Origin of the sequence: Rhodococcus sp. W8901 (genome assembly GCF_013348805.1) — a bacterium.
Lineage (GTDB): Bacteria > Actinomycetota > Actinomycetes > Mycobacteriales > Mycobacteriaceae > Prescottella.
In genome coordinates, this window is record NZ_CP054690.1 from 5315587 (window position 1) to 5542836 (window position 227250).

223 protein-coding genes, 1 tRNA gene and 8 pseudogenes are annotated in these 227250 nt (G+C 68.1%); 112 read left to right on the top strand and 120 right to left on the bottom strand.

Going from position 1 to position 227250, the window contains the following annotated elements; genetic code table 11:
• Window positions 1-145: 145 nt before the first annotated feature.
• The 4 genes from HUN07_RS27325 to HUN07_RS24720 form a co-directional block, all read right to left on the bottom strand.
• Window positions 146-277: a hypothetical protein gene (locus HUN07_RS27325; RefSeq protein WP_302675466.1), complete on the bottom strand. Its 132-nt coding sequence runs from the start codon at window positions 275-277 to the stop codon at window positions 146-148.
• An 84-nt stretch (window positions 278-361) separates the two neighbouring features.
• On the bottom strand, window positions 362-1972 hold the full coding sequence (locus HUN07_RS24710; RefSeq protein WP_441346835.1) for an alpha/beta hydrolase: 1611 nt from the start codon (window positions 1970-1972) through the stop codon (window positions 362-364).
• A 220-nt stretch (window positions 1973-2192) separates the two neighbouring features.
• Window positions 2193-2408, bottom strand: coding sequence for a VWA domain-containing protein (locus tag HUN07_RS27200; RefSeq protein WP_254623052.1), 216 nt, complete (start codon window positions 2406-2408; stop codon window positions 2193-2195).
• A gap of 380 nt (window positions 2409-2788) precedes the next feature.
• Window positions 2789-3148 (bottom strand): YybH family protein, encoded by a 360-nt coding sequence (locus HUN07_RS24720; RefSeq protein WP_174913701.1) that lies wholly within the window; start codon window positions 3146-3148, stop codon window positions 2789-2791.
• Between the two features lie 233 nt (window positions 3149-3381).
• On the opposite strand from HUN07_RS24720, the gene HUN07_RS24725 reads away from it, so the two are divergent.
• Window positions 3382-3648, top strand: a complete 267-nt coding sequence (locus tag HUN07_RS24725) for a hypothetical protein (protein ID WP_174913704.1) — start codon at window positions 3382-3384, stop codon at window positions 3646-3648.
• 65 nt (window positions 3649-3713) lie between these two features.
• Here HUN07_RS24725 and HUN07_RS24730 read toward each other — a convergent pair whose 3' ends face one another.
• The 3 genes from HUN07_RS24730 to HUN07_RS24740 all read right to left on the bottom strand — a co-directional run bounded on the left by HUN07_RS24730 (window position 3714) and on the right by HUN07_RS24740 (window position 6046).
• Entirely contained in the window at window positions 3714-4934 is a 1221-nt protein-coding gene (locus HUN07_RS24730) for an IS30 family transposase (protein WP_174914500.1), read from the bottom strand.
• 393 nt (window positions 4935-5327) lie between these two features.
• Window positions 5328-5675, bottom strand: a complete 348-nt coding sequence (locus HUN07_RS24735; RefSeq protein WP_174913706.1) for a hypothetical protein — start codon at window positions 5673-5675, stop codon at window positions 5328-5330.
• 2 nt (window positions 5676-5677) lie between these two features.
• Window positions 5678-6046 carry a hypothetical protein gene (locus HUN07_RS24740; protein WP_174913709.1) on the bottom strand — a complete coding sequence of 123 codons (369 nt, stop codon included), beginning with the start codon at window positions 6044-6046 and terminating at the stop codon, window positions 5678-5680.
• A 271-nt stretch (window positions 6047-6317) separates the two neighbouring features.
• Here HUN07_RS24740 and HUN07_RS24745 point away from each other — a divergent pair, with 271 nt between their 5' ends.
• The 4 genes from HUN07_RS24745 (at window position 6318) to HUN07_RS24760 (ending at window position 8647) form a co-directional block, all read left to right on the top strand.
• A complete protein-coding gene (locus tag HUN07_RS24745) occupies window positions 6318-6863 on the top strand; it encodes a hypothetical protein (protein WP_174913710.1) in 546 nt (181 codons plus the stop codon).
• A gap of 129 nt (window positions 6864-6992) precedes the next feature.
• Entirely contained in the window at window positions 6993-7136 is a 144-nt protein-coding gene (locus HUN07_RS24750) for a hypothetical protein (RefSeq protein WP_174913712.1), read from the top strand.
• 40 nt (window positions 7137-7176) lie between these two features.
• On the top strand, window positions 7177-7662 hold the full coding sequence (locus tag HUN07_RS24755; protein WP_174913714.1) for a GDSL-type esterase/lipase family protein: 486 nt from the start codon (window positions 7177-7179) through the stop codon (window positions 7660-7662).
• 67 nt (window positions 7663-7729) lie between these two features.
• Complete coding sequence (locus HUN07_RS24760) at window positions 7730-8647, top strand: AurF N-oxygenase family protein (RefSeq protein ID WP_174913717.1); 918 nt, start codon at window positions 7730-7732, stop codon at window positions 8645-8647.
• 76 nt (window positions 8648-8723) lie between these two features.
• Here the strand turns inward: HUN07_RS24760 and HUN07_RS27205 are convergent, their stop codons facing one another.
• From HUN07_RS27205 to HUN07_RS24770, 3 genes and pseudogenes are all read right to left on the bottom strand, one after another.
• Window positions 8724-8900 (bottom strand): hypothetical protein, encoded by a 177-nt coding sequence (locus tag HUN07_RS27205; protein ID WP_254622670.1) that lies wholly within the window; start codon window positions 8898-8900, stop codon window positions 8724-8726.
• A gap of 71 nt (window positions 8901-8971) precedes the next feature.
• Window positions 8972-9697: pseudogene (locus HUN07_RS24765) on the bottom strand (NAD(P)-dependent oxidoreductase); the annotation flags it as partial.
• A gap of 1 nt (window position 9698) precedes the next feature.
• Window positions 9699-10460, bottom strand: a complete 762-nt coding sequence (locus HUN07_RS24770) for an SDR family NAD(P)-dependent oxidoreductase (RefSeq protein WP_114722146.1) — start codon at window positions 10458-10460, stop codon at window positions 9699-9701.
• Window positions 10461-10656: 196 nt separating this feature from the next.
• Here HUN07_RS24770 and HUN07_RS24775 point away from each other — a divergent pair, with 196 nt between their 5' ends.
• Window positions 10657-11436, top strand: coding sequence for an SDR family oxidoreductase (locus tag HUN07_RS24775; RefSeq protein WP_174913719.1), 780 nt, complete (start codon window positions 10657-10659; stop codon window positions 11434-11436).
• Between the two features lie 133 nt (window positions 11437-11569).
• Here the strand turns inward: HUN07_RS24775 and HUN07_RS24780 are convergent, their stop codons facing one another.
• From HUN07_RS24780 to HUN07_RS24815, 8 genes are all read right to left on the bottom strand, one after another.
• Window positions 11570-12385, bottom strand: a complete 816-nt coding sequence (locus HUN07_RS24780) for a MaoC/PaaZ C-terminal domain-containing protein (protein ID WP_174913722.1) — start codon at window positions 12383-12385, stop codon at window positions 11570-11572.
• A gap of 25 nt (window positions 12386-12410) precedes the next feature.
• Entirely contained in the window at window positions 12411-13589 is a 1179-nt protein-coding gene (locus HUN07_RS24785; protein ID WP_174913725.1) for a lipid-transfer protein, read from the bottom strand.
• Window positions 13589-14038, bottom strand: coding sequence for a MaoC family dehydratase (locus HUN07_RS24790; protein ID WP_114722150.1), 450 nt, complete (start codon window positions 14036-14038; stop codon window positions 13589-13591). The genes HUN07_RS24785 and HUN07_RS24790 overlap by 1 nt, the downstream gene beginning before the upstream one ends.
• Window positions 14035-15147 carry an acyl-CoA dehydrogenase family protein gene (locus HUN07_RS24795; RefSeq protein ID WP_174913728.1) on the bottom strand — a complete coding sequence of 371 codons (1113 nt, stop codon included), beginning with the start codon at window positions 15145-15147 and terminating at the stop codon, window positions 14035-14037. Before HUN07_RS24795 ends, HUN07_RS24790 begins: the two co-directional genes overlap by 4 nt.
• Window positions 15147-16139, bottom strand: coding sequence for a bifunctional MaoC family dehydratase N-terminal/OB-fold nucleic acid binding domain-containing protein (locus tag HUN07_RS24800; protein ID WP_174913730.1), 993 nt, complete (start codon window positions 16137-16139; stop codon window positions 15147-15149). The genes HUN07_RS24795 and HUN07_RS24800 overlap by 1 nt, the downstream gene beginning before the upstream one ends.
• Window positions 16136-17302 (bottom strand): acyl-CoA dehydrogenase family protein, encoded by a 1167-nt coding sequence (locus tag HUN07_RS24805; RefSeq protein ID WP_114722153.1) that lies wholly within the window; start codon window positions 17300-17302, stop codon window positions 16136-16138. The genes HUN07_RS24800 and HUN07_RS24805 overlap by 4 nt, the downstream gene beginning before the upstream one ends.
• Window positions 17303-17481: 179 nt before the next feature.
• A complete protein-coding gene (locus tag HUN07_RS24810) occupies window positions 17482-18327 on the bottom strand; it encodes an SDR family NAD(P)-dependent oxidoreductase (RefSeq protein ID WP_174913733.1) in 846 nt (281 codons plus the stop codon).
• 1 nt (window position 18328) lies between these two features.
• Window positions 18329-19969 (bottom strand): AMP-binding protein, encoded by a 1641-nt coding sequence (locus HUN07_RS24815; RefSeq protein WP_254623053.1) that lies wholly within the window; start codon window positions 19967-19969, stop codon window positions 18329-18331.
• Window positions 19970-20315: 346 nt separating this feature from the next.
• Here HUN07_RS24815 and HUN07_RS24820 point away from each other — a divergent pair, with 346 nt between their 5' ends.
• Genes HUN07_RS24820 through HUN07_RS24840 form a run of 5 tightly spaced genes read left to right on the top strand, consistent with a single transcriptional unit; the run spans window position 20316 to window position 24323 of the window.
• On the top strand, window positions 20316-21983 hold the full coding sequence (locus HUN07_RS24820) for a class I adenylate-forming enzyme family protein (RefSeq protein WP_174913739.1): 1668 nt from the start codon (window positions 20316-20318) through the stop codon (window positions 21981-21983).
• Window positions 21980-22462 carry a nuclear transport factor 2 family protein gene (locus HUN07_RS24825; RefSeq protein WP_174913742.1) on the top strand — a complete coding sequence of 161 codons (483 nt, stop codon included), beginning with the start codon at window positions 21980-21982 and terminating at the stop codon, window positions 22460-22462. The genes HUN07_RS24820 and HUN07_RS24825 overlap by 4 nt, the downstream gene beginning before the upstream one ends.
• Before the next feature lie 39 nt (window positions 22463-22501).
• A complete protein-coding gene (locus HUN07_RS24830) occupies window positions 22502-22843 on the top strand; it encodes an EthD domain-containing protein (RefSeq protein ID WP_174913745.1) in 342 nt (113 codons plus the stop codon).
• Window positions 22844-22887: 44 nt separating this feature from the next.
• Complete coding sequence (locus HUN07_RS24835) at window positions 22888-23808, top strand: TIGR03619 family F420-dependent LLM class oxidoreductase (RefSeq protein WP_174913748.1); 921 nt, start codon at window positions 22888-22890, stop codon at window positions 23806-23808.
• Entirely contained in the window at window positions 23805-24323 is a 519-nt protein-coding gene (locus tag HUN07_RS24840) for a nuclear transport factor 2 family protein (RefSeq protein ID WP_302675467.1), read from the top strand. Before HUN07_RS24835 ends, HUN07_RS24840 begins: the two co-directional genes overlap by 4 nt.
• Before the next feature lie 16 nt (window positions 24324-24339).
• Here the strand turns inward: HUN07_RS24840 and hutC are convergent, their stop codons facing one another.
• On the bottom strand, window positions 24340-25095 hold the full coding sequence (hutC, locus tag HUN07_RS24845; protein ID WP_174915002.1) for a histidine utilization repressor: 756 nt from the start codon (window positions 25093-25095) through the stop codon (window positions 24340-24342).
• Between the two features lie 72 nt (window positions 25096-25167).
• Window positions 25168-28572: an NAD-glutamate dehydrogenase domain-containing protein gene (locus tag HUN07_RS24850; RefSeq protein WP_174913750.1), complete on the bottom strand. Its 3405-nt coding sequence runs from the start codon at window positions 28570-28572 to the stop codon at window positions 25168-25170.
• 250 nt (window positions 28573-28822) lie between these two features.
• On the opposite strand from HUN07_RS24850, the pseudogene HUN07_RS24855 reads away from it, so the two are divergent.
• Window positions 28823-29089, top strand: a pseudogene (locus HUN07_RS24855) (urocanate hydratase); the annotation flags it as partial.
• 364 nt (window positions 29090-29453) lie between these two features.
• Window positions 29454-30629 (top strand): 4-hydroxyphenylpyruvate dioxygenase, encoded by a 1176-nt coding sequence (hppD, locus tag HUN07_RS24860; RefSeq protein ID WP_174913753.1) that lies wholly within the window; start codon window positions 29454-29456, stop codon window positions 30627-30629.
• A 24-nt stretch (window positions 30630-30653) separates the two neighbouring features.
• Here hppD and HUN07_RS24865 read toward each other — a convergent pair whose 3' ends face one another.
• Window positions 30654-31466 (bottom strand): mycofactocin-coupled SDR family oxidoreductase, encoded by an 813-nt coding sequence (locus HUN07_RS24865; RefSeq protein WP_174913756.1) that lies wholly within the window; start codon window positions 31464-31466, stop codon window positions 30654-30656.
• A 154-nt stretch (window positions 31467-31620) separates the two neighbouring features.
• On the opposite strand from HUN07_RS24865, the gene HUN07_RS24870 reads away from it, so the two are divergent.
• A tRNA-Met gene (locus HUN07_RS24870) sits at window positions 31621-31694 on the top strand.
• A gap of 127 nt (window positions 31695-31821) precedes the next feature.
• Here the strand turns inward: HUN07_RS24870 and HUN07_RS24875 are convergent.
• Entirely contained in the window at window positions 31822-32103 is a 282-nt protein-coding gene (locus HUN07_RS24875; RefSeq protein WP_114723887.1) for a type II toxin-antitoxin system RelE family toxin, read from the bottom strand.
• Window positions 32100-32390 (bottom strand): type II toxin-antitoxin system Phd/YefM family antitoxin, encoded by a 291-nt coding sequence (locus HUN07_RS24880; RefSeq protein WP_114723888.1) that lies wholly within the window; start codon window positions 32388-32390, stop codon window positions 32100-32102. The genes HUN07_RS24875 and HUN07_RS24880 overlap by 4 nt, the downstream gene beginning before the upstream one ends.
• 267 nt (window positions 32391-32657) lie before the next feature.
• Between HUN07_RS24880 and HUN07_RS24885 the strand changes: the two genes are divergently transcribed.
• From HUN07_RS24885 to HUN07_RS24895, 3 genes are all read left to right on the top strand, one after another.
• The gene (locus HUN07_RS24885) at window positions 32658-33131 is read left to right on the top strand and encodes a DUF309 domain-containing protein (protein ID WP_174913759.1); all 474 of its coding nucleotides are present in this window, start codon (window positions 32658-32660) and stop codon (window positions 33129-33131) included.
• A 17-nt stretch (window positions 33132-33148) separates the two neighbouring features.
• Window positions 33149-33793 (top strand): LON peptidase substrate-binding domain-containing protein, encoded by a 645-nt coding sequence (locus tag HUN07_RS24890; RefSeq protein WP_114723890.1) that lies wholly within the window; start codon window positions 33149-33151, stop codon window positions 33791-33793.
• A gap of 64 nt (window positions 33794-33857) precedes the next feature.
• Window positions 33858-34304 (top strand): SRPBCC family protein, encoded by a 447-nt coding sequence (locus tag HUN07_RS24895; protein ID WP_114723891.1) that lies wholly within the window; start codon window positions 33858-33860, stop codon window positions 34302-34304.
• Between the two features lies 1 nt (window position 34305).
• Here HUN07_RS24895 and HUN07_RS24900 read toward each other — a convergent pair whose 3' ends face one another.
• Both HUN07_RS24900 and HUN07_RS24905 read right to left on the bottom strand, forming a co-directional pair.
• Entirely contained in the window at window positions 34306-35280 is a 975-nt protein-coding gene (locus HUN07_RS24900) for an alpha/beta hydrolase fold domain-containing protein (protein ID WP_114723892.1), read from the bottom strand.
• A gap of 90 nt (window positions 35281-35370) precedes the next feature.
• Window positions 35371-36516, bottom strand: a complete 1146-nt coding sequence (locus HUN07_RS24905; RefSeq protein WP_114723893.1) for an alkaline phosphatase family protein — start codon at window positions 36514-36516, stop codon at window positions 35371-35373.
• Window positions 36517-36673: 157 nt separating this feature from the next.
• On the opposite strand from HUN07_RS24905, the gene HUN07_RS24910 reads away from it, so the two are divergent.
• From HUN07_RS24910 to HUN07_RS24935, 6 genes are all read left to right on the top strand, one after another.
• The gene (locus tag HUN07_RS24910) at window positions 36674-37681 is read left to right on the top strand and encodes an NAD(P)H-dependent glycerol-3-phosphate dehydrogenase (RefSeq protein WP_114723894.1); all 1008 of its coding nucleotides are present in this window, start codon (window positions 36674-36676) and stop codon (window positions 37679-37681) included.
• A gap of 102 nt (window positions 37682-37783) precedes the next feature.
• Entirely contained in the window at window positions 37784-39271 is a 1488-nt protein-coding gene (locus HUN07_RS24915; RefSeq protein ID WP_114723895.1) for a flavin-containing monooxygenase, read from the top strand.
• Between the two features lie 203 nt (window positions 39272-39474).
• The gene (locus tag HUN07_RS24920; protein WP_174913762.1) at window positions 39475-40236 is read left to right on the top strand and encodes an alpha/beta hydrolase; all 762 of its coding nucleotides are present in this window, start codon (window positions 39475-39477) and stop codon (window positions 40234-40236) included.
• A gap of 139 nt (window positions 40237-40375) precedes the next feature.
• Window positions 40376-41629, top strand: coding sequence for a zinc metallochaperone AztD (aztD, locus tag HUN07_RS24925; RefSeq protein WP_174913765.1), 1254 nt, complete (start codon window positions 40376-40378; stop codon window positions 41627-41629).
• 174 nt (window positions 41630-41803) lie between these two features.
• Window positions 41804-42283, top strand: coding sequence for a 2-isopropylmalate synthase (locus HUN07_RS24930; protein ID WP_174913767.1), 480 nt, complete (start codon window positions 41804-41806; stop codon window positions 42281-42283).
• 81 nt (window positions 42284-42364) lie between these two features.
• Window positions 42365-42982 carry a lipocalin family protein gene (locus HUN07_RS24935; protein ID WP_114723899.1) on the top strand — a complete coding sequence of 206 codons (618 nt, stop codon included), beginning with the start codon at window positions 42365-42367 and terminating at the stop codon, window positions 42980-42982.
• 3 nt (window positions 42983-42985) lie between these two features.
• Here HUN07_RS24935 and HUN07_RS24940 read toward each other — a convergent pair whose 3' ends face one another.
• Genes HUN07_RS24940 through HUN07_RS24950 form a run of 3 tightly spaced genes read right to left on the bottom strand, consistent with a single transcriptional unit; the run spans window position 42986 to window position 45610 of the window.
• Complete coding sequence (locus HUN07_RS24940) at window positions 42986-43468, bottom strand: MarR family winged helix-turn-helix transcriptional regulator (protein ID WP_174913770.1); 483 nt, start codon at window positions 43466-43468, stop codon at window positions 42986-42988.
• Window positions 43465-44076, bottom strand: a complete 612-nt coding sequence (locus HUN07_RS24945) for a DJ-1/PfpI family protein (RefSeq protein WP_174913773.1) — start codon at window positions 44074-44076, stop codon at window positions 43465-43467. The genes HUN07_RS24940 and HUN07_RS24945 overlap by 4 nt, the downstream gene beginning before the upstream one ends.
• A gap of 52 nt (window positions 44077-44128) precedes the next feature.
• Window positions 44129-45610, bottom strand: a complete 1482-nt coding sequence (locus HUN07_RS24950; protein ID WP_174913776.1) for an SDR family oxidoreductase — start codon at window positions 45608-45610, stop codon at window positions 44129-44131.
• Window positions 45611-45634: 24 nt separating this feature from the next.
• Between HUN07_RS24950 and HUN07_RS24955 the strand changes: the two genes are divergently transcribed.
• Window positions 45635-46297, top strand: a complete 663-nt coding sequence (locus HUN07_RS24955; protein ID WP_174913779.1) for an alpha/beta hydrolase family protein — start codon at window positions 45635-45637, stop codon at window positions 46295-46297.
• 57 nt (window positions 46298-46354) lie between these two features.
• Here HUN07_RS24955 and HUN07_RS24960 read toward each other — a convergent pair whose 3' ends face one another.
• Window positions 46355-47188, bottom strand: coding sequence for a mycofactocin-coupled SDR family oxidoreductase (locus HUN07_RS24960; protein ID WP_174913782.1), 834 nt, complete (start codon window positions 47186-47188; stop codon window positions 46355-46357).
• Between the two features lie 184 nt (window positions 47189-47372).
• Between HUN07_RS24960 and HUN07_RS24965 the strand changes: the two genes are divergently transcribed.
• Window positions 47373-48551, top strand: coding sequence for a baeRF11 domain-containing protein (locus HUN07_RS24965; protein WP_114723905.1), 1179 nt, complete (start codon window positions 47373-47375; stop codon window positions 48549-48551).
• A 374-nt stretch (window positions 48552-48925) separates the two neighbouring features.
• Here the strand turns inward: HUN07_RS24965 and HUN07_RS24970 are convergent, their stop codons facing one another.
• Entirely contained in the window at window positions 48926-49672 is a 747-nt protein-coding gene (locus HUN07_RS24970) for a Clp protease N-terminal domain-containing protein (RefSeq protein WP_174913785.1), read from the bottom strand.
• Window positions 49673-49795: 123 nt separating this feature from the next.
• Here HUN07_RS24970 and HUN07_RS24975 point away from each other — a divergent pair, with 123 nt between their 5' ends.
• Window positions 49796-50671: an LLM class flavin-dependent oxidoreductase gene (locus HUN07_RS24975; protein WP_174913788.1), complete on the top strand. Its 876-nt coding sequence runs from the start codon at window positions 49796-49798 to the stop codon at window positions 50669-50671.
• A gap of 8 nt (window positions 50672-50679) precedes the next feature.
• Here HUN07_RS24975 and HUN07_RS24980 read toward each other — a convergent pair whose 3' ends face one another.
• From HUN07_RS24980 to HUN07_RS25005, 6 genes are all read right to left on the bottom strand, one after another.
• Complete coding sequence (locus HUN07_RS24980; protein ID WP_174913790.1) at window positions 50680-51666, bottom strand: glycine betaine ABC transporter substrate-binding protein; 987 nt, start codon at window positions 51664-51666, stop codon at window positions 50680-50682.
• A 1-nt stretch (window position 51667) separates the two neighbouring features.
• The gene (locus HUN07_RS24985; protein WP_114723909.1) at window positions 51668-52426 is read right to left on the bottom strand and encodes an ABC transporter permease; all 759 of its coding nucleotides are present in this window, start codon (window positions 52424-52426) and stop codon (window positions 51668-51670) included.
• Entirely contained in the window at window positions 52423-53640 is a 1218-nt protein-coding gene (locus tag HUN07_RS24990; protein ID WP_174913793.1) for an ATP-binding cassette domain-containing protein, read from the bottom strand. Before HUN07_RS24990 ends, HUN07_RS24985 begins: the two co-directional genes overlap by 4 nt.
• Window positions 53633-54289, bottom strand: coding sequence for an ABC transporter permease (locus HUN07_RS24995; protein WP_114723965.1), 657 nt, complete (start codon window positions 54287-54289; stop codon window positions 53633-53635). Before HUN07_RS24995 ends, HUN07_RS24990 begins: the two co-directional genes overlap by 8 nt.
• A gap of 145 nt (window positions 54290-54434) precedes the next feature.
• On the bottom strand, window positions 54435-54839 hold the full coding sequence (locus tag HUN07_RS25000; protein WP_174913795.1) for an RNHCP domain-containing protein: 405 nt from the start codon (window positions 54837-54839) through the stop codon (window positions 54435-54437).
• A 17-nt stretch (window positions 54840-54856) separates the two neighbouring features.
• On the bottom strand, window positions 54857-55207 hold the full coding sequence (locus HUN07_RS25005) for an RNHCP domain-containing protein (protein WP_114723912.1): 351 nt from the start codon (window positions 55205-55207) through the stop codon (window positions 54857-54859).
• A gap of 227 nt (window positions 55208-55434) precedes the next feature.
• Between HUN07_RS25005 and HUN07_RS25010 the strand changes: the two genes are divergently transcribed.
• Together HUN07_RS25010 and HUN07_RS25015 are read left to right on the top strand one after the other, a co-directional pair.
• On the top strand, window positions 55435-55881 hold the full coding sequence (locus tag HUN07_RS25010) for a hypothetical protein (protein WP_174913798.1): 447 nt from the start codon (window positions 55435-55437) through the stop codon (window positions 55879-55881).
• Between the two features lie 35 nt (window positions 55882-55916).
• The gene (locus HUN07_RS25015) at window positions 55917-56153 is read left to right on the top strand and encodes a lipopolysaccharide assembly protein LapA domain-containing protein (RefSeq protein WP_114723913.1); all 237 of its coding nucleotides are present in this window, start codon (window positions 55917-55919) and stop codon (window positions 56151-56153) included.
• A 45-nt stretch (window positions 56154-56198) separates the two neighbouring features.
• On the opposite strand, the gene HUN07_RS25020 is transcribed toward HUN07_RS25015, so the two are convergent.
• Entirely contained in the window at window positions 56199-57020 is an 822-nt protein-coding gene (locus HUN07_RS25020; RefSeq protein WP_174913801.1) for a DUF4261 domain-containing protein, read from the bottom strand.
• 102 nt (window positions 57021-57122) lie between these two features.
• Window positions 57123-57716, bottom strand: coding sequence for a TetR/AcrR family transcriptional regulator (locus HUN07_RS25025; RefSeq protein ID WP_254622673.1), 594 nt, complete (start codon window positions 57714-57716; stop codon window positions 57123-57125).
• 98 nt (window positions 57717-57814) lie between these two features.
• On the opposite strand from HUN07_RS25025, the gene HUN07_RS25030 reads away from it, so the two are divergent.
• From HUN07_RS25030 to HUN07_RS25050, 5 genes are all read left to right on the top strand, one after another.
• A complete protein-coding gene (locus HUN07_RS25030) occupies window positions 57815-58633 on the top strand; it encodes an enoyl-CoA hydratase/isomerase family protein (RefSeq protein ID WP_114723915.1) in 819 nt (272 codons plus the stop codon).
• Complete coding sequence (locus HUN07_RS25035) at window positions 58630-59400, top strand: SDR family NAD(P)-dependent oxidoreductase (RefSeq protein ID WP_174913804.1); 771 nt, start codon at window positions 58630-58632, stop codon at window positions 59398-59400. The genes HUN07_RS25030 and HUN07_RS25035 overlap by 4 nt, the downstream gene beginning before the upstream one ends.
• Before the next feature lie 114 nt (window positions 59401-59514).
• The gene (locus tag HUN07_RS25040; RefSeq protein ID WP_174913807.1) at window positions 59515-60303 is read left to right on the top strand and encodes an SDR family NAD(P)-dependent oxidoreductase; all 789 of its coding nucleotides are present in this window, start codon (window positions 59515-59517) and stop codon (window positions 60301-60303) included.
• A 46-nt stretch (window positions 60304-60349) separates the two neighbouring features.
• Window positions 60350-61651 carry an MFS transporter gene (locus HUN07_RS25045; RefSeq protein ID WP_441346788.1) on the top strand — a complete coding sequence of 434 codons (1302 nt, stop codon included), beginning with the start codon at window positions 60350-60352 and terminating at the stop codon, window positions 61649-61651.
• A gap of 86 nt (window positions 61652-61737) precedes the next feature.
• The gene (locus HUN07_RS25050; RefSeq protein WP_174913813.1) at window positions 61738-62373 is read left to right on the top strand and encodes a maleylpyruvate isomerase family mycothiol-dependent enzyme; all 636 of its coding nucleotides are present in this window, start codon (window positions 61738-61740) and stop codon (window positions 62371-62373) included.
• Window positions 62374-62423: 50 nt separating this feature from the next.
• Here the strand turns inward: HUN07_RS25050 and HUN07_RS25055 are convergent, their stop codons facing one another.
• Together HUN07_RS25055 and HUN07_RS25060 are read right to left on the bottom strand one after the other, a co-directional pair.
• Window positions 62424-63353, bottom strand: a complete 930-nt coding sequence (locus tag HUN07_RS25055; protein WP_114723919.1) for an NADP-dependent oxidoreductase — start codon at window positions 63351-63353, stop codon at window positions 62424-62426.
• A 73-nt stretch (window positions 63354-63426) separates the two neighbouring features.
• Entirely contained in the window at window positions 63427-64578 is a 1152-nt protein-coding gene (locus tag HUN07_RS25060; RefSeq protein WP_174913816.1) for a Rieske 2Fe-2S domain-containing protein, read from the bottom strand.
• Window positions 64579-64841: 263 nt separating this feature from the next.
• Here HUN07_RS25060 and HUN07_RS25065 point away from each other — a divergent pair, with 263 nt between their 5' ends.
• Window positions 64842-65696 carry an alpha/beta hydrolase gene (locus tag HUN07_RS25065; protein ID WP_174913819.1) on the top strand — a complete coding sequence of 285 codons (855 nt, stop codon included), beginning with the start codon at window positions 64842-64844 and terminating at the stop codon, window positions 65694-65696.
• Between the two features lie 20 nt (window positions 65697-65716).
• On the opposite strand, the gene HUN07_RS25070 is transcribed toward HUN07_RS25065, so the two are convergent.
• The 10 genes from HUN07_RS25070 to HUN07_RS25115 all read right to left on the bottom strand — a co-directional run bounded on the left by HUN07_RS25070 (window position 65717) and on the right by HUN07_RS25115 (window position 75959).
• On the bottom strand, window positions 65717-66043 hold the full coding sequence (locus HUN07_RS25070) for a putative quinol monooxygenase (protein ID WP_174913822.1): 327 nt from the start codon (window positions 66041-66043) through the stop codon (window positions 65717-65719).
• 17 nt (window positions 66044-66060) lie between these two features.
• The gene (gene groL / locus HUN07_RS25075) at window positions 66061-67710 is read right to left on the bottom strand and encodes a chaperonin GroEL (RefSeq protein ID WP_174913825.1); all 1650 of its coding nucleotides are present in this window, start codon (window positions 67708-67710) and stop codon (window positions 66061-66063) included.
• A gap of 63 nt (window positions 67711-67773) precedes the next feature.
• Window positions 67774-68799: an NAD(P)-dependent alcohol dehydrogenase gene (locus HUN07_RS25080; RefSeq protein ID WP_174913828.1), complete on the bottom strand. Its 1026-nt coding sequence runs from the start codon at window positions 68797-68799 to the stop codon at window positions 67774-67776.
• Window positions 68796-69542 (bottom strand): iron-sulfur cluster assembly protein, encoded by a 747-nt coding sequence (locus tag HUN07_RS25085; RefSeq protein ID WP_174913831.1) that lies wholly within the window; start codon window positions 69540-69542, stop codon window positions 68796-68798. The genes HUN07_RS25080 and HUN07_RS25085 overlap by 4 nt, the downstream gene beginning before the upstream one ends.
• A complete protein-coding gene (locus HUN07_RS25090; RefSeq protein WP_174913834.1) occupies window positions 69539-70585 on the bottom strand; it encodes an amidohydrolase family protein in 1047 nt (348 codons plus the stop codon). The genes HUN07_RS25085 and HUN07_RS25090 overlap by 4 nt, the downstream gene beginning before the upstream one ends.
• 40 nt (window positions 70586-70625) lie before the next feature.
• The gene (locus HUN07_RS25095) at window positions 70626-71672 is read right to left on the bottom strand and encodes a zinc-binding dehydrogenase (RefSeq protein WP_174913837.1); all 1047 of its coding nucleotides are present in this window, start codon (window positions 71670-71672) and stop codon (window positions 70626-70628) included.
• 37 nt (window positions 71673-71709) lie between these two features.
• Complete coding sequence (mimD, locus tag HUN07_RS25100) at window positions 71710-72054, bottom strand: propane 2-monooxygenase effector subunit MimD (RefSeq protein WP_174913840.1); 345 nt, start codon at window positions 72052-72054, stop codon at window positions 71710-71712.
• Complete coding sequence (locus tag HUN07_RS25105) at window positions 72051-73157, bottom strand: aromatic/alkene monooxygenase hydroxylase subunit beta (RefSeq protein ID WP_174913843.1); 1107 nt, start codon at window positions 73155-73157, stop codon at window positions 72051-72053. The genes mimD and HUN07_RS25105 overlap by 4 nt, the downstream gene beginning before the upstream one ends.
• Window positions 73158-73209: 52 nt before the next feature.
• Entirely contained in the window at window positions 73210-74247 is a 1038-nt protein-coding gene (locus HUN07_RS25110) for a 2Fe-2S iron-sulfur cluster-binding protein (RefSeq protein WP_174913846.1), read from the bottom strand.
• 80 nt (window positions 74248-74327) lie between these two features.
• The gene (locus HUN07_RS25115) at window positions 74328-75959 is read right to left on the bottom strand and encodes a methane monooxygenase (protein WP_174913849.1); all 1632 of its coding nucleotides are present in this window, start codon (window positions 75957-75959) and stop codon (window positions 74328-74330) included.
• Window positions 75960-76276: 317 nt separating this feature from the next.
• On the opposite strand from HUN07_RS25115, the gene HUN07_RS25120 reads away from it, so the two are divergent.
• Window positions 76277-77935 (top strand): sigma-54-dependent Fis family transcriptional regulator, encoded by a 1659-nt coding sequence (locus HUN07_RS25120; RefSeq protein WP_174913852.1) that lies wholly within the window; start codon window positions 76277-76279, stop codon window positions 77933-77935.
• Between the two features lie 249 nt (window positions 77936-78184).
• The gene (locus HUN07_RS25125; RefSeq protein WP_174913855.1) at window positions 78185-78787 is read left to right on the top strand and encodes a hypothetical protein; all 603 of its coding nucleotides are present in this window, start codon (window positions 78185-78187) and stop codon (window positions 78785-78787) included.
• Window positions 78788-78812: 25 nt separating this feature from the next.
• Here HUN07_RS25125 and HUN07_RS25130 read toward each other — a convergent pair whose 3' ends face one another.
• Window positions 78813-79142 carry a winged helix-turn-helix transcriptional regulator gene (locus tag HUN07_RS25130; RefSeq protein WP_174913858.1) on the bottom strand — a complete coding sequence of 110 codons (330 nt, stop codon included), beginning with the start codon at window positions 79140-79142 and terminating at the stop codon, window positions 78813-78815.
• Window positions 79143-79219: 77 nt separating this feature from the next.
• On the opposite strand from HUN07_RS25130, the gene HUN07_RS25135 reads away from it, so the two are divergent.
• Window positions 79220-79843, top strand: coding sequence for a malonic semialdehyde reductase (locus tag HUN07_RS25135; protein ID WP_174913861.1), 624 nt, complete (start codon window positions 79220-79222; stop codon window positions 79841-79843).
• Between the two features lie 7 nt (window positions 79844-79850).
• Here the strand turns inward: HUN07_RS25135 and HUN07_RS25140 are convergent, their stop codons facing one another.
• Window positions 79851-80738, bottom strand: a complete 888-nt coding sequence (locus HUN07_RS25140) for a D-alanyl-D-alanine carboxypeptidase family protein (RefSeq protein ID WP_114723970.1) — start codon at window positions 80736-80738, stop codon at window positions 79851-79853.
• A 111-nt stretch (window positions 80739-80849) separates the two neighbouring features.
• Between HUN07_RS25140 and HUN07_RS25145 the strand changes: the two genes are divergently transcribed.
• Together HUN07_RS25145 and HUN07_RS25150 are read left to right on the top strand one after the other, a co-directional pair.
• Complete coding sequence (locus HUN07_RS25145) at window positions 80850-81536, top strand: response regulator transcription factor (RefSeq protein ID WP_174913864.1); 687 nt, start codon at window positions 80850-80852, stop codon at window positions 81534-81536.
• Window positions 81533-82951 carry a sensor histidine kinase gene (locus tag HUN07_RS25150; RefSeq protein WP_174913867.1) on the top strand — a complete coding sequence of 473 codons (1419 nt, stop codon included), beginning with the start codon at window positions 81533-81535 and terminating at the stop codon, window positions 82949-82951. The genes HUN07_RS25145 and HUN07_RS25150 overlap by 4 nt, the downstream gene beginning before the upstream one ends.
• 212 nt (window positions 82952-83163) lie before the next feature.
• Here HUN07_RS25150 and HUN07_RS25155 read toward each other — a convergent pair whose 3' ends face one another.
• Window positions 83164-84180: a DUF2889 domain-containing protein gene (locus HUN07_RS25155; RefSeq protein ID WP_174913870.1), complete on the bottom strand. Its 1017-nt coding sequence runs from the start codon at window positions 84178-84180 to the stop codon at window positions 83164-83166.
• Between the two features lie 285 nt (window positions 84181-84465).
• Here HUN07_RS25155 and HUN07_RS25160 point away from each other — a divergent pair, with 285 nt between their 5' ends.
• The 3 genes from HUN07_RS25160 (at window position 84466) to HUN07_RS25170 (ending at window position 89753) form a co-directional block, all read left to right on the top strand.
• Entirely contained in the window at window positions 84466-86976 is a 2511-nt protein-coding gene (locus HUN07_RS25160) for a helix-turn-helix transcriptional regulator (RefSeq protein WP_254622674.1), read from the top strand.
• Window positions 86977-87000: 24 nt separating this feature from the next.
• On the top strand, window positions 87001-88068 hold the full coding sequence (locus tag HUN07_RS25165) for an SMI1/KNR4 family protein (protein WP_174913876.1): 1068 nt from the start codon (window positions 87001-87003) through the stop codon (window positions 88066-88068).
• A gap of 62 nt (window positions 88069-88130) precedes the next feature.
• Window positions 88131-89753: an MFS transporter gene (locus HUN07_RS25170; RefSeq protein WP_174913879.1), complete on the top strand. Its 1623-nt coding sequence runs from the start codon at window positions 88131-88133 to the stop codon at window positions 89751-89753.
• Between the two features lie 42 nt (window positions 89754-89795).
• Here HUN07_RS25170 and HUN07_RS25175 read toward each other — a convergent pair whose 3' ends face one another.
• The 3 genes from HUN07_RS25175 to HUN07_RS25185 all read right to left on the bottom strand — a co-directional run bounded on the left by HUN07_RS25175 (window position 89796) and on the right by HUN07_RS25185 (window position 92583).
• On the bottom strand, window positions 89796-91337 hold the full coding sequence (locus tag HUN07_RS25175; protein ID WP_174915004.1) for an acetyl-CoA hydrolase/transferase family protein: 1542 nt from the start codon (window positions 91335-91337) through the stop codon (window positions 89796-89798).
• Window positions 91338-91511: 174 nt separating this feature from the next.
• Window positions 91512-91838: a branched-chain amino acid transporter permease gene (locus HUN07_RS25180; RefSeq protein ID WP_114723930.1), complete on the bottom strand. Its 327-nt coding sequence runs from the start codon at window positions 91836-91838 to the stop codon at window positions 91512-91514.
• Complete coding sequence (locus tag HUN07_RS25185; RefSeq protein WP_254622675.1) at window positions 91831-92583, bottom strand: AzlC family ABC transporter permease; 753 nt, start codon at window positions 92581-92583, stop codon at window positions 91831-91833. Before HUN07_RS25185 ends, HUN07_RS25180 begins: the two co-directional genes overlap by 8 nt.
• Window positions 92584-92662: 79 nt before the next feature.
• On the opposite strand from HUN07_RS25185, the gene HUN07_RS25190 reads away from it, so the two are divergent.
• The 4 genes from HUN07_RS25190 (at window position 92663) to HUN07_RS25205 (ending at window position 100085) form a co-directional block, all read left to right on the top strand.
• Complete coding sequence (locus HUN07_RS25190) at window positions 92663-93097, top strand: Lrp/AsnC family transcriptional regulator (protein WP_114723932.1); 435 nt, start codon at window positions 92663-92665, stop codon at window positions 93095-93097.
• A gap of 166 nt (window positions 93098-93263) precedes the next feature.
• On the top strand, window positions 93264-96032 hold the full coding sequence (locus HUN07_RS25195) for a LuxR family transcriptional regulator (protein WP_174913885.1): 2769 nt from the start codon (window positions 93264-93266) through the stop codon (window positions 96030-96032).
• Between the two features lie 268 nt (window positions 96033-96300).
• Window positions 96301-98907, top strand: a complete 2607-nt coding sequence (locus HUN07_RS25200; RefSeq protein ID WP_174913888.1) for a helix-turn-helix transcriptional regulator — start codon at window positions 96301-96303, stop codon at window positions 98905-98907.
• Window positions 98908-99329: 422 nt separating this feature from the next.
• Complete coding sequence (locus tag HUN07_RS25205; RefSeq protein WP_174913891.1) at window positions 99330-100085, top strand: M23 family metallopeptidase; 756 nt, start codon at window positions 99330-99332, stop codon at window positions 100083-100085.
• A gap of 95 nt (window positions 100086-100180) precedes the next feature.
• Here HUN07_RS25205 and HUN07_RS25210 read toward each other — a convergent pair whose 3' ends face one another.
• From HUN07_RS25210 to HUN07_RS25220, 3 genes are all read right to left on the bottom strand, one after another.
• Window positions 100181-101713: an acyl-CoA synthetase gene (locus tag HUN07_RS25210; RefSeq protein ID WP_174913894.1), complete on the bottom strand. Its 1533-nt coding sequence runs from the start codon at window positions 101711-101713 to the stop codon at window positions 100181-100183.
• A 91-nt stretch (window positions 101714-101804) separates the two neighbouring features.
• Window positions 101805-102176, bottom strand: coding sequence for a limonene-1,2-epoxide hydrolase family protein (locus HUN07_RS25215; protein WP_174913896.1), 372 nt, complete (start codon window positions 102174-102176; stop codon window positions 101805-101807).
• Complete coding sequence (locus HUN07_RS25220) at window positions 102173-102595, bottom strand: hypothetical protein (protein ID WP_254622676.1); 423 nt, start codon at window positions 102593-102595, stop codon at window positions 102173-102175. The genes HUN07_RS25215 and HUN07_RS25220 overlap by 4 nt, the downstream gene beginning before the upstream one ends.
• Window positions 102596-102672: 77 nt before the next feature.
• On the opposite strand from HUN07_RS25220, the gene HUN07_RS25225 reads away from it, so the two are divergent.
• The gene (locus HUN07_RS25225; RefSeq protein ID WP_174913899.1) at window positions 102673-102819 is read left to right on the top strand and encodes a hypothetical protein; all 147 of its coding nucleotides are present in this window, start codon (window positions 102673-102675) and stop codon (window positions 102817-102819) included.
• A gap of 13 nt (window positions 102820-102832) precedes the next feature.
• Here the strand turns inward: HUN07_RS25225 and HUN07_RS25230 are convergent, their stop codons facing one another.
• The gene (locus tag HUN07_RS25230; protein ID WP_174913902.1) at window positions 102833-103426 is read right to left on the bottom strand and encodes a TetR/AcrR family transcriptional regulator; all 594 of its coding nucleotides are present in this window, start codon (window positions 103424-103426) and stop codon (window positions 102833-102835) included.
• Between the two features lie 211 nt (window positions 103427-103637).
• Between HUN07_RS25230 and HUN07_RS25235 the strand changes: the two genes are divergently transcribed.
• The 9 genes from HUN07_RS25235 to HUN07_RS25275 all read left to right on the top strand — a co-directional run bounded on the left by HUN07_RS25235 (window position 103638) and on the right by HUN07_RS25275 (window position 111869).
• Window positions 103638-104825, top strand: coding sequence for a phosphotransferase family protein (locus HUN07_RS25235; protein ID WP_174913905.1), 1188 nt, complete (start codon window positions 103638-103640; stop codon window positions 104823-104825).
• Window positions 104825-105985, top strand: a complete 1161-nt coding sequence (locus HUN07_RS25240) for a hypothetical protein (RefSeq protein ID WP_174913908.1) — start codon at window positions 104825-104827, stop codon at window positions 105983-105985. The genes HUN07_RS25235 and HUN07_RS25240 overlap by 1 nt, the downstream gene beginning before the upstream one ends.
• A 27-nt stretch (window positions 105986-106012) precedes the next feature.
• A complete protein-coding gene (locus HUN07_RS25245) occupies window positions 106013-106966 on the top strand; it encodes a tyrosine-protein phosphatase (RefSeq protein ID WP_174913911.1) in 954 nt (317 codons plus the stop codon).
• A 102-nt stretch (window positions 106967-107068) separates the two neighbouring features.
• Window positions 107069-107710 (top strand): TetR/AcrR family transcriptional regulator, encoded by a 642-nt coding sequence (locus tag HUN07_RS25250; protein ID WP_254622677.1) that lies wholly within the window; start codon window positions 107069-107071, stop codon window positions 107708-107710.
• Window positions 107707-108930 carry a DUF418 domain-containing protein gene (locus HUN07_RS25255; protein WP_174913914.1) on the top strand — a complete coding sequence of 408 codons (1224 nt, stop codon included), beginning with the start codon at window positions 107707-107709 and terminating at the stop codon, window positions 108928-108930. Before HUN07_RS25250 ends, HUN07_RS25255 begins: the two co-directional genes overlap by 4 nt.
• A gap of 70 nt (window positions 108931-109000) precedes the next feature.
• Window positions 109001-109408: a VOC family protein gene (locus HUN07_RS25260; protein ID WP_174913917.1), complete on the top strand. Its 408-nt coding sequence runs from the start codon at window positions 109001-109003 to the stop codon at window positions 109406-109408.
• A gap of 94 nt (window positions 109409-109502) precedes the next feature.
• Window positions 109503-110234 (top strand): polyprenol monophosphomannose synthase, encoded by a 732-nt coding sequence (locus HUN07_RS25265; RefSeq protein WP_114723944.1) that lies wholly within the window; start codon window positions 109503-109505, stop codon window positions 110232-110234.
• Between the two features lie 44 nt (window positions 110235-110278).
• Window positions 110279-111484 carry an enhanced intracellular survival protein Eis gene (locus HUN07_RS25270; protein ID WP_174913919.1) on the top strand — a complete coding sequence of 402 codons (1206 nt, stop codon included), beginning with the start codon at window positions 110279-110281 and terminating at the stop codon, window positions 111482-111484.
• A gap of 148 nt (window positions 111485-111632) precedes the next feature.
• Window positions 111633-111869: a hypothetical protein gene (locus tag HUN07_RS25275; protein ID WP_174913922.1), complete on the top strand. Its 237-nt coding sequence runs from the start codon at window positions 111633-111635 to the stop codon at window positions 111867-111869.
• A 210-nt stretch (window positions 111870-112079) separates the two neighbouring features.
• Here the strand turns inward: HUN07_RS25275 and HUN07_RS25280 are convergent, their stop codons facing one another.
• The 3 genes from HUN07_RS25280 to HUN07_RS25290 all read right to left on the bottom strand — a co-directional run bounded on the left by HUN07_RS25280 (window position 112080) and on the right by HUN07_RS25290 (window position 114633).
• Window positions 112080-113588 (bottom strand): solute symporter family protein, encoded by a 1509-nt coding sequence (locus HUN07_RS25280; protein WP_114723946.1) that lies wholly within the window; start codon window positions 113586-113588, stop codon window positions 112080-112082.
• 2 nt (window positions 113589-113590) lie between these two features.
• Window positions 113591-113932 carry a DUF485 domain-containing protein gene (locus tag HUN07_RS25285; RefSeq protein ID WP_114723947.1) on the bottom strand — a complete coding sequence of 114 codons (342 nt, stop codon included), beginning with the start codon at window positions 113930-113932 and terminating at the stop codon, window positions 113591-113593.
• A 134-nt stretch (window positions 113933-114066) separates the two neighbouring features.
• Window positions 114067-114633, bottom strand: coding sequence for a MarR family winged helix-turn-helix transcriptional regulator (locus tag HUN07_RS25290; protein WP_114723948.1), 567 nt, complete (start codon window positions 114631-114633; stop codon window positions 114067-114069).
• Window positions 114634-114759: 126 nt separating this feature from the next.
• Between HUN07_RS25290 and HUN07_RS25295 the strand changes: the two genes are divergently transcribed.
• Window positions 114760-115722 carry an MBL fold metallo-hydrolase gene (locus HUN07_RS25295; protein ID WP_114723949.1) on the top strand — a complete coding sequence of 321 codons (963 nt, stop codon included), beginning with the start codon at window positions 114760-114762 and terminating at the stop codon, window positions 115720-115722.
• A 32-nt stretch (window positions 115723-115754) separates the two neighbouring features.
• Window positions 115755-117386, top strand: a complete 1632-nt coding sequence (locus HUN07_RS25300) for an FAD-dependent monooxygenase (RefSeq protein ID WP_174913925.1) — start codon at window positions 115755-115757, stop codon at window positions 117384-117386.
• Window position 117387: 1 nt separating this feature from the next.
• On the opposite strand, the gene HUN07_RS25305 is transcribed toward HUN07_RS25300, so the two are convergent.
• Window positions 117388-118245: a LysR family transcriptional regulator gene (locus tag HUN07_RS25305; RefSeq protein WP_174913928.1), complete on the bottom strand. Its 858-nt coding sequence runs from the start codon at window positions 118243-118245 to the stop codon at window positions 117388-117390.
• Between the two features lie 64 nt (window positions 118246-118309).
• On the opposite strand from HUN07_RS25305, the gene HUN07_RS25310 reads away from it, so the two are divergent.
• Window positions 118310-119467: a YbfB/YjiJ family MFS transporter gene (locus tag HUN07_RS25310; protein ID WP_368077026.1), complete on the top strand. Its 1158-nt coding sequence runs from the start codon at window positions 118310-118312 to the stop codon at window positions 119465-119467.
• Here HUN07_RS25310 and HUN07_RS25315 read toward each other — a convergent pair.
• Window positions 119438-120028 carry a TetR/AcrR family transcriptional regulator gene (locus HUN07_RS25315; protein WP_114723952.1) on the bottom strand — a complete coding sequence of 197 codons (591 nt, stop codon included), beginning with the start codon at window positions 120026-120028 and terminating at the stop codon, window positions 119438-119440. The genes HUN07_RS25310 and HUN07_RS25315 overlap by 30 nt on opposite strands.
• A gap of 63 nt (window positions 120029-120091) precedes the next feature.
• Here HUN07_RS25315 and HUN07_RS25320 point away from each other — a divergent pair, with 63 nt between their 5' ends.
• Complete coding sequence (locus HUN07_RS25320; protein ID WP_174913931.1) at window positions 120092-120691, top strand: TIGR00730 family Rossman fold protein; 600 nt, start codon at window positions 120092-120094, stop codon at window positions 120689-120691.
• Window positions 120688-121134: a nucleotide triphosphate diphosphatase NUDT15 gene (locus HUN07_RS25325; protein WP_174913934.1), complete on the top strand. Its 447-nt coding sequence runs from the start codon at window positions 120688-120690 to the stop codon at window positions 121132-121134. Before HUN07_RS25320 ends, HUN07_RS25325 begins: the two co-directional genes overlap by 4 nt.
• Here the strand turns inward: HUN07_RS25325 and HUN07_RS25330 are convergent.
• Together HUN07_RS25330 and HUN07_RS25335 are read right to left on the bottom strand one after the other, a co-directional pair.
• A complete protein-coding gene (locus HUN07_RS25330) occupies window positions 121121-122743 on the bottom strand; it encodes a long-chain fatty acid--CoA ligase (RefSeq protein ID WP_114723955.1) in 1623 nt (540 codons plus the stop codon). The two genes, HUN07_RS25325 and HUN07_RS25330, sit on opposite strands and share 14 nt — an antisense overlap.
• 139 nt (window positions 122744-122882) lie before the next feature.
• Complete coding sequence (locus HUN07_RS25335; protein WP_174913936.1) at window positions 122883-124070, bottom strand: amidohydrolase family protein; 1188 nt, start codon at window positions 124068-124070, stop codon at window positions 122883-122885.
• 45 nt (window positions 124071-124115) lie between these two features.
• On the opposite strand from HUN07_RS25335, the gene HUN07_RS25340 reads away from it, so the two are divergent.
• The 3 genes from HUN07_RS25340 to HUN07_RS25350 are packed head-to-tail and all read left to right on the top strand — an operon-like array spanning window position 124116 to window position 126907.
• Window positions 124116-125489 carry a glutamine synthetase family protein gene (locus HUN07_RS25340; protein WP_174913939.1) on the top strand — a complete coding sequence of 458 codons (1374 nt, stop codon included), beginning with the start codon at window positions 124116-124118 and terminating at the stop codon, window positions 125487-125489.
• Between the two features lie 60 nt (window positions 125490-125549).
• Window positions 125550-126359 carry a MerR family transcriptional regulator gene (locus HUN07_RS25345; protein WP_174913942.1) on the top strand — a complete coding sequence of 270 codons (810 nt, stop codon included), beginning with the start codon at window positions 125550-125552 and terminating at the stop codon, window positions 126357-126359.
• The gene (locus HUN07_RS25350; protein ID WP_254622678.1) at window positions 126356-126907 is read left to right on the top strand and encodes a hypothetical protein; all 552 of its coding nucleotides are present in this window, start codon (window positions 126356-126358) and stop codon (window positions 126905-126907) included. Before HUN07_RS25345 ends, HUN07_RS25350 begins: the two co-directional genes overlap by 4 nt.
• 26 nt (window positions 126908-126933) lie before the next feature.
• On the opposite strand, the gene HUN07_RS25355 is transcribed toward HUN07_RS25350, so the two are convergent.
• The 3 genes from HUN07_RS25355 to HUN07_RS25365 all read right to left on the bottom strand — a co-directional run bounded on the left by HUN07_RS25355 (window position 126934) and on the right by HUN07_RS25365 (window position 128984).
• Complete coding sequence (locus HUN07_RS25355; protein ID WP_174913945.1) at window positions 126934-127653, bottom strand: DUF3592 domain-containing protein; 720 nt, start codon at window positions 127651-127653, stop codon at window positions 126934-126936.
• A gap of 73 nt (window positions 127654-127726) precedes the next feature.
• Entirely contained in the window at window positions 127727-128323 is a 597-nt protein-coding gene (locus tag HUN07_RS25360) for a CHAP domain-containing protein (protein ID WP_174913948.1), read from the bottom strand.
• Between the two features lie 55 nt (window positions 128324-128378).
• Window positions 128379-128984, bottom strand: a complete 606-nt coding sequence (locus HUN07_RS25365) for an AMIN-like domain-containing (lipo)protein (protein WP_174913951.1) — start codon at window positions 128982-128984, stop codon at window positions 128379-128381.
• A 110-nt stretch (window positions 128985-129094) separates the two neighbouring features.
• Between HUN07_RS25365 and HUN07_RS25370 the strand changes: the two genes are divergently transcribed.
• Both HUN07_RS25370 and HUN07_RS25375 read left to right on the top strand, forming a co-directional pair.
• Complete coding sequence (locus tag HUN07_RS25370) at window positions 129095-129715, top strand: class I SAM-dependent methyltransferase (RefSeq protein ID WP_174913953.1); 621 nt, start codon at window positions 129095-129097, stop codon at window positions 129713-129715.
• Window positions 129716-129775: 60 nt separating this feature from the next.
• Window positions 129776-131122 (top strand): annotated as a pseudogene (locus HUN07_RS25375) (DUF222 domain-containing protein).
• A gap of 64 nt (window positions 131123-131186) precedes the next feature.
• Here the strand turns inward: HUN07_RS25375 and HUN07_RS25380 are convergent.
• The 4 genes from HUN07_RS25380 to HUN07_RS25395 form a co-directional block, all read right to left on the bottom strand.
• Entirely contained in the window at window positions 131187-132902 is a 1716-nt protein-coding gene (locus HUN07_RS25380; protein WP_254622679.1) for an alkaline phosphatase D family protein, read from the bottom strand.
• Window positions 132903-132991: 89 nt separating this feature from the next.
• Window positions 132992-133753, bottom strand: coding sequence for an ABC transporter permease (locus HUN07_RS25385; RefSeq protein WP_174913955.1), 762 nt, complete (start codon window positions 133751-133753; stop codon window positions 132992-132994).
• Between the two features lie 70 nt (window positions 133754-133823).
• Window positions 133824-134285 (bottom strand): hypothetical protein, encoded by a 462-nt coding sequence (locus HUN07_RS25390; RefSeq protein WP_174913957.1) that lies wholly within the window; start codon window positions 134283-134285, stop codon window positions 133824-133826.
• A 54-nt stretch (window positions 134286-134339) separates the two neighbouring features.
• Complete coding sequence (locus HUN07_RS25395; protein ID WP_174913959.1) at window positions 134340-134762, bottom strand: VOC family protein; 423 nt, start codon at window positions 134760-134762, stop codon at window positions 134340-134342.
• 148 nt (window positions 134763-134910) lie between these two features.
• On the opposite strand from HUN07_RS25395, the pseudogene HUN07_RS27670 reads away from it, so the two are divergent.
• The 4 genes and pseudogenes from HUN07_RS27670 to HUN07_RS25410 all read left to right on the top strand — a co-directional run.
• Window positions 134911-135411, top strand: a pseudogene (locus HUN07_RS27670) (helix-turn-helix transcriptional regulator); the annotation flags it as partial.
• A 212-nt stretch (window positions 135412-135623) separates the two neighbouring features.
• Window positions 135624-135827: a hypothetical protein gene (locus tag HUN07_RS27675; RefSeq protein ID WP_441346789.1), complete on the top strand. Its 204-nt coding sequence runs from the start codon at window positions 135624-135626 to the stop codon at window positions 135825-135827.
• 143 nt (window positions 135828-135970) lie between these two features.
• The gene (locus HUN07_RS25405) at window positions 135971-136393 is read left to right on the top strand and encodes a hypothetical protein (protein WP_174915012.1); all 423 of its coding nucleotides are present in this window, start codon (window positions 135971-135973) and stop codon (window positions 136391-136393) included.
• A 98-nt stretch (window positions 136394-136491) separates the two neighbouring features.
• Window positions 136492-136899 carry a DNA-binding protein gene (locus HUN07_RS25410; protein WP_174913961.1) on the top strand — a complete coding sequence of 136 codons (408 nt, stop codon included), beginning with the start codon at window positions 136492-136494 and terminating at the stop codon, window positions 136897-136899.
• A gap of 706 nt (window positions 136900-137605) precedes the next feature.
• Here the strand turns inward: HUN07_RS25410 and HUN07_RS25415 are convergent.
• The 6 genes and pseudogenes from HUN07_RS25415 to pepN all read right to left on the bottom strand — a co-directional run bounded on the left by HUN07_RS25415 (window position 137606) and on the right by pepN (window position 145411).
• Window positions 137606-139369: an FAD-dependent oxidoreductase gene (locus tag HUN07_RS25415; RefSeq protein WP_174913963.1), complete on the bottom strand. Its 1764-nt coding sequence runs from the start codon at window positions 139367-139369 to the stop codon at window positions 137606-137608.
• A 38-nt stretch (window positions 139370-139407) separates the two neighbouring features.
• Window positions 139408-140244 (bottom strand): dioxygenase family protein, encoded by an 837-nt coding sequence (locus HUN07_RS27680; protein WP_302675495.1) that lies wholly within the window; start codon window positions 140242-140244, stop codon window positions 139408-139410.
• Window positions 140245-140283: 39 nt separating this feature from the next.
• Window positions 140284-141336 (bottom strand): annotated as a pseudogene (locus HUN07_RS27685) (maleylacetate reductase); the annotation flags it as partial.
• Window positions 141337-141479: 143 nt separating this feature from the next.
• Window positions 141480-142361 (bottom strand): AraC family transcriptional regulator, encoded by an 882-nt coding sequence (locus HUN07_RS25425; protein WP_114724532.1) that lies wholly within the window; start codon window positions 142359-142361, stop codon window positions 141480-141482.
• Window positions 142362-142440: 79 nt separating this feature from the next.
• Complete coding sequence (locus HUN07_RS25430; protein ID WP_174913967.1) at window positions 142441-142602, bottom strand: hypothetical protein; 162 nt, start codon at window positions 142600-142602, stop codon at window positions 142441-142443.
• Window positions 142603-142915: 313 nt separating this feature from the next.
• Entirely contained in the window at window positions 142916-145411 is a 2496-nt protein-coding gene (gene pepN / locus HUN07_RS25435) for an aminopeptidase N (RefSeq protein ID WP_174913969.1), read from the bottom strand.
• A gap of 70 nt (window positions 145412-145481) precedes the next feature.
• Here pepN and HUN07_RS25440 point away from each other — a divergent pair, with 70 nt between their 5' ends.
• The 3 genes from HUN07_RS25440 to mihF all read left to right on the top strand — a co-directional run bounded on the left by HUN07_RS25440 (window position 145482) and on the right by mihF (window position 147220).
• Complete coding sequence (locus tag HUN07_RS25440; RefSeq protein WP_174913971.1) at window positions 145482-145922, top strand: SRPBCC family protein; 441 nt, start codon at window positions 145482-145484, stop codon at window positions 145920-145922.
• Between the two features lie 98 nt (window positions 145923-146020).
• Window positions 146021-146800 carry an enoyl-CoA hydratase gene (locus HUN07_RS25445; protein ID WP_174913973.1) on the top strand — a complete coding sequence of 260 codons (780 nt, stop codon included), beginning with the start codon at window positions 146021-146023 and terminating at the stop codon, window positions 146798-146800.
• 108 nt (window positions 146801-146908) lie between these two features.
• Window positions 146909-147220: an integration host factor, actinobacterial type gene (mihF, locus tag HUN07_RS25450; protein ID WP_114724527.1), complete on the top strand. Its 312-nt coding sequence runs from the start codon at window positions 146909-146911 to the stop codon at window positions 147218-147220.
• A gap of 226 nt (window positions 147221-147446) precedes the next feature.
• Here mihF and HUN07_RS25455 read toward each other — a convergent pair whose 3' ends face one another.
• Complete coding sequence (locus tag HUN07_RS25455) at window positions 147447-147794, bottom strand: UBP-type zinc finger domain-containing protein (RefSeq protein WP_114724544.1); 348 nt, start codon at window positions 147792-147794, stop codon at window positions 147447-147449.
• A gap of 173 nt (window positions 147795-147967) precedes the next feature.
• On the opposite strand from HUN07_RS25455, the gene HUN07_RS25460 reads away from it, so the two are divergent.
• Window positions 147968-149512, top strand: coding sequence for a flavin-containing monooxygenase (locus HUN07_RS25460; protein WP_174913975.1), 1545 nt, complete (start codon window positions 147968-147970; stop codon window positions 149510-149512).
• Window positions 149513-149521: 9 nt separating this feature from the next.
• Here the strand turns inward: HUN07_RS25460 and HUN07_RS25465 are convergent, their stop codons facing one another.
• Window positions 149522-150220: a TIGR00266 family protein gene (locus tag HUN07_RS25465; RefSeq protein WP_114724525.1), complete on the bottom strand. Its 699-nt coding sequence runs from the start codon at window positions 150218-150220 to the stop codon at window positions 149522-149524.
• A 148-nt stretch (window positions 150221-150368) separates the two neighbouring features.
• On the opposite strand from HUN07_RS25465, the gene HUN07_RS25470 reads away from it, so the two are divergent.
• From HUN07_RS25470 to HUN07_RS25510, 9 genes are all read left to right on the top strand, one after another.
• Entirely contained in the window at window positions 150369-152720 is a 2352-nt protein-coding gene (locus HUN07_RS25470; protein ID WP_174913977.1) for a heavy metal translocating P-type ATPase, read from the top strand.
• Window positions 152721-153397: 677 nt separating this feature from the next.
• Window positions 153398-154222 (top strand): SDR family NAD(P)-dependent oxidoreductase, encoded by an 825-nt coding sequence (locus HUN07_RS25475; protein ID WP_174913979.1) that lies wholly within the window; start codon window positions 153398-153400, stop codon window positions 154220-154222.
• Window positions 154219-155256 (top strand): GAF domain-containing protein, encoded by a 1038-nt coding sequence (locus tag HUN07_RS25480; protein WP_174913981.1) that lies wholly within the window; start codon window positions 154219-154221, stop codon window positions 155254-155256. Before HUN07_RS25475 ends, HUN07_RS25480 begins: the two co-directional genes overlap by 4 nt.
• 95 nt (window positions 155257-155351) lie before the next feature.
• Window positions 155352-156812, top strand: a complete 1461-nt coding sequence (locus tag HUN07_RS25485) for an aldehyde dehydrogenase family protein (protein WP_174913983.1) — start codon at window positions 155352-155354, stop codon at window positions 156810-156812.
• 25 nt (window positions 156813-156837) lie between these two features.
• The gene (locus HUN07_RS25490; protein ID WP_174913985.1) at window positions 156838-157947 is read left to right on the top strand and encodes an NAD(P)-dependent alcohol dehydrogenase; all 1110 of its coding nucleotides are present in this window, start codon (window positions 156838-156840) and stop codon (window positions 157945-157947) included.
• A gap of 102 nt (window positions 157948-158049) precedes the next feature.
• Window positions 158050-158706, top strand: coding sequence for a SanA/YdcF family protein (locus HUN07_RS25495; protein ID WP_174913987.1), 657 nt, complete (start codon window positions 158050-158052; stop codon window positions 158704-158706).
• 96 nt (window positions 158707-158802) lie between these two features.
• Entirely contained in the window at window positions 158803-159996 is a 1194-nt protein-coding gene (trpB, locus tag HUN07_RS25500) for a tryptophan synthase subunit beta (RefSeq protein ID WP_217487161.1), read from the top strand.
• A complete protein-coding gene (gene trpA / locus HUN07_RS25505; protein WP_217487162.1) occupies window positions 159983-160762 on the top strand; it encodes a tryptophan synthase subunit alpha in 780 nt (259 codons plus the stop codon). The genes trpB and trpA overlap by 14 nt, the downstream gene beginning before the upstream one ends.
• Window positions 160759-161526 (top strand): GntR family transcriptional regulator, encoded by a 768-nt coding sequence (locus HUN07_RS25510; protein WP_174913991.1) that lies wholly within the window; start codon window positions 160759-160761, stop codon window positions 161524-161526. The genes trpA and HUN07_RS25510 overlap by 4 nt, the downstream gene beginning before the upstream one ends.
• Window positions 161527-161543: 17 nt before the next feature.
• Here the strand turns inward: HUN07_RS25510 and HUN07_RS25515 are convergent, their stop codons facing one another.
• Window positions 161544-163232, bottom strand: a complete 1689-nt coding sequence (locus tag HUN07_RS25515) for a cutinase family protein (protein WP_174913993.1) — start codon at window positions 163230-163232, stop codon at window positions 161544-161546.
• A gap of 234 nt (window positions 163233-163466) precedes the next feature.
• On the opposite strand from HUN07_RS25515, the gene HUN07_RS25520 reads away from it, so the two are divergent.
• Complete coding sequence (locus HUN07_RS25520; protein WP_174913995.1) at window positions 163467-164768, top strand: glycosyltransferase 87 family protein; 1302 nt, start codon at window positions 163467-163469, stop codon at window positions 164766-164768.
• A 15-nt stretch (window positions 164769-164783) separates the two neighbouring features.
• Here HUN07_RS25520 and HUN07_RS25525 read toward each other — a convergent pair whose 3' ends face one another.
• The 5 genes from HUN07_RS25525 to HUN07_RS25545 all read right to left on the bottom strand — a co-directional run bounded on the left by HUN07_RS25525 (window position 164784) and on the right by HUN07_RS25545 (window position 168336).
• Window positions 164784-165284, bottom strand: coding sequence for a hypothetical protein (locus tag HUN07_RS25525; RefSeq protein WP_174913997.1), 501 nt, complete (start codon window positions 165282-165284; stop codon window positions 164784-164786).
• Between the two features lie 80 nt (window positions 165285-165364).
• Complete coding sequence (locus HUN07_RS25530; RefSeq protein WP_174915015.1) at window positions 165365-166666, bottom strand: RNA polymerase sigma factor; 1302 nt, start codon at window positions 166664-166666, stop codon at window positions 165365-165367.
• A gap of 4 nt (window positions 166667-166670) precedes the next feature.
• Window positions 166671-167093, bottom strand: a complete 423-nt coding sequence (locus tag HUN07_RS25535) for a YciI family protein (protein WP_114724515.1) — start codon at window positions 167091-167093, stop codon at window positions 166671-166673.
• A 124-nt stretch (window positions 167094-167217) separates the two neighbouring features.
• The gene (locus HUN07_RS25540; protein ID WP_174913999.1) at window positions 167218-167643 is read right to left on the bottom strand and encodes a hypothetical protein; all 426 of its coding nucleotides are present in this window, start codon (window positions 167641-167643) and stop codon (window positions 167218-167220) included.
• Between the two features lie 57 nt (window positions 167644-167700).
• A complete protein-coding gene (locus tag HUN07_RS25545; protein ID WP_174915017.1) occupies window positions 167701-168336 on the bottom strand; it encodes a formylglycine-generating enzyme family protein in 636 nt (211 codons plus the stop codon).
• Window positions 168337-168834: 498 nt separating this feature from the next.
• Between HUN07_RS25545 and HUN07_RS25550 the strand changes: the two genes are divergently transcribed.
• The gene (locus tag HUN07_RS25550; RefSeq protein WP_174914001.1) at window positions 168835-170466 is read left to right on the top strand and encodes an ABC-F family ATP-binding cassette domain-containing protein; all 1632 of its coding nucleotides are present in this window, start codon (window positions 168835-168837) and stop codon (window positions 170464-170466) included.
• A 49-nt stretch (window positions 170467-170515) separates the two neighbouring features.
• Here HUN07_RS25550 and HUN07_RS25555 read toward each other — a convergent pair whose 3' ends face one another.
• The 6 genes from HUN07_RS25555 to HUN07_RS25580 all read right to left on the bottom strand — a co-directional run bounded on the left by HUN07_RS25555 (window position 170516) and on the right by HUN07_RS25580 (window position 175507).
• Window positions 170516-170878, bottom strand: a complete 363-nt coding sequence (locus tag HUN07_RS25555) for a hypothetical protein (protein ID WP_174914003.1) — start codon at window positions 170876-170878, stop codon at window positions 170516-170518.
• A 79-nt stretch (window positions 170879-170957) separates the two neighbouring features.
• Complete coding sequence (locus HUN07_RS25560) at window positions 170958-171494, bottom strand: hypothetical protein (RefSeq protein WP_174914005.1); 537 nt, start codon at window positions 171492-171494, stop codon at window positions 170958-170960.
• Between the two features lie 64 nt (window positions 171495-171558).
• Entirely contained in the window at window positions 171559-173949 is a 2391-nt protein-coding gene (locus HUN07_RS25565) for an ATP-binding cassette domain-containing protein (protein WP_174914007.1), read from the bottom strand.
• A 64-nt stretch (window positions 173950-174013) separates the two neighbouring features.
• Entirely contained in the window at window positions 174014-174643 is a 630-nt protein-coding gene (locus HUN07_RS25570) for a glyoxalase (RefSeq protein WP_114724372.1), read from the bottom strand.
• Between the two features lies 1 nt (window position 174644).
• Window positions 174645-175055 carry a VOC family protein gene (locus tag HUN07_RS25575; RefSeq protein WP_217487163.1) on the bottom strand — a complete coding sequence of 137 codons (411 nt, stop codon included), beginning with the start codon at window positions 175053-175055 and terminating at the stop codon, window positions 174645-174647.
• A 5-nt stretch (window positions 175056-175060) separates the two neighbouring features.
• Window positions 175061-175507: a helix-turn-helix transcriptional regulator gene (locus HUN07_RS25580; protein ID WP_114724374.1), complete on the bottom strand. Its 447-nt coding sequence runs from the start codon at window positions 175505-175507 to the stop codon at window positions 175061-175063.
• Window positions 175508-175655: 148 nt separating this feature from the next.
• On the opposite strand from HUN07_RS25580, the gene HUN07_RS25585 reads away from it, so the two are divergent.
• Window positions 175656-176228, top strand: coding sequence for a carboxymuconolactone decarboxylase family protein (locus tag HUN07_RS25585; protein ID WP_174914011.1), 573 nt, complete (start codon window positions 175656-175658; stop codon window positions 176226-176228).
• Window positions 176225-177088, top strand: a complete 864-nt coding sequence (locus tag HUN07_RS25590) for an RNA polymerase sigma-70 factor (protein WP_174914013.1) — start codon at window positions 176225-176227, stop codon at window positions 177086-177088. The genes HUN07_RS25585 and HUN07_RS25590 overlap by 4 nt, the downstream gene beginning before the upstream one ends.
• Here the strand turns inward: HUN07_RS25590 and HUN07_RS25595 are convergent, their stop codons facing one another.
• The 3 genes and pseudogenes from HUN07_RS25595 to HUN07_RS25605 all read right to left on the bottom strand — a co-directional run bounded on the left by HUN07_RS25595 (window position 177089) and on the right by HUN07_RS25605 (window position 180732).
• The gene (locus tag HUN07_RS25595) at window positions 177089-178051 is read right to left on the bottom strand and encodes a DUF389 domain-containing protein (protein WP_174915019.1); all 963 of its coding nucleotides are present in this window, start codon (window positions 178049-178051) and stop codon (window positions 177089-177091) included. It lies immediately after the preceding gene.
• Between the two features lie 85 nt (window positions 178052-178136).
• Window positions 178137-180027, bottom strand: a pseudogene (locus HUN07_RS25600) (alkyl/aryl-sulfatase).
• 240 nt (window positions 180028-180267) lie between these two features.
• Window positions 180268-180732: a carboxymuconolactone decarboxylase family protein gene (locus HUN07_RS25605; protein WP_174914015.1), complete on the bottom strand. Its 465-nt coding sequence runs from the start codon at window positions 180730-180732 to the stop codon at window positions 180268-180270.
• Window positions 180733-180778: 46 nt separating this feature from the next.
• Here HUN07_RS25605 and pdxR point away from each other — a divergent pair, with 46 nt between their 5' ends.
• Window positions 180779-182197 carry a MocR-like pyridoxine biosynthesis transcription factor PdxR gene (gene pdxR / locus HUN07_RS25610; protein ID WP_174914017.1) on the top strand — a complete coding sequence of 473 codons (1419 nt, stop codon included), beginning with the start codon at window positions 180779-180781 and terminating at the stop codon, window positions 182195-182197.
• Window positions 182198-182277: 80 nt separating this feature from the next.
• Here pdxR and HUN07_RS25615 read toward each other — a convergent pair whose 3' ends face one another.
• Window positions 182278-182982, bottom strand: a complete 705-nt coding sequence (locus tag HUN07_RS25615) for a hypothetical protein (protein WP_174914019.1) — start codon at window positions 182980-182982, stop codon at window positions 182278-182280.
• 121 nt (window positions 182983-183103) lie between these two features.
• Here HUN07_RS25615 and HUN07_RS25620 point away from each other — a divergent pair, with 121 nt between their 5' ends.
• Window positions 183104-183628, top strand: a complete 525-nt coding sequence (locus HUN07_RS25620) for a cytochrome C5 (protein WP_174914020.1) — start codon at window positions 183104-183106, stop codon at window positions 183626-183628.
• Between the two features lie 48 nt (window positions 183629-183676).
• The gene (locus tag HUN07_RS25625; protein WP_174914022.1) at window positions 183677-184810 is read left to right on the top strand and encodes an IS701 family transposase; all 1134 of its coding nucleotides are present in this window, start codon (window positions 183677-183679) and stop codon (window positions 184808-184810) included.
• 209 nt (window positions 184811-185019) lie between these two features.
• On the opposite strand, the gene HUN07_RS25630 is transcribed toward HUN07_RS25625, so the two are convergent.
• From HUN07_RS25630 to HUN07_RS25640, 3 genes are all read right to left on the bottom strand, one after another.
• Entirely contained in the window at window positions 185020-185397 is a 378-nt protein-coding gene (locus HUN07_RS25630; RefSeq protein WP_174914024.1) for a hypothetical protein, read from the bottom strand.
• A gap of 42 nt (window positions 185398-185439) precedes the next feature.
• On the bottom strand, window positions 185440-185679 hold the full coding sequence (locus HUN07_RS25635; protein ID WP_174914026.1) for a hypothetical protein: 240 nt from the start codon (window positions 185677-185679) through the stop codon (window positions 185440-185442).
• Between the two features lie 95 nt (window positions 185680-185774).
• Complete coding sequence (locus tag HUN07_RS25640) at window positions 185775-186716, bottom strand: LysR family transcriptional regulator (protein WP_174914028.1); 942 nt, start codon at window positions 186714-186716, stop codon at window positions 185775-185777.
• Window positions 186717-186840: 124 nt separating this feature from the next.
• Between HUN07_RS25640 and HUN07_RS25645 the strand changes: the two genes are divergently transcribed.
• Window positions 186841-188100 (top strand): MFS transporter, encoded by a 1260-nt coding sequence (locus HUN07_RS25645; protein WP_114724381.1) that lies wholly within the window; start codon window positions 186841-186843, stop codon window positions 188098-188100.
• A gap of 1 nt (window position 188101) precedes the next feature.
• Here HUN07_RS25645 and HUN07_RS25650 read toward each other — a convergent pair whose 3' ends face one another.
• Window positions 188102-188581 carry a hypothetical protein gene (locus HUN07_RS25650; RefSeq protein ID WP_174914029.1) on the bottom strand — a complete coding sequence of 160 codons (480 nt, stop codon included), beginning with the start codon at window positions 188579-188581 and terminating at the stop codon, window positions 188102-188104.
• A 222-nt stretch (window positions 188582-188803) separates the two neighbouring features.
• Between HUN07_RS25650 and HUN07_RS25655 the strand changes: the two genes are divergently transcribed.
• Both HUN07_RS25655 and HUN07_RS25660 read left to right on the top strand, forming a co-directional pair.
• Entirely contained in the window at window positions 188804-190462 is a 1659-nt protein-coding gene (locus HUN07_RS25655) for an FAD-dependent oxidoreductase (protein ID WP_174914031.1), read from the top strand.
• Window positions 190459-191898, top strand: a complete 1440-nt coding sequence (locus tag HUN07_RS25660) for an ATP-binding protein (protein ID WP_174914033.1) — start codon at window positions 190459-190461, stop codon at window positions 191896-191898. Before HUN07_RS25655 ends, HUN07_RS25660 begins: the two co-directional genes overlap by 4 nt.
• Before the next feature lie 41 nt (window positions 191899-191939).
• Here HUN07_RS25660 and HUN07_RS25665 read toward each other — a convergent pair whose 3' ends face one another.
• On the bottom strand, window positions 191940-192269 hold the full coding sequence (locus tag HUN07_RS25665) for a UBP-type zinc finger domain-containing protein (RefSeq protein WP_174914035.1): 330 nt from the start codon (window positions 192267-192269) through the stop codon (window positions 191940-191942).
• Window positions 192270-192328: 59 nt separating this feature from the next.
• On the opposite strand from HUN07_RS25665, the gene HUN07_RS25670 reads away from it, so the two are divergent.
• A complete protein-coding gene (locus HUN07_RS25670; protein ID WP_174914037.1) occupies window positions 192329-193927 on the top strand; it encodes a Na+/H+ antiporter in 1599 nt (532 codons plus the stop codon).
• 19 nt (window positions 193928-193946) lie between these two features.
• Here HUN07_RS25670 and HUN07_RS25675 read toward each other — a convergent pair whose 3' ends face one another.
• Entirely contained in the window at window positions 193947-194894 is a 948-nt protein-coding gene (locus tag HUN07_RS25675; RefSeq protein ID WP_174914038.1) for a winged helix-turn-helix transcriptional regulator, read from the bottom strand.
• A gap of 404 nt (window positions 194895-195298) precedes the next feature.
• On the opposite strand from HUN07_RS25675, the gene HUN07_RS25680 reads away from it, so the two are divergent.
• The gene (locus HUN07_RS25680) at window positions 195299-196537 is read left to right on the top strand and encodes an acetyl-CoA acetyltransferase (RefSeq protein ID WP_174914040.1); all 1239 of its coding nucleotides are present in this window, start codon (window positions 195299-195301) and stop codon (window positions 196535-196537) included.
• 139 nt (window positions 196538-196676) lie between these two features.
• On the opposite strand, the gene HUN07_RS25685 is transcribed toward HUN07_RS25680, so the two are convergent.
• The 7 genes from HUN07_RS25685 to HUN07_RS25715 all read right to left on the bottom strand — a co-directional run bounded on the left by HUN07_RS25685 (window position 196677) and on the right by HUN07_RS25715 (window position 205698).
• Window positions 196677-198158, bottom strand: coding sequence for a carotenoid oxygenase family protein (locus tag HUN07_RS25685; protein WP_174914042.1), 1482 nt, complete (start codon window positions 198156-198158; stop codon window positions 196677-196679).
• 2 nt (window positions 198159-198160) lie between these two features.
• Window positions 198161-198688 carry a PaaI family thioesterase gene (locus HUN07_RS25690; protein ID WP_254622682.1) on the bottom strand — a complete coding sequence of 176 codons (528 nt, stop codon included), beginning with the start codon at window positions 198686-198688 and terminating at the stop codon, window positions 198161-198163.
• A 2-nt stretch (window positions 198689-198690) separates the two neighbouring features.
• Window positions 198691-200430 (bottom strand): class I adenylate-forming enzyme family protein, encoded by a 1740-nt coding sequence (locus tag HUN07_RS25695; protein WP_174914044.1) that lies wholly within the window; start codon window positions 200428-200430, stop codon window positions 198691-198693.
• 35 nt (window positions 200431-200465) lie between these two features.
• Complete coding sequence (locus HUN07_RS25700) at window positions 200466-201662, bottom strand: thiolase family protein (protein WP_174914046.1); 1197 nt, start codon at window positions 201660-201662, stop codon at window positions 200466-200468.
• Window positions 201663-201664: 2 nt separating this feature from the next.
• Window positions 201665-203326, bottom strand: coding sequence for an aldehyde dehydrogenase family protein (locus tag HUN07_RS25705; protein ID WP_174914048.1), 1662 nt, complete (start codon window positions 203324-203326; stop codon window positions 201665-201667).
• Between the two features lie 183 nt (window positions 203327-203509).
• On the bottom strand, window positions 203510-204451 hold the full coding sequence (locus tag HUN07_RS25710; RefSeq protein ID WP_114724415.1) for a winged helix-turn-helix transcriptional regulator: 942 nt from the start codon (window positions 204449-204451) through the stop codon (window positions 203510-203512).
• 53 nt (window positions 204452-204504) lie between these two features.
• Complete coding sequence (locus HUN07_RS25715) at window positions 204505-205698, bottom strand: thiolase family protein (RefSeq protein ID WP_114724416.1); 1194 nt, start codon at window positions 205696-205698, stop codon at window positions 204505-204507.
• A gap of 92 nt (window positions 205699-205790) precedes the next feature.
• Here HUN07_RS25715 and HUN07_RS25720 point away from each other — a divergent pair, with 92 nt between their 5' ends.
• From HUN07_RS25720 to HUN07_RS25730, 3 genes are all read left to right on the top strand, one after another.
• The gene (locus HUN07_RS25720) at window positions 205791-207353 is read left to right on the top strand and encodes a class I adenylate-forming enzyme family protein (RefSeq protein WP_174914050.1); all 1563 of its coding nucleotides are present in this window, start codon (window positions 205791-205793) and stop codon (window positions 207351-207353) included.
• Between the two features lie 43 nt (window positions 207354-207396).
• Complete coding sequence (locus HUN07_RS25725) at window positions 207397-208362, top strand: NAD(P)H-dependent flavin oxidoreductase (protein WP_174914052.1); 966 nt, start codon at window positions 207397-207399, stop codon at window positions 208360-208362.
• A gap of 216 nt (window positions 208363-208578) precedes the next feature.
• Window positions 208579-208830 carry a hypothetical protein gene (locus tag HUN07_RS25730; RefSeq protein WP_114724392.1) on the top strand — a complete coding sequence of 84 codons (252 nt, stop codon included), beginning with the start codon at window positions 208579-208581 and terminating at the stop codon, window positions 208828-208830.
• A 131-nt stretch (window positions 208831-208961) separates the two neighbouring features.
• Here the strand turns inward: HUN07_RS25730 and HUN07_RS25735 are convergent, their stop codons facing one another.
• A complete protein-coding gene (locus HUN07_RS25735) occupies window positions 208962-209465 on the bottom strand; it encodes a DUF2004 domain-containing protein (protein WP_174914054.1) in 504 nt (167 codons plus the stop codon).
• A 118-nt stretch (window positions 209466-209583) separates the two neighbouring features.
• On the opposite strand from HUN07_RS25735, the gene HUN07_RS25740 reads away from it, so the two are divergent.
• The 6 genes from HUN07_RS25740 to HUN07_RS25765 are packed head-to-tail and all read left to right on the top strand — an operon-like array spanning window position 209584 to window position 214778.
• Window positions 209584-210042, top strand: a complete 459-nt coding sequence (locus tag HUN07_RS25740; protein WP_174914056.1) for a TetR-like C-terminal domain-containing protein — start codon at window positions 209584-209586, stop codon at window positions 210040-210042.
• A complete protein-coding gene (locus HUN07_RS25745; RefSeq protein ID WP_174914058.1) occupies window positions 210029-211087 on the top strand; it encodes an ankyrin repeat domain-containing protein in 1059 nt (352 codons plus the stop codon). Before HUN07_RS25740 ends, HUN07_RS25745 begins: the two co-directional genes overlap by 14 nt.
• On the top strand, window positions 211077-211646 hold the full coding sequence (locus tag HUN07_RS25750; RefSeq protein WP_174914059.1) for a DUF4274 domain-containing protein: 570 nt from the start codon (window positions 211077-211079) through the stop codon (window positions 211644-211646). Before HUN07_RS25745 ends, HUN07_RS25750 begins: the two co-directional genes overlap by 11 nt.
• A 14-nt stretch (window positions 211647-211660) precedes the next feature.
• The gene (locus HUN07_RS25755) at window positions 211661-212671 is read left to right on the top strand and encodes a hypothetical protein (RefSeq protein ID WP_174914061.1); all 1011 of its coding nucleotides are present in this window, start codon (window positions 211661-211663) and stop codon (window positions 212669-212671) included.
• Window positions 212672-212716: 45 nt separating this feature from the next.
• Window positions 212717-213913, top strand: a complete 1197-nt coding sequence (locus HUN07_RS25760) for a hypothetical protein (protein ID WP_174914063.1) — start codon at window positions 212717-212719, stop codon at window positions 213911-213913.
• Entirely contained in the window at window positions 213906-214778 is an 873-nt protein-coding gene (locus HUN07_RS25765; protein ID WP_174914065.1) for a hypothetical protein, read from the top strand. Before HUN07_RS25760 ends, HUN07_RS25765 begins: the two co-directional genes overlap by 8 nt.
• Window positions 214779-214824: 46 nt before the next feature.
• Here the strand turns inward: HUN07_RS25765 and HUN07_RS25770 are convergent, their stop codons facing one another.
• From HUN07_RS25770 to HUN07_RS25785, 4 genes are all read right to left on the bottom strand, one after another.
• Window positions 214825-215928 carry an alpha/beta hydrolase gene (locus HUN07_RS25770; protein ID WP_114724400.1) on the bottom strand — a complete coding sequence of 368 codons (1104 nt, stop codon included), beginning with the start codon at window positions 215926-215928 and terminating at the stop codon, window positions 214825-214827.
• Between the two features lie 544 nt (window positions 215929-216472).
• Window positions 216473-216961 (bottom strand): hypothetical protein, encoded by a 489-nt coding sequence (locus HUN07_RS25775; protein WP_174914067.1) that lies wholly within the window; start codon window positions 216959-216961, stop codon window positions 216473-216475.
• 64 nt (window positions 216962-217025) lie between these two features.
• Window positions 217026-217526 (bottom strand): hypothetical protein, encoded by a 501-nt coding sequence (locus HUN07_RS25780; protein ID WP_174914069.1) that lies wholly within the window; start codon window positions 217524-217526, stop codon window positions 217026-217028.
• Window positions 217527-217595: 69 nt separating this feature from the next.
• Window positions 217596-217946: a hypothetical protein gene (locus HUN07_RS25785; RefSeq protein WP_174914071.1), complete on the bottom strand. Its 351-nt coding sequence runs from the start codon at window positions 217944-217946 to the stop codon at window positions 217596-217598.
• A gap of 116 nt (window positions 217947-218062) precedes the next feature.
• Here HUN07_RS25785 and HUN07_RS25790 point away from each other — a divergent pair.
• Window positions 218063-218536 (top strand): annotated as a pseudogene (locus HUN07_RS25790) (transposase); the annotation flags it as partial.
• A 249-nt stretch (window positions 218537-218785) separates the two neighbouring features.
• Complete coding sequence (locus HUN07_RS25795) at window positions 218786-218998, top strand: copper chaperone (RefSeq protein ID WP_114724405.1); 213 nt, start codon at window positions 218786-218788, stop codon at window positions 218996-218998.
• Window positions 218999-219057: 59 nt separating this feature from the next.
• Here HUN07_RS25795 and HUN07_RS25800 read toward each other — a convergent pair whose 3' ends face one another.
• A complete protein-coding gene (locus HUN07_RS25800; protein ID WP_174914075.1) occupies window positions 219058-219537 on the bottom strand; it encodes a hypothetical protein in 480 nt (159 codons plus the stop codon).
• A 263-nt stretch (window positions 219538-219800) separates the two neighbouring features.
• On the opposite strand from HUN07_RS25800, the gene HUN07_RS25805 reads away from it, so the two are divergent.
• The 3 genes from HUN07_RS25805 (at window position 219801) to HUN07_RS25815 (ending at window position 222437) form a co-directional block, all read left to right on the top strand.
• Window positions 219801-220595, top strand: a complete 795-nt coding sequence (locus HUN07_RS25805) for a polymer-forming cytoskeletal protein (protein WP_174914077.1) — start codon at window positions 219801-219803, stop codon at window positions 220593-220595.
• A gap of 88 nt (window positions 220596-220683) precedes the next feature.
• Entirely contained in the window at window positions 220684-221544 is an 861-nt protein-coding gene (locus tag HUN07_RS25810) for a DUF1707 SHOCT-like domain-containing protein (protein ID WP_174914079.1), read from the top strand.
• A 2-nt stretch (window positions 221545-221546) separates the two neighbouring features.
• Entirely contained in the window at window positions 221547-222437 is an 891-nt protein-coding gene (locus HUN07_RS25815) for a DUF1707 SHOCT-like domain-containing protein (RefSeq protein WP_174914081.1), read from the top strand.
• A gap of 715 nt (window positions 222438-223152) precedes the next feature.
• Here the strand turns inward: HUN07_RS25815 and HUN07_RS25820 are convergent.
• On the bottom strand, window positions 223153-223833 hold the full coding sequence (locus HUN07_RS25820) for an SMI1/KNR4 family protein (RefSeq protein WP_174914083.1): 681 nt from the start codon (window positions 223831-223833) through the stop codon (window positions 223153-223155).
• A gap of 268 nt (window positions 223834-224101) precedes the next feature.
• Here HUN07_RS25820 and HUN07_RS27330 point away from each other — a divergent pair, with 268 nt between their 5' ends.
• Both HUN07_RS27330 and HUN07_RS25825 read left to right on the top strand, forming a co-directional pair.
• Window positions 224102-224236 carry a hypothetical protein gene (locus HUN07_RS27330; RefSeq protein WP_258557743.1) on the top strand — a complete coding sequence of 45 codons (135 nt, stop codon included), beginning with the start codon at window positions 224102-224104 and terminating at the stop codon, window positions 224234-224236.
• A gap of 27 nt (window positions 224237-224263) precedes the next feature.
• Window positions 224264-224412: pseudogene (locus tag HUN07_RS25825) on the top strand (zinc finger domain-containing protein); the annotation flags it as partial.
• A gap of 229 nt (window positions 224413-224641) precedes the next feature.
• Here the strand turns inward: HUN07_RS25825 and HUN07_RS25830 are convergent.
• Window positions 224642-225151, bottom strand: coding sequence for a hypothetical protein (locus tag HUN07_RS25830; RefSeq protein ID WP_174914085.1), 510 nt, complete (start codon window positions 225149-225151; stop codon window positions 224642-224644).
• Window positions 225152-225783: 632 nt separating this feature from the next.
• Window positions 225784-225927 carry a hypothetical protein gene (locus HUN07_RS25835; RefSeq protein WP_174914087.1) on the bottom strand — a complete coding sequence of 48 codons (144 nt, stop codon included), beginning with the start codon at window positions 225925-225927 and terminating at the stop codon, window positions 225784-225786.
• A gap of 847 nt (window positions 225928-226774) precedes the next feature.
• Between HUN07_RS25835 and HUN07_RS25840 the strand changes: the two genes are divergently transcribed.
• Window positions 226775-227194, top strand: a complete 420-nt coding sequence (locus HUN07_RS25840; protein WP_174915023.1) for a hypothetical protein — start codon at window positions 226775-226777, stop codon at window positions 227192-227194.
• The last annotated feature ends 56 nt before the right edge of the window (window positions 227195-227250 follow it).

The window sequence follows — 227250 nt, forward strand, 5'->3', positions numbered from 1 at the left end:
TCGTAGCCGCCAGAAGCCGACAGACCGGGCAGCTGTGGTGTCCCGAGGCCACGGTCGGCTGCCGCCGCTGACGAGCCGACGCTGCGCTGAAATGGTCAGCACAAGAGCCACTTTCCTGGATTCGTGTGCCGCCGCGATTACACCCTCAGCGATCGTCCGAGGAACCGGCTCCCGCGGACTGCACGTCATCCTGGGCTAAGTGCTCCAACATCTCTCGTAGCCGAACGACGAGCGCGATCAGGAAGCCGGCAAGCTCATCCCCTGCCAGATCGGCCACCTGCTCGACCTTGCAAGCGCTTCGAGCCTGCGGTCGACATCGCCTGCCACGCAGAAGAACCGGCTGTCGACCGGCGCACACGCGCTACAGCGGCGCGGTTATCGGCGCCTCCGGGACGCGCGTGACGGTGGTGGCCCCGGTCAGCAGGTAGTCCGTGATCGCTGTGTCGACCGTGGTGTTGCCGCCTTGGATGGCGGCGCCGTGGTCCCCGCCTTCCACGGTGACCAGGTGCGCGTTCATGTCGCGGGCATGTCGGACACCCCCGTCGTAGGGCGTCTGCGGGTCCCGCAATCCCTGCAGCACGAGGGGCGCCGTGGCCAAACCGTGGTTGCCGATCTCCGGTAGCGCGGTCACCGGCGGCGCCCCTGCGCACCCCGGACCTGCGCTGTAGCCGTAGCCGATGGCGTCGAACAGGTCGCCCGTGACGAACGTCGAGAAGAGCCAGCCCGGGAGCCGCTCTGGCCGCGGCGCGACCGCGTTCTCGTTGCAAAGCACGATCGCCTGCATCATCTGGGCCTGGACAATCGAGTTGAGTTGGTCCTCGGTGACGTCGCTGGGCACACCCTCGGGAAGTGCCCCGAGGCCGTCCCGGATGACGCGGGCGACCATCGGCCAGCTGTTCCGAGCGGGAAGCACTTGGCGTGTGAGGGCATAGATACTCGACGCGGACTGAGCGTGAGCGGGATCGGCGAGACGACGCAAGAACGCCTCGAACTGGACCCGGGCGGGCCCGGTGAGGTCGACACCGGCCCGGTACGCATCGGCGACATTCTCCAGGCCGGGTGGGACGTCGCCGATCTGCGCCGGTGGGGGCGCGAGGGTGGGGTTGCCCCCCGCTTCTCCGACGATACGGTCGGACCAGCGCTGGTACACCTGCAGCGGAGTGCCGCCGAGGCCGTAGATCGCGTCGTTCGCCGCGATCCAGTCCATGAGGTCATAGAAGCGCGCCTTGTAGCCGTCGTTCTGGTGCCACAGGACGTCGTTCCACAGCCACTCGCGATCGACCGCCGAGTCGAGCACCATCCGTCCCGTGTGCCGCGGGAACAGTGTCGCGTACGTCGAGGCGAGGATCGTGCCGTACGAAAGGCCGTAGACGTCGATCACGTCGACACCGAGCGCGATCCGCACCTGTTCCCAGTCTCGGGCGGTGTTCTCCGTCGTGATGTGCGCGGTGGCGCCGGGTGCCGCACCGTCGCACGCCAGCCGCGCTGCCCCGCCCGCGAAGCCGACGTTCATTGCGGCCAAAAGCTCCGGGGTGACGGCACATTCGACCGCCCCAGCATGCGCGAGACCCCGGGGCTGCACACCGATGAAGTCCCACTGCCGGCGGATCTGCTCGGGAAGCGCCTGCGCGAACATGCCGTTGGACGCGATCGCGTCGCCGCCGGGCCCGCCGGGGTTGGTGAACAGCACGCCCCGGCGCGCGGCCGGATCCTCGGCGCCGTGACGGGTGACGAGGACGTCGATCGATCCGGCACCGGGATTCGCATAGTCACGCGGCACCGTGACGGTGCCGCACTGGTCGGTGTCCGGATCGAGCGCGTACTCGGCGGGGCACGGGCCCCAGGCCAGCTCCCCGCCCGCTGGGTCGGCGGCAGCCGACGGTACGGCGACGGAAGCGAATCCGACCGTCAACCCGACCGCGACGGCACCGAGGCGAGCCTTCCGGCCGGTGCGGGACTGCGACTTCCGAATACTGTTCCCCGAGTTCAGCACATCCACGACAGTAGTGCGCGCGAGGACTTTCCGCCGAATCGGAGCTGCCCGCTCCGGTCTACCTGCGGTGCGAACGCATCACGAGCCAGCCGCCGATACCGCACAGAGCGACCACTGCTGCGGCGACTGCGATCGTGACGCCCGTGGTCGAACTCGTTCCAAAGTCGGTCCGTCCGCTGTGTCGGTGTAGGTGCCCCAGTCACCTGGGCCATGCACGTGAGCTGGGCGCGGCCGCGCTGTCGACCGCGAAACCGATCGCGTGCATCACCGAATCGACGCCCTGGGTCTTCAATTCCCTGGCAACTTCACAGGGATCGGGTGGCGAACAGTTGTACTCGCCATCGGAGACCAGCACGATCGAGCGCGGTCCCGAGCTCGGCATGGCTGCGGCAGCTTCTCGCAGCGCGTTGCCCATCGGCGTCCAGCCGCTCTCTTTGACGCCGTCGACCGCACTGCCGAGTGCGTCCCTGTCGAGAGTATCTACCTTGTGCAGCACCTGGATGTCGCGGCAGCCCGCAGCCTTTTCGGCCTCGTCACTGCCTGTGCCGGTGCCCCACGACGGCCGCTCCTCCGTCGCCCGCCCGTCCAGCCACGAGAAATCCCACCCAGACACCGACACCACCTCGCGGCCACCAGATCCTGGACCCCAGGCCCCCATGCCGATCACCCATTGCAGAACGACGCGGACCGAGCAAACGAAGTTGATGACCGCCTCGATCAGAAGGAGAGGGGATCGAGCGTCGCCGGGCAGGTCCTGGGTCGTCAGTCTCGCAGACCGTAGGCGTTTGTCCGTCGTTACCCGAGGACTTGGGGCTGGTCGATCACCCACAACCAGCTGCCATCCGGCTGCTGGCGAGCTACTTCGACGGTGGCACCACCGTCAGCGAGGTGCACCGATGTCATCGCCAGATCACCGACTCGGAGAGCGGGCCGTGTCTCGCCCGGGGCAAACACCGGGGCGCCCGCGACAAGCTGCTCATAGGCAGCCCGGATCTCGGAAGATCCGGTCGCGACCCGACCATCCGGCAAGGAAAGCACCGCGTCAGGCTCGTACAGTGCGACCAACCCATCCACGTCGCCGGCATTCAGTCGCTCCACAATCAGCCGGTTCAGATCCTCAGGCTCCGCGGCCCGTGTTGTCGTTGTTCCGCTCATAACGTGCAAGCTCCTTGTCAGATTGATCCACTGATGTCGCAAGACGTCTCGTGATTGTGGCAGCCCGGTACGACACAGAAGCACTCACGGTGTTCACGCCAGCGAGGTGATTCGGTCGGTGGTGGACCTGACGTTTCGACTAAGGCTTCGTCGCACAACCTAGCCGCTGACGGGCCGCTTCGTTCACCCGCGCACGTTTGAGTGGCACACTCGGATCAGAGGGGAGGTCGGTCATGCAGCAGAAGCGCAATACCCGGTCTGGGGAGACGTCCGCCAACAAGCCGTACAGGTTCAAATATAAGGACATCACCGCAGCGGCCGGCGCAGGTGCCGCGCTGCTGGGAGGCGACTCACCTGAGCTGGCCGTCGGGAAGGGTGTCGCTGCCCGAGGGTTCGCCGGGGCGACTCAGGCCAGCTACCACGACCAGCTGCGTTGGCGCGCCAAGGTCGCCAACACACACGGGTTCTGGCGGAAGCTAAAGGTCATCGTCATCGGATAGCCCGCTCAGACGACGAAAGGCCCGCCCTGGGCGGTTTCAAGGGGTCGTCGCAACACTGCCTGGTTTTAGGCGGTAAGTAGATCACGCAGACGCTCGGCTGGGGTATCCCAGTCGAGCGTTTTGCGTGGACGGCCGTTGAGTTCCTGGGCGACGTGTTCGAGGTCCTCGGGTCCGAACACGCTCAGGTCGGTGCCCTTGGGGAAGTACTGCCGCAGCAGTCCGTTGGTGTTCTCGTTGGTGCCGCGCTGCCAGGGACTGGCGGGGTCGCAGAAGTAGACCGCCATGTCGGTGGCCATCGAGAACTGTTTGTGGCGGGCCATCTCGCTGCCCTGATCCCAGGTGAGCGATCCCCGCAGGTGTGCCGGCAGGGTCGAGATCGTCGCGACCAGCCCGTCCCTGACGGTTTCGGCGTCATGGCGGCCGGGAAGGTGCACCAGCATGGTGTAGCGGGTGGAGCGTTCGACGAGCGTGGCGATCGCGGACTTGTTGCCTTCACCCATGATCAGGTCGCCCTCCCAGTGGCCCGGCACGGCACGATCGTCGGCCTCGGCGGGCCGGTCACTGATCATGATCATCGGGTCGACGAACCGGTGGGTGCGCCGATCCGGGGCGCGGCGCGGTATCCGCCTCGCTCGCCCAGACCGAAGCGTCTGCTGCACTTCACGTTTGAGGCCGCCACGGGCCTGGAAATACAGTGCCTGGTAGATCGTTTCGTGGCTCACTCGCATGCTCTCGTCGTCCGGAAAGTCCTTCACCAGGCGGTGCGAGATCTGTTCGGGAGACAACCGCTGCGACAGCCCGTCGGTCACCGCCTCACGCAACACCTGGCTGGTGACCAGTTTGGACTGTTTCGGCCGGGCACGAGCGGCCGCCGCGGCCCGGTCGGCCTGATAGGGCAGATACGTTCCCGCGATACTGCGGGCGCGGACCTCCCGCGAGACCGTCGAAACGTCCTTGCCGATCCCGGCCGCGATCGCCCGCAACGACCGACCGGTCAACAACCCGTCCGCGATCGCCAACCTGTCCGGCAAGGACAGATACCGGCCGCTGATCGTGGCGGGGCCGGCCCCGCGAGGCGTGGTCACAGGCACCGAGTATCGGGCACCACGGCCGTAGTCCACGACCGTCCCGTCGCGGTGGATACGTTTGTTGCCGACCTTGCGGGTGCCGTCACGCCAGTCCCGTCCGGTGCGTTCGTGGACCCCGACCTCCCGGGCGGCACGCCTGACCGACCAACCCGACCCGACGAGTTCGAGGAACCGGCGTCTGGCCTCCGCCTTGCCCACCGGCGCCTTCGCCTCGTCGGCCAGGCCTTCGGCCACCAGGATCCGCCGGGCGACCGAATGCGACACCCCGCACGACTTCGCCGCCTGGTTGATCGACCCGGTCACGGTGAACACCGCCGCGACCTGCCGCCGATCGACCGCACGGCGGGGGCCACGCGACCGACCTGCGGGGCGTCCGGTCGCCCGCAGAATCGAGTAACACCGTTGCCGCGCAATCCCCAACGCCGCCGCGGCATCCTTCACCGACACACCGGAATCAACCAAACCCACCAACCGATCACCGAACCGAGCACAGTCCTCCGAAAACGACACGGTCGCCGCAACCCCTCACATCGAGAGTGTTGCGACGACCGCGTGAACCCAAGCCTGTCGGGGCGGGCCTTCCCATTTCGGTCACTCGTAGTGGTAGAACGCCACGCGCTCGGGATGGTGCAGCGGCCCGAAGATCTGCACGGCGGCACCGCCGTTCCCGCGTGTGGCAGCCAGGTCGATGGACCGCTGGACTGCGTCGCCCGTGCGGAGCTCGGGTCCAAACGTGCTCGTCAGATGCGGGTACAACGGATTCAGCAGCGGACCCGCAATGCGGACCTGCGAGAGCGTCACGGCCTCACCGTGATTGACGTGGATCTCAGTGCCGCCCGCGATCGACTGCACCGTGAACGCCGATGCCGTGCCGGCGCCGAGAGCCAAAGTGGCACACGCGCCCGCCGCCGCGGCCGCGATCTTCACTGCTGCCTTCATGGTCACCACTGCTGGATGACGTCGAAGCGGCTACCCCAGATGGCGGGATCGTTCACGCTGAACTGCATGTAGCCGCCGCGAGCGACGGTCTCGTCGATCACCTGCTGGATCGTCGCGTCCACCCACGTCGGGTGCGTGTCGTAGATCGAGCCGTCGCCGAGGTAGAAGCCGAGCCAATCCCGCGGCACCACGGCGTCCATCGCGTTGCCCGCGCCTAGATCCCGCAGAACACGAGTCTCGCTGTGGTCGAACGAGATTCCCTGGTACCCCTCCCCTGAGTAGAGATGAGCTGCCGATGCCGTGCCGGCGCCGAGTGCCAAAGTGGCGCACGCGCCCGCCGCCGCGGCCGCGACCTTCGCTGCTGTCTTCATGGTCCCCACCTGGGAATCCTCCCTATCCCCGCCGCCGCGAATCGACGGCGATGCCTCGACATCAGCACGCCGCCGAAACGAAAAGCAATCTGACAAGCCGGTTTGTGAGTGATGCCACGAAAATGGGGGAATCGACCGAGCCGATCATGTCGAACGGCTCAGGCCGCGGACCGGTTGCAGGCGGCCCTGCGCCTTCGGGCGACCGCCTCCCCCGCGTTCTCGGCAATCACCCTGCGTCACAGTGGAAGCTGCCGGTGAGTATGGTCCGCGCATGGGGAAATCACCGAAACGCGTGCGCCCATCATCGTGTGCGCTCGTCGGATCCGGTGTGGCGTTCGTACTCGCCACGAGCTGGCTGCTACTCACAGCACCCGGCCAGCTGCCATCGCACTTCGAGGGATCCGGAGAGATCACCGAATGGATGAGCCTCGGCCAGTACGTCACCATCACCTGCGCCTTCGCCCTCGGCACAGCACTGATCTGTGGTGGCGCTCGGTGGTACATCCCCAAGATCCCCGACCGCGCCTTCAATGTGGCCGGACCGCACTCGAACTACTGGACACGGCCCGAGAACAGGAACGAGTTCAACACCAAGTTCATCGCTGACCTCGAGTGGATCGGCGTCCTTGTCACCCTCATCATCGTCGGGGTCACATGCCTATCAGGCATCACCGCCGCCGGAGTACACGTCCCGTTCTGGATCAGGCCGACCGTGACCGTGCTCCCGATACTGACGCTGCTCGGATACGCCGGATACATCGCCTACTCACGTCGATACAGCACACCACCGCCGACACCCCGCCACCCAAGACCATGACCGACCCGCCGACCGCCCCGTGCGGGTCCGGACTCCACCAGGCCATGTCATCAGCGCACGGAGTGACAGCGGACCTTCGCTCGCCTGGCGCTTGATACGGCGACGGTCGGGAGTGGACGAGGGCGACGCATGCGGCAACCGACCTGGCGGGGAATGACTTTCACGGAGATCATCCGAACCTGGATCCGCTATCAGCGAGCGCGCCTCGCCTGGAGCATCCCCATCCTCACGTTCGTGGCCGTCATGGTCTATATCAACCTGCCCATCAACTAGACACACCGCGCGCCCGGAAACGCCGTGTCTACAGCTAGGGATGATGGAGCGCCTGACCACACCGGTGGACACCTCGATCGACGCTCCGGCCGCGGTATTTCTGCCCGTCGGGACGAACGATATCGGTATGGGCAGGTCCCCCGACCGGGTCGCTGCCGATATGCGGCGGCTGGTCGGCGCGGTGCGCGACCGCGCACCCGAAGTGCCCTTGTTCGTGCAGACCGTGGTGCCCCGGCAACGCCGGTACGCCGGGCGGATCCGCGAACTCAATGGCACGTACCGGGACATCGCCGAACAGTCCGATGCCGTCTACATCGACCTGTGGCCCGCGCTCGCCGATGAGAACGGCGGCCTGCGAGCCGACTTCACCCGTGATCGCCTCCATCTGGGCGGCGCTGGCTACGCCGCATGGGTCGAGGTGCTCCGGTCGTACACCCATTCGCTGCCCGCTCTAGCAGGCAAAACTCGACGCGGCCGCCGAGTGACCGTTGCCATTGTGACAATGCCCATTGTATGGTTCAGCTAACAGTAACCAGCAGTCACACACAGATGGCTTGCCGCGACTGCGGCCGTGACACGAACGAGGGGTAGTCATGACCACTGCGACTCCGTCGACTCGCACAGCTCCGTCGGTATCCGACCGTGAGGAGACCGCACGTCGGCTGCTCGCGTCGTCGGCACGCAAGTCCTACGACCCGATGGTCGAGGTCGACTGGGACGCCCCGGTCCCCACCGACAAGTTCGGCCTCACCCCCGAGTGGAGCACGCTCTACGGCACCGCACTGTGGGACGAGGTGAGCGACGAGCAGAAGATCGAGCTCACCAAGCACGAGGCGGCGAGCGTGTCGAGCGTCGGCCTGTGGTTCGAGATCCTGCTCATGCAGATGCTGCTGCGCGACGTCTACGGCCGCGACAAGCATTCGCGCCACGTGCAGTTCGCGCTCACCGAGGTGGCCGACGAATGCCGCCATTCGGTGATGTTCGCCCGCGCCGGCGAGCGCCTCGGGATGCCCGACTACGGCCCGATCCCGTTCATCCACAAGGCAGGTCGCCTGTGGGGCGGCTTCTTCCGCGGCGCCAACGCATACGCCAGCGTGATGGCGGCCGAGGAGATCCTCGACATGATGCAGCGTGACTTCATGAAGGACGAACGCGTCCAGCCGGTCACCCGCACCGTCAGCAAGATCCACGTACTCGAGGAGGCGCGGCACATCCGGTTCGCCCGCGAGGAGGTCGGACGCCGACTGCAGGGCGCGAGCCGCGCCCGGTTGGCCGTCGAACGCGTCAACACCGCCGCGGTCGTCTACTTCGTCATGAAGAGCATGATTCATCCCGACGTCTACGCGAACGCCGGTCTCGACAAGGAGCGCGCACTCGAGGCGGCCCGCACCAACACCCACCACCACGACATGATCCGCACGTCGGGCTCCAAGCTGATGAGCTTCCTCGACAGCGTCGGCCTCGTCGGCGGCCCGTCGAAGTTGCTCTACAAGAAGGTCCACCTGCTCTGACGGCGGGTCGGAACGATCCATGCCCCGGTCGCCGAGAGACCTGCGACCGGCGCGTGTCGCTGCCTCGACCCTAGAGTCACCGAAGCGTCCAGAGCGGCGCCTCGCCGCGGCACACCCGCGCCACGTTCTGCGCCACCATCTCGAACATCCGGGCGCGAGCGGTGGAACTGCCGCCGGCGATGTGCGGGCTGAGCAGGACGCCGTCGAGTTCGCGCAGCGGACTGTCGGGCTCGAGCGGTTCGTGCGCGAACACGTCCAGTGCCGCTCCCGCCACTGCGCGCCCGATCGGATGGCGTCGGCGAGCGCGATCTCGTCCACCACCGGTCCGCGGGAAACGTTGACCACCAACGCTTCCGGCGGCAGCAGCGCCAGTTCCCGGTCGGAGATCAGTCCGCGGGTCTGCGGGGTGAGTGGGACCGCCACCACCAGCACGTCCGACTCCGCGAGCAGGTCACCCAGCGACCGGTAGGGCAGCGCGGACCCCGGATCCGGCCGTCGCGAGTGATACGCGACATCGCACCCGAACGCCTGGAACAGGGCGGCGCAGCGACGGTTGATGTCGCCGAATCCGACGAGGCCCACCCGACGTTCGCCGAGATCGCGGCAGTCGCGCTGCAGGATCGACGCCTGCGGCCAACGGCCGGAACGCATCTCGGCATCCGCCCAGCCGAGGGACCGGCACAGGTTCGCGGTGGCGGCCACCGCCCACTCGGCGACCGAGGCCGCGTTACCGCCGGGCGTGTTCGCCACCGGGACACCGGTTTCCGCCCACGCGTCGAGGTCGATGTAGGCGATGCCGACGCCGGGCTGCTGGATCAGCTCGAGGTGTCGACCCACCGCGGCCTCGGCGGCGCCGAGCGGCAGGCGTCCGCTCCAGTCCGCGACCACGACGTCGACCCCGGGCAGCAGCGCCCGCACCTCCTCGGAGGTGCGGGCACCCGGGCGCACGATCGCGACGGCGGCACCGGCGGCCGCGCGGATCGCCTTCTCGATGCCCGGATCCTCCGTGAGGATCAGGACCCGGTCTGCCGCCGTGCGCGTCGTCACCATGTCAGCCCCAGCGAGACTGCCCGCCGTCGAGCGGAATGGTTGCGCCGGTGAGGTAGCCGGCGTCGTCGCCGACGAGGAACACCACGGCGCGGCCGATGTCGCTCTCGGCGTCACCGATGCGACGCAGCGGGATACCGGCCTTGAACGCCTCCGCCTCCTCGGGGAACCGCTCGATCCAGCCCTCGAGCGCGGGCGACATCGCGTGCGGCGCGATGGAGTTGACGCGGATGCCGTCGATGCCCCACTCGCAGGCCGCGGCGCGGGTCAGCGAGCGCATACCTTCCTTGATCGAACCGTAGGCGCCGTAGTTGCTCGCGTCCCAGCGCACGGCCGCCGACGTGACGAGGTTGACGATCGATCCGCCGCCACGCTCCTTCATCGACGGGTAGCACGCGCGCATCAGGCGCAGCGTCGCGAGCGGTCCGGTCGCGAACGACCGCTCGAAGTCCTCGTCCTTGACCGACAGCAGCGGCCCGGGGCCGCAGTCGTTGGCGTTGTTGACGAGGATGTCGACACCGCCGAAGAACCCGACGGTCCGCTCGACAGCGGCCTCGATGTCGGCCGCGTCGCTCACGTCGCACCGGACAGGTAACGCCTTGCCGCCGTAGGCCTCGATCTGCTCGACCGTCGTGACCAGCTTGGACTCGGTGCGCCCCGCGACCGCGATCGACACACCCTCCTTCGCCAGCGCGTGCGCGATGCCCTGGCCGATGCCCTGCCCGGCGCCCGTGATGAGTGCGACCTTGCCGTCAAGCTTGCCCATGTGTACCTGCTCTCGGTATGTCGTGAGAAACGCGGAGACCTGGTGCTACAACCCTCCAGTCGGATATTCTTAACCAAGCATTTGCTTGTCCGCAGCGTTTTCGCGAAATTCGCGACGAAAGATTCTGAGCCCCACGGATCCTCGTGGGGACGGGCACTCCGCTACAACCGCTGCGCCACACAGAAAGGCAGTTCGCGTGAACTACCCCAACCCTGTCGACTTCACCGGCCGGTCCGTGGTCGTCACCGGAGGAACCAAGGGCATCGGCTTCGCCATCGCCGAACACTTCCTGCGGGCCGGCGCCGACGTGCTGGTGTGTGCCCGCAACGAGCCGGAGAACCTGCCCTCGGTCGACGGCCGCACCGCAGCCTTCCGCGCCGTCGACGTCCGCGACCCCGCCGACGCCACGGCCCTGATCCAGGATGCGGTCGATCGCTTCGGGCGCCTCGACGTGCTGGTCAACAACGCCGGCGGCTCGCCTGACGCCGATGCCGCCACGGTGTCGCCGCGTTTCGTGGAGAAGATCGTCGCACTGAATCTGCTGGCGCCGTACTACATGGCGCAGGCCGCGAATCTCGTCATGCGCGAGCAGGAGACGGGCGGCGCGATCGTGAACATCGGCAGCGTCTCCGCACATCAGCCGCAGCCCGGCACCGCGGCGTACACCGCGGCGAAGGCCGGCCTGCTGGCACTCACGAAGGCCCTGGCTCTCGAGTGGGCACCCAAGGTGCGCGTCAACCACATCACCACCGGGCTGATCCGCACCGAGGCCGCGGCATCGGTGTACGGCGAGGACGGCGGCGCCGCCGTCACCCGCACGCTGCCGATCGAGCGCATGGCGGTGCCGTCGGACATCGCGAAGGCCTGCCTGTTCCTGGGCAGCGACCTGTCGACGTACGTCAACGGCGCCGACCTGGCCGTGCACGGTGGCGGCGAGTACCCGGCCCGCTACATGGCCACACACCCCGAGATCTGACGCATCGCGAGTCGGCGGAAATGAAAACAGCTGCGGGAGCACGATTTCGTCGAGTGCTCCCGCAGCTGAAGTCGTGGCCGAATGTCACATGCGTTCAATTCGACTGAACGTATGTGACATTCGGTCAGGGCGACTAGGCCTGGAACACCGCGTAGCCGCCGGAGATCGCAGCCTTGCCCTCGCGGACGAGCTCGAACGACAGACCCGACGCGTCGCCCCATGCCTGCAGATCCGCGGTGTCGCCGGGGAACATCGGCGCGGCGAAGCGGCCCTGCAGCTCGGTCAGGTCGGCCGGGTGCACCCCGAGCTCCTTCGCGAGCGGCAGCGTCGACGCGGCGAGCGTGCACAGTCCGTGCATGATCGGGCGCGGCTGTCCGATGCCGGCGGCGGCCGCCGGATCGATGTGGATGTGGTGGCGGTCGCCGGTGAGGCGGTACAGCGCGGCCACGTTGAACGCGGTCTCGAGCTGGGCCGTCACGTTGGCGTCACCCTCCGGCGCCGGCGGCTTGGACGGGCCACGCTCGCCACCGAATCCGCCTGCGCCCGGGGCGAACAGGGACCAGGTCGCCACGAAGTACTCGCACTCGACCTTGACCTCGAACACCGCCGCGGCGCCCTTGTCCCAGACCTCGCCGACACTGGCCTTCAGCGTGACCTCACCGCTGCGGGGCAGCGGTGCGAGCACCTTCAGCTCCTGCGAGCCGTGCAGCGCGGTCTTCATGTCGAAGGCGCCGCGCTGGCCCAGCTCGTCGGGGGCCCACTGGGCCAGGGTCAACGCGAACGTCGGCAGCACCCGCAGCCGGTCCTCCATCACGAGGTCCAGATCGGTGGCCTTCGCACCCACGGCGAGCGCGTACAGGATCGCGTCGCGCTCGTCGTAGCTCACCGTGCGGGTGCCGAGGTCGACCCCACGCCACGCGCCGGCCGGCTTCTGCTCCACTGCCGTCATTCTTCGGTCCTTCCAGGTAATTCGGTCAGGCGACGCCGAGAATCAGGCCGGACGTGGGAACCGCGGTTCCCGCCGTGACGAGCATGTTCTCGACGTTCTCGGGCTGGTTGGTGGACGTGCCCCGCAGCACCCGGACCGCCTCGGCGATGCCGTTGACGCCGTGCAGGTACGCCTCACCGACCTGGCCGCCGTGCGTGTTGCTCGGCAGCCGTCCACCGATCTCCAGATTGCCCTCGCGGATGAAGTCCTTGGCCTCGCCGGGACGGCAGAAACCGAGTTCCTCGAGCTGCGGGAGCACCAGAGGGGTGAAGTGGTCGTAGAGGATCGCCGCATCGATGTCGTCCGGCGTCAGACCGGCCTGCGCGTACAGCTGGCGGCCGACCAGACCCATCTCCGGGATGCCGGTGATGTCGGGACGGTAGTAGCTCGCCATCATGTGCTGGTCCTTGCCCGAACCCTGCGCGGCACCCTTGATGATCGCGGGCTTGTTGCGCAGGTCCTTGGCGCGCTCGGCCGAGACGATGACGAGGGCCTGACCGCCGTCGGTCTCCTGGCAGCAGTCGAGCAGGTGCAGCGGTTCGGCGATCCACCGGGAGTTCTGGTGGTCCTCGAGCGTGATGGGCTTGCCGTAGAACCACGCCTTCGGGTTGTTCGCAGCATGCTTGCGCGCCACGACAGCAACCCGACCGAAATCCTCACTCGTGGCACCGTACTGGTACATGTACCGGCGAGCGAACATCGCGACCCACTGGGCGGGAGTCGACAGTCCCTGCGGGGTCAGCCATGCGTACGCTGCGCGGTCGGCGGTGCTGTCCATCGGGCGGTCGTGCTGACCCGCGCCGAAGCGCATTCCGGAGCGTTCGTTGAACGCACGGTAGACCACCACGACGTCGGCGATGCCGGTGGCGACGGCCATCGCCGCCTGCTGCACCGACGCGCACGCCGCGCCGCCGCCGTAACCGATCCGGGAGAAGAACTTGAGCTCCCCGAGCCCGCAGTTGCGGGCCACGAGGATCTCGCCGTTGGTCTCCATCGTGAAGGTGGTCAGACCGTCGACCTCGGACGGGTCGATACCGGCGTCCGCGAGCGCGGCCGTGACGGCCTCGCACGCGAGCTGCAGCTCGGAGCGGCCGGACTTCTTGGAGAACTCGGTGGCGCCGATACCGACGATCGCGGCGGCACCCGAGAGCGGGCTGACGGCCATCAGGCGTCCTTTCCTTCGCTGGCAGCGGGGTACGCGACCGTGACGGTGCCGGCGAGGTGGTTGCCGAGGCTGTTCGCGCCCTGCACCTTCACCTCGACGAGGCCGTTCTCCTTCGAGACGACCTCACCGGTCATGGTCATGGTGTCGCCCGGGTAGTTCGGGGCGCCCAGACGGATCTTCACCCGGCGCACCGTCGCGAACGGCCCTGCCCAGTCGGTGACGAACCGCCCCGCCAGCCCGTTGCTGGTGAGGATGTTCATGAACACGTCCTTGGAGCCGCGCTCGCGCGCCAGCTCGGGATCGTGATGCACGTCCTGGAAGTCGCGCGTCGCGATCGCGGTGGACACGATGAGCGTGCGGGTCAACGGGATCGCCAGCTCGGGCAGCACCTCGCCGACCGCGATGTCGTCGTAGCTGCGCCCGGTCAGCGCGGGCACGGTGGTGGTCATGCGACCACCTCGACACCGGCGGCGAGCTGCTCGCCGAGACGGGCGAGGTCGGACGCCGAGCCACCGAGGGTGGCGCCGATCTGCTTGCCCCACAGCAGGTGTCGGTGCACCGGGTAGTCGGTGTCGACACCCATGCCGCCGTGGACGTGCGTGGTGCGGTGCACCACGCGCTGGCCGCCGTCGGTGGCCCACCACTTCGCGACGAGCACCGACGTGCCGGGTTCCTGGTCCTCGGCGAGCAGCCACGCGGCCTGCCACAGCGTCACGCGCATCGCTTCGAGGTCGATGTAGCAATCGGCCAGCTGGTGGTTGACGGCCTGGAACGTCGCGAGCGGACGCCCGAACTGCATGCGGCCGTTGAGGTACGTGACGGCCTGCTGCACGGCACCGGAGCCGACGCCGAGCTGGATCGCGGCGAGAGCGAGCTCGACGCGGTCGAGCAGCCACTGGGCGGTGTTGCCGTCTGCGGGGCCGAGCAGCTCCGCGGGAGCCGACTCGAGCGTGACGTTGCCGCAGATCTCCCAGTTGGTGGAGTGCGTCTGCTCCACCGTGACACCGTCGGCCGCCAGGTCGACGACGAACAGCGCCGCACCGGACGGCGTGGTGGCCGAGACGATCGCGCGGTCCGCGACGTGCGTGATCGGGACGACGGCCTTGGCGCCGGTCAGCGTCCACTGGCCGCCGGCCTCGGTGGCCGTGGTCTGCGGGTCGCCCGCGACGTACGGGCCGAACTCCTCGAGACCGATCGTCAGGAAGCTCGTGCCCTCGGCGACACCGGGAACCAGCGCGGTGCGCTGGGCGTCGGAGCCGAACTCGGCGACCGCGAGGGCCGCGAGGGCCGACTGCCAGATCGGCACGGGCGCAACGTGGCGGCCCTGCTGCTCGAGCAGCACGTACAGCTCGGACAGGCCCATGCCGCCGCCGCCGAGATCCTCGGGCAGCGCGATGCCGAGCAGGCCCGTGTTCGCGAGTTCGCGCCACAGGTCGCGGTCGATGCGCTCGTCGCTCAGTTCGACCTGCTTGACCCGGTCGATGTCGGCCTTGCTGGTGAAGACCTCGTCGGCGAGGTTGCGAATCGCCTCTTGCTCTTCGCTGAAGTTGAAGTCCATCAGGAGTCCTCCCGTGCGGCCGGCCGGAACGCGGGCAGCGTCAGATCCGGGTCGGCGTCGATCCAGTCCAGTTCCACCGGCATGCCGATCTCGACGTCGTCCGGCGCGACGCCGGTCATGTTCGCGATCAGGCGGGTGCCCTCTTCGAGTTCGATGGTCGCCACGACGAGCGGGTACTCGAACCCGGGGATCTGCGGATGGTGGTTGACAACAAAGCTGTAGACGATGCCGCGGCCCGAGGCGTCGACGGTGTCCCAGTCGAGCGACTGGCACGCACCGCACATCGGTCCGGTGGGATGGCGCAGCACACCGCAGTTCGCGCAGCGCTGGATCACCAGGCGGTGCTCCTTGGCGGCCTCGAACCAGAAGGCGTTGTCGACGTTGAGCGCCGGACGCGGGCGCAGACCCGGGATCGCCCCCGAGGACTTCCCTGCCTTCTCCGCCTTCTCTGCCGGCTTCTCGACGGGCTTCTCGCTGCCCTTCGGCTTGAACCGCAGGGTGCGCCAGCGCTGCGTCGCGACGACCTCGTCGTCACCGTTGCGGTATGTCTTCAGCGTCGTGACGAAGTGCCCGACACCGAGGCCCGTCTTCTTCTCCTCGGAGATCGACTCGATCACCTCGGTGAGCGAAACCCGGTCGCCGGGAAGCAGTTCCACGAAGAACTCGAAGTCCGAGTCGGTCGCGACGACGGACGTGAAGCCCGCCTCGTCGAGCGTGGCGATCAGGTCGGTCCACACCTGCGACGGGTCGTTGTTCGCCATCTTGTCGTTGAAGGTGCGCATGGTCCACACCTGCGCCATCAGCGCGGGCGCGACCGCACCGTCACGCCCGGTGGCGCGCGCGGCGTCGTCATCGAGGTAGATGGGGCTGGTGTCGCCCATCGTCTCGACCCAGTGACGGATCATCGGGGTGTTGACCTCGTCCGGACCCCACGTCGTGGGCGTCAGGACCTGACCCTCGAATGCCCCGAGCTTGGTGAGGAATTCGCTCACTTGACCCTCTTCTCTCGCACCAGGCCCAGGCCCATCGTGCCGACCATGTCGCGCAGCACCTCGTTGACGCCGCCACCGAACGTGTTGACCATGCCCTGACGGGAGATCTGCTCGATCTGACCGGCCAGCAGCGCACCCGGGGACTCGGGGCGGATGCGACCCGCGGCGCCGAGGATGCCGAGCAGCGTGCGGTACACGTCGATGTGGGTCTCGGTGCCGTAGGCCTTGGTGGCACCGGCGTCTGCGCCGGACAGCTTGTCCGCCGCGACGGCCGCCGTCATCTTCCAGTTGAGCAGGCGCATCGCCTCGAGCTTGGCGTGCGTGCGTGCGAACTCCTGCTGCACCCACGGGATCTCGATGGCGCCGTTCGCCTTGGCCCAGTCCAGAACCTGGTGCCACAGGCCGTAGGTGCGGCCGCCGATCGCTGCGAGGCCGATGCGCTCATGGTTGAGCTGCGCGGCGATCAGCTGCCAGCCGCCGTTGACCTCACCGATGACGTCCTTCTGCGGCACCCGGATGCCGCTGTAGTACGTCGAGGTGACCATCAGGCCACCGACCGTGTTGATGGGCGACCACGAGAAGCCGGGGTCGTCGGTGGGCACGACGAGGATCGAGATGCCCTTGTGCTTGGGGGCCTCGGGATCGGTGCGGCACGCGAGCCACACGTAGTCGGCGGTGTTGGCGCCGGAGGTGAAGATCTTGTTGCCGTCGACCACCCACTCCTCGCCGTCGAGGACGGCGCGGGTCTTGAGCGACGCGAGGTCGGTGCCGGCCTCGGGCTCGGTGTAGCCGATCGCGAAGACGATGTCGCCCGCGAGGATCCCCGGCAGGAAGCGTTCCTTCTGCTCCTCGGTCCCGTACTTCATCAGCGTCGGGCCGACGGTGTTCACCGTGACGAACGGGAACGGCAGACCGGCGCGCTGCACCTCGTCGAAGAACACGAACTGTTCCTCGATGGAACGCCCCTGTCCGCCGTACTCCTCGGGCCAGCCGATGCCGAGCCAGCCGTCCTGGCCGAGCAGCTTGACGACCTCACGGAAGTACTCGCCGCCCACGCCCTGCTCACCGGCCGCGCGGCGCTTCTCCGCAGGCAGCAGGTTCGCGAAGTACTCGCGCAGCTCCTTGCGGAGCGCGAGCTGCTCGGGGGATTCCCTCAAATCCATCGTTACTCCTCTAATACCGAACGACGTCGTTTACCAAAGGCAGACAGTCGCCGGGTTCCGGGCGACTGTCTGCCTGCGTTGTCCCGGACGCTAGCGACCGAGCCGAATCCTCGGGTCACACATCTCGCACAGCGGGAATCGCGACCCAACCTGCACTCGGGCGACTCCGAGACGCCCGGTCAGGGCGCGGTGGAATCAGTGAAATCATTCACCAGCTTGGGCGCCCAGACCACCCTTCCGAGAAAACGCTCGGCGTCGGGTGCGGTGGCCAGCCACACGGCCGCCGCGGCGGGCACGGTCGCCGGAACCGAGTCGAAACCGGCGTCCTCGATCTTGTCGGTACCGCCACGCGCCTTGCCGGACTCGGTGACGACGAACCCGGGGCTGAGGTTGAACGCGCGGATGCCACGTCCGCGGTACTCCGCGTTGACCGCACCGGCGAGGCGGCCGAACGCCGCCTTCGACGCGGCGTACGCCACGCCCCAACCGCCCTCGCCGGGCGCCGCCGGCGGATCGGTGGTCGCCGAACCGGACACCAGATTGACGATCACGCCGTCACCGCCGTCGACCATCGACGGCAGCACCCGCTGGATCAGCGCCAACTGGTGCAGGTAGTTTCCCCGCACCATCACCTCGGCGTCGTCGAGGCGAAGGTCGAGGATGCGCTCCATGTGACCGGCAGTCTGGGCGTAGGCGTTGTTGACGAGGACATCAACACGGCCCCACTCGCGCAGCACCTCGTCGGCGGCGCCGACAACCGAGTCCCGATCGAGCAGATCCATCGGGATCGGCAACGCCCGGGCCCCGCACGCCTCGATCTCCGCGGACGTGGTCTCGAGGCTGCCCGGCACCGGGAGCAGACCCTCGCCCTCCGCGCGGGTGCGGGGCGTCACCGCACCCTCTCCCTCGCGGACCGTACGGGCGGTGATCGCAACGTCGAAACCCTTGCGCGCGAACGCGAGCGCGATCTCGCGGCCGATGCCGCGGCTCGCCCCGGTGACGAGGGCAACCTTGCGTGTCGTCATCTCACACGCCCAGGAAACGCGTCCGGCCGAACTCGACGAACTCGGCCTCGAGCGCGGTCTTGTCCTCGTCGGTCATCTGCGTGTAGACCGGCGCGCCGCGGCCCACCCAACGGTAGACCGGCTCGTCGGTGCGCCACAGTTCGGCCTGCAGCTCACGCTTGAGGACCTTGTTGGAGCCGGTGATCGGCAGGTTCGTCGACACCCGGATGAAGCGCGGAGTCGCCTTGGAGCCCAGATCGTCCTGGACGGCAAGGTATTCCGCGAACTTCACGGGGTCGAAGGTGTCGAGCGAATCCACCTCGATCGCAGCCATCACCTGGTCGCCGGACCGCGAGTCGGGGATCGCGTACACGCCCGTCGCGATGACCTCGGGGTGGCGACGCAGGACACGCTCGATCATCAGGGCGGAGGTATTCTCGCCGTCGACGCGGATCCAGTCACCCTTGCGGCCCGCGAAGTAGATGAAGCCGGCCTCGTCGACGTAGCCGAGGTCACCGGTCCAGTACCAACCGTGCTTGATTCGGTCGGCGTCGGCGACGTCGTTCTTGTAGTAGCCCTCGAACGCGCGAGCGCCCTCCTTGTTGATCATCTCGCCGATGGCCTCGTCCGGGTTCAGCACCCGGCCGTGCTCGTCGAGGATCGCGCGCACGCACTCCTCCCGCGTCTCGGGGTTGACGACGGCGATGCCCGCGTGTGCGGGACGACCGAGCGCGCCCTCCGGGGCCTCCGGATCGAGCTTGACCGAACCGGCACCCTCCGACGAACCGTAGCCCTCGAACAACTCCGCACCGAAGCGGCGCACGAACTCGACCTTGTCCTCGGGCGACGCCTCGGTGCCGAAGCCGCGCTCGAGCTTGTTGTCCTTGTCGTCGGGCTGCTCCGGGGTCGCCATCAGGTAGGCCAACGCCTTACCGACGTACGTGAAGAACGTGGCACCGAAGAACTTCACGTCGGGCAGGAAGCCCGACGCCGAGAACTTGCGGGCCTCGGGCAGGCAGACGGTGGCACCGTTCGCCAGCGCCGGGGCCCACAGCGCCATCAGCGCGTTGCCGTGGAACAGCGGCATGCAGCAATAGTCGACGTCGTCGCGGTGGTGCCCGTACTTCGCGGTGTTCGCGTACGCGAGGCGGGAGAGCCGGCCCTGGCTGCACTTGACGCCCTTGGACATCCCGGTGGTGCCCGACGTGAACAGCAGCAGGAACAGGTCGTCCTCGTCGATGCCGTCCGCGATCGCGGGCTCGACCCGGTGGGCGTCGAGGCGGTCCTGGTAGTCCGGGGCGTCGATCAGAATGAACCGGTCGTCGGCCAGGCCGAGGTCGAGGCCCTTCAGCTTCGCCATGCCCTCGGCGTCGGTAACGATCAACTGGCAGTCCACGTAACGGATCTCGGCCTCGAGTTCCGCCGAGCCGCGGGTGGGGTTGATGCCCACGACCGTGCCGCCGGTGAGGGCCGCGCCGCCGAGCCAGAACAGGAAGTCCGGCACGTTCTCGAGGAGGATGCCGACGTGGAACGGGCCGTCCACGCGCAGCGACTGCGCGAGCGCGCCGCGCGCGGCGCTCTCGCGGACCACCTCGTCCCACGTCCAGTCCTGCTCACGGGTACGGACACCGAACTGCTGGTCACCGAGGCGATCGAGGAGCATCTCGGCAATCGTCGTGCGTTCCAACTCATTCTCTCCTGTCGCAGCGCCGGTAGGCGCGTTACTTCTGACTGCGGGCTGTGTAGGCGGGTCAGCCATCCGTGGGCCGGCCGCGGACCGGACCTTCCGGTTCGATCCACCAGCCATGTTCCTTTCGCGAAAAGTAGCCTCGGGCTGTCGCGCAGATCACCGTCAGTCTCGCTGAGTGGTAACTCGTCCCGCCGAACCTTCCCGACATGAGAAATTGCCGTGAGAAACCCGTCACACCCCATGCCCCGAGCCTGGCACCTGGGCGTTCACGCGCAGACAGTGACAGGAACGACACTGTGACACGGACGAAAGGTCACTCATGACTGCCCCCGCAGATCCGCAACTGCACCTGGACCAGGTCATGTCTCGTCTGATCGGTCCCGGTGGACCGTTCGAGATCGTCGAGGAAGAGGTCCTCGGCACCCGGATGCCGGTCATGAAGAACCGCTGCAAGGCCGTGGGCGATCTGCTCGCCGACTCGGTCAAGTGGGGCGACCGCGATTACCTCGTCACCGAGGACCGCCGGGTCTCGTACACCCAGCACGCCGCCGACGCGTACGCGCTGGCCGCGGCCCTGAGCGAGCGCTACGGCGTCACCAAGGGCGACCGCGTCGGGATCCTCGCCGCCAACACCCCGGAGTGGGTGAGCACCTTCTGGGCAACGCAGGCGCTCGGCGCCATCACCGTCGGCCTCAACGGCTGGTGGGTGCCGCGCGAGATCGAGTACGGCCTGCAGCACAGCACCCCGAAGGTCGTGGTCGTCGACGCCAAGCGCGCGGATGCCCTCGCCGGGCTCGACACCTCCGGCGTCACCGTGCTGACCATGGAGGAGGACCTGCCGCGGCTCATCGCCGAGTTCGCCGGCGCGGCCCGCCCCGTCGTGGACATCGACGAGGACGATCCGTCGGTGATCCTCTACACGTCCGGCACCAGCGGACGCCCCAAGGGCGCGCTGCACTCGCACCGCAACCTGCTGGCGGTGGTCGACTACCACCGTTTCAGCGACTCGATCATGGCCGCGTTCACGGGCAAGCCCAGCGACCCGAACGCCCCCAGCGACCTGCGCTACCTGCTCACCTCGCCGCTGTTCCACATCGCGAGCCTGCACAACCTCGTGGTCCCGCGCCTCGCGACCGGCAGTGCCGTCGTCATGAACCAGGGCTCGTTCGACGTCGATCGGATCCTCGGTCTCATCGAGCGGGAGCGGGTGACGAACTGGGGCGCCGTCCCGACGATGGCTTCCCGGCTCCTCGAGCACGGCAATCTGGACAAGTACGACCTGTCCTCGCTGACCTCGTTCTCGCTGGCCTCGGCGCCGTCGTCGATCGCGTTCAAGGACCGGCTCCGCGAGCAGGTTCCCTTCGCCCGCAACGCCCTCGTCGACAGCTACGGCCTCACCGAGTGCAGCACCGCGATCGCCGTCGCCAGCTCCGCCGAGCTCGAGGAGTACCCGGGCACGCTGGGCCGGCCGATCATCACGGTCAGCATGGAGATCCGCGACCCGTTCGGCGAGTGGCTGCCGGACGGCCTCGAGGGCGAGGTGTGCGTCCGCAGCCCGTTCGTGATGCTCGGCTACTGGAACGACCCCGACGCGACCGCGGCCTCGATCACCTCCGATCGCTGGCTGCGGACCGGCGACTACGGCGTCGTCGAGAACGGTCGCCTGCGGCTCACCGGGCGTCGCTCGGACCTGATCCTGCGCGGCGGCGAGAACGTGTACCCCACGGAGATCGAGCAGACCCTCGACGAGCACCCCGCCGTCCAGGAGTGCGCGGTGATCGGCACGCCGCATCCCGATCTGGGCCAGGAGGTCTCGGCCGTGGTCGTGGTCGCCGAGGGCCACACGGTCACCGAGGAGGAACTGCGCGAGTTCGCATCCGAGCGGCTGTCGTACTTCAAGGTGCCGACCAAGTGGCGCCTCACGACGGACCTGTTGCCGCGCAACGCGACCGGCAAGATGATCCGACGAGAGATCAGCGTGCAGTGACCCCCTACACGCTCGAGCGACTGGGCGCTGTCGAGGCGGTCCGCGATCTCGCTCACCGGTACACGCACCTCATCGACGAGGGACGACTGGAGGAGGTCGCGGAGCTCTTCGCGCGGGCGGTGTACGGACAATGCGACGGTGACGGGACCCCGGTGGGGTCGGTGCGTGACTCCGACCCCGCCGGCGTGCTGGCCGCGTGCCGGAGCTTCATCCAGATGCACGGCGCTCCCCCGAGGCCGCGCACCAAGCACGTCGTGACGAACCTGCGCGTGGAGGTCTCGGACGACTGCCGCACCGCGATGTCACTGTCGTACTTCACGGTGCTCCAGGCCACGGAAAGCCTTCCCCTGCAGCCGATCCTGTCGGGGCGTTACTTCGATGCGTTCGCCGAGATCGACGGGGAGTGGCAATTCACGCAGCGACTCACCTGCATCGATCTGGTCGGCGATCTGACTTCGCACGCCCGACGCGACCTGTGAGATTCCCCAGCTTCCAGCTGATCTTGATGAGGAAGCCCTATGTTCAAAGCAGTTGCTCTGCTCGCCCGTAAGCCCGAGCTCACGCGCGAGCAGTTCATCGAGCACTACGAGACCGTCCACGCGCCGCTGATCCTGCGGTCGTTCCCCACGCTGAAGGCGTACCGACGCAACTTCGTCGACCTCACCGACAGCATCCGGGCTCCGGGCGTGGCCGATCCGAGCTTCGACGTCATCACCGAGATGTGGTTCGAGGACCGCGCCGGCTACGACGCGATGCTCGCCGCGCACGCCGATCCCGCGATCGGCGGGCCGGTGGCCGAGGACGCGAACCTCTTCCTCGACATGTCGAGGACCCTTCAGTTCATCGTCGATGAACGCTAGCCGAACGCGAGCTGCGCAGGAGTAGCCGCGAGAACAGGAGCACCATGCAGGTCGGTCTGAACATTCTCGGCGCCGAGAATCTCTACGGCGGGCAGATCCGCCCGGTGCTCCGGCTGGCGGCGGACGCGGACCGCGCGGGAGTCGACATGATCTCCACCGGTGATCACATCGGCTTCAACGCGGCCGCGCACGCGCAGCGCGTCGAGACCAACGGCTTCCCCTTCCCGCTGGAGCACGATTGGTACGAGCCGCTTTCGCTGCTCTCCTCCGTCGCCGCGGTCACCGATCGAGTGCTGCTCAATGTCTCGGTCCTGATCGCGACCGTCCGCCCACCGGTACTGCTCGCCAAGCAGATCGCCACGCTCGACGCCATCTCCGGCGGCCGTGCCGCGATCGGGATGGGCGTCGGCTGGCAGGAGGCCGAATACACCGCCACCAACATGCCGTTCGATGCCCGCTTCGGCCGCATGGAGGACACCGTCCGCGCGTGCCGTGAGCTGTGGACCAAGGCTCCGGCGAACTTCCAGGGCCGCGAGTTCTCGTTCGCGGACTTCCACTCGCTGCCGTTCCCGGTCCAGGAGCGGGTGCCGGTGATCTTCGGGTTCGGTCCCAGCCGGCGCAACTTCGACCGCATCGCCCGCGTCGCCGACGGGTGGACCGTCAATCCCGCAGACATGCAGACGTTCTCGCAGAGCGTCTCCCTGCTGCGCGACACGTTCGCCGAGCACGGCCGCGACCCCGACTCCGCCGTCGTCCAGGTCTCGGTCGCACCCGAACGCCGCGACGACGGAACCGTGGACCTCGACGCGACCGCGGACAAGACCCACGCCTGGCACGACGCGGGCGCCACCGTCGCGGTGTTCCGTCCCGCGACATTCTGCACAGCGGGAGAAGAGGTTCCGCAGCTGATCGACTGGGCGGTAGGACTGAAGTCCACGACCGACGACACCCGGGAGGGCCAGTGACTACGACGGACCAGGCTGTAGCCGAACTGCTCGACAAGCAGGCCATCTACGAGGTGGTCATGCGCTACTGCCGCGGCATCGACCGACTCGATTTCGACCTGGTCCGCGACGCCTACCACCCGGACGCGATCGACCACCACACCGGATTCGACGGCAGCGTCGAGGATTTCATCACCTGGGTGCAGCCGAAGCTGCGGGCCATCGGCGGCACGATGCACCACATCGGCAACCACCTCGTGGAACTGCACGGCGACTACGCGGTGAGCGAGGCGTACTCGACGGCGGCGCACTGGGGCGGTGACGACGGGATCGGCATGGTCAACTTCACCAGCGGCTGCCGCTACGTGGACCTCATGGAACGCCGTGACGGCAGGTGGGCCATCGCCGAGCGTTGGGCGGTCCGCGAATGGACCCGCTCCGACGCCGGCCGCCTGACGCTGCCGGAGAGCGACGGCCCCCGCGGGCGTCGCGACGGTACCGATCCGCTCGACGCCCTGCGCAGCCGGCTGGGCTGAGCCTGGCGTCGGAGCGTCAGCGGGTGAACGAACCCTCGAGCCTGTTGCGGGAACCGGGGTGGGTCAATCGGGCCAGGCTGACGAGCCCGCGTTCCGACCACGTGCGGCGCCGGATAAGCAGGCAGGGCTCACCCCGGTCGATGCGGAGCAACCGGCACTCCTCCGGGCTGGCGAGGACCGCCTCGACGACGTGCTCACCGCGGACGAGGGGCGCCACCCGGGTGAGGTAGTCGTTCGGGGTGAGCGACGTGAAGTCCTGGTCGAGGTAGTCGGGCGCCTCGTCCGGATTGACGAACCGGTCCTCCACCTGGATCGGGGTGTCGTCCTCGTAGTGCACCAGCAACGAGTGAAACACCCTGGCACCGAAGGCATCCCGTAGGAAGGCCTGGGAGTGGTCGGGCTCCTCCTCGCGCACGAAGACCGTCTCGGTACGGTGACGGTGCCCGCGCTGCTGGATCTCGTCGGCGATGTTCTTCACCTCGAAGAGGGGGGAGGACGTCTTGCTGCTCGCGACGAACGTCCCCACACCCATCATCCGCACGATGAGCCCGTCGTGCGTGAGTTCCCGCAGCGCCCGGTTGATCGTCATGCGGGACAGTCCCAGCGCGTTGACGAACTGGTTCTCCGACGGCAGCTGATCCCCGTCCGTCCAACGGCCGGAACGGATCTGCTCCACCACGAGATTCTTCACCCGCTCGTACGCCGGGACCGACTCGCTGCCGGCCTCGTCGAACAGCACGGCGAGCTCTGCATCAACGTCGGCTATCGCCATCCACTGCACCCGTTCCTCGTTGAGCCCCACCGCTCCGTTCGTCGACTCGGCCCACCAAGTCTAGCGGCCCGATCAACCCACCATTCGCCTCAACTGCCGCGATGCGACCGAGAGCGCGGCCAGGTCGCGCTGACCCGACTCTTCGATCTCGGCAAGCGCCTGTCGGGCACGCCGGATGCGGGGCTCGTTACGGGCCTCCCAATCCGTGAGCATGGCCTCCGGCGAATCACCGGGCACAGCGTGGGCGAGCACGTCGAGCGTGAGTTCGCGGACGCTGTCGTACAGTTCGTCCCGCAGCGACAGCCGCGCCAGTGCGTTCCAGCGGGTCTCCTTCCCGAGCTCCGAGACCCGGTTCAGCAGCGGCACCAGTCCCACCCGTTCGCACAGCCGGAAGTACAGTTCCCCCGCCTCCGCCAGGTCGTGGTCGGCGAGGTCCGCGATCTCGACGACGTCGAGGAGCCCGAACCGGTCGAGCAGCAGTTCGACGGACCGCACCAGGTCCTCGGGCGCGCCGAGTTCGGCGATCGAACGCGTCCGTTCCCTGAGGTTGTCGCGGTCGCCACCGACCAGCCATCCTTCGAGCATCGTCGACGCCTTCGCGATCCGTTCCCGGAACCGGGTGATCTCGGCACCGACAGCCAGGGGCTGCGGTCGCCGGCTCAACATCCAGCGCGATGCACGGTCCAGAAGCCTACGGGTCACGAGGACGAGTTCATCGGCGACGGCGACCGGAACGGGCGCGGTCGCGATCCTCGCCCACAGCTCGCGCAGGTCGAAGACGGACGCAACGACGTCGAACGCACGCACCGCATCCTCCGCGCTCGCGCCCACCTCCTCCGCAAGACGGAAGGCGTAGGTGATGCCACCGCGATCGACGACTGCGTTCGTCAGCACCGTCGCGACGATTTCGCGCCGCAACGGGTGCCGGTCGATCGCATCCGCGTAGTCCTGCTGCATCCGAGCCGGGAAATACTGGCGCAGCGCGGGGAGGAAGACGTCGTGGTCGACCAGATCGCCTGCCAGCAAGGCCCCCTTCAGGTCCAGCTTCACGTGCGCCCCGAGAGTTGCCAGTTCGGGCGTCGACAAACCTTCCCCGGCCCGGCGCCGCACCGCGATCTCCGCCGCGTCTGGCAACACCTCCAGGGTCCGGTCCAGAGCTCCTGCCGACTCGAGCCGCGTGAGCAGCCGCGCATGGACTGCAAGCATCTCGCCGGCGTCGGCCCCGGTGGTGCCCATCAGTTCGTTCTGGGAGACGTTGTCGGCCAGGACCAGTGCGGTGACGTCGTCCGTCATCGCCGCGAGCAGTGTCGACCGTTCCGCAGCATCCAGTCGACCGCCGCCGACGAGTTCGTCGAGCAGAATCTTGATGTTGACCTCATGGTCGGAGCAGTCCACGCCGCCGGAGTTGTCGAGAGCGTCAGTGCCCACCCGGCCTCCGGCGCGGGCGATCTCGATACGACCCGCCTGGGTGAGGCCGAGGTTGCCGCCCTCGCCCACGACCCGGGCCCGCACGTCGGTGCCGTCCACCCGCACCGAGTCGTTGGCCTTGTCGCCGACGTCGGCATGCGATTCGCCCGACGCCTTGACGTAGGTGCCGATTCCACCGTTCCAGAGCAGGTCGACCGGCGCACGCAGGATCGCACGGATCAGTTCCGGCGGTGTCAGTTCCGTGACCGCCGAGTCCAGGCCGAGCACCTTCCGGGCCTCGGCGCTGATCGGCACGGCCTTCGCGGACCGATCCCACACCCCGCCACCGGAGCTGATCAGCGCGCGGTCGTAGTCGTCCCACGACGAACGCGGGAGAGCGAACATCCGGGCGCGCTCGGCATAGGAGCGCTCGGGGTCCGGTTCGGGGTCGAGGAAGACGTGGCGGTGGTCGAAGGCGGCAACCAGCCGAATGTGCTTGCTGCACAACATGCCGTTCCCGAAGACGTCCCCGCTCATGTCACCGATGCCGACGACCGTGAAGTCGTCCTGCTGGGTGTCGACGCCGAGCTCCCGGAACCGCCGCTTGACGCTCTCCCACGCCCCCCGCGCGGTAATGCCCATCGCCTTGTGGTCGTAGCCGACCGATCCGCCCGAAGCGAAGGCGTCGCCCAGCCAGAAGTCGTACTCGGCCGCCACGGCATTGGCGATGTCCGAGAACGACGCGGTACCCTTGTCGGCCGCCACCACGAGATAGGTGTCGTCTCCGTCGTGCCGCACCACACCCGGTGCCGGACGCACCTCACCCGACGTGCGGTCGACATTGTCGACGAGGTCGAGCAGGCCGCGGATGAATGTGCGGTACCCGGCAATCCCGGCCGCCCGCAACATTTCCCGGTCGTGGACGGCATCGCCGGTCTGGGCCGGCGGTCGGCGCAGCACGAAACCGCCCTTCGCGCCGACCGGCACGATGACCGCGTTCTTCACCGCCTGGGCCTTGACGAGACCCAGGACCTCGGTGCGGAAGTCCTCGATACGATCGGACCAGCGCAGCCCACCTCGCGCCACTGTGCCGAAGCGCATGTGGACGCCGGCAACCGACGGCGAATGGACGAAGATCTCGCGGCGCGGCCGAGGCTCCGGTAGCTCGTCGATGCTGCGGGAGTCGAACTCGAGCGACAGGCATTCCCGGCGTGGGGTGACGAAGTGGTTGGTGCGCACGGTGTTCCGAATCGCCGACCAGAGCGCCCGGAGAATTCGATCGGCGTCGAGCCCGACCACCTGCGCGATCAACTCGTCCACTCGGGACGGTGCCGCCGGACCGCCGTCCGCCTGGGCTTCGGGATCGAATCGAGTGGCGAAGCTGTCGACCAGCGCCCGCGCAATCTCCGGATACCTGCAGAGGACGTCCGAGACGTAGGAACTGCTGTACGGGAACCGGGCCTGCCGCAGGAATTCGACGTAGGCGCGCAGCACGCCGACCTCGCGCCAGTCCAGACCGGCCCGTGCGACGAGCTCTCCCAACTTGTCGGGTTCCGCGTCGCCCCGCCACAGTGCCGCGATCGCCTCCGCGAAACGGCCGGCGAACTCGCCGAAGTCGGCGTCCGGCGCGATCGGGTATCCGACGGTGAAATCGTAGATCCAGCAGGGCGTCCCGGCGGAAGAGAGCAGCGGGTACGGCTTCTCGTCGAAGACCTCGACGCCCAGACTCTGCAGCATCGGCATCACGTCACCCAGCGACGCCGGTCGGCCCTCGACGTACAGCGAGATCCGGTGCGTTCCGATCCCGCGGGTCGTCTGGACGATGCGGACGTCGACGGTGTCGGCGTCGAGGCGGTCGAGGATCTCCAGGTCGACGCGCGCACGCTCGGGGGCGACGTCCTGTTTGTATCCGACGGGCAGCCCGGACACGAGGTGCGCGAGACGCGCCTTCATGTCCGCGCTCACGCCGGCGAGCAGGCGTTCGTCCCATCCCCTGAAAACTGCGGCGAGAGCGTCGTCGATCTCGTCGGGGATGTTCGTCGGTTCGGCCTCGGTCGAAGCGGTGTTCATCTCGGTACCTTCCGTCGGATACCACGCTGTATCCGACTCATCGTCGGGTCCATCCGGCTGTCGCGCGTGGCACCCTGAGTGGGGTGCCCCCTTGACATCGAGATGTATAGACAGGAATATACAACTCATAGTTGCAGAACGTGAGCCAGTGCACAACAGCTGGGAACCGGACGGGGACGACAACGGCGTCGCCCCCCGCCCCCCGGATGACGCTGCCGCGAAGCTCACTGCCGATCTCGAGGAGTACCCCATGGACATCACGTCCCCCGGCCACGAGGCCCGACCCGTCAGCGCCCCGCGCGGCTCCGAGCTCAACACGCTCGGGTGGCAGCAGGAGGGCGCCCTGCGCATGCTCATGAACAACCTCGACCCCGAGGTCGCCGAGCACCCCGACAACCTGGTCGTCTACGGCGGCACCGGCCGCGCCGCCCGCAGCTGGGCCGCGTTCGACGCCATGGTCGCCACCCTGAAGACGCTGAAGAACGACGAGACCATGCTGGTCCAGTCCGGCAACCCCAAGGCGACACCATCAGACCTGGTCAGAGAGGTGCACGGAGCGAAGCCCGTGTCCACAGCATCCCCGTCGATCGGCGCTCGGAGATTGATTGCACTGGAGTCCAATGAATGCCGACGATCAAATAATCAAAATGTACTGCAGTGCAATTTTGAAGGTCCGTGGGCAGTATCTGAGACGAGTGCCAACACAATGCCGACCGGGCAACCTCCGAGCGGATGTCCAGCTCACTTCTGTACACATTGACCACCCATGTGGCGCTCAAGCGATGCAGATCGTTCAATCTGAACAGAGAAATCAGTCGATGTTGCCGAGGCGGATGCGGCGAAGGTGTGATCAAGACACGTCGTCCACGGGAGGTTCGCTCATGACCGTCGACCAGTCACTCGGCCGCCTCGACGACGCGGCGCTGCGCCAGCTGCTCGGGCTTGTCGAACACGATCCGTCCACCGATCCGTTCCCGGTGGTCGGCTGGGACGCGATCGTCTGGGCGGTGGGCAACGCGACGCAGGCCGCCGCGTACTACCGCACGGTGTTCGGGATGGACCTCGAGGCGTACTCGGGTCCCGAGACCGGCAACCGCGACCACCGCGCATACGTACTACGCAGCGGCGCCGTCAGATTCGTGCTCACCGGCGGCGTCGACCCGTCCAGCCCACTGCTCGACCATCACCGCCGGCACGGTGACGGCGTCCACGACGTCGCACTCGAGGTCACCGACGTCGACCGCTGCATCGCGCACGCGCGCGGCCAGGGTGCCCGGATCCTCGTCGAACCGCACGACGTCACCGACGAGCACGGCACCGTCCGCACCGCGAGCATCGCCGCCTACGGCGACACCCGGCACACGCTCGTCGACCGCTCCCGCTACACCGGGCCCTACCTGCCCGGCTATGTCTCACGCAGGCAGTCCCACGGCACCGGCCGGCAGGTGATCCAGGCGCTCGACCACGTGGTCGGCAACGTCGAGCTGGGCAAGATGAACGAGTGGGTGGCCTTCTACCACCGCGTCATGGGATTCACCGATCTCGCCGAGTTCGTGGGCGACGACATCGCCACCGAGTACTCGGCGCTGATGAGCAAGGTGGTCGCGAACGGCAACCACCGCATCAAGATCCCACTCAACGAGCCGGCCGTGGGGCGCAAGCGGTCCCAGATCGACGAGTTCCTCGAGTTCTATCGCGGCCCCGGATCGCAGCATCTGGCGCTCGCGACGTCCGACATCCTCGGCGCCGTGGACCATCTGACGGAGGCGGGCGTCGAGTTCCTGCCGACACCCGCGTCGTACTACGAGGACCCGCAACTGCGCGCCCGGATCGGCGAGGTGCGGGTCCCGATCGAGGAGCTCGAGCGGCGCGGCATCCTCGTCGACCGCGACGAGGACGGCTACCTGCTGCAGATCTTCACCAAACCGATCGGCGACCGGCCGACGGTGTTCTTCGAACTCATCGAGCGACACGGCTCGCTCGGGTTCGGCAAGGGCAACTTCCAGGCCCTGTTCCTCGCGATCGAACGCGAGCAGGAGCGGCGCGGCAACCTCTGACCGCGCCGCCCCTGTGCGGTCGAATCAAATGGACGTGATGCCCAGGTCCAACGACATCTGCGAGCCGGTGACGGTGCGCGACCGGTCGCTCGCCAAGTACAGGACCACCTCGGAGACGTCGTCGACGGTGCACTTGTTGAGGCCGGCGAGCGGCCACTTGTAGTTGTCCAGGTAGCGCGGGAACTGGGAGAGGATCTTGCCGACGTTGGCGTCCTGGCCCATCGGGGTGTCCACCGCGCCGGGGTGGATCGAGTTGACGCGAATGCCGAACTCGCCCAACTCGATCGCCGCGGTCTTCGTCAGACCCACCAGGCCGTGCTTGGCGGAGGTGTAGTTCGACGTGCCCGGGCTGGCCTTGATGCCGGCCGCCGAGCTGACCACGATGATCGAGCCGCCGCGGCCGCCGTCGATCATCGCGGGCACGGCCGCCTTGAGCGTTCGCCACACACCGTTGAGGTTGATGTCGATCATCGTGGTCCACTGCTCCTCGGGCATCTCCCAGAAGCGGTTCCACGTCGAGATGCCGGCGTTCGCGACCACGATGTCGAGACGGCCGAAGCGCTCCACACCGGCGTCGACGGCGGCCTGCAGCGCGGCCTGGTCGCGCACGTCGCCGATGGACGTGACGATCTCGCGGCCCTCGGCGCGCACCAGGCGGGCGGTCTCCTCGAGATCCTCGGGCGTCGCCGCCGGGTAGCCGACGTCGTCGGAGATCGGTGCGCAGATGTCGAGCGCGATGATGTCCGCACCCTCCTGGGCGAAGCGCACCGCGTGGTTGCGCCCCTGTCCGCGTGCCGCGCCGGTGATGAAGGCGACCTTGTTCTCGAGCAGTGCCATGCGAATCCCTCCGGATCCCTCGTCGTCCAGTGTCTTCGCAGATTAGGACGGCTATCCGGACCAGCGGCCCAGCATTCCAGTGACCGGGAACACAGCGCCTCCAGCGCTCGGTGGTCATTCGGGCTCCGAAACTCGTGTAAGCTGAAATTACCGACGCGGGGTGGAGCAGCTCGGTAGCTCGCTGGGCTCATAACCCAGAGGTCGCAGGTTCAAATCCTGTCCCCGCTACAAATGAAAGTCCGGGTCAACGAATTGTTGACCCGGACTTTCGCATTTGAGGCGGAACGTCGTCGCCGCAGCGGATGCCCTTCATGGCGACCCTCGATCGTTCAACCGACCCGCATGGGCAGTGCAGTCAGACGTGATAGGCGTCGGCACGGTGCGAGATGGCGGTGACCTGTACGCGTCGGGCGTCCTCGTCGATCAGGTACAGCACTCGGTAGGTTCCGCGGCGCGCGGAGTAAGCCGGGGCGAGCGGTGGCGCGAGCGGTTTACCGACCCGGTGCGGATTCTCGAGCAGGGCCCCGGTGATGAACTCGTAGACCGCGGCCGCGACCTTCTCGGGCAGGGTGTGCTTCAAGGCGCGGGCCGCCGACCTCGCAATGGAGAGGGTGTACGGCTGCTCGGGCGCGCTCATTCGTCGTCGGACTTCTCGGCAGCCAAGAAGTCGGCGAGCGAGTCGGCATCGAGAACGTCACCGCCCTCGACCTCCGCCATGCCGGCGACATGGTCGGCGAGCAGCGACTCGTCGGCGAGGACGGCGATGGTCTCGCGCAGCGCGTCGTAGTCGTCGGCGCCGAGGAGTACGGCGGCGCGATGTCCGTTGCGGGTGATCTCGAATCGCTCGTGCGTGCGCTCCGCCTCGTCGACGAGACGGGAGAGCTGCGCCCGTGCATCTGCCACCGGAAGAGTCGTCATGTACATAATTCTAGCTAGAATTCAGGATTCGGCCAGTGCGGCGCTTCGACTCGACCGCCGCGCCCGATCCACCGGGCCACGACGTGCCGGCGTCACACAGGTTTTCCGAACAACACATACGAAATGCACATCGAAAGGGTGTGTGACGCCGACAGAAGGTGTGTGACACCGAGGTATCCGCGGAGGCACCGCCTCGGCCGACAGCCTGGACACCTCCTGCGCCTGCCCCGCCGCCCCTCCCGCCGACACCCCCGTCGGCGCTAGATTGCTTGTATGGCCGATCGCGATCGGGACACCCTCGGCAAGCCCCGCAACGCCCGCCCCCGGGACCGGTTGGGCCGGCCGCTCGAGTGGGGCGAGGAGGGGTTTCCGACGATGCCCGACGACCTGGACCTGGATCCCGGCGAGGCGATCACCGAGGCGCAGCGCCTGCTCGACCACGACCTGCCGTTCCACGCGCACGAGGTGCTGGAGGCCGCGTGGAAGAAGGCGCCGCACGAGGAACGCGGGCTGTGGCAGGGCCTGGCGCAGCTGGCCGTCGCGGTCACCCACCAGATGCGCGGCAATCCGGCTGGGGCGGTGTCGCTGCTGCGGCAGGGGCGGCACCGCATCGTGCCGTTCGAGGAGAATCCGCCGCACGCCCTCGACCTGACCGGGCTGGTCGCGTGGGCCGACCATCTGATCATCGAACTGGACCGGGACACCCCGCCCGACACGGTCCCGGTTCCGAGGCTCCGAATGCCGTGATGGGCCATTCTGGTCGAATGACCGTTCTGCCCATGTTTCCCCTCGGCTCGACGCTGCTGCCCGGGGAACGGTTGCCGCTGCACGTGTTCGAGCCGCGCTACCAGGCGCTCGTGCGCGACTGCCTGGCCGCCACCGAGGGTCCCCGGTTCGGCACCGTCCTGATCGCGCGCGGCCACGAGGTGGGTGGCGGCGACGTCCGGCACGAGGTGGGCACGTCGGTGCGCATCGTCTCGCACGTCGACATCGGCGACGGCCGCTACGCGCTGAACTGCGTGGGCGAGGAGCGCATCCGCATCCGGCACTGGCTCGACGACGACCCGTACCCGCGGGCCGAGGTGGAGTCGTGGCCGGTGGGACCGGGCGGCCGGGTGGACGACACCCGGCTCGAGCAACTCACCGACCGGCTCACCGAGCTGTACGTCCTGCTCACCCGCATCCGCGGCCGCGAGGACGAACCCCAGCCCGCGCCGCCGCGGCTGTTCGACATCCTCGAACAGCCCGGCGATCACCTGTACGCGCTCGCGGCGTGGGTGCCGATGGGCGCCGCGGACCAACTGCAGGTGCTGGCGGCGGAGTCCGCGGACGACCGCTACCGCGCGGTGGCCGAGGCGATCGACAACGCGCGCGAGATCGCCGAATTCCGACTCTCGGGACGCCAGTGACGGGGGTCACGTTCGACGTGTACTAGCGTCCACTCTCCAGGTTGTTCAGGGGAGGGGAGAACTCATGATTCACGTTCGCCACAAGGCGGTCGCCATCGTTCCCGTCGAGCTGGCCTTCGCGCACATCGACGACTACCGCAACGTGCCCGACTGGATGTTCGGCATCACCCGGTTCGACCCGATCGGCGCGCTCGATCAGGGCCTGGGCGCCACCTACGACGCGACGATGCAGCTCGGCCCCAAGGCGTTGAAGTCGACGGTCGAGGTCACCGAGTGGGAGCAGGACCGGCTGATCACCCTCAGCTCGGTCTCCGGTTTCGGGAACCGCTCCAGCTGGATGTTCACGCCCGTCGCCGACGACCACACCGAGCTGTCCGTGGACTTCGGCTACGAGCTGCCCGGCGGGCTGGCCGGCAAGGCCCTGGGCAAGCTGATCGAGCCGTTCGTCGTCACCGCGATCAAGCAGACCGAGGCGAACCTGCGCAGGCAGATCGAGGCGCGGGGGCTGTAGCTCAGGCCGAGTGCCGGCCGCGGTATCCCAGTGCGCGCCGGGCGAAGTCGAGGCTGAACGCGATCGTCATGGTGCTCTCCTTCAGGACCGTGCCCATCACCGGGTAGGCGTGGATCTGGCCGCTCCACACGTGGGTCTCCACGGCCTGCCCGGCGTCCTCGAGCATCCCGGTCATCGCCTCGACGTCCGGGCGCATCAGTTCGTACTGCGCGACACTGAAGAACGTCGGCGGGAACAGGTGCGGGTCGGCCTCGATCGGCGAGTCGGCGCCGACGATCGGATCCGGCCCGCCCACCCACTTGTCCTTGAGCGCCTCCACCTGGTTCATCGGCAGATACGCGTCGCGGCGCATGTAGTCCGGATCGTGCTTCTCCAGTGCGAGATTGAGCAGCGGCGAGTAGCCGATCACCGCCGCCGGGGTGATCATGCCGCGGGTCGCCGCGAGCTCGGCGACCTTCATCGCGAGGTAGCCGCCCGCCGAGTCCCCCGCGACGATGATCTTCGTCGGGTCCGCACACGTGCTGAGCAGCTCGGTGTACGCGGCCATCGCATCATGGATCGAGGTGCCGATGCCGCCGTACGGCAGCTGGCGGTACTCCACCGAGATCACCGGGATACCGGCCCGCGCGGCCAGGACCGCGCACAGGCTGCGGTGAGTGGCCAAGCCGCAGAACACGAATCCGCCGCCGTGGAGGTACAGGATGGTCGCGCCGGCCAGCGAGTCGGAGGCCTGGCGGTGATGCCTGATCAGCTCGCTCGGCACACCCCCGAGCGTCATCGGCTCGATGTGCACGCCCCGCGGCCGCGGCAGCCGATCGACCACCTTCTCGAGATGCCCGAGCGCCGCGATGCCCCGATCGGTGGTGGGCCACGCCGCGAACAGCGGTTTGACGAAGATCCGGGCGAACCAGAACACCAACCATGCCCGCAGGCTCACCTTCCAGTGCCGGATGATGGTCGTCTCACGCGTTCGCATACCGCCCCCAGTCGTCTCCGCACGGGTGGCTCCGCCCACCCCGTCCGCCACCCTAGAGACCAACGCCGCCGCGCGCAGCCGCTCCGACGGTCAGATCTGCAGCAGCGGCACCAGCAGCTCGTCGTCGGTGAGCGCGCCGTGCTGCCCCGCCAGCATCGACATCCGGGGTTCGGCCTCGCTGCGCACGATCGCCGACCCGCCGCGGGCGATCGCCACCACGTCACCGATCCGGCGGCGCGCGGCCTCCGACGGGTCCGGGCCGATCAGCCCCGCGGCGACGACGTCGTCGCGGGTCCCCACCCACGCCCGCTCCCCCAGCTCCGCCCGCCACCGCCGCAGCACGGCGTCGGCGCGACCGGGTTCGGTGTGGACGTAGCGGCAGCGGGCCTCGCCGGTGAGCGCCGCGACCCCGTCCGACAGCGCGGCATTGCCGTCGAAGTCGATCCGGTCGGCGGCGGCCACCGGCACCATGCCGTGATCGGCGGTCACCAGCAGGTTCACGTCGGATCCGAGATGCGCGACGAGGTCCTCGACGAACCGGTCGATGATGGTCAGCTGCGCCACCCAGCCGTCGCTGCCGGGGCCGTACACGTGACCGAGGGTGTCCATCTGGCTCAGATAGCAGTAGACGAGCGTCCGCTCCCCCGCCTTCGCGGCGTGCACCGTCGAATGCAGCAGGTCCCCGTACGCGACGGTGCCGACGAAGCGGGCGCCGCGCAGCACCGCGCGTGTCAGCCCGGTTCCGGCGAACTCGCGGGGCAGCACCGTGGTGGTGACGACGCCGTCGGCCGCCGCCCGCTCGAAGGCGGTGTGGGACGGCTGGATCCGCTCCGGCACCACCTGCCCGAGCACGTCGCGGTGGTCGCCGACGCGCTGCCAGCGCAGCCAGTTGAACGGGCCGCCGGCCTCCGCGACGTCGGAGACGTACCCGGTGACGCCGTGCCGCCCCGTCGGCAGACCGGTGCCGAACGACGCGAGACTGGTCGCGGTGGTGGTGGGAAAGCCCGCCCGGATCGGCCGGCCCGCCGCCTCGTCCAGGAAGGGCGCCGCATCGACGTTGTGACGCAGCAGGTTCCACCCCAGGCCGTCGACCAGCAGCACCACCGTCCGGTCGGTGCGCGGCAGCCCCAGGGCGTCGACCTCGCCGGGCACCCCCAGCGACGCCAGCACCGACGGCAGCACGTCGGCGAGGGTGGGCTCGGCATACACGTCCCGCAGCGGAAGGTCGTCCGACACTGGTGGTCACTCGCAATCGTCGCTCGGTGTGCTGGGGTTGTACCCGACTGTAGGCGCGCACCCCCGCCGAGTTCGGGGAATCGGCACCGAGAAGCGGCCCGCAGTGCCAACCTGAGTTCATGACCGCCGCACATGTCCGTTCACGAGGTGATCGCTGATGGCCCGCCCGGTACGCGTCGTGGTGCTCGGGTCGGGCTCGTGGGGCACCACCGTGGCCAAACTCGCCGCGCACAACACCCCCACCCTGCTGTGGTCGCGCAACCCCGAGACGGCCGACGAGATCAACATCGAGCACCGCAACTCGCGCTACCTCGGCGAGCACGAATTGCCCGAGAGCCTGCGGGCGACGTCCGACATCGTCGAGGCGGCGAACGAGGCCGACGTCCTGGTGGTGGGGGTGCCCTCGCACGCGATCCGCAGCACGCTGGGCCAGATCTCGAACGAGGTCCGCGCGTGGGTGCCGGTGCTCTCGCTCGCGAAAGGCCTCGAGCCGGGCACCCGGCAGCGGCCCACCGAAGTGATCTCCGAATGCCTGCCCGGACATCCCGTCGGGTTGCTCGCCGGACCGAACATCGCGAAGGAGATCGCCGACGGCCTCGCCGCCGCGTCCGTCGTCGCGACGCAGGACGTGGACGTCGCGACGGCGTTGCAACCGCTGTTCGCCTCCAAGGTCTTCCGCGTGTACCGCAACACCGACGTGTTGGGCTGCGAACTCGGCGGGGTCCTCAAGAACATCGTCGCGATCGCGTCGGGCATGGCCGACGGTCTGGGCGTCGGCGACAACACCCGCGCAATGGTGCTCGCGCGGGGACTCGCGGAGATGACCCGCATGGGCGAGGCGATGGGCGCGAACCCGCGCACGTTCGCGGGCCTGACCGGGGTGGGTGACCTGATCGCGACGTGCATGAGCCCGGCGTCGCGCAACCGGCGTGTGGGCGAGGCCATCGCGCGCGGGCTCACGGTGGAACAGGCCGTCGAGAAACTCGGGCAGGTGGCCGAGGGCGTCAAGACCGCGCCGACGGTGATGGAACTGGCCCGCGACTACAACGTCGAGATGCCGATCGCCGCCGAGGTCGAGGCCGTCGTGGCCGGCCGGAGGACGCCCGAGGAGGCCTACCGCGGCCTGCGGAAAGTCGCCCCCGGCGGCGAGGACGAGGTGGCCTGACCCGGCCGACCGATTTGTCTTGAACACCGTTCAAGTTGCACACTGCTGACGTCAGGCGGTGAGGGGAGGCGCTGCGCGAAACCTCATGGATCGGAATGCAGCGTGTCGCAGGAGCAGGTTCGCCGTACCCGGGTGCTGATCGTCGGCGCCGGATTCGCCGGACTCGGGATGGCGCTCGAGCTCACCCGCCGCGGCGAGCGCGACTTCCTGATCCTCGAGCAGGCCGACGCCGTGGGCGGCACGTGGCGACAGAACACCTACCCGGGCTGCGAGTGCGACATCCCGTCGGTGCTGTACTCGTATTCCTTTGCCCCCAAGCCGGACTGGACGTCGTCCCACGCGGCACAGCCCGAGATCCTGGACTACCTGTCCCAGCTCACCGACCGGCACGGCCTCGCGGACCGCATCGAGTTCGGGACCACCGTCGCCGGCGCGCGCTGGGACGAGAACGACTGCCGCTGGCACGTTTTCGACAGCACCGGCGGCGAGTACGTGGCGCAGTACCTCGTGATCGCGTCGGGCGCACTGAACGTGCCCCGCCTGCCCCGCATCCCCGGCGCCGAGACGTTCACCGGTGTCAGCATGCACTCGGCGGGCTGGAACGACGCCGTCGAGCTCACCGGCAAGCGGGTGGCGCTCGTCGGGACCGGGGCCAGCGCGGTGCAGTTGGCGCCGCAGCTCGCCCGCGCCGCCGCGAAGCTGCACGTCTTCCAGCGCACACCGGCGTGGGTGCTGCCGCGCCGGAAGCTTCGCGCGGCGGTGGCGGCGAGTCGTCGGAGCACGCTGGCGCGCAGGCTGTTTCGTACGGGAGCGTACTGGGCGGCGGAGACGCTCGCGCTCGGCCTCGGCCGTCGGCCCCGGCTGCTGGGGATCACGCAGGCGCGCGCCCGGCGACACCTGCGCCGGCAGGTCCCCGACCCCGCCCTGCGCGCGGCGCTGACACCGGACTACCGGATCGGCTGCAAGCGGATCCTGCGCTCCAACGACTTCTACCCCACGCTGACCCGACCGAACACCACGCTCGTCACCGACGCCATCACCGAGATCCACCCGGACGGTGTCGTGACCGCGGACGGAACCCACCACGCGGTGGACGTCATCGTGTACGCCACCGGATTCCGCGTCGCCGGCGCCCTGAACCGGATGCAGCTCGTGGGCCGCGGCGGCGTCAGCCTGCTCGAACGCTGGCAGCGGGGCGGAGTCCGCACCCACCTGGGTGTCACGATCGCCGGCATGCCCAACGCGTTCTTCCTGTCCGGTCCCAACACCGGCCTGGGCCACAACTCGGTGATCGTCATGATCGAGGCGCAGATCGCGCACGCACTCGAGGCGATGCACCTGGTCGAGCGGCACGGTGCGGGCGGGCTGGACGTGCGCACCGAGGTCCAGGACGCGTTCGATGCGGCCCTGCGGGAACGGCTCTCGCGCGGCGTGTGGAGCACGGGCGGCTGCGCCAGTTGGTACCTGGACGCGCGCGGGTCCAACCACGCGCTGTGGCCCGGGTCGTCGTGGAGCTACCGGCGCCGCACCCGCGTCGTCGATCCCGCGGACTACGAGCTTCTCCGAGCCGCTCCGGAATCGGTCGCGTGACGGGGAGTCGACGATCGGCAGGAAATTGGCTGGACGGGATTCGGTTCCGGTTGATAGCGTGCGCCCGACCGTGACTTCACGCCAGGAGGTGAGACCCATGTACGCAACATCCATGTGGGTGCTCCCCCTCGTGTCCACGGTCGGGCGATTGACGTAGGTGTCGCCGGGAGCGCCTGAACAAGGCAATCCCGAAAGGCCACACCATGCATTTCATCTCCGAGACATCGTCGAACGGTGTCATCGAACGCAATTTCATTCTGGACGGGATCACCGGCGTGCTCTGGTCGCCCGCATCCGGAACCGTCGGCGCACCGCTGCTGCTGTCGGGGCATTCCGGCGGCATGCACAAGAAGGCGCCGGGGCTGGTCGCCAGCGCACTCCACAGCGTCACCACCTGCGGGTTCACCGTCGCCGCCATCGACGCCCCCGGCCACGGTGACCGGCCGCGGAACCTGCAGGATCAACGATGGGCCGAGGCGATCCATCAGGCGCGGGCGGCGGGCGAGCCCATCGCCCCGATCGTCATCGACTACAACATGTCGCTGGCGGAGCGTGCGGTGCCGGAATGGCAGGCGACCCTGGACGCCCTGCAGGCGCTGCCCGAGATCGGCGCCGACGCGCCGATCGGCTACGGCGGCATGACATTGGGTGTCGCGACCGGGCTGATGTTGACGCCGGTCGAACCCCGGATCGCGGCCCTGAGCCTCGGCGGGGTCTTCGTGAACGACGCCCTGATCGAGGCCGCAAGACAGATCACCGTCCCGGTCGAGTACCGGATTCCGTGGGACGACGAGGAGATCGACCGCGTGTCCGGGCTCGCGCTGTTCGACGCCTTCGCCTCGCAGGAGAAGACGCTGCACGCCCACCCGGGCCGGTACTTCCAGGTACCCGAGCACGAGCGTGACAGTTCGGCCCGGTTCTTCGCCCGCCATCTGGGCCGGACCGCCGACACGCCTTCGGACTGACGCGAGGCGGTATCGGCGTCCGGCCCCGCGCCGGACGCCGATACCGGCACCGCGCCCCGGACCCGCGGACGTCCCCACATGCACGAATGCAGATCTTCGACTTTGACAATGATTTTCATTACCCTATAGACCTTGCGGCATGATTCGCATCGAACCCACACCCCGACGCCTCACGCTCGCCGCCTCGGTCGCCACGTGCGCGGCCCTGCTCGCCGGCTGCACGTCCACCGCCGACGGCGCCACCACCGAGACGTCGACGTCGTCGTCGGCCGGGTCGACCGAGCCGACGCAGGCCCGGTCCGCGACACCGCGGCTGGCACTGACCTACGACGGCGGCATCCTCGTCGTCGACGCCGAAACCCTCTCGGTGGTAGGCGAATCCGAGCTCGACGGGTTCAACCGCATCAGCCCGGCCGGCGACGACCGGCACGTGATCGTCTCCACCGAGGGCAGCTTCCGGGTCCTCGACACCGGCACGTGGTCGGAGGCGCACGGCGACCACGCGCACCACTACACCGCGGCCCCGGCGCTCACCGACATCACGTTCGACGCCGACAAGCCCGGCCACGTTGTCCGGCACGCGGGCCGCACCGTGCTGTTCGACGACGGCACCGGCCGCGTCGAGTCGTTCGACCCCGCCGGGCTGGCCGACGGCACCCCGCAGGTCTCGACGTTCACCACCCCGCACGCGCATCACGGCGTCGCCGTCGAACTCGCCGATGGCGGCCTGATCACCACGGTCGGCGACGACAAGGCCCGCACCGGCATCGTCGTGCTGGACGCCGGCCGGGGCGAGGTGACCCGCAACGAGCAGTGCCCCGGCCTGCACGGCGAGGCCGTCGCCGCGAACGAGGCGGTGGTGTTCGGCTGCCAGGACGGCCTGCTGATCTACCGGGACGGCGCGATCACCAAGGTGACCAGCCCCGATCCGTACGGGCGGATCGGCAACCAGGCCGGGTCCGAGGAATCGACGGTGGTGCTCGGCGACTACAAGAGCGACCCCGACGCAAAGCTGGAGCGCCCGCAGCGGGTGTCGCTCACCGACACCGTCACCGGTGAGCTGCGGCTCGTGGATATCGGCACCAGCTACACGTTCCGGTCGCTGGGCCGCGGAATGTTCGGCGAGGCCCTGATCCTCGGCACCGACGGCGCGCTGCACGTGCTCGACCCGGCCACCGGCGCGACGATCCGGACCGTGCCGGTGATCGACCCGTGGACCGAGCCCGAGGAGTGGCAGTCGCCGCGGCCCGCGCTGTTCGTGCAGGGCTTCACCGCGTACGTCACCGACCCCGCCACCAAGCGGATCCACGCCGTCGACATCGAGAACGGCCAGGTCACGACCAGTGCCGAGCTGCCGCACACCCCGGACGAGATCACCGGCGTGCGCGGCTGACTCGGTCGGAGGGTTGCGTGTATCCGCGAGTCGCGCTTAGACTCCTCGGTCATGCAGCGCATTCAGGTAGTAGTTCACCGCCGTAGCGGGGTCTGATTCGGACCGACCCCTCGCTGCGGGTCGTTGAGCTATCTACTTGTCGGTCCTTCCTTCACTTCAGGAAGACCCCCGAAAATGCGCACCTCCCAGGCTTTCGCCACCACCACCGCTTCGTTCTCCGACGATCCGTTCTCGCTCCGCTTCGGCCTCCCGCTGCCGCGCGACATGCGCGCCCAGGCACAGGGTCTGACCTGGGCCGAGTTCACCGAGCGCTTCAGCCCCACCGGCGGCCCCGTCCGCCTGGGCAGCTGGACGTCGGAGCACCTCGGCGCCGGTCGGCACACCTTCACCGCCACCCTCGGGCTCGGCGACACCATCTCGTCGGCGTCCGCGACGGCCACCGGCCCCATCGCGGCGCTGACGTCGATGCTCTACGACGCCGGTTTCCAGCTCGAGATCCTCTCGTTCCACCAGCACCGCACGTCGGCGGGCACCGCGACGTTCCTCCTGTGCGAGCACGAGGGCGAGCGCCGCTGGGCGATGTCCATCGCCGACGACTGCAACTCGTCGGCGCGGGAAGCGATCATCGCCGGCGCCAACCTGCTGCACCGCTGAGAAAGTGATCATCCGGACCGATCCGGGGTGGGAGGCGGCTCCGAATACCGGGTGACCGCCTCCCCCTCGGAAAGGACCGCCATGCGCGCCACCAGGAAAGTCACCGCCGGATTGTTCGCCGCTGCCGCCGCGGCACTGCTCGTCAGTGCGCCCGCCGCGGCCCAGCCCACCGGATCGGCCGACCTGTGGCAGCCGCTCGCCCCGATCCCGTCGTTGGACGTCGCCCGCTACGCCGGCACCTGGTACCAGCTCGCGGCGGTGCCGCAACCGTTCAACCTGGACTGCGCGCGCGACACCCGCGCCACCTACGGCGTGATCGACGCGTCCAACGTCAGCGTGAACAACACGTGCACCACGTGGACCGGCGGGACCAACGGCATCGTGGGCAACGCCCGCGTCAACGACCCGGCCACCAACGCGCAACTGCACGTGAGCTTCCCGTCGGTGCCGTTCCAGAACTCGGCCGACGGCCCCACCAACTACGTCGTCACGTACATCGCCGACGACTACTCGTGGGCCCTGGTCGGCGACCCCATGCGCGTCTCCGGGTTCGTGCTCTCCCGCACCCCCGCCGTGAGCGCAGAGGGCTGGCAGCAGATCCGCAGCGTCGTCGAGTCCCGCGGCTACAACTCGTGCCTGCTGCTCACCTCGCCCACCACCGGCGGACGCTCCGACATCGCCCCGCTGTGCACCGTGTGATGCTCAACGATCGGTGACTGCCCCCGAACCGGCCTCGTCCTCGTCGGCCAGTTGATCGAGCACGGCCGACAGCCGACGGATCGAGGCGAGCGCGTCGGCCAGCTCGTCCCGGCCCATGGCCCGCGCCAGTCGGGCGGCGAACGCGGCGTGAGCGGGGCCGATCCCCGACACCGCCCGACGCCCCTCCGGCGTGGGCGTGACGAGCTTGGCACGGCGGTGCGCGGGGTTCGGCTGGTACTCGGCCAGACCCCGGGTGACCAGCAGATCGGCGATGCGCTGCACGCTCTGCCGGGTGATGCCCATCTGGCGGGCGATGTCGGCGACCGACAGCGGCTGCGTCAGGACGGCGCCGAGCACCTGCCACCACGCGGCGGTGAGACCCACCGGGCGGGCCAGCCCCTCCGCCACCTCGAGGAACTGGCCGTTGAGCCGGAACGAGCCGAGCGCGAGACCGCTCAGCAGATCCTGGTCGTCCCGTGCACTCATTCCGCCATCAGTTCGTAGAAGCCCGCGGGATCGCGGTCCCCGTAGAGCTTGAACCACGACGCCAGCACACCCGGCGCGAACACGTCGAGCCGTTCGAGGATCTCGCGGGCGAAGTGGACCGGCGCGTTGGCCGCGCCCGTGATGAGGTCGCGATCGGTGACGGCCGGCTCGTCGCGGTACAGGTGCCCGCCCGCATACCCGACCGAGTTCAGGAACTCGGCCGCGTTGCTCGTGTGCGCGCGGTCGTCGAGCAGTCCGGCCATCGCCAGCCCACCCGTCGCACCGCAGATCGCGGCCACCGGCACCCCCGCGGCGAGGAAATCGCGAGCCTTCGCCGCGAACGGCGAGAACTGTTCGGTGTTCCAGATGTCGTTGCCCGCCAGGATGAGCATCGCGCTGTCCTGCGGCCTGACCACGTCCAGCGTGGTGTCCGGGACGACGCGCATTCCGCCCATCGTCACGATCGGGCTCGCGGTGGCGCCGACCGTGGCCACGGTGAATCGGCCCGGCTCCCGGTGCCACATCGGCTTGTTGATGTGATCGATCGCCAGACCGATCTCCCAATCGACGAAGGTGTCGTACACGGCGACATGCACTGTTTCAGTCATGACAGGAGGCTGTCACTTTGACAGCATTCTGTCAATACCCACCGGGCCGCACTCAACCGGTCGCGGCGTACTCCCGCGCCGCGGCGCCGGTGATGTTGGTGAGCATGCCCTTGAAGATGATCCCGTGGAACGGCAGGATCGAGTACCAGTAGAGCCGTCCCGCAAGACCTTTCGGGAAGAAGATGGCGCGCTGCTCGAGCCGGGAGCGGTGCGGGCCGTCCGGGTGCACTCGCCATTCCAGCCAGGCACCGCCCGGCGTCCGCATCTCCGCGCGCAACCGCAGCAGCGAGCCGCGGTCGATCTGCTCGACGCGCCAGAAGTCCAGGGGGTCACCGGTGTTCAGGCGGCGGGCGTCGCGTCGCCCGCGGGTGAGCCCGACCCCGCCGACGAGCCGGTCCAGCCAGCCGCGGATCACCCACGCGAGCGGGAACGAGTACCAGCCGTTCTCGCCGCCGATGCTCTCGAGCACCCGCCACAACGTGTCTGCGTCCGCGTCGCAGCCGGCGCCGCGCTCGTCGGTGTACACCGCCTCCCCCGCCCAGTTCGGGTCGGACGGAAGCGGATCCGACGGCGCACCCACCGGCGACGCGCTGGCCCAGTTGGTCTCCACCTCGCCGCTCCGTATACGGCGCAGCGCCAGCCGGACGGCCTGCCGGTACGGCGTCAGCCCCTCCTTCGGCGGCGGGATCACGTCGTCGATGTCGCGGTTCGCGGCGACGGCGTCGTTGTGGAGCGACTCGATGAGCGCCCGCCCCAGCGAACTCGGGATGGGCGTCACCAGCCCGATCCACAGTCCCGCCAGCCGCGGGGTGAGCACCGGCAGCACCAGGACGCGGCGACGCCGCAGCCCCGCCACGTCGGCGTACACCTTCATCATGTCGCCGTACGTCAGGACGTCGGGGCCACCGATGTCGAAGGTGCGACTGCCCGGCAGCGGGGCCTCGGCCGCCGCCACCAGGTAGTAGAGGACGTCGCGCACCGCGATCGGCTGGATCCGGTTGTTCACCCACCGGGGCGTGGTCATCACCGGCAGCCGATTCGTCAGGTGCCGGATCATCTCGAACGATGCCGATCCGGACCCGATGACGACCCCGGCCTGCAGCACCATCGTCGGGATCCCGGAGTCCACGAGGATGCGGCCGACCTGCGCGCGCGAGCGCATGTGCGGCGAGAGTTCGGTGCCCTCGGGGTGCAGTCCCCCGAGGTAGACGATGCGGCGGACGCCGCTCGCCTTCGCCGCGGCCGCCAGGTTGGACGCCCCGATCCGTTCGGTCTCCACGAACTCCGTCGACGTCCCCATCGAGTGGACGAGGAAGTACACGACGTCCATGTCGGCGGTGGCCGCCGTCAGCGAGTCCGGATCGCCCAGATCGCCGCGGACGATCTCGACCTGCTTCGCCCACGGCACGTCCCGCAGTTTCTCCGGGGACCGCACCAGCACCCGCACGTCGTACCCGGCCGCGAGCAGGCGCGGGGCGAGACGGCCACCGATGTACCCGGTGGCCCCGGTGACCAGCACCCGTGGTCGCTGCACCGTTCCACGATAACCTCGATGTTCATGAGCGCGCTCGACGAACCGGTCCTCCTCGACACCGACGGGGTGTACGGCTACCTGCACCGCCCCGCAGGCGACGCGGTCGGCAAGCTGGTCCTCGCCCACGGTGCCGGCGGCGACTGCGAGGCAAAACTGTTGCAGGCCATGGCGGCCGGATTCGCGGAGCGCGGCCTGCTGGTGCTGCGGTACAACCTCCCGTTCCGGCAGCGGCAGCCGTCGGGCCCGCCCAACCGGGCGCGCGCGGCCGCCGACCGCGACGGCATCGTCGCGGCCGCCGACGCGATCCGCGCACTCGCCGACGGCCCGATGATCCTGGCCGGACACTCGTACGGCGGCCGCCAGTCCACGATGCTGGCCGCGGAACGCCCCGAGGTCGCGGACGGGCTTGTGCTGCTGTCGTATCCGCTGCACTCACCGGGCAAACCGGAGAAGCAGCGCACCGAACACCTGCCGCAACTGCGCACGCCGTCGCTGTTCGTGCACGGCGACCGGGACCCGTTCGGCACCCCCGACGAGGTGCGCGCCGCCCTGGAACTGATCCCCGCCGAGCACCCCCTGCTGTTGATCGAGGGCGGCCGGCACGGGCTCGACCCCGACCGCGCCGACGTGGTGGCACGGACCGTCACCGCCGCCACCGAACTGTTCGCGCTGCCCGCCGTGCGCTGACGCCGGAGCCGTTGTCCCACATCGTCTATCGGTACCCGATCCCCGACGAGCGGGAGGTCAGGGCATCAGCGCCGAGCTGCCCGCACTGACGTCGAGCGACGTGCCGGTGACGTACCGCGCCTGTTCCGAGACCAGGTACAGCACCGCGTGCGCGATGTCCTCCGGCGCCACCCACGGCACGCGCATCGGGGTGATACCGGCGTACCGGGACTCGACGGTCTCCCGCGTCGGATTCTCGACATCCGGGGCGAACAGCCCGTAGAAGGCCTCGTTGTGAACCATCGGGGTGTCGACCGAGCCCGGACAGACGGCGTTGACGGTGATCCCGTATCGGGCGAGTTCGAGCGCGAGCGTCTTCACGAGGCCGATCACGCCCCACTTCGCGGACACGTAGTGGGCGAGGTTCGGGATGCCGGCGCGCCCGCCCATCGACGACGTCGCGACGATGCGTCCGTAACCCCGTTCGATCATGTGCGGGGCCACCGCACGCAGCGTCTTGAACACGCCGGTGAGGTTGGTGTCGACGACGGCGTCCCACATGTCGTCCGTCAGGTCCCACGTCTTCGCGAACGCGCACACACCGGCGTTCGCGACGCAGATGTCGATCTTGCCGAACTCCGCGATCGCGGTCGCGACGGCCGCGTCCACCGCCGCGCGCTCGCGCACGTCCACGACTGCGGTTCGGCAGCGCACGCCGTGCTGCTCCACCAGCCGCCGCGTCTCGTCGAGGTCCGCGACGGCGGCCAGCGGGTACGGCACCGTCGCGACGTCGGCGCAGATGTCGATGCCGAAAACGTCCGCGCCCTCCGCGGCGAGCGCGAGAGCGTGCGCGCGGCCCTGGCCCCGCGCGGCGCCGGTCACGAATGCGGTCCGCCCTTCGAGTTGCCCCATATCTCCTCCAAGTCTCTACTGCCCCAGATCATTACCGATAGGACGCCCGTCCGGTCCAGAGTCTCTTCCACGGAGCGGGCAACGGGCCCTTTCCAGAGCGGGAACCGCGCCGTCCGCAAAGCACTGCCGCGACGTGACCGCGCTGGGTAGTCTGAAAAGCGACCAACTACCGGGAGGTCGAGGAATGCTCTACAGCGATATTCCGAGTCATGCCGAGGTTCGCCGGCTCGCCGGGGTGGAGGGCCACACCTGCATCTCGATCTACACGCCCACCGAGGACGACATCCAAGAGCCGGGCAAGAGTCGTATCGAGTTCACGAACCAGGTCAAGTCCGCGCTCGAGCAAGTCGAAGACCACAAGGAACGGGTGGCATTCGAGCAAGCATTCGACGACCTGATCGAGGACGAGGCTTTCTGGTGGTATCAGGCGCGGACGCTCGTCGTGCTCGCCACGACGGACAGGGTGCGGCGCTACCGACTGCCCAACCGACTCGGAGCGTGTGCCATCGTCAGCGACCGCTTCTACATCAAGCCGCTGCTGCGGACGGTGACCTTCCCGCAGACCGCGTTCGTACTGGCCCTCGCCGAGGGATCCGTCCGATTGATCGAGGTCACGGCCGATCAGCCGCCGGCAAAGATCGACGTGCCGGGTCTGCCCAAGGACGCTGCGAGCTACGCCGGCGTGCCGTCACTCGGCAGGACGACCGGCGGCCGCGTGCACGGTCGGGGAGGATCCGCCGGGGGTGCCGGGAGCGGGCGGGCGGCGCCCGACCGCGCGCCGGGGCGGGTGCAGGGCGAAGAGGGACGAAAGCTGCGCGTGCGCGAGTACGCCCGCGCGATCGACCACGAACTGCGCAGCGTGCTGACGGGACGGGACACTCCCCTGATCCTGGCCGCCGCCGAACCGACGGCCTCGATCTACCGTTCGGTGAACAATTACCACCAGCTGCTCGACGAGGGCATTCAGGGCAATCCGGAAGAAATGAGCGACGAGCAGATCGCCCGGACCACTCGCACGGTCCTCGACGGTCACTACGCCCAGCAACTCGCGGACACCCGCAAACAGTTCGACGACCTGCGCTCGAAGGGCCGGGCCCAGGTCGAGATCTCCGACGTGGCCCGCTCCGCGACGTTCGGCCGAATCGAGACGCTGCTGGTCGACATCGAGGGCATCGTCCCCGGCACGATCGACCCGGACAGCGGAACCGTCGAACTGGCCGAGCTGAACGGCAACCACGAGTACGGCGTGGTGGACGAGATCGCCCGGCGGGCACTGCTCACGGGCGCGAAGGTCCTCGCCGTCCGCTCGGGCGACGTGCCCGACGAGGTACCTGCGGCCGCGATCCTGCGGTTCGCGCAGTGAGCGACGGAACCCACTGCACCGGAACCGATCCGCGGCGTGGGGCTAGGACCCCCCCGATCCGAAGGAGCCACCCGAGCCCGTAGCGAGCGCGTCGGGTACGTACAGGGCGAACCCGATGGGCGGGGTTCCGTACCCGTACTCGGCACCGGTGTGGGTCCACGTCCCGGGAAGGCGGCTTGTCCCGTGTCCTCGAAGATCGGGACGTTCGCGTCGAACGCCGCTTGCAGCGTGGCCAGCGTCGGCGGCAGTGCCGCCCCCTGCCCACTCGACAGCGCCGACCCGGACGCCGCCGATGTCTGCGCCAGGGCCGGCGCGGCACCCGCGACCGCTGCACCGTTACCGGGCACCCCGTACCGAGCCCCGATGGCGCCGCGTCACGCCCCCGCGTCGTCGCGTGCCGCGAGGAACTGGGACAGGGTCGCGACGATGAATGCGTCGGCCGCCGCCTTGTCCACTCCCAATTCGGCGAGCACGCCGGCGCCGTCCTCGAGTTCGAGCAGCGCGAGGAGCAGGTGCTCGGTGCCGATGTAGTTGTGCCCCAGCCGCAGTGCCTCCCGGAACGTGAGTTCGAGGGCCTTGCGCGCGCCGGCGTCGAAGGGAATGAGCTCGGGCAACTCGTCGACGCCCTCCGGCAGGACCGCGGTGGCTGCCTGCCGAACGGATTCGGGAGTAAAGCCCTGGGCGGCGAGCACTTTCACCGCGATCGCCTCGGGGTCCGCCAGCAGGCCGAGCACCAGGTGCTCCGGGGTGATCTGGTCGTTGCCCGCGGCCCGCGCCTCGTTCTGCGCCGCCATGACGACGTTGCGGGCGCGGGGGGTGTACCTGCTGAAGCCCTGACTGGCATCGAGGTCGGCGGGCTCCTCGGGGCCCTTCGGCACGAACCGCTTCTGCGCGGCCTGCTTGGTCACCCCCATGCTGCGGCCGATGTCGGTCCAGGACGCGCCCGAGCGTCGGGCCTGGTCCACGAAGTGGCCGATCAGGTGGTCGGCCACCTCGTCGAGGTGCTCGGCGGCGAGGACCGCGTCGGTCAGCTGTTCGAGTGCATCGGTGTGCACCTTCTTGATGGCTTCGATGAGATCGTCGAGCCGCACGGGGTTCGACATGCGCGTCGGATCAGTCATACGACAACCGTAGGTTGACGATTGCGTGTCGTCAACCCCGGGTTGTCGATTCTTTCGGTGCTCGGACCAGCGCCTCGGCACCTATCGTGAGAAGAGGATCGTCACCAGACGAAGGAGCCTGCTGTGCCCGACTACGGCCACACCATCCGATTCGGCTACTTTCTCGTCCCCGATGCCCACGCTCCGCGAGCGGCACTCGACACCGCCGCCGTGCTGGACGAAGCCGGCTTCGACCTCGTCGGCATCCAGGACCACCCATATCAGAAGAGTTTCCTCGATGCGTGGACCCTGTTGTCCGCCATTGCCGCTCGCACCGAGAAGCTCGCGGTGTTCCCGGACGTCGCCAGCCTGCCGCTGCGCCCGCCCGCGGTGCTCGCGAAGGCCGCCGCGAGCCTCGATCTCCTCAGCGACGGCCGCGTCGAACTCGGACTCGGCGCCGGCGCCTTCTGGGACGCGATCGCGGCGATGGGCGGCGAGCGACGCTCGCCCGGGGAGTCGGTGCAGGCCCTCCGGGAGGCGGTATCGGTGATCCGTCTGATGTGGAGCGGCGAGCGATCGATCCGGTTCGACGGCGAGTTCTACTCCGTGAACGGCGTCCACCCCGGGCCCGTTCCCGCGCACCCGATCGGCATCTGGATCGGCGGCTACAAGCCGCGCATGCTCCGCCTGATCGGGGAGATGGGCGACGGCTGGCTGCCGTCGCTCGGCTACATCGACGCCGACGGGATCGCCTCGGCCAGTGCGGCGATCGACGACGCGGCCACCGCCGCGGGCCGCGACCCGTCGCGCATCCGACGCGTCCTCAACATCGGCGACGGAATCGACGTCCGGGACGTCGAGAACCTCCCCCGCGCACTGTCCTCGCTCGCGCTCGATCACGGCTTCGACACGTTCGTCCTCAGCGGGCCCACCGACGAGCCGTCCCTGCGGTACCTGGCGGGTGAGGTGTTCCCACGCGTGCGCGAACTGGTGGACCAGGGCCGTTCCGGAGCCCGCTGACAGACGGGTCAGTCCTCCGCCGTCACGAACCCCTGGTCCACCAGCCACTGCCGGGCCACGGCCGCCGGATCCTTGCCGTCGACGTCCACCTGACGATTGAGTTCGGTGATCGCCTCGTTGGTGAGCACCGCCGAGATCGGCGCCATCACCTCGGCCACCTCCGGGTACTGCTCGGCGAAGTCCGCCCGCATCGTCAGCGCCGGGTTGTACTTCGGGAAGAACTGCCGGTCGTCCTCGAGCACCACGAGGTCGAGGGCCGCGATTCGGCCGTCGGTGGTGAACACCTCGCCGAACTTGCACTGGCTGCCGTCGGCGGTGGCCTGATAGATGATGCCGGTCTGCAGGATGCGCTTCTCCGCGCGGGCCGGATCGAACCCGTACGCCGCCGCCATACCGGGGAAGCCGTCCTGACGGACGTTGAACTCGGTCTCGACGCACGTCGCCGCCGCGGCCGGATCGCGTTGCACCAGAGCGGCGTAGTCCGACAGCGTGCGCACGCCGGTCTGCTCCGCCGTGGCCCTACTGGTGGCCAGCGCGTAGGTGTTGTTCATCGGCGCCGGGTCGGTCCACACCATGCCGTTGCGCGCGAGGTCCTCGTCCCGGACGGCCTCGAACTGCGCCTGCGAATCCGGGATCGGCTGCTCGTGACCGAGGTAGTTGATCCACCCGGTGCCGGTGTACTCGTAGCTCACGTCGATCTGCCCGGCCAACTGCGCGTCACGGGTGCTGTTGGACCCCTGGATGTTCGTGAGGTCGCGGACATCGGCACCGGCGGCGGACAGCGCGAACTCGATCATGTAGCCGAGAATGATCTGCTCGGTGAAGTCCTTGGAGCCGACCGTGATCCGGGCACCGTCGAGCTCGGGCACCGGCTGGATGCTCGCCGGGCCGACCTTCAGCGGCAGGGCGCCACCGGATTCCAGGCCGCACGACGCGAGCAGGGTGGTGGCGAGCACCACCGCGGTACCGGCCAGGACGCGTCGAATCACCGTCATGTCAGCGCAGCCCCTTCGGCCCGAGGTACGTCTCGGCGAGGGCACCGAGCCAGTCGACCAGCAGCGCCAGCGCGACGGCCAGCACCGCACCGACGACGAGGGTCACGTTGTCGCGCAACTTGTATCCCGTGTCGATGAGGATGCCGAGACCACCCGCGCTCACCAGGAAGCAGAGCGTCGCCGTACCGACGGCGAGGACCAGCGACGTCCGCAGCCCGGCCAGGATGTACGGCACCGCCAACGGGAACTCCACCCGCCGCAGCACCGCGAGCGCCGACATCCCCTGTCCGCGTCCGGCGTCGACGAGGGCCGGGTCCACCTCCTGATAGCCGAGAATCGTGTTCCGCAGCACCGGAAGCAGCGAGTAGAACGCGATGGGCAGCACGCCGATCCAGAACCCCGTCGTCCGCGTCGCGAGGTAGAACAGCACCAGCAGGCCGATCGCCGGGGCGGACGCACCGATGTTGGCGATTCCCACGAATACCGGTGCCAGCTTGGTGAATCCGGGGCGGGTCACGAGGGTACCGAGCGGCACCGCGAGCGCCAGCACGATCAGGACCACCACGACGGTGATGAGCACGTGCTGCCACGTGAGGGTCGCGATGTTGCCGATGCTGATGCTCGCCTGCTGGGTGGCAGTGAGATCGCGGGTGAAGGCCCACCCCAGCACGCCCCCCACCAGCAGGAGCACGAGCAGCGGCTGGACCAGGAGCCTGGCCCGTTCGGCGCGTTGCGCGGCAGCCGGTGTCTGCGTGGTCATTTCGACGAGTCCTCCGCCGCGCCGGCAGTGCTGTTCTGGGCGTCGACATGATCGTCGGCGTGTTCCTCGCGCATCTCCTGCAGCGCCTGCACCAGGGTGTCGATCGTGATGAGCCCGACGAACTCGCCGCGCCGGCCGGTGACCGCCGCCGACGCGCTGCTCTGCACCAGCAGCGCCTCGAGCGCGTCCTGCAGCGTCGACTGCACCGACACCAGCTCGCCCACCGGTTCGCCGATGTCCTGCAACGACGCCGCCGACGCGAGCTGCGCCGGGGACACCCATCGCAGCGGTCGGTCGCGGTGGTCCAGGATCAGCCCCCAGTGGGCGTCCTGTTGCGCGAGCGCCCGGCGCAGGTCGGCCACGGAGCCGTCCCGGTACGCGGTGGGACAGTCCGTCATCTCGACGTCCCGGACCCGGGTGAGCGTGAGCTGCTTGAGCGAGGCGTCCGCCCCCACGAACCCGGCGACCATGTCGTTGGCGGGATTCGCCAGGATCGCCTCGGGAGTGTCGTACTGCATGATGTGGGACTGACTGCCCAGCACGGCAATCCGATCGCCGAGCTTGACCGCCTCGTTGAAGTCGTGGGTGACGAACACGATGGTCTTGCCGAGCTCGGACTGCAGGCGCATCAGCTCGTCCTGCAACAGCCCGCGCGTGATCGGATCCACGGCCCCGAACGGCTCGTCCATCAGCAGCACCGGAGGGTCGGCGGCCAGGGCCCGGGCCACCCCGACACGTTGCTGCTGACCGCCGGAGAGCTGGCGCGGGAACCGGTCCCGATAGGTATCGGGATCGAGGCCCACCAGGTCGAGCATCTCGTCGGTGCGCTCGGCGATGCGCTTCCTGTCCCACCCGACCAGGCCCGGGACGGTGGCCACGTTCTTGGCCACCGTGAGATGCGGGAACAGCCCGGCCTGCTGGATCGAGTAGCCGATCCCCCGCCGCAGCCGGTCCGGATCGATCGAATGGGTGTCGCGGCCGGCGATCGTGATGGTGCCCGACGTCGGCTCGATGAGCCGGTTGATCATCCGCATCGTGGTGGTCTTCCCGCAGCCCGACGGCCCCACGAACACGACGATCTCGCCGGCGGGAATGGTCATCGACACCCCGTCGACGGCGGCAACGCCCTGCCCGGGGTACTGCTTGACGACGTCGTCGAGCACGATCTCGACGCCCTTGCCGGTCTGTTCTTCGGCGGGTAGCAGTTCAGTCACGGATCCCCCTGGAGGTGGTGAGGCGCCCGACGAGGACCAACAGTCCGTCGAGAACGAGCGCGAGAATGACGATGAGCACGGTTCCGGTGAGCGCCTGCGGCACCGCGGTGGGGCTGCCGACGCGGGACAACCCGGAGAAGATCAGGTTTCCCAGGCCCGGGCCCTTGGCGTAGGCCGCGATCGCGAGGATGCCCATCAGCATCTGGGTGCTGACCCGGATGCCGGCCAGGATCGACGGCCAGGCCAGCGGCAGTTCGATCCGGCCCAGGACGCGCAACCGGTTCATCCCCACCCCGCGGGCCGCGTCGGTGATCGCGGGATCGACCGACGCGAGGCCGATGATCGTGTTGCGGATGATCGGCAGCAGCGCGTACAGCACCAGAGCCGTCACCGTGGGCGCGACGCCCAGCCCGAGAATCGGGATGAGCAGGCCCAACAGGGCGAACGACGGCAACGTCAGGATCGTGCTCGCCAAACCCGTCGCGACCGCCGACCCGATGGGACTCCGGTAGACGGCAATCCCGATCAGGACCGCGATGATCCCGGCGATGACCACCGACTGGACGACGGCACTGACGTGGAGGTACGAGTCCGTGAGCAGCTGCTGGCGCCGCTCGAACACGAAATCCCACAAGGTCTGGAAATCCAAACCGGGCACTCCCTTCTGCAACGCGGAAGGGCGGAAACGCCCACCCGGACAGTCCGAGCAGGCGTTTCCGTTTCGACGCCGCGCTGCGCTTGCCGTCCACATTGCCCCTATCGGGCGGATTCTGCACGGCAATCGAGTCAGAGCGTCAGCGTTCGTGACCGAAGAGCAGTCCGCTGCGCGCGATCGGACGAACCGCGATCCGTACCAACGCCAGCGAACTGTCGTCCCCGGCCGACCGGTTCGAACCGATCCACCCGCAGCCGGCACAGCGGTGGATGATCACCCATTCGCCACCGTCACGCACGGTGATCGAGATGGGGTCCATCCGGCCCCGACACGACGACGCGCGGTCGCCGGGTACGGTCCGGTCCACGTGCCGACTGCACAGACAGTGCGGACAATGGTTGCGATGAGCGGTGCCGGGCGCGCGCATCGGCACGTCCAGCCCGCACCCGACGCACCGGAACGACGAGCCGCGCCGCGCCGGGCCGTCCCTGTGCACCGGCTTGCCGCGTTGCCGTCGTCCGGCTCCGATGTTCCTGCGTGCCATTCGAACTCCTCCCCGCGCTACAACTGGGCGAGGTGCTCGAGCGGGAACGGCGGCTGCGCCAAGGGTTTCACCGCGATCCGCACCAGCAGCAACTGGTTGTCGTCGCCGGCCACCGGGCTGGCCGACAACCGGTCGCAACCGGTGCAGCGATGGATCAGCATCCAGTCACCGTCGCGGAGCACGGCGATGGCGATCGGGTGGGTCCGCGAACCGCAGCGCTGCTCGGCGGTCGAGCCGTGCTTGCCCGCCAGGCAGTTCGGACAGTGCGTGCGCGGGCCCGCGTCCGGCGTCGCCCGGGACACGGCGAGTCCGCAGCGGATGCAGGTGAAGGTCGAGAGATGTGAAATTGGTGTGCCTCGATGGGACACGCGGATTCTCCTCCGTGAGATCGATTGAACGGCAGCGATTGCCGAGCATGTCGATCCCGCGAGAAGCTCACACCGGACGGAAGACCCGATGTCGTCGTCGGATCACCGGCCTGAGCAGTTCACGGGAGCGTGAAGGTACTCGGCGGTTGTCCGGGGCATAATTCACCACTTTCACCAGCGCAGGGACCGGCCGTGTGCCGGATGTCGTGAACCCTAGGTTCCCGTCGGTGGTGCCGCAATCGAATTATCGCGCTGCGGATGCGGTGTCACCGCACTGCAAGTGCGCCAGCGCTACCCGTGCATCGTCGATAGTCGGCGGACACCTCCGGCGGCACCGGAATCGCGCGGGGCCGGGTGTAGTTGCGGACCCGGCCGCCGTCGGGATCGTCGAAGCGGGCGCCGACCACCACCACCGGGTACGCGGCGACGACGAACCGGTGGCGACACTCGAACGCGAATGGGCCGAGGTCGCCGAACTGTGGCGCACCAGCCTCGAGCAGCGGCGCACGGTCCAGCAGCACCTCATGGAGGCACTCGCCGGCAAGGCCGTCGACGTGGCACTGGTCCTGCTCAGCCCGGAGACCTACACGCGAATGGTCTTCGACAGCGACTGGTCGCCCGAACGGTACGAGCGATGGGTGCACGACACAGTGTCGGCCGCAGCCGGGATCTGATCGGAATTCCGAGGGGCGAGAGTTAGTCTCGGGCGATGACCACCCAGAAGTCCGATTCGATCCTGACCCGCGTATCACCGACCCAGTGGGCCGCGCTCGCGCTCGCCGTCCTCGCGATCATCTTCGTCGCCCAGAATCGGCACGACGTATCGATCTCGCTGTTCTTCATCTCGGTGACGGCGCCGCTGTGGTTGACGCTGCTCGTCATCTTCGCGATCGGGTGGCTCGTGGGGATGCTCACCACGCGGCGGCGCAAGTCGTCGAAGGGCTGACCTCGGACTGCGATCGTCCCGACGCCCGGACAGCACCGTGCGAAGTCAGCGTCGACGGCTGAACCACCCCCGCTTGCGTTTGCTCCGGTCGGCATCGAACTTCAGGCGGAGGACGGTCCGGTCGGGGTCGAAGGCGCTCGGGGAGTGGTCGACGACGATCTCGGCGGCTTCGGTGGTGCCGATCGTGTCGCCGTCGTTGATGACGGGTCCTTGCTCGACAAGGTACGAGGCGATGCTCGTGAGGCGGTCGAAGGTGTCCTCGGCGGACTCGGGGGTCTCCGGGATTTCGACGTCCGGGAGGCCGAGCATGTCGAGACCCCGTGTGTGGCCGGTCATCACGCCGTCCGGGCGCTCACCGATGTTGATCGCGACCCATGCAAGCAACGACGGCTCGGGCAGCGTGTCCAGCATGAGATCGCGGAACAACGCCGGCAGGACGACGTGATCGGCACTGCCGAAGTACACAGCGCGAACGGTGTCGGTGAGCGCGATGATCGACGCAACGACGCGGGACAACAACACGGCGTCCGCGATCGCGTCCTCGTGTCCGTCCCCTCGGCCGAGGACAGTGACAATCGTGTGTGCCGAGTAGTCCGCCGGCGCGGGTACCTCGTTCGGCCACAGGCGGCTGTGCTCGACGATCTCGGCGACGTCGTCACCCGCCGGGGACGGGACCGTCAGCAACGCGATCATCTTGCCGTCCAGGTCGAGACACATCGGCGCATCACGGTCGGCGGACTCGTCCCCGCCGACGGCCAGCCCGGAGAAGTCGACGTCGGGCCAGTCCAGCTGCAGTTGCGCAGCCAGGGCTCCTTCGGTGACATCGGCGTCGAGTCGGTCCTGGAACAGCATCGCGAGCGTGGGCATGACTCCCCCTCAGGCTTGGTCGTGTAGCGCGATCGGTCACCTCGCCGGGTGCTTCCGGTGTCCGGTTCGCGCGTTACACCCTATCGGGCAACCGGACAGGGCCTAGGTTGGGCGCACCCCGTCCAGTACCAGCCGAACCAGGTACTCGACGAGGTCGGCCTCGCTCCACGACGGCCGCGTGAGGATCAGCATCGTGACGGCTCCGCGCAGGGTGTCGAGCACCGCACCGCCGTCCACGTCGGCGCGTACCTCTCCGGAATCGATTGCGCGACGGAACACCTCGACGTACCGGGCCCGTACCGGCTCGATGAACCGGCGTTCGGCGGCCTCCTGCAACGCCGGGTCGGCGACCATGTCTCCGATGAGTCCGGGCAGCCCCCGGCGGTACTGGGGCAGGGCGTGCAGCGCCACCATGTCCCGCACCATGGCGGTGAACGTCTCCGCGAAGGTCGCGTCGGCGGGAACCGCACGCGCCGAGAGCGGTTCGGCACGGAACAGCACCTCCTGCACCAGTGCCGCCTTGGAGCCCCACCACTGGTAGAGCAGCGGCCGCCCGACGCCGGCCCGCCGGGCCACCGCCGCGAGGGTGAGCGCCTCGTAGCCGTCGTCGATCAGCAACTCGGTGGCGGCGGCGAGCACCGCACGATGCCGCTCGCGGTCGCGGGGACGACCCCGCCCCGCACCTGTCTCGCCCACTCGACACTCCTCCACCGGATCTACTGACAAATAATCTTACGTCGTGTAAGGGTAATAGTCGGACACCTCACGTCCGGTCCGAACGAAGCGGAGCCCGAATGCCTTTGATCGACGTTTCCCGGCCCAACCCGGCCGTCACGGTGCTCACCCTCAACCGCCCCGAGCGGCTCAACGCGCTCAGCTACGCCCTCGTCGAGGAACTGCACGCCGCGCTCACCGAGCTCGAGTACGACAACTCGTGCCGCGTCGTGATCCTCACCGGGGCGGGACGCGGCTTCAGCGCCGGCCTGGACCTCAAGGACTCGACGCACGTGGCGCCCACCGCAGCCGGACTCACCGGACCCGCGGCCGGGATGCGCACCCAGGAGTACATCGCCTCGCTGGTCCCCCGTCTGCAACGGCTCCCGCAGACGGTGATCGCGGCGGTCAACGGGCCCGCCTTCGGTGGCGGTCTGGCTCTGGCCGCGGCGTGCGACCTGCGGATCGCCGGGGCGTCGGCGCGCTTCGGGGTGCAGTTCGTCAAGGTCGGAGTCTCCGGCTGCGACATCGGCATCAGCTACACGCTGCCACGGCTGATAGGCGCGGGACGTGCCACCGAACTGATCACCACGGCACGGGAGTTCGACGCCACGGAGGCCGAGCGCATCGGATTCGTCACGCGCATCGCGCCCGACGACGAACTGCTCGACGCGGCCCTCGAACTCGCGCGGACGCTCTGCAACCACAGCCCGTTCGCCCTGTCCATGACCAAGCAGGTCCTCGCCGCGAACTCGTCGGCGGGCAGCGTCGACGCGGCGATCGCACTCGAGAACCGCACCCAGATCCTGGCCGGCACCGGCGGCGAGTTCGCCGAGGCCGCAGCCGCATTCATCGAACGCAGACAGCCCGCCTGGGTGGACACAGGAGACCGACCGTGAATCGCGACAAACTGAATCGCCTCTTCGACCTCACCGGCCGTACCGCCGTCGTCACCGGTGGCACCCGCGGCATCGGGCTCGTCCTCGCCGAGGCCTACGTGGCCGCGGGCGCGAACGTGGTGGTGGCCAGCCGCAAGGCGGAGGCGTGCGCGCGCGCCGTACAGCATCTGAAGGACATGGGCGGCAACGCACTCGGGGTGCCCACCCATCTCGGCGAACTGGACGACCTCTCGACGCTGGTCGATCGTTCGGTCGACACCTTCGGAGGGATCGACATCCTCGTCAACGCGGCCGCGAACCCGCTCACGCAGCCGCTGGGAGCGTTCACGCCCGACGCGTGGACCAAGTCCTACGACGTCAACCTGCGCGGCCCGGTGTTCCTCACCCAGGCCGCACTGCCGCACCTCGAGGCCAGCCCGCACGCGGCCGTCCTCAACGTGATCTCGGTGGGCGCGTTCATGTTCTCGCCGGGCGTCGCGATGTACGCGGGTGCCAAGAGCGCCCTGCTGTCGTTCACCCGGTCGATGGCGGCGGACTTCGCGCCCCGCGGGATCCGGGTCAATGCGCTCGCCCCCGGATCCGTCGACACCGACATGGTCCGCAACAATCCGCCCGAGGCCATCGAGGCGATGCGCACGATATCGCTGCAGAAGCGGATCGCCGAGCCCGACGAGATGGTCGGTCCCGCACTGCTCCTCACGTCCGATGCCGGCAGCTACATCACCGGGCAGGTGATCATCGCGGACGGCGGAACCGTCGTGCACTGACCCGGAGTGTGACCCGTACCACTGAGCGAGAAGCGTCCTTCACATCCCCACCCCGACGCGAGATGGTCTGCCTCGAACCGGACAGTCCGGTTCGAGGCAGACCTCGGAGGACGCATGGCACGGCTCGACGGCAAGATCGCGATCATCACGGGCGCAGCGCAGGGCATGGGCGCCGCGACGGCCCGCCTCTTCGTCGCGGAGGGCGCTCGTGTCGCGCTCGGCGACGTGCTAGAGGACAAGGGCCGCGCGCTGGCCGAGGAACTGGGCGACGCGACGTTCTTCGCGCCCCTCGACGTGAGCAGCGAGGCGTCGTGGACCGCATTCGCCGACCAAACGGTCGAACGATTCGGCGGCCTGGACATTCTGGTCAACAACGCCGGCGTCATGCACTGGTCCCCGATCGAGGACATCGACGTCGCGAAGACCGAGCGCCTGCTGGACATCAACGTCCTCGGAAACCTGCTGGGCGCCAAGACCGTCGTTCCGACGATGAAGCGCGCCGGTCGCGGCGTGATCGTCAACATCTCGTCGGTGGACGGCCTGCGCGGCGTCAACGGGCTCGCCGCCTACACCGCCAGCAAGTGGGCGGTCCGCGGGCTCACGAAGGCGCTCGCCTACGAACTCGGCCCGGCCGGCATCCGGGTGTGCTCGGTGCACCCGGGCGGGGTGGACACCACGCTCGGCAATCCCGGCGGCCTCCGCGGCGACGACCTGCAGAGCAAGTACACCGGTGTGCCGCTGCAGCGCATCGGCGAATCCGAGGACATCGCGCGGGCCACCCTGTTCGTCGCGAGCGACGAGGCGTCGTACATCTCGGGCGCCGAACTGGCCGTCGACGGCGGCTGGTCGGCGGGCACCTACTACCCGGGTCTGCCGGGCACCCCGGCGGCGCTGCTCCCCTGACGTACCGGTGGCCGCCGCCCGCCCGGCGGCGGCCACAATGTACGCCGTGAGTTCCGAGATCGCCCCGCCCGTATCCACCCCGAGCACCACCCCGACCGGGCGCGTACGTCGGATCCACCCGGCCTGGCCCGCGGCCGCCGTCGCCTTCCTGGCGCTGGTGGGCGCCGCCGCATTCCGGGCGGCACCGTCGGTGCTCATCGACCCGCTGCACGACGACTTCGGCTGGTCCCGGGCGAGTATCTCGGCGGCCGTGTCGGTGAACCTGGTGCTGTACGGGCTGACGGCGCCGTTCGCGGCGGCGCTGATGGAGCGGTTCGGCATCCGGAAGGTCGTGACCGCCGCGCTGGCGCTGATCGCGCTCGGCAGCGGCCTGACCGTGTTCATGACCACGACGTGGCAGCTGGTGCTGCTGTGGGGCGTGCTGGTGGGCCTCGGCACCGGATCGATGGCACTCGCCTTCGTGGCAACGGTGACCGACCGCTGGTTCGTCGCACGCCGCGGACTGGTCACCGGCATTCTCACCGCCGGCGGCGCGGCCGGGCAGCTGGTGTTCCTGCCCGTCCTCGCGACGCTGGCCGAGCGCTACGACTGGCAGACGGTGTCGGTGACGGTGTCGTTCGCCGCGCTGGCCGTGGTGCCACTGGTACTGCTGTTCCTGCGCAACCGTCCCGAGGACGTCGGCACCACGCCGTACGGCGCCCCCGCCGACTACGTGCGGCCCGCGACTCCGGACGCACCCGGCGGCGCGGTCGGCCGGGCGCTCGGCGTCCTCCGCTCGGCCGCCCGCACCCGCGTGTTCTGGCTGCTGGCAGGCACGTTCGCGATCTGCGGCGCCAGCACCAACGGACTGGTCGGCACTCATTTCGTCCCGGCCGCGCACGACCACGGCATGCCCGTGACGGCGGCCGCGAGCCTGCTCGCGGTGATCGGCATCTTCGACCTGGTCGGCACCATCGCGTCGGGCTGGTTCACCGACCGCTTCGACGCCCGCAAGCTCCTCGGCATCTACTATCTACTGCGCGGCATCTCACTGATGGTGCTGCCGCTGCTGTTCGCACAGACCGTGCACCCGCCGATGATCGCGTTCATCATCTTCTACGGCCTCGACTGGGTGGCCACCGTGCCGCCCACCGTCGCGCTGTGCCGCAAGCACTTCGGCGCCGACGGCCCCATCGTGTTCGGCTGGGTGCTGGCGTCGCACCAGATCGGCGCCGGACTGGTCGCGTTCCTGGCCGGACTGGTCCGCGACCGCTTCGGCGGCTACGACGCCGCCTTCTTCGTCGCCGGCGGGCTGTGCGCGATCGCGGCGGGGATGGCCCTCGCGATCGCGAAGTCACCGCGACGCTGAGGACGCACCCGCGATGAGTTTCTTCTCCTCCGTCGGTCAGTATCGAGGGGTGCCCCGGGCACGATCGACGAAACGGGAGGTATGCGATGAACGAGACCACCGACGCGAGCATCCAGGCGATGATCGCCGCCGAACGCGGAGAGATGGCGGACCTGCTGGCCGCGCTCCCGGCGGACCTGTGGAATCGCCAGACGCTGTGTGAGGGCTGGCGGGTCCGCGAGGTGATTGCCCACACGACGATGCCGTACCGCTACTCGACGCCACGCATCGTCCTGGGAATCGTCATGGCGGGAGGCAACTTCAACCGCTTCTCCGACCGGGCGGCGCGACGCGACGCCGAGGCACTCGCCTCCGACCGACTCGTCTCGTGTCTGCGGGAGAACGTCCACCACCCGTGGAAGCCCCCGGGCGGCGGGTTCGCCGGCGCGCTGTCCCACGACGTCATCCACGGCCTCGACATCACCGTCGGGCTCGGACTCGACCGGCAGGTGCCGCTCGAGCGGTTGCAACTGGTCCTCGACGGGGTGACGCCGAAGAACCTGAAGTACTTCGGCGTGGACCTCGACGGCGTCGAGCTGCGCGCCACCGACCTGGACTTCACGCTCGGCTCGGGCAGCCCCGTCACCGGATCTGCGCAGGACGTCCTGCTCGCCGTCAGCGGGCGCAAACTGCCGCCCGGTCATCTGCACGGTGTGCAGGCGCACCGATTCACGCGGAGCTGATCGACGCCGCTCGCTGGTGGCCGCCATCCCTTTCCGTGGCACTGTTCGGGTCAGGGCAGGAGCACGAACTTCCCACGCGCATGCGGTTTCCGGAGCGCCCGGTGCGCTTCGGCCGCGTCGACGAGAGCGAACCTGGTTCCGACGGCGACGTCGAGACCACCGTCGCCGGCCATGTCCACCAGCAGCGGGCGGGCTTCACGGCGAATCCTCGCGCTGTTCTCGTTTCCCCCGCCGATCGACAGGAAGCCGTCCTGCTCCGCCCGGCCGAACGCGACGATGGTGACGATCCGGTCCCGCGGGGCTCCCAACGCGAGCGACGCGTCGACAGCCTCGTCGCTACCGACCGTGTCGATCACCGCGTCCACCCCGTCGGGGGCGATCGCGCTGATCCTCTCGGGCAACCCCTCGCCGGGCAGCACCGGCAGCGCCCCCAGGGTGCGGAGGAAGTCGTGGTGCCTCTCCCATGCCACCCCGACTACCACCGCACCCCGTGCGACCGCCAACTGCACGGCCAACTCGCCGACCCCGCCGGCAGCGCCCTGGATGACGACGACATCGCCCTCCCCGACACCGGTCACCGTGAGTGCGTCGATGGCGGTTCCGCCCGCTACGAGCAGGCCCGCCGCCGACTCCCACGACAACGCGTCCGGTTTGGGCAGAACGTCTTCCGCCGGCAGCACCACCTGCTCGGCGTAGGCGCCTTCCCCGGCGTACGCGATCACCTCGTCGCCGACGCGAACCGCGTCGACGTCGTCACCGACCGCGATGACGACGCCGGCGCCTTCGACGCCCGGACGGACGGGCAGTCGCGCTGGGTCATGTCCGAAACTGCCGTTGTAGAGCTTGTAGTCGACCGGATTCACCCCGATCGCCCTCATCTGCACCACCACCTGCCCGGACTCGGGCGGCGGGATGTCCCGATCGACCACTTCGAGGACCTCCGGCCCTCCGTACGCGTTCGCGACCACGGTTTTCGCCATAACCGAAGAACCGTGGCCCCGCGACGCGTTATTCCCCTCGCCGCCTAACCGTTAAGCCCCTTACCTGCGGAAACTAGTTGGATACGGCGGCCGCGGCGGTGCGACGCTCGATGTTCTCGGCGACCTCCCGCTGCCAGGCCGCGACGGGCTTGGTGGTGTCCATCTCGAACTCGAAGCGGTTCACCATGTCCGGGGTGATGTCGGCGACGTCGACGTAGAACTGCTCGTACCAGCGACGCAACTGGTACACCGGCCCGTCCTCCTCGCACAGCAGTGGATTCTCGATCCGGGTCTTGTTCTTCCAGATCGCGACGTCCTGCTCGAAGCCGATCGTGATGTACGACGCCATGCTGGTGGCCAGCTCCTGCGCCTCCTCGCCCCGGATCTCGTCGGTCTGCTTGACCTTGATGCCGTACATGAGCACGAACTTGTCCGGCGTGATCGGGTAGTGGCAGTTGATCAGGATCGAGTCGATGTCGAAGTCGGGATAGCGGTACTTGAGTTCGTCGACCATGAAGGACGGCCCGTAATACGCCGCCACGGAGTCGTTTCCGATCGGAGTGGTCTTCTCCGCCCCGGCCCGGCGCATGTCTTCCCGACCGACGCCCTCGTAGTACTGCGTGGCGACGTGGCCCTCGAAGATGTTCTTGAACTTGATCGGAAAGCCGTAGTGCACGTAGAAGAAGTGCGCCATGTCGACCACGTTGTCGATGATCTCGCGACAGTTGGTGTCGATGGTGATCGACTTCCACACCCAGTCGGTCCACTCCTCACCGGGCTGGCTCATGTCCGGGATCGTGACCTCCGGCGGCGGCGGGTTGCCCTCGGGGTCGTGCCAGACGAACACCAGTCCGTCCTTCTCCATCGTGGTCCATGCGCGGGTCCGGGCCAGCGGGGGCACGCGGCGGGCATACGGGATATCGGTGCACCTGCCCTTGCCGTTCCACCGCCAGTCGTGGAACGGGCACGCCACCGAATCGCCCTTGACCTCGCCCTGACTCAGGTCGCCACCCATGTGCCGGCAGTACGCGTCGAGCACCTGCAGCTCGCCCTGGCTGTCCGCGAAGACCACCAGCTTGGTGCCGAACGCGTGCACCGGGTGCGGCTTGCCGTCGTTGAGGTCCCGCGTGAGTCCGACGCAGTGCCAGCCCCGCGCGAATCGCGTCGGCGCCGCACCGGCGTCGATCATCCGAACTTCTTCGCTATCCGTCTCTATCGCCGTCATGTCCGCTCCCCGAATCCCTTTCGGTGAAATTGTTCGATCGTTCGATCAACCGCTCGGGCGATCGCGTGTCCTGGCTCACAATCCGACAGGTGTCCGGTGAGAGTGACACGGATCTCACTCAATGGGACCGAATCGGACCATTTGTCCTCGATTGGTGACCAAAGTCCATACGGATCCGGCGATTGAATGCCCGCTCCGACGACCGGCGGGGCATCGTGGAGGAAGCACTGGGTACGCGTTCCACGACCCGGAAGGATCCGCCGATGTCCGACACCCCCGCGGCGCAGTCACCCGATCCGACGGCCTCGAACGGTGCACCGCCGGTCATGTTCGTCCACGGCCTGTGGCTGGCGGCCTCGTCCTGGGATCCGTGGCGCGAGAAGTTCGGCGCGGCAGGGTTCTCGACCCTCGCCCCCACCTGGCCCGGCGAGGCGCCGACCGTCACCGACACCCGCGCCCACGCCGACGACCAGGCCGGCATCGGGATCGACGAGGTCACCGCCCATTTCGCCGAGGCGATCGCGCCACTGGGACGCAAACCGATCGTCGTCGGGCACTCGTTCGGCGGCCTGATCGCCCAGAAACTCCTGGCCGCGGACGTCGCCGCCGCCGCGGTCGCGATCGATCCCGCACAGATGCAGGGCGTGAAGGCGCTCCCGTTCGCGCAGCTGCGCTCCTCGTTCCCCGTCCTCGGCAACCCCGTCAACGCCAAACGCAGCGTCACGCTCACCCCGGACGCCTTCGCCTACGGTTTCGGCAACGCGCTCGACCGGAGCGAATCGGACTCGCTGTACGACCACTGGGCCATCCCGTCCCCGGGCCGGCCGCTGTTCCAGGCCGCGTTCGCCAACTTCCTGCCGGGATCACCGGCCCACGTCGACACCAACGTGGAACGCGGACCGCTGCTGATCCTCGGCGGCGGCCAGGACCACACGGTGCCCGAATCGGTCAGTCGCTCGGCGTACCACCGCTATCACCGGGCGCACACCGACAACGACTACCTCGTCTTCCCGGACCGCGGTCACTCGCTGACCGTCGACCACGGCTGGCCCGAGGTGGCCGACACCGTGATCGAGTGGTTGGCGACGAAGGGATTCGGCGCGGCGGTCAGCCACTAGATCCCCCGTCCTATCGGGATCTACCGTTCGATCTCCAGTTCACCCATCCGTGACCAGTCGACTCCGGGAATCTCGGTGTTGATGATGCGCGGAGTCTCACGCAGAGCCGGGCGCATCGCGTCCAGTCCCTTCTCGAAGTGCACGGAACCGACGTGGTCGGCGCCGGCCTGTCCGTCGCGGAACGCCTCGATCAGGACGAACTGCCCGGGACTGTCCACGCTGCGGGTCCATTCGAACCAGAGATTTCCCGGTTCGGCCCGCGTCGCCTCGGTGAATTCCTTGGTGATGACCATCCAGTCGTCCACGCGTTCGTCGAGGACCTCGAACTTCACCACGATAAAGATCACGACGGCTCCAATCTTCGTCAGTAGATATTGGACGGACGGACCATGCCTTCGGCGAGATCGCCGAAGGCCGGGGCCATGATGGCACCAGGATTACCGATGACCTCTTCCACGATGGCGGTCTCGGTCGTGATGAGCAGCGCTGCAATCGATGCCGCGCTTTCGAGGGCGGCACGGGTAACCTTGAAAGGGTCGATCACGCCGTCGTCGAACATGTCGCCGTACGCCCCGGTGAGCGCGTTGAACCCGTGCCCCAGCGGCAGGTCGGCGACCACCCTGACGACGTCGTCGCCATCGAAACCCGCGTTGATCGCGATCCAGCGCAGCGGTTCGTCCAGGGCCCGCCGGACGACGTCGCACCCGATCGCCTCGTCCCCGGCAAGATCGACGTCTGTGAGCGCGCGATGCGACTGTGCCAGCGCGGTTCCGCCCCCGGACACTATCCCCGCCTCGACTGCAGCACGGGTGGCGGCCAGAGCGTCCTCGACACGGAGCATCCGCTCCTTGAGCTCCACGCTGGTGGCGCCTCCGACGCGGATCACGGCCACCCGCCCCGTGAGCCGGGCGATGCGCAGTTCGAGGCTGTCCCGATCGGCATCGATCTTGGCCCGCTCGAGCTGAGCCTCCAGCTGCCCGACTCGGGCATCGAGGAGACGCTGATCCCCGTGTCCGCCGACAATGGTCGTCTCGTCCTCGGTCACGGTGATCCGGTCACACGACCCGAGGCGTTCGAGTGTCACCTCCGACAGCTCGATGCCGGTGTCCTTGGCAATGACGTGCCCCCCGAGCGCCACCGCGAGGTCTTCCAGTTCGGCGACACGGCGGTGTCCGAACCCCGGTGCGCGGACGACCACCGACTGCATCGTCCTGTGCATGTTGCCGCCGACGAGGAGCTGCAGAGCCGGGCCGTCGACATCCTCGGCCAGCACGACCAGGGGCCGGTCGGCGCGCTTGGCCACCTCGATGCTCGGCATGATGTCCTGCACCTGGGTGATCTTCTTGTTGGTGAGCAGAATCAGCGGATGGTCGTGGACGGCTTCCATCCGCTCGGGGTCGGTGACCATGTAACCGGACGTGTAACCGTGATCGAATGCGATCCCGTCGACGATCTCGACCGACAGCCCGAGTGCTTCGCTCTCTTCGGTGGTGACGACCCCCGACTCGCCGACGTAGTCGACTGCCTGTGCGACAACATCTCCGATCGACTCGTCATCGCTCGCGGCGAGCGTCGCGATCCGCTGCAGGTCGTCCCGACCCCCCACCTGAGTCGCCTGATCACGGAGCGCCTCGACGACCACCGTCACGGCCCGTTCGATACCCCGGCGCACACGCATGGGGTTGGCGCCGGCTTCGACCGAACGAAGCCCCTCGCGAACCATCGCCTGGGCCAGCACGGTCGCGGTGGTGGTGCCGTCGCCGACCACACCGTTGGTCTTCATCGCCACTTCCTTGACCAGCTGCGCGCCCATGTTGGCGAAGGGCTCACGGAGCTGGATCTCCCGTGCGATCGTCACGCCGTCGTTGGTGATCGTGGGCGGTCCGGTGAGCTTCTCGAGCACCGCGTTGCGACCCTTGGGGCCGAGGGTCACCTTCACCGCGTCGGCAAGGGCGTTGACGCCCTGCTCGAGCCGCGATCGCGCATCCGTGTTGTACCGCAGCTCCTTGGCCATGGCCGGCATTCCTTTCGTGGATTTCTGTTGCGGGAGAAGTGCATCTGCGGGAGAACGCGGCTGTCAGGGGACGAGAATCGCCCGGCCTCGCACTCTCCCGGCGTCGAGATCGTCGAGTGCTTGCTGAAAGTCCTCGAGGGGGTACTCGGTGGTGTGCAAGGTGACCTTGCCCTGGGCCGCCAGGGTCATGAGCTCCTGCAGGTCGTTGTAGGTGCCGACGAGATTCCCGATGAAGTTGATCTCCGCGGAGATCACGTCGATCGTCGGGACGTCGATGTTCTCGCCGTAACCGACGACGTAGTAGTTGCCGGCGCGACGCAACACCGAGATCCCTTCGCGAGTGGCGCCACCCTCTCCGACGAAGTCGACGACGGCTTCGGCGCCCTGCCCGCCGGTCAGCTCCAGGACCTGCTGGACGTGGGTACCGTCGGCGACGATGCCGTGATCCGCACCGATCTCCACCGCGAGGTCGACGGCGGCGGGATTGCGATCGAGGACGACCACGGTCACTCCGGAGATCGCCTTGAGGACTTGGATGCCGATGTGGCCGAGCCCTCCCGCCCCGATCACCACGCACACATCTCCGGGTCTGGTCGCCGTCGCGACCTTCGCTACGGCGTGGTACGCCGTCAGGCCGGCGTCGGCGAGAGCGGCGACATCGGCCGGCTCGAGCGAGTCGTCGATCCGTACGACGCTGCGCGCCGTGGTCCGCAGGTATTCGGCATAGCCGCCGTTGAAGTCGATCCCGGGAAACTTGCTGTTCTCGCAGTGGACGTCGTCACCGGACCGGCAGGCACGGCACAGTCCACACGTGATGAGCGGGTGCAGGATCACCTTGTCGCCGACGGCGACGTTGGTGACGGCGTCGCCCACGGCGTGTACCCAGCCCGCGTTCTCGTGGCCGATCGTGTACGGCAGTTCGACGCCGCTCTTCTTCTCCCACTGCCCCTCGAGAATGTGCAGATCGGTCCGGCACACGCCTGCACCACCGATTCGCACGATGACGTCGAGCGGGCCCTCGACCACAGGTTCCGGGATGTCGGTGAGCTGCAGCTTGGTGTGGTATCCGACGACCTGTACGGCCTTCATCGCAGGCTCCTGGTGGTTCTGAGATCGGTGATCCGGGGTGTGGTGCCGACGGAGTCGCCGTCGGCGTAACGGGTGGCGAGCAGACCGCGACAGAAGTGCGCATTGCCTTCCATCGAGATGCGAACGGATTTCGCGAACCTCAGGCGCAGAGGTACCGAATCGGGAGCGATGCGCTGCCCGTTGTCGTCGACGAACACCCGACTGGCAGGGCACACACTCAACCCGAGACGGACGCGGCGGCGCAGCAGTGCGGTCTTGGCCCTTCCTGCTGCAAGGTCACCGAGGGTGAGCTTGTGGATCTCGTTCACGCCCAGGGTCGTCCGCTTCAGGTGGGCTTCGACGCACCGTTCCATTGCGGCCGAATGAGCCTTGGACAGAAAGGTTCTGCGCAATTCGTGCAGACTCTCCTCCGCCTCGGAACCGAACGTTCCGATGTATCCCGCGTCGGCGGCCAGGCCGGCGTTGATCTTGCCGCTGTCGTGGTGGTCGTCCAGCAGAACTCGAACCTCACCGATGTCCTCGACGAGCCGCAGGGCGTCGAGCGCGTCCGACGCCATCAGGTAGGCGAAGTTCGGTGAGCAGAAGGCGGTGGGGAGCCTCAGATGGACGGTGACCCCGTCGTCGTCGAGCGTGATCGAACGGACGAAGCCCAGTTCGGTGATGGGTTCGTCCAGCTCCGGGTCGACGACCGTAGCGAGGGCCTCGACAACGTCGGTCTCCGCGCAGGCAACGGCGGCCGTCATGACGACACGGCCTCTCGGGCACCGGCAGCGACCTCGACACCTTCCTGTCCGGCAGGCTCGTCCAGTCGCAGGTGCGCGGGAACGTCCAGATCGTAGAGGGCTGCCGCGTTGAGTCCGAGGATCTTCCTCTTCTGGTCGACGGTGATCGGGGCGTACTCACCGAGCATGTCCTCGGGAATCTGGAAGTCGACGAACTTCTCGATCAGCCACTTGGGGGTCCAGATCGCGTAGTCGCTTCCGAAGAGGATCTTGTCCTCGCCGATCCAGTAGAGGAGTTCACCGATGATCTGGGCGAAGTACCGGGGCCTGCTGTGGATGAACGGCAAGGCGACCGCGAGCCCGCCGTAGACATTCGATTCCTGAGTGGCGATCCAGCAGAAGTCCTCGAGCCGCGGCAGACCGACGTGCTCCACGACGAACCGCAGATCCAGGTAGTCGGTGGCGACCTTGTCGATGTCGGACACATCGAAGGCGTCGCGATCGAGCGGACGGATCGTCGGCCCCTTGTGGACGTGAATGTTCCTGATACCCAGCTCGATACATTCCTCCAGGTACCGCCTCGACCACGGATCGTCGAGCTTGTATCCGCGGGAGTCACCATGCCACTCCGCGGTGTAGAGCTTGACGCCCTGCAGGTTCATCCGGGCCGCGTCCCTGCGCAGTTGCTCGAGGCCGGCCTCCTCGTGTCGGGGGTCGTACGCATGGTTGTAGGTGAGCTTCCCCGGGTTCTTGCGCACCAGCGCGAGCGCCTCTTCGGTCTGTCCGAACCCGTTGTGGTAGAAGTCGTTCAGCAGGGTTGCCTGGAAGATCGCATGGTCGACGTATCCGTCCACGAAGATGTCGCGCTCGAACCTGTCGGCACCGTAGTAGGTGTAGGTGTCGTAGTCCCACAGGACTTCTTCGGGGCTGAGGTTCTTGTGGTAGTCGTAGAAGCAGTCGATGAACTGCTTGCCATGCACGTTCTTCTGGTTCGACTGGCGCGCGTCCCAGAGGTGTACGTGACCGTCGACGATGAAATACTTTTCACCATTCTTCTCATACATTCTGCAAGCTCCAATCGCTGGAATCTGTTGATGGACGCGATCATCGAGAGATAGTGACCTTCAAAGCGTCGTGGGCATCCGCATGAGCGAAGACTTCGTATGCTTCGACCATCTGGTCGAGGCCGAACGAGTGGGTACCGAACGCGCCGGCGTCGATCCGGCCGTGCTCCACCAGGTCCAGGAGAGTCGCGATTGTCGTGCCGTTGACCAAGCCGGTGGTGATCGTGATGTTGTTGATCCAGAGTTCCTCGAGTCGCAGGCTCACGGGCTTTCCGTGCACACCCACATTGGCGATGTGCCCCCCGGGTCGGACCAGCGTGGTGCACAGCTCGAAGGTCTCCGGGATGCCGACCGCCTCGATCGCTACGTGTGCGCCTTGACCACCGGTGAGTTCCAGGATGCGTTCGCGCACATCATCTCGGCCGCTGTTGAGCGTCTCGTCTGCACCGAAGTCGAGCGAGCGTTTGAGTCTCGCGTCGGAGAGGTCCACGGCAACCACCGTCGCGGCGCCGTACAGTTCGGCGGTGCTGACCGCGGACAATCCGACGGGTCCGGCGCCGACCACGACGACGGTGTCGCCGGGCCGGACGTGAGCGTTCTGCACTCCGATCTCGAATCCTGTGGGGAGAATGTCGGCCAGGAAGATCGCCTGCTCATTGCTCACGGCGTCGGGCAGCACGTGCACGCTGGTCTCGGCGTAGGGCACGCGGACGTACTCGGCCTGCGTTCCATCGATCAGATGCCCGAAGATCCAGCCGATCCCGCCGACCGACGCGCAGTGCGAGGGCATCGCGGCCTTGCAGGGTGCGCACTTGCCGCACGAGGTGATGGCCGGCACGAGCACTCGGTCGCCGACCGCGAGCGAGGTGACTGCCGATCCGACCTCGGTGATCGTGCCGACCGCCTCGTGGCCGAGGACCCGACCGGGTGTGACGGCCGGGACGTCACCCTCCAGGATGTGCAGGTCTGTTCCACAGATCGTGGTCGTATCCACGCGGACCACCACATCGGTGGGTTCGATCAACTGCGCATCGGGAACGTCGGTCCACGACTTCGATTGCGGGCCTTGGAATACAAGCGCTTTCACGACGACCTCCTTCGGTGGGAGAGATGACCGAGCAATGTCACTGACGTTCCGCGAGATCGAAGCCGATGTGCTCGGCGGCATCCTCGGGGCTGGCGAACAGCAATGTCTTGTCATCGAGGTGGACCATGCGCCCGTAGTGGGTGGAGCTGATCTCCTCGAAGATGGAGCCGTCGAATTCTTCGCCCAACGCCTCGGTGAGTTCGGCGTAGTCGAAATCGAGAAGACGGTGGCCGTCGACGCGAATCATCGACGGGTACTCGGTCAGCTCCACCCCCTCTTTCGCGCCCATTACTTCCGCGACGACGCGACCGATGGGGGTGTTCATCAGGGTGACGCCACACATGTTGGAGAACTCGGTGGACGATCCGAATTGCATGCTCACTTGTCCAACTCCTTCGGGATGTCGAGCCCGAGATCTTCGAGCAAAGACCGGAATTTCACGGTGGCAGCGTCGAGACTCGACGCAAAGGTCACCGCCTTGTCGGCCGGCTGCGACCAGATCGGCTGCAGCGCGCGGGCCGCCTCGAGACACCGGGGCACCCACGTGGCCAGCCACGTGCCGAACAGGTCCTTGTTCGACTCCCCGTACTCGGGATCCCTGGTCAACAACCGGTAGAGGTTACGGGTGTAGGTGAGATCGCGGTCGTAGTCGTGTTCGCCGGTGCCCACGATGGTCGGCGTGATGTAGTCGCCGTTGCCGGCGGCGATCTGCATGACGAGTTCGCTGCGGAACAACGAGCCCACCAACTGCTCGAAGACGATGTTGGAGCCGAAGAGCAGTTCACACCAGTCGGGCACCGCGGTCAGTCGCTCGACGACCTCTCGGGTGGGCTGCCACTCGGGGGCGGACTGCCACACCTCCTTGTGCACCGCGCCGTCGAAGTTCTCCGTAGCCTCGGACAGATCCAGGTTGAACAGCGCCAGGTCCTGCGCGAATCGCATCTTGTGGGCGGCGTTCACCGCGACGGCGGTGTTGATCATGTTGGTCGGGCACGACCGTTGGATCGACGTGAACACATGCAGCGCAAGACCGTTCTCGGCGTGCATCCACGCCCCCAGGTTGCGGGCGATGAACGTCAGCCACGGCGTGTTCCAGGCGTCGTAGACACGAGCTCGTTTGGCGTTGGACAGACAGAGCTCGACCTGGTGTACGACTTTGGAGTTGTTTCGATAGATCGTCTGGTCCCACTCCTCGTTCGGGTCGAGGAACGCGTGCCAGTCCGACGACTTCGCAGCCGTCCACTCCTTCGGGTATCCGCCGGGTCCGTCGCCGAAGCCGTATATCCACCCCTGCGACAGGTGACGTTCGGGGTCGGGCTGCACGTCGACGGTCACGTCCTCGTACATCGTCGATCGCAACTTGGCCGGCGTGTAGTAGCTGAACCTGCGGCTTCTGGAGCTGGGAAACTCGAGCGCGCCGGCCTCGGAGTCGGTGAACTCGATCTTGGGAAAGCTGCGCTGCTTGGACCCGGTAGTTGTCGTCATCTCATTTCTCAGTTCTGGTCGGTGAAGCGAGGAAGGTGATACCCAACGGCTGCTACTCGAAGGCCGGGCTGGTGAACTTGTCGTAGAAGACCTGATCCCTCGGCGTGCTGTCGGCCTCGAGCAGTTCGAGCGCGGCATCCACCATCGGTGGCGGTCCGCACAGATAGACCTCGGACTTACGGATCTCCGGTTCGCGGCGGCTCACGACGTCGGTGACGTTGCCCTCCTCGCAGGTGATCGGACCGAACGGCGGCGGGTCCATCGACTCCGAGAAGCAGGCGACGAAGGTGAAGTCCGTCAGGCCCTTCCCGAGCTCGAGGATTTCGTCGACGTAGAACAGGTCCTGCGCGGTGCGGGCGCCGTAGTAGAAGTGCACCTGCCGCGTGTTGCCCGTTTCGCTCATGTGCCGGAGCAGCGAGAGGATCGGCGCCATCCCCGCTCCGCCCCCGATGAAGACCACCGGGAGGACGTGCCCCTGTTTGAGCGTGAACGACCCGTAGGGGCCGGTGAGGGAGATCTCGTCGCCCACCGAGATCCCGTCCTCGAGTAGGCTGGAGAATCTTCCACCCGGATACTTCTTGATGAGGAACTCGACCTGCCCGGGCGTCGATTGTGTCGTCGCCATGGAGAAGGACCGGTGCTCCTCGGTGCCTGGAATCTGCAGGTCCGAATACTGGCCCGGTTTGAACTCGTACGCCCCGACCACCTGGAGCCGCAGCGAAACGATGTCCTTCGTCATCGATTCGATCGCGGCGACCCGGGTGCGCACATCCTGGATGGCGATACCGCCGAGGAGTTCGTCCTCGTCGAAATTCAGTAGCTCGATGGTGCAGTCGCTGAAAACGCGTGAGCGGCAGAGCAGTACGTAGCCCTCGTCGGCCTCCGCGTCGTTGCACGCGAAGGTCGAGTAGTCCTCCATCTGGATCTCGCCGTCGAGGACGTAGGACTTGCATGCCGAGCACCGCCCCTCGCGACAGCCGTGCATCAGGTGAATACCCTGCCGGAACGCGGCATCGAGCACGGTCTCCTCTTCGTCGACTTCCATCTCGATGTCGACGGGCTCGAAATTGATTCGGTGCGTGTCGGCCACGGGTGGTCTCCTGGGCTCGGGAATGAGGTTGAGGCCGCATGTGGCGCCGCGTGGACGCGGCGCCACCGACGGGCCCGGTGTCAGGCCGGCACTCCGCCGGCGCGGTACGCGGCGACGTGGGCATCGCGTTCGCTGTCGGACATTTCGTTCAAGAGCACATTCGGGCTCTGGAACGTATTGCCGCGTACGTCGTCGAGAGTCCACAGCTTCTTCGGGTCGTCCAAGTCGAGGTGCGGCTGGCCGACGAGCGTCCTGCCGTCGTCACGCACGTACCCGAGGTCGTGCACAATGTCGGCGAGATCCTTGCCGTGGTGCAAGGTTTCCCATTCGCGGAATCCCGTGAGCCGCCCCATGTTCGGGGTCGGCCTGCCCTGGTACTCGCTGCGGAACGCGACCGCGTCGGTCCAGTAGCACGTCTCCGAGCAATACGTCCGCCACTGGTCGTCGACCTTCTCCACGACCATGTCCTCGCGGATGAGGGCGGGCACCATGCAGGTCCAGCAGCGGTGCGGGTACTGGTACCCGACCTCCTCGAAAGCGATCGGCTTGTTCCGGCCCGGGTAGGCGAGACGGTTGTATTCCTCCCACCACTTGCCGTACTTCGAGTACCAGCCCGGGTACTTGTGCTCGAACCACTCGAAGTCCTTGTCCGTCATCGCGTCGATCCGCCAGTAGTTGACGGGCCAACCCGTGGCGAAGAACCGGGCCACCTCGTGGACGTAGCCCTTCTCGACGATGCGGTTCCACGCCTCTTCGACCAGATCGTGCGGGATGGTCAGGCCGTACTTCTCGAGCGGGATGAGGTAACTGCGGTAGTAGTCGTCGTAGATCCACCGTCGCCACATCTCGGCATAGCTCTCGCGGTCCTTGCGGCGGTCCTTGGTGCCGTATTCGATGAAGGTGCCGATCGCTGCATCGACCACGCAGTGGTTGTTCCACCACGCGTACCGCAGGTCCCGCTCGAGGAGGGGACGGTTCCGTTCGTCGGCGAGCGCCATCAACAGAATCGAGTAGCCGTTCGAGATGTGCCGCGATTCGTCGGACTGCACCGAGTGGAAGACGGTGGGCAGCAAGTAGTCTCCGTTGGCCGCGGCCTCGTCGGGCATGGCCACGAACAGTGTGTTGGTGAACGCGGTCTCGGCCACCACCGTCAGGTAGATGTTCGCCGCGGTGATCGCGTCACCGGTGATGAACCCTTCACCGAACTGTCTGCCGATGGTGCCGGCGTAGTTGTTCGCGAACGCCTTCTCCGTCATGTCGAAGCCGGCAGGGTCGATGTAGTTGTTCATATACAGCTTCTTGAGGTTCATCTGGATAGTCGAGTGACGAACCTCGTCGATCATCTGAACGGCAAGTCCGTTGTGGATCTCCGGGTTGGGCACGGCGTCGATGGCCATCGGCATGGCCCGCGCCGCCGAGATTTCCGGGAAGGGAATGATCGACAGGAACAACTTCTGCCATTCCAGCCACCGCTGCTGCACCTGCCGGAACATGTTGCCGCGGATCGCGCCGTCCATGGCGCCGTAGACCCGATTGTCCTTTTCCTCCTCCATTGGGAAGTAGGACCGCATGATCTGCTTGAGAGGGTCCTTCTTCGGGGCCTTCTCGAACGTGTAGTCGGTGCCGAACCGGGTGGCCGGGGTCGCGAAAGTCGGCTCCCACGAGAGCTCGGTGATCTTTGCGTGGGCCTTAGTCAGGCTCTGCCTGCTCACTGTGCGCCTCCTGAACGGGGTGCCGGCCGGATGCCGGCTAGGGGGGACGTTGTGCGTCCGATTCAACGCTGTGATACACGGCATATCTGTCTCAGTGTGAGACGAAACTCACATTCACTAGGGCGCCTGCTGCATACACTTGCCCCGCGCGATGACCTCTGGCCCGCCCGAACAGCCGACACGGGAGATCAACGATGGGTTCGCAGACGCCGAACAGCCCACATCCGCATGGGGCATCTACCGGCGATACCCCCCAGGCTCATTTACCGACTGCGGCCGCCGGCTCTCCCGGTCGCCGGCTCGACCATTGGCTCCGCATGTCCTGGTCGCGGTCACGGGTCGTGCTGGGTGACGTCGACCGTCCCGCCGCGGAATACGTCGAGCGACCGCCGGTCGACACCGTTCTCACCCGCGCCGCCCGACCGGTGCTGGCCGCCCTGGCCGCCGAGATCGAGAACGAGCCGGTCTCGCTGATCCTGACCGATGCCACGGGCGTCGTCCTCTGGCGCCGCAGCGGAGACCGCGGATTGCTGACGACACTCGACCGAGTGGACCTCGCTCCCGGATTCCGCTACGCGGAAACACAAGTCGGGACAAATGGGATAGGAACGGCACTGGAGGTCGGGGTGCCCGTTCTGGTCGACGGGAGCCAACACTTCAGCGGGCAGTTGCGTTCGTTCAGCTGTGCCGGGGCGCCGGTGACGCATCCCATCACCGGCGCGATCCTGGGGGTCGTGGACCTGACCACCAGGGCACAGCATTCGAACTCGCTGCTGCTGTCCTTCGCCAAACTGGCCGCCGCCCGCATCAGCGAACGCATCCTCGAGGATGCCCACGAACTGGACCGGGCGGTGTTGAACGACTATCGCGCTGCATGCCAGCATTCGGGACGACCGGTCATAGCCATCGGCGAGGAAGTGCTGATGATCAATGCGTTGACACAGCAACAATTCGACGCGGGTGACCAGATGGCCATCATCGAACACGCCCGGGACGCACGCGGGGTGGCCAAGCCGTTCTCGACCCTCACCGACCTACCGAGTGGCACCACCGCGCGGCTGAGCTACGAGCCGACCTTCGCCGGCGACAAACTGGCCGGGGGCATCGTCCGGATCAAGGCGCAGGTTTCCGCCACGACCCGTTCCCCGCTGGGCGCCGGGCGTGCACCTGCGCTGCGTACGATCGCCGGAAGCAGCGCTGTGTGGCGGCACACCGCCCAGGGTGTGATCGATGCATGCAAGCGGCGGGAATGGCTCGTCCTCGACGGAGAGCCGGGGGTCGGGAAGGCCGCGTTGATCCGGGCGGTGCACCAAAATGTCTGGGCAGGGCACAGACTCGCGCTGCTCGACGCCGCCGAGCTCGACAGCAACGAACTACTCGACCGAGCAGCATCGGAGTTCGACAGCGGATCGGATCTGGCAATACTTCACGCCGACGTCTTGTATGAGCCCGAACTCGTCGAGCTCACGCACGTGCTGCAGGCGGCGCCCCCAGGGCCGCTCGCCCGTGATCCGTGGGTGAGCCTGACCCGACATCCGCAGGCGGTCGACACTTCCTCTCTGCTCCGGCTGTTTCCGAAGTCGATCAGCGTGCCGCCCTTGCGGTATCACCTCGAGGACATCCCTGATCTCGTGCGGGTACTCCTCGACGCGGCCGGGGCCACCGACCTCGTTCTGGCGCCCGCCGCCTTGAACCAGCTCATGCGCCTGGCATGGCGCGGAAATGTGACTCAGTTGCGCGACGTCCTCGAGGAGGTCCATAGGCACCGCCGCTCGGGTGTCATCGAACCGGAGGCGTTACCCGCCGAGTGCCGGGCGACGACCCGCCACAACCTGACCAGGATGCAGGCCCTCGAGCGCGATGCGATCGTCGATGCAATCGCCCTGCACGCCGGTGACAAGACTGCCGCAGCGGCGGCGCTGGGAATGTCTCGCGCAACGATCTACCGCAAGATCCGCGAGTTCGGGATCGTGTAGCTCTGGCGAGATGGACAGAGTCCGATCGGTATTCGGTCCGATGCCCGACCGGTTGTCTCGTTGATCCCGTCAGTACCGTCGACGGTCGACCTCGGCTGGATATGGCCCCGTTCCGACGACTACGGTCTCCATCGACGGCGATGGGTTGCCGGCGTCGGGACGCTCGGACAGCCACCGCTCGAAGGCCCCGCCTACCGGCAGCGCCTGTCGAAGTGGACGTGCAAACGAACGAAGGCTGGTCGCAGAGCAATGACAGATCTCGGCGTGCAGGACCGCCGCACCGCAATCGACGTGACTGCCCGCGCGCTGACCGAGGTCGGTGCGCCGTGGGTCGTCAACATCGTGGCGTCGATGATCATGGGTGTCGCGGTGGGCGCTCCCGGCTGGGGGGCATTCGTCGCGGTGTGCGCCGGCGTCGTCCCGATGGGCGTCATCCTGGCCGGGATGCGGCGGGCGCGGATCGGCGATCACCACGTCACCCGGATCGACGAGCGACATCTGCTGATGGTCGTGCTTCTCGTTGTCGTGTTGGGCGGGTTGGTCGTCCAGATCGTGGCGCACGCGCCGATCGAGATGATCGCGTTCATGTCGGCGGGCCTGGTGGCGCTGCTGGTCGCGGCCGTGATCACCAGCCTCTTCCACTGGAAGGTCAGTGTCCACACCGGTGTGTCGGCAGGCGTGACAGTCGTTCTGGCGCTCGCCGTGTCGCCGTGGTGGCTGCTGACGCTGGTCCTCACACCGTTGATCGGCTGGTCCCGGGTTCACCTCGGAGACCACACGCGCGGGCAGGTCGTCGTCGGCGCGCTCGCCGGAGCGCTCGCCGCCGGCCTGACCTACGCGTCCATCGCCTAGGACGGCTCGTCGGCGCGACCCTCGATCAGGCCGGCAGGTTCTCCGTGGCCCAGGCCGTGATCTCCCGCAGCGCCGGGAGAAGCGCCTGGCCGGACGGCGTCAGACTGTAACTGACAGCGATCGGCGGACCGTCGTCGACCACCCGCTGGACCAGTCCGGCCTTGCCCAGAACGCCGAGCCGCTCGGAGAGCACCGAGTCGCTGATGCCCGCGACCGCGCGGCGCAACTCGGAGAATCCGGCCGGGCCGGACAGCAGGGTCGCGAGAATGACGCCGTTCCAACGCTTCCCGAGAAACTCGAAGGCGCGTGCGAGGGCCGCGTCGCACGCCCTCGGTTCGTGTTCCTTGATCGCCATGCCCCGATCCTAGCAACCAGTGCTACTTTCGACATAGCCACTAGTAATTTAGAAGTCGCAAGGAAGAAGGAAGCATCATGACCGAACTTGCCGAGGGCGTGACCCACACGCTCGGCACCCTCGACGAGGCCGGCCGCGCCGCGCTGTTCACCGAGGCGCGCACCGCGAACACGTTCGCCCCCACCCCCGTCAGCGACGCCGAGCTCGCCGAAATCTGGGAGCTCGCGAAGTGGGCGCCGACGGCAGCCAACACCCAGCCGCTGCGGGTGCTCTTCGTCCGCACCGACGAGGGTCGCGCGCGGCTCGCCCAGCACATGGCCGACGGCAACAAGGCGAAGGTGCAGGCAGCGCCCGCGGTGGCCGTACTCGCGGTGGACACCCGCTTCCACCAGCACATTCCGACAGTGTTCCCGATCCGCCCCGAAATGGCCGACTTCTACGAGGCCAACGAGGAGGTGCGCTCCGGCACCGGGTCGTTCAACTCGGCACTGCAGGCGGGCTACTTCATCCTCGCGGTCCGCGCGCTGGGCCTGGCGGCCGGGCCGATGGCCGGCTTCGACGCCGCCGGGATCGACGGCGAGTTCTTCGCGGACGGGCCGTGGAAGTCGATCCTTGTCGTCAACATCGGCCACCCCGGCGAGAACCCGTGGTTCGACCGTCTCCCCCGGCTCGACCCGGCGGAGACCCTGCACTGGGCCTGAGACGTCGTCAGCTCCCCGTCGCCGCGATCTCGGTGAGCAGGGTGGACGCTCGGTCGATGGCATCGTCGGCCGAGCGTCCCTCGCCCTGCACCGCACCCACCACGAGGCGGCCGGGCGCACCGACGGTCGCGGCGAAGAGAAAGACCCCACCCGCCTCGTCCGTGGTGCCGGTCTTGAGGCCCACCACGCCCTGCCGGCCGAGCAGCCAGTTCGTGTTCCGCACGACCCCGACGCCGGAGATCACCGCGTCGGGCCGTGCCACGATCTCGGCGATCACGGGGTGTCGCATCGCGGCCGCGGCGAGCAGCGTCAGATCGTGCGCGGTGCTGGTCGTCGAAGGCGAGAACCCGCTCGCGTCGGATCCGACCGTGGTGGCGGTCATGCCGAGTGAGCGGACCAGACCGGTCGCCGCCGTCCGGTAGTCGGCGAGCGAACCGAACGCCCACGTGGCGAGGGTGTCCGCCAGGTTGTTGGCCGACGGCAGCAGCATGCCCTCGAGGATCTCCCGTTGGGTCAGCTCTTGTCCCTGCCCGACCACCACCACGGAACCCTCGCGGGCGGCGTAGCTGCGGTACAGCTCGGCGTCGGCCTCCGTCATCGTCAGGACGGGGCCGTCCTCACCCGGCGCCAGCGGTTCCTTCCCCAACACCGTCAACGCGGTGATGATCTTCGCGGTGCTCGCGGTCGGTTGTGGGCGCTGCTTCGGATTCGCGACCCGGACCTGACCGTTCTCGTCGTCGGCGAGCACGTACGCGGTGGACGCCCCGTGTCGGTACAGGCTGACCGGGCCACCGGATCCCGGGGCCGCCATCAGATCCACGAACCAGAGTGCGGCGACGACGAGCAGGATCACGATGGCGATCGGGAGGACGAGCCCCCTTCGAAGGTTGTGCATGCCGTCCACCGTCGCGGCGGCGTATTCGGATCCTGCCGGGGTTGTGTCACCGTTCTGCTACAACGTGTGGCGCTCATTGTGGCGTCCGGTCCCGCCCGGAGGATGGGGTCCATGAGTTCGGTGCTGCTGATCGAGGACGACGACAACCTGCGTGACGCATTCGGTCTCGCGCTCGGTCGTTACGGGCACACGGTGACGCCGGCCGCCTCCGGATCGACCGGGATCGCCGCGCTGGGGAGCGGAACGTTCGACATCGTGGTGCTCGACGTCATGCTCCCGGACGTCGACGGATTCGAGGTGTGTCGGCGGATCCGGTCCGACAGTACCGTCCCGATCGTGATGCTGACCGCCCGCGGCGAGGACGTCGACGTGGTCTCAGGCCTCGAAACCGGGGCTGACGACTACGTGGTCAAGCCGGTTCAGCCGCGGATCCTCGACGCCCGCATCAAGGCGGTACTGCGACGCACGGCCGGAGCCACGGTTCCCGAATCCGCCCGCGAGGTGCACGGCGACCTCGTGATCGACCGCGACGCGTTGACGGTCACCGAGGGTGCCCGTCGGCCCGCTCTCACCCGCACCGAGTGGCAGCTGCTGCTGGCACTCTCGGAGCGTCCCGGTCAGGTGTTCTCCCGGGAACAACTGCTCGAAAGGGTGTGGGGCTTCGACCATCTGGGTGGGTCCCGCCTCGTCGACGCCTGTGTGCAGCGGTTGCGCGCGAAGCTCGAGAAGGATCCGTCGGCACCGCGGTACGTGCAGACGGTACGCGGCTTCGGCTACCGATTCGGGCCGGTCGCATGAGCTGGCGCAGACCCGGGCTGCAGGCCCAACTTGTGGTGGTGCTCTCGGCACTCGCGTTCGTCGCCGCGGTCGCGGCCTCGGCGGCGGTGTACCTCCAGGCGCGCAACAACATCTTCTCGGCGGCCCAGGACCAGATCCTGAACGGGTTCGCCGACACCATCGACGCCGCCTCCGACTGGATCGGACCGGAGCCGACCCGCCGCGAACTGGCGGAGCTCACCATTGTCGGCGACGGCAGCGTGGCGCGCTCCGGGAACGTCCAGGTCGGCAGCTGGCCGTTCGACGTCCCCGACCCGCCGCAGGCGCTGCTGAATCGCGTGGAGCAGTCCCCGATGCCGGTCTTCCAGCGCGAGTCCGGGCACGCCGTGCCGCTCTTCTACGTCGCCGGGCAGATCCGGAACGACTGGAACAGTGAGGAGTTGACTCAACCGGTGCTGGTCACCGCCGTATACAACCTCGCGCAGGCCCAGTCCCAGATCGACAGCCTCGAGCGCCGGGCCGCAGCCGTCGCCGCCGTCGTCGCGGTCCTCGGCGCCCTGATCGGTCTGTGGATGGCACGCAGACTGGTGCTTCCGTTGCGCCAACTCAACGCGGCGGCCGCATCACTCGTCCCGGGCACACCCCGCCGCGAGCTGACCGCCGCGGCCGGACACGAACTGGCCGAGCTGGTCTCGACGTTCAACCGGACTGCGGCAGAACTCGATCGCACCGTCGCCGACCTCGCGGCCAAGGAGGCCGACGCGCGACGCTTCGTCGCCGACGTGTTCCACGAACTCCGCACGCCACTCGCCGCGCTCGTCGCGGTCGCCGAGATCCTCGAGGACGACGCGGCGTCGATGGAGCCCGACACCGCGCGGGCGGCCCGAATCGTGAGCCGCGGCACGGAACGACTCTCCCGACTCACCGAGGACGTCATCGAGATCTCGCGCTTCGACACCGGCCGCGCCGACCTGGACCTGCACGTCCACGATCTGACTGAACTGACCCGGGAATCGCTCGGCACCCGCGGATTCGAGGACCGGGTGCGGCTGATCGACGGCACCCCCGTCCGGAGCACCGTGGACAGGCGGCGGCTGGACATCGTGATCGGGAACCTCGTGGCGAATGCGCTCGCCCACGGACGACCACCGGTCGTGATGACCGTGACCGGGGACGACGAGACGGCCGTCCTCTCCGTCACCGATCACGGCCCGCCCATCCCGGACGACCAGCGCCGACGGTTGTTCGAGCGCTTCTACAAGGCCGACGCGTCCCGCGGCGGCACCGAGGGCAGCGGCATCGGGCTGGCCCTGGTCGAGGAGAACGTCACCCTGCACGGCGGAACCATCACCGTCACATCGGGTTCCGGTGGCAACACCTTCACCGTCAGGCTGCCCCGACTGCCCCGGCTTCCCGGTCATGCGAACGAGACGTGAGCGGCGCACCCCGCCCACACAGGAGACTCACATCCCCACCTCAGGGGTCGCTCGAGGTCGGGGCATCTACTGGAACGTGCAGACCGACCGGTGCGGTTCGAGATCACGACATGGCCCCGGCCACGGAGGGATGGCGGACTCGGCGGTGGCGGGGGGCTGGGCGGCTTCGGCAGCTAGAAATCCGGTCCGCTCGCAGGTTCCGGGTCCGCAGGTCACCGGCCCGGAACAGGCACCTGCCCGTCGCTCACAGGCCAGTCGGCGATGCTCCGCAACAGATCGTTGAGGTGGGTACAGGTGTCGACACCGCGGAACTCACGCCGGACCCGCGCCTCCACCTCTGCCACCGCCATGCCCACGAGGCGACCGGCGCTCGCGACCGCGCCCGGGCAGTCGAACCACGGCAGCACGCGCGGCGTCGCGACGGCCTCCCGGATGACGCCGGTCTCGGCGTCCGCGACCACCGCGAGCTGGTACTCGTGGATCACGGTCTCGACCCCGTCGGCGCGGCCGTAGGTGTCGCGGAACATCGCGTCGATGTGCACCGCGCCGTCGGCGACCCAACGGTCGATGCGCCGACTTCGACGCATCGAGTGCGGGGCGAGCGGGCCCGGCAGTCGACCGAAGGCGTCGTCGATCCGCGGCGCGACCGGACCGTCCGCGACGGGGCTACGCCCACGCACCCCGATCGTCGCGATGAGGGCTCCGCGTTCGGCGTATCCGGCGCACTGGTCACCGACGGGAACGTATCCGGTACTCGCAGTTACGCTTTGCGGATCCAACTCGTTCGCCGCGGACACCGCGTGCCCGGAGATGAGGGTGCCCAACGGCACGTCGTCGAGCAGCAACACCAGCGGCGTATCCCGGCGGACGGCACCGCCCGCGACGACCGCGCCCAGACGTCCACGGAACCCGGAGATTGCGGATTCGCCGACGAGGCCCGCGAGTTCCGGGACGGCGGGCGTGGTCTCCAGGCCGGTCAGAACGCGGCCGCGGTGGTAATCCACAGCTGCTCGGAGAGCAGCCGTTTCACGAACCGACGGAAACCGGTCCGCGTCGATCTCGAAATCCCACGCCCGCCCCGACAGTTCGAGTGCGCCGCCGATCCCGGTCGGCCGGTCCAGGTCCAGACACGTCACGCGCCGACGCGATGTCGCACGCGCCACTGGGGCCTCCGCCCGCGGTCCGCGCACGGAACCGTGCAACGCGGGGTCCGGTACGCGCTCGCTCATGCAGACGACGGTGCCTCGGGACCCGGAAACCGTCAAGACGGGGTCTCATCCGTCGGGACGAGGGCCACGAACAGACCGGTCTTTTTGGTTTGCAATGATCGGACTCGGACAGGTTGATGGAGCGGATGTCCGTGTTTGCCCGCCATCATGACTGTCGGCGTGCACAATCGAGACCGAAACGGGGGGTGGATCTTGATGAGACAGCGTCGAGACAATCATTGTCCCGACCCCCCACCGCGCCGCAGTTCGACGTGGGCGCCACCCCGGAAGCGACTGCTCGCCCGCTTGGATCGCAACTCTCCGATCACCGTCATTCGCGCGCCACAGGGGTTCGGCAAGCTCGATCTGGTCAGGTCCTGGCTGGATACTGCTCGTTCGGACTTCCGTGCGGTGCTGTGGATTCCGGCCCCCACCGGGACTCCGGATTCCGGAGCGTTCTGGACCACGGTGATGGATCGGATCCGCACTGCGGGCGTCATTGCCGGGGAAACGAATCCGGATGGCGATGCCACCTCGGCGGCCGAGTCGGTCCGCGAGTTCCTTGCGCGGAGCGGGGCGCCGGTACTTCTCGTGCTGGTGCGGGTCGATCTGGTTCGTGACGACCGGATCGAGGAGGAGATTCTCCACCTGCTCGACCGCTGCCACAACGTCAACATCGTCGCGACCACGTGCGGACGGTCGCTGTTCGGCGATCCGATCCGTGTGGAACCGACGCACGAATTGATTCTCACGCGCGATCTTCTCTACACCCGCGAGGATGCCCGAGAGCTGTTCGCACACTCCGAAATCGAGCTCGAGCCGGGCGAACTGGAGTACATCCTGGAGCGCGTCGGCTCGTTGCCGGCGCTCATGCGTGTCGCGGTCGTGGTCGCCAAGACGCTGCCCGACCTCGCGGGTCGGCGGGCGCTGCTCGCGCATCGGCTCGACAACGCGATCGACCGATACGTGCATTCCACTGTCCTCGCACGCCTTTCGGTTGACGCCGATCGCAATTTCGTCATCGCGGTGGCATCTGCCCGCGTCATCACTCCGGACGTCGCGACACTGCTCACCGGGGTGGACGACGCGGCCCGGCGTCTCGAGTCTCTCGAATCCGCCGGAATCGTCAACCATTGCGAGACGGCGTTCGAGGACGCCTGGGAGTTCGCCCCCGCGATCCGGGACCGGCTGATCGCCGCCCAGGAGTCGGTCGGCATCCAGCCCGCGCAGAACCTGACGAAACTCGCCCGTCATTCGCTGGAACGAGGGGACGTCGCCGGCGGCCTGGCGTACGCGGCCGAAGCCCGTGACTGGGATCTCGCGATCGATCTGATCGACACGCACTGGGTCGGTCTCGTCGGAAGTCATCTCACCGTACTGCGGGCAGTCCTCCGTGAAGTGCCGGAGGAGCGGCTCGCGTCGCGTCCCGCGATCAAGGCCGGACGCGACCTGTTCACGGCCCTCGACACGCAGTCCACGATTCCGGAGAGCGTCCTGCCCGACGATCCGAGGGACGTCGAGACATCCGGAGCCGCTCCGGCTGCCGAGCACGCGCTCGCCGTCGGTTGCGTACAGGCCCTCATGCTGCGGCTGGCGGGCGAGCACGAGCGCGCTGCGGAGTTGACGCGCCGGCTGTCGCACCTTGTCCGCGGGGCACTGGACGCCCGGCCCGACGAGATCGGACCCCAGCTTCCGGGCATGCGGCTGCAGTGGGGGATCACCTACCAACTCGCGGGGGCGTTTCCCGAGTCCACGGTCGAGCTCCGCCTCGCCCATCGCGGCGCCCTGGCACAACGGATCCGTGTCGGGGCCCGCCACGCCGCCGGCAACTCCGCGATGAACTGGGCTGTCGTCGGCGAACCGGGACGCGCCACGGAATGGCTCGAACTCGAGGACGCCCACCCGGACCCGGACGGCTGGCTCGAACCGCGGGCCAAGGTCGGCGGTCTCGTCGCCCGCACCCTGGTGGCGGTGGACCGGCTGGACTTCACGGCGGCGGCCGCCTGGCTCGACGAGCTGGGTGAGGCGTCCGGGCGAGAAGAGCTGTGGCCGTTCGTGACCTATGCGCACGGACGCTTCGCGTTGGCCGCCGGTCAAGCGCATGCCGGAATGGCCGTCCTGCAGCGGGCGATCGCATCGCATGCCGCGGTGCTGCGCCCGGGATCGACGATCGATCTGGTGCTGACGGCCCTCGAGGTCGATCTGCGCCTGGCGCTCGGCGAAGGCAACCGGGCACTGTCTGTCCTCTCCACGCAGACTCCCGACGAGCCGATCCTCGCGGCGACCGCGGCCCGCGCCCGCCTGCTCACCGGTGCGCCGGCGGCAGCACTGGCGCTGTGCCGCAAGTTCGATTGGTTCAGCTACCCGTTCACCCGCACCCAACTGGAGGCGCTGCTCGTCGAGGCCGCCGCCCATCGGGCCCTGGGTGAGAACGCCGCCGCGACACGGGCCTGGCAACGCGCGGCCGCCATCGCGGACCGCGCCGGGCTGGTGAGCACGCTCTCGACGGTGCCGCGAGAGTTGTTGGCAGCGCTCGACTCCGCCGCGGCGAGCCCGTCGTCGACCGCGCGCGTCCTGCTCGCGTCCGATGCGCCCGAGATGTACCCGGCGGCCGTGCATCACGTCGACCTCACCGCGCGCGAGCGGGCCGTGCTCGCCGAACTGGCGGTGGGTCTGTCGACGGTCGAGATGGCCCGCAAGCTGTTCGTCTCGACCAATACGATCAAGAGCCAGTTGCGGTCGCTCTACCGGAAGATCGGCGCCCACTCCCGCGACGAAGCGTTGGAGATCGCGTACCGCACCGGTTTGATCGACTGAAGGCCGTTCGAGAGGAACCCCGACATGCACGATCCCCTAGGCGCGACGTCGCCGGCAGGCCCCACGGCCCGCTCCACCGGACACTTCGCCGACCTCGACTTCGCGGGGTTCTGGAACGACGGCGACTACTCCTGCGAGAACTATCTCGAACCCACACCGAGCGACGAGCTGATCGCGGAGGTCGAAGCAGAGCTCGGCTACCGGCTGCCCGACTCCTATGTGGAGCTGGCGCGGATGCGCAACGGCGGCATGGTCGAGCGCTCGTGCCATCCGACGGACGAGCCGACGGGTTGGGCCGAGGATCACATCCAGATCACCGGCATCTACGCGATCGGCCGGACGGCGACCTATTCGCTGTGCGGCGAGCTGGGCTCGGCGTTCATGCGCGACGAATGGGACTACCCCGACATCGGCATCGGCGTCGCCGACACCCCGAGCGCCGGTCACGAGCAGATCATGCTCGACTACCGCGCATGCGGCCCCACCGGCGAACCGTGCGTGGTCCACGTCGACCAGGAGGCCGACTACGCGATCACTCCCGTCGCACCCGACTTCGCATCTTTCGTCCGAAACCTGGTGAGCGAGGACGAGTTCGACGACAGCGCGGAAACCCTCGCCGCCGACCTCGAGACGGTGCGGCTCGGCACGCTGTCGCCGATCGTGCGACGCGCTCTCGACGCCGCCGACCTGCCGGACGGTGAGGCCGTCGTCCGCGCACTCGCGGAACGGATCGTGGAGGCGAAGGGCTTCTACTCGCTGCACGCCGACCCCGACTCGCACCTGATGTACGACGCGATGTTCTGGCTGTACTCGCACCTGACGACCGCCACATCGTTCGAGGACTTCGTCCACAGAGCCGAGGGACAGACCGACTACGCCAGGCCCTGCTACACCCTCATGGTCACCACGCGCTTCGTCGACGATCCGTACGGGTTCTGCACCGGCGGCTACGCCGAGGGATTCCTGCGCGACTGGTGGGATGCGCGGATTCAGGCCGGGCACATCGTCCCGTCGGGCGCGGGCTACCGGCTCGATCCGGAGTACGCGACGCAACTCGTCCGGGTTCTGCGCGCCGTCGCCGGCACCTTGTAACCGCGTAACCGCGTATCGGTAGATCCGCACCGCAGCGCCTACCCGCCCTGCTTCAATCAGGTATGGGCCCACGCACCGGGCAGTCGATCGGATCCAGGGCGACACTCGTCCTGGCGACGCTGTCGGCCGGTCAGTTCCTGATGACCCTCGACAGCTCGGTCATGAACGTGTCGATGGCGATGGTCGCGTCCGACCTCGGAACGACGATCACCGGCATCCAGACGGCGATCACGCTGTACACGCTCGTGATGGCGACGCTGATGATCACCGGCGGCAAGATCGGTAGCATCGTGGGCCGCCGCCGGGCGTTCGCGATCGGGCTCGTCGTCTACGGGGCCGGGTCGCTCACCACCGCCCTCGCGCCCAATCTCACGGTCCTGCTGATCGGCTGGTCGCTACTCGAGGGCATCGGTGCGGCACTCATCATGCCCGCCATCGTCGCGCTGGTCGCATCCAACTTTCCTCCCGAGAGACGCTCGAGCGCATACGGATTGGTCGCCGCGTCCGGCGCGATCGCGGTCGCGGCCGGTCCGCTGATCGGCGGTGCCGTGACCACCTTTGCATCGTGGCGGTACGTCTTCGCCGGCGAGGTGGTCCTGGTCCTGGTGATCCTGCCGGTGCTCCGCCGGATCGAAGACACGCCGCCGTCCCGGGTGCGCCTCGACATCATCGGCTCGCTGCTGTCGGTGCTCGGTCTGGGACTCGTCGTGTTCGGTGTGCTGCGGTCCGGCGAATGGGGCTGGCTGCGCAACCGACCCGGCGGGCCCGAGATGTTCGGTCTGTCCCCCGTGTTCTGGCTCGTCGTGTCCGGACTGCTCGTGGTCTACGCATTCATGCGGTGGGAGGCGCGCCTGACCCGGCTGGGGCGGGAACCGCTTCTCGACACCCGCCTGCTCGGCAACCGGCAACTGTCCGGCGGCCTGACGATGTTCTTCGCGCAGTTCCTGGTCCAGGCCGGTGTCTTCTTCGCAGTGCCGCTGTTCCTGTCCGTCGTCCTCGAACTCAGTGCGCTGCAGACCGGGATCCGCCTGCTCCCGCTGTCGATCGCGCTCCTCCTGGCCGCCGTCGGTATCCCCCGGGTGCGGCCGCACGCGTCGCCGCGACGCGTCGTCCGCCTCGGGTTGGGGTCCATGATCATCGGCATCCTCATCCTCGCGGCCGGCATGAATCCCGGAGCCAACGCCGGCATCGTCGCCGTCCCGATGCTCCTGATGGGGCTGGGCCTGGGGGCGCTCGCGTCACAACTGGGCGCGGTCACCGTGTCGGCGGTGCCCGATGCACGCAGCGCCGAGGTGGGTGGTCTGCAGAACACCGCCACCAACCTCGGCGCGTCTCTCGGCACCGCACTCATCGGATCGGTCCTGATCTCGACCCTCACCGCGTCGATCATCACCGGAATCCAGAACGATCCGCGGGTCCCCGAAACCGTGCAGCAGCAGGCCGAGACCGATCTCGCGAGCGGCGTGCCCTTCCTCAGCGACACCCAACTCGACGCCGATCTGCGCGACGCCGGTGTGGATCCGAACACCGCGAGCGCGGTCGTCGACGCGAACTCCGACGCCCGGCTCGAGGCCCTGCAGAGCGCGCTCTCGGTGGCCGCGCTGCTGGCCGTCGCCGCCCTGTTCGGCACCGGGCGGATACCTCGCAGGCCGGTCGGATCCGCCGAGGAGAACGCCGACGAGTGAGGCCCGTCAGGCCCGCGAACACAGAATCCCGTTGGGCGACAGTCACTCCGGGCGCATCGAGCCCGTCTCGTTGAACCGCTGGTGGAACGACAGCGCCTCGCCCAGCAGGTGCGGGGTGTGGCCGGCCGACGGGTACGCCTCGGCGCGGTCGACATAGTCGAGCAGCATGGCCCGGTAGTCGGGGTGCGCGCACTTGTCGATCACGACGCGCGAGCGCTTGCGCGGCGAGAGCCCGCGCAGATCGGCCAGGCCGTGCTCGGTGACGAGCACCTGGACGTCGTGCTCGGTGTGGTCGACGTGCGGGACCATCGGCACGATCGACGAGATCGCGCCGCCCTTCGCGGTGGACGGGCTCAGGAACATCGACAGGTAGCCGTTGCGGGCGAAGTCGCCCGAGCCGCCGATACCGTTCATGATCTTGGTGCCCATGACGTGCGTCGAGTTCACGTTGCCGTAGATGTCGGCCTCGAGCATGCCGTTCATCGCGATGATGCCGAGACGGCGAACGATCTCCGGATGGTTGCTGATCTCCTGCGGCCGCAACACGATGTGCTTGCGGTAGAAGTCGATGTTCGACATCAGTTCGTCGATGCCCTCCTCCGACAGCGCCAGCGACGTGGCCGACGCGTACCGGACGGTGCCGTGCTTGATGAGGTGCAGCATCCCGTCCTGGATCACCTCGGAGAAGCACGTCAGGCCCTTGTGCGGTCCGGCATCCAGACCCTGCAGCACCGCGTTGGCGACGTTGCCGATGCCGGACTGCAGCGGCAGCAGGCCGTCGGCGGGCAGCCGCCCCTTCGACACCTCGTACTCGAAGAAGTCGAGCACGTGTGCCGCGATGGCCTGACTCACCTCGTCCGGCGGGGTCAGCGGGCTCGCGCTGTCGCGGGCGTTCGTCTCGACGACGGCGACCACCTTGTTCGGATCCACCCGCAGCGTCGGCTGGCCGATGCGGTCCTCCACCGAGATCAGCTGGATCGGCTTGCGGTACGGCGGCAGCGCGGTGCCGTAGTAGACGTCGTGGATGCCGGCCATCGCGTCGGGCACCCACGAGTTCACCTCGAGGATGACCTTGTCGGCGACGTCGAGCCAGGTCTTGTTGTTGCCGATCGACGCGGACGGGACCAGCTCGCCGGACTCGGTGATCCCGGCGACCTCGACGACGGCGACGTCGACGTTGCCGTAGTAGCCCTCCCACACCTGCTGCGCGACGTGCGAGAGGTGGATGTCGACGTAGTCCATGCGGCCGCTGTTGATGTTGCGGCGCGCGGTCGGCTCGGACTGGTACGGCATCCGCAGCGAGATGCCGTCGACCTCGGCGAGGAGGCGTTCGGTGCCCGCCGACACCGAGGCTCCGGTCAGGAGGTTGATGGTGAAGTTCGACCCGGCACCGCGGACGGCGTGGATGCGGTCGGCGAGGGCCGGGACGATCGCCTTGGGCGTGCCGGCGCTGGCGAACCCACTGATCGCGACGGTGTCGTGGGGGTGGATGAACTTGACGGCCTCCGCGGCGGAGGTCACCTTGTTCCGGAAACCCGAATTGCGGATCCGGGTCGGGTTCGACAGGGAACCGGCTTCGTCCATGCGCGAGGTCACAGTGACAAGGCTAACTCTCGACCTGCCGATGAAATGTCCGCCTCTATTGATCAAAATGTCTCTGACGTGCGGGTTTCGTTCCGCAATGCGCGCGGAGATCGGTGACGCGCCCGAAACGTGCGACGAGCGTGCACATCGCCGCGACGAACAGCGTTCCCCGGTTCAGCCGAACACCCAGTTTCCAAGAACCATGTAAGCCGCGGTGCCACCGACGATGCTGAGCAACGCGTGACGGCGCCACAGGTGCAGACCCACGGTGACGGCCAGCGCGACCACCGCCGGCACCAGCGACGACGGCGTCGCCGAGACGTTCCGCAGCGTGTACACCGCGAGGATCAGCATGATGCCCACCGGCATGTGTATGCCCAGGTAGTGCACCAGCGCCGACGAACGCAGCGGGGCGACGATCGCGAACGGCACGGCGCGCAGCGCGAAGGTGACGGCCATGATCACCGCGAGGGCGGTCAGGATGTACGCGACGTCAGGCATCGACGGCGTCCTTCCCGCTCCGGCGGTGCAGCAGGAAACGGACCAGCAGCGCTGCCACGAACAGCGTCATCGCGACCATCAGCATCTGTTCGCGCGCGATGACCAGGGCCACCAGCGCGCTCAGCAGCGCCAGGATCGGGGTGGGGATGTCCCGGCGGGCGCGGAACGCGTCCAGCGCCAGCACCACGAACAGGGCGGTGAGCGCGAAGTCCAGGCCGACGAGTTGCATCGGGATCGCGTTGCCGACGACGGCACCGACGACACCGCCGAGCACCCAGTACAGCTGGCAGAACACCTGGATGAAGAGGACGCGGCGACTGCTCAGATTGTCGGGATCCTTGCCCGCGGTGACCGCGTACGCTTCGTCGGTGAGCGCGTACATGCTGTAGACCTTCGCGAGACGTCCACGCACCCGGTGCAGCGGGAACGACAGCCCGTAGAACACGTGCCGGAAGTTGACGAGGAACGTCGTCATCGCCACCGACGCGAGCGGCGTGACCGCCAGCACCAGCCCGATCGCGAGGAACTCGAGCGAGCCGGCGTAGATCGTGAGCGAGAAGATCGGCGCCCACCACCATGCGAACCCGGACTGGACCAGCAACAGGCCGAACGCGAGCCCGAGCGGGAACAGCCCGAACCCGACGGACACGGTGTCGCGGGCCGCCGCGCGGACATCGGACCGGCGCGACTCGGCGGGGGAGGCTTCGAGGCCCGGGAAACACTGCTCGGGAAACGCGCTGGTCACGAGGCAATAATAGTGCGGAGTCGGTGGCATGTGATTTCCGGATATTGCCCCCGGAGGCGATGGGGCGCAATATTCTGCTGTGGATGATCTCGATCGCGCAATATTGCGCGAGTTGCGTTCGAACGCCCGGCTCACCAATGCCGAACTGGCCGATCGGGTCGGGCTGACGCCGTCACCGTGCCTGCGGCGGGTACGACGGCTCGAGGCCGACGGCGTCATCGTCGGCTACCAGGCCGTCGTCGACCCGGACGCTGTCGGACGCGGATGCGAGGTGATCGTCAACGCCGAGATCGTGTCGCAGGACCGCAAGACGGTCGAGCAGTTCGAGAACGAGGTGGGCGCCTTCGACGAGGTGGTGGAGTTCCGCCGCATGATCGGCCTGCCCGACTACTTCATTCGCGTCGCCGTCGCCGACCTCAACGCATTCGAGGTGTTCCTGCGCACCAAGCTGATGGAACAGCCGGCCATCTCGAAGATCGAATCGCACCTGACGATGAAGAAGTTGAAGGGTTGAGCAGTTTACAGGAACCGGGGCAGTCGGTTTCGATGAATCGCGCAATCCGGATGAGCTCGCGCAATATTTCACCCTGCCGCCACCCCCACTCCCGCCCCGCCCGAGGGCGCGTCTGTAACTAGCTTTGTACCCATCGGCCGTCGGGGCGCTGAGGAGTACGGAAACAATGGTCATCGCTTTCGGCATGCGCGCCCACGGGCGGGCACAGGCCATTCACCAGATCGAGCAGGGTCTCCAGAACGCCGCCGCAGGCTCGGGCTCGGCGCTCGTCGTGACAGGGACGCGGCGGTCCGGGCGCACCCACTTTCTCGACGAGGTGTACCGGATGCACGAGGGCCGGACCGCCTTCGTCACGGGTCTTCGCGAATCCGACCTTTCGCCGCTCGCTGCTTTTCTCCCGCTTTTCACCCGCATCGGGGTCGACGGGGACGCCCTGGTCGGGGCAATCCCCAATGACCGCAAGCCGGCAGTGGACGATGTCGGGGCAATCATCGGCGACCGTGTGTTGTCCGCCCTCGAATCCTTCGACACGGGCGAGTTCCCGTTGCTCGTTGCCGTTGACGACGCCGACCTCCTACCGCCGTCGTGTATCGCGATCCTCGGCTACGTGGCTCGACGCCTCGCGAAGTTGCGGGTGTTCGTCGTCCTGGCCTCCGGGCCCCGGGTCGATCCCCGCCTCCAGGCGCTCCCCCAGCTGCCCATGTACACGATGACGCTCGCCGAATCGGGCGCGTTCGTCGAGTCGGCGACCGGCGGCCGGCCGCCGCTGTCCACGATCATCGAGCTGCACCGCATCGGCCGCGGGAACCCCGTCGATATCGGGGAGCTGTGTGAGCATCTGACCACGGCCCAGCTCCACGGACATTCGGTACTCCCGAAACCAGTTGCGGTGGCGCACAATCGCACCGATCGGTGGCGCACCGCCTTCGGGAGCCTGACCGCCGCGCAGCGAGCCGCCCTCACCGTGCTGTCGATAGCCGGGGCGGTGGAGCCCGATCGACTGGTCGAGACGCTCCGGTCGAAGTTCGGTTCGGACATCGACCTGGACCACGAGATTGCCACCCTCGTGCGTGCGGACCACATCCAGTCGATTCGTCACCAGGTGCACGTCCACAGCCACCTCGACCGCGCCGCGATCTATACGATCGCCCCACCGAAGCTGCGGGTGGAATGCCATCGCGTCGTCGACAGCCACTCGTTGCTGCGCGAGCGACCCGCTCTCGCAGCCGCGAACCGGGTATTTATCGGCGAGCCGGTGGACATGCACACCGACGAGATCATCCGCCGGATGGCTGAATTGGCCAAGTCCGGAGAGGTTGCGCTCGCGATCCACACCATTCGCAGGGTTCTCGACACACTCGACACGTCGGACGAGACCCACCAATCGCGTCTGGCGGCCCATGCGCTACGAATCGCGACCTCGTGGGGATACTTCGCCGACGCCACCCAGTTCGCCGACTGCATCGAGCCGCAGCTCCTGCGCCCGGATGAGGCCGCCGCCGCCGTGGCCACCCAGCTTTTCCTGCGCTATCTGCGGGATGAACGGTTCGACGACGAGTGGGTTCGGAACACCGTGACCGCGCTCGCGTCTCGATGCCCGCATTCCGCATCCACGCTCGCCGGCGTCGCGGGCTACCTCCACCTGTGTCGACACGAGCAGGAACAGGCGCACCTCGTGCTCGCCGCCGCCGAATCGGCGGACCTCCGCGAGTCCGACCCGGCATCGACCGCGTCACTCGCGAAGGCCCATCTCGCGATTACCGATGGTTCGTCGGAGCTCGCGAGCCATCGGCTGTCGTCGAGTGCGGTCACCGACCGCATGAACGACCATCGGGTGGGGTCCGCGATGTCGGCGCACCTGCTGCAGCAGCTCGGTCGCCACAGCGAAGCGGGCAACAGCCTCGGACGACTCTCGACGCAGGCCACCTCTCCGGTGGAACGCACGGTTGTGATGACACTGCAGGTGGACGGCGAGCTGTTCGCCGGAAACATCGACGCGGCCCGCCTGCTGTGGGACGAAAGCCAATCCCTCGTCCCGGCTGAAGACTGTCTGCCCTCCCTGCGCCTGTGTCAGCGCATCCAGATCCTCGGGCTCTCCGGACGATTCAACGAAGTCGACGACCTCGTCGACCGAATCCGATCGACACCGTCGTCACACGCTCACCGCGCCAACGAGTCGCGCCTGCGGTGGGCACTCGGTCAGATCGCCCTGATGCGCGGCGACTACGAATCCTCGATTTCGTTGCTGGAGCAGAGCTTCGACCTCGACGGCCAGGTCGGTGGACACTGGCAGCTGCAACGACAAGTGGACCTGATCGAAGTGTTCGTACGCTCGGGCGAGCCCGAGATGGCCGAGCGGGTGCTGCGCACGCTCGGGTTGCGCCTGGCCGCCCGACACTCGCCCAGCACCACCGTGGCCCTCGCCCGCGGTGAACTGCTCGTCGCGAAGTCGCCGGAGGAAGCGCGCATGGCGCTGTCACGGGCACTGGGTCCTCGGACCGCGCCGGCGCCGACCCTCGAACGTGCGCGCGCGCATGCGATCTATGCCGATCGACTGCGTGCCGACTCGGAGGTCACCTCGTATCGGCACCACCGCCGGACGGCACGCTCGCTGTTCGCCCGGATCGGGGCGGTGGGATGGCTCGACGCCGCCAGGGTGGCACGGGAGACCTCGGCCGCCGACCAGCCTCCCGTCCCAAGTCTCGCTCAGTTGACCGAGCAGGAGAACGAGATCGTCGCTCTGGTGCTCCAGGGTCTCCGCAACCACGACATCGGGCGTCGAACGTTCATCTCACAACGCACGGTCGAGAAGCGACTGACCGGGGTGTTCCGGAAGCTCGGAATCCGTTCACGGGCAGAGCTGTTCGCTGTCGCAGCGGCAGAGCACACCGAGGCCGGTGCCACATCTCCTGGGCATCCCCGTCGGGCCGGTTGAGCGCCCACGGGCGGCAGCGCGTACCCACAGTGTCAGCAGATCCACTCCCGCATTCATGAAGTCGACAAGTCACCACCGTCGTGGGGCGTTCGGCGCCGTGGAGACCTAACGAGCGCCAGACTCTCAACACCGCCGCCGCGCCACATCCGGTAGATAATGGGCACGCCCGTCGCACACCGGACACCACCCGGGCCGTATCGAAGGGCCGTTTTGCAGGAGTCGCAGTCGTGACCGTCGGTGCCACGCTCGCACGGATCGAAGGATGTCGATGGTCACGGAAATCGTCCGGGCGTCCGGCCACGCGGCCGGGAGTGTTCCTTCCCCCGCGCGACTCCTGTCCCGCCTCGGCAGGAACTGCCCCCTCGTCGTCCTCCGGGCGCCGCACGGTTTCGGCAAGTCGGCGCTGGTCACGGGATGGCTGGAGTCGGGACCGAGCACGGGATATCTCGGCGTCCGGATTCCACCGCCGAACAGGCCGACCGACACGGACGGCTACTGGGAACTAATCGCGGCCCGACTGCTGTCGGCCGGCGCGGTCGGCCCCGAACACGTGCGCCCGGGTACCGAGCCATGGGCGGATACCGTCCGGCACGCCCTCGAGGACACCTCCACACCTGTCCGGATCGCTCTCGAACGGGTCGATCTGGTCGATGCTCCAGACCTCGAGCAGCAGATCCTCGACCTGGTCGAAGCATGCCACCACGTCGACATCGTCGTGACGATGACCGGTAGGCCGATCTTCGCGGACTCGCACCTGATGGATCCTGCCCACGACCTCCTCGACGGTGACAGTCTGTCCTTCGCCAGGGACGACATACGACACTTGTTCTCCGAGAACGGACTTGACCTACATGAGGAGGAGATCGACCTCGTCCGGCGACTGACCGGTGGCCTACCCTCGCTGATGCCGAGTGCCCTGCGCGTAACCGCGGAGCTACCTGCACTCCCCCACCGACTCGAAATCCTCGAACGCTACCTCGCCGCAGCAGTGACCGCCCAGATCCGAACGACGATCCTTGCCGATCCCCGGGTCGCACCGCGCCGCGAATTCCTCCTGACAACCTCCACCGCGCATACCCTCTCCTCCGAGGTCGCCGCCTTCCTCGGCGGTGGTCCGAACTCGATTTCACACCTGGAGGCACTCGAAAGTTCCGGTGTCCTGGAACATCTCGGGACAACGGCGAAGGGAGATTTCTGGCGCCTTCCGTCGGCCGTGCGCGCCGCTCTCCTCGAGGCACGGCGAGAGGCGGGCATCGATCCGGGGGTCGACCTCACCCGACTCTCGCAGTATCACCTCGATCGGAACGACAAGGCGGCGGCACTCCGGTGCGCCGCTGAAGCAGAGGCCTGGCCTGCCGTCGTGCGCCTGCTCACGACCCGGTGGTACGAGCTCCTGGGATCCGATCTGACGGCGGTACGCGAGGCGATCTTCAAACTTCCCGAGAGCGTAATCACCGCCTATCCGCGGCTGCGCGAAGGTCGAGAACTGTTGGCGGGTCTGGACGGCGCCGTGACCGGACACGTACCTGAACCGGAACACCAGGACAAGCTGGATGAGACGAGCACGATCCGCACCGGTTCACACCGGGCGATCATGCTCCGCCTGGCCGGCGAATACACCCGCGCCGCAGCGGTCACCCGGCAAGTCGGGGAGATTCTCGACCGCGCGCTGGCAGATCAACCCGACGAGCAGATCACCTATGGGCTGGCCTTCACCCGACTCCAACGCGGACTGACCTATCAACTCGACGGCAACTTCGGTGCATCCATCGGGGAACTCGTGCGCGCGCACCAACTCGGACGCTCCAGGGGGATCGACTTCACCGCCCGGAACTCGGCATACAACATCGCACTCAGCTGGGCGCTCGTCGGCGAGCCGCAGCGTGCACGAGAATGGCTGGCACACCAGCGAGACGGCTCGACGACGGATTCGATGACCGAACGGCTCGTCGAGGTCGGCGGGCACGCCGCGCGGGCACTCGTTGCACTGGACACCCTCGACATCGACTCCGCACGAGCCGCGCTGGGCAGGCTACAGCGCCTTCCCCCCGTGACCGAGCTGTGGCCATTTGTCGTGTATGCACGCTGCCGGTACGCCATCGCCTCCGCAGATCCCCACATCGGCCTGCGCGCCCTCGATCAGTGCTCCGAACCGCGCTCACGGGCGCGCGGCAGCTTCGTCACCGCCCTTCTCGACGCCATCGAGATCGAGGTCCACCTTGCAGACGGGAATGCCTGGCGCGCAATCCAACTAGCCGAATCGACTCCGAAGAACACGCCGTGGTCGGTGGCAGCGTCGGCACGAGCGCGCTTCGTCACCGGTGACCACGATGCCGCGATCGTCACGTGCCGACGCTTCAACTGGTTCAGCGGCCCCTACACTCGTCCTCATCTCGAAGCACTCGTCGTCGAGGCCGCCGCGCTGTACTCGACCGGCAACGAGAAAGCAGCCGTCCAGCCCTGGACCCAGGCGTGCGGGATATCGGAGCGCACCGGAATCCGAAGCACATTCCTCACGGTGCCCAGACATGTCGTCACCGCATTGCACGACCTCACCGGCAGCTCGTACCACCACGTCACCGAGGCCTTGGCATCACGTAGTGCTGAGTACTACCCGGCGGCTCTCTCGTTCCCCACACTGACGGAACGCGAGAACGAGATCCTTGCAGGCCTCGCGGAAGGGCTCACCTCGCGCGAGATCGCGTCGAAACTCGTCATCTCGCCCGCCACCGTCAAGAGCTTTCGCAAGAGCCTGTACGGCAAACTCGGCGTTCACACCCGCCGGGACGCGGTGGACACCGGCCGAAGGCTCGGCATCGTCGCGAGCCCCGCGGATCCACCGGCACGGGCACACTTCCAGTCGCCCAGGCCGTGAGATTGCTGTCACTTCTCGCTACGTCGAACGGCACGGTTCGACCGGATTCCTCGAGCCGGGGCGGAACCGGTCTGCAGTCGACCCCGACCCGCTGTGTCACAGTGACGTAATTTATGCGCCCCCGAGACCGGAGAGACGGCCTCACCTCGACATACGCCGCGGAAGTCGACCAAACCCATCGGTCCGATAGCGGCGAAGCCCGGGCCGCCCGCGTGTCCGCTTTGGGGCCCATGAGGCTTTGACCAGGGGGTTTCCTCGGAACCGGTCGGTACATAACTCATAAAGGTAAAGATTCGATCACGGTGGACGAGTTGATACCGCTTTGTTACATTTCCGTGACGAAAGATCCGAGGTCGCGGTTCCCGACCGGGCCGACCAGAGACACAGATGAGGTATCCACTGTGGCAAATCCCCACAGGACGATGAGTTCCCACACCCTGACGTCCCTGCGCCGCCGCTCCGTCAAGGCCGCAGCGGTCGCGGTCGCCACCGGTGCACTGCTCGCGGGAAGCATTCAGATCGGCGCCACCACCGCGTCGGCGGCGCCGCTGCGTCTGCCCACCATCGGCAACGTCCAACTCCAGCTTCCGGCGGGCCCGTTCCTGCCCGGCATCGACATCCCGGCGTTTCCTGCCACGCCCGAGGCCGCCACGACACAGTGGACGCCGCCGTCGGCCGAGAAGTGGACGCCCGCCCCCAAGCTGCTGGCGCCCGCGCCGGCACCCGAACCGCAGGCCGCACCGATTCCGGCGCCGATGCCCTTACCCATCATCGTTCCGGTACCACCCCCCGTCGTCCAGCCTGTGGCCGGCTTCCTGACCTCCAGCTACGGACCGCGCTGGGGCACCCACCACAACGGCATCGACATCGGCGCCAACCTCGGCACGCCGATCTTCTCGGCCGCCGGCGGTGTCGTCATCAACGCCGGCCCCGCGTCCGGCTTCGGCCAGTGGGTGCGCGTGCTGCACGACGACGGCCACATCACCGTCTACGGGCACGTCGACACCTTCACCGCCGGTGTCGGCGACCGCGTGGCCACCGGTCAGCAGATCGCCACGGTCGGCAACCGCGGCCAGTCCACCGGACCACACCTGCATCTCGAGGTCTGGGATCCGGCCGGTACCCAGGTCGATCCGCTGATCTGGCTCCACGACAGCGGCGTCGTCGTGAACTGGTAGTCCCCCGCCGCTTGCACCACAGACAGCGTGACTGGCCCGGCCCCAACGGAAAACCGTTGGGGCCGGGCCATTCACGTCGTCAGTTCCGGCCGATGTTAGACCGCGTCCAGCATGGTCCGGAGTTCCCGCTTGAGGAGCTTTCCGCTCTGGTTCCGGGGAAGCTCGTCGGCGAAGCGGATCCGCTTGGGCACCTTGAAGGGCGCGATCTTGCCCCGCACGTGCTCGATGAGCGACTCGGCATCGACGGCATCGGCGTCACCCCGCAGCACCACGACCGCGGTGATCGCCTCCATCCACTTGTCGTCCGGGGTGCCGACCACGGCCACCTCCGCGACGGCGGGATGTGTGTAGAGCGCATCCTCCACCTCGCGGGACGCGACGAGGATCCCGCCGGTGTTGATCACGTCCTTGATCCGGTCCACGACGGTCACGAACCCCTCGGCGTCCCGCGTCACCAGGTCCCCGGAATGGAACCACCCGTCACGGAAGGCCTCCGCCGTCGCCTCGGGGTTGTCCCAATATCCTTGGCACAGTTGCGGAGAGCGATAGAGAATCTCACCCGGCTCACCGTCCGCGACGTCGTTGCCGTCGGCGTCCACCACGCGGGCCTCGACGAAGAACACCGCCCGCCCGCACGACGACGGCCGCCCCTCGTGCTCCTCCGGCCCGAGGACCATCGCGAGCGGTCCGATCTCCGACTGCCCGAAGCAGTTGTAGAAGCCGAGGGCCGGATACCGCTCGCGCAGGCGGTTGAGCACCGTGACCGGCATGATCGACGCCCCGTACTGCGCCTTGGTGAGCGACGACAGGTCGCGGGTCTCGAGGTCGGGGTGACTCGCGAGCGGGACCCATACGGTGGGCGCGAGGAACAGTGACCCGATCCGGTCGGCTTCGATGCGGCGCAGGATCTCCGGAATGTCCGGGGACTGCATGAGATTGACCGTCGCGCCCACCGACAGGTACGGCAGCATGAACACGTGCATGCCCGCGGAGTGGTACAGCGGCATACAGATCAACGGATTGTCGTCAGCGGCCAGTCCGAGCGCGATCACCGACGACACGTACTCGTGGACCAGCGCACCGTGGGTCATCATGGCGCCCTTGGGCTTCGATGTGGTTCCCGAGGTGTAGAGCAACTGCACCAGATCGTCCACCGCGGCCCCGGGCCGGTACTCCGGGACGTCGCCGGCGGAGCTGGACGCGAGCAGCGAACCGGCGTCGTCGCGCAGCGGGATCACGTGCTCGACGACGAGCGTGTCCCGCACCGTGTCCAGCGTCGACGCCAACTTCGGATCGACGAGCACGGCCCGCGCTCCCGACTGCGCCAGCAGGTAGTGCAGTTCGTCGCCCGTGAGCGCGTAGTTGACGGGGACATGCACCAGGCCGGCGCGGGCACAGGCCAGGAAACCGATGACGTAGGCGTCGGAGTTGACGCCGTACGCGGCCACCCGGTCGCCCGGCGCGAGACCGAGCGCCCGTAGGCGCGCGGCGCCGCGTGTGACGGCGTCATCCAGCTCTCGGTACGTCCAGGTGCGGTCGTCGAAGGTCAGAGCAGTGCGGCCGGGCTGCCGTGCGGCAGCCCGGCGCAGCACGCCGTCGACGGTGTCGGTGCGCGGATCCTCACTCATGTGACGCAGGTTATAGGACGTCCAACTATTGCGTAAGGGGTTTCTTTCGGCGCATCCGTTGTGTAGTTTCGCGAGCCTGCGCGGCGCCCGGTCAGCCGCCGAACGCGGCGGTGATCGCTCCCATGTCGAAGTAGTCACGCCACACGGCGATCTTGCCGTCCACCACCTCGAAGACGCCCATCACCGGCAACGAGGTCTCCTTCCCCATGCCGCGCAGCACGTCGGTCCGCTCGTTCATCACGGTGCCACCGGACGCGACCTGCTTGTGGATCCGGAAGTCGATCCCGTCGAAGGCCGCCACGAAACCCGAGATGAACTCGCGGATCTCGTCCCTGCCCTTCACTGGATCCATCGGAATATTGTGGTAGAAAGCATCTTCCGTGAAGTAGCTCGCCAGCACGACAGGGTCCGGATCGGCCCACAACCCGCAGAACTCCGTGACCAGATCCTCGGCAGCGCTCATGTGTTCACTCCTGTTCTTCCATCCAGTTCCCGAGCGGTTCGGGTGAGTTGTTCGATGTAGTGCGCTCGCTCGCCACGCGACGCCGCGGAGCGCAACGGCCCGATCTGCAGCTCCCACGCGGCACGGCCGTCCGCCGCGAAGACCGGCGCCACGAGATAGCTGACCGGGAGCGCGTCGTCGCTGTCGAGATCGGCTGCGCCGTAAGGCCGGCCGCTGATACCGCCGAGCAGCACCAGCACCCGCTCCCGCAGGGCCTGCCTGGTGGGATCCTCGGCGAGATGCTCCACCACCTCGGCCAGGACGTCGAGCAGGCGAGGGTCGGCGATGGCGCACGTAGCGCCGCGTCCAGCCATCAGTTCGATCACCGACATCACCCGGTCGGTCGGCGGTGATCCGCCGGCGCTCCTGCCACGGTCCATGTGCACTCCTGCCTCGGCACAGTAACCGATACTCGCTCAGGGCGACACGAATATTCGTGTCGCCCTATGCTGCCCGCATGAACGTTCGGACGGGTGTCACGCTCGCCATCGGAATCGCCCTCGCCGCGGCGTGGGCAGCCTGGGTCCGGCGGCGACTCGACTCGCCGTTGGGTTCGCGGCAATGGCAGTCCGACGAGATCGGCCCGGACGAGTTGGCCGGGTGACCTCGGCCCGACCTCACCGCGGCAGGATGCCGTGCAGCACGATGTCGACCAGCGCCGCCGACAGCCCGTCCTGATCCTGGACGTCGCGGACCGACTGCGCGAAGATCGCCGTGCCGGCGATGACGTCCAGCAGCGTGTCCGGGTCGACGCCGTCCCGCAGTTCGCCGGCCGCCGCGCCCGCGCGTAGGCGCCGCCCCAACTCCTCGCGGATCACCTCGAGCTGATCGGTGAGCAGCGCCTGGCGGAGCGTCTCGTCGGTGCGGATCTCACTCATGAGCGCGGGCACCGCCTCACGCGCGGCCGGGCCGCCGAACAGTGCCACCGCGCCGTAGGTGAGCCGCTCGACCTCCTCCCCGATCGGGAGGTCCGACACGTTCTCGGACTCCGCCACCGGGTACACCGCATCGTGGACGATGTGCGCCTTGGACGGCCAGCGTCGGTAGATGGCCGGCCGCCCCACACCGGCGCGCGTCGCGATCGCGTCGATCGAGGTCCCCGCATATCCGTTCTCGACCAACAGCTCACGCGTGGCCTGCAGGACGGCGTCGTCGATCTCGGGGTTTCGTTGCGGCCCAAGACGGTGCTGCGCTTGCCGCTTCTTGGACATCGGTGAAACCCCTTGCGTAGAGATGTGACGGGCGTTACATTGTGTCACGTCGTAGTCGATACGGAATGTATCGGCTAGAGCTTTTCCCGCCCCGCCGACACACCGGGGCCGTCGACCTACCCGCTCTTCCTGCCGTACCCGCTGCACCAGTTGGACCGCACGAATTCACGCATGCGAGGCGTCGCGCGCCTCCCGACGTCGAAGGGACGTCATGAGTTCCGAGAACACGACACAGGACCAGGATTTCTCCGAGGTCGCCAGGCCCGGTCAGTCCCGCACTGATCCTGCCGAACTGGGCTCTCGCCTGCAGAAGTGGCTGCGCACCAAGCTGCCCGCAGACGCCGATCCACAGGTCACCGACGTACAGGTGCCGGCCGCGAACGGAATGTCGAACGAGACGGTTCTCTTCGACGCCCTGTGGAACGAGGACGGGCAACAGCGTCACCACTACCTGGTGGCGCGCATCGCCCCCGCCCCGACCGGGGTCCCGATCTTCCCGTCGTACAACATCGCCCAGCAGTTCGACGTGATCAAGACCGTCGGCGAACACTCGCCGGTCCCCGTGCCGCGCGTGTACTGGTCCGAACCCTCCCCCGAGGCACTCGGCGGCGAGTTCTTCGTGATGGAGCGCGTCGACGGCCTGGTGCCGCCGGACGTGATGCCGTACAACTTCGGGTCGTGGGTGTCCGAGGGATCAGACGAGGACCGTCGCCGCCTTCAGGATGCATCGGTGCGCGTGCTCGCCGACCTCCACGCCATTCCCGAACCCGCCCAGCTCTTTCCGAGCCTGCGCGACGATCTCGGTTCCGGCGCCGTCACCGCCGACGCCGCGCTGCGCGCCCACGTAGACGGGCAGCGGCGCTACTACGAGTGGGTCGTCGAATCCGGCCCGCGGGTGCCACTCATCGAGCGCGCCCTGGACTGGCTCGACGCCCACTGGCCCTCGGTCACGGGACCGGCCGTGCTGTGCTGGGGTGACTCGCGTGTCGGCAACGTCATCTACCGCGACTTCGAGCCGGCGGCCGTGCTCGACTGGGAGATGGCTGCCCTCGGGCCTCGGGAGATCGATCTCGGTTGGATGATCTTCCAGCACCGGTTCTTCGAGGACCTCGCGGGCGTCGCAGGACTTCCCGGCCTGCCCGGCTTCCTGCGCCGCGAGGACGTCGTCGCGAAGTATCGGGAGATCAGCGGCCACGAGGCCGCAGACCTCGATTTCTACACGCTGTACGCCGCACTGCGGCACGCCATCATCATGTTCCGGGTGCAGAGCCGCGCGGTCGCATTCGGACAAGCCCCGGCACCGGAGGACCCGAACGACATGATCCTGCACCGCAAGACCGTCGAGGAGATGCTCGACGGCACCTACTGGGACCGCGTGAACGGGCAGGGGGTCGCCTGATGCTCTCCCCCATGGACGACTACCCGGTGCACCAGATCGCCGAGCCGATCCGCCACGTCGGCACCTCCGACCGCAACTTCTACGACCGCTACTACTTCAACTGTCATCCCGGCCTCGACTACGACGGCGAACCGCTGTTCCTCATCATCGGGCTGGGCCAGTACCCCAATCTCGGTGTCACGGACGGCTTCGCGGTGCTCCGCCGCGGCAACGACCACATCGTCACCCGCGCATCGAAGGCACTCGGCTCCGATCGTATGGACGTCACGGTCGGACCGCTGCGCATCGAGGTGCTCAAGGGTCTGCACCGGCTGCGCGTCGTCCTCGAACCCACCGCGGAGGCGCCGGACCTGTCGTTCGACCTCGTCTTCGAGTCCGACGTGCCGGCCGCGTTGGAGGCGCGACACTTCCACCGCCAGCTCGAACGGGTCACGTTCGACACGCAGCGGTTCGTCCAGACCGGCACGTGGAGTGGCACTCTCACCGTCGACGGCGAGACGATTCCGGTCACCCCCGACACGTGGCGAGGCAACCGCGACCGGTCGTGGGGTGTCCGTCCGGTCGGTGAGGCCGAGCCGCCGGGACGTCGCGCGGACCCGTCCCTCGCGGGCGATCAGAACTTCTTCTGGATCTACGCGATCATGCAGTTCGACGACTTCTCGATCGTCGCGATCATGCAGGAGGACCGGCAGGGCCGCCGCATCATCCAGGACGCCACCCGCGTGTGGAGGGATCGCACCCGCGAACCCGAGTGGCTCGGTCGTCCCGAGCACGACCTGACCTTCATCTCGGGAGGTCGCGAGATCGCCGCGGGCACCCTCGAGTTCCACCGCCCCGGTGGATACGGAAAGCCCGACGAGATCCTCACCGTCGCTTGCGAACCGGTACTCCCCCACTACCTCGGCGTGGGCACCGGCTACGGACTCGAACAGGACTGGCGCCATGGCATGTGGCAGGGCGAACTCGTCGTCCAGGGCCTGCACGAGAAGGTTGCCGACATCGAGCCGTGGAAGAAGATGTTCTGCCCGGTCGACAATCTGTCCCGGTTCACACTGAGCGAGAACGGCGAGACCATTGTGGGCTCCGGACTTTTCGAGGTGGCGGTCATCGGACCCTGTGACCGCTACGGCTTCACCGGCGCCGGCGACGGCGCCCCCTGATACACCCCACCACGAAAGGAACACGAGATGAAGGTTGGTTCCAGCCGGTTACGCACGCGGACCGCCCGGTCCGCCACGGCACTGCTCCTCGCCGGAGGACTGTTCCTCTCCGGCAACACGATCGCCTCGGCACTGGATCTGGGCCAGCTGCCGATTCCCGAGGGCGCCCTCGGATCGCTCGGGACGGCGTCGTCCGACGTCCACCTGGCTCCGACGCCGCGCCTCGCATCGGTTCCCAACTTCCGGGATGTCGCCGGAAACGAGGGTGGCGGCTACGAGGCCCTCGCCGGTCGCCACCTCAAGCGTGGCGTGCTCTACCGCGCCAACGCACTCTCGTCCGCCAGCGAAGAAGATCTCGCGACCCTGTCGTCGCTGAACGTCACGCACATCTACGACCTCCGCGGTCAGTCCGAGATCTCCAATCCGATGGTCGGCGGCCCCGACAAGATTCCGGCGGGTGCCGATTACACACACATCCCCGTCGAGTTCGGGGACCTGATCACGCTCGCGCAGACGATCCAGTCGCCCGAGCAGGGCCGGCAGTTCATGGAGGACGCCAACCGCAGCTTCGTCACCGATCCTGCGCGGCGCGAGGGCTTCAAGCAGTTGCTGACGCAGATCGCCGAGAGTGACGGCCCGGTGCTCTTCCACTGCAGTGCCGGCAAGGACCGCACCGGCTGGATCGCCGCGCTCCTCCTGAGCATCTCGGGGGTTCCCGAGCAGGCCATCTTCGACGACTACCTGCTCAGCAACGAGTACCTGGCCGAGTCGAACACGGCGACGCTCGCCCAGATCCGGGGCGCCCTCGGCGAGCAGGCCGCGCTCAACCTCGAACCCGTCCTGGCCGTCGATCGGAGCTACCTCGAAGCCGGATTCGAGCAGATGCGCGCCGACTACGGCGGCCCGGTCTCCTATCTCGCCGATGGGCTCGGTCTCGAGCAGATGACCATCGCAAAGCTTGCGCGCAAGCTCGTCTTCTGACGACTGCCCGCAATACACCCGGACGGTCCTGTCCCCGACCAGGACCGTCCGGGTTCTTTCGTTTCCCACTTGCCACCGACTCACGCCTCCGTTATTAATTAAGTGACTACTCAATTTATTAATTTCGACCCGGGAGCAAGCATGCGAACCGTCGACGAGGCCGCACGGCGGGCCAAACGGACCGAACTGCTCGACGCCGCGGCCCGGTGCTTCGCCGAGCGCGGCTATCACGCCACCCGCACCGCCGACATCTGCGCGCTCGCGGGCATGAGCTCCGGAAACCTCTTCCACTACTTTCCGACCAAGCAGGCGGTGTTGCTGGCGCTGATCGAGCGCGACGGCACCGAGACCGCGTCGGCGGTTGCGGAACTCGGCGCTTCGGACGATCCGTTCGGTGCGCTGCTGCTCTTGCTCGATGACGTCTGCCGTCTTGCCGCGGATTCCACGTACTCCGGTTTGGCGCTGGAAATCTCGGCGCTCGCCCACCGAGACGACGATGTGGCGGTGCTGTTCAAGGCCAACGACCTGAGTTTCCGGAAGGCGCTCGAGGATCTGTTGGAACGTGCCGACGACGCGGGACAACTCGACACCGACCTCACAGCCGAGGATGCGTCGACCTGGATCGCAGCGCTCGTCGACGGCATGTTCGCCCGCGTCGCGGCCGATCCCGACTTCCAGCCGGAGACACAGTCCGCGGTGCTTCGGCGCATCGTCACACAACTCCTCCGAGGGGCGGCGTCGTGACCGGCACGACGTCGCGGGCCCCGGAGCATGCCCGACGTCTGCAGAACGTCGACGCGCTGCGCGGGTTCGCCCTGCTCGGCATCCTGGCCGTGAACGTCTGGGCCTTCGCCGACCCGTACTACGCATCGACGGAGACGAACCCCGGCTTCGACAGCGGGCTCGATCACGCCGTGCGGTTCGTGGTGTCGCTGCTGTTCGAGACCAAGTTCTACCTGCTGTTCTCCTTCTTGTTCGGGTACAGCTTCACCCTGCAGATGGCCGCCGCCGAGCGTGCGGGGCGTGAGTTCGTGCCGCGGATGCTGCGGCGGCAGACGGGGCTACTGGTCATCGGGCTCCTCCACGGCGCGTTCCTCTACTACGGCGAGATCCTCTCGACCTACGCCGTGCTGGGGCTCGTGCTGCTGGCGTGCCGGAACATATCCCCGTCGACCGCACTCCGGCTCGGCGCGGCGCTGATCGTCGGGTCGTCCGCCGTCTGGATGCTCCTCGGCCTCGCGCAACTGGCTGCGGGCGAGATCACCGGTTCGGCCGCGGGTGACGCGGCCGGGAAGCTCGCGGCGTTCCAGGGCGACGCGGCCGCGACGCTCGGGTTCCATTCGGGGCATCTCACGGACACCCTCGGCGCACTCGCTGTGCTGCAGGCGCCGAGCGCGATGGCGATGTTCTTCTTCGGCTTCGCGGCCGGTCGCGTACGGATGTTCGCGAGCCCGGAGCGATACCGCTCCGCCGCCGATCGGGTCCTGCGCTTCGGACTCCCCTTCGGACTGATCGGTGCCGGAGCGTACGCACTCGCGGCCGCCTACGCACCGGGCGGTGGGCTCGAGACGGTGGCGTTCGGATTCGGGCAGCTGACGGCGCCGGCACTCACCGCCGCGTACGTGGTGGCCGCGATCCTGCTGTTCCGGACGTCTTTCGGTGGGCGCGTCGAGACGGCATTGGCCCCGATGGGCAGGATGGCGCTCACCAACTACCTGCTGCAGTCGCTCACACTGGGTGTGCTGTTCACCGGCTACGGCTTCGGCTTGGTCGATCGGCTTCCGCCGGCGGCGGTGATCGCCGTCGTGCCGATCGTGTTCGCCGCCCAGATGATCGTCAGCCGACTGTGGCTGCGTGCGCACCCGTACGGCCCGGCGGAGTGGGCGCTGCGGGCCGCGACACTCGCGGCCGTCCCGCCGTGGCGCTCTCCTCGAACGACCCCGTCACCGAATGATCGGCGGTAGCGTCGAAGCCACGAAGAGCAGTTCCCGCGTCATCGATCGGCAGTATCCGCGACGACCCCAGGAGCATCCCGTGACCTCTCGACTCAACCCCTACATCAGCTTCGCCGGCAACGCGCGCGAGGCGATGGAGTTCTACAAGAGCGTGTTCGGCGGCACGCTGGACATGAGCACCTTCGGCGAGTTCGGCGCGCCGGGTGACAACGACAAGATCATGCACGCCATGCTCGAGACCGGCAGTGGCTTCACGATCATGGGAGCCGACACCCCGCCCGGCATGGAGTACAAGGCCGGCACCGACATGGCGGTGAGCCTCAGCGGCGACGACGCCGACGAACTGCGCGGCTACTGGGACGCGCTGTCGGGGTCCGGGACGGTCCAGGTTCCCCTCGAGAAGCAGATGTGGGGCGACGTGTTCGGCGCCTGCGCGGACCGCTTCGGCGTCTCCTGGATGGTCAACATCACGGAACCGCAGGGCTGACCTGCAACAAAAGTCCAGGTGAGTTGCCATCGCCTCCTTTCATGACCAGACTCGCCTTTGCCGAAGACGACTCCGTGATCATCAGGAAGGCACCATGGACAGCAGTTCACCGAAGACGACGGTCGTTGTACCCACATACAACGAACGCGACAACCTCCCGAAGATCGTCGAGCGGTTGGCGGCGTTGGAGGTCCCGAACCTGCACCTGCTGGTCGTCGACGACAACTCCCCCGACGGCACCGGTGAGGTCGCCGAGAAGCTCGCGATCGACTCGCCGTTCCCCATCGGGGTGCTGCATCGCACCGAGAAGGACGGCCTGGGCCGCGCCTACGTCGCCGGCATGACCCGGGCGCTCGCCGAGGGCGCCGACATCGTCGTCCAGATGGACGCCGACCTGTCGCACCCGGCAGAGGTCATACCCACGATGATCCGCACCCTGACCACCACCGATGCGGCCGTCGTGCTCGGTTCGCGATACGTGGCGGGGGGTGCGGTCGCGAGCGACTGGCCGTGGCACCGCAAGGCGCTGTCGGCGTGGGCCAACTTCTACGTGAACGCGATCCTGCGACTGGGCGTGAAGGACGCGACCGCCGGGTTCAAGGCGTGGCACGCCCGCACCCTCGAAGCGATCGACGTCGCGGGAGTCCAGAGCAACGGTTACGCCTTCCAGGTGGAGATGAACTACCGGACCACCAGCCGCGGCATGAAGATCGCCGAGGTGCCGATCCGTTTCGAGGAGCGCATCGAGGGCGTGTCGAAGATGAGCCTGGCCGTGCAGCTCGAGTCGGCACTGGTGCCGTGGAAGCTGCGGTTCGGCAAGCGCTGAAAAATCACGGGCCTTCCCGGCCCGGATCTGCCACCATCGCAGGTATGACGCTCGACTCCGCGATCACCGTCCGCACGGCCACCGACCAGGACTGGCCGGCCCTCGAACTGCTGGACGCGGTGGCGTTCGGCTACCACCCGACCGATCCGGACCGCACCCTCACCCGCGCGCTGACGCGGACCGAGGACGTCGTCGTCGCGACCGACAACGGCACCCCGATCGGGTTGGCGATGGATCTGCCGCTGGAGTTCACCGTGCCGGGCGGCGCCCAGGTGCCGGCGCGCGGCGTCACGTGGGTGTCGGTGGCGCCGACGCACCGTCGTCGCGGTGTCCTGCGGGCGCTGTTCGAGCACCTGCACCGCAACATCGCGGCCACCGGGACCCCGCTCGCCGCGCTCACCGCCAGCGACGCCGGGATCTACGGCCGCTTCGGCTACGGACCGGCCACGGTGGCCGCCGACGTCACGATCGACCGGCGGTTCGCCGCGTTCCGTGCCGACGCCCCCGACCCGGGCGGTGTGACGCTGACGGACGCGCAGACGGCCGCCGAACGCCTGCCCGACATCTACGAGCGCTGGCGGCGGATCACGCCCGGTGCGCAGAACCGGCCGCAGGCCCAGTGGGACTACACCTTCGCCGACCCCGAGGTGTACCGCGACGGCGGATCGGCGCTGTTCTACCTGACCCACCCGGACGGCTACGCGATGTTCCGTCGGCGCGGCAGCGACGACGACATGGTGGCAGCCGTGGAGGAGCTGGTCGCGGTCACCGCGGACGCGCACGCGGCACTGTGGCGCGCGCTGTGCGGGCTGGACCTGATGAAGCGCATCGAGGTCACCCAGCACCCCGACGACGCGCTGCGACTGATGCTCACCGACTACCGCCTGCCCCGCACCACCCGCCTCGCGGACGACCTGTGGCTGCGCATCATGGACGTTCCGGCCGCGCTCGAGGCCCGCTCGTACCAGGTGGACCTCGACACGGTGCTCGACGTCCGCGATCCCTATCTGGACTGCGGCGGCGTGTTCGCACTGACCGTCCGGGACGGCCGGGCCCAATGCCGCCGCACCGACGCGGCGCCGCGCATCTCGATGGACCTGGACGCGCTCGGCAGCCTGTACCTGGGCGCGCACCGGGCGCGGGGACTCGCGGCGGCGCACCGCATCACCGCCGCTTCCGAGCGCGATCTGGCACTGCTGGACCTGGCATTCGGGGCCGATCGCGCGGCGGTCCTCGGCTGGGGATTCTGAGTCCGCCGCGACCACCACGGCTCACCCGTTACGGGTGAATCTCTCCGCGTCGGCGCTCGTTCGGCTCGCATGATGCCGACCGGTCGTCAGTCTGGTCGGGAACCTCGCACAGCTGGCCCCACATATCGTCGACACGAAGGGGATTCACATGAGTCTGTTCCGAAACTCCATGGCAGCAGCCGGATTCGCCGGCGCAGTGTGTCTCGCGTTCACACCCACCCCCGTGGGCGCGGACGGAACGTCCCCGATCCTCCTCGAGATCACCGAGCCCGATGGCGATCTGCGCACCCTCGATGAGCGGGGCGATCTGGGACAGGTGGGTTTCGAGGGCGAAATGACCGGTGTCGAAGAGGTGGAGCGTCGCGTCGGGCACATCGTGGTGTAGCACACGAGCCCTTGAATCGATCACAACCGACTCCTCGAATTGTGATTGATACACAGACACGTTCAGGTCCAGCGACCGCGCCCTGGCGCGTCAACGAGGGTCGACGCCGGTGGTCCGTCCCGTGCCGAGGGGGCCGACGCAACCAGCACGACGATCCGGCCGCGAGCGAGCGGCCGGATCGTCGTTGTGATGCTCGGGATTCGTGTCGGGTCAGCGCCCGATGAGCGCCCGCCGCTCGATCTCGGCGAAGTCCGTGCCGGCGGCGTCGGGCTTCGACCGTCCCACCAGCGAGCCCACGTAGGCGAGCAGGAACCCGGCCGGCACCGACACCAGCGCCGGGATGGTGAGCGGGAAGATCGGGTCGACCCCGTGGATCAGCCCGGTCGGTCCGAGGATGTTCGGGCTGATCGCAACCAGGCCGAGGCTGACGATCAACCCGCCGACGAGCGCCCACGTGGCGCCCACCCGGTTGAAGCCCTTCCAGTAGATGCTCAGCAGCAGCACCGGCAGACTGGTGCTGGCCGCGACCGCGAACGCGACGTTCGCGAGGAAGCCGAGGTTGAAGCCCTTGGCGCCGAGCGCGAGGAACATCGCGACGATCGCGATGCCGAGCAGCGACATGCGTGCGACCTTCAATTGCTTTTCGGCCGAGGCCTTCCCGTTCTTGATGACGTGCGTGTAGAGATCGTGCGCGAAGGCACCGGAGGTCGCAATCGCGACGCCGGCGAGCACCGCGAGAATCGTCGCGAGCGTGATGCCGATGATGACCGCCTCGAGCACCGGTCCGCCCAGCTCGCGGGCCAACTGCACCACCGCGAGATTGCCCTGCGGGTGCGCCTTCACGATCTCCTCGGAGCCCAGCGCACGCAGCGCGCCGTACCCGATGAACGGCAGGACGACGTAGAACGCGCTGAAGATCCACAGCGCCACCACTCCGGACTTGCGGGCGGCCTTCGCGTCCTTGACCGTGAGGAAGCGGACCATCACGTGCGGCAGACCCATGACGCCCAGGGCGAGCGCGAGCTGCTGCGAGATGATGTCGAAGGTCTTGGTCGTGCTCTGCTCGTGCGACGAGACCATGGCATCCGGGAGCGCGTCGACCACGTGCAGCGGACTGGGGCCGTACCGCATCAGCACCAGGAACAGGATCAGCGCGGTGCCGCCGAGCAGCAGGCCGGTCTTGAGGACCTGCACCCACGTGGTGGCCAGCATCCCGCCGAACATCGTGTACACCACCATGAGCAGGCCCAGCACCACCACCGCGACCCAGAACTTGATGCCGAGCAGGGCCTGCACCAGCAGGCCGGCGCCGACGAACTGGATCACCATGTACATCGCCGAGATGACGATGGTGGTGACGGCCAGGCACGCGCGCAGCCCACGCCCGGAGAATCGGGCGGCGACGGCGTCGGCGAGCGTGAAGCGGCCCAGGTTGCGCAGCGGCTCGGCGATGATCAGCAGCACCAGCAGGTACGCCAACGGCACGGCCGTCGCGAGGTAGAAGCCGTTGAAGCCCGCCAGCCCGATCAGGCCGGTGATGCCGAGGAACGACGCCGCGGAGACGTAGTCACCGGAGATGGCGAGACCGTTACCGATCGGCCCCACCTGCCCCTCGGCCACGTAGTGGGAGTCGGTGGAGGTGTTGCGCTTGGCGGCCAGATACGTGATCGCGAGCGTGACACCGATGATCGCGACGACGATAGCGATGCTCAAACCCATTGTCACTCACCATCCTTCGTGTCATCGAGTGATGCGAGGTGAGTGTCGATGATCGCGTCCATCCGACGCGCCCAGCGGACGTAGATCTGCGCGACGACGAGGATGCCCGCGAAGATGGCGAAGCCCACCCAGTACGCGACGCCGAGGCCGCCCCAGCGGCCGGACAGGACGGTGGTCGACGTCGTGAGGGCGATGTAGCCCATGAACACGGTCAGCAGGACGGCCGCCGACCCGAGGGAAACGCGGCGACGACGGCGCGCGACATCGAGGATCGCGTCGAGTGCGGGATCGACGGGAGGGGAGTCTGGGGGCGCGGCATCGGCCGGGGACAGACCAATCGACATGGGTCACCTCGAGGGTATGAACGGAGTATGTGATCAATCCTTTGATCACTGAGTGTCGGCATACCGTAAGTGAGGGTGCTCACAAGACGCAAGGACCCGGCGTGAAATCGCCGGAAATCGACCGATCGGTCCGGTCAATCCCGGGTGTGGATCTCCACCGATGACGCCGTCGCCAGCTTCTCGAGCAGGCCGATCAGGACCATCCGCTCCGGCTTCGTCAGCGCGTCCGCCCAGACCTGCTCGCGCCGGTTGTGGTCGGCGTACGTCGTGGTGATCGCGTCGAGTCCGGCGTCGGTCAGGCTCAACTCGACCGCGCGTCGATCGACCTCGGAACGCCGGCGAATGACGTACCCGTCCCGCTCGAGGGTGTTGACCAGCGCCGACACCGCAGCCCGACTCATACCCGACAGCTTCGCGACCCGCTTGGCCTCGCTCGGACCGGCGAGCCAGAGCACGAACAGCACCCGGAACCCCGGCCAACTCCAGCCGCCCGGCCGGTGGACGGTGGATTCGAGGTCGTAGACCAGTGCGCTGGCCACCCGGGTCAGCTCGAGGACCAGCTTCATCGAGATCGGATCGACCGTCGGCATCGCCCGCGTCGTCTTGCGCACGGCGAAATCCACGAAGGACAGGAAGTCCAGATCGTCCACATTCTCAGGGGTCGCGCGGCCGTCGCCGCCCTCGCGTTCCGCGTCGGTCATGCCGCCAGGGTAGAGCCCGCACCTGCCGTTTCCCCGAAACTTTGGTCAAAGGCTTGCATATTGCGTGTGACACCGCTTACCTTGTCCAGATATTCAGTCAAAGCTTTTACTATTCGAGGTGACCCCATGTCCGCACTGTCCTTCGCCTCCTCTGCCGACCTCGGCGAGAAGGAGCAGACCCTCGAAGTGCTCGCCGACGGCGTGTACGCACTCACCGCGGAGGGCGACCCCAACCTCGGCGCGATCGAGGGCGAGGACTTCGTCGTGTGCTTCGAAGCCCTCGCGACGCCCGTCGCCGCACAGGATTGGCTCGCCAAGCTGCGCCAGCACACCGACAAGCCCGTCCGGTACCTGGTGCTCTCCCACTACCACGCCGTCCGCGTCCTGGGCGCATCCGCGTTCGACGCCGAGATCATCGTCGCGCACGAGAACACCCACAAGCTGATTGCCGAACGCGGCCAGGAGGATTGGGCGTCGGAGTTCGGCCGCATGCCGCGCCTGGCCAAGGGCGCCGAGTCGGTGCCCGGCCTCACCTGGCCCACCATGACGTTCTCGGACCGGCTCACCATCGATCTCGGTGGCGACCGTGGTGAACTGGTTCTCCAGTACCTCGGCCGCGGCCACACCGAGGGCGACATCGTGGCATGGCTGCCGAAGCAGAAGATCCTCTTCGCCGGTGACCTCGTGGAGGCCCAGGCCGCGCTCTACACCGGCGACGCCTTCCACCGCGATTGGGCCACCGGCACTCTCGACGGGATCAAGGCCCTCGGCGCCGAGGCGCTGATCGGCGGTCGCGGCGCCGTCAGCCGCGGCCGGGACGAGGTCGACGCCGCGATCGAGCAGACTCGCCACTTCCTCGACGTCATGCTCGCCGAGGTCGGCGCCGTGCAGCAGCGCGGCGGCACCCTCAAGGAGGCGTTCGAGGCCACCCACGCCGCCCTGTTCGAGCAGTACGGGCACTGGCCGATCTTCGAGCACTGCCTGCCGTTCGACGTCTCGCGCGTGTGGGACGAACTGTCGGGCATCGAACGCCCCGTCATCTGGACCGCGGACCGCGACCGCGAGGTCTGGGCCCAGCTGCAGGGCTGAGCCGGATACAGCGGTAACAGGAGGATCTTTCGATGGGCGTCAACCACATTCACACCGGCACCGTGGCCGTGATCGGCAACGGACCGGTGGGCCAGACCACGGCACTGCTGCTGGCCCGCTGGGGCGTGCGCGTCGTCCTGCTCGACGGCCGCGCCGAGCGGGACCCGATCGGCTCCAAGGCGATCTGCCAGCAGCGCGACGTGCTCGAGGTGTGGGCCGCGATCGGCGTCGGCGAGCAGATCGCCGCGGAGGGCGTCACGTGGGACACCGCGCGCACCTTCCACCGCGAACACGAACTGTTCGCGCAGCAGTTCGTGGACCATGGGCAGTCGCCGTTCCCGCCTTTCGTCAACGTCTCGCAGGCCCGCACCGAGGAACTCCTCGACGCGGCCATCGCGCGGCAACCGCTCATCGACGTGCGGTGGGGGCATCCGGTCGAGCAGATCGAGCAGGACGGATCCGAGGTCCGGCTCGGGTGCGCCACCGAGTCCGGCCCGGTGACGGTCGCGGCCGACTACGCGGTGCTCGCCACCGGATCCCGCAGCAGCGAACTGCGCCGGCAACTCGGCGTCGGGTTCCCCGGCCGGTCGTTCGATGACAAGTTCCTCATCTGCGACATCCAGGCCGACATCCCGGGCTGGGCCAACGAGCGGCGCTTCTACTTCGATCCGGAGTGGAATCCGGGTCGGCAGGTGCTGATCCACCCGTGCCCCGACTCCACCTTCCGCATCGACTGGCAGGTTCCCGGCGACTACGACCTCGACGCCGAGGCCGAGAGCGGCGCGCTGAACGACCGGATCCGACAGATCATCGGCGACACCCCGTACCGGATCGTGTGGAAGTCGGTGTACCGCTTCCACGCCCGCCTCGCCGACCGCATGCAGGTGGGCCGGGTGCTGCTGGCGGGCGACTGCGCCCACATCGTGTCGCCGTTCGGCGCGCGGGGACTCAATTCGGGTGTCGGCGATGCCGAGAACGCGGCGTGGAAGCTCGCGTTCGTGCTGCGCGGCTGGGCCGATCCGGCACTGCTCGAGACGTACGACCTGGAACGCCGCGCCGCGGCGGCCGAGAACCTCGCGGTCACGTCGGCGACGATGGACTTCCTGGTGCCGCAGACCGACGAACAGCACGCCCGCCGCCTGTCGGTGCTCGAGGCCGCGGTCGCCGATCCACAGGCCCGGGCCGAGGTGGACTCCGGTCGACTGGCGGAGCCGTTCTGGTACGTCGACTCCCCGTTGACCACTCCGGATCCCCGGCGCCCCTTCGCCGGACGCCCGGCCCGCGGCGTCGCGCCGGACCCGGTGCCCGGCGTCCTGGTACCCGACGTCCCGGTGACCGTGCGCGGCCAGAGTTGCGCACGCCTGCGGGAGATCGCCCGACACGGTGTCCTGCTGCTGCACGGAGCCGACGTCGATCCGACGGCGGTCCGGGAGGCCGCCCTCACCGCCACCCACTCCCCAATCCGGATCCACGCCCTGAGGGACATCGACACCACCGGGCTGCTCACGGCGGCAACGAAAGCCGGTGCGAACGACGTGTGGATCGTGCGCCCGGACGCGCACATCGCGGCCGTCGTCGACGGCAGTGACCGCCCGGCCCTGGCGGCCGCCCTGCGCCGGGCGGTGGGCGCCGAGGTGACCGCCGGCGAGCGACAGGTCGGCTGACTCACCGCCGGACGCGGTGGGCCTCGGCCAGCGCGCAGTCCCGCAGGACCCGCACCAGCGGAGTCACGCGGGAGGCGACGTAGACGAGGCTCACCGCGGTCGGTGCGGCGTCGGCGATGTCGACGAACCGTACGTTGTGGTGGTGCACGCGGCGTCGGGCGGCGATCGGCACCGCCCCCACCCCTCGATCGGCGGCGACCAGTTCCAGCCACTCGTCGAAGTTGGTGCAGGTCACGATCTCTCGACGCGGGTCGGGTTCCGTCCAGGACTCGGCGCGGGTCGTCCCGGTCAGGGTGTTGACCACCAGTGGGTGCGTTCCCAACTCGGCCCACGTGACCGTGTCCCGCTCCGCGAGGGGTGAGCGGGCGCTGACGGCGGCAACGCGTGGCTCCGAGAACAGGTGGTGGACGGCCAGCAGCCCGCCGGCGACGTCGCCGCGCATCACCGCAGCATCGACGACGCCGTCACGTAGCGCGGCCAGCGGATCGTCGCACCGCTGCAACAACACTCGCGCGCCGGAGCGTTCCTCGCAGGCGGCGATCGTGTCGTGTGCCCACGGGTCCGGAAGCAGCCAGCTGAATCCGAGTCGCACCGTCCGATTGGCCTGCGCGGACGCGATCGCGGCATCCAGGTCGCCCAGGACGTGGCGAATACGTTCCGCGAACGCCCGCCCGTCCTCGGTCGGCGCCATCGACCGCGACGTCCGCTCCAGCAATCGGGTTCCGAGCGTCGCTTCCAGTTGCTGGATCGTTCGGGTCAACGCGGGTTGGGTGATGTTCAGCCGATCGGCGGCGGCCGTGAAGGTGCCGGCATCGATCACCGCGATCAGTGCCCGCAGATGCCGCAGCTCGACATTCATAACCAACGAGCATAGATACCGTCGAAACGGCATTTCCGTACGCCCGGCGGCCGCGCATAACGTCGTGACGACGAAGGGGGACCACGTGAACCTGCCGACCCGGACCGACACGGGGGCTCCGCCCCGGCACGCCCGCGCGACGGTGGTGCGCGCCGCCGCCGGACTCGCCGCGGCGATGGGTGTCGGCCGATTCGTGTACACCCCGCTGCTCCCGCTCATGCAGGAGCAGACCGGGCTCGCGCCGTCCGATACCGCGCTGGTCGCGACCGCCAACTACCTCGGGTACTTCCTGGGCGCGATCGCACTGGCCGCCCACCCGTCCGGCGCGCACTCGCGGGCCCTCTTCCGCTCGTCGATCCTCGCCCTGATCGCGAGCGAACTCGTGATGATCATCGGCACGGACGTCCGCCTGTGGCTCGCGGCGCGCGTCGTGGCCGGCATCGCCAGCGCCGCCGTCTTCGTGTACTGCGCCACGGCGGTGGTCGGCCATCCGTCGGCGGGCGTGACGTTCACCGGCGTCGGGGTCGGCATCGCGACGTCGGGCATCCTCGTGATGGTTCTCGGACCGGTCGTGTCGTGGAACGCGCTCTGGGCCGCCGCTGCCGCGATGACGGCCGGCTACGCCGCGATCGCCTGGAGCCTGCCACCCGGATCTTCTTCCCCACTGGCCCACAACCGATCTCGGATGCGCGCGTCACCTTCGACGCGCTGGTGGACACTCGGCGCCTGTTACTTCCTCGAGGGCCTGGGCTACATCATCCTCGGTACGTTCCTGGTCGCGGCGGTCTCCGCCGGGGGTGCGCAGTGGACGGGCCCGGCGGCATGGGTGATGGTCGGGCTCGCCGCGATCCCGTCTCCACTGTTGTGGGCGAAGGCGCTGCGCCGCTGGTCCGCGGAGTCGCTGCTCGCGCTGGCACTTGTGCTGCAGGCCTTCTCCGCACTGCTTCCCGCACTGGTCGCCGGTCCGGTGGCCGCCCTGATCGCCGCGATCCTGTTCGGCGGGACCTTCATGGGCATCACCCTGCTCGCTATGGATTCGGCGCTCGGACTGGGCATTCCACGCGCCGCGGCGGCGTTGACGGCGGTGTACGGGCTCGGGCAGATTCTCGGACCGCTCGCGGTGACCCCGATGCTGGGTGACGGATTCCGGGCGGCGTTCGTCTGTGCCGCCGCCGTTCTCGTCGTGGCCGCGCTACTGGCGGGTGCGACCCGACGCCGGTAGCAGCAGATCCACCACCCGCTCCGCGGTGTCGGCGTCGACGAGGCCGCCGGTGACCACCTGACGGTAGAACACCGCGCCGGCAAGCGCGTCCATGAACAGGTCGACGTCGAGATCGGCCGGCAGGTCGCCGCGCGCCACTCCCCTCTCGATCACCGCGGCACAGTTGGCGCGGCGTTCGGCCAGGAATGCGGTGCGGAAGGCGTCGAGTCCCTCGGGCGTCGACGCCAGATCGCTGACGAGTGCCGGCATCGCGGTACCGAGGGGCGATCCGGCGTAGTTGCGCACGGTCCCGGTCAGCCACGCCACGAGATCGGAACGGGTGTTGCCGGTGTCGGGCACCGGCCCGGTGTCCATCAGCGTCGCGAGGGCGTCGGCGACCAGTTCCGGTTTGCCGGACCACCACCGATACAGCGTGGTCTTGTGCACCCCGCTCGCCTCCGCGATGCGCTCGACCGTCAACTGCGCGTACGACGTCGTCGTGAGTTCGTCGACGACGGTCTGCAGCACGAGGTGACGCTTGCGGGGGCCGCTCCGGCCCGCAGCGGGTGTGGTTACCGGCACTCCCACACCCTGTCACGAGGTAGAGTGCAACGCAACGTCGCGTTGCATTCAGGATTGGAAGCTATGAGGATCACCGCGTTCATGGGATCGGCCACCGGCCACGACCCGGCCCACCTCCGGACGGCGAGCGCCTTCGGGACCGACCTGGCCGCGGCCGGGATCGGCCTGGTCTACGGCGGCGGCCGGGTCGGGCTGATGGGCGCCGTGGCCGACGCGGTCGTCGCCGGCGGCGGGGAGGCCATCGGCGTGATTCCACGGCATCTCGCGGACAAGGAGATCGCTCATCCCCGGTTGACGTCCCTCGAGGTCGTCGAGTCGATGCACGCGCGCAAACAGCGCATGGCCGCGCTCGCGGATGCGTTCGTGGTCCTGCCGGGCGGCGCCGGGACGCTCGACGAGTTCTTCGAGATCTGGACGTGGCAGCAACTCGGGCTGCACACCAAGCCGGTGTTCCTGCTCGACACCGGAGGCTTCTGGCAGCCGCTCGTCGCACTGATCGATCATCTCGTCGACACCGGATTCGTCGGCGCACACCAGCGGGATGCGCTGCAGATCGCCGGTGATCTCGACGCAGTGCGCGCCGCGATGACGGGGTGGGCTCCGCCGGTGCCGAAGTGGACTACAACCAGCGGCCCGACCGACACGGACCTCGAGCCCGCATGACCGCCGAACGCCCCAAGGTCGGGGTCGGCATCGTCGTGGAGCGCGCCGACGGGCAAATCCTCTTGGGTCGCAGAGTCAAACCCACCGAACCCGAGACGTGGTGCCTGCCGGGCGGCCACCTCGAACCGGGCGAGACGGTCGAGGCGGCGGCTCGCCGCGAGTGCCTCGAGGAATCCGGCCTCTCCGATACGACGAACGCCGCGGGGTTCGTGGCCGTCGTGGACACCGGCTCGGCTGGTGGCGGTGTCGTGTTCGGCGTGCACGCGCGCAGCGGCGGAGTGCCGACCGGACCCGGTGAGCCGCACATCTTTCCGGAATGGGTCTGGGTCGACCCGACGGACCTGCCCCGCCCGCTCTTTCCCGCGAGCGACGCGCTGCTGCGCGCGTGGACCGGGGCGGAGCCGGATCCGGCGTGGCAGGTCCTTCGCGTCACAGCCGGGTGACGTCGAGGCTTCCGTCGTGGAAGTCGGCGCGCAGCCGCTTCTTGTCGAACTTGCCGACACTGGTCTTGGGCACCTCCTGGATCACCGCCCAGTTCTCGGGCAGCTGCCACTTGGCGACCTTGTCCGCCAGGAAGTCCCGCAGCTGATCCAGCGTGGCCTCGCTGCCCTCACGGAGCACCACCGCCACCAGCGGACGCTCGTCCCACTTCTCGTCCGGCACACCGATCACCGCCGCCTCGGCCACGGCCGGGTGACCCATGACGGCGTTCTCGAGATCCACCGAGGAGATCCACTCGCCGCCGGACTTGATGATGTCCTTCGTCCGGTCCGACAGCGTCAGATACCCGTCCGCCGTGATGGAACCGACGTCCCCGGTGCGCAGCCAGCCGTCCCGGAACTTGTCGGGAGCGTCGACGCCGTAGTACGACGACGTGATCCACGGACCCCGGACCTCGAGCTCACCGATGCTGCGGCCGTCGTGCGGCACCCGGTTGCCGTCGTCGTCGATCAGGCGGGCCTCCACGGACGCCGGGAACCGGCCCTGCGTGTAGCGGTACTTCCAACGCTGATCGCCGGTAGCCTCGGCCGGCGGGCGGCCCACGGAGCCCACCGGGGAGGTCTCGGTCATGCCCCACGCGTGCAGCACCGACACCTGGTGTTCGTCCTCGAAGGCATGCATCAGCGCCGGCGGCACCGCGGCGCCGCCGATCAGCACCTCCCGCATCGACGAGATGTCCTGCGGATGCTGCTCGAGGTACAGGTGCAGGCCCTGCCAGATCGTCGGCACCGCGGCGGCGAACGTCGGCTTCTCCGACGCGATCAGCTCGGCCAGTGGCGCGGGCTGCAGGAAGCGGTCGGGCATGATCAGCGATGCGCCGATCATGAATGCCGCGTACGGCAGACCCCACGACATCGCGTGGAACTGCGGCACCACCGCCAGGGCACGGTCACCCTGCTTCAGGTTGGGACCGTCGCTCATGCACACCTGCATCGAATGCAGGTAGATCGACCGGTGCGAGTACACGACGCCCTTCGGGTCGCCGGTGGTACCCGACGTGTAACACATTGCCGCAGCGGACCGTTCGTCGAGCTCCGGCCAGTCGTACTCGGTCGGCAGGCCCGCGATCAGACCCTCGTAGGTGTGCACCTGCATCCCCTCAGGTGCCTCCAATCCGACCGTCGAATCACCGGTGACGACGATGTGTTCCACCGTCTTCAGCTGCGACAACTGCGGCGCGAGCAGCGGGATCAACGTCGCGTCGACGATGATCACCCGATCCTCGGCGTGGTTGGCGACGTGCACCAACTGCTCCGGGAACAGCCGGATGTTCAGGGTGTGCAGCACCGCGCCCATCGACGGGACCGCGAGGTACGCCTCGAGATGCTCGGCGTTGTTCCACATGAACGTCGCGACCCGGTCGTCGCCCTCGACTCCCAGTCCGCGCAGCGCGTGCGCCAGCGCGGCACACCGCCGCCCCACCTCGGCATATGTGCGACGGCGCGGCCCGGCCTCCGTCCAGGTGATCACCTCGGCGTCCGCATGGACGGTGCTCCCGTACCGCAGCAACTGCGCAATGGACAGAGGCAGATCGTTCATCGTGCTCAGCATGGACGGCTCCTGGATCGATGCGTGCCGGTGTGGCGAGGTCATTGTGCGCCGAAACTACGCCACGAGGGAGACCTGGGTCACCCTCCCCCCACCTCGGCGTTTCGAACCAATCGGTCACTTGACCAACGGCCGACCTGCATCAACCGATGGGTCGGGACCCGAGTCGATAGGCGCGCCGCGCGTTGTCCCGGGCGATCATCCGGGCGATCCGCTCCGCATCCTCGGCCTTCCAATGCTCCTGCGCCACCGCATCCTCGAGCACATTCCCCAACGCCCGACGGAACAGCACCGCGCTCACATGGAACAACTCGGGCAGGCCGCAACCGTCGGTGGAGAACAGCACCGACCCGAACGGTGCCAGCTCGAGCAGCTCGGCGAGGATCCTCGTCGCACCGCGGGCTCCGACGTTCTGCACCGCGAGGCCGACGTCGACGAAGACGTGGTCGAACACCTGCGCGAGGTAACCGGCGTGTCGGTGGAACGGGTAGTTGTGCAGCAGCATGATCGGCACGCCGCGGTCCGCGGTGGCGCGCAGCAGCGGCATGAGCAGCAGCGGGTCGGCGCGGGCGAGGTCGGTGTCGGCGTCGCCGTACCCGACATGGAACTGGATCGGCAGCCCGGCGTCGACCGCCGTCCAGATGAGGAACCGGGCGAGCGTCCCGTCGACCAGTCGCGCCGGCGCGCCGCCGTCGATGTCCGCCGCCCACCGCACCGCGGCCGTGAAGACCGCCGCGTCGGAGGGGTGTTCGGGCGGCAGATCGAGCCCCACCCGATAGGCGGCGATCGTCTTGAACGCGACGGCGGACCCCGCAGCACTGCGAACCTGTTCGCGGAACCGGTCCGCGAAGTCGGGCGGGCCGTGCTCGACGATCACGCGCTCGGCCAGTGATTCCAGGCGCACCACCTCGTGCGCGGCCCCGCCGGTGTACGCGGCCAACTCGTGGGGCGTTGTCAGGCTCTCGGGCCGAAACCCGGTGTCGACGAGGTACTCGGCGATCCCGGCCGCGCGCAGCAGCCGCCGGGCCGCCTCGTCGGCACCGAGTTCGGCACGACGCTCGAGGTAGTCGTCGGGTGCGACGTGCGACTCCAGGCCCAGCGCGGGCGCGCACAGCCGCCGCACCGCGAACCCGACCTGGGTGTCGAAGAGGCTGCCGTGCCACGGACCGGGCGCGGTCGCCTCGCACAGCAGCGCCTCGAAGGCGGGACGGTCGAGTGGATCGCGCACGATCCCGTGGCAGTGATGGTCGACGAGGGCAATCCTGTCGACCAGCTCCGCAATCGGGTTCTCGCCGGGCGGTCCCGGCGTATCGTCTGGGAACGGCGCCATCTACGCCATTGTGCCGCTGATCAGGCCCGGCGCGAGGGAGATGCGATGGATCGGCACGAACGTGACCGACGGGCTCTCGAGGCCGCGCGGCTGACTCGGCGGCTCACCGCGCGCGGCGTCGTCGGCGTCGCCCTGACCTGGGTCGACAACAGCGGCGTCAACCGGATGAAGGCGGTGCCCGTCGAGCGGTTCGAACGGGCCGCGACATGGGGTGTGGGTGCCTCCCCCGTGTTCGACGCGTTCACCCCGGACGACACCATCGTCGCCGGACGCTTCGCCGGCGGCCCGGTGGGCGATCTGCGCCTGCTGCCCGACCTGGACCGGGTCACGGTGCTGACCGCGCTGCCGGGATGGGCGTGGGCACCCGTCGACCGGTACACGCAGGACGGCGACCTGCATCCCCAGGACTCGCGCGGCCTGCTTCGCCGCGCCGTCGCCCAGCTCGTCGAGGACGATCTGACGGCCAGAGCCGCATTCGAGATCGAATGGGTGATCGGGCAAGACGAGAACGATTTCGTGCCCGCCACCCGCGGGCCCGCGTACGGGTTCGCCCGGCTCGTGGAGCGGTCCGGGTATCTCGCCGACGTGCTGTCCGCGCTGCGCGAGCAGGACGTGCGGGTGGAGCAGATCCATCCCGAGTACGCGCCGGGACAGTTCGAGGTGTCGGTGGCCGCCGAGGATCCGCTCGGCGCCGCGGACACCTTCGTACTGGTGCGCGAGACCATCCGCGCGGTGACCACACGACACGGCCTGCGGGCGTCCTTCTCCCCCAAGGTCGAGGCCGCGGGCGTCGGCAACGGCGGACACGTGCACCTGTCGCTGCGGCGGGAGGGGATCAACCTGCACAGCGGAGGCGACGGGCCGTGCGGGATCACCGACACCGCAGAGTCGTTCGCGGCGGGAATCCTGGAACGGTTGCCGGCGCTGCTGGCCGTCGGGGCGCCGTCCGTCGCGAGCTATCTGCGGCTGGTGCCGGGTGCGTGGGCGGCGCCGTTCCAGGTGTGCGGGCACGAGAACCGTGAGGCTGCAGTGCGTTTGATCACCGGCAGCACCGGCGACGAGGACCGCGCGGCGAATCTCGAGGTGAAGGTCCTCGACCAGTCCGCCAACCCGTACCTGTGCATGGCCGGCCTGCTGTTCGCCGGGATGTGGGGCGTCCGCGCGGGCCTGCGCCTGCCCGCACTCGTGGACGTCGACCCGGCATCGCTGTCCGAGGAGGAACGAGAGGCACGCGGAATCCGTCGTCTCCCAGCATCGCTCGCCGAATCCACCGATGCGTTCGAGGCCGACACGCTGCTGACCCACGCATTCGGCACCGAACTCGCCGGCACCATCGTCGACGTGCACCGCGCCGAAATCGAGCAGTTCAGCGGCGCGACGGACGAGGACATCGCCGCGGCGCTCCGGTGGGCGTTCTGACGGACGCCCACCGCGGCCTGGTCTTGACCCTGACGTAGCGTCATAGTTGATGCTGGTCTCATGCGCATCAGCGACATCGCACAGGCGGCAGGAACCACACCGCGCACGGTCCGGCACTACCACCGACTCGGCCTGCTCGACGAGCCCCGGAGGCTGGCGAACGGGTATCGCGAGTACGACCTCGCGGACCTCGTCCGGCTCATGCGGGTGCGGTGGCTCGCGAGTGCGGGGGTGCCATTGGGCTCGGTGTCGTCGATCGTGTCCGCCACGACCGACGAAGCGGCGGCCGACGACCTCGAGTTGGACCTGACCGCGTTGATCGACTCCATCGAGGCGGAACGCCAGGTATTGGCAACCAAAAGCAGCCGTTTGCAGGAAATGCTCGCCGCCCATCGGGCCGGACGACCGGTCTCCCCGCTTCCGCCGGGCCTGGCGCTGATCTTCGCCGGTCTGATCGGTACCGAGTCCGATCCCGCCGTGCGGGCCGAGTTCGAACGGGAGCGCGACGCGTTCGAATTGGTGGCGATCTCCGGGGCGGCCCCCCAGGCGTTCTTCGACTCCGCCGCGCGTCAACTCGCCGACGAGCGCGCGAGGGACCGGATCGTGAACCTGTACCGGCGGTTCGCCGCCCTGAGGGGCCACGATCCGGCCCACTGCACGAGCGAGATCGAATCACTCGTCGAGGCAACGGAAAACACGATTCGGCCGGTGCTGGCGGAGGCGGGCATCCTCGAACAGTGGAAATCCGCGGTCCCGTCCCTGGACGGATCCACGGTGTCCGTCACGGACCTCGTCCCCGATCAGGCCCAGGGCGCCGTTTTCACCCTCCTGTTGCAGCGACTCGGCATCGTGCCCGAGGTCTCGCCGTGATCCGGTCGCTGTGGTTGTGGTGCCGCGGACGAGTCGACGGAGCCGGCGACGGCGTCTCCACATTCGGGTACACCGCTGGCACGCTGGGCATCCCGGTGGCGTTTCTCATCGCCACCGGCGTCGAGGCCACGGCCGTGCACCTGCTCGTGCCGTGGCAGTGGCTGCGGGTGGCGCTCCTCGTACTCACCGTCGCGTCCGTCGCCGCTGCGGCGGGCTGGCTCGCGACCCGCGCCGTCCATCCGCACCTGGTGACCGCCCAGAAGCTCATCCTGCGGTCAGGCCGGGCGACGATCCTGTCCGTCGATCGGGGTCGGATCGCCCGGGCCCTCCCCAGCCGGCGGTTCGAGCACACCTCCCCCGGCATCCACCACGGCCGGCTCTATCTGCCGGGTCCGGACGGAACCGTCGTCGACATCGACTTCGACGTGCCGGTCCCCGTCGACAAGCTCACGGCCACTGCGCAACTCGAGTCGTCCCTGGTCACCGGGGTGAGCCTGTACGTCGACGCGCCGAGGGATCTGTGCGCCCGACTGAGCATGAGGTGCTGACGAAAACCCTTCTCCTCACAAGGAGTTCAGAGCGACCACTCGTCCGCCAGCTCGACGACGATCTTCTTGTCGTTGCCGGGGTCGGCGGGGTCGTACCAGAGTCGGGTCTGCTGGCCGTCGACAACGGGGGTGGCGGCATGGACGACCATCCGCCGCTGCACCCATCGCTGGGTGTTCCCGCTGTCGGTGAACGAGAACGTCACCGCGGTGAAGATCCGGTCACTCTCCCGAAAGACGCTGTATCCCTTGTCGCTGACGATCGCCGTGGTGACCGTGCCGGTGCGTTTGGTCTGGTGGTCGCCGGCGCGTCGGGCCCGCCGTCCGCGCGCTGCGTTCAGTCCACCGATCAGACAGATCGCCGCTATCACGAGGCAGCCGTATCCGATGCCGGTCACGATCGGGCTGTCACCGATCTGCCGCCCGGCGGTGATCACGCCGATGCCGGCACCGGTCCACCAGGCGGCGATACCGTAGAGCAGTCCGAGATGGCGGGCCTTGAGGGCGATCGACGCCCAGAGGATGAACCCGGCGATCGCCAGCGGCAGACCGGCGAGGGCCCCGACGAACGCGAGCGCAGGCGGATCGAAGGACTCCGGCTCCATGCCACCGCCGAACATCCTCGGCCAGCCGTACCCCATACCCGCGCCCCCGGCGAACAGCAGCATCAGGGCAAGCGAGACCCGCCCCACACCCGGTGGACGGTTCAGTCGCGCGCGTCTGGCGGCAATCGGATCGATCGTGCTCATCGAAACTCCCCCTCACGCCACTGGATGGCGTGCTCCTACAGCGAGCATAAGCGGTCGCCTCTGCCCGGCGTGATCAGGAATCGAGTCGACCGAAACCGACAACGGCGGAATCGGATTCCCAATCGAGGTCGTGGACCCGGATCTTGCCGAGTTCGTTGCCACCGACGGTGGTGGCGTCGTCGCCGTCGACAGCGACGACGAAGTTGGTGTGCTGACCGATCCGGAACTCGTTGTTGTACAACACCACGTCACCGGTCTTGGGGCGGTAGCCGTTGCCCATCGGCTCGAACCGTCCCTCGGCCTCGTAATACTCCTGGAGCGTGTAGACGCCCGGGATCCGCCACGACCCGGAGTTCGGATTCGACAGCGGCTCCCCCGCCTCGCGCATGATCCAGCTGACGAAGTTGGCGCACCACGGCTCCTTCGCGCCGTCGGAATAGAAGGTGCCGGGCCGCTGCTCGCGGTGCTCGGCCTCGAGGAGGTCGACCACCTTGGCCTGTGTGGGAGTCAGCGTCGCGGTGTCGACGTCCGGGAAGGCCGCGGTGTCCCACGGCAGGTACCGATCGGGCGCCCACCACAGCACCGCGCCCGCCGCCAGCACCAGCACCGCGATCACGGATGCGCTCCACACGGCGAGGCGACGACGACGGGCGACGGGCTGTGCGCTCATGCCCTCGAATGTAGCTGGAAACGAGACGGTGCTCGGGTGGCGGCACCCGAACGGGTCAGCGGAACTCGATGATCAGCTGGGGCGGATCCTCGACGGTCACAATTTCGAACTGCGCAGGCTCGGCGCGAAGACCGATGAAGGACTGGGTGGTTCCGTTCACGTCTCGTGTGTCGGGCAGCAGGAAGAGTTGGGTTACGCGGGACCGGTCCGGTCCCACCAAGGGAGTTGCGGTGTCGTAGAGGCGGCGCGCGGGCAGCGCGGTACCCATGATGTCGACCTGCATGATCGCCCGTCCCGTGACCGGCAGGGTCGGACCGCCGCCGTAGGGGACCGCCTCGGCGACATATCCCGCCTTCCAGAAGGGAACACCGGAACCGTCGAACAGATAGACAACCCTCTCGATGCCGGTGTCGGCGTCGATCTCGATCCGCACGTCGTCCACTGCCGCAGTGGGACCACCACCGTCGGGCGACGGGACGTCGGTGGCGGGCACGGCGGGCACGGGGGGCTCGAGCGTCGCCGGGGGTAGAGGAGTCGCGCCGAACTGGATCCTGCCGGTGCGGTCGGCGGGAGTGGACGTAGCTGGCGGTGCGGGCAGCGAATCCGATTGTGGCGATCCCGAATCGGCGCCACAGCCCGCCAACATGATCGCACCTGCCACTGCTCCGATGGTCGCAGACTTCACCCTCGACACGAACTCCCCCTCGCCTGACTACCCCGCCCGCGTCGACTCTACGTCGCAGGACACGATCGTCTGAGACACTTCGAGGCATGGATCAGCCGGGATACGACGTCATGGCGAATCTCTACGCCGAGACGTTTCCATCTCCGTACCTGACGCCACTCGAGCGTCAGGTCATCGCAGCGTTCGCGGATCTCGTGCATGACAGTCCAGGCGAGGGCGCGGTGTTGGATGTCGGGTGCGGTCCCGGCGATGTCGCCGCGGACCTCGCGAGCAAGGGACTCGACGTGCTCGGCATCGATCCGAGCGTCGCGATGCTCGGAATCGCCCGACGCAGCTATCCGCACCTCCGATTCGTCTACGGTGACGCGCACCTGGCCGCCGAGGAACTCGCCGGCGTAGCCGTCCGAGCCATTCTGGCGAGGTTCAGCCTGATCCATGTCCCACCCGCGGAAGTCTCTGCAGTACTGCATCACTGGTCCGCACTGGTGGCCCCGGGTGCATTCGTCGCGGTTGCAGGCCAGACCACCGATGCCGTGGGCGAGGTGATCGAGTTCGACCATGCCGTGGCACCGGCCTGGCTCTGGCATCCGGACCGCCTCGCCGCTGCGCTTGCCGACGCCGGCTTCGACGAGGTGTGGCGGACGATCAGCAGGCCGGATGCGAACCATCGATTCCCCGAGGTGCACCTGGTCGCGCGACGACGCTGAGGCTCGAGTCTCGGCGACCAATCCATTGACTCGAAGATATGTTCGAACCAAACTTGCAGCATGAATCCGGGGGGAATCATCGAACCAGGCGCAGCAGCCTTACCGCTGCACGCCGACGACGTGCGCGCGCTCCCCGAATCCGAGCTCCTCGCCGCCTGGTCGACATTTCCCGCGAGATCGAACGCCTCGAAACCCTCCACGTCGCCGCGGTCGCCGAAATCGACGAGCGCGTAATCTCGTTCGACGCCCTCGGCTTCCGCAGCGTCAAACTCTGGCTCGCATCGACGACCCTCCTCGTAGTACCCGCCGCCGCCCGGATCCTCGCCCTCGGCACAGCCCTCCGACGCCAACCCGAGATCGCCGACGCCTACGACAATCTGCGCATCTCCGCCGACCACGCCGGTTTGATCGCCAAATTCTGCGAGCGCCCGCCCCGCGGCATGCCCGACGAAGCCCTCGACTCCTGCCGAAACGTGCTGCTCGACTGCGCCACCGGACCCGCCGCCACCGACACCGTCCGTGGGGCCATCGCCAAACTCGAGCGGATCTTCGAATCCGACGACCTGCCCGCCAGCGAAGACACCGACCGCAACGAACTCCACGCCTCCAAAACCCTCAACGGGCGCGTCGCCGTCAAAGGCGACTTCGACTCCGCCACAGGCGAAATGCTCCTCACCGCACTCTCGGCACTCACCAAACCGAGGAATCCGGTCGACGACTCGGCGTCCACCCGCACTCCCGGACAACGACGCGCCGAAGCATTCACCGACATCCTGCGCCACTACCTCAACTCCGGCGACGCCCCCATCGAAGGCGGACAACGGCCACACCTGTCACTACACGTGAACGCCCGCGACCTCGCCCGCACCGAGCCGAACACTGACGACCACGCCGACACAGGCAGCAGCACGCCCGCCGATCACGCGGACACGTTGGGAGACAAGGACGTCGCCTGGATGCCGTGGATGGGGCCGCTCACCATCGCAACCGCCCGCCGCATCGCCTGCGACTGCACCCTCACACCCGTCCTCATGGACGACGGGGTACCGCTCGACCTCGGCCGCACCACCCGCACCGTGCCCAAGAAACAACGCCGAGCCCTCGCCGCCCGCGACAACGGCTGCGCCTTCCCCGGATGCGGCGCACCACCCGCCCACTGCGAAGGCCACCACGTCCAGCACTGGGCCGGCGGCGGACCCACCGACCTCGACAACCTCGTACTCCTGTGCCGCTACCACCACCGGTTGCTGCACCACTCGCACTGGGACGTCGAGATCGGCATCGACCGGCATCCGCCCCCAAGCACTTCGTGCAGGGGGTACCCCCAGGTTCACCCCACCGAGTTCGGTCGACCCCTACAAGAAGCCCATCCCGGCGCACAACCGGGCCGGGCCGCTCGCCGCCTGATTCTCCGCATCACCCGTCGAGAGCAGGCGCGGGCAAGTACAACGCTGCGCCATTCCCGCGCAGGCTATGGACGGTATGCGGCGGGGTCGAGGGGCGTGCCGACGGGATGCGCCTGCTGCGAGCCGTCCGCGACGCGGTAGCTCACCCCGTGCCGCGCAGTGCCGCGCGGATCGGTGGGATCGTTGACGTAGAACCAGTCCATTTGCGCCCCAGCCTTGTTCACCTCGAACACGCCGTAGCCGTGGGAGTCGAGCTCGACGTACCGGACGTGCCGGTTGAAGGCCTTGAACGCCTCCTCGACCGGGACGGTCGCGGTGCGCGGCGGAACCTGCAGCGAATCGTCGATGTTCGGTGACGTCACCGACGGCACCACGAACTCGGTGCCGACCGTGCCGGCGGCCGGGTAGTTCGCGGCATCCACCGGCAGGTCGCATGCCCACGACGTGTGGATGTCGCCGGTCAGGAACACCGTGTTACGGACGTTGTTCGCGGTGATCGCATCGAACAGACGACGCCGGTCGGCGGTGTAGCCGTCCCACTGGTCCGTGTTGAACGGGATGCCGGCGTCGGGCAGGCCGATCATCTCGGTGACGGCCGCAGTGGTGTGGGTGTCGAGCGGCGGAAACGCGCACGGCGCGATCATCACCGGATTGCCGACCAGCTTCCAGCGGGTGGGCGAGGTGACGATACCGCCAGTGAGCCAGTCCATCTGGGCGCGGCCGGTGATGGTGCGGTCGGGGGAGTCGGTCTGGCGCCACCCCGCACCGGAGGACGCCTGCTCGTCGCGGTAGGTCCGCAGATCGAGCATGGAAAGCTCGGCCAACGCGCCGAACCGGAATCGTCGGTACAGCGCCGCATCGGTTCCGTTGGTCCGCACCGGCATCCACTCGAAGTAGGCCTGCGTGGACGCGGCCTTCCGGGCACCCCAGTCTCCCTCGGTGGCGGGATCGTGGTTCTCGGCGCCGCCGTCGTACGCATTGTCGGCGGACTCGTGATCGTCCCACGTCGCGATGAACGGGACCTTCGCATGCAGGGCCATCAGATCGGGATCGGTCTTGTACTGCGCGTGCCTGATCCGGTAGTCGGCGAGCGAGACGATCTCGTGTGCCGGATCGTGCAGGCGGACCGAGCCGTTCCTGGCGCCGTACTCGCCGCGCCCGTACTCGTAGATGTAGTCGCCCAGGTGCAGGATCGCGTCGAGGTCGTCCCGCTCGGCGAGCAGGCGGTACGACGCGAAATATCCGGCTTCCCAGTTGGAGCACGACACCACACCGAACCGCAGGCGGTCGAGGTCGGCGTCGGTCGCCGGCGCGGTACGGGTCCGTCCCACCGGCGAGACCTGCCCGGCCGCGGTGAACCGATAGAAGTACGTGGTGCCCGGCCGCAACCCGGCGACGTCGACCTTCACGGTGTGGTCGCTCCGGGGGTCGGCCGTGACGGTCCCGCTACGTACGACGGCACCGAAGCCGCTGTCGGTCGCGACCTCCCAGGTCACCGAAACCGTCTCGCCCACACCCGAACCGGGCTGCGCTGCCGCCGACGGCGTGACGCGGGTCCAGATGATGACGCCGTCGGGCAGCGGATCGCCCGACGCCACGCCGTGCACGAATCCCGCAGGTCCCGCAGGTCCCGACGCCGGGACCCCGGCGGCGGCGCGTCCCGCCGCCGCGACGGTCAGCCCGGCACCTGCCAGCACCGCCGAGCCGCGCAGCAGACCGCGTCGGCTCACACCGCTCCGAATGTCGCTCTTGTCGCCCTCGGGCGCCCGATTCTCGAACACGACAGGATCACAACGAAATTCGGACGGATGTTCAACTCAGATCGGCCGAATCTCCGAGTGTTCACCTACTGTTCGCCGCGGTCGCCCCGTCAGAACACCTGCCGGGCTCCGGGCCGGTGGACCACCCCGCGGGCAACCAGCTCGATCGCGACCGCCACCGCACACGTCTGTGCGAGGAGCAGGCCGACGAGGACGAGGATCTGCACGGCGCCGGCCTGGACCGCGGAACCGCTCGCCAACAGGACACCGACGAACGCCCCCGGCAGTGTCACCAGACCCACCGTGCGGGTCTGATCCAGCCCCGGCAGCAGGGCGTCGGACGCCGCCGGACCGACCACCTCCATGCGGGCGTCCCGCACACTGAACCCCAGGCTCAGCCCAGCTTCGACCTCGCCCCATCGCTGGTCGATCGCGTCCAGGCCGCGTTTGGCGGCGAGTGCCGTCGCGGTCATGGCGTTACCGAGCACGATGCCCCCGATCGGCACCAACGCGACGCCCTGGAGCGGCACGACCCCGCTGACGAGCATCAGCGGAACCACCAGGCCGACACCCGTGGCGAGGGCCACCGACAACCACACCGCCGACCGCCCCGCCCGCGCACGCCGGGCCGCCGTCACCGCGGCGGCCACGAACATCACGGCGAGCACGAGCAACGACGACCACAGGTGTGCCAGCGCCGCGGCCAGGATCAGGGAGACGGCGACGAGCTGAAGCGCACCCCGGACCGCGGCCCGCGGAGCCGTCAGCGGATTGCCCAGACCGGCGAACCGGTACACCACGGCCGCCATCGTGACCATGACCCCGCACAGCACGACAAGCGCGAGGCCGGGGTTCGCCAGCGCGGTACTCACGGTCGTCACCTTCCCACCAAGACGGCGCTCAGCGGAATGCCGGCCGCGCGATCCTGGTCGGCCCGAGCGGTCACAGGACCTCGGCTGACCCGGACAGATCCTCGATTCCGACCGGTGCCGTCCCGGTGAAGCGCACGCCGATCCCGAACTCCTCGCCTATCGCGAGGCCGCATTCGGCGAAACGGATCATCCATGATCCGTCCGACCAGATGATTGCCTCGGGCAGGCCGAACGGCGCCTCCGGCCCGTCGAGCCGCGCACGGTCCTCCGCGTCGAGTTCCCACACCGGATCGGCGAGCTCGGCGACGAGATAGCGCGCCGCAGCGGCTGCCAGCACGTCGAAACCGGCGATGGCCTGCGCCGCGGAGTCGACGGCCTGATCGGTAGGAGGCCCCGCCGGTTCGATGACGATGCTGACCGTTCGCGGTTCGTCACCGGGCAGATCGGCAGCCCAGCAGACGAACTCCGCCGCGAGGCCGATGCGGTCCAGCACCGTGCCCCGCACCTCGATCTTCTCGGGTAGGTCGTTCATGCTCCAAGTCAACCAAACCCCGGTCCCCCGCCGTGGGACGCCGGTTTCGCCGCGTCAGGCGTTCCATTGGGCTTCGACGTCGAGAACCCAGGTGACGCCGTAGCTGTCGACGAGCATTCCGTAGAGGGGAGCCCACTGTGCGGGTGCCAGTGGAGCCAGGATCGTCGCCCCGTCGGCAAGCTTCTCCCAGTAGGCCGAGATCTCCTCGGCGTCGGTGCCACGGATCGAAACGAAGAACGGGATCGTGCCGGGCTCCCACGTGGTGTGAGAGGGCACGTCGTAGGCCATGATGCGGAAGCCGTTGTCGGAGAGAACCTGTCCCCACATCACCTGATCCGATTCGTCCGGGTCGGTGACGTTCTGCGCGTCGGCGTAGGTGATGACGGCCAGCTCGCCGCCGAACACCGATCGGTAGAACTCGAGCGCTTCGCGGGCGTCGCCACGGAAGTTCAGGTGGGGGGTGACGTTGACGGGCATGTTGTTTCTCCTCGAGAGCGGTCGGCCACCGGTTCTCGACCGGTGGTGTCAGCAACGCTCCCAGTAGAAGCGGTCAGTTCCTGTCCGCTACTTCGGGTACTTTCGAGACATGTCGACGGCCACCTCGCGCTCGCTGCTGCTGTTGTCGATGTTGCAGACACGCAGAGACTGGCCGGGCCAGGTTCTCGCCGAACGGCTCGAGGTCAGTTCGCGCACCGTGCGGCGGGACGTCGATCGCCTGCGGGCGATGGGGTACCGGATCGTCGCACTCAAGGGTCCGGACGGTGGGTATCGGTTGGAGGCCGGATCGGAGCTGCCGCCGATGCTGTTCGACGACGAACAGGCAGTGGCCATCGCGATGGCCCTGCAGACGGTGGCGGCGAGCGGAGCCGGGGTCGCCGATGCTGCGGAGCGGGCGCTGTCCACGGTGCGTCAGGTCATGCCGTCGCGGCTCCGGCATCGACTCGATTCGCTGCCGATCATCGCGTTGCGCGCGCCGGCGGACGTCGACCCCGCCGTACTCGTCTCCCTCAGCACAGCAGTCGCCGCGCAGGATGTTCTGCGATTCGACTATCCCACTCGCGCAGGTTATTTCGAGCGGCGTCGGCTCGAACCTCACCACCTTGTGGCGGCGGCAGGGCGTTGGTACCTCGTGGGTTGGGACCTCGACAAGGACGATTGGCGGATCTTCCGCGCGGACCGGGTCCATCCCCGTGTCCCGACCGGGCCCGGATTCACCCGCCGCGAGCTACCGGCCGGCGACGTGAGGGCCTACGTCGCCGCGAGATTCAAGGGGTCGCCCGGACCCGACCAGTGGCCCTGCACCGGCGAGGTGATCCTCGGGATACCCGCACAGAGATCGTGCCGTATGTCGACACCGACACGGTCGAGGATCTCGGCGGCGGACGTTGCCGACTCGTCGCCGGTGCCTGGTCGTGGGAATCGCTGGCCGCGGCGATCGGCCGGTTCGATGCCGACATCGACGTCGTCGGTCCACCCGAACTGACCGCTGCGTTCGCCACCCTCGCAAGGCGTTACGCGCACGCTGCAGAGCCCGGCTCGTGATTGCACGGCGCCACGGACAGGCACCCCACCGTCGTCGCGACCGAACGTCTGGCCTGCCAACTCGAGGATCCCCCTGCAGCGACCGCGCTCCGGGTGCAGGATGGGGACCACGCCCGATCACCCGACTGTAGGAGGTCCCCGTGATGAATCTCGTTCGCCGACTGGCCGTCTGCGCGGCCGTCGCGGCCGGTTCGGTCCTGGCGCCGGTCGCCATGGCCTCCGCGGCGGTGACCGTCCCGTTCCAGATCGATCCGGCGCCGTTCGGGAACCCGAACGGCAGTTTCGACGTGCCCCCGATCCGCTGTGCGACCGTGGTCGGCGAACAGCCCGGCACGTTGACGATCACCGGCGGCAAGGACGGGCGGTGGGGATGCCTGCTCTCGGCCGACGTGCACTGGCTGAACCTGTCGACCGGGGCGTTCGGCTCCGCCCGGCTGTCGGACGGCCTCCACGGATTCCCGCCCGCAGCGACCCTGCAGACCGGCACCGGGCAGGTCGCCGTGACCGTCGTATCCACGGTGGGCGGAACGACCACCCCGGGCCTCGCAACCTTCTACGTTCCATAGGTGACGGCGCCGCCCGATCGCACCCACCGGACGCTTGTGAACACTTTGTTGTCAATAATTCGTTGACAACAGGTGGGGACGGGGCGGACGCTCGAAGTATGACCTCAGATCCCTTCACCCCGCCCAACCCGAGCCGCGAGCGGGCCCACCGCGAGTACGCCAGCCTGTTCCGCATCGCCGAAAGGCACGGCACCACGCCCGAGCAGCGGGCGCGGCAGTCCCACCCCGAGATGCTCGATCCGCTGGGCGCGATCCGCATCGTGGCCGCGATCGCCGGTGGCGTCCACACCCCGGACCCCGGAGAGCCGGAGATCGACGACGCCGACGTCACCGCGGCACTCGGGCTGATCCCGAAGGCCCGCGCCGAGATGGACCAATTGGAGGCACTGCTCCTGGACATCGCGCGGCAACGTGGAATGACCTGGCAAGAAATCGCTTTCGGCCTGGGACTGGGGAGCACACAGGCGGCACGGCAGCGATACGACAGGCTGGTCAAGCGCACCTGACCCCCGAACAAGGCTCGAGCCCGAAGTCGACGAACGACTTCGGGCCCGAGGTGCGCTGGTGCCGCGTTGTTCAGACGAACAATGCGGCGACACCGGCGACACCGGCGACCAGGCCGATGACCGTCGAGATCAGCGTCGCGCCGGCTGCGACCTTACCGAGATCCGCTGTGGAAGAACCCATTTGATACCCCTTATTCCATTGAAGCGCTGCTTCTCTTGTATCGCCGTTGTCGGCGCCACTGCATGTCTAACGGACCGGACGACCGTGTTCCAAGTGCTAATCCCCAGATTCCGCAATGCCTTACAGAAAAGAAACGCGATGTGAGCCAGGCGTAAAAGCGGCGACATACAGCGTTAACAAGAGGCCCCCCGAACCCGCAGATCGCGCGCCAGATGGTCGTGCTGCTCGAGCACCGGTCGACGCAGTGCCCCGGCGCATCGCCGTTCGCGGCGAGCCACGAATCCACCGAATCGACCGAATCGGACGCCGGGAAGTTACGCACGTCCCCGCGCGCGGCCGAGTCCATGCAGAACGCGCCTCGTCGACCTGGTCCTCGGGCACATCGACGCAGAGTCGGCCGGTTCACGGCCACACATTGTCTTCGCCTTTGCTCCCGTAAAGCTGGTGCTTCGTCTCAGTCGCCGTTCTCGGTGCCACTGCATGCGTAGCGGAGCAGCCGAGAGGTTTCCACTCCCGTCGGTCCGACTACCGGTCGAGTACCGCGGTGAGGGCCGCGGTCAGCTCCGCGGTGGCGGTCGCTTCGTCGTTCGGCGACGTGTTCCGACGCCACGCGACGTACCCGTCGGGACGCACCAGCAGCACACCGTCCTCGGCGATCTCCCGCAGCCGCGCCCACCGGCCGTACGCATCCCGCAGACCGGGGGTGTCGATCCGGACCGACCGGATGGGGATGTCGAGCTTCTCGGCCGCGGCGGCCGCGGCCCGCTCCCACACCCCACCGGACAGGCCGGTGACAACGGAGAACTGTCCGCGCCCGACGACGTCGAGGGTCGAACGGCGCAGCCCGTCCCCGTCGACCAGCCATGCGTGCGGCAATTTGGCTCCGGGCCGAGTGGTCGGCTTGGCGAACAGTTCTCGGTCCCGGACCCATTCCTCTTCGGCGCCGCTGTCGGGCACCGTTGCGGACGAGGCGTACCGCTGGTTGAGCTCGACACCGTGCGCATTGAACTCGTAGTTCTTCAGCTCGATCGCGTCGATCAGCGCGCGCCGCCGCGCCGCCCCCTCCGCTGTCTCGGCGCGACACATCGCGAGTCCCGTCTCGATGCCGTCCTCGTCGGTGCCCCCGGAGATGCCCAGTGCCTCGAAGATCGGGCCGAACTGGTCGCGGCTGAGGTTGGCCCGGTCGACGATCTGCTTACCGACCGGGGCACGTTCGGCGCTGTAACTTTCGAGCAGCGCGGGCCCGGCGTCGCCCCTGATCACCGCCGCCAACTTCCACGCCAGGTTGAACGAGTCCTGGATCGAGGTATTGGAGCCGAGCCCGTTCGACGGCGGATGACGGTGGACGGCATCGCCTGCGCAGAAGACGCGACCCCGGGAGTACTCGGTGGCATAGCTGTGGTTCACCGTCCACAGCGACGTAGAGTCGATCTGCACGTCGATGCTGTCGTCGCCGAGCAGGTCCAGGACGATACGGCGGGCCTCGTCCTCGTCAAGCGTCGGCGGCTCACCCTCGATGTCGTAGCCCCACGTGAGCAGCCACTCGTTCCACGGCCGCACCATGCGGATCAGACCCATACCGATACCGCCCATGTGCGCACCCGGGCGCATCGCCCAGTACAGGACACTGGGACGGTGCTCGCAGTAACGGGACAGATCTGCGGTGAAACAGATGTTCATCGACCCACCGACACCGCTACGACCCGCGATCGGCAGCCCGATCTGCTCGGCAACTACACTCCTGGCACCGTCGGCACCGATGAGATACTTTGCACGGACAGTATATTCGTCACCTCGCAAGCGGTCACGCAGCGTCGCGGTGACGCCGTCCGCGTCCTGTTCAAGGGACACGAATTCGGTGTCGAACCGACACTTGGCGCCCCGCTCGGCCGCATTGGTCACCAGGATCGGCTCCATGTAGGTCTGCGGCAGGTCGATCATCGGGCACGGGCTGGCCGACGAGTACTCCGACAGATGTGCCTCACCGGCGCCCCAAGTGCTGATCCGGCCGATCTCCTCGCCGGCGAGCGACGTGCACAGCACCGTGTCACCCATCATGTCCTGCGGAGTGCCCTGCGCGAGCGCCTCCGCTTCCACACCGAGATCGCGCAGGACCTCGAGGGTGCGCTGGTTGGTGATGTGTGCACGCGGCGTGTTCGCTACCCAGCCGTACTTGTTCACCAGCATCGTGTCGACACCGTAGGTGGCGAGCAACAGTGCCGCCGAACCACCTGCCGGCCCGCTACCGATCACGAGAACGTCGGTGTCGTAGGTCTTGTCGTTGGTCATGTCTGTCTCCGGAAGTAGTGATCCGACGGGGAGCGCAGTCACGCGTCGGGGGCTATGCGGAAGGTGAAATCGAGTCGGCGCCATGCCCCGTCGACCACGCGGCCATCCGGGGTGGGGCCCCGATGTTCGGGCATGTCGACGATCAGGTTGTGCTTCACCCCGAATACCGAATCGGAGGTGAGGTAGGCGCCGTCGGACGGGAAGAGCTGGGTGATCAGGCGGCGGTGCCCGGGAGCGCTGATCATGAAGTGCACGTGCGGGGCCCGGAACGGGTGCCGGCCGACTGCATCGAGCATCTGCCCCACCGGGCCGTCGTCGGGAATGGGGTACTCGCACGGGAGGATCGTCCAGAACCGCAGCCGCCCATCGGCATCGGTTCGGAACTGACCGCGCAGGACCGGACCGTCGAGATCGGGCAGCTGCACGTCGTAGAAGCCGTCCTCGTTGGACTGCCAGACATCGACGATCGCATCCGGGAGCGGGGCGCCGTCCGGGTCGGTGACGGCCACGTCCACCCACATCGGGACGCCTGGAAGCCCCTCCGCAAGATCCGCTCCGGATCGCACGGCCGGCGGACCCTCGACGTAGAACGGGCCGAGTACCGCCGACGGTGTCTGCTCCCGGACACGTGAATTGGTGAGGATGTCGACCATCGTCGAGATCCCCAACGTGTCCGACAACAGAATGAACTCCTGGCGCACATCGGAGCAGACCTGCCCGGTACGCGTGAGGAAGTCGATCGCGAATTCCCATTCGGCGGTCGTGAGGTCGTTGCTCGTGACGAAATCGTGCGCACGACGGACAAGGTCGGTCATGAGGGTGTGCAAGCGCGGATCCTCGGTGCCGGCGAAACTGGCGACCACCGCGCGTGACATGCGGTCGAGTTCGGCACGGGGGAAGGCGTTTCCGCCGCCGGGCCGGGATCCCGCCACCGCATCTGCCAGCAACGCGGAAATGCCGTCGACAGTGACCGAACGCGGATTCGGGTACGGCCGGGCCGTCGCCAGAGCCGCTGCCTTCGGAATGTCGTCGACGGTGAACCCGAGTTCCGCCAACGACGTCGGCCCGCCCAGGCTCGCGACGAGGTCGTGGACGCCGGCGGCGGCGTCCGGCACCCGCATCACCTGGGCGATCCGGCGCATCACGTCCTGCGCGGCGGGCGCGTTGTACGCCATCGCATACGGAAGGATCACCGTGTGCATCTGCGAGTGCGGCAGATCGAAACCGCCGCCGAGTGCATGACAGAGCTTGTGATGCACCCCCATTCCGACCGCGGCCAGGCAGCTACCCGACAGCCAGGCCGCCTGCAACAGCTCACCGCGGCCATCGAGGTCCGACGGATCTGCCATCACCTTCGGCAGGCCCTGCGTGATCCCGCGAATCGCCTCGAGGGCGAGCTGATCGGTCACCGGATTGGCCTCCGGCGCGTACAGTGCCTCTACCGCGTGCGCCATCGCGTTGATCGCGCTGGTCAACGTGATCGCTGGGGGCAGACCGACGGTGAGATCCACGTCGTAGACCACCGTCTCCGGCAGGATGTCCGCCGACGACCGGGTCGTCTTCACGCCGTTCTCGGTCTCGCCGAGCACCGGTGTGACCTCGGACCCGGCATAGGTGGTGGGGATGATCACCTGGTCGTAGCCGGCCCGCACCGCGAGTGCCTTCGACAGACCCGTCGTGGATCCGCCGCCCACCGACACGACGCAGTCGACGTCGTGGGCGCGGGCCGAGGCCAGCGCCTCCTCGGTGACCTGTGTGGGGGTGTGCATCGCGGCCCCGTCGAAACGGGCGACGAGCAGATCGCCGAGTGCCCGAGCGACTTCGGTGGCCGGCTCGGCCACATCATGGCCGGTGAGCAGCAGCACTCGGCTGCGCCCCAGCCGCAGAACCTCGTCAGCGACGGTTCGGCTCGTACCGCTTCCGAACACCACTCGCGACGGCTGTGCGTTGTAGGTGAAGGTTTTCATATTCGCCGCTCTCACATTCCACGTCACACGTTGCGTAAGTCACACACCGATGTCGATGATGGACGCCCGGCGGCCGAGTCGTCCTGCACGATCCGCGCATCGGCAGGCACGAAACGTGCATGCCGAACCCGAGAAAGGCCGGCTCAGCCCGCGCGGCGAACCTGCGCGGGCGTGGTGCCCAACTGAGCCCGCATCGTGCGGGTCAGGTGTTCCTGGTGCGAGAACCCGCAGTCGACCGCGATCTGGGCGATCGGGTGGTCCCCCGTCCGCAGCTCCCGTGCTGCCTGCTCCACCCGCAGCCGCACCAGGTACCGGTGGGGTGTCATCCCCGTCGCAGCCTTGAACTGCCGGGTGAGCTGGCTGGTGCTCAGCGCAACGGCACCGGCCAGCTCGGACAACGGAATAGGCTCCGCCAGGCGATGTTTCATCAAATCGATGACAGCAGAGACACTGCTACGGGTCGATCTGCCGCCTGCCGCCGGTCCATCCGCCGCGGCCCGGCATCGTCCGGCGCCGTACCGGTGCACCAGGTGCACGGCGAGCATCGTCACCAGATGGTCGGCGTACGTCCGTGCGGACGGGTGCCAGTCACGCAGTGTGGCGTCCATCGACCGCACCAGTTGCTCGAGCATCGGATCGTGGACGCCGATATGCGGTTCCAACTCGACCGGTCGCCCGTCCGCGGCCTCCTCGAGCAACGCGGCATCCAGGTTCGCGTGAATGGTGTCGAGGTCCGCACCGAGTTCGACGGTCAACTCCTGGCCGGCCGGATGGACGAAGAAGCCCCCGGCCGGCACCGTCGTCCGCTGGGCGGCACCACCACGCCCGCGGACGACGTCGACGGGTCCACCGAGATGCAGGATCAGCAGGTGCGAACGCGCCCCGTCGAATGCACCCCGGTAGGGCCGTTCCGCCTGGGTGGAGACATACGCACCGGACCATCCACGACCCGCGCTGGTCCGGCGTGGATGCACCCATGGCTGCCGGAGGATTCCTACGGTGTCGTCGAGTCCCAGCTCGACCATGCCGGCTCCTTCCCGCCGCCACCGTCCGGGCACGCACACGACCGGGGCGATCTCACTGCGATCGCACCATGGTAGCGAGCTACCCGCGTGGCTTCCCGATCCCGAAATGCATCAGATCCTCGCCCACGACGAGGTTGCCGGTGAAGTCGGTCCGCGCCTTCTCGTCACCCAGACCGGTCGGTGGCTCGATGTCCGCAACATCGAAGATCTCCCGCAAATCCTGCTTGGCGTTGTCGCGCATCCGATCATTGATGTCGGTGGCATACGCCTCGAGCAGCTTGCGGGTCGAGGCGGCGGTACCGGGCGTCGGGGATTCGGAGCACCAACACTTCCGGCTGCACGTCCCGGTCCCTGAAAATCAGGTGTAGCGCACCGTGATTCTCGGGGCCGAGCACCCTGATCGGCTTCTTCGGACCGTTGTACCCGTTGCGCCAGGACAGGATCAGGAGGTTCGGGTAGTCGACCGTAGCGTCGGAGTGATGGTGGCTGAGGAACCAGCGTTTCCTGGACCTGGTCGTGGCGAACCGCATCGGGTGAACGAGCATCGACACCCGTCAACACCACGTCGCCCGGATCCGGAGATCCCGGGCGAGGTGGTCGCGCTGTTCGGTGACCAGTCGGCACAGTGCGCCCGGTGCATCAACGTTCGCGGCGAGCCACGAATCCACCGAATCGACCGAATCGGACGCCGGGAAGAGCCCGAGGACGATCCGGCGGGCGATCTCGATGCTGCGCTGCGCCCACACCCCGCGGATCGCCGCGAAGTAGGCGTCGTCGTAGCCGGCGATCAGGTCGCGGCGCTCGCCCGCCCGGAATCCGGCGATGACGGCGTCGAGGTGGTCGTTGCTCAGCGCCGTGTCCTCGAGCGCCGACGCCCAGGCCCGCGCCTTGACCTCCGGGTCCGGGCGGGCGGCGAGCGCACGCAGTTGGGCGGTCCGCCCGGACGCGGTGTCGTCGCGCGCCAGTTCGACGTCCAGCGTCTCCGGGTCGGCGTGCCCGGTCGCGGACAGCGCCGTCCACAGCGCCCAGCGCAGGTCCGGATCCAACCGGAGCCCGTCCGGGCCCGGCCGGCCGCCGTCGAGGATCGCACGGATGTCGGCCGCGTGGCGGTCGTCGACAACTGCTGCGGCCGCAGCCGCACGGGCCCATGCCAGCTGTCCACCCGAGCCTGATTCGGCTTCCTGCATTGCCGTCCAGCAGGTTTCGAGCCACTCGCGCCGCCAGCGGTCCCGCGCCTCGGTGGGCAGGTAGTGGCCGATCGCGAACGACGCGTTCGCCAGGACCGCGGTCAGCAGCGCCATGTTCGGCTCGGACGGCGCGAACGCGCGTGCCATCGTCAGGTACCGCTCGGGGGCGAGTTCGCCGTCGCGGGTGGCGTTCCACAGCGCCGACCAGATGAGGCCCCTGGCCAGCGGGTCGACGACCCGGTCCAGCGAGCGCTCGACCGTCGCGAGCGAGCCGGCATCGAGACGCACCTTCGCGTACGTGAGGTCGCCGTCGTTGAGCAGCCGGAGCGTCGCGGGGGACAGGTCGACCGGTGTCCGCTCGGCGACCACGTCCAGCTCCACGCGATCACGTCGAACCAGGTCACCGGCGTCGTCGAAGTCGTAGAGCCCGACGGCCAGGCGGTGCGGCCTCGGATCGCTCTGCACGATCTCGTACCCGCGCACGTCGTCGCCGCCCTCGAGGGTGAGGGTGGAGACGCCGGTGGTCTGCAGCCACGCCTGCGCCCACGCGCCCAGGTCACGGCCCGAGGACGCCGACAACTCCGCCAGGAGGTCGGCCAGCGTGGTGTTGCCGAAGGCATGCTCGCGGAAGTACCGCCGGGAACCCTCGAAGAACGCGTCGCGCCCGACATAGGCGACCAACTGCTTGAGGACGCTCGCGCCCTTGGCGTACGTGATGCCGTCGAAGTTCAGTTTCGCCGCCTCCAGGTCGACGATGTCGGCGACGATCGGGTGCGTCGTCGGCAGCTGGTCCTGCGAGTACGCCCACGCCTTCCTCCGGTTCGCGAACGCGACCCACGCGTCGGTCCACTCGGTGGCCTCCACGCTCGCGAGGGCGCCCATGAAGTCGGCGAACGACTCCTTGAGCCACAGGTCGTCCCACCACACCATCGTCACCAGATCGCCGAACCACATGTGGGCCATCTCGTGCAGGATCGTGTTGGCCCGGCCCTCGTACTGCGCGGCCGTTGCGGCGCCGCGGAAGACGTAGGCCTCCGTGAACGTGACGCAGCCGGGATTCTCCATCGCGCCCAGGTTGTATTCGGGCACGAACACCTGGTCGTACTTGCCCCACGGATACGGATAGTCGAAGTGTTCGGCGAAGAAGTCCAGCCCCTGCTTCGTCACCTCGACGATCGCGTCGGCGTCGAGGTACTGCGCCAGCGACGCCCGGCACAGCACCCCGATCGGGACGGTGAGATCGTCTCGGCTCCAGATGGATTCGACACGATGATACGGACCCGCGACGATCGCGGTGATGTACGTGGAGATGGGCAGTGTGGGGGAGAACTCGACGACCTGACGGGTGTCGTCGACGTGGTGGAGTGCCGCCGGGCGGTTGGACACCACCTCCCAACCCGCGGGGGCGGTGACGACAAACGTGAACGGCGCCTTCATGTCCGGCTGCTCGAAGCACGCGAACACGCGTCGCGCGTCCGACGGCTCGTACTGTGTGTACAGGTAGGTCCGGCCGTCGACGGGGTCGTGGAATCGGTGCAGCCCCTCCCCGGACCGGCTGTACGCGCCGACCGCGGCGATCACCACGGTGTTCGATGCACGCAATCCACGCAGAGCGATACGGGCACCGTCGAACTCGATGTCCACGGCTTCGCCGTTGACGGTCACCGATCGAACCTCGGGACCGAGGAAGTCGATCCACGTCTCGGACGTGCCGGAGTCGAACTCGACGGTCGTCGACGTCGCGAAGCCCGGCTCGGAATTGTCAGGCGCACCGGATATGTCGAGTTCGACGCGGTAGGAAAGGACGGTCACGGCTGCCGAACGCGCGGCGGTCTCGGCACGGGTCAGGTTCGCAGTACTCACGCCCCGATCCTGCCAGCCGCGAGTAGAGTTCGACTCATCTCCGGGTAACCACACCGAACGGGGTTACGACATGTCGAGACGTTTCGAAGGAACGACCGTGGTCGACCGTCCCATCGACGAGGTGTTCCAGTTCCTCGCCGTCGGCGTCAACGATCCGAAGTTCAGCCCTCGGGTGCAGAAGATCGAGCAGCCGACCGACGGCCCGCCGGGCGTCGGCACCGTCTTCGTCAGCACGGTCAAGGACGCCGGGATGACCAGTCAGCGCGAGTTCGAACTCACCGAGTTCGAGCCGCCGCGACGACTGCGCTGGGCGGAGCGGTCCAAGAACTCCGTCACCGCGGTGGAGGGTGGATACGACCTCGAACCCAACGGAGGCGGGACGAAGCTGACGGTCTTCAACGTGCTGGAGGGGCACGGGATCGGCAAGCTCATCGCGCCCCTCGCGCTGCGGGCGGCACGAAAGGACGCTCCCGACTTCGCCTTACGGATCAAGTCCGCGATCGAGGGCTGATTCATCGATTCGCGCCGGAGCCTCGCCGCGTGGCCGGGCTCGATGCGGCCTTTCCGGGTAGCATCGGGCATTGCGACCCGATATGACGGAGAGGCACGATGAACGACGTCGTCAGAATCGAGATAGACCCGGAAACCGGCATCGGCACCATTGTGCTGGATCAGCCGGACCAACGGAATCCACTGTCCACCAACATGATGCGACAGGTCACCGCAGCACTGCGGGAGATGGCCGACGACGATACCGTCCGGGCGGTCGTGTTGAGTGCGGTCGGCCCGGCGTTTTCCGCCGGACACGACCTGTCCGAGATGATCGACCGTACCCTCGAGGACGAGCGGGAGGTCTTCGAGGTGTGCACGGCGATGATGGACACCCTGCAGGCGATTCCGCAGCCGGTGATCGCCGCGGTGCAGGGACCGGCGATCGCTGCCGGCTGCCAACTGGCCGCGTCGTGCGATCTGGTGGTGGCGTCGTCGAACGCGGTGTTCGGAACCCCGGGTGTGCGGATCGGGCTGTTCTGTTCCACCCCCATGGTTGCGCTCAGCCGATCGGTGGGCCGCAAGCGCGCGATGCAGATGCTGCTCACCGGCGAGACGATCGACGCCGACACCGCCGCCGACTGGGGCCTGGTGAACGTCGTGGTCGCACCCGACGAACTGCAGTCTCGGGTGCGGGACCTGGCCTCGAAGATCGCCGAATCCAGCCCGCTGACCCTCGCCATCGGCAAGCAGGCGTTCTACCGGCAGATCGACCTGCCGCAGGACGAGGCGTACGAACTGATGGCCGAGACGATGGCCACCAACGCGGTCACCTGCGACGCACAGGAGGGTATGAGCGCGTTTCTCGAGAAGCGAAAGCCGTTGTGGAAGGGCAAATGAGACGAATAGCCACGGCTTTTCGACACGCGGGGCCCACTTGACGCGCGCTGCGGCGATTCCCGTTCTAGCCTGAACTTCATCCGGGTTCCGTGAGAGAGAGGCACATCAATGGCATTGCCCACCTTGACCCCCGAACAGCGCGCTGCAGCACTGGAGAAGGCTGCCGCGTCCCGCAAGGCGCGGTCCGAACTGAGAGAAGATCTCAAGTCGGGCAAGCTCACCCTGGTGGAAGTTCTCGACAAGGCGGATACCGACGAACTCGTCGGTAAGACGAAGGTGCTCTACCTGCTCGAATCCCTGCCCAAGGTGGGGAAGATCAAGGCCCGCGACATCGCCGAGTCCGTCGGCATCGCCGAGACTCGACGTGTCTCCGGCCTGGGCGCCCGTCAGCGCGCCGACCTGATCGCCAAGCTCAGCTGACACAGTTCTCCGCGTCGGCCCGCACCCCACGGTGCGGGCCGACGCGGCTGTAGCAGGACTGAGCACGGACGGACTCAGCGCGCCAACAGCATTCGCGCAATGGCGAACTGTTCGTCCGCCAAGCGCCGTTCGCCGTGCTTGCACTGCGCCGCGACCAGCGCGTCGGGGATCTCGATCACCCCGCCGATTCTACGAAGGTCGCGAGCCGGCCGGATTTCGTCCGATCTCAGTGCAGGCGGTCCGCCCAGTCCTCCGGTACCCGCTCGCGTGGTCCCGGAACCGTCTGTTCGCTCGGATGGCTCTGCGGCGGAGCCAGTTCCGGACCCTCGGCGAAGCCCTGCGTCCGGTAGTCCCAGAACCAGTCCTCACCGGGCTCGAAGCTCCGGATGATCGGGTGTCCGGACGCCGCCGCGTGCGCGCTCGCGTGCTGCGCGGGGGAGGAGTCGCAGCAGCCGACGTGCCCGCAGGCGGCGCAGCGGCGCAGGTGGAACCACCACCCGCCGGCCGCGTCGCACTCGGCGCAGCCCGTTCCACTGGGCGTCGCGGCGGGATCGATCTCCGGTGTCTCGGTCATGTGTCGTGCCTCCTCGGCCGGGCGTCGGTGTGGTCGACGTGGACACCATTGTTCGCCGCGCCCGGCACCGCGTCGAGTGAATCGGACCGCGGATTTTGCTGGCACACCGCGCGACTGTCGGGCTACGGTGCATTACAGACGTGGTTTCACCAGTGCCAGCATCGGGAGGACCCATGGGCCCCGAACGCCCCACCGGTTCCGCGACGAGCCGCGGCACCGCACCCGAACACGTCGACGTCCTCATCGTCGGCGCCGGGCTGTCGGGAATCGGCGTCGCCAGCCGACTCCATCGGACACAGCCGGACCGCACCTTCGCGATCCTCGAGGCCCGCGCCGTGTCCGGCGGCACGTGGGACCTGTTCAGGTACCCGGGTGTCCGCTCCGACTCCGATATCCAGACCTACGGGTACGACTTCAAGCCGTGGAAGGGCCGCGCGGCGCTGGCACCCGCGGCAGACATCCTCGACTACATCCGCGACACCGCACGCGAGTACGACGTGGAACGTCATATCTGCTACGGCCACAAGGTGATCCGTGCCGACTGGTCGTCGACGGACGCCCGCTGGACGGTCACCGCACGGCGCGACGACACCGGCGAGATCGTGACATTCACGGCCGACTGGTTCTTCTGCGCCAGCGGCTACTACAACTACGACCGGGGCTACACACCGGTGTTTCCCGGTGCCGACCGGTTCACCGGCCGGATCGTGCATCCGCAGGCCTGGCCCGAAGACCTCGACTACGCCGGCAAGCGGGTGGTGGTGATCGGTTCCGGGGCCACCGCCGTCACCCTGATCCCGGCGATGGCCGACGCCACCGCGCACGTCACGATGCTGCAGCGCTCGCCGTCCTACGTCATCGCGCTCCCCGAAGAGGACACGGTGTCCAGCATGCTTCGCCGGGTGCTGGGAGACGAGCGGGGCTACCGGCTGGCCCGCAAGAAGAACACCATGCTGAACTTCCGGGTCTACAAGCTCGCCCGCCGCTTCCCCAAACAGGCGCGGGCGATCATCCGCCGGCTCAATGTCCGGCTCCTACCGTCCGGTTTCGACGTCGACACCCACTTCAACCCCACCTACGATCCGTGGTACCAGCGCCTGTGCGTCGTCCCCGGCGGCGACCTGTTCAAGACGATCTCCAGGGGCAAGGCTTCGGTGGTCACCGACACCATCGAGACGTTCACCGAGAACGGCATCGCGCTGGTGTCCGGGAAGCATCTCGACGCGGACATCATCATCACCGCAACCGGACTCGACCTGCTCATCCTCGGCGGCATCGAGATCCACCTGGACGGCGAACCGATCGACATCACGAAGCGGCTCACGTTCAAAGGCACGATGCTCTCGGACGTTCCCAATTTCTCGTTCGCCTTCGGCTACCTCAACGGGCCGTGGACACTCAAGCTCGATCTGGTCGCCGACTACCTGTGCCGACTGCTCGACGAGATGGATCGGCGGGGTGCCCAGATTGTCGTCGCGCACAATACGGAACCGGCCATCGAGACCCGGCCCCAGTTCGACTTCACGTCCGGGTATATCCAGCGGGGCCTGGACCTGTTTCCGCGGACCGGCACCAAGGAGCCCTGGAGCCTGCCGATGGACTACTACAAGGACGTCGTCTCGCTTCGGGACACCCCGATCGACGACGGCACCCTGACGTTCTCGCGGGTCGAGCCGACGCCGACGAGATCGGACGACGACCTCGTCAGCCCCGACTGACCCTCACCCTCAGTTGCTGTTACTGCTACTGGTGGTCGTGGTGCTCGACGGCATCCGGGCCCGGAGCCAGTCGACCAGGTCCGTCGCGCTACGGGTCTGCATCCAGACCCGACCCGGACCGGTGAACTCGGTGACGATGCCCTCGCCACCGAGAATCATCGACTTCCACCCACCGGCCTTGCGGATGCGGTACTGGACGGTCTCGTCGAACGCGACGACGTGACCGGAGTCGAGTGTCATCGTCTCCCCCGCCGCGAGCGTCACCGACCGGATGGCGCCGTAGCTGGACAGCAGGATCTCGCCGTTTCCGCTGCACCGCAACAGAACGAGCCCCGCGCCGCTGAAGAACCCCTTGCTGCCGCCCCATTTGGAGTCGACGTCGACGGTCGCGTCGGAGGCGAGCCAGCAGCCGGACTGGACGAGCAGCGCGGTCCCTTCGTCGACGGTGGTTTCGACCAGGTCGCCCGGGAGTGCGCCGGCGACGCCCACGACACCACCCCGTTCACTGCTGAAGTCGTTGACGAAGAAGCTCGAGCCGCCCAGGGAGCGGCGGAGTCCCTTCAGGAAGCCGCCCCGCGTCGACGTGGTGATCGCGATGTCACCCCGCATCATCGCCATCGCCCCGGCCTCGACGCGGACCGATCCACCGGCGGGGACACTGATCTCGGCGAACGCGAACGCGGGCCCACAACTTATCTCGGTCTTCATGGCTTCCTTCTCGAAAGGTAGAAAGTCGAATATCGGGCAGGGACGTCACGGTACCGGGGTTCAGCGGCCCGGAGCCGCCTTCGACACGGGAGATCCCGCACCCGGCGCGGTACGCTCGAGACGGCACCCGCGAGGACATGGGAGCGTCATGGTGGATACGGCGTCCGAGGCACCGTCCCGGCGACGCGAACGTGTGCACCGCCTCAAGGAATTCGCGCTACTGGCGGTCACCCTCACCGCGCTGATCGCCGGCGCGATCGCGTGGCTGCTCGGTGCCGACAACGTGGCCGACAAGTGTTGGATCGCCGGGACAGTAATCGCGATCGCGCCCGCTGCCTGGTGGGTGATCGACGCGCTCCGACGGGGGCGGATGGGCGTAGACCTACTCGCGGTGTTGTCCCTGATCGGCACGCTGCTGGTCGGCGAGTATCTCGCGGGCGCACTGATCAGCGTCATGCTCGCGACGGGGCAGGCGCTCGATGCCGCCGCCGAACGCCGCGCCACGAAGGATCTGCGATCGCTGCTCGACCACGCGCCCCGCACCGCCCGCCGACGAACCGGCGACCACGTCGAGGCGATCCCACTCGACGACGTCCTCGCCGACGACAACCTGGTGGTCGGACCGGGGGAGGTGGTGCCCGTCGACGGGTGGATCACGTCCGGTTCCGCCGTGCTCGACGAATCCGTCCTCACCGGAGAACCGCTCGCCGTCGAGCGGCGTCGCGGCGAGGCAGTGCGGAGCGGAATCGTCAATGCAGGAACCGCTTTCGAGATGCAGGCGCACACGACCGCCGACCAGAGCACCTACGCCGGCATCGTCCGCCTGGCCCGCGACGCCGCCGCCGAGAGCGCCCCCGTCGTACGGGTGGCCGACCGCATCGCGGCCTGGTTCCTGCCGCTCGCGCTCGCAATCGCTGGTTCCGCCTGGCTGTTCAGCGGTTCGGCCACCCGCGCTGTCGCGGTGCTGGTGGTCGCGACGCCGTGTCCACTGCTACTGGCCGCGCCCGTCGCGATCGTCTCCGGACTGTCCCGAGCGTCCCGTCTGGGTGTGGTGATTCGCAGCGGCGGCGCCCTCGAGAACCTCGGACATGCCACGACACTGGTGATGGACAAGACCGGAACCCTTACCACCGGTCGCCCCACCGGCACGGACGTGCTCATCGCGCCCGGCGGCGATGCCACCGACGTGTTGCGACTGGCCGCGTCCGCCGACCAACTGTCACCGCACGTACTGGCCGACGCCATCGTGCAGGAAGCGAAGATGCGCGGGCTCGCACTGACATTGCCCACCGACGTGGCGGAGGAGGCCGGGACCGGCGTGAGCGCGACCGTCGACGGCCGACGGGTCACCGTCGGCACCCTCAGCTTGCCCGACGATGCACCGGCGTGGGCACGTGCCGCCCACAGTCGGGCCGTGCTCGACGGCGCCGCGGTTGCCTGGGTCACCGTCGACGGCGATCTCGCGGGCGCCGTCCTGCTGGTTGATCCCGTTCGCCGGGACGCGTCCCGCACCCTGCGGCGCCTGCGCTCGGCCGGACTGAACCGGCTCGTCATGCTCACCGGGGATCGGCGCGAACCCGCGGAGGAGATCGGCTCAGTCCTCGGTCTGGACGCCGTCCACGCCGAACAGACACCCGCCGACAAGGTGGCCGGGGTCCGGGCGGAGCGGGCATCGGCGGTGACCGTCATGGTCGGCGACGGCGTCAACGACGCCCCGGCCCTCGCGGCCGCCACCGTCGGCGTCGCGATGGGGGCGCGGGGCTCGACGGCAACGTCGGAGGCCGCGGACGTCGTGCTCACCACCGATCGACTCGACCGCCTGGCCGATGCGATGGCCATCGCCCGCCGCTCCCGGCGCATCGCCGTGCAGAGCGCGGCAGTGGGGATGGGGCTGTCGTTGGTGGCCATGGGATTTGCCGCGTTCGGATTCCTGCCGCCCGCGGCGGGTGCGCTGCTGCAGGAGGGTATCGACGTGGCCGTGATCCTCAACGCATTACGCGCGCTGCGGGGCGACCGGAACCAGGAGATTCTCCTTCCCGACGACACCGAGGCAATGCTGCACCGGTTCTCGGCCGAGCACGACGAACTGCGCGACCAGCTGGCCATCCTGCGCGACACGGCGCAACTACTCGTCGGTGGCAACCTCGCGGCCGCATATCCCGCCCTGCGTCGGGTCGACACCTTCCTGTTCGGCACGCTGCTCCCGCACGAGCAGGCGGAGGACCGCGAACTGTACCCGGCGCTCGCCACCCCGCTGGGCACAGCAGAGGCGACCGCGACGATGAGCCGCATGCATGCCGAGATCGACCGGCTCGCGCGACGCCTGCGCACCCACCTCACCCGCGCCGATGCGGCCGGCCGGATCGACCCCGATCAGGTCGACGACCTCCTCGCCTGCCTGTACGGGCTGCACGCGCTGCTGCAGCTGCACTTCGTGCAGGAGGAGGAGAACTACTTCACTCTCGCGCCCGAATCGGATTCCGCGCCCCGGGACCGCTGAGGGGCGTCCCCGAGCGGGATCGCGCCAAACCCCCTTCCGGGGCGGCCCCCGTGGGGGACCCACCCGGCACGGGGCAAATCCCCCTACGCCGTCGAACGAACCGGCACTAGCGTTCGAGTTGTCGCTCGGCCGGCCGGGCGGCGATACCGTGGCCCTCCGGACCCCCGACCTGGCGGACCACGGCCGGGCGGTGGCGTCGGATCCATCCCGATGCCACCGCCCGGGCCCAGAATCCGGGTCTCCGACACGCCAGCTCGAGGTTGCATCCCCGTCACCGGCTGGCTTACAGTGCACCTGCGCGCCCCTCACGGGGCTTCCTGCAACCCTGTCGATATCGGGTCTGCTTGTAGCGCTGTCACATTGACGCATGCGCGTGTGGCGATCGTTGCTCCCGTGCCGGGACCCGACGACGCCCGGCCCCATACGGTGCGCGCAGGCGTTATCCCACGAACCCGGCTCGGCCGATCCCGTCCGCTTCACGGCGGGTGTGCCGCGTCGCAGTGACCACCGGGTGGGCAGTCTGACCCCCGACTCAGGCAGGCCCGCCCGGTGGTCGCATCTACCGGTGGAACCCCACCGTTCCGGTGCCTCCGGCCGGATCGCCTCGAGATGCCGGCTACGTGCCGTTCTGGTAAGGAACTGGGAGCGCTAGTTCAACAGAACAGAGGGGAAGTTCTTTGGGGTACTTCGATCGTCGCGTCGTGGCCGTGACGGGAGCCGGTTCGGGAATCGGTCGCGAATTGTCGACCAGGTTGGCCGACGGGGGTGCGGTGTTGGCCCTGTCCGGGGACGCCGAAGGTCCGTTGAAGGAGACTGCGGACCTGTGCGACCGGGCCGGGGCCCGGGTATCCGCGTCGGTTGTCGATGTCACCGATCGGGCCGCGGTCCACGCCTTCGCCGCCGAGACCGCGAGCCGCTTCGGTGGTGTCGACATCGTGATCAACAATGCCGGAATCCTATACACCGGTGAGGTTCTGGCTTCGGACTACGCCGACATCGAACGGGTGATGGACGTCGACTTCTGGGGCGTCGTCAACGGCACGAAGGCGTTCCTCCCGTACGTGGTCGAGTCGGACCGCGGTCATGTGGTGAATCTGTCCTCGGCATTCGGGTTGATGGCGGCGCCCGGGTACTCCGCCTACAACGCCGCGAAGTTCGCGGTCCGCGGGTTCACGGAGTCGCTGCGTCAGGAGATGGAACTCGGCGGCCATTCGGTGAAGGTGACGTGCGTGTACCCGGGTGGCGTCCGGACCGGCATCGCGCGGACCGCGAGCGCCGCCGCCGGGGTGGACGTTCGCGAGGTCGCCGACTCGTTCGATCGGCGAATCGCTCGCACCGACCCCGCCGAGGCCGCGCGCACGATTCTGCGGGGTGTCGAACAGGGGCGTGCGCGGGTGCTCGTCGGCCCGGACGCGAAGGTGGTGGACGCGGTGACCCGGATCCTGGGTCCGGCGTACCAGTGGTTGCTGCCGGCCGCGAAGCGTCGGGGGCTGCGGAAATGACCACGGATTGGCTGCTGATCAGCACCTTCGGCGGACAGGAGCCGTCACTGATCGGGGTGGGGTCGTCCCCGAAACCCTTCGTGCCGCTGGGCCGGCACTTCAAGGGCCGACGGAGCCAACCGAACAGGGCCCTCGACGACGTGCAGAACGCTCTGCTCGAGATCATGGCCGACCCCGAGCATCGGCGGATCGACCGGGAGTCGGAGGACGGCCGCAAACGCATCCTCGCGGAGCCGCTGCTCAATTCCGAGTCCCGCCTCCACGGCGTCTACTTCTGGCGGGGAGACACCGACGAGGCACCACCGCCGCGGGACCCGGCGGGCGCGTGGCACTTCAATCTGACGGCAGGCAAGGCCAGCGGCAGCGACGACCTCTTCGACCTGTACGGCGTCGCACCCGAGGACCGTCGCAGCGAGGCCGCGCTGGCGGGCGCCTTCACCCGGCTGGTGACGAACCGCGACGAGGGCGAGGCGCTGGCCAAGATCGTGCAGTCGGAACCGGGCACGGAGCACCAGGCGGTGTGGAAGGTACGCCGCGACGACGACGAGGAACGCGCCGCACACTTCTCGTGCCGGATGCTCGAGGAGAAGCCCGATCCTGCCGGGGAACGGCGCGAGGTCATCCTTCGCGGGATCACCCACGACATCGGCCCGGCAGGCGAGGTCCCGGCCGCGCCGCCACCGGTCATCCTCGAGCATCGGGTGCTCGACGCCGTGCTGACGCCCGGCGAATACCTCGCCTACGTCGACCTGAAACGCCTCGCGCTCATCAAGTGGCGCAGCGAGCCGATGCCGGGGGTGGCCTGGGAAAATGCCGTCGGGGAGCCGGAGCCCGCCATGCATCCGTCCGATGTGCCGCTCGCGCAGAAGATGGCCAAGGATCTCGCCTACCGGAAGGTCGAAGGCATCCTGCGGTTCCGCGGACTCGACGGGGACTGGAAACCCCTGCACCTGTCGGTCGCACTGATGGCGTTCGACGAGTCCACCCACGGCGGACTCGTCACCGTCACGGAGGCGCCCACCCCGCAGAACTGAAATACGTCTTTCGGTCAGTGAAAGACCGGTCGTGGGCGACATCGCGGCCCGGCAACGTGGAAGGCATCCATGTGCTGCGACTGCGAGGAGCGACCGTGACGAGTCTGTTGAACAAGCCGGTGTGGGAATCCCGAATCTTCACCGGCGAATGGGTGGCCGGCGGTGAGGACCGTGTCGTGGTCGAACCCGCGACCGGGAAGCAACTCACCACCGTCGGGACGGCCACCCCCGACGATGTCGCGGCGGCCGCCACCGGCGCCACGGCGGCACAGAAGGCCTGGGCCGCGCGTCCGTACACCGAGCGCGCGGCCGTCCTCCGTCGAGCCGGGCAGCTGTTCGAGCAGTACGCCGAGGAGATCGGCGAGTGGATCGTCCGCGAAGGCGGCAGCATCCGGGCGAAGGCCGAGACCGAGACGCACACCGCCGCTGAGGAGTGCTACAACGCGGCGGCGCTCGCGGCGCATCCCGTCGGCGAGGTGCTGCGCTCCGAGCAGCCGCGGCTGAGCTTCTCGCGCCGCGTCCCGGTGGGCACCGTCGGTGTCATCGCCCCGTTCAACTTTCCGCTGATCCTGTCGATCCGCGCCGTCGCGCCGGCACTCGCCCTGGGCAACTCGGTGATCCTCAAGCCGGACCCGCGCACCGCGATCTGCGGTGGCGTCGTCCTGGCCCGGATCTTCGAGGAGGCCGGGCTTCCGGCCGGTGTCCTCAGCATGCTGCCCGGTGGTGCGGACGCCGGCGAGGCGGTCGTGGTCCACCCCAGCGTGCGGGTCATCGCGTTCACCGGTTCGACGCGTGCCGGACGCGCGGTCGGTGAACTGGCGGGCCGCCACCTCAAGCGCGCCCACCTGGAACTCGGCGGCAACAATGCCCTCATCGTCATGGACGACGTCGACCTGGAGAAGGCCGTCTCGGTGGGCGCCTTCGGCTCGTACATGCATCAGGGACAGATCTGCATGGCCACCGGCCGACAGCTGGTGCACGAGAGCATCGTCGGTGACTACACCGCACTGCTCGCCGAACACGCCGAGCGGCTGCCCGTCGGAGATCCGTTCACCGGCGAGGTGGCGATGGGGCCGATCATCGATGCGCGGCAACGTGATCAGATCCACGCCCTCGTGTCGGACAGCATCGCGGCCGGAGCACGGCTGGCGGCCGGCGGAACCTACGAGGACCTCTTCTACCGTCCGACGGTCCTCGCCGACACCCCGCGGACGGCGCCCGCCTTCGTCAACGAGGTCTTCGGCCCCGTCGCCCCCGTCACCTCCTTCGCGACCGTCGAAGAAGCCGTGGCCGTCGCCAACGACTCGGAATACGCACTGTCCCTGGGAATCCTGACCGGCGATGCGATGAAGGGCCTCGAGATCGCCCAGCAGATCCCCACCGGCCTGGTCCACATCAACGATCAGACGGTCGGCGACGAGGCCGTCGTCCCGTTCGGCGGACTCGCATCGTCCGGCAACGGCGGCCGCGTCGGCGGTATCGGCGCCAACCTCGACGCCTTCACCGAGACGCAGTGGGTGACGGCGCAGAGCGCGCTGCCGATCTACCCGTTCTGATCCGCCGAATCCGCAGGAGCACAACATGGTCAACACAGCTCGCGCCGCCATTGTCGACAGCATCGGTGCACCCTTCACGATCGGCGAGGTCACCCTCGACGCGCCCCGGGCCGACGAGGTCCTGGTCCGGATCGTCGCCGCCGGGGTCTGCGGCACCGACCTGGGTGTCCAGGCCGGGCACATCCCCTTCCCGCTCCCCGGGGTGCTGGGACACGAGGGCGCCGGGATCGTCGAAGAGGTGGGCAGCGCGGTCACCAGCGTCAAGCCGGGCGACAAGGTGCTGCTGTCGTTCACCAGCTGCGGCGAATGCCGCAACTGCCGCACGGCACACCCCGCGTACTGCCAGGAGTTCCTGCCGCGCAACCTCGTCGGCGGACGGCGCGCCGACGGCAGCACCACGGTCCGGCGCGGCGACGAGGAGATCAACGGGCACTTCTTCGCCCAATCCTCTTTCTCCACATACGCGTTGGCCGACGAACGCGGCGTCACCAAGGTCTCCGATTCGGCGGACCTGGGCCTGCTGGCGCCGCTGGGTTGCGGAATCCAGACCGGCGCCGGGGCCGTACTCAACATCCTCACACCCGAACCCGGCTCCACTCTGGCCGTTTTCGGAGTGGGTGCGGTGGGAATGGCTGCCGTCATGGCGGCAGCCCTCACCGGCGCCGAGCGAATCGTCGCCGTCGACATCGTGCCGTCACGACTCGAGCTGGCCCGGGAACTGGGCGCGACGGACGTGATCAACTCGAAGGAGGCGGATCCGGCCGCCGAACTCGACCGGATCAGCGGGGGACTGGGCATCGACTACGCGATCGACGCCACCGGCAACGTGCGGGTGCTCGAGACCGCGATCAACTGCCTCGCGCCGCTGGGCACGGTGGCGGCCATCGGCGCCCCGGCGGCCGGCGCGACGGTCCCCGTCGACGTCAACTACCTGCTGAACGGTCGACGTTTCATCGGTGTCACCGAGGGTGATTCGGTGCCGCAGGTGTTTCTCCCCGCCCTGGTGAAGCTGATCGAGCAGGGACGCTTCCCGCTGGACAAGCTCGTCGAGTACTACCGGTTCGAGGACATCAACGACGCCGCGCAGGGCATCAGGGACGGAAGCGTGTTGAAGCCCGTGCTGCTGTTCGACTGAGCGTCCGGCGGGCGTGTCTGCCCGGAAAGATGATCCCTCCTCGAGAGGATCGTCCGGGGGCGGTCGGCAGCGGGTCGAGGCCGGGAACTCGGAGGGTGGAACATGCGGCGGATCGTCGGGCGCCTCGTCGGCTGGTCGGCGGTACTGGTCGCGATGGCCGGTGTGCTCGTGCTGGGGTCCGCGGGGTGGGTGGCGGTCGCCGCGTCCGGGCACATGTACGACGTCCGCGACGCGCCGGACGCGCCCGTCGTGATCGTCCTCGGCTCGCAGGTCCGGGACGGGAAACCGATGAAGTTCCTGGCCGGACGGCTCGACGCCGCCGTCCGACTGATGGAGGACGGCAGGGCCCGCGCCGTCCTTGTGTCCGGTGACGCGAACGGCCGCTCCGGCAACGAGATCGCGGCCATGACCGAGTACCTCGTGGACGCCGGTGTCGATCCCGCGCGGATCGTGGGCGACGGCTACGGCCTCGACACGTACGACACCTGCGCGCGGGCGGTGCGGACGTACGGGGTGACGAAGGCACTCATCGTCAGCCAGGGCCTACACGTGTCCCGCGCGGTGGCGCTGTGCCGCGACGCCGGCATCGACACCGACGGCGTAGAGGCCGAGTGCGAGTGCAACCGGCTCGCCGTCGTGCGGAACTACGCGCGGGAGTGGCTGGCGCGACCCAAGGCGGTGCTCGATCTGCTGTCGGGGCGGGACCCGGCGGTGGTGTCGCCGCCGGACGGTTCGCTCGCCACCGCAGTGGATCGGTGACCGCTCGGCACCGTCCGCGGTGTCCGGTGCGGCGGGACCCGATCTCACCCCGTGCTAAATTGTTCTAGAACACTAGAACGATTATGGAAATCGGAGGTGGGTGCGACGGCTACGACACTGATGGGGGACCCCGGACCGTCCGGAAGGTTCGGCCGCTTCGGTGGGCGCTACGTCCCCGAGGCGCTCGTGCCTGCGTGTCGAGCAGTCGAAGCAGGCTTCCGTGACGCGTGGGCCGACCCGGAGTTCCGGGCGGAGCTCGGTTCACTGCTGGCCGAGTACTGCGGGCGACCGACACCGGTCATGCGGGCGCGACGACTGTCCGAGGAACTCGGCGTCCGCGTCCTGCTCAAGCGCGAGGATCTCAACCACACCGGCAGCCACAAGCTGAACAATGCGCTGGGTCAGGCACTCCTCGCTCGACGGATGGGCAGGCGTGAACTCGTGGCGGAGACCGGCGCCGGTCAGCACGGTGTCGCGACTGCCACGGCCGCAGCACTGTTCGGCATGAAGTGCACCGTATACATGGGCGAGGTCGACATGGCCCGGCAAGAGCTGAACGTCTACCGGATGGAAACGCTCGGTGCGCAGGTGATTCCGGTCCGATCCGGCGCCAGGACATTGAAAGACGCCACCAGCGAGGCCTTTCGGTACTGGGTGACCCGGGCGGACGAGAGCCACTACTGCCTCGGCTCGGTGCTGGGGCCGCACCCCTACCCGTGGATCGTCCGCGAGTTCCAGTCCGTGATCGGGATCGAGGCCGCGGCGCAGTGCGCGCAGTTGCTCGGCGGCGGCACCCCCGACGTCGTCGTGGCCTGCGTCGGCGGTGGATCGAACGCGGCAGGCACCTTCGCCGGGTTCGCGTCGTCGGACGCGCGGCTGGTCGGCGTCGAGGGTGCGGGCGGTGCCGGTGCCACCGACGGCACCCTGGGCGTGCTGCACGGCTCGATGTCGCTGTATCTGCAGGACGATGCCGGCCAGGTACTCGAGGCGCATTCCGTCGCCGCCGGTCTCGACTATCCGGGGCTGGGACCCGAACACGCCCACCTCGCCGAACTCGGTCGCGCGGACTACGTGACCGTCACCGACGATCAGGTCCTCGCCGCCGCCGGGCAGCTCGCGCGGCTCGAAGGCATCTTCCCCGCACTGGAATCCGCGCATGCGCTCGCCTGGGTGGCGGAGGCCGCCCGCGACCGACAGTTCGCCCCGGACACCACTGTGCTGGTCACCGTGTCCGGCCGCGGCGACAAGGATGCCGAACAAGTCAGGAGACTCGACCGTGAGCGTGCTTGAGACGACCCTCCGCCAGGTCCGCGACAACGGCTCGAAGTGCCTGATCGGCTATGTCATGGGCGGAATCCGAACGGACTGGGCCGATCTCGTGCGGGCCATGATCGACGGGGGCGCCGACGCCGTCGAGATCGGACTGCCGTTCTCGGACCCGATGCTGGACGGTTCGGTGATCCAGCGTGCATCCGTCACCGCGTTGGAGCAGGGCGCCCGGGTGGAGGGCATCCTCGACGACCTTCCCGACGTGACCGCGCCGCTGATCACGATGACCTACAGCAACCACCTCGTGTCCCGCGGGCTCGGGCAGTACCTGGACACGATTGCGGCGGCCGGAATCAGTGGATCCATCGTCGCCGATCTGCCGTTCGAGGAATCGGCGGACTATCTCGCTGCGGCCGAGGCGGCGGGTGTGTCCCCGGTGCTGATGTCGGCTCCGTCCACGCCGATGGAGACGGCACGGCGAATCGTCGGAGCCAGTGGTGGATTCGTCTATGCAATGGGCGCCATGGCGCCGACAGGGACGTATCGGACCGCCGGCGAGGACGGATGGGCGTTCGCGCAGCGCCTCCGCTCGACCGACGGCCTGCCGGTCGTGATCGGGTTCGGCATCGACACGCCCGAACGAGCCGCCCGTGCGGCTCGGCAGTCCGACGGAGTCGTGGTCGCGTCGGCACTGATGGACCCGGTGCTCGCGGGCGCCGGCGCGGCGTCGATCATGGGAACCGTCCAAGCCTTCCGCCAACGACTCGACGAGGCAGCAATTCCGTGACCAGGCACTCTCGACTGCCCAAGTATCTGGCTATCTACGACGACCTGCGGGCCAGGATCGACACCGGGGAATGGCAGGCGGACGACGCACTGCCCCCGCAACGCGAGCTCGCGGCCTCCTACGGCGTGACGATCATGACCCTCCGCCAGGCGTTGCAACTGTTGGAGAACGACGGGCTGATCGAATCGCGTCCCGGGGCGGGCACTTTCCCGGCGAGCAAGCGGTACACCTACAACCTGCTCCACCTGTCGGGATTCGCAGACGATCTCCGGGCGCAGGGCGCCAAGGTCGAGACGCACATCCTCGGGTCGTCGCGGGAGACTCCACCGTCCGATGTCGCGCGGGCCCTGCAGCTCGGGCCGACCGAGCAGGTGCTCGTCGTCACGCGTCACCGCGTGATCGACACGCACCCTTCCGTGCTCCAGCATTCCTACATCCCCTGGAGCACGGGCATCTCCCCGGACGAACTGGTCGACGCGTCGCTCTATCAGGTTCTCGCACAACACGGTTACCCGGTCGCGTCGGCCAACGAGTCGATCACCGTCACCACGCTCGGTGCCGCCGAAGCCGAACTGCTGGCCCGCCCGGAACACAGCCCGGCCATGCTCAGTCACCGAACGAACGTCACCGAGGACGGCACCCCCGTCCTGCACGACACCGCGTTGATCCCGTCCGACATCGCCGAACTCCACATCGACCGCGGTCCCCAACAGATCCGAGTGACGTACCGGATCAACGATCGGGGCGGCCGCACCGCTCGGTGAGCGGTGCGGCTCGCGCCCTACCCGGCGGGCCGGGGTGCCGGGGTGGTGGTGGTGGTCGGCGTCGGCTTGGTCGTGGTGGCGACCGTCGAGGACGTGGATGCGGCAGCGTCCGGGGAAGCGGCCGGCGACGGCGTCGGCGTCGTGGCGACCTCGGTCGACGAAGCCACGGCCGGCGACGTGGCGGGGACCGTCGTCTCCGTGGCGCTCTGCGCCGCGGACTCGGAGGGAACCGCGGACTCCGACGGGGAAGCGGTCGGAGTCTGCGGCACCGCTGAACCCGTCGGCTCGGCCGACGATTCTGTGGTGGTGGCCGCCAGCTCGGTGAGGGCGTCGGCCAGTTCGGTCGCGGTCGGCTTCGCCGCCGGGTCGACCGGCTTTCCGTTCTGCGCCTGCTTGGCCAGGTACGTCAGCCACGCGGCGGCGTACTCGGCGGACGTCAACGGCTTGCCGTTCGCGCCGTCGGCGTCGCGCCAGTAGTCGAAGTGGTGGCCGATGTCCGGGGCCAGGGTCATCTGGTACGGATCACTCAGGATCACCGGGATGGTGTTCTGGTTCGTCACGATCAGCCCGACGATCTCCTTGAACACCTTCTGCGGCAGGTACGCCAGCGGCGACATCTCGTCGGTGGAGATCGAGCTGACGTCCTTCGGGGTCTGCGTCGTCGACTCGCCCGGCACGTAGTCGGGGTCCGACACCTTCAGCAGGACGTCCAGGAAGGTCTCGTCGCTCCGCATCCAGTTCGGCTGCGACTGGATGTTCAGGAAGGCGTCGTATCCGATGCGGCCCAGAACGACTGCGATGTCCTGACCGGTGGCCGGCGTGAGGCCCTCGCCTTCGAGCCGATCGACGTTGATCTGCCTGCCCACGTTGACCACGAGCTGCAACAGCGAGATGTTCTGGGGTGCAGCGCAAGTAAAGTCGCCGTCGGAGCAGAAGGACGCGACCTTGCCGCCCAGCGCACCGAAGTCGTCGTCGCCGGTGTTCGGGAGGACACCCTGACCCGGCACCGGGGTCTTGCCGTTCTGGTACTTCGTGTCGAAGCCGTCCGGGTTGCCGAACGGGTTCTTCGCACCGGGGAACGGGCCCTGCCCCGCCCCGCGGCCCGCATCGGCGAAGATGACGACGCCGACGACGTTGGACGGGTCGACGATCCCGTAGCCCTGGTCGGCGTCGGGTTCCTGGTGACCGATGTTCATCGCGACCCGGCGAGCGACGTCGGCGCCCTCGCTGTATCCGACGATCGAGAACTTGGTGTCGGGGCACGACACGCGGATGGCCCGCATCACCGATTCGGTGTTCGCCACACCGGCGGCGACGGCGTCGTCGTAGCTGGCCATGTTCGCGGGATAGGCGATGTACAGCGCGGCGTACGCGTCGCGATCCACGACGCCGTTCGGCGCGTTGATGACCTGGTCGATCCGTCCACTGCTGTAGTCGTCCGACAGGGCCGCGGGGAGCTCGTTTCCGTCGGGATCGACCAGCATCTTCGTGGTGCCCGCCACCGGGGTGTCGCTGCGGCCGGCGATCGAGACGGTCACCATGTCGCGGCACTCCGTCGTCGACGCCGTGAGCTGGGTGTCCACCGTGCTCGGTGGCGGGGACGACAACGCCCACGTGAGCGCGACGACGACCGCCACACCCAGCGCCGCCGGCGTCGTCACCCGCGCAGCCATTCGATGTCGCGCAAAGAATCCGCGAATTGTCATGTCAACTCCCCTATCCCGACCTCACCAAGACACATGCAGGTCGACCCCCCCGAACCGCACGTCACGTCATGACAGACGTCGGTCTCCGGGGCGGAGACGTTACAGCGCGGACCGGCCGCCACCCGACCGCCCGGTCACCAGGATCGGATTTACCGCGGTTCGGTCGGTTGGCTACCTTTGTCTCGATCGCCTCGGCAGCGAGGCCGAGGCGGCGTCCGGGGGAGGGACACAGCCATGCACGGCGCAACCAGGAATCCGAGTGCTCGTCGACCGTTCCCGCGAGGGGGCCCGACGACGGCTGCCCTCGCCTTCCTCGCGCTGGCGGCCGCGGTGCTCTTGTTCAGCCTGGTCGACCCGAGGGAGCCCATGATCGGCATCCTGGCCGGCGGCGCCGACCTGGATGTCTACCGCGACGGTGCGCGGCACGTCATGGAGGGTCTGCCGCTCTACACCGAACCGGTGATCCACGGCCTGCTCTACACCTACACGCCGTTCTCGACGCTGATGTTCATCCCGTTCGGGTTCCTTCCGGGCGGCATTGACAAGTACATCTGGATGGGCGCCAACGTGCTCCTGCTGGTGGCGATCGTCGCGTTGTGCTGGCGGATGCTGGGATACCTCGTCACCCGCCGCGTCATCGCCGTCTCGGCACTGCTGGCGGTGGCCTGCGCGTTCCTCGAACCGGTCCGCACGACCCTGTTCTACGGCCAGATCAACCTGGTCCTGATGGCACTGGTGCTGTGGGACGTCTCGCGCGGCGAGAACAGCAAGCTCAAGGGCGTCGGTGTCGGTATCGCCGCCGGGATCAAGCTGACGCCGGCGTACTTCGTCCTCTACTACCTGGTGCTGCGCCGGTGGCGGGCCGCAGCGGTCGCGGCGGCCACCTTCGTCGTGACCTTCGTCGGAAGCTGGGTCGTGCTCCCGAAGGACTCGTGGCAGTACTGGACCGAGACGTTCTTCGATTCCACGCGCATCGCGGACGACTCGCATCCCGCCAACCAGTCGTTGCGCGGCGCGATCACGCGCCTGGCCGGGGGACCGGTGCCCACGTGGGTGTGGCTGCTGTGCGCCGCGGCCGTCGTCGCCGTCAGCATGTGGGTGGTGGTCCGACTCCACCGCGGCGGCGAGCGTCTCCTCGCGGTCACCGTCGCCGGACTGACCGCGGCGGTGGTCTCCCCGTTCACCTGGAGCCACCACTGGGTGTGGTTCGTGCCGCTGATGGTCTACCTCGTGCACCGGGCCCTGACGAACGCGTGGTGGTGGGCGAGCGTGATCGCGCTGTTCGGTATCGCCGGATCGTGGGCCTACCGCTTCCCCGACGACACCGTGGTCGTCGGGCTGTACCTGTTCCCGCCCAACTGGATCGCCTGGGACATCGTCGTGAACCTGTACGTGCTGATCTACGCGGCCGTCCTGATCGGCGCGGCGGTCGTCGCGTTCCGCGGCAGTGCCCCGACCCCGCCGGATCGCACGCTTGCCGAGACGCCGACGCCGGACATCACGACGAACTCGCCTGATCCCGAGCCGGTTTCGTAGCAGCGAGCCCAGCGCTCAGCCGTCGAGGGTGATCACCTTCCCGAGCTTCGTGAGATCGGCGGGCTCACCGCTCGTGCCGCTGTCCATACCTTCGCCGGTCTGCGCATCGACGATCAGCATCAACACCCCAGTCACCGTCGGGGGCAGATCGACACCGCTCGGACGGTGCTGCCAGGCTGTCGAGAACGTGCCGTGGGCCTGGATCATGTAAGCGGCTGTATCGTCGAAGCCTTCGGCACCGACGAGTCCGTTGGCCGCGGATCTGGTCGTCAGGACGGCCTCGATTCGCGTCGGATCGTTCTCGCCGAGTCGTGAGGCGGCACCGGTGGCGATCGCGCGCAGTTGATCGTCACTGATCGTCGTCCGCGCCTGTGCGGTCGACGGCGGAGCCAGGGACGTGGACAAAGTTGCGACAGCCGACGAGTCGGCGCTGCAGCCTGCCAGCACCAGGGCCGACACGGCAGCCGTTGCGATCGACAGTGTGCGTCTGAGGCGGTGCCTTCGATCGGTACGCATGGGGACGAGCGTATCGGCACTGCAAGGGAGTCTGGACAAATTGAGAAGAAGGCATTCTCGATGACTGACCGCTGATCCGCTCACTCATGTCGGCCGGGAAGCGCCGCCGCCTTGTCCAGCAGGATCTTTCGCTCGCGCTGGTTGCCGGTCAGTTCGGCGGCCGCCTCGAACTCGATGCGCGCCTCCCGGTTCCGGCCGAGCCTGGCGAGGAGTTCGCCGCGCGTCGCGGGCAGCAGCCGATAGCCGGCGAGCCGCCCGCCGTCGACCAGATCGTCGATGATCCGCAGCGCCGCAGCGGGGCCCGACGCCATCGAGACCGCCGCCGCGCGATTGAGGTCGACCACGGGCGACGGTGCCAGACGACCGAGCGCCTCGTAGAGCAGCACGATCCGGTCCCAGTCGGTGTCGTCGACGGACGGCGCGACCGCGTGACACTCGGCGATCGCCGCCTGCAACGCGTAGGCGCCGCGGCCGCGTCCGATCGCGTCGGCCCGGGCGAGCGCGGCGCGTCCCCGGATGATGGCGCCGTGGTCCCACCGGCGACGATCCTGGTCGGCGAGCAGCACCGGGTCGCCGTCGGCATCGAGCCGCGCCGGGAAGCGCGCCGCCGTCAGCTCCATGAGCGCCACCAGCCCGTGCACGTCCGGCTCGTGCGGGAGGAGCTCGGCCAGAACGCGTCCGAGGCGGACGGCCTCGCGGCTGAGCTCCGGACGCATCCACTCGTCACCCGCGCTCGACGCGTGCCCCTCGTTGAACACGAGATACAGCACACCGAGGACGGCGCCGAGCCGGTCACCGAACTCGGACCGCGGCGGCACCTCGAACGGCACCTTGGCGGCGGCGAGCGTCTTCTTCGCGCGGACGATCCGCTGCTGCACGGTGGCGGTCGACGCGAGGAACGCGCGCGCGATCTCCTCGCTCGACAGGCCGCCGACGACCTTGAGGGTCAGCGCAACCTGCGCCTCCCTCGACAGCACCGGATGGCACGACACGAACAGCAGCCGGAGCACGTCGTCGTCGATCCGGTCCGGATCCCACGGCAGCTCGTCCGATGTCGCGGCGGTTTCCTCGGTCTCGAGGTTGCGTGCGATGGTGGCGACGCGGTCGTGGTAGCGCTCCTGGCGCCGCCAACCGTCGATCGCCTTGCGTTTCGCGACGGTGGTGAGCCAGGCCCCGGGGTTGGCCGGAACACCGGTCTGTGGCCACTGCGCGAGCGCGTCGACGAGGGCCTCCTGCGCGAGATCCTCGGCCAGGCCGAAATCGCCGACGGTACGAATGAGCGTGGCGACGATGCGCGCCGACTCGATGCGCCACACGGCCGCGACGGAGCGCCGCGCGGACTCGATCGGGTCCGGGCGGTGCTCCGTCGGCGTGGCGGGCATCCGGCTACGCGTTGCGGTTCTCGAGTTCCTCACGCCAGCCGTCTTCCTTCTGGATCCACTCGTTGTCCTGCGGGAAGTCCTCGGGCCCGGTCACCCGGCGCACCTCGATCTTCGCCCCCGGGCCCAGCGGAACCCGCTTGGCCCACTCGGCCGCCTCCTCCTTGGACGCAACCTCGAGGATCCAGAACCCGTTGAACAGTTCCTTGGTCTCCCCGTAGGGACCGTCGGTGACGAGCGGTGTGTCGCCGGAGAAGTCGACGACGAACCCCTCCTCGGCGTCGGACAGGCCCTCCCCGGCCAGCAGCACGCCCGCCTTCATCAGGGCCTCGTTGAACTTGCCCATCTGCTCGATGACCTGCTCGAACGGGACTTCCTTGTATGCCTCGACAGCCTCGTCGGTGGCGCGCATGATCAGCATGTACTTCATCGGTTCGCTCCTTCGTCGGGGTCGCGTTTCGACCCTCTCATCCAGGACGTCGAACGGGAAGACGCCAGATCGACAAGGTCCGCGAATCAATTTTCGGAAGGCTGTTCGGCGAGCGTGACGTACATCAGCTCGGCGCGAAGCCGCCGACATCCATCGAGATCCAGATCATTGCCAAGAACCCACCGAAGCCCATGAAAGACAAGGCCAGCGACACCGCGAAGGGCCGCGCGAGCCGCCACACCCACAGCGCCGCGACGCATGCGAACACCAGGAGCGGCGGCACGAGCCACGTCACCCAGTACATCGCGGTCGGCCCGGGTTCACCCGGACGTCGTTGGTTCGTCGGCACCGGCGACAGTTCGGGGACGTCGAGCGCATGCTGCAGCGCGACCACCGCCGGGCCGAGGCAGAAGAACGCCACACACGCCCCCACCAGCAGGCCCAACGGGACACCGATCCCGAACGCGAGATCCCAGGCCGTATGCGGTTCGGATCGCTCCTCGTCATCGGCGGCGGGGCCGGTGCGGGGTTGCTCTCGCCCGTCGGACATGTAGGCAGTGTTCCACCGTCGATCGGGGTTCGTTACCGATCCGAAGGATCGGACGGGCTACCCGCGCGCGATCCGGAACCCGACGTCGTCGATGCGGTACGTGGGGTGGCTGCGCCGACGCACCGACGCCCGGCAACTCCAGTGCGCGTCCGCCCACCCGCCGCCGCGCAGCACCCGATAGCTGCCGTACACCTCCGGATCGTAGAGATCCCAGCACCACTCCCAGACGTTGCCGAGCATGTCGTGCAGACCCCATCCGTTCGGCAGCTTTCCGCACACGTCGTGCGGGCGCCCGTCGGAGTTGTCGCCGTACCAGGCGATCTCGCCCAGCTGCCCGTACCGCGGTCCGCTCGTTCCGGCCCGGCAGGCGCGCTCCCATTCGGCCTCGGTCGGCAGCCGATAGCCGTCGGACCCGGCGTCCCACCCGACGTGGTCGCCGGCGACCCGGTAGGCGGCGGTGAGGCCGGCGCGCGCGGAAAGCTTGTTGCAGAACAGGATCGCGTCGAACCACGACACGCCCTCCACCGGGCGACGGGGATTCCGCGACGCGCCCGGCCACTCGCCGGTGACGTCGGCGTACTCGGCCTGTGTCACCGCGCCGACCCCGATCGCGAAGCCCCCCACCTCGACACACCAACTGCTACTCGTCCGCCGATCCGACAGTGTCACCTGGCCTGCCGGTACCGCGGCCAGCTCGGGAAAAGCTAACGGCTCCATGGTTGATCGACACTACCGATTTCCTTCGACCTCAGGTCGGACTACCGTGCGCACGATCGACCGATTGGGACCGCCACCACGATCGTCGAGCCGACCCCGTCGGGCGACAGATTGGCAATGGCACGGAACTGCGCTAAAGTGCTCTGCCATGTATGTCCAGCCAGCCAAGAAGGCCCGTGAGCGGCTGCATGCGGGCTTGGTCTGGATCGAGAGAGGCTAGGCTCCTCCTCCGCCGCCTACAGGTTCGGCTTCCGTCCACGGGTTCAGCTTCGTGGACGTGATATTCCGCGAATCTATCGTTCACATCAGGATCAATCCCGATGTGCCATCTCTTTCATCGACTACACGCGCAGTTTTCGAGTCGGGCCCGAGGCCATTTCCATTCGGGTCGGCCGGATTCGCAGTTTCGGACTCGAAACGATGCCTGTGAAGTCGATCCGCTCTGTCTAATTTCTGATTACTGGGAGAACACTTGTGATTACCGCTTCCGACCTCGAAGTTCGTGCCGGTGTGCGGACCCTGTTGTCTGCCCCGGGTTCGGCGTTGCGTGTGCAGGCCGGGGACCGGATCGGTCTGGTGGGGCGCAACGGTGCCGGGAAGACGACCACCCTGCGCATCCTGGCCGGTGAGGGCGAACCCTACGCGGGCGCGGTGATCCGCAGCGGCGAGTTGGGGTACCTGCCGCAGGACCCGAAGGAGGGCAACCTCGACGTCCTCGCGAAGGACCGGGTGCTGTCGGCGCGGGGTCTCGACGAGATCATGCGCAAGATGGAGAAGCAGCAGACCATCATGGCCGAGGCCGTCGACGACGCGGTCCGTGACAAGGCCGTGCGCAAGTACGGCTCGCTCGAGGACCGGTTCTCCGCCCTCGGCGGGTATGTCGCCGAGTCCGAGGCGGCCCGGATCTGCAACAGCCTGGGCCTGGCCGATCGGGTCCTCGAGCAGCCGCTGAAGACCCTCTCCGGTGGTCAGCGTCGCCGGGTGGAGCTGGCGCGGATCCTGTTCGCGGCCTCGGACGGTTCGGGCGGCAAGTCGAACACCACGCTGCTGCTCGACGAGCCCACCAACCACCTCGACGCCGACTCGATCACGTGGTTGCGCGGGTTCCTGCAGAACCACGACGGCGGCCTGATCGTGATCAGTCACGACGTGGACCTGCTCAACGACGTCGTGAACCGGGTGTGGTTCCTCGACGCCGTGCGCGGCGAGGCCGACATCTACAACATGGGCTGGAAGAAGTACCTCGACGCCCGCGCCACCGACGAGCAGCGCCGCCGACGCGAACGCGCCAACGCCGAGAAGAAGGCCGGTGCGCTGCGTGCCCAGGCCGCCAAGCTCGGCGCGAAGGCGACCAAGGCGACCGCCGCACAGAACATGGCCAAGCGCGCCGACAAGCTGATCAACGATCTCGACGACGTCCGGGTCGCCGACAGGGTCGCCCACATCCGGTTCCCCGAGCCCGCCCCCTGCGGCAAGACCCCGCTCATGGCCGAGAACCTGACCAAGGTCTACGGGTCGCTGGAGATCTTCACCGGTGTCGACCTCGCGATCGACCGCGGCTCCCGCGTGGTGATCCTCGGACTCAACGGTACGGGCAAGACGACGCTGCTGCGGCTGCTCGGCGGTGTGGAGACCCCCGACCTCGGCGAGCTGGTGCCCGGGCACGGCCTGAAGATCGGTTACTTCGCGCAGGAACACGACACCCTCGACGACGACGCCAGCGTGTGGGAGAACATCCGGCACGCCGCCCCCGACGCCGGGGAGCAGGACCTACGCGGTCTGCTGGGGGCGTTCATGTTCACCGGCCCGCAGCTCGAGCAGCCGGCGGGCACCCTGTCCGGTGGTGAGAAGACGCGTCTGGCGCTGGCCGGGCTGGTGTCGTCGGCGGCGAACGTGCTGCTGCTCGACGAGCCGACCAACAACCTCGACCCGATCTCGCGCGAGCAGGTCCTCGACGCGCTCCGCAGCTACACCGGCGCCGTCGTCCTGGTCACCCACGATCCGGGCGCCGCCGAGGCGCTCAACCCGGAGCGGGTCATCCTGCTGCCCGACGGCACCGAGGACCACTGGTCCCCGGAGTACCTCGACCTGATCCAGCTCGCCTGATCCGCAACGAAGGATCGATCCGGAAGGGCTGTACGCCAGGCAATTTGGATCATGTCGGTGGCAGGCCCACGACAAAGTCGTGGGCCTCGCGCGCGGCATGACGCCATGTGGTCAGAGTGCCGTCGAGGTCGTCGTCGTCGACCGGGAAGGCCACCCATTCCTTCATGGTTCGTTTGCCCATCGTGACTTCCTGAGCGGCCCCCGCGCGGAGGATCTCCTCGGCGCGGGGGCGCGGGAGCTTGACGATCAGGCGACGGTCGCGGCCGAGGAACGCGAAGATCTTGCCGTCGACTCGCAGGCCCGGGCTGCGGAACATCGTGCCGAACTCGACGGCGGGTTCGCGGAGGAAGTCGGCAGCAAGCTCGTCGAGGAGTGCGCGTGCCGGGTCGGCGGGATCAGTTTCGTCACGCATGCCGCTCTCCTGCAGGGTGGTTCGGAAACAGGACCCGGTGTCGACGACGGCGAACTGGTGCGGCCGATGTGGATCCGTCTCAGCTGCTGCTACCGAAGACACCGGAGGGTGGGTCGACCGGGTAGGCCGCGACGTTCATGATCACCGAGCCTTCACACGGGCCACTCTCGATGTCGGTACGCCACGAACCGGTCAGCGTGCCGTCTCGTTGCGGGGTGTAGATCGCCACCGAGGACGCCGGCGCCCACACCTTGGGCACGCCCTCGCCCTGCCAGCAGTCCCATTGCCAGTCGTAGTGATGAACCCAACTTGTCCCGTCCCAGGTGTACTGCGGGGGTTGGGGCAGTGTCGGATTGGCGGGCGTGGGCCCGTCGGTCACGGTGGCCACGCAGGTTCCGCCCGAACAACTCGTCTCGAACGTGTAGGTATCGGCGAAGTCGGGCTCCCATTGCCGCGCCGCCAGACTCGTCCCGGTCTTCGTCGCGGCGAAGCGCTTCACCGAGTAATCACCGGACCAGGACGGCTGCGCCGCGCCCGCAGACGAGGCGCCTGCGGGCGCGGCCCCGACAACCAGCCAGGTAGCGATCAACGCAACTGCCAGCAGTGCTTTTCGCATAGGCGAATCGAAACACGCCGGCCGGCCGCGTGGTCACCGAACGCCGAATTGTCCGGCGCCGTGGTCAGGCGCCGACGTACTCCGCCAGGTGCTTGCCGGTGAGGGTGGACCGGTCGGCGACGAGGTCGGCGGGCGTGCCCTCGAAGACGATCCGGCCGCCGTCGTGCCCCGCGCCGGGACCGAGATCGATGATCCAGTCGGCGTGTGCCATCACCGCCTGGTGGTGCTCGATGACGATGACCGACTTGCCCGAGTCGACGAGGCGGTCCAGCAGGCCGAGCAGGTTTTCGACGTCGGCGAGGTGCAGGCCGGTGGTGGGCTCGTCGAGGACGTAGACGTCGCCCTTCTCACCCATGTGGGTGGCGAGCTTGAGTCGCTGCCGTTCGCCGCCGGACAGTGTGGTGAGCGGCTGACCGATCTTGACGTAGCCGAGCCCGACATCCGCCAACCGCGCCAGGATCTTGTGGGCCGCAGGAAGTTTCGCGTCACCGGAGCCGAAGAACTCCTCGGCCTGGGCGACGGACATCGTGAGCACCTCGCTGATGTCCTTGCCGCCGAACTTGTAGTCCAGCACCTCGGCCTGGAACCGCTTGCCCTCGCACACCTCGCACGGGGTGGAGACGCCGGCCATCATCGCCAGGTCGGAGTACACGACGCCGGCGCCGTTGCAGTTGGGGCAGGCGCCCTCGGAGTTGGCGCTGAACAGGCCGGGCTTGACGCCGTTGACCTTCGCGAACGCCTTGCGGATCGGGTCGAGCAGGCCGGTGTAGGTGGCGGGGTTGCTGCGGCGGGAACCCTTGATCGCCCCCTGGTCGATCGACACCACACCGTCGCGCTTGGCCACCGAGCCGCCGATCAGCGAACTCTTGCCCGAACCGGCGACGCCCGTCACCACGACGAGCACGCCCAACGGGATGTCGACGTCGACGTCGCGCAGATTGTGGGTGCCGGCACCGCGCACCTCCAGCGCGCCCGACGACTTCCGCACCGACGGCTTCACCGACGCGCGGTCGTCGAGGTGCTTGCCGGTGAGCGTGCCGCTCGAGCGCAGTTCGTCCACGGTGCCCTCGAACACCACCTCGCCGCCCTCGGTGCCGGCGCGGGGGCCGAGATCGACGACGTGGTCGGCGATCGCGATCGCCTCCGGCTTGTGCTCGACGACCAGGACGGTGTTGCCCTTGTCGCGCAGCTGCAGCAGCAGGTCGTTCATCCGCGCGATGTCGTGCGGGTGCAGGCCGATGGTGGGCTCGTCGAAGACGTACGTGACGTCGGTGAGCGACGACCCGAGGTGGCGGATCAGCTTGGTGCGCTGCGCCTCTCCGCCGGACAGCGTGCCCGCCGGGCGGTCGAGGCTGAGATAGCCGAGTCCGATCTCGACGAACGAGTCGAGCGTCTCGCCCAACGACTTCAACAGCGGCGCCGCCGACGGCGCGTCCAGCCCGCGCACCCATTCGGCGAGATCGCTGATCTGCATGGCGCAGACGTCGGCGATGCTGACCCCGTCGATCTTCGACGAGCGCGCCTCCTCACTCAGCCGCGTGCCCTCGCAGTCGGGGCACGTCTGGAAGGTGATCGCGCGATCCACGAACGCGCGGATGTGCGGCTGCATCGCCTCGCGGTCCTTGGACAGGAACGACTTCTGGATCTTCGGGATCAGACCCTCGTACGTGACGTTGACGCCCTCGACATTGACCTTGGTCGGCTCCTTATAGAGGAGGTCGTTCAACTGCTTCTTGGTGAACTTGGCGATCGGCTTGTCGGGGTCGAAGAATCCGCAGCCGCGGAAGATGCGGCCGTACCAGCCGTCCATGCTGTAGCCGGGGATCGTCAGCGCACCCTCGTTGAGCGACTTCCCGTCGTCGTACAGAGCCGTCAGGTCGAAGTCCGAGACCTTGCCCATGCCCTCGCAGCGCGGGCACATGCCACCGGTGACGCTGAAGGCGCGACGCTCCTTGACGGTCCGGCCGGCCTTCTCCACGGTGATCGCCCCGGCACCGCTGACGGAGGCGACGTTGAACGAGAATGCTTGCGGCGAGCCGATGTACGGCTTTCCGACCCGGCTGAACAGGATGCGCAGCATCGCATTGGCGTCGGTCGCGGTGCCGACGGTGGAGCGCGGGTTGGCGCCCATCCGCTCCTGATCGACGATGATCGCCGTCGTCAGCCCGTCGAGCACGTCGACGTCCGGCCGCGCCAGAGTCGGCATGAAACCCTGCACGAAGGCGCTGTACGTCTCGTTGATCATCCGCTGCGACTCGGCGGCGATGGTGGAGAACACCAGCGAACTCTTGCCGGAGCCCGAGACACCGGTGAACACCGTCAGCCGCCGCTTCGGCAGTTCGACGCTGATGTCCTTGAGGTTGTTCTCGCGCGCGCCGTGCACGCGGATCAGATCGTGGCGGTCGGCGGCGTGAAGCTCAGGCGACTGCTGGTCCGTCGTCGTGGCCGTGCTCATCGTCTCTCCCTCTGTGTCGGGCCGCCGTCGCGGCCACCGTGCCTGCGTCCGACCGACCGCGGCGTCATGCGGACGTGGTCTCCCACTCGAACCCGTCCGGGTCGGTGAAGGGTGCGGCTTCGCTACCGACGACGATACGGTGCGATCCGGTCCCGTCCGGGGAGACGCCGGCGTCCTTCGCGAGCGCGCGGCGCCCGTAGAGCGCCAGCTTGACCTGCGAATCCGGTGCCGCGAACTCGACGTACTTGCGTCCGAAGCTCTTCGCCACCTCCAGCCCGCGGTCGACGTAGAACTGTCTGCTCGCCTTGACGTCCTCGACACCGAGCAGCAGCACGACGTCGTCGATCTGCCGGGTGGCGGGGCCGGTGTTCTTCTTCGACGACGTCGCCACCTTCCAGATCGCGCCGTCCGGGGCCTGCACGACGCCGCCGTAGCCCCAGAAGCCCTTCTTGGCGGGCTTCAGCGTGGTGGCGCCGCCGTCGAGGGCGGCCCCCACGAACGCGTCGACGATGTTCGGCTGCGACACCACGAGCGAGAGGGTGTAGCCGCGGAACCCGGCCGTCGGCGCCTCCGCCGCGCGGACGCCCACGCGATCGCCGACGCCGAAGGCGGCGTAGAACGCCTCGGCGGCCGTGGGGTCGGGTACTTCCAGGATGAGGGACGCGATGGTGGTCGGTGACTTGGAAGTGGTCATGTCAACGCACCTCGTTGATTCGGAGCAGGTTGCCCGCGGGGTCCCGGACGGCGCAGTCCCGGATGCCGTACGGCTGGTCGATCGGCTCCTGGACGATGTCGGCGCCACCGGCCTCGAGCTTCGCGAAGGTTGCGTCGAGGTCGGGGGTGGCCAGGGTCAGGATTGCGTACGTCCCCTTCGCCATCATCTCGGTGATGGTGCGGCGCTCGTCGTCGGTGATGCCGGGATCGGCGGCCGGGGGATGCAGGACGAGGGACGTGCCGGGCTGATCCGGGTGGCCGACGGTGATCCAGTACATCCCGTTGTAGCCGACCTCCTTTCGGACCTCGAATCCGAGCAGGTCGCGGTAGAAGGCCAATGAGGCCTCGTGGTCGGTGTGCGGCAGGAAGGCTGAGTGAATGGTGATGTCCATGGCAGTCACGCTAAATGCGGTGCGCGGGTCGGCGCTTCTCGATTCCTGATCGGTCTGGTCACCTGCTTCGTGACGCACGACGGCATCTCCTCGGCCGAGCGCGCCTGATCCCGGTAGACGCTGGGCGGGACACCGACCAGCTCGGTGAATCGGGTGCTGAAGGTGCCCAGCGACGAGCAGCCGACCGCGAAACAGACCTCGGTGACGCTGAGGTCGCCACGGCGCAGCAGTGCCATCGCGCGCTCGATGCGTCGCGTCATCAGATAGGCGTACGGCGACTCGCCGTACGCGAGGCGGAACTGCCGGCTCAGATGACCGGCCGAGACGTTCACGCCGCGGGCGAGCGCCTCGACGTCCAGCGGTTGCGCGTACTCCCGATCCATCCGGTCGCGAACACGGCGCAGCAACGCGAGGTCACGCAGGCGCTGCGCTTCGTCAGGTCTGCTGGTCACCTGCGCGATCGTCCCGCGTCGTACCGGAGTTGTCCAGCGCTGCGGGCCGCCGACCCGCTCCTCGAGCCCACGAATTTGCGGTCGGGTGTCACATCCGGCCCCCGGCCGGTGTCTCCATGCCGAGAGCAAACAACCGCAAGGAGGAATCATGGCTACCAGAATCCCGAAAGCAGAGTTGACCGGCATCTACGGCGCGGTGGTCAAGCGGATGTCCCGCAAGATGCTCGGCGACGTCGCCGAACCGGTCGAGGTGACGTGGCACAACCGGAAAGTGCTGAACTTCAGTTTCACCGTCGGCCGCAAAGCGCAGAAATGGGACCAGTGTGACGAGAACCTGAAGTCGTTCGCCCACATGGCGGTGGCCAGCCTCGTCGGCTGCAGCTTCTGCCTGGACTTCGGCTACTTCCACGCCCACAACGAGGGACTCGATCTGACCAAGGCACGCGAGGTGCCGCGCTGGCGCGAGTCGGACGTGTTCACACCGCTCGAACGCGACGTCATGGAATACGCCGAGGCGATGACCCAGACCCCGCCGACGGTGACCGACGAGATGTCCGCCCGGCTGCTCGAGCAACTCGGTGCACCCGCACTCGTGGAGCTGACCGCTTTCATCGCGGTGGCGAACCTGATGACCCGCACCAACACCGCGTTCGGCATCGAGTCGCAGGGCTTGTCGGCCACCTGTGGTCTCGAGCCGCTCGCCGTACGCTCGACGACATGACCGACGACCCGTTCGTCACCCACCGCAGCCTGCTCTTCACCGTCGCCTACGAGATGCTCGGCTCCGCGGCCGACGCCGAGGACGTGGTCCAGGAGACCTGGCTGCGGTGGGCCGAGGTCGATCGGGCCGAGGTGCACGATCCCCGCGCCTATCTGGTCCGGATCGTCACCCGCCAGGCGTTGAACCGGCTCCGGTCGGTGTCGCGCCGCCGGGAGGAGTACGTCGGGGAATGGCTGCCCGAACCTCTGCTCACGACGCCTGATGTGGCCGACGACGTCGAGCTGGCCGAGAACGTCTCGATCGCGATGCTCACCGTGCTCGAGACCCTCCGTCCGGTCGAGCGGGCGGTGTTCGTGCTGCACGAGGTGTTCGAGACGCCGTACCAGGAGATCGCCGAGGTGGTGGGCAAGACCCCGGCCGCGGTCCGGCAGATCGCGCACCGTGCCCGCGAGCACGTCGGTGCGCGGCGGCCGCGGATGCAGGTCGACCGGGACCAACAGCAGGCGGCGGTCGAGAGGTTCCTCGCCGCCGTCTCGAACGGCGACGTGCAGGCACTGATGGAGGTGCTCGCCCCGGACGTGGTGGTGATCGCCGACGGCGGTGGCATCGCGACGGCGGCACGGAAGCCGATCGTCGGGGCCCGACGGGTGTCGGCGTTCCTGGCCCGCGCCGCGACGTTCCCGGACTTCGTGACCGCGCCGACGTACTACAACGGCATGCCGGGAATCCGGATCGACGTCGGCGGCGAGGCCACCGCGGTGAGCGTGGTGGTCGAGGACGGCCGGATCAGCCGGGTGTACGCAATCCGCAACCCGCACAAGCTGGGCTGGCTGGACAGGCCGGCGGAACTGCGGCGGTGACTACTCGGCGACGATGCGGGCACCGACGGTGTGATCGACCCGCAACGACGGTTCCCAGGGGACGATCGAGTCGACCGCCGCCTGCAGTTCGCTGATCGGGGGAAGATCCTGGGGACCGAGCACCGCCACCGTCGCGGTGTCACCGTGCCAGACGACGTCGGTCACGTGCGCGCCGGGCACATCCGCCAGCCATCGCTCGCCGGCCTCGGCGATCTGCTGTGCCCACAGCGACGACAGGGTGTTCGCGACCATCGGCACCGCCACGACGACCATGCCCAGCGCGAGGGCAAGGTAGGCGCCACCGCGCTTACCGGCGCCCCATCCCGCTTCGGTGGAATACCCGGCGACGACGAGAACGCCTGTGGCGGTGATGACCAACGCCAGGACGTTCGACAGGAACAGGACCAGGGCGCCCATCGCCAGGGACGGCGCACCGGACCCGAGGCAGACCCCCACGACGGCCAGCGGCGGGACGAGGGAGATCGCGATGGCCACCCCCGGCAACACGTCGCCGACATCGCGCCGCGCGACCGCGATCGCCCCGACCAGACCGGTCGCCAACGCGGCCGTCAGATCGGACAGTTTCGGTGACGTCCGTCCGAGGACCTGCGAGTTCGCCAGCACATCAGTGGAATTGGGGAGCAACTGAGCGAACAGTGCACCCACGACGACGACCAGCACCGCTCCGAGCACCACGATCATCAGGCTGTGCCCGATCAGCCGGGCACGACCGGTGGCGATACCCAACCCGACGCCGAGGATCGGCGTCGACAGTGGGGCGACGATCATCGCGCCGATCACCGTCGCGGTGGAGTCGCCCACCACACCGGCGACCGCGATCAGCCCGGCGAGGGTCAACATCGTCCAGAACGCCGACGCCTTGGCGCTCCGGTCGCCGACCGTCAGATCGAGGCGTTCGTCCAATTCGGGCAGAGGACGGCGTTGAGTATCGGGGATCAGCATCCGGATCCGTCTCTCTCCCACGGGCTACTGCTGCGCCGGTGGCCCGAGGAGGACCCCGCATCGCCGGCGCAGCACTGCCGATGACTCATTCCGGTGTGACGATCGCGAAGTGCTTGTCACCCGGATCCAGCACCGCCGCCAGTCGAGTGAGAACCGATGCGTCACCGCTGATCTCGATCCCGGCGTCCGCGAGGCCGTCGGCCGACAGCCCCCCCCAGCGCGAGCGCCGGCAGCGCCCGTCGGGTCGTGGTCAGGATCGCGTCCGCCGAGCCCGGCTGGGGCCGGTTGCTGTAGGTGAGGACGCCGTTGGCGAGCCGCAGCCGGTATCGCTCGTCGACGTCGGTGAGCGCGATGTCGATCGACAGCTTCACGTCCCACGCCCGCGGTCCGTCGATCTGGATGGCCATGGCGTCGAACAGCATGTCCGGGGTCAGCTGGGCGATGACGTCCGGTGCGGCGGTTTCGGTCGGCGTCCCGAACTTTCCCTCGCGAAGCTCGGTGACCGCGGAGAGGTACCAGCTGCGCCAGGTGCCGTTCTCGGCGCCGTAGCCGAGCTGCTCGTAGGTGTCGGCAAGCAGGTCCCGGGCCTTCGCGTGGTCCGGTTGCGCGAAGATCACGTGGTTGACCACCTGCGCCACCCAGCGGTAGTCGCCGGCGGCGAACGACTCACGCGCCTTCGCGACGACCGCGTCCGCGCCGCCCATGAAGTCGACGTAACGCTTCGACTGCTCGACCGGGGTGTGCTCCCACAGGCTCGCCGGGTTGCCGTCGAACCACCCGATGTAGCGCTGGTAGATCGCCTTGACGTTGTGGCTGACCGACCCGTAATAGCCGCGCGCGCTCCACGCGTTCTCGAGGGACGGGGGCAGTTGGAGCTGCTCGGCGATCTCGGGCCCGGTCAAGCCCTTGTTGATCATGCGCAACGTCTGGTCGTGCACATAGGCATAGAGGTCGCGCTGGGTGGACAGGAAGTCCACGACCCGGTCCTTGCCCCACGTGGGCCAGTGGTGGGAGGCGAACACGACCTCGACGTCGTCGCCGAACAGGTCGATGGTCTCGGTCAGGTAGCCGGCCCAGCCGTGCGGGTCTCGGACGACCGCACCGCGCAGCGTCAGCAGGTTGTGGAAGTTGTGCGTGGCGTCCTCGGCCGCGCACAACGCCTTGAAACCGGGGAAGTAGATGAGCATCTCCGACGGCGCCTCCGTATCGGGCGCCATCTGGAAGACCATCCGGACACCGTCGACGGTCTCCTCCTGGCCGGTGGTGGTGACGATGTCCGTCGGCGGGATGAGGGTGACGGTCCCGGTGGAGGTGGTCTGACCCAATCCGGCACCGACCTGGCCCTGCGGCCCGCGAGCGAGCGCGGCGCCGTACATGTAGCCGGCACGGCGACCCATCGCGATGCCCGCGTACACGTTCTCGGAGATGGCGTGTTCGGTGAACCCTTCCGGGGCAAAGATCTTCACCCTGCCGGAGTCGACGTCCTCCTGCGACACGAAACCCCGGACGCCGCCGAAGTGGTCGACGTGGGAATGGGTGTACACGATCGCCTTCACCGGACGGTTGCCACGGTGCTCGCGGTAGAGCTCGAGAGCCGCGCGGCCGGTCTCCTCGGAGAGGAGGGTGTCGACGACGACCACGCCTTCGTCACCCTCGACGAATGTGGTGTTCGACAGGTCCATGCCGCGCACCTGGTAGATACCCGGGACCACTTCGAACAGACCGTCGATCGCGTTGAGCTTGGACTGCCGCCACAGGCTCGGGTTCACGGTGTCCGGAGCGTCGCCCTCGAGAAAGGCGTAGGTGTCGTTGTCCCACAGGACCGTTCCGTCCTCCGCCGTGACCGCGTTCGGTTCGCGGCGGGCGACGAGCCCGCGAGTGGCGTCGTCGAAATCCTGCGTATCGGAGAAGGGAAGGCTCTCAAGCAGCTCCTTCTGCTGGCGAATGATGGACTCGGATGCCGAATTCGATGTCATAGCCATGTCGGCAGTGTGGGACGCCCCGCGCCCGTCCGCCTCACCTGGGATGGGTGAAGAGTAGCTCCCCGATGGGGACAGGTGCGGCGACCGGATTCCCCGCCGGTTCTGCCGACAGACGGGACGGCACCGCGCTGAACCGTTTCCTGGCGCAAGCCGCCATCGGATGTCCGCTGACCGTTCACGGCTCCAATCCGCGGGGCAGCTCGGGCCGCTGACCGGATCGGCATCCGGACGGAACTACCGGCGACGCTCGTCGGTGCCGGCGACCTTGCCGGTGCTGATCGCGAGACGGTTCCAGGTGTTGATCGTCAAGATCAGGGCGAGGACGTGGGCGAGCTCCGCGTCGTCGAACTGCGCCGCGGCCTGCGCGTACACCTCGTCCGGCACGCCGCCGGCGATTCGGGTGACGGCCTCGGTCAGCGCGAGCGCGGCCTGTTCCCGTGCGGAGAAGTAGTGCCTCGCCTCACGCCAGACCGCAATCATGTGCAGGCGCATCTCGTCTTCGCCAGCCTTACGCGCGTCGCTCACATGCATGTAGAGGCAGTAGGCGCAGCCGTTGAGCTGTGACGAACGGATCTGGATCAGCTCGACCAGCGTGGGGTCGAGGCCCTCGCGGGCAGCGGCATCGAAGCCGATCAGCGCCTTGAACGCCTTCGGGGCGGCGGCGGCGAAGGTGACTCGGGGTGCGGTGGTGTTGGTCATGATCACTAATCTAGGGATCAATAGACCACCCGAGAGGTGCATTTCGATGTCGAAATCATGGGTCAATGTTGCCGAACGTCTAGGTTCCGATCTGCATCTGGAACTGTGCGGAACCGGTTCGCGCCGAGCCGCTCTCGGCCGGGCACTGCGCGGGGCGATCCAGGACGGGCGGCTGGCCCCGGGAACCCGACTGCCTCCCTATCGGTCGCTCGCGGCCGACCTCGGCATCGCACGGAACACGGTCGCCGCCACCTACTCCGAACTGGTCGCCGAGGGTTGGCTGACCGCCCGGCAGGGTTCGGGCACCCGGGTCGCCGAGCGCACCGCACCCGTTGCACGACCGCGTGTACCGACGAAGCCGTCCCCCGGCCCCGCCACGCCGGTGCACAACCTCCTGCAGGGGCAGCCGGACACCTCGTCGTTCCCGAGGAGGGCGTGGATGGGGTCGACCCGCCGGGCGCTCACCGCCGCACCCAACAGCGCCTTCGGCCCGGGCGACCCCCAGGGTCGGATCGAGTTGCGAACCGCGCTCGCCGACTATCTCGCCCGCGTCAGGGGAGTGCGCACCGGCCCGGAGTGCATCGTGATCTGCGCGGGCTTCTCCGACGCATTGCGCCTGCTGTTCGGTGGTGGTGTGCTGCGGGGCCCCCTCGCGGTCGAGGCGTACGGCCTGGCCTTCCACCGCGCACTGCTGGCGGCCGACGGTGTCCGGACCGTACCACTCGGGCTCGACGAACATGGCTCCAGAACAACGGAACTGGCGGATCATCGCGCCGTTCGCTCGGTGCTGCTCACCCCGGCTCACCAGTTCCCGCTCGGTGGTCCCCTCGATCCGGCGCGGCGCCACGCGGCGGTCGAATGGGCGCGGGGGCGGGGTGGGGTGGTGATCGAGGACGACTACGACGGCGAGTTCCGGTACGACCGCGAACCGATCGGTGCGGTCCAGGCCCTCGAGCCGGACCACGTCCTCTACGTCGGGTCGGCCAGTAAAAGCCTCTCGACCGCGGTGCGACTGGGCTGGATGGTGCTGCCGGAACGGCTGATCGACCCCGTCCTGGCGGTGAAGGGCCGGCGGGAACGCTGGACCGGCGTGGTCGACCAACTCACGTTCGCCGACCTGATCAGCTCCGGGGCATACGACCGGCACGTCAGGCAGATGCGTCAGCGCTACCGCGACCGCCGCAACCGCCTGGCCGCCGCACTTGCCGAGCACGCACCGCACATCGAACCCGCCGGCATCGCCGCGGGACTGCATGCGGTGCTGCGACTTCCGCCCGGCACCGAAGCCTCGGCGGTGAAGGCCGCCGCGTGGCAGGGCATCGCACTCGACGGTCTCGCGGACTACCGCCATCCCGACGCCGCGCCCGTTTTCGACGGCCTCGTCGTCGGCTACGCGGCGCCGTCGGACCACGCCTTCGCCGCCGCACTGGCCGCACTGTGCCAGATCCTGCCGCCGGCACCGTGAATCCCCGGCCGGATCGTGCGACGTCAGGCGCCTTCGGATACCGCCGAGACACACAGTGCCGCTGCGTGTTCCGTTGTGGTTCAGACCCGGTCGTGTAGGGGCGATGGAGTCTTGGTGGCGCGGTATGCGTCTCCGCTCCGGGTGGGTCGCCAGAGGCGCCAGTGTTTCGCGGACAGCCGGAACGGGAGATGGCCTTGCAGATGACGAGCGCCGGGGGACAGCCGTTCGTCGGCGGGCAGGTTGAGCCACACGGAGAGCGAGGATGCTGCGGTACCGAGGGTGGCGCGTAGGCCGGAGGCGCCCAGACGCCGGCCGTACCCGTCCACGGCGAAGTGGCCGAAGGCGTCGGGCGTGATGTCGGAGTAGGGGGCGCCGGTGTCCGGGTCGACGAGGCGCACGGGCGTGCTGCAGGTCAGCGCGGCCAGGGACCGTCCGTGGGTCGTGACCTCGGGACCGACGTCGATGAGCGCCTCGAGCGCGTGGCTGACGAATTCGGGTGGGACGTTCCATTCCGTGTGGGTTTGCGCGCGGTAGCGGGGACCGCCGAAGCACTCGGTGGCGAGCGCTACCGCCCGCGCGGTCGGCGCGGGCGGTCCGCCCGCAGAGATCTCGAACGCCCACGCTGCCGGCGACACCGGTTCGGTGCAGGCGCCGACGAAGCTCTGGAGGCGCTGGAATGCCTCGTCGGGGCGCTTGGCGCGAAGCGAGTGCGCACCGCCCGCCGCCGCGGGCAGTCCGTCGTAGGTCACCACGTGTGGGGACGTGATGTCCGGTGTCCGCGCCATGCGCCCATCGTAGGTGTCCGATTTCTGGAGCCCCTGACCGTGCTCGTTGCGGCCGAGGGAGTCTTGAACCATGGTGGAACAGCGATCGCTCGAGGAACGCACACGGAGAGGCATGGACCTGATGGATCCGATTGAGCTGCTCAGGGACGAGATCGCCGAGAGCGGTCTGTTGACAGCACCATTCGCCGACGACGGAATCGTCATCGGCGCTGCGAGAGTGCCTGCCGCCGGAACGGACGTCACTGTGAACGTCGATCCCGAACTCGAGGACAGGTCGGGCCTGGACACCGGCGTGCTCCTTGCTGCCGTCGAACGAGTGCTGACGATCGCGCCCGCGCGATGGGATCAGGTCGTCGACTCCGTCGCCAACGAGATCGAGGACGCGGTCGGCGATCAGAGCGTGATCGAAGCAACCGACTTGCGCGACGACCTGACCCTCAGATCCGTCGCGGTGCTCCACGACGCGGTCCTGCTCTCCTTCATCGCGCCGAAGCAGTTCCCCGACAGCTGGATCCGGACCCAGCTCGACGAGGATCTCGACGTCGACGACGTTGTCGTCGAGGAGATGGACGAGAACTACGAGGTCGTCGAGTTCGAGTCGCTCGACGACCTCATGGACCACCTGAGTTCGGCCGAAGACCGCTAGACTAGTACTGCAACGGCACTTGCTTGACAGGTGGTCGATACTTGTTGAGTGGTTGTCGATATGGTTGCTGCGGAGCTGGATACGTTGCATGAGCGGGTGTCTGGCCGGTTTGCGCGGGCGGAGCCACGCAGCCGGGTGCGTGAGTATGTCTCGGGTTTGGTTGCGGGTCTGGAACGGAAGAACGGGTGGACGCTGGCCGAGCGCGCCGGTGAGGTGAGCCCGGACGGGATGCAGCGGCTGTTGCGGCGGGCGGACTGGGACGTCGACGGGGTCCGTGATGATGTCCGTGATTACGCGGTCGAGCGCCTCGGCGACCGCTCGGGGGTGTTGATCGTCGACGACACCGGTTTCCTGAAGAAGGGCACCCGCTCGGCCGGGGTGCAGCGCCAGTACTCGGGCACCGCGGGCCGGGTGGAGAACTGCCAGATCGGGGTGTTCCTCGCCTACGCCTCGAGTGCCGGCCACTCGTTGATCGACCGGGAGCTCTACCTACCCGAATCCTGGACTTGCGATCGGGCCCGGTGCCGCGCCGCGGGAATCGACGACGAGGTGGAGTTCGCGACCAAACCCACACTGGCGCAGCACATGATCGAACGAGCACTTCACGCGCAGGTTCCGTTCTCCTGGGTCACCGCCGACGAGGCGTACGGTCAGGTGAAGTACCTGCGGGCCTGGCTCGAGGAACGGGACGTGTCGTATGTGCTGGCCACCCGGCGCAACGACGACGTGTTCACCACCGACGGCCGCACCGGCCGCGCCGATCACCTGATCGAGGAGGTCCCCGCGAAGCAATGGCGCCGTATCTCCGCCGGCAACGGCGCCCACGGGCCGCGCGAGTATTCCTGGGCGCGGGTCCCGATCCGGATCACCCGGGCGCCCGGGCGTGGGCACTGGCTCCTCGCACGCCGGTCCCTCTCCGATCCGACCCAGATCGCGTACTACATCTGTGCCGGGCCGCGCCGCACCACGCTCACTGAACTCGCCGCCGTCGCCGGGTCCCGGTGGCGGGTCGAGGAATGCTTCCAACAAGCCAAAAACGAGGCCGGCCTCGACCAGTACCAGGTTCGCACCTACCGCGCCTGGTACGCCCACACCACCCTGTCGATGCTCGCCCTCGCTTGGCTTGCCGGCACGAAAACCGAAGCAGCAAAAGGGGAACCGGAACACACGATCAGGGCATGATCGCGTATACGGTACCCGAGATCCGCCGCCTGCTCGTGCATCTAATCCTCCGACACGCCCACCCCGATGGCCACGTCTGGTCCTGGTCACGCTGGCGACGACGCCGACAACACCAGGCCCGCACCTGCCACTACCGAACCCGCGGACACCCGCTATAAGTGCCGTTGCAGTACTAGTCCTCTCAGCGGTCTGTATCTGGCTGAGATCCCTCACGAAATAGGAGACACGCCCTCGTCGCCCTCGCCGTCGAGGCGGGCCTCGAGTTCCGCGATCTCCGCGCGAACGGCCTCGATGACCTCGGGGTCGTCTTCCCAGAGCTCACGGAACTCCGACTCCGGCTCGATCATCTCGGTGAGCAGCTCGACCCCCCGTTCGAGGTGACCGTCGAGGCGCTCGAGATCGCCGGGCCACACCATGCTGTGCCCGAGCACAGCGAGCAGGTAGCACGCGGCGCGCACCCGATCGTAATCGTCGTCGTGTTCGAGGGCATCGCCGATGCGTGCATCGATGTCGATGCCAACGAAGACGTCTCCGAACCAGTCGGCCGCCGCATCGTTGTGCCACGGCGCGCTTCCCCATGCTCCCACGCGTTTCGCCCTTCGTCTCGCCCGGCGGATCCGGCCCGCGTGTCACATCCTATTGTTTCTTGTGCACGGGCCCAGTCTGGCCGCGTAATCGGTTGGCATCCCGCCGTCGCCGAACTCCACGCCCTCGCGCTCGAGCCGCTTCCGAGCTGCCTGGTGCACCACCCCGCGGCGGCGCGGATCGGGCTCGAGCAGCCCGACCACTGTGCTCCGCGTGGCGTTCGGATGCTCGGCAACCGCGATCCGCACGCTCCAGAACCGGTCGGCGGCGAAGCGCTCGAGCACCGCCGCGCTCGCGTCGGGGTTCAGCGCCGCTCTGCCGCGAGATCACTCACACATACAGGAGACGCGCCCTAGCCGGCTCCGCACACGGTCGCCGGCTACGACCCGTCCGGCGTCGTCGCCCAGGACGGGCGCCAGGTCGCCTCCGGAAGCGGCGCCAGGCTTCCGAAGTGGTCGATGATCTTCCGCAGCCCGGGATGCGGATTCGACCTCGGGAGGATGAGCGAGAGTGGGTACGCGAGTGTCGGATTCACGATCGGTATGCGGCGTAGGTCGTGGTTCGTCGGCCAGATGTACCGGTCGCGTGACCCGACAAGAGTGGCCACGTCGGCGGAGTCCGCGAGGGTGTCCAAGAGTACCTCGTCGCCGAAGTGCGGGCCGGCGGCGTCGATGCTGAGGTCGAATTCGGTGACGAGCTGGTCGTAGAACACCGCCCATTCGGTGCGCGGCGCGATACCCGGTACCCAGATCCGATGCCGGTGCAGCTGCGGTGGCGTCAGTCTTCGTGCGGCAGCGAGAGGATGCCTCGGGCCGACGAGGAGTTCCAGCGGGGAGTCGAACGCGTGGATCATCTGCACATCGCGCGGCAACGTTGCGGGATCGGTGACCGAGCGGAACGAGGCGTCGATCTCGCCGGCTTCGACGGCGGCCACCGCCACGCGGGGGTCGTTGACCTTGAGGGTCACCACGTCGAGATCGACGTCAGGATGCGACCGCCAATAGTCGTGCAGGATGACTGCCTGCGCGGATCGCAGGCCGAGGACGTCGATCCGAAGGGCCCGCGAGCCCGGCCTGACCGCGGCGACGGCGCGCTCGACCCCCGTGACGATGCTTCGTGCATGCGGGAGGAACGCCTGTCCGTCGAGTGTCAGCTCGACCCCGCGGGCGGTACGCGTGAACAGCCGGACCTCCAGCTCCCGCTCCAGGGCCGCAATCCGTTTCGAGACGGCCTGTTGCGTCACGCCCAGCTCGTTGGCCGCGTGTTGCAGCTGTCCGAGCTCGGCCGCCCGGACGAACGATCGCACTGCCTCGGTATCCATCGGCCCAGCGTAAGCATGTCCAACCGATGGTTGTGGCGCGCCGGAGAACCAGTTGTTTGATCCAGCACCGACAGGGCTGATGTGATCCGGCAGACCAAAGCATCAGTTGTTGCGAAGGAGTCGCATGCGCGTGCAATCGGGGCGCAGCTTCGGCTGGCTGTGGGCGTCCTACGCCGTCAGCACATACGGCACGTGGATCGCGTTCGGAGCGTTCCCGCTCATCGCGGTGCAAGTGCTGCACTCGCCGGCATTCGCCGTCTCGCTCCTCGAGGCGGCCGGGCTCACCGTCGCGGCGATCGTGGCCGTCCCGCTCGGGCCGTGGGTCGAACACCGGGCCAAACGGCCGGTGATGATCGCGACGGACCTGGCCCGGTTCCTCGCGATGGCGAGCGTTCCGGTCGCGTACTTCCTCGGCCTACTGACCTACGGCCAACTGCTGGTCGTCTCGGTCGTCTCCGGCACCTCGAGCATCGTCTTCACCGCCGCCTCCGGCGCGTACCTCAAACACCTCGTCCACAGAGATCAACTTCTTGTGGCGAACGGAAGATTCGAAGGCACGAGCTGGGTAGCGACCGCGGCAGGGCCACCCCTCGGCGGAGCGCTCGTCGGGCTTCTCGGCCCGGTCGTCACCGTCGCCGCCGACGCCCTCAGCTTTCTGCTGTCGGCCCTCGGGATCCTCCGTATCCGCGGCGACGACGTCGCGGCCCCCCGCACCGCGGCCACCGGATTGCGCGCCACCGACCTCCTGGACGGCTGGCGGTTCATCCTCCACGACCGCGCGCTGCGGCGCCTGTTCCTCAACTCGATCCTGGTCAGCGGCCTGATCATGGCCACCGTCCCACTCCTGGCCGTCCTCCTGCTGGGCGAATACCACTTCCCGGCCTGGCAATACGGTCTCGCCTTCGGCGTCCCGGCACTCGGCGGGTTCGTGGGTGCCCGCCTTTCCGCGCGCCTCGTCGCCCGCTACGGCCGGCACCGGGTCATGATCGTCTCCGGCTGGTTGCGCTCGATCTTCCCGCTCGGCCTCGCCGCCGTCCAACCCGGCATCGCCGGACTCCTCACGGTGATCGTCGTCGAGGGCCTGCTGATCACCTGCATGGGCATCTTCAACCCCGTCAGCGCGACAGAACGCCTGCAGCGCACCCCCGCCGGTCACGCCGCTCGGGTCCTCACCGCCTGGAGTGTCAGCAGCAAACTCCTCCAGGCCTCCCTGATGGCGATCTGGGGCGTCCTCGCGACACTCACCAACCCGCTCGCGGCGATCACCATGTCCGGCGTTCTCCTGCTCGCGACCCCGCTCCTGCTGCCCACAAGGGCACACATGACCGAACCCGAACCCGAACCCGAGGCCGCCGCGCCGGCCGAAGACGTCCGGGCCGCATGACTCACCCTTCCGACGTCGGTGTGTCCGTCCCACTCGTGCCGTGGTTGCGCGCTTCGATGGCCTCGACGGACTTCTTCAACTGCTTCCCCAGGACGCGGGAACCGAAGGCGCCGAGCACGACCGCGAGAAGCCGCCCTCGCAGATTCTTGCCGTCGCGGACCACGACCACGTCCACGTCGGTCTCACCGGTGGGCTCCTGAGTGAGGGTGTACACGTGGCCCGAGGCCCCACCCCACAGGTTGGAGTCCGTCGTCGTCATCACGACACGATGGGGATCGGTCCAGTCGTAGTGCAGGCGTTCCCAGATGCCGCTCGAACCCTCGGTGACGTCGGCATCGTGCGGGCCTTCGCTGTGCACCTCGAGGTAGTTGTCGGCGCTGTTTCCGAACAGTTCACCGCGGCCCGGCCCGAAATCGGTGAGACCGGCAAGGAACTCCTCCGGCGTCGCGGCGGTCTTCTCGTGGAGATGGATCGTTGTCATGGCGCATCCCTCGACACTCGGGTGATCCGCTCCGGTCCCGGAGACCGGGGCGGTGATCTATCCAGCACACCACTCGCGCGGACGTCACGGAAGAGGACTGGTCGGAACCCCGGGACGGGCCGGGCTCCGAGCGACGCTCCCGAGCACACGGGCCGACACCGTTCCCACAACTGCGGCATACTCGGAACTGGCGGCTGAACGGCGGCCGCAAATGGGAGAACGATGGCACAGCCGGCAATTCTCAGCGTCGACGACGATCCGAGCGTCTCCCGCGCCATTGTCCGGGATCTGCGCCGCCGCTACGGCGAGAAGTATCGGATCATCCGGGCAGAGTCCGGCGCCGAGGCCCTGGCCGCGCTCAAGGAGATCAAGCTGCGCGGCGACCCGGTCGCGGTCCTGCTGGCCGACTACCGGATGCCGGGTATGAGCGGTATCGAGTTCCTCGAACAGGGCATGGACCTGTACCCGGCGGCGAGGCGGGTGCTGCTCACCGCCTATGCCGACACCGATGCGGCGATCGACGCGATCAACGTCGTCGATCTCGACCATTACCTGCTCAAGCCGTGGGATCCGCCCGAGGAAAAGCTGTACCCGGTACTCGACGCCCTGCTCGACGCCTGGGTGACGTCCGACCGCAAGCCGGTGACCGAGACCAAGGTGGTCGGGTACCGGTGGTCGGCGCGGTCCTCGGAGGTGCGCGAGTTCCTGGCCCGTAACCAGCTCCCGTACCGGTGGTACATGTCCGATGAACCGGAGGGTGAGCGCCTGCTCGAGGCCGCGGGCGCCGACGGTATGCGGCTGCCGGTGGTGATCACCTCCGACGGTCAGGCGCTGGTGGAGCCGACCGATTCGGAGCTGGCGCACCACGTCGGACTCGCCACCGTCCCCGCGTCGGACTTCTACGACCTCGTCGTCATCGGCGGTGGGCCGGCCGGGCTCGGTGCGGCGGTGTACGGGGCGTCGGAGGGCCTGCGCACCGTGTTGATCGAGCGCACCGCCACCGGCGGGCAGGCCGGGCAGAGTTCGCGGATCGAGAACTATCTCGGCTTCCCGGACGGACTGTCCGGCGCCCAGCTGGCCGACCGGGCGCGCAGGCAGGCCGCCAAGTTCGGCGCCGAGGTGATCACCACCCGTGACGTCGTCGCGCTGGAGGTGAACGGGTCTGCGCGCACCGTCCGGTTCGCCGACGGGGCCACGCTGGACGCACACACCGTCATCCTCGCGACGGGGGTGTCGTATCGGCAGCTGTCGGCACCCGGGCTGAACGAGTTCACCGGCCGCGGTGTGTACTACGGCTCGGCGGTGACGGAGGCCGCGCGCTGCAGCGACCAGGACGTGTACGTGGTCGGCGGAGCGAACTCCGCGGGGCAGGCGGCGGTCTACCTCGCCCGGGGCGCCCGGTCGGTGACCATCCTGGTGCGTTCGGGCTCGCTGGACGACTCCATGTCGCACTACCTGATCCAGCAGATCCGACAGCATCCGAGGATCACGGTCCGGACGTGCTCGGAAGTGGTCGGCGCAGAAGGCGACGACCACCTGGAGCGGATCACTCTGCGCGACAACACCACTGGCCGCACCGAATCTGTCGACGCGCAGTGGCTCTTCCTGTTCATCGGGGCCGCGCCGCGCACGGACTGGCTCGACGGCGTCGTGGTGCGCGACGCGGACGGATACGTCGTCTCCGGACCGGACCTGGTGGTCGACGGCAAACGGCCGCGCGGCTGGGAACTCGAGCGCCTGCCGCACCAGTTGGAGACCAACGTGCCCGGGGTCTTCGCGGCGGGGGACGTGCGCTCCGACTCCGCGAAACGGGTGGCGTCGGCAGTGGGAGAGGGAGCTATGGCAGTGATGCTCGTCCATCGATACCTGGCCAAGCCGTGAACGCCGGGCCGGCGTGCACGCCGGAGGAACTGCGGACGCTCTTCCTCTTCGAGAAGCTCGACGACGATCAACTCGAGCAGCTGTGCCGCGCCGGGCGCATCGAGGTGATCGAGCCGGGCCCGGTGTACCGCGAGGGCGCCCCGGCGACCTGCTTCTATGTGCTCATCGAGGGGGAGGTGGTGCTCACGAAACTGTCCGGCGGCCAGGACGTGGAGATGGTGCGAACCTCGCACCGCGGCGCGTATTCGGGCGCGTGGACCGCCTACATGGGCGACCGGGTGCCGCAGGTCTACGGCACGTCGATGACCGTGCCCGAGCGCTCCACCTTCTTCGTCCTGGACGCCGACGATTTCGCCCGTTTCATGGCGGAATGGTTCCCGATGGCGCTTCATCTGCTCGAGGGGCTGTTCTTCGGCAACCAGAGCTCCCGCGAGATCATCGCCCAGCGTGAGCGACTGCTCGCCCTGGGCTCCCTGTCCGCCGGGCTGACGCACGAGCTGAACAACCCGGCAGCGGCCGCGGTCCGGGCGACGGCGTCGCTCCGAGACCGGGTCGCCGGCATGCGACACAAGCTGGGAATCATCGCCTCCGGGGCCTACGAGCCGGCAACCCTCAACGCGCTCATCAGAATTCAGGAAGAGGCGGTGGACCTGGTCGCCAAGGCTCCGGTGCTGAGCCCACTCGAGGAATCGGACCGCGAGGACGCGCTCGGCGGGTGGCTGGAGGATCACGGCATCGCCGGCGGCTGGAATCTCGCGCCGAGCTTCGTGCAGGCCGGGCTCGACGTCGCCTGGCTCGAGCGGGTCGCCGCGGAGGTCGAGCCGTCGATCCTCGGCGGCGCAGTCAACTGGCTGAACTACACCATCGAGTCCGAGTTGCTGATGGACGAGATCGCGGACTCCACCGCCCGGATCACCGCCCTCGTCGGCGCAGCGAAGCAGTACTCACAGATGGACCGAGCCCCGTTTCAAGTCTCGGATGTACACGAATTGCTCGACAGCACACTGGTCATGCTCAGCCGGAAGATCGGCGGCGGCAGCGGCATCGAAGTGGTCAAGAGCTACGACCGCGCCCTGCCGCCCGTTCCTGCGTACGCTGCCGAACTCAACCAGGTCTGGACCAATCTCATCGACAACGCCGTCAGTGCCATGGACGGCCGCGGCACCCTCACCATCCGCACCTACCGGGACGGCGACTGCCTGGCCGTGGCAATCGGAGACACCGGCCCGGGCATCCCCGAGGATATCCGCGGCCGCATCTTCGAGCCGTTCTTCACGACGAAACCGGTCGGTGAGGGCACCGGGCTCGGACTCGACATCTCGTGGCGGATCGTCGACAAACATCGGGGCGACATCCGCGTGGAATCACAGCCGGGGCATACCGAATTCGTGGTCCGCCTTCCGCTGGCCGGTCCGGAGGGAGATCACGATGGATGATCTCGTCGGACTCGAGGCTCCGCCGCGGTAGGCGTCCGGCGTCAACCCATCTCGGCGTGCCGGTAGCACCAACGCCACGCCTCGCCCGGCTCGTGCGATCGCATGACGGGGTGTCCCGTCTGCTCGAAATGCGCAGTCGCGTGCCGGTGGGGGCTCGAGTCGCAGCATCCGACGTGCCCGCAGGTGAGGCAGAGCCGCAGGTGCGCCCAGTTCTGTTCGCCGAGCGCCTCGCATTCCTCACAGAGGCCGGGCGTGCGCGGCTCCGGGTCCGGTCCGGTGGCCGCCGCGAGTTCGTCGCAGGGTCCGGCCGCAGCCGGACCCGGGGATCCGACACCAATGTGGTCAGCCGCGCGTCGGAGAACTCTCTTCATCACCTCCCATCCTGCATGCTGCAGGGTGGGATATCTACACCCGACCGCAGGAGGACGCCGTGAACGTGGCCCTGCTCGCCGTCGCGGTGGCGGCGCTGCTCACCGCCGCCGTCGCACGACGCCTGAACTGGTCGGCGCCGCTGTTGCTGGTCCCGGTCGGACTGGCCGGGTCGCAGATCCCCGGACTCCCCGACACTGCGTTCGACCCCGATCTCGTGTTGTTCGCGGTACTGCCGCCGCTGCTCTACTCGGCCGCACTCGACAGTTCCTCGCTTGCGCTGCGCCGCAATGCGCGCGCGATCGGGCTGCTCGCAATCGGGCTGCCGCTCGCCACCACCGCCGTTGTCGGGGTGGTCGCGTACCTCACCATTCCCCAGTTTCCCCTCGCCGCCGCGCTGGTGCTCGGGGCGGTCGTCGCGCCGCCGGATGCGGTGTCCGCCAGCGCGATCGGACGACGCCTCGGCCTACCCCGCCGGATCATGACCCTGCTCGGCGGCGAGAGCCTGCTCAACGACGCGACCGCGCTCACCGCCTACCGTGTCGCGCTCGCCGCAGCGGTCGGCACCGGCGTGACCCTGCTGGAGGGGGCGCGCACCTTCCTCGGTGCCGCGATCGGCGGCACGCTGATCGGCCTCGGGGTAGGGATCGTCGTCGCCGCGATCCGGTCCCGGCTCGCGGATCCGGTGATGGAGAGCGCGATCGGGCTACTCGTCCCCTTCGTCGCATACCTGGCGGCCGAGCAGGTGCACAGCTCCGGGGTGATCGCGGTCGTAGTCGCCGGCCTGTATCTGGGCCAGCGGTCGACCCGCGCCGGCTACGCGACCCGCTTGCAGGACACCGCGGTGTGGAAGGCCGTCGACGTCGTCCTCGAATCGTTCGTCTTCCTACTGATCGGGCTGCAGTTGCCGAGCGTGGTGCAGGGACTCCACGGCCGCAGTGTGGCCGAAGTCGTCGGCGCCTCCCTTGCCGTGCTCGTCGCGGTGATCGCCGTCCGGTTGCTGTGGGTCTACCCCGCGACCTACCTCCCCCGGCTGCTGTCCGCGCGGATCCGCGAGCGGGAGCCGGCGCCGCCTCCCCGAGGGGTGTTCGTGGTCGCATGGTCCGGCATGCGCGGTGTGGTCTCGCTGGCCGCGGCGTTCGCGATCCCGCTGACCGTCAATTCGGGAGGCCCCTTCCCTGGACGCGACATGATCCTGTTCATCACCTTCGCTGTCGTGGTCGGCACCCTGCTCCTGCACGGCTTGACCCTGCCGTGGCTGATCACCCGGTGGGGAGTCGACAACGAAGAAGAACGCCGCAAGGACGCGCTGGCACTGGCCGCCGCGCAGGACAAGGCAGCACGCGCCGCAACGGAGGTTCTCGACAGCCTGGTCGCGAACGCCGACGGGGACCCCGCCGCCGTCCGCGAGCGGGCCGCGGAGATCCTGCGCACCTGGAGCGAGCACCGCGCCCACGCCGCGTGGGAACGGCTCGGGCGCAGCGAGGCCGAGTTGGGGGAGAGCCCGTCCGCCGCGTTCCGCGCGCTGCGCCTGCAGATGCTCGAGACCGAGCGGAACGTCTTCCTCGCAGAGCGCGACAGCGGACGAATAGACGACGAGGTACTGCGACAGGTGCTGCGCGAACTCGACCTCGAGGAGGCAACCCTCAACCGGGAGTGAGCCGTTGTGGGGCGACTCGTCAGCGCCCTGCGGTGGACGTCACGAAATCGGTGTCCGCACGGCGCAACACGGCATTGCATGCGTTGCAGGTGTACTGGGGTTCGAGCAGGTGCTCGCCCGCGCTGTGCACGATGGTCAGGCCGGACCGTCCATTCTCGGACAGATGCCGCGCCGCCCACGCGTTGAGTGCGGCGAACACGGGAAAGAAGTCGAGGCTCTTGGGCGTGGTGCGGTACTCCTGCCGTCGCGCGCCGTCCACGATCGGCGCGCGGACCAGCATCCCGTTGTCGATGAAATACGCGAGGCGGTCGGTCAGGGTGACCGGCGAGATCGATCCGAGCCGGTCCTGCAAGTCGCCGAATCGGCGGTTGCCCTCGAGTAGGGCGGCGAGCAGGAAGGTCGACCAGCGATCGGCGAGCACACTGGTGGAGTCCATCCCCGACGCGTCACCCTTCGCCGTGCGCCGGGACCGGCGGTCGGCGACGTCGACGAGGAGCGGCGCATCGACCTCGGTCCGCACGTCGCGGGCCGTCACCCCGATCGCCTGGCACCCGCCGCACCCGAACACCGGGGTGATGACGTGCCCGCACGTCAGGTGGCGAAGTTGTGTGGTCGGTTGGGCGGGTGCCCACGGCGCCCAGTGGCGGTCCCAGCTCCACAACGCGACGAAGACTTGCCACAGGTCGCCGCCGAGATCGGTGAGACGGTATTCGTTACGCGGCGGCGCGGTCGAGTACGGATGCGCGTCGAGGATCCCGTCGTCGATCAGCCGACCCAGGCGATGCGAGAGGACTGCGTCCGAGATCCCGAGCTGGTCACGCAGTTGCGCAAAGCGCTCGACACCGGCGAAGACGGCCCGCATGATCTGCAGATTCCATCTGTCACCCACGATGAGCAGAGCGCGCCCCAGCGCGGACGACGCCGGGTCGGCCGGTGGCTCCGCGGGGCGCGGCGGGACGGTGGACATGCCGTCCATCATCGCAAACAGCGTCGGTCCGGGCGCAGTGGCGTTGCACCCCACCTCTCCACACATTCAACTTCTCATCGAGAAGTGATTCGTTCGACAGGAGACACCCCCCGATGGGGATCTCATTGCCATTGGTCGTTACCTGCATTGCACTGCTGCATGATTCACCAGAGCCACTGCCGGTTCCAGTAACTCTGCATCTTGTAGTGATGGCGGCGCGAGGCTAGCCTGAGATGCGACGCCGGCGCGCGTCGACACCCGAGCGTGCCGAGATCGGCTACCGGTCCACCGGCGGCGATATCCACCGGCCTCGCCGTGGACCTGGCCGGGCGCCCATCCCATCCACGCGTCGTGCGGCATCACCCGCCGCCTTCCCCGAACCCGACGACAACAAGGACGAACAGATGACGAACCCCGTGTACGTGCTCGGAGGAGCCCAGACCGACTTCGCCAGGAACTGGTCGAAAGAAGGGCTCGGCCTGGTCGACATGTTTGCCGAGACCGTGCCCGCCGCCCTGGCGGACGCACGGGTCGACGACCACGAGGTCGGTGTCGTGCACGTGAGCAACCTCGCCGGAGAACTCTTCGCAGGCCAGGCCCAGCTCGGCGGCATGGTGGTTGCGGCCGTGCCGGGACTCGACGGCCTACCGAGTACACGGCACGAGGCAGCGTGTGCCTCCGGCAGCACGGCGGTACTCGCCGCGTGTGCGGACATCGAGTCCGGCCGATACGACGTGGCGCTGGTGGTCGGGGTCGAGCTGATGCGCAATGTGCCCGCACAGACGGCCGCCGAATATCTGGGTACCGCGGCGTGGGCGGGGCGGGAGGCTCTGGGTGTGAAGTATCCGTGGCCCGCGCTCTTCGCCGACATCGCGCAGGAGTACGAACGGCGCTACGGCCTCGATCATGCGCATCTCGGACGGTTCGCCGAGATCGCGTTCGACAACGGATCCCGCAATGGTCTTGCGCAGACCCGGGATTGGGACTTCCCGGCGGGATCCTTCGACGAGAACGAGGAGGTGAACCCCATCGTGGAGGGGATGCTCCGCAAGACCGACTGCGGGCGCATCACCGACGGCGGTGCCGCCGTGGTGCTGGCCGGGCCGAGGTTTGCGCAGGCGTGGGCGCAGCGGACCGGAGCCGACCTGGACCAAGAGGCCACGATCGCCGGATTCGGTCACCGCACCGCGACCCTGCTGCTCGCGGACAAGCTCGCCCAGAGCGCCGACCAGGATTACCTCTTCCCGCACCTGCGCGGAGCCGTCGAGGACGCCTACCGGCGCGCGGGGATCGCGGGGGTAGGCGACCTGGACGTCGCCGAGATCCACGACTGCTTCACCATCAACGGGCTGGTCACACTCGAGCACATCGGCCTGGCGGACCCGGGCAAGGGCGGCGAGGTGGTGATGGACGGCTCGATCGAACGCGGCGGACGGCTACCGGTGAACCCCAGCGGCGGACTGATGTCGCACGGGCACCCGGTCGGTGCCACCGGCGTCCGGATGGTGCTCGACTCGGCGCGGCAGGTCACCGGTCGGGCCGGAAACCACCAGGTAGACGACGCCCGACGCGCCCTCACCGTCAACATCGGTGGATCGTTCACGACGGCGGTGTCCACGGTCGTCATCCGAGGCACCCGGTGACCGTCATCCGCGCCACCCGGGTGCCCGTGTAGCCCACAGACGACGAAAGCCTCCTGGGCGAAGCGGCTTTCGGACCGCCTCGCCCAGGAGACCTTCGAACCGTCCCTCGGCCCGCACCGCGGACCGAGGGACGGTTTCTCTACGTACGGGCCTCGGCCAGCTGATCGGCGCGCACCCAGGTGGCATGGAAGCCGGACGGCACCCGGCGCGGCAACAGCACCCGAGCGATCGGTCCCGCCGCGACATCCTCGGCGTCGAAGATGTTGATCTCGCCTCGGTCCTCGGCCTCGTCGTTGACGAAGCAGACCAGGTAGCCGTCGGTCTCTCCCGTCGATCCGTCACGCGGCGCGAAGGGGGCCTCCGAACCCCAACGCCCGGAACCGAACTTGTGCTCTTCCTTGGTGCCCGTCTGCGAGTCGAAGCGCACGAGCCCGTCGAAGAGCAGGGTCGGTTCGTTCCCGAGACTCATGTTGTACGAGTACCGGTGCGAGCGGCCCATGACCCGCGAATCCACGCTGGGGAACTCGATGTTGGCGTTGTCGAGTTCGGTCTCGATGGTGGCGCCGGTGCGCAGGTTGAAGCGGTACCGGTAGAGCTGTGCATCGAGCCGCATGTACGCGAGCATGTTCGACAGCGGCGAGGCGAAGGTCGTCTGGTGCTGAGGGTTCTTCACCCGGCACACGTCCATGATGATCTCGTCGCCCTCTTCCCACGAATTGACGACGTGGTAGATGTAGCAGGGCTTCACCTCGAACCAGCGCACGTCGCTGCCGTTTCCGTGACGAGGAATGACCGCGAATCGAGCGGGCAGCTCCTGATCGTAGAAGATCCGGTACTTGCCGGCCCGGCGCGCATCGTGGTCCTGCACCAGCGGCAGGTCCATGAGGATCGAGTAGTTGGCGGTGATCCCGATGTCGTGCGGAAGTCGCGGACCCGGCAGATCGATCTGCGTGAGGTGCGTCTGACGACCATCGGCGCCGATGATGCCGTAGCGCAGGAAGTCCTGGTCGGGCCCGTAGTCGAACCAGATCAGCTCGCCGGTGGCCTCGTCGACCTTGGGGTGCGCCATCATGTCGCCCGCGAAGGTACCCAGGAAGTCCTGCGCACCGAGTGTTTCCAGGGACAGCGGGTCCACGCTGTAGGGCGTTCCACAGAGGTACCACGTCGCCAGGACCTGACCGCGGTGGTAGATGACGTCGGTGTTGGCGGAATCCTTGATCCCGAGGCCGTGTCCGTTGCCCCACGGATTGTCCTTCGGGTTCTCCATGAGTCCGGTCCACAGGGCGCGGCCCGCATCGGACTCCTCGTGGAACGCCTTGGTCCGAACGTACCGGTTGCGGTACCGCACCTTCCCGTTCTCGAAGTGCGCGGCGTGAATCATGCCGTCGCCGTCGAACATGTGATAGCGGCCCGGCGCCGCGAACTGCCGGTTCGGGCCGTTGCGGAGGTACACACCGTTGAGGTCCTTGGGGATCTCACCGATGACGGTGAGATCGTCCAGGGTGAGTTCGTCGTCGACGGGCGCGAACACTCCGAGGGTGTACGGATTGTCGTCGGTGGCGTCGACCGGGCGAGCGACGGCAATGGGGTCGCCGTTCGCGCGGGGCTGGGTGGAAGTCATGCCTACTCCGCTTCGGTGGTGTCGAGGATTGATCGAGTGGATGAATGCTGTTGCGGCGCCGAGGGGTAGATCACCAGCTGAGTGCAGCGGAAGAGCGCGATCGGATTCCCGGCGCCGTCGCGGACGGTGGCGTCCCATACCTGGGTGCGCCGTCCGCCGTGTACGAGCGACGCCGTCACGGTGACCGTCCCGGACCGCGCGGTGCCGAGATAGTTGGTCTTGAGTTCGAGTGTGGTGAATCCGGACGCCTCGGCGGGTAACGCCAGCCGTGCGCCGACACCGCACACCGTGTCGGCCAAGGCCACGACGGTGGCCGCGTGCAGGTATCCGTTCGGCGCCAGCAACTCCTCGCGAACCGACAGTTCGCCGGTGACCGCAGCGGCCGACGCCGCGAGGATGCGCATTCCGACCAGGCCGGGGAATCGCCCCTCGAGCATCGCGGTCATCTCGTCGGCGATGTGGCCGCCGGACCCGGTCGGCGTCTCGCGCGGCCGCCCGACCGGCGCGCCGTCGCCATCTGGTGATCCCATGGTCAGCCGACCTTCGCGACCTCGCCGCGAATGTCGCGGCGCTGCAGCTTTCCGACCGGGTTCCGGGGGAGCTGCTCGACCGTGACGAGCCGCTCCGGCAGCTTGAACGACGCGACGTCCTTGGCCCGCAGGAATTCGACCAGATCCTCGAGCACGACATCGTCCCCGTCCTTGGGAACGACCACCGCGCAGCACTTCTCACCGAGGACGTCATCGTGGTATCCGACGATCGCCACGTCAGCGACGGCGGGGTGGTCGATGAGAATCCCCTCGATCTCGGCCGGAGCGATGTTCATCCCGCCGCGGATGATGATCTCCTTGCTCCGGTCGACGAACTTGAGGTACTCGCCGTTGTCACCGCACAGCTCGAATATGTCCCCGCTGCAGAGGTATCCGTCCTCGTCGAACGGGCTCGACGCCGCGGTTCCCTCGAGATAGCCGGCGAAGATCGTGGGTCCCTTCAGCCGGAGCTCGCCGCGCCCACCGACCGCCGTGACCTGTTCGCCCGTCGCCAGATCCACCAGGCGCACCGAGGTGCGCTCGGCCACGCCGGTGGCCCAGGACCTCTCCGATGAGCCGTAGTTCGGCAGGTACTCGGCACGGATCAGCGGGTCCGGCGTGTCCGACGGGGCCCCGAGCATGCACACGCCCTCGTTCGAGCCGAAGAAGTTGAGCACCTCGACACCGAGCGAGTACTGCCAGTCGCGCACCACGCCGGGGGGAAGCGGGGCGCCGCCCGACCCCACCCGCCGGAGCGCGGACAGGTCGTATGCGGTCCGAAGGTCCTCTCGCTGCAACAGCATGGTGAGAATCGCCGGCGGCATGCTGGTGTGGGTGACGCGATAGCGCTGGAGCTGATCGAGGTAGACGGCGAGGTCCAGCGGGTGGTGGTGGACCACGTGACCGCCGCCGAGCAGCCACGGCAGCAGCGAGGTCGCGAACCCGGCCATGTTGACCATCGGGAACGGGTTGAGCATGACGGACGCCTCGTCCGTCTCCAGACCGTCCTGAACCGCCTGCCCGACCGCGATCCAGTCACCGTGACACCGGGGTACGCCCTTGGGCGCGGCCTCGGTGCCGCTGGTCCAGCAGATCGTGATGCAGTCGTTCACCGATCGGGGCAGGGCCGCGTAGGCACGCCGCACGGCATCGACCGATTCGTCGGTGGCGGGGGCAGCGTCCAGCGGCCGCCCGCGATTCGACGCCGGCGGGCCGAAGGTGAACACGGTGTGCAGGGAGGGCACCTCGCCGATCAGGCTGAGCGCCTCGTCGGACGGCGTCCGGTCGCCCAGGCTGTTGACGGTGACAACCGCTACCGCCGAGGCGGATTCGACGATCCGGGTCAATTCGTACCGTCGGTACGAGGCAGGCATCGGGGCCGCGATCGCTCCGAGGCGCCACAGCGCGAAGTAGGTCGCGGTCAGGGCGACGGAGTTGGGCATCAACACCGCCACGACATCTCCGGGACCGATTCCCGACTCGTGCAGCTTGGCAGCCAGGTCGTCGACGCGGGCGTCGAGTTCCTGCCAGGTGAGTGCGTCCGGCTCGATCCCGCACAGCACGGGCAGGTTCGTCGGATCGGTCACCGCCGGGGCGTCGCCGCGACTCCGGATCTGGTTGTCGAGGAGATCCAGCACGGTCAGCGGCGACCACCAGCCGTGTTCGAGGTAGTCGTCGACACGGCTATCGGGATGGCACGGGCGTAAACGGTTGGCGGCGTGGCCTTCCGAGATGACGTTCATGGCGTCCTTTCGGGCAGTGGTCTGGGGGCAGAGGGTCAGCGGAGTCGGCGGACGACGACGGCGGCACCGAGCCCGAGCGCCGCCGGGATGGTCACCAGGGCGTACTCGCCATCGACGCGGGAGAGCTGGTCCAGGGCGTTGACGAGGAGGGCGCCACCGCCGGCGCCCAGCGGATGGCCGGTGGCGAGCGATCCACCGAGCGGGTTGACCTTGTTCGGATCGAGCCCCAGCTCCCGGGTCATCACCAGGGCGGACGCGGCGAAGGACTCGTTCGCCTCGATCACGTCGAGCTGTCCGGCGGTGATGCCCGCGTTCGCGAGGGCACGCCTGGAGGCGGCGACCGATGCTGTCAGCAGCGGCGAGCGCACGGCGGCCTGGGCGACGCCCACCACCTCCGCGATCGGCTCGCGGCCGATCCGATCGCGCGCGGCTGATGACCCGAAGACCGCCATCGCCGCACCGTCCGCCATCTGCGGGGCGGTGGCGGCGGTGTGCAGTCCGCCATCGGGACGCCGGACGGCGGGCAGGCGCAGCGCCACCCTGCTCCACGACGGATCCTCCCCGAAGAGGGTGGCGAGTTCGCCGAGGGACTCGAGACTGATGTCGGGTCGGGGTCCCTCGTCCGACTCGAGGATCGTCGTGGCGCCCGAGCGGACCGGAATCACCGACCGGGACAGCGGGGCCGCGGCGGCACGCTGGTGCGAGGTCACCGCGTAGGCGTCGAGATCCGTTCGGGTCAAACCATATTCGGCTGCCGTGAGATCGGCGGAGACCCCGATGGTCACGTAGCCCGTGCGGTCGCCGAGCTCCTCGTCGGAGACGAACGCCGGCCGGTCCGAGAGCATCGGTACCCGCGACATCGACTCGACGCCGCCGGCGACGACGATGTCGGCGATGCCGGACGCCACCTTGGCCGAGGCGGACTCGATCGCGTCCAGTCCCGAGCAGCACAGCCGGGAGACCACCCCGGCGCCGACCTGGTCCGGCCAACCCGCCCAGAGCACGGCGGTGCGGGCGACGTTGCCGCCCTGTTCACCGACGGCCGTACTGGTGCCGACGATGACGTCGTCGACGGTGTCGGCGGGAAGCCCCCGTTCCTGCAGGGCGGTGAGCAACTGGGCGAGAAGTTCGTGCGCGGGTACGTCGGCGAACGTGCCGCCCTGACGCCGGACCCGAGCCTTCGGCGTGCGGACCGCGTCGTAGATGTAGACGCCGGATGAGAACTGGGACATGGTCACTCGCCCCCGACCTGGCGGCGATCCTGGACGATGCGGAATCGCCCGGCGACGAAGGACTCGTCGGTGAGGGTCGCGTTGCCCGCCGGGTTGAGGCCGGTGACGTGGTAGTCGCTGTAGGCGGCCGCGAACTGCATGGGCATCGAGGACACCAGATTCGCCGACAGGGAGGCCCCGGCATCGGCGTACGCGTCGGCCACCTCGTCGACGACGGCGTCGTCGGTGCAGTAGAGGTACGAGCTGATCGCGCCATGGCTGCGGACGCTCGCGGTCGCGTGCTCCACCGCGGACGCGGTGTCGGCGCAATCGACGAGGAATGCGACCGGGCCGAACTGTTCACCGTCGGGGAGGGTTGCGCCCCGGCGCGGGTCGACCCGGATGACCAGCGGAGTCACCGCCCGGGCCTGGGGGTAGTCCGGATGGGCGTACGGCACCGGCCTGCGGAGCAGAGTCCCGTTGGCCTCGGCCGCGTCGGCGAGCGCGGTGATCGAGTGCAGCGTCGCGTCGGACTGCAGCGCCCCGCAGACCGCCCCGGCGCGGCGGGGCGCGCCGGCGAGGTCGTCGATCGCGGACAGGAGGGCCTCGACGACGTCGTCTCGGGCGATCACGCCGTCGTCGGTGAGCACCCCCGCGTCGGGGATGTAGATGTTCTGGGGTGTGGTGCACATCTGGCCGCTGAAGAGCGAGAGACCGCCGGCGAGCGTGCGCATGGCCGCCGACAGGTCGGAAACGGAATCGAGGACAACGGTGTTGACGCCCGCGGTCTCGGTGAACACCAGGGTGTTCGGGAGGTTCTGTTCCAGCCACGACCCGAACGTGGGGCTGCCGGTGAAGTCGACGATCCGCACCTCGGGGCTGGTCGCCAGCTTCACCGCGACGGGGGCGTCCGCGGTGTCGACGACGAGCTGGACGGCGTCGGCCGGCAGCTGCGCCTCGGCCAGCACCTCGCGCATCACACCCACCGCGAGCGCGGTCGCGAGCACCGAGCGGGGGTGCGGTTTGACGAGGACCGGATTTCCCGTCGCGAGGTTGGCGAGGATGGCCGGGTAGGCGTTCCAGGCCGGGAACGAGGCGCAGGCGACGACGAGTGCGGTGCCGAGCGGCCGGGCGCGGAATCGCTTCTGCAGGGTCACGTCCGACTTGCCGAATCTCTGCTGCCACGTCACGTGTTCGGGGACCCGGGTCATGGCCGACCAGGCCATCGCCACTGCCTCCAGGCCACGGTCGAGTGCGTTGGTTCCGCTACCACTGCAGGCCATGTTGAGGCTCTGTCCGGTGGTGTGCGAGGTGACGGCCGCAAACTCCTGGCCGCGGCGGTGAATCCGGTGCAGAGCCTCGAGGCACACGCCGACCCGCAGCTCGACACCTGCGTCGCGGAGGGCGGCGGCGGTGGCGGCCGCGCCCTCGAGCGCTTCGTCCACGGACGGCGCGCTGTAGGTGACGTTGAGCGCCTTCCCGGTGTACGGCGATACCTCGTCGGCGGTGATCACCGAGTCGGTGGGAGACGAAAGCTTCAGGGTGGCACCGTCATAGGCGCCGACGAGGACGTCGGACTGCGCGGCGTCGGGCGGGGCGATGGGCGCATATCCGGTCCACGCGGCGCGGGTGCGGTTGGCCTCCGCCGCGGCCTGCAGCAGTTCGAGGTGGGATTCGAAGAACATGGGCGCTCGTTCCTGTGTCAACAGAGTTGTGGCGATCAGTCAGTCATCGGGGTGGGGCCCCTCCGCCGAGGGCAGCCGCCCCACCTTGACCGAAGTAACTACTGTTATTGAAGTGAACCAGCACACAGCATGGGTTGTCAACGGTCGACCACGTCGAACCGCTCGATGGAGAGGGCGCTGCGTCTAGCGCGGGAGCTGAGTGCCGAACGGAAAGGGTTCGAAGCGCACGGACGTGCGCTCCAGCCTGGCCTCGCACCCGCGGCAGCGCAGTGCCGGGAGCAGCCAGGAGCCACAGTCGCGGTGGCGGAGCTTCGGGCCGAGTGGGAGCTCGTCGGGATGCGCGACCTGTGTCCACGACAGCAGGAACGCAAAGATCGGGAACAGCCCTCGGCCGCGCGGGGTCAACACGTAGTCGCGACCGGTGCCGTGTTCGCTCCGGGTGAGTATCTGCACCTCGGACAACCGCACCAGTCGCTCGGTGAGCGTCGTCGGCGAGATCTTCAGGATCGACTGGAACTCGCCGAATCGGCGAACCCCCGACAGTGCCAAGCCCGTGACAAGGGCGCTCCAGCGGTCACCGATCGCCTCCATGACCTCGGTGAACTGCAGGTCGGCCCGGCTCACCGACGGGGCATTGCGGGTCGATCGCCGGCGCCCGCTCCGGGCCACGAGCACCAGCGATTCGGGGTCCAGTTCGAGTTGCGCGTCCCGCGTGCCCACGGCGCCGTCGCAGTGCCGGCACATCAACGCCGGTGGCCCCCGGTGGCCGCAGTCGATGTGCACCAACTCGGGTTGCAGCAGCCCCTCCGGGGACCACTCGCGCTGCCAGGCCCAGACGCTGGCCAGGATCTCCCACGTCGCCATGCCGAGTTCGGTCAGGAGGTAGTCGTGGCGGTCGCCGCCGTCCTGTTGCGGCCGGCGCTCCATCAGCCCGGCCTCTACCAGCGCGTTCAGTCGGGCCGTCAGCATGGCCGGTGGAGCGCCGGTACGGTCGATCCACTGGCTGAAGCGCCGCACATGATCGACGAAGGCCTCGCGCAGGATGGCGAGAGTCAGCCGGTCACCGAGCAGGTCGATCGTCTGGGCAACCGGGCTCTGAGGCGCGGCGGCCCCGGATTCGGCCACGTCACCCACCTCCAGGCACTGCCCGCGACGATCGCATCCTGTCGGATCGTCTGTCAGGCCTCCAACACAATAGCGATGCCCTGGCCCACTCCGATGCACGCAGCCGCGACCCCGATTCCCCCGCCGAGCCGGCGCAGATGACGCAGGCAATCGACCACCATTCGGGCCGCCGATGCACCGAGCGGATGACCGAGAGCGATGGCGCCGCCGAACGGGTTGACCCGATCTACCGGGATGCCGGGCAGTTCACGAAGGCAGGACAGGACCATCGCGGCGAACGCCTCGTTGAGCTCGAGCACTCGAACGTCGGCAAGCCCGAGACCCGCACGGTCCAGGGCCTTCCCGATGGCGGCCACGGGCGCCAGCGCGAACTTGTCGGGCTCGGTGCCGACGACCGCCGAGGCCAGCACCCGGCCGAGCGGTTCGACACCGAGGTCGTCGGCAGCGGCTCCGGTGCCCACCAGGGCCGCGACCGCTCCGTCACTGATCGGCGACGAATTCCCGGCGGTGACGCTGCCGCCGCTGGAGAAGGCGGGCCGCAGCGCGGACAGGGTCGCGAGGTCGGTCTCGCGGATCGATTCGTCGCGGTCGAGGTTCGGGTGCGGCGCGACGAAGCCGTCGTGCACACCGTCCGCCCACGCCCGGCCCGCCAGCTCATGGGACCGCAGCGCCCATTCGTCCTGCTCGAGCCGGCCGACGCCCACCTGCTGCGCCACCAGCTCCGCCGATCTGCCGAGCGTCTCGACCCAGGCCGCGGGGAATCGGGGGTTCGGCATGCGCCACCCGACGGTGGTGGGGATCAGCTCCATCGACCGAGGAAACGCGGTGTCCACCGGCGGAAGCACGTACGGAGCGCGGCTCATGCTCTCCGAGCCGCCGGCGATCGCGATCTCGGCGTCGCCCACTTCGACACGCCTGACCGCGGACAACACCGCCTCGGCGCCGGAACCACACAGTCGGTTGACCGACACCCCGGGAATCGTGTGGGGAAGCCCCGCGAGCAGCAACGCCATCCGGGCCACGTTCCGATTGTCCTCGCCCGCGCCGTTGGCATTTCCCCAGACGACGTCGTCGATGCGGCCGGGATCGAGCGTGGGGTGCCTGCGGACCAGGTCCGCGATCGGAAGCGCGGCCAGGTCGTCGGCCCGGACGTGCGAGAGCGCCCCCCTGACCGCGCCGAACGGGGTCCGGACTGCATCGATCACCCACGGTGCGCGTCGGTCGGATGGGGACAGGCGTCGGGTCATGCGGGACTCCTCCTCTGCGGGCTGGGCGGCCCTTGCGAAAACCCGCCCGGTCGTTGTCTACTTCAATAACTGTAGCGAATGGAGGGAGTCCCATGTCCATAGCCGAGGTGGTTCGAACCGCGGCCGATCGGTACGGGCCCGCGATCGCGATCCAGGACAACTGCGAGTCTCGAACGTTCACCGAACTGTCGGACCGGGCACACGCGCTGGCCGGGGGCCTGCACGGTCTCGGCATCGCGGCGGGGAGCCGGGTCGTGGTCCTACTCGGCAACTCCGCCGCCGCGGTCGAGGTCGATCTCGCGCTGGCGATCGGCGGGTTCGTCCGGGTCTCGCTCAATCCACGTGTGGGCCGGACGGATTGGGAACGCGTCGTCCACGACTGCGCACCGGACGCACTGATCGTCGACCCGCGGATAGACGGCGCGGCCGAGTTCGCCGCCCGGACGACCACGCCGACCGTGATCTCCGTCGGCGGGACGTCGTCGACCGGGCCTTCGGTCGACGAGTTGGCGACCGGTGTCGCGGGCCGCACCCCGTTACCCACACCCGAACCGAGTTCGCTGTGCGCGCTGCACTATTCGTCCGGGACCACCGGGATCCCCAAGGGCGCCCAGCGGACCCACGCGAACCGGCTGGCCTCGCTGGACGCGATGCGCGACCACGTGCTCGCCGGCACCCTCGACGGAGCCGAGCCGGCGGTGTTCCTGCACGCGGGCCCCGTCATTCACACCAGCGGCTTGTTCGTGCTGCCGTTCCTCGAGGCCGGCGGGCGGCAGGTGCTGCTCGATCACGTCGGCCCGGCAGGTCTGATCGACGCCGTCGAGGCCCACTCCGCGACGCACACCGCGCTGGTGCCCACAGTCATCGCCCGACTGCTGGACTTCGACGACGATCGGCTGTCGGTGATGCGACGACGCATGCGCATGCTCGCGTATGCGGGCGCACCGATGCCGGTCGAGCACGTCCGGCAGGCGTACCACCGCATCACGCCCAATCTCGTGCAGTACTACGGAATGGTCGAGGCGATCCCACCCCTGACGGTGCTGACCGCAGCGGACCACCGCCGTGGCGTGCTCGAGAACGCCGACCTGCTCGGCTCGGTGGGGCGGACCTGCCCGGGGGTGGACATCGCGTTCCGCGCCCTCGACGACACCGTCCCCGATGGCGAGGTCGGCGAGCTCGTCGTCGCCGGCCCCGCCGTGAGCCCCGGCTATCACAATGCCGGCACGCGAACGGATTTGGGCAAGAGCCACGTCGACGGCCACCTGCACTCGGGCGACCTCGGCTACCGCGACCCGGACGGCTACATCCACCTGACCGGCCGCAGCAAGGACATGATCATCACCGGCGGATACAACGTCTATCCCCGCGAGGTGGAGGAGGCGATCTCCGCGATCCCCGGCGTCGACGACGTCGTCGTCGTCGGGCTGCCGGACGAGGTGTGGGGGCAACGCATCGTCGCCGCGTACACCTCGGGGGCCGCGGAGAGCATCGACGGCGGTGTCGTGCTGGCGGAGAGTCGCAACCGTCTGCCCGACTACAAACGCCCCAAGGCCGCGCACCGCGTCGACCGTCTCCCGTTGACCGCACTGGGCAAGGTCGATCGGGCGGCGGCCACCGAGTTGCTCGACGCGCTCGTCCGAGACGCATCGTGAACGCACAACACACTTTCACCGACATACTCCGACAGAGGACACCATGACCGACTCGTTCCTGACCACCCTGCGCCTGCCCGTCGTCGCGGCACCGATGTTCCTGGTGTCCGGCCCGGAACTCGTCACCGCCGCCTGCACCGCCGGCATCGTCGGCTCCTTCCCGACCCAGAACTGCCGTACCGCGGCGGATCTCGACACCTGGATGGGATCGATCACCGATCAGCTCCGCGCGGCGGAGGCCACCACAGCCCCGGTCGCCCCGTGGGCGGCAAACGTGATCACGCACAGCAGCAATGCCCGCCTCGCGGACGATCTGCGCCTCATCGCCGAGTACAAGCCGCAGATCGTCATCACCGCACTCGGGTCCCCGAAGCCCGTGATGGACATCGTCAAGGGCTACGGCGGCACGGTGATCGCCGACGTCGTGAACCTGCGCCTCGCGCACAAGGCCGCCGACGCGGGCGTGGACGGCATGGCCTGCGTGTCGGCCGGCGCAGGCGGACACACGGGCCACCTGTCGCCCTTCGCGTTCACGTCGGCCGTGCGCGAGTTCTTCGACGGGATGATCATCATCGGCGGCGGCATCAGCGACGGGCACGGTGTCGCGGGTGCGATCACCGCCGGCGCCGACCTGGTCTACATGGGCACCCGGTTCCTGGCGGCCGCGGAGAGCATGGCCGTGGACGGGTACAAGCAGATGGTCGTCGACGCCGGGCCCGACGACCTCGTGGTCAGTTCCGCGATCACCGGCACCCCGGCGTCCTGGCTCAAGCCCAGCCTCGTCGCCTGCGGACTCGACCCCGACAACCTGACACGCCCGTCCGGAGAAAAGAACTACACCGCGGGCGCGGAATCGATGAAGCGCTGGAAGGACGTCTGGGCCGCCGGCCAAGGGCTCCAGCCCATCCGCGCGATCGAACCGGTGAGCGCGATCGTCGAGACGATCGAAAGGGAGTACGTCGCGGCGCTGCAGCGGGCGAGTCAGGTGATCACGACCGCCGTGCGTTGAGTTCCTCACGGCGCTCGAGCGAATGAACGGCAGGCACGTCTCACTCACGAATTTGCCGGGGCCCGGAACCCGCTCAACTCGGAAGAACCGCTGAAGGCGTTGGAAAGAACCAATCTTTGCATTCTTCTGTGGGCTGCACGGTGCTGCGATAGCGTCCGCGAATCGGGAGTCGATGCCGACCGTCGGTATCGAACGCGACTACACGGGAGCATGCCAATGAATCGCCGTTTTGCTGCGAGTCTGATGTTCGTCACCGCGGGAATCTTGATGGTGCCCGCGGCCGGCGCCGCCTCGGCGGCTACGCAGGGGGTCGGGTCCGTGTACTGCGCCTCCGGTGAAGTCAAGTCCGAAGATGGTTTGTCCTGCGCCACGACGGACATCAATGGGGAAATGGGCACCGGCTCCAGCGTATTCGGCATTGACCTCACCGACCTCGTGTCGCTGATCGGGTCGATCGCGAGCAGCTGAGCGCGGCAGGCGGTGCGATTCGCATCGCGGCACGTCCCGGCGCGGGTCCGCAAGGATCTGTGCCCGCGCCGGGACATGCCGGATCGAGGCAGACATCGCGAAGCCAGTGGGACGGGTCCCGTTGCCCGGGGTCAACTTTCGTGGTGAACGGTAACGGTGTCGTTCCGATCCCAAACGGCGACAAGCAGTTGGTCGGTGGGCTTGTCAGCGCCGATTGCGAAGTCGAGTGCGAGGACACGTTCCGTCGCCGCCGGGCTGATCGCGATGCCGACGAGGACCAGATGGTCGAGGAAGACGCCGTCAGTGACAACCTCACCGGTGTCCACGTCGAACAGGTCGCACACCATCTCTTCGGGAATCTCCTCGAGATGAAAATCGCGAAACAATGAACTCGTCGACCGGGGATCGGTCAGCTCAGCGGCGAAAGCGACGAAGGCCGCAGCGACCAAAGTCTGCACATCGCTGAGAGCCGCTTCTGCCTTGTCGAGTTCGCTCTGGTTCAGCGTCTCATCACCCTGAATCCAATACCATGCACCCGCACCGAATCCGTCTATGCCGGCAGGAAGCACGGCGCCGACCAACGCGTCGTCACCGAAATCGAGGTGGCCCGCGAACCGGCTCGTCAATTGACCCATGATCCGATCGTGCCATCCATCCGGGACGGGAAGTCGCGCCGCCCAGTTGATCTGGCGCCCGGACGGATCGAAGGCCCGACGGTCAGGACCCAACCAGTTCCCTTACACTGGTCCGGCAATGAAGCTCAATGGGGGGACGACCGGTCGTCCGAGGGCCGCCACGACCGATCCGACCGAAGACACCGGCTCACTCGCGGCGGATCTGCTCGTCATCGCGCGGGCACAGCGCGAGATGTACAACGACCCGCTCGCCAAGGGGCTGCTTCCGCTGATCCTCGATTCCTGCTTTCGGGATCCGATCACCGCAGATGCCTTCTCGGAACAGTTCATCCACCGCCAGCGCGCGGCGACCGTCAAGGTGCCGGAGAGAGCGATCGTGCGCGGCGAGATCCAACTTTGCGCGCCCATGCTGTTCCGTGCGGCACTTCCGGGCATGGCGCCGATCGACGAGGACTTCGAACGTGCGATCGTCGCATCGGTCCTCAGAGACCTGAGAGTCGCGAACGCGGAAGACGTGGTCGCTCAGGCCGTCCGGCAGCTGGACCCGATGCAAGGAGGCCATCATGGCGAAGCGTAAGACCCTGCCGAAGGAGTTCGACGCGATGCTGGAGACCGCATCGCTCGACGATCTGAAGGCGGTGTTCGACAGGACGTTGGTCGATGCCCGCGGCGGATCCGGAAAGCAGACCGCCCTCGGATTCGTCGAGTGTCCGGACGAGCTGATCGTCTGGCTGGTCGAGCAGGGACTCGATGTCGATACCGCGGACCTCTATGAGGACACCCCACTCTGGACGAGAGCATCGAGGGGCCGCGCGGAGCAGATCCCGCTCCTGCTGTCGCTCGGGGCGGACATTCAACGACCGAACCGGTACGGCGAGTCGCCCCTGCACGCAGCCACGGGAGGCCAACGCCCCGACGCGACGAGGGTGCTGCTCGAACACGGCGCCGATGCTCGAATCCTGAACGGCAGGGGCGAGACACCGATGCTCTCCGGCCTCCGACGCACGCAGAACTTCTTCATCCCGGGTATGGCCCGCGTCGCGAAGCTACTCCTCGACGCCGGGGATCCCGTGACCGACGAGATGCGGGCCGCGGTGACCCGGATCGGCACGGAGTTCGAGTTCCACCGGGACAACTTCAACCCCGACTTCCTCGACGAGACCGATGCCGGCCTCGCGGAGCTCTACCGGTTGTTCGGCGTCACGCCCGTTGCCGGCCGTCGGCGACACGACGGCGTCTCGCCGATCGCGGTTCCCGCGGGCGCGTGGCAGGACCAGCATCAGGCGCTCTGGGAGTTGCTGGTGCCGTCGAACGGCCCTGCGGCGACCGTGCAGGGCGAGGTGGTCCGCCTCACCGGACGGATCGCGAGGGAGATCCTCGACGACGGAAGCCCGAACTGGGGACGCGACTTCAGGAACATGCTCGCCGCGCTGCCCGAGCACTATGCGAGCGGCACCCCGCTCCCGGCCGGCGAACTGCAGGAGGCCCAAAGCCTCTCGCGGGCCTTGAAATCCGGCGACGGGGACGACGCACAGGTGTATCGCCTGAGCGAACTCGCGGTCGCGTGGGTCAGTTTGAATCCGAAATCGGTACCGCTGGGGAAGGTGAACTATGGGCGTTGACTTCGACGAACTGGAGCTGCGTCTGATGCGCGAGTTCCTGGAGAGTGCGTCCGCGACCGAGTGGTTGGTGACCGCACTCGCAACGAACTACGACGGCAAGTCCGAGCTGATCGCATGGATGGCCGCGCATCCGAAGCTCGATCGTGCCACCGCAGCGGCCTTGTACTGGTACTCCCAGCCCGGTTACTACCAGAGGTTCCGCAGCGAGGCCGATGTGCCGTCGGTCAATCGCGCGGGATGGGCGAATGTGCATGTGCTGCAGGACCGTATCGTCTCCGGCACGGTGGCGGTGGCCGGTCCGTCGTTCGACCCGGCGAACGATCTCTCGACTCCGACCGGGAATCCGAAGCACCCCGGCCAGGACTGGACGGCGGAAGCGCTGGGCGCACAAGATGATCCGGGATGGCTGATCCCTCCGGTGATGTTCGAGTCCGTCACCGGAGACGACGTCGACATCCGCGGCTACGTGGAGTCCCACGGATGGAACGAGGGGATGCCGCCTTCCGTGCTCGATGGGCTCGAAGCTGCATGGCGGGAAGACGACGAGGACGAGGACTAGGACGAGGACGGCGAATGATGACTTGCTATGCGGAAGTCGAGAACTCCGTTCGTGAGTGTGCAACCCACGCTACGGCCGAGGCGCAGGCCGAGTTCGGGCTCGCGGTCACGCGGGAACTCCTCACAGCGGATGGAGTGGCGGCGGCAGCGGCAGCAGAGCTGACGGAGGCCGGGGCACGCGCCGTCAGCGCGGCGGCCGACGGAGCGGGTACGGCGTCTGCCGAGCAGATCCGGGCCTGGATCGAGGAGATCGACGAGGGCGATCTGTCGGATGGCGACATGGATCCGGATCTCCTGCGCGCGATCACCGCGCTGGAGACGTGGGCCGCCTATCTGGAGGATCGATCGCCGGGGCGGATCGCCGCACTCGGCATCGCACTGCTCGAGCAGGCGGACTTCCAGGCAAGTGGGGCGCCGTTGGATGACTTCCTCGCGCCGCCGGAGACGCGGCAGGCGTTCGAGTGGATTCGTGCGGCGCTCATCGAGCCGGCGATGCATGGAAGCGAGCCACGGGCTGTGTTCGAGAACAGCATCACGATCGATGGGGCGGACAAGACGGCTGTCCGGCGAGCCTTCGTCGATGGGGCGGTGTCGCGTCGCCTGCGGATCACAGGCGCGATCGCGCTCCCGATCGCGCTGCTCGTCGGCATTGTGGCGGCGGTGTCGGGTCGCCCCATCGGGGTGTTCGCGTTCGGGGTAATCGCCGCCCTCATCCTTCTGCTTGTCGTCTTCGTGGTCATCCTTCGTCGCGTTGCCGCGAAGGCGGTCGACGACGGCATGGGTGTCGGATCGCGACTCACCGTGCGGATCGATGCGGACGGGCTGGGGTTGGACGGCGGGTTCGGCTCATCTCGCGCGCCGTGGAATTCACTCTCCGACGCGGTGCGCATCAAGGACGGCATCGTGTTTCGGAACACGGCGGGGAAGGCGGCGTTCTTCGTGCCGGGTCGCGCGCTCGACGACAGAGCACTCGCGCTGGCCCGGCAGTACATCGATCGGGATCGGACAGGGACCGGAGATGAGTGACGAGGGTCGCGATCAGACATGGCGTGATGACAAGGAGTGCGTCGCGTGAGCGAGACGTGCGCCTGGGCTCGGCTCTTCCATGCCTATGGCGTGGCGATGGACACGCCCGCACATCTGGAGGCGTTGGCGGGTGCCGACGAGACAGCGTTCTCGACGGCGATGGAGCATCTGTACAGTGCGGTGCTGCATCAGGGCACCATCTACCCGGCAACGGCACCCGCGGTTGCCGCTGTTGCACAAGCCGTCTCGTTCTGGAGCGGCGATGCGGACCGGAAGACCGCCTCAGCGCGCCTGCCTGCGCTGGCGGATTTCCTCGATGCGGCGGGCGACAGTCTGACCCAGGCCGGGGAGCTGCTCGAGGACGAAGGCGAGGTCGTGCCGCCTTCGGACGAGGAGGCACGCGAGTTCTTCGAGACGCTGGCGTCCGACGATGAAGAAGAATCGGAGGAGGCGTGGGAGTCGCCTGTGGCAGGCGTGCTCATGACCCTCGCCATCCCGGCGCTCCGGCAGCAGACGAACCCGGTTCTGGAGGGTCTGCTTCAGCTCATGGGATCGGATGCCGTCACCCACAAGGCTGGGGCGGTGAGCGCGCTGGCGCGGTGGAACGGCAACTCCACCGCGCTGTATCAGCACCGAGTCGCCGCAGCGCTGTGTTCCTTCGCCGACAGCGCCACGGAGCGTGACGACCGGGCCGCGGCTGTTCTCGCTCTCGGCACCGTCGGAGCCGACGTCAGCGGCTGGCTCGCCGACGCCGACCCGGCGATCCGCGCGTGTGCCGCAATGCATCTGCCGTCTTCCGGGCAGGCGGCGGAAGAACTCGTTCGTGCGTTGACTCAGCCGGAAGAGGTCGACCAGTGGTTCGAACAGAAACCGAGCAGCTTTCCCATGCACGTCCGGTTCACGCTGCTGAACTCGCTCCTGCTACGGGAAACGTCCTTCGCCGCGATCCTGCCGGCGGCCGTTGCGATGGCGCAGCTTTCGACCCCGTACACGGCCGACAACGACTGGGGGCCGTTGCTTCGTGCCGCGTTCCCCGAGGTCGAGTTCGTTCCGGGCGAGTACCCACCGGTACCCGAGAACATCGGCGCGCCTCAGCGACAGTTCCTCGCGGCTTTGGTGGCGAACGAGAAGTTGTGGGGAACGAACATCGGCAACGCGGGTCTGGCGCTCATGCGCGTCGGCCTGCCGTATGACCGAGATGCGATCATGTTGCTGCTCAACGACGGGACCGGAGATGAGTGACGAGGGTCGCGACCAGGCGTGGCGGGACGAGCTGATCCGCCGGGGCGGCAGCATCCATCAGGACGAGGCGGAGCCGCTCAGCGATGAGGAGGACGCCGTCCAGCAGGCAGGCATCGATCGGTACCTCGCAATGCTCGATGCTCTCGACGGGCAGGCCGTCGAGGCGGAAACCGTCGAGGCGATCCTGTGGTCGTTGCACCCGCTCGACGACTACGGCATCTACGAGGCCGCCTACGGTGTTCTCTCGCAAGCCGATCCGGCAACGGGCGGAGCCGCCACCGCCCGGGTGCTGCCGAACTGGCTGGAGTCGCGCGGGGATCACGACAGCATCCGCACCGGCTCGATGTTCGTCACGGGTAGCGAGGACGCGACCCGCGCGTTTCTCACGGCGACCGACACCTGGGGCGATGCGCAACGCGCGCTCGTGCGCCGAACGCTCGGCCGCTGGGTCCGTGACGACGAGCAGTGGGAACCGATCCACGAGGCACTCGGCGGCACGAACAGGAAGCCGGTGCTCGACCCGATCCCGGACGACTGGCCCGAAGACTGGAGATCCGCCGCCGAGGCGTTCCGCGAGAGCGGTCGGGTCGATCGCGCCTGGACGAACGAGAAGGACTTCCCGAGCAACTTCGACCGCGTGTTCGCGATCATGGAGCTCGGCCACGACGTGCGCTGGCGGGAGGTGCCCGACTTCCTCAACGCGCTGCTCATGCGTCGGAGGAACGAACTCCCGAAGTTCATCGGTGCGCTCGCCGCGCTGCCCGACGATCGCCGCGAACGGATCGTCCTGGCCGTCGACGCCGCGCGCCCGGACACCGCCGAGTACCTGCGCGGGCTCTTGGAAGACCGCGAACGCCGCAGCTGATCGACGAATACCAGGCCTGTCGAAGGGCTCATCCCGGTCGCCGGGATCAACTTTCGTGGTGAACGGAGCTGTCCGACCCCAGCCGGCGGGATGCCGGGGAACTGATCGCAGGGCTGAACAGTGCCTGCCGCAGCGCGGACGCGGCCCGGCCCATTGCTTCAGGGCCCGATCGTCCAACGCCGACCATGTTCGCGAAGGAGTGGATGAGTCTGCGTTCGATGACATGCTCTACCGCGACACCTGCGTCGCGCAGTTTTTCGGCGTACTCATTGCCCTCGTCGCGCAAAGGATCGAACCCGGCGGTCACCACGTAGGCGGGCGGCAGTCCGGTGAGGTCACCGTAGATCGGGGACAGTAGCGGGTCTGTCCGGCTAGTCCCGGCGGTGACATAGCTGTCCTCGCTGGTGGCCACGAAACGTTTGGACAGGAAGAACCCGCTCGCATAGGTCGATCGGCTGGGGCGTCTGACGGCGAAATCCACCACCGGGTAGATCAGCAGCTGGAATACGGGCGGTACCGCAACTTCCCCCTGAACGGCGCGCTGAGCGAGCACCGTGGCGAGATTTCCACCCGAGCTGTCGCCACCGACGGCAATTCGGGTTGGGTCGATGCCGAGGCCGGTCGCGTTGGCGGTCACGAACGAGTACGCGGTCTCGACGTCGGCGCCAGCGGCGGGGAAGGGAAACTCGGGGGCGAGCCGGTAGTCGACCGCCACGACGCGGATGCCCGCCCGCTCCGCGAGGAAGCGGCACATCGCGTCATGGCTGTCGAGGTCGCCGTACACGAAGCCGCCGCCGTGGACGAAAAACAGGGCAGGGGATGCCGTGGCCAGACCGCGCGGGGTGTAGAACCGCAACCGGAGCGGACCAACTGGCCCGTCGATGTCGAGATCGGTGGCCGCGCCGATCGGCAGGTCCCCACCGACGGTTCTGGCGCTGCGGACGAGTGCGCGACGCCCCTCCGGGATCGGCTGTTCGTCGAATGGCTTGCCCTCGACCCTTTGCAGCCTGAGAATCAGCTGCATCTCGGCGTCGAGGATGTTGCCCTCGACCTCCACGGGCTGCCCCGCCAGGCGCCGGATGGCGCCGGAAGGCAGCGCCAGCAGGGCCTGTGCCGTGCGCCGTTTTGCGGAGTCGATCGCCCCAGCCATACGGGAGAGTCTATCGGCTGAACAGCGGATAGGTGAGGTGTTGGTCGCGCGTGACTGCGAGCGCTGCCGGAGCGCAATTGCTCGGGTCGGGAAGTTTCGACTTGCACAGGAGTCGGCAGCAAATCTAGCCAGAACTCAGACCAACAGGTGGCCGATTTCAGTCATCCGCGCAGGTTAGGGCCAGTCGATCAACACGTCGAGCTTGTCAATCAAGGTGGGTCATCTTGCTAGTTTCGCTTCATCTCAACAACAGCTGCAGGTTCGGTTCTACTTGTCCGAGCCACCTGGTGGAGACCGAGAGTAAGCGTGGCCGCGCGGCACAGTGCCTCCAGCGCTCATACTCGGCGCGCCGGCGGGCATGATCCGCCGCTGTTCCTGGCCACATCTGCGATCGCCACTTCTTTGGGGCGACGCGCTGACGGCGCTGATGCTCCCCGCCTTCGAGCTGAACGGAGAGTTCCAGAGCGCCATGGCCGTCGAGCATGCCTGAGCCGACGAAGTCGGGCAGACGCCGGCCGCGTCTCAGCGCGATCCGAACTGAGCCTCAGCGACCGAAGAGACGGCCGAAGAACCCGCCCCGGCCCGACGCGAGCAGCGCCCACTCGAGATTCCACAGCTCCTCGACCGTGATTCCGGCGAGGCGGCAGACGAACTCCAGGTGCGCGTCCTCCGGGTCGTCCTCGGTCTCGAACACCGCCTCGGCGTCGATCGGGGCGCCGAGGTCTTCGGCGACCTCACGCTCGGCGAGCACTCGGAGGCGGGGGTCGTCGCCGAACGACTGGACCACGTAGACGTCGCTCGTGCCACCGAGGGTGACGAGCACCGTTCCCGCGGGCGGCTCGGAGAGCTGCGGAAGCTGCTGGAGATCGAGATCGGGATCCACGAGCAGCACGTGCGCGCCGACCTGCGCGGCCGACGGGCCGGCCGCGGTGCTGCGGCTCGCGCCGTCGAAGTCGGTGGTCGATTCGGCGTCAGCTCCGAAGGCCGAGAGGTCGGTGTTCGGTACGAAGCCCAGCATGAAGTTCATCGACATTGCGACAGCCTAACGACCGGTGACGACAGTTCCCCGGATCGAGAAGCAGCCGGGTTGGCGCGCGCTACTCGCGGTCTGCCCGCCCGTCCGCGTACTGCGCGACCACGCGGTCACGCCATGCGCGGAAGTCGTCGAAGTTGCCGGCGAGCGCCTGCCGTAGCTCGGCGGCGCTGTTCACCCAGTCGATGTCCTCCCGATCGGGCACATCTTCCGGGGCATGGTTGGCGCCGGGGACGACATAGGTCGGGTTGCCCTGCAGATTGGCGATGAGGAACCCCGCCGCGACGCACAGCTCATAGATGAACGTCGTCTCCTCGTCCGACAGCGAGGCGTGATCGATCCCACCGCTCAACGGCTCCTCCTGATCGAGCGGGTCGAGGTGCAGGTCGGTCCAATGCCCGTCGAACGAGAGCGCCTGCCCGTCCGCATCGACGAGCAGCGAACCTCGGCCGGCGCTTCCCGCCGCGCGCAGGCCGCGCGTCTCGAGGAAGGCGGCGACGGCATCGCGATCCGCGTCGCGCTGCTCGTCTCCCTGGACGCGTACGAAGATCAGCGAGAATCCCATGCCCGGAATACTGTGCCATCGCGCGCACCTCGGCAAGGAAGACAATGACGGTCGCGGACGATGCCCTGCTCACACAGTGCGAGCTACCGAGACGGCACCTCGCTGCGGATCCCAGAGCATCAGGCCATGGCTCAGTGCCACCTCCATCAGGACGCCTGTGTAGCGCGCAACCGCCGAATGCGGGGCATGGATGATGATCCATGCGGTCTCGCCATCTCGACCCGAACTCGCGATCAGTGCGTTGTCAGGATCCGTCGCCTCACCCGGAAAGGGGGCAGCGATCTCCGCAAGGACCGCCTCTGCGTCGAAGTCCCCCATCGCCGGATGTCCATGTTCCTGGGTAATTGCATGCCAGGCTTCGAGGACCATAGCGGTCTTCGTCGTCGCAGCGCGTTTCCAGATACCGAAGTCGTAGCTCATTCACACTCCAATGACGCGTCAGTGTCCTGCTGGCGATCCAACCATCGAACACCAGGCGAGGCAGGCGCAACACTCTTGGTTCATGCTGCCGCCAAGCGGATGCGGGCCGACTCGACCACCCCGGCGCAGAGTTGCGGGTCACCGGCCACGACGGGCTGCGGCTGACCGCGTTCGTCACCACCATCTGCTGCCATTTGCCGGATCTGGAACTGCGGCGCCAGCATCGGGCCCACTGCGAGGACCGCATCCGGACCGCGAAAGAATTTGGACCACAGAACCTTCCGCTACACGGATCCGATCAGAACCGGATCTGGCGGGCGATCGTGGAGCCGGTCTGCGAGTTGACAGCGTGGACGCAACTGTTCGCATTCGAGGGCCACCCTGACCGACGGTGGGAACCCGAACAGCCACGGCTGCAGACTTTTTCGATTGCCGGGCGCATCACCCTGCACGCCCTCCGCATCCATCTACGATTGTCCACGCACGCACCGCAGGTCGACCTACTGACCGCCGGACTCAGGCGCCTCGCGGCACTGCCGACACCGATCCGAAACCGCTCAGGCCAGCACGCGGGGCTCGAGAAAGATTGAGGCTAGGTCTCCGATCGAACGAGAAACCCGCCGGGGGTAGGTTCCGGACGAACTTCTCCGATCGTCCCGCGACATCAACGTCTTTCACGACAGATGACCGCGAAATCCGGCCGTAGACGGCCGTTCCCACGGGCCGTGCGTCACAGGGTCGATCATCCGGCGGATCAGGGATGTTCTGTACTCAGGTGGTCGCTGACGGTGTCCGCGATGTCGCCGAGGACCTCGAGTTGCTGAGGGGTGAGCAGGTCGATGAAGCAGTGCCGTACGCTCGGCGCCTACTGCGTGGGCTGCTGCTGGATCCTGATGGGATTGCTGTTCGTCGGCGGCGTGATGAACCTTCTGTGGATCGCGGCGATCGCCATCTTCGTCCTGCTGGAGAAGATGATCCCGTTCGGTGACGTGAGTGGACGGTTCGCGGGCGCAGCGATGATCCTGGTCGGCGCGTTGAGTTTGGGCCTGTGAGGCGCGCGGCACTCATCCGGGTGACTCGACCGCGTCGGCGTCCACAACGTCCCCGGGAACTACAGCCAGTCGTGCTGGAAAAGGTGGTCATAGCCGATGGCGAAGGTGAGGTCGGACGGTTCCACCATCACCGTGCGCCGGTCACCGACCTGCGGTCGCACGCTACCTGTGGGCACCTCACAGCCCGCGTCGAACGTGTCAAAACCCGGGCCACTGATACGGACCGTCAGTTCGGCGATGTCCTGGCCCTCGTCGCTGCCCCGGATCCGGTTGACGGCGAGGATCTCCGCCGTCGCCGCGATCCCAGCGGCCCGGAATCGCTTTTCGTCCCAACGCCACCCGTAAGTACTGACTGCAAGCCCGATTCCGATCGGGAGGGTGAAGACTCCCCACCACAAGCCGGTCGCCAGCGAACCGTCGGCCCACCCGGCAATCGGCCCGGCCAGGATGAGACCACCCGCGATCGAATACGTCATCACCCCGCCGGCGGGACCGATGAGCTCGACCTGTCGCGGCCCCTTCGCGTTCTTGTTGGACACCTCGACACCCTATGTGTGGCACCACGCTTACAACGCGCCGTTCGCTTCCCGGGCTCGGATCCGGCCAGCGGGAAATTCCTGTACGCGGGCTCCCCGCCCCGCCACGTGTCCTGTTTATCGATCGCCGAACGCGACACCGGATCGAGAGCTGCGGAATGGAAGCCCAGGGGAGAATGTTCACCGCCAGCCTCCTCATGCCGGCGAGCCGTCTTGTGCCCCGGCTGAGCTGTGCGTGGGGACGGAGACCAGAAGCGAAGGACGACATGACCGGCAAGCACTTCGAGCTGACCGACGAAACGCGAAACTACTTCGGCCGCAACCTGCATCGCATCCGTGCCACACGCGACATGCCACGGTACGGCGTCCGCAAGGGCGACGTCGGAGGGTGGGTTGAATGCGAGCGCAATGTCTCCGGGTACGCGTGGGTGTCAGGCGACGCGAGGGTGTTTGGCGACGCATGGGTATCCGACAACGCGGAGATCTCAGGCAACGCGGAGGCCTCAGGCAACGCGAGGGTGTCCGGCAACGCGGAGGTGTCCGGAGACGCGCGGGTGCACGGCGACGCGCGGGTATACGGCGATGCCGAGGTGTACGGCGATGCCACCGTGTTCGGCAACGCGGACGTGTCCGGAGACGCGACGGTGCACGGCGAGGCGAGGATATTCGGCGACGCGGAGGTCGAAGGCAACGCCAGCGTGTACGGCAACGCGGACGTGTCCGGCGATGCGAGGGTATCCGGCCACGCCGAGGTGTACGGCCGAGCAACTGTCACCGAGCGCCAGGACATCCTCGTCGTCTACCCCATCGGCTCCCAGTCCGTCGCCGCGACTCTCACTCGCACCGCCGCCGGCCACAACTTATCGGTCGGGTGTTGGCATGGCGGCACCATCGACACACTGCCTGCAGAGGTAGATCGGCGCTCACAGACGTGGCCAGGATCAGAGCAAGATCATGCCCGCTGGCGCGCCGAGCACGAGGCGCTGGAGGCGCTGTGCCGGGCGCGTATCGCTGGGTGGAAGCGTACGGACGAAGGCCCTGCTACCGACTGTCCTGTTTGACGATCGCGACCAACGGTAGTCCGTGGTCCGGGCACCCCTGATCGCCTCGGTGTCGTCGGTGTCACAGCACGTTTCCTAGGATCGGGGCGTGCCCGATTCAAGATCACCCAAGACCCGGGCGCGGGACATCGACCGCGCGGAGACCTGCAGCCTGCTCGACGCTGCGTACGGGGACGGTCAGCTCGGTGTCGACGACTACGAGGCGCGCACCGCGGCCGCGATGCACGCGGAGACGCTCGGCGATCTGTGGGCACTCACCGAGGATCTGCAGGTCCCAGACCATCTTCGCGAGTCGCCGGAGTCGCCCGCCGACGAGGCCGGACAGTCGCACCGCCGTGGCCTCGTCCTGGCCGCGATGCTCGTTTCGGCGGTGGTGGTCTGCGGCGTCATCGGCTACCTGCTGTCCAGCAGTGTTGCCGGTGGTGACCAGTCGACCGGTGGTTCAGGATCGACTGCTGCCCAGCCTGCGGCGGCCGGTGAACCGGACCCGATCGCGGTCGAGCCGATCAACCTGCACACCGCCGACGGCATCCGCGAGTTCGTGCGATTGTTCGAACTGCAGTTCCGCGACACGATCGCCGACGATGTCGATCTGTACCGGGACGACGCCATCGTCGTGCGGATGGTTCCCCAGCAGCCGCACCGGTACCTGCGGTGGCGGTTCACCGGCGGGTTCGAGCAGTGGACCAACCTGCCCGGTCTCCGGGATCGGGATCGGGAGACGGTCGACCTCGCTCAGCTCGATGCCGACCGCATCGGTGGCCTGATCACCGGCGCGCTCCAACAGGTGCATCTGCCCAGCGGACGCATCGATCGTGTCGCGATCCGCGCCAACGACGGCCAGTCGCTCGTCACCGTGTACGTCGTGGACAACGACGAGTCCAGAGGGAACGTGACAGCGACACTCGGCGGCGAGATCGTGGAAGTCCAGACCGCACGGCAGGGGTGACCATGGCGACCAACCGCCGCCGACGGGCGACGACCGTGCCGGTACGTGCTCGGGACATCGACCGGGCCGACGCCCTCGCCCTCCTCGACGCCTCCTACGAGACCGGGCAGCTGAGCCCCGACGAACACCGGTCGCGCGTCGAATCCGCCGCCACCGCAGCGACCCTCGACGAACTCGACCGGCTCGTCGGTGACCTGCAGCTCACCGACGAGGTCGTCGGGAGAACACGGTTCACGCCGCCACCCCCGGACCCGCAGCCCGCGCCGTCGACTTCCACTGTGTCGGCTTCCACTGCGTCGACCTTTCCGGGATCCACGCCACGGCGCCGCGCCGTGGTCCTGGCCGGGGCAGCGCTCGCAGGGGGGCTGCTGTTCGTGACGCTGGTGGGCAAGGCGCCCGACTCGGGAACGAACTGGGCGGCGCCGGAGACCTCGGACAGCTCGGCGCTGTTCACGTTGGCAGGGTTCGGGCAGATGCTCGACGACATCCAGCGTGAGTTCGGCGACCTCGTCGTCGACCGCATCACCATCTACCCTGACCGCGCCGAAATAGAGCGACCCATCGAGGGTAAGCCCGGCCAGGACCAGAGCTACCGCTACCAACTCATCTCCGGTACAGGAGAACTCACCGACCAGGGCACGTCCTCGCGTAGCAGTGACGCGGTCCCCGACGATCTCACTCCGCTCCGGCAAAACCTGCCACGCGTGATCGGGCTGTTCTCCGGAGCAGACCGCACCCTCCGGGTCGAGAACCCGACCTCGGCGCACGTGATCATCGGAGCGAGCGGGCCGATCGTCGAGATGAACCTGACGAACGACGAGCAGGGCACGACGGGCTACCTCAGCGTCGGGTTCGACGGGGTCATCCGACGCATCCACCGATCGGACCAGTGAGCGCGGACCAGCTTCACGCGATGTCGCGGGTACGGGTGACCCACCAGCCCAGGCCGCTTTCTCGAATGAGCTCGACAAAGTTCAACGGCACGGCCCACAAGATCATCTGTATGTCATTGGTGGTTCAGCCCGCTGACAGTTGCTGATGGCCCGAAGGTGCCCAACATGGGTGTCCTGTTTGACGATCGGTGAGCGGGACTGGGACAGGTCGTAAGAAGGCGGGCAAAACCACGACCTCAAGTGCAAATTGGCGATTCAGACGAAGCGCCGTTGAGCTTCGACATCCAAGCGACGCTCATCATGCTCACCTACGCAGGATGCCGGCGCACCTCCCGACTGCGAGCGTGGCCGGTGCCCGGTCGCTGTAGATTGCGGCCGCGGCATCGGCCGACAGAGGCTTCGAGGCGTCGATCCATTCCCGTTTCCCCGGCGCGCGGAACCGCTCCAGGTAGGCCGCCCGATCCACCGCCGTGAAGGCTTCTGCAATCGCGGCACTGAGCCCAGGGATGGACGTCAGGACGTTCCGACGAAAGACGCCCGGGAACCCCCCACCGCCTTACCCGTCACGTCAGCTCCCCTCCACAGTCATGATGCACCAAGTCCGACCGCCCTCGGCCAGATCCACGACGAGCGCCCATGGACCAGCACGAAGGACACCCGGCGATCGTCGTCGCAACCGCGATGCAAGGGGGGATGCAAGGGGGAACGTGACACCTCAGGCGTGGTTCGTGCCGTGATCGGCGAACTCGGCAAAGCTCTCCACCTGGTCAAGGTCCGGGTCGAGGGCGCGGGCGAGCCAGAGTTCGTACCAGTCGAGGAACGTCAGCGGCTCGCGGGTGTCCGGGTGGAGCACCGGCAGCGCGGCGGCGTGCTCGTAGCTGTGCCACCACACCTGCCCCGCGGCCGGGCCGCGCAGGATCAGGAGGTCGTACGTGCCGCATCCCTCGTTCGCGAGGAATGTCGCGCCTCGGTGGATCCGGCCGATGTTCTCCGTCCACTGGAACTCGGAGTCCTCGGCGGCGGGCGGGCAGGGTCGCTCGGCGGTGAAGGGGAAGTCCGCGGCGTAGTCGATCGCGGCGTCCTCGGCCTCCTGCGCCAGCGGGAGAAGTCCGAGCATCGGTCCGGCTCCGCCGTCGCCCACCCGGGTGATCCACTCGCGGTAGTCGGCCGGAAGGCCGACGCCGAGCCGGTTCTCGAATGCCGCGAGGACGTCCGGGTCCGCGGTAGCGGCGTGCTCGTAGCGATGCACGGCCGCCCCGTGGATGTGGCAGCTGTAGCCGATGACCTCCCGGTCGCCGAGCGGGACGACGGTGGTCTTCAGATCGGCTGCTCGTAGTCGGTCGAGGCCGGTCAGGATCTCGGCGATCCGGTCCGGGTGCGTTTGCGCGTGTTTCATGCTCACATCCTGACGGATGCGACGACTTGCCTCTGAGTTCGGTGACACACCTACATTGACAGGCGCGTCCGACCACGGTCAAAGTGCACAGGCTACTTTGACGGATCTCGGGAGAGTCGGCGAAGCCCGTCGATATAGGTGTACCGCCGGATCGAAAGGTGGTCTGCTACGCCATGACCCCACAACCGGCTCGTTCACGGACCGCACAGCAACGGATCCCACTCCTGGCCGATTGCATCGCGTCGACACGGCGAGAGACGATGCGCCCGTGAGTATCTCCGACAAGAAGGCTACCGACCTCAATGCACTCGCGGACGATGGCGAACAGAACGTAGAAAGTGCATCTCGTCCAATCCCGTACGTGCCCAAGTCGCTTTCGGACATCGATCTTCGCCATGTGTGACCACCGCTGAGAAGGCTGCGGTCATACGTCAACGGGGCATCCGGGTACTCGAGCACTCCCTGAACGCCTACGGGCGCGCCGGCAAGCCGTGCCCGCGTTGCGGCCCGCCGATGGTGCGGGAGACCTTCATGAACCGCGGTTCGCACTTCTGCCCGAGGTGCCAGCGACGGCGCTGACGCTCGTGTTCGATGCCGGGAAGGATGTCGAGACTTGGCGCGTGAGCGCAGTCGCTTCTGGCTCTGTGGCTCAGGTCTACGTCAACGCGGAGTGAGCGAGCGATCGGCGTGTAGCGCGACGTGAACGTGTCCGTGGCTTGCAGGCGCTGATGCTTGACGCCGGAGCGCCTCGGGTCGCGGTGGCGTCCCGGCGGATCTCAGCCTCGAGCGGATCCGGATGAGCTGTGGGTCAGAGACGGGCAGGTCTCAGCGGCTCAATGACCTGGGCCTCGGAGCGCTCGCGCAGCTTGAGAAGCGCCTCGTCAAGGCTCGAGCCGAGCAGGTGGAGGGTGTTCATGCCGCGCGATTCCCACACCGGAAACTCCTCGTCGGCATTGCGGCTTGCGACGTCCCAGAGGAGAAGGTCGCCGTTCTCGCTCCAGCCGAAGACCTCGAGTCGTTCGGCGAGGTCCCAGCTACCGTCGGGCTCGATCATCCAGCCGAATTCCTCCTCTTCGCCGTCGCGGAAGACCGCGTGGAAGTGCTCGGTGAGGTTCGCTGCACGGGCCCGCCCGTCTGCGAAACCGGGTTGCACGGGCGGGTAGATGAGCCACAGGCCGAACGTGCGGGCCCAGCCGCAGGAGCGAACAAACTCGCGGTAGCTCTGGGGGTACCCGCCGCCGTCCGGGAAACGGAACGAATCGACTGCCTCGAAGTCGACATGCTCGAACGAGGGGGATTCAGGCGCGGGGACACTCATGACTCGATTATGGTCGGATTGCTGAAGCCACGCCCCTGGAACCAGATGGAGTGAAGGCGGCGACCGTCAGTCCCACACCACGAACACGACGCGTTCGTGTCCGGACACTGCAGGGATCCGGCAGTACTCCTCGCCCGACATCGGACGCCAGTTGACAGTAGACATCGCAGGTAGAGCCCAGGATCGCGTCGAACCGCGCTAGTTAGACCAGCGTCGCGTTTCGCTAATCTTCGCTGCAAGTCGACAGGAGTGTAGGTTCCGGATCTACTTGTCCGAGCCGCCTGGGATTTCCGAGATCTTCCGCGACACTTGTCCACGAAATTCCGTGCGAAGATGTCCCTTTCCACAGCCCTGGTCCGAGTCGAAGCCAGGTCATCGCGGCCAGGCTGACTCTCGGTCTCCACCGTCACCTTTTCGCAGCCCAAGTAGCGCGTAATTCGGGGGACACTGCCCCTAGAAAAGGAGGTGACTGACGATGGGTGACACCTTCTGGTTCCTCCCGTTACCGTATGAGACCCTGCGATGGCCGGCCGCGACCTATCCGTGCCTGGTCGACTTCCAGCGCAGTTGCTTCCCTGGGTAACGCACAGGCGGGCCAGCGAGGTTTGGATTGCTGGCCCGCTGTCATGCTCTCAGTTGTTGGTGACGACGAGGTTGTCGCCGACCTGGCTCGGGTTGGAAAGGATGCTGGCGAGGACCGGCGCGAACTTGACGTAGCGGAATCCGTTTGTGTCGACGCCATTCACCATGCCGACGATCTTCGTGGTGCCGTACATGTAAGCAGGACCGCCCGAGTCACCACCGTTGGACGAACCACACGATCAGATCCGGGTCGCATTCTGCGAGCAGCCCGAGAATCCGCTCGGCTTCGGAAACCGCCGGGTCGACGCATGGCACGGCGTCGGCTGCGGTGGACGTCGGGGTGACGGTGATGGCGAGACAGTATTCGCTGTCGGAAGCTCGAGCCGGAGCCGCGTAGACAGCTATTTCCACTGGTAGGTGAAGCGGATGTCCATCCAAATCTTCTGTTCGACCACCTCCGAGGTCTAGCCTGACCTGACAGGGTCGGGACGGTCAGGCACCCCCCAGGGGTTTGCACATGATCCCTAATGGCTGGAAGTGGGGACTCCCCTTGCCGCGGGAGTGGCGTCGCACGATCTGGGCCGTGATCCCATGTGACCTCGGCGGACACTGCACCTGACTGGAAGTGAACTCGGATGGACCCATACGGGATTTGGTTCGGCCCCATCGGCAACCTGTTGGACATCGTGAACTACTGGCTGACCTACGGGCACCTGCCCGGCTGAACGCCTGGAACAACGACAGCGGGCCAGCATGATTCGATTGCTGGCCCGCTGTCATGCGCTCAGTTGTTGGTGACGACGAAATTTCAAACCCATTGAGAGTGCACTCGATTCAAGAATCCGGAGTCGGCTCGCTGGCTTCGCGGGGTGACGGCCTGGTCCTCATGCTTGGTCTGGGTCGTAATTTCAGCTAAATTCTTGGGCCGCCTGGGGTTGCGCTGCCGGGTGTAGGTGCGTTCCATCTGCTCGAACGGTGCAACACGGCGGCGAGTAATAGAGTGACGAGACCTGGCCCCGATTGTTCTTGGAGGTCGCCGTGATCGATTTCGTTCGCCGATCGGTCGCCTGCGCGGCCATCGTGGCCGGTTCGGTTCTGGCGCCGGCGGCCGTCGCCTCCGCCGCGGCCACCGTTCCGTTCCAAATCGACCCGGCGCCGTTCGGAAACCCGAACGGCAGCTTCGACGTACCCGCGTTTCGCTGCGTGGCCGTGGTCGGCGAACAGTCCGGGACGGTGACGATCACCGGCCCGAAGGAGGGCCGGTGGGGATGTCTACTTCCGTCAAACGTGCACTGGCTGAACCTGTCTAGCGGAGCCTCCGGCTCCGCCCAGATGTCGGGCGGCTTGGACGGACGCCCGGCAGCGGTCCTGCCGACCGGGACCGGGCAGGTTGTCGTCGCCGTGGTAATCGATGGCAGCACGATCATCACACCGGGCGTCGCAGCCGTCTACGTTCCGTAGACGACTGCCCCGCGGGCCCGGGACGACGCGCTGGTCTCCACTCACCAGGTTCGGAG

Coding starts and splice junctions, on each gene's coding strand:
- HUN07_RS27200 (WP_254623052.1), bottom strand. CDS start 2,408: ATGGGCAACGCGCTGCGAGAAGCTGCCGCAGCCATGCCGAGCTCGGGA.
- HUN07_RS24720 (WP_174913701.1), bottom strand. CDS start 3,148: ATGAGCGGAACAACGACAACACGGGCCGCGGAGCCTGAGGATCTGAAC.
- HUN07_RS24725 (WP_174913704.1), top strand. CDS start 3,382: ATGCAGCAGAAGCGCAATACCCGGTCTGGGGAGACGTCCGCCAACAAG.
- HUN07_RS24735 (WP_174913706.1), bottom strand. CDS start 5,675: ATGAAGGCAGCAGTGAAGATCGCGGCCGCGGCGGCGGGCGCGTGTGCC.
- HUN07_RS24740 (WP_174913709.1), bottom strand. CDS start 6,046: ATGAAGACAGCAGCGAAGGTCGCGGCCGCGGCGGCGGGCGCGTGCGCC.
- HUN07_RS24745 (WP_174913710.1), top strand. CDS start 6,318: ATGGGGAAATCACCGAAACGCGTGCGCCCATCATCGTGTGCGCTCGTC.
- HUN07_RS24750 (WP_174913712.1), top strand. CDS start 6,993: ATGCGGCAACCGACCTGGCGGGGAATGACTTTCACGGAGATCATCCGA.
- HUN07_RS24755 (WP_174913714.1), top strand. CDS start 7,177: ATGATGGAGCGCCTGACCACACCGGTGGACACCTCGATCGACGCTCCG.
- HUN07_RS24760 (WP_174913717.1), top strand. CDS start 7,730: ATGACCACTGCGACTCCGTCGACTCGCACAGCTCCGTCGGTATCCGAC.
- HUN07_RS24770 (WP_114722146.1), bottom strand. CDS start 10,460: ATGGGCAAGCTTGACGGCAAGGTCGCACTCATCACGGGCGCCGGGCAG.
- HUN07_RS24780 (WP_174913722.1), bottom strand. CDS start 12,385: ATGACGGCAGTGGAGCAGAAGCCGGCCGGCGCGTGGCGTGGGGTCGAC.
- HUN07_RS24785 (WP_174913725.1), bottom strand. CDS start 13,589: ATGGCCGTCAGCCCGCTCTCGGGTGCCGCCGCGATCGTCGGTATCGGC.
- HUN07_RS24790 (WP_114722150.1), bottom strand. CDS start 14,038: ATGACCACCACCGTGCCCGCGCTGACCGGGCGCAGCTACGACGACATC.
- HUN07_RS24795 (WP_174913728.1), bottom strand. CDS start 15,147: ATGGACTTCAACTTCAGCGAAGAGCAAGAGGCGATTCGCAACCTCGCC.
- HUN07_RS24805 (WP_114722153.1), bottom strand. CDS start 17,302: ATGGATTTGAGGGAATCCCCCGAGCAGCTCGCGCTCCGCAAGGAGCTG.
- HUN07_RS24810 (WP_174913733.1), bottom strand. CDS start 18,327: ATGACGACACGCAAGGTTGCCCTCGTCACCGGGGCGAGCCGCGGCATC.
- HUN07_RS24815 (WP_254623053.1), bottom strand. CDS start 19,969: ATGCTCCTCGATCGCCTCGGTGACCAGCAGTTCGGTGTCCGTACCCGT.
- HUN07_RS24820 (WP_174913739.1), top strand. CDS start 20,316: ATGACTGCCCCCGCAGATCCGCAACTGCACCTGGACCAGGTCATGTCT.
- HUN07_RS24830 (WP_174913745.1), top strand. CDS start 22,502: ATGTTCAAAGCAGTTGCTCTGCTCGCCCGTAAGCCCGAGCTCACGCGC.
- HUN07_RS24835 (WP_174913748.1), top strand. CDS start 22,888: ATGCAGGTCGGTCTGAACATTCTCGGCGCCGAGAATCTCTACGGCGGG.
- hutC (WP_174915002.1), bottom strand. CDS start 25,095: ATGGCGATAGCCGACGTTGATGCAGAGCTCGCCGTGCTGTTCGACGAG.
- HUN07_RS24850 (WP_174913750.1), bottom strand. CDS start 28,572: ATGAACACCGCTTCGACCGAGGCCGAACCGACGAACATCCCCGACGAG.
- hppD (WP_174913753.1), top strand. CDS start 29,454: ATGACCGTCGACCAGTCACTCGGCCGCCTCGACGACGCGGCGCTGCGC.
- HUN07_RS24865 (WP_174913756.1), bottom strand. CDS start 31,466: ATGGCACTGCTCGAGAACAAGGTCGCCTTCATCACCGGCGCGGCACGC.
- HUN07_RS24875 (WP_114723887.1), bottom strand. CDS start 32,103: ATGAGCGCGCCCGAGCAGCCGTACACCCTCTCCATTGCGAGGTCGGCG.
- HUN07_RS24880 (WP_114723888.1), bottom strand. CDS start 32,390: ATGTACATGACGACTCTTCCGGTGGCAGATGCACGGGCGCAGCTCTCC.
- HUN07_RS24885 (WP_174913759.1), top strand. CDS start 32,658: ATGGCCGATCGCGATCGGGACACCCTCGGCAAGCCCCGCAACGCCCGC.
- HUN07_RS24890 (WP_114723890.1), top strand. CDS start 33,149: ATGACCGTTCTGCCCATGTTTCCCCTCGGCTCGACGCTGCTGCCCGGG.
- HUN07_RS24895 (WP_114723891.1), top strand. CDS start 33,858: ATGATTCACGTTCGCCACAAGGCGGTCGCCATCGTTCCCGTCGAGCTG.
- HUN07_RS24900 (WP_114723892.1), bottom strand. CDS start 35,280: ATGCGAACGCGTGAGACGACCATCATCCGGCACTGGAAGGTGAGCCTG.
- HUN07_RS24910 (WP_114723894.1), top strand. CDS start 36,674: ATGGCCCGCCCGGTACGCGTCGTGGTGCTCGGGTCGGGCTCGTGGGGC.
- HUN07_RS24920 (WP_174913762.1), top strand. CDS start 39,475: ATGCATTTCATCTCCGAGACATCGTCGAACGGTGTCATCGAACGCAAT.
- aztD (WP_174913765.1), top strand. CDS start 40,376: ATGATTCGCATCGAACCCACACCCCGACGCCTCACGCTCGCCGCCTCG.
- HUN07_RS24930 (WP_174913767.1), top strand. CDS start 41,804: ATGCGCACCTCCCAGGCTTTCGCCACCACCACCGCTTCGTTCTCCGAC.
- HUN07_RS24935 (WP_114723899.1), top strand. CDS start 42,365: ATGCGCGCCACCAGGAAAGTCACCGCCGGATTGTTCGCCGCTGCCGCC.
- HUN07_RS24940 (WP_174913770.1), bottom strand. CDS start 43,468: ATGAGTGCACGGGACGACCAGGATCTGCTGAGCGGTCTCGCGCTCGGC.
- HUN07_RS24945 (WP_174913773.1), bottom strand. CDS start 44,076: ATGACTGAAACAGTGCATGTCGCCGTGTACGACACCTTCGTCGATTGG.
- HUN07_RS24955 (WP_174913779.1), top strand. CDS start 45,635: ATGAGCGCGCTCGACGAACCGGTCCTCCTCGACACCGACGGGGTGTAC.
- HUN07_RS24960 (WP_174913782.1), bottom strand. CDS start 47,188: ATGGGGCAACTCGAAGGGCGGACCGCATTCGTGACCGGCGCCGCGCGG.
- HUN07_RS24965 (WP_114723905.1), top strand. CDS start 47,373: ATGCTCTACAGCGATATTCCGAGTCATGCCGAGGTTCGCCGGCTCGCC.
- HUN07_RS24970 (WP_174913785.1), bottom strand. CDS start 49,672: ATGACTGATCCGACGCGCATGTCGAACCCCGTGCGGCTCGACGATCTC.
- HUN07_RS24980 (WP_174913790.1), bottom strand. CDS start 51,666: ATGACGGTGATTCGACGCGTCCTGGCCGGTACCGCGGTGGTGCTCGCC.
- HUN07_RS24985 (WP_114723909.1), bottom strand. CDS start 52,426: ATGACCACGCAGACACCGGCTGCCGCGCAACGCGCCGAACGGGCCAGG.
- HUN07_RS25000 (WP_174913795.1), bottom strand. CDS start 54,839: ATGGCACGCAGGAACATCGGAGCCGGACGACGGCAACGCGGCAAGCCG.
- HUN07_RS25015 (WP_114723913.1), top strand. CDS start 55,917: ATGACCACCCAGAAGTCCGATTCGATCCTGACCCGCGTATCACCGACC.
- HUN07_RS25020 (WP_174913801.1), bottom strand. CDS start 57,020: ATGCCCACGCTCGCGATGCTGTTCCAGGACCGACTCGACGCCGATGTC.
- HUN07_RS25030 (WP_114723915.1), top strand. CDS start 57,815: ATGCCTTTGATCGACGTTTCCCGGCCCAACCCGGCCGTCACGGTGCTC.
- HUN07_RS25040 (WP_174913807.1), top strand. CDS start 59,515: ATGGCACGGCTCGACGGCAAGATCGCGATCATCACGGGCGCAGCGCAG.
- HUN07_RS25050 (WP_174913813.1), top strand. CDS start 61,738: ATGAACGAGACCACCGACGCGAGCATCCAGGCGATGATCGCCGCCGAA.
- HUN07_RS25055 (WP_114723919.1), bottom strand. CDS start 63,353: ATGGCGAAAACCGTGGTCGCGAACGCGTACGGAGGGCCGGAGGTCCTC.
- HUN07_RS25060 (WP_174913816.1), bottom strand. CDS start 64,578: ATGACGGCGATAGAGACGGATAGCGAAGAAGTTCGGATGATCGACGCC.
- HUN07_RS25065 (WP_174913819.1), top strand. CDS start 64,842: ATGTCCGACACCCCCGCGGCGCAGTCACCCGATCCGACGGCCTCGAAC.
- groL (WP_174913825.1), bottom strand. CDS start 67,710: ATGGCCAAGGAGCTGCGGTACAACACGGATGCGCGATCGCGGCTCGAG.
- HUN07_RS25080 (WP_174913828.1), bottom strand. CDS start 68,799: ATGAAGGCCGTACAGGTCGTCGGATACCACACCAAGCTGCAGCTCACC.
- HUN07_RS25085 (WP_174913831.1), bottom strand. CDS start 69,542: ATGACGGCCGCCGTTGCCTGCGCGGAGACCGACGTTGTCGAGGCCCTC.
- HUN07_RS25090 (WP_174913834.1), bottom strand. CDS start 70,585: ATGTATGAGAAGAATGGTGAAAAGTATTTCATCGTCGACGGTCACGTA.
- HUN07_RS25105 (WP_174913843.1), bottom strand. CDS start 73,157: ATGACGACAACTACCGGGTCCAAGCAGCGCAGCTTTCCCAAGATCGAG.
- HUN07_RS25120 (WP_174913852.1), top strand. CDS start 76,277: ATGTCCTGGTCGCGGTCACGGGTCGTGCTGGGTGACGTCGACCGTCCC.
- HUN07_RS25125 (WP_174913855.1), top strand. CDS start 78,185: ATGACAGATCTCGGCGTGCAGGACCGCCGCACCGCAATCGACGTGACT.
- HUN07_RS25130 (WP_174913858.1), bottom strand. CDS start 79,142: ATGGCGATCAAGGAACACGAACCGAGGGCGTGCGACGCGGCCCTCGCA.
- HUN07_RS25135 (WP_174913861.1), top strand. CDS start 79,220: ATGACCGAACTTGCCGAGGGCGTGACCCACACGCTCGGCACCCTCGAC.
- HUN07_RS25140 (WP_114723970.1), bottom strand. CDS start 80,738: ATGCACAACCTTCGAAGGGGGCTCGTCCTCCCGATCGCCATCGTGATC.
- HUN07_RS25145 (WP_174913864.1), top strand. CDS start 80,850: ATGAGTTCGGTGCTGCTGATCGAGGACGACGACAACCTGCGTGACGCA.
- HUN07_RS25150 (WP_174913867.1), top strand. CDS start 81,533: ATGAGCTGGCGCAGACCCGGGCTGCAGGCCCAACTTGTGGTGGTGCTC.
- HUN07_RS25155 (WP_174913870.1), bottom strand. CDS start 84,180: ATGAGCGAGCGCGTACCGGACCCCGCGTTGCACGGTTCCGTGCGCGGA.
- HUN07_RS25165 (WP_174913876.1), top strand. CDS start 87,001: ATGCACGATCCCCTAGGCGCGACGTCGCCGGCAGGCCCCACGGCCCGC.
- HUN07_RS25170 (WP_174913879.1), top strand. CDS start 88,131: ATGGGCCCACGCACCGGGCAGTCGATCGGATCCAGGGCGACACTCGTC.
- HUN07_RS25175 (WP_174915004.1), bottom strand. CDS start 91,337: ATGGACGAAGCCGGTTCCCTGTCGAACCCGACCCGGATCCGCAATTCG.
- HUN07_RS25180 (WP_114723930.1), bottom strand. CDS start 91,838: ATGCCTGACGTCGCGTACATCCTGACCGCCCTCGCGGTGATCATGGCC.
- HUN07_RS25195 (WP_174913885.1), top strand. CDS start 93,264: ATGGTCATCGCTTTCGGCATGCGCGCCCACGGGCGGGCACAGGCCATT.
- HUN07_RS25200 (WP_174913888.1), top strand. CDS start 96,301: ATGGTCACGGAAATCGTCCGGGCGTCCGGCCACGCGGCCGGGAGTGTT.
- HUN07_RS25205 (WP_174913891.1), top strand. CDS start 99,330: ATGAGTTCCCACACCCTGACGTCCCTGCGCCGCCGCTCCGTCAAGGCC.
- HUN07_RS25210 (WP_174913894.1), bottom strand. CDS start 101,713: ATGAGTGAGGATCCGCGCACCGACACCGTCGACGGCGTGCTGCGCCGG.
- HUN07_RS25215 (WP_174913896.1), bottom strand. CDS start 102,176: ATGAGCGCTGCCGAGGATCTGGTCACGGAGTTCTGCGGGTTGTGGGCC.
- HUN07_RS25220 (WP_254622676.1), bottom strand. CDS start 102,595: ATGGACCGTGGCAGGAGCGCCGGCGGATCACCGCCGACCGACCGGGTG.
- HUN07_RS25225 (WP_174913899.1), top strand. CDS start 102,673: ATGAACGTTCGGACGGGTGTCACGCTCGCCATCGGAATCGCCCTCGCC.
- HUN07_RS25230 (WP_174913902.1), bottom strand. CDS start 103,426: ATGTCCAAGAAGCGGCAAGCGCAGCACCGTCTTGGGCCGCAACGAAAC.
- HUN07_RS25235 (WP_174913905.1), top strand. CDS start 103,638: ATGAGTTCCGAGAACACGACACAGGACCAGGATTTCTCCGAGGTCGCC.
- HUN07_RS25240 (WP_174913908.1), top strand. CDS start 104,825: ATGCTCTCCCCCATGGACGACTACCCGGTGCACCAGATCGCCGAGCCG.
- HUN07_RS25245 (WP_174913911.1), top strand. CDS start 106,013: ATGAAGGTTGGTTCCAGCCGGTTACGCACGCGGACCGCCCGGTCCGCC.
- HUN07_RS25265 (WP_114723944.1), top strand. CDS start 109,503: ATGGACAGCAGTTCACCGAAGACGACGGTCGTTGTACCCACATACAAC.
- HUN07_RS25270 (WP_174913919.1), top strand. CDS start 110,279: ATGACGCTCGACTCCGCGATCACCGTCCGCACGGCCACCGACCAGGAC.
- HUN07_RS25275 (WP_174913922.1), top strand. CDS start 111,633: ATGAGTCTGTTCCGAAACTCCATGGCAGCAGCCGGATTCGCCGGCGCA.
- HUN07_RS25280 (WP_114723946.1), bottom strand. CDS start 113,588: ATGGGTTTGAGCATCGCTATCGTCGTCGCGATCATCGGTGTCACGCTC.
- HUN07_RS25285 (WP_114723947.1), bottom strand. CDS start 113,932: ATGTCGATTGGTCTGTCCCCGGCCGATGCCGCGCCCCCAGACTCCCCT.
- HUN07_RS25290 (WP_114723948.1), bottom strand. CDS start 114,633: ATGACCGACGCGGAACGCGAGGGCGGCGACGGCCGCGCGACCCCTGAG.
- HUN07_RS25295 (WP_114723949.1), top strand. CDS start 114,760: ATGTCCGCACTGTCCTTCGCCTCCTCTGCCGACCTCGGCGAGAAGGAG.
- HUN07_RS25300 (WP_174913925.1), top strand. CDS start 115,755: ATGGGCGTCAACCACATTCACACCGGCACCGTGGCCGTGATCGGCAAC.
- HUN07_RS25305 (WP_174913928.1), bottom strand. CDS start 118,245: ATGAATGTCGAGCTGCGGCATCTGCGGGCACTGATCGCGGTGATCGAT.
- HUN07_RS25320 (WP_174913931.1), top strand. CDS start 120,092: ATGAGGATCACCGCGTTCATGGGATCGGCCACCGGCCACGACCCGGCC.
- HUN07_RS25325 (WP_174913934.1), top strand. CDS start 120,688: ATGACCGCCGAACGCCCCAAGGTCGGGGTCGGCATCGTCGTGGAGCGC.
- HUN07_RS25330 (WP_114723955.1), bottom strand. CDS start 122,743: ATGCTGAGCACGATGAACGATCTGCCTCTGTCCATTGCGCAGTTGCTG.
- HUN07_RS25335 (WP_174913936.1), bottom strand. CDS start 124,070: ATGGCGCCGTTCCCAGACGATACGCCGGGACCGCCCGGCGAGAACCCG.
- HUN07_RS25340 (WP_174913939.1), top strand. CDS start 124,116: ATGGATCGGCACGAACGTGACCGACGGGCTCTCGAGGCCGCGCGGCTG.
- HUN07_RS25345 (WP_174913942.1), top strand. CDS start 125,550: ATGCGCATCAGCGACATCGCACAGGCGGCAGGAACCACACCGCGCACG.
- HUN07_RS25355 (WP_174913945.1), bottom strand. CDS start 127,653: ATGAGCACGATCGATCCGATTGCCGCCAGACGCGCGCGACTGAACCGT.
- HUN07_RS25360 (WP_174913948.1), bottom strand. CDS start 128,323: ATGAGCGCACAGCCCGTCGCCCGTCGTCGTCGCCTCGCCGTGTGGAGC.
- HUN07_RS25370 (WP_174913953.1), top strand. CDS start 129,095: ATGGATCAGCCGGGATACGACGTCATGGCGAATCTCTACGCCGAGACG.
- HUN07_RS25390 (WP_174913957.1), bottom strand. CDS start 134,285: ATGAACGACCTACCCGAGAAGATCGAGGTGCGGGGCACGGTGCTGGAC.
- HUN07_RS25395 (WP_174913959.1), bottom strand. CDS start 134,762: ATGCCCGTCAACGTCACCCCCCACCTGAACTTCCGTGGCGACGCCCGC.
- HUN07_RS25405 (WP_174915012.1), top strand. CDS start 135,971: ATGAATCTCGTTCGCCGACTGGCCGTCTGCGCGGCCGTCGCGGCCGGT.
- HUN07_RS25410 (WP_174913961.1), top strand. CDS start 136,492: ATGACCTCAGATCCCTTCACCCCGCCCAACCCGAGCCGCGAGCGGGCC.
- HUN07_RS25415 (WP_174913963.1), bottom strand. CDS start 139,369: ATGACCAACGACAAGACCTACGACACCGACGTTCTCGTGATCGGTAGC.
- HUN07_RS27680 (WP_302675495.1), bottom strand. CDS start 140,244: ATGTCACGCGCGGTGGTCGCCAGTTTCGCCGGCACCGAGGATCCGCGC.
- HUN07_RS25425 (WP_114724532.1), bottom strand. CDS start 142,361: ATGGTCGAGCTGGGACTCGACGACACCGTAGGAATCCTCCGGCAGCCA.
- HUN07_RS25430 (WP_174913967.1), bottom strand. CDS start 142,602: ATGCGCGACAACGCCAAGCAGGATTTGCGGGAGATCTTCGATGTTGCG.
- HUN07_RS25440 (WP_174913971.1), top strand. CDS start 145,482: ATGTCGAGACGTTTCGAAGGAACGACCGTGGTCGACCGTCCCATCGAC.
- HUN07_RS25445 (WP_174913973.1), top strand. CDS start 146,021: ATGAACGACGTCGTCAGAATCGAGATAGACCCGGAAACCGGCATCGGC.
- mihF (WP_114724527.1), top strand. CDS start 146,909: ATGGCATTGCCCACCTTGACCCCCGAACAGCGCGCTGCAGCACTGGAG.
- HUN07_RS25455 (WP_114724544.1), bottom strand. CDS start 147,794: ATGACCGAGACACCGGAGATCGATCCCGCCGCGACGCCCAGTGGAACG.
- HUN07_RS25460 (WP_174913975.1), top strand. CDS start 147,968: ATGGGCCCCGAACGCCCCACCGGTTCCGCGACGAGCCGCGGCACCGCA.
- HUN07_RS25465 (WP_114724525.1), bottom strand. CDS start 150,220: ATGAAGACCGAGATAAGTTGTGGGCCCGCGTTCGCGTTCGCCGAGATC.
- HUN07_RS25470 (WP_174913977.1), top strand. CDS start 150,369: ATGGTGGATACGGCGTCCGAGGCACCGTCCCGGCGACGCGAACGTGTG.
- HUN07_RS25480 (WP_174913981.1), top strand. CDS start 154,219: ATGACCACGGATTGGCTGCTGATCAGCACCTTCGGCGGACAGGAGCCG.
- HUN07_RS25490 (WP_174913985.1), top strand. CDS start 156,838: ATGGTCAACACAGCTCGCGCCGCCATTGTCGACAGCATCGGTGCACCC.
- HUN07_RS25495 (WP_174913987.1), top strand. CDS start 158,050: ATGCGGCGGATCGTCGGGCGCCTCGTCGGCTGGTCGGCGGTACTGGTC.
- HUN07_RS25515 (WP_174913993.1), bottom strand. CDS start 163,232: ATGACAATTCGCGGATTCTTTGCGCGACATCGAATGGCTGCGCGGGTG.
- HUN07_RS25520 (WP_174913995.1), top strand. CDS start 163,467: ATGCACGGCGCAACCAGGAATCCGAGTGCTCGTCGACCGTTCCCGCGA.
- HUN07_RS25525 (WP_174913997.1), bottom strand. CDS start 165,284: ATGCGTACCGATCGAAGGCACCGCCTCAGACGCACACTGTCGATCGCA.
- HUN07_RS25530 (WP_174915015.1), bottom strand. CDS start 166,666: ATGCCCGCCACGCCGACGGAGCACCGCCCGGACCCGATCGAGTCCGCG.
- HUN07_RS25535 (WP_114724515.1), bottom strand. CDS start 167,093: ATGAAGTACATGCTGATCATGCGCGCCACCGACGAGGCTGTCGAGGCA.
- HUN07_RS25540 (WP_174913999.1), bottom strand. CDS start 167,643: ATGTCCGACGGGCGAGAGCAACCCCGCACCGGCCCCGCCGCCGATGAC.
- HUN07_RS25555 (WP_174914003.1), bottom strand. CDS start 170,878: ATGCGTGACGAAACTGATCCCGCCGACCCGGCACGCGCACTCCTCGAC.
- HUN07_RS25560 (WP_174914005.1), bottom strand. CDS start 171,494: ATGCGAAAAGCACTGCTGGCAGTTGCGTTGATCGCTACCTGGCTGGTT.
- HUN07_RS25565 (WP_174914007.1), bottom strand. CDS start 173,949: ATGAGCACGGCCACGACGACGGACCAGCAGTCGCCTGAGCTTCACGCC.
- HUN07_RS25570 (WP_114724372.1), bottom strand. CDS start 174,643: ATGACCACTTCCAAGTCACCGACCACCATCGCGTCCCTCATCCTGGAA.
- HUN07_RS25575 (WP_217487163.1), bottom strand. CDS start 175,055: ATGGACATCACCATTCACTCAGCCTTCCTGCCGCACACCGACCACGAG.
- HUN07_RS25585 (WP_174914011.1), top strand. CDS start 175,656: ATGGCTACCAGAATCCCGAAAGCAGAGTTGACCGGCATCTACGGCGCG.
- HUN07_RS25590 (WP_174914013.1), top strand. CDS start 176,225: ATGACCGACGACCCGTTCGTCACCCACCGCAGCCTGCTCTTCACCGTC.
- HUN07_RS25595 (WP_174915019.1), bottom strand. CDS start 178,051: ATGCTGATCCCCGATACTCAACGCCGTCCTCTGCCCGAATTGGACGAA.
- HUN07_RS25605 (WP_174914015.1), bottom strand. CDS start 180,732: ATGACCAACACCACCGCACCCCGAGTCACCTTCGCCGCCGCCGCCCCG.
- pdxR (WP_174914017.1), top strand. CDS start 180,779: ATGTCGAAATCATGGGTCAATGTTGCCGAACGTCTAGGTTCCGATCTG.
- HUN07_RS25615 (WP_174914019.1), bottom strand. CDS start 182,982: ATGGCGCGGACACCGGACATCACGTCCCCACACGTGGTGACCTACGAC.
- HUN07_RS25620 (WP_174914020.1), top strand. CDS start 183,104: ATGGATCCGATTGAGCTGCTCAGGGACGAGATCGCCGAGAGCGGTCTG.
- HUN07_RS25640 (WP_174914028.1), bottom strand. CDS start 186,716: ATGGATACCGAGGCAGTGCGATCGTTCGTCCGGGCGGCCGAGCTCGGA.
- HUN07_RS25645 (WP_114724381.1), top strand. CDS start 186,841: ATGCGCGTGCAATCGGGGCGCAGCTTCGGCTGGCTGTGGGCGTCCTAC.
- HUN07_RS25650 (WP_174914029.1), bottom strand. CDS start 188,581: ATGACAACGATCCATCTCCACGAGAAGACCGCCGCGACGCCGGAGGAG.
- HUN07_RS25655 (WP_174914031.1), top strand. CDS start 188,804: ATGGCACAGCCGGCAATTCTCAGCGTCGACGACGATCCGAGCGTCTCC.
- HUN07_RS25665 (WP_174914035.1), bottom strand. CDS start 192,269: ATGAAGAGAGTTCTCCGACGCGCGGCTGACCACATTGGTGTCGGATCC.
- HUN07_RS25675 (WP_174914038.1), bottom strand. CDS start 194,894: ATGTCCACCGTCCCGCCGCGCCCCGCGGAGCCACCGGCCGACCCGGCG.
- HUN07_RS25680 (WP_174914040.1), top strand. CDS start 195,299: ATGACGAACCCCGTGTACGTGCTCGGAGGAGCCCAGACCGACTTCGCC.
- HUN07_RS25685 (WP_174914042.1), bottom strand. CDS start 198,158: ATGACTTCCACCCAGCCCCGCGCGAACGGCGACCCCATTGCCGTCGCT.
- HUN07_RS25690 (WP_254622682.1), bottom strand. CDS start 198,688: ATGGGATCACCAGATGGCGACGGCGCGCCGGTCGGGCGGCCGCGCGAG.
- HUN07_RS25695 (WP_174914044.1), bottom strand. CDS start 200,430: ATGAACGTCATCTCGGAAGGCCACGCCGCCAACCGTTTACGCCCGTGC.
- HUN07_RS25700 (WP_174914046.1), bottom strand. CDS start 201,662: ATGTCCCAGTTCTCATCCGGCGTCTACATCTACGACGCGGTCCGCACG.
- HUN07_RS25705 (WP_174914048.1), bottom strand. CDS start 203,326: ATGTTCTTCGAATCCCACCTCGAACTGCTGCAGGCCGCGGCGGAGGCC.
- HUN07_RS25715 (WP_114724416.1), bottom strand. CDS start 205,698: ATGACCCGACGCCTGTCCCCATCCGACCGACGCGCACCGTGGGTGATC.
- HUN07_RS25720 (WP_174914050.1), top strand. CDS start 205,791: ATGTCCATAGCCGAGGTGGTTCGAACCGCGGCCGATCGGTACGGGCCC.
- HUN07_RS25725 (WP_174914052.1), top strand. CDS start 207,397: ATGACCGACTCGTTCCTGACCACCCTGCGCCTGCCCGTCGTCGCGGCA.
- HUN07_RS25730 (WP_114724392.1), top strand. CDS start 208,579: ATGAATCGCCGTTTTGCTGCGAGTCTGATGTTCGTCACCGCGGGAATC.
- HUN07_RS25735 (WP_174914054.1), bottom strand. CDS start 209,465: ATGGGTCAATTGACGAGCCGGTTCGCGGGCCACCTCGATTTCGGTGAC.
- HUN07_RS25740 (WP_174914056.1), top strand. CDS start 209,584: ATGAAGCTCAATGGGGGGACGACCGGTCGTCCGAGGGCCGCCACGACC.
- HUN07_RS25745 (WP_174914058.1), top strand. CDS start 210,029: ATGGCGAAGCGTAAGACCCTGCCGAAGGAGTTCGACGCGATGCTGGAG.
- HUN07_RS25750 (WP_174914059.1), top strand. CDS start 211,077: ATGGGCGTTGACTTCGACGAACTGGAGCTGCGTCTGATGCGCGAGTTC.
- HUN07_RS25755 (WP_174914061.1), top strand. CDS start 211,661: ATGATGACTTGCTATGCGGAAGTCGAGAACTCCGTTCGTGAGTGTGCA.
- HUN07_RS25765 (WP_174914065.1), top strand. CDS start 213,906: ATGAGTGACGAGGGTCGCGACCAGGCGTGGCGGGACGAGCTGATCCGC.
- HUN07_RS25770 (WP_114724400.1), bottom strand. CDS start 215,928: ATGGCTGGGGCGATCGACTCCGCAAAACGGCGCACGGCACAGGCCCTG.
- HUN07_RS25775 (WP_174914067.1), bottom strand. CDS start 216,961: ATGTCGATGAACTTCATGCTGGGCTTCGTACCGAACACCGACCTCTCG.
- HUN07_RS25780 (WP_174914069.1), bottom strand. CDS start 217,526: ATGGGATTCTCGCTGATCTTCGTACGCGTCCAGGGAGACGAGCAGCGC.
- HUN07_RS25785 (WP_174914071.1), bottom strand. CDS start 217,946: ATGAGCTACGACTTCGGTATCTGGAAACGCGCTGCGACGACGAAGACC.
- HUN07_RS25795 (WP_114724405.1), top strand. CDS start 218,786: ATGAAGCAGTGCCGTACGCTCGGCGCCTACTGCGTGGGCTGCTGCTGG.
- HUN07_RS25805 (WP_174914077.1), top strand. CDS start 219,801: ATGACCGGCAAGCACTTCGAGCTGACCGACGAAACGCGAAACTACTTC.
- HUN07_RS25815 (WP_174914081.1), top strand. CDS start 221,547: ATGGCGACCAACCGCCGCCGACGGGCGACGACCGTGCCGGTACGTGCT.
- HUN07_RS25820 (WP_174914083.1), bottom strand. CDS start 223,833: ATGAAACACGCGCAAACGCACCCGGACCGGATCGCCGAGATCCTGACC.
- HUN07_RS25830 (WP_174914085.1), bottom strand. CDS start 225,151: ATGAGTGTCCCCGCGCCTGAATCCCCCTCGTTCGAGCATGTCGACTTC.
- HUN07_RS25835 (WP_174914087.1), bottom strand. CDS start 225,927: ATGTACGGCACCACGAAGATCGTCGGCATGGTGAATGGCGTCGACACA.